Source organism: Agromyces protaetiae, assembly GCF_030866785.1.
Lineage (GTDB): Bacteria > Actinomycetota > Actinomycetes > Actinomycetales > Microbacteriaceae > Agromyces > Agromyces silvae.
Window position 1 is genome coordinate 511,435 of sequence record NZ_CP133018.1, and the last position, 227,682, is coordinate 739,116.

The 227,682-nt window shown below is 71.1% G+C and carries 200 protein-coding genes, 5 tRNA genes and 2 pseudogenes (2 of these 207 cut by a window edge); 130 read left to right on the forward strand and 77 right to left on the reverse strand.

Annotated features, from left to right (window positions below):
* The 11 genes from QU602_RS02370 to QU602_RS02420 all read left to right on the forward strand — a co-directional run.
* A protein-coding gene (locus tag QU602_RS02370) for a PepSY domain-containing protein (RefSeq protein ID WP_308798556.1) crosses the window boundary here: on the forward strand, positions 1-293 show its 3' portion. It extends 277 nt beyond the left edge of the window; the window shows 293 of its 570 coding nt (coding positions 278-570); the start codon falls outside the window, past its left edge; the stop codon is at positions 291-293.
* 214 nt (positions 294-507) lie between these two features.
* Entirely contained in the window at positions 508-1,644 is a 1,137-nt protein-coding gene (locus QU602_RS02375; protein ID WP_308798557.1) for an ROK family transcriptional regulator, read from the forward strand.
* 51 nt (positions 1,645-1,695) lie between these two features.
* The gene (locus QU602_RS02380) at positions 1,696-2,751 is read left to right on the forward strand and encodes an extracellular solute-binding protein (protein WP_308798558.1); all 1,056 of its coding nucleotides are present in this window, start codon (positions 1,696-1,698) and stop codon (positions 2,749-2,751) included.
* 62 nt (positions 2,752-2,813) lie between these two features.
* A complete protein-coding gene (locus QU602_RS02385; RefSeq protein WP_308798559.1) occupies positions 2,814-3,887 on the forward strand; it encodes an ABC transporter ATP-binding protein in 1,074 nt (357 codons plus the stop codon).
* Positions 3,884-5,617 carry an ABC transporter permease gene (locus tag QU602_RS02390; RefSeq protein WP_308798561.1) on the forward strand — a complete coding sequence of 578 codons (1,734 nt, stop codon included), beginning with the start codon at positions 3,884-3,886 and terminating at the stop codon, positions 5,615-5,617. The genes QU602_RS02385 and QU602_RS02390 overlap by 4 nt, the downstream gene beginning before the upstream one ends.
* A complete protein-coding gene (locus QU602_RS02395) occupies positions 5,614-6,381 on the forward strand; it encodes a creatininase family protein (protein ID WP_308798562.1) in 768 nt (255 codons plus the stop codon). The genes QU602_RS02390 and QU602_RS02395 overlap by 4 nt, the downstream gene beginning before the upstream one ends.
* Positions 6,382-6,422: 41 nt before the next feature.
* Entirely contained in the window at positions 6,423-7,889 is a 1,467-nt protein-coding gene (locus tag QU602_RS02400; protein WP_308798563.1) for a lyase family protein, read from the forward strand.
* Between the two features lie 59 nt (positions 7,890-7,948).
* A complete protein-coding gene (locus QU602_RS02405) occupies positions 7,949-8,770 on the forward strand; it encodes an ROK family protein (RefSeq protein WP_373692873.1) in 822 nt (273 codons plus the stop codon).
* Positions 8,767-9,558: a glucosamine-6-phosphate deaminase gene (locus tag QU602_RS02410; RefSeq protein WP_308798566.1), complete on the forward strand. Its 792-nt coding sequence runs from the start codon at positions 8,767-8,769 to the stop codon at positions 9,556-9,558. The genes QU602_RS02405 and QU602_RS02410 overlap by 4 nt, the downstream gene beginning before the upstream one ends.
* Before the next feature lie 24 nt (positions 9,559-9,582).
* Positions 9,583-9,861, forward strand: coding sequence for a type II toxin-antitoxin system RelE/ParE family toxin (locus tag QU602_RS02415; protein ID WP_308798567.1), 279 nt, complete (start codon positions 9,583-9,585; stop codon positions 9,859-9,861).
* Positions 9,861-10,166, forward strand: coding sequence for a HigA family addiction module antitoxin (locus tag QU602_RS02420; RefSeq protein WP_308798569.1), 306 nt, complete (start codon positions 9,861-9,863; stop codon positions 10,164-10,166). Before QU602_RS02415 ends, QU602_RS02420 begins: the two co-directional genes overlap by 1 nt.
* Positions 10,167-10,206: 40 nt before the next feature.
* Here the strand turns inward: QU602_RS02420 and QU602_RS02425 are convergent, their stop codons facing one another.
* Together QU602_RS02425 and QU602_RS02430 are read right to left on the reverse strand one after the other, a co-directional pair.
* A complete protein-coding gene (locus tag QU602_RS02425; protein WP_308798570.1) occupies positions 10,207-10,680 on the reverse strand; it encodes an iron chaperone in 474 nt (157 codons plus the stop codon).
* Positions 10,681-10,775: 95 nt separating this feature from the next.
* The gene (locus QU602_RS02430) at positions 10,776-11,684 is read right to left on the reverse strand and encodes a LysR family transcriptional regulator (RefSeq protein WP_308798571.1); all 909 of its coding nucleotides are present in this window, start codon (positions 11,682-11,684) and stop codon (positions 10,776-10,778) included.
* Positions 11,685-11,767: 83 nt separating this feature from the next.
* Here QU602_RS02430 and QU602_RS02435 point away from each other — a divergent pair, with 83 nt between their 5' ends.
* From QU602_RS02435 to QU602_RS02450, 4 genes are all read left to right on the forward strand, one after another.
* The gene (locus QU602_RS02435; RefSeq protein ID WP_308798572.1) at positions 11,768-12,715 is read left to right on the forward strand and encodes a DMT family transporter; all 948 of its coding nucleotides are present in this window, start codon (positions 11,768-11,770) and stop codon (positions 12,713-12,715) included.
* A gap of 154 nt (positions 12,716-12,869) precedes the next feature.
* Complete coding sequence (locus QU602_RS02440; RefSeq protein WP_308798573.1) at positions 12,870-14,207, forward strand: hemolysin family protein; 1,338 nt, start codon at positions 12,870-12,872, stop codon at positions 14,205-14,207.
* Positions 14,197-15,246, forward strand: coding sequence for a hemolysin family protein (locus tag QU602_RS02445; RefSeq protein ID WP_308798574.1), 1,050 nt, complete (start codon positions 14,197-14,199; stop codon positions 15,244-15,246). Before QU602_RS02440 ends, QU602_RS02445 begins: the two co-directional genes overlap by 11 nt.
* A gap of 289 nt (positions 15,247-15,535) precedes the next feature.
* Positions 15,536-17,119: an MFS transporter gene (locus tag QU602_RS02450; RefSeq protein WP_308798575.1), complete on the forward strand. Its 1,584-nt coding sequence runs from the start codon at positions 15,536-15,538 to the stop codon at positions 17,117-17,119.
* On the opposite strand, the gene QU602_RS02455 is transcribed toward QU602_RS02450, so the two are convergent.
* The gene (locus QU602_RS02455) at positions 17,116-17,769 is read right to left on the reverse strand and encodes a CoA transferase subunit B (protein ID WP_308798576.1); all 654 of its coding nucleotides are present in this window, start codon (positions 17,767-17,769) and stop codon (positions 17,116-17,118) included. The two genes, QU602_RS02450 and QU602_RS02455, sit on opposite strands and share 4 nt — an antisense overlap.
* A gap of 1 nt (position 17,770) precedes the next feature.
* Positions 17,771-18,559, reverse strand: coding sequence for a CoA transferase subunit A (locus QU602_RS02460; protein ID WP_308798577.1), 789 nt, complete (start codon positions 18,557-18,559; stop codon positions 17,771-17,773).
* A 127-nt stretch (positions 18,560-18,686) separates the two neighbouring features.
* On the opposite strand from QU602_RS02460, the gene QU602_RS02465 reads away from it, so the two are divergent.
* Entirely contained in the window at positions 18,687-19,469 is a 783-nt protein-coding gene (locus tag QU602_RS02465) for an IclR family transcriptional regulator (RefSeq protein WP_308800252.1), read from the forward strand.
* A 102-nt stretch (positions 19,470-19,571) separates the two neighbouring features.
* On the opposite strand, the gene ku is transcribed toward QU602_RS02465, so the two are convergent.
* Positions 19,572-20,510: a non-homologous end joining protein Ku gene (gene ku, locus QU602_RS02470; RefSeq protein ID WP_308798578.1), complete on the reverse strand. Its 939-nt coding sequence runs from the start codon at positions 20,508-20,510 to the stop codon at positions 19,572-19,574.
* A gap of 86 nt (positions 20,511-20,596) precedes the next feature.
* On the opposite strand from ku, the gene QU602_RS02475 reads away from it, so the two are divergent.
* Positions 20,597-23,116, forward strand: a complete 2,520-nt coding sequence (locus QU602_RS02475) for an ATP-dependent DNA ligase (protein ID WP_308798579.1) — start codon at positions 20,597-20,599, stop codon at positions 23,114-23,116.
* Between the two features lie 25 nt (positions 23,117-23,141).
* On the opposite strand, the gene QU602_RS02480 is transcribed toward QU602_RS02475, so the two are convergent.
* From QU602_RS02480 to QU602_RS02490, 3 genes are read right to left on the reverse strand one after another with little or no spacing between them, the layout of a single operon-like run.
* On the reverse strand, positions 23,142-24,125 hold the full coding sequence (locus tag QU602_RS02480) for a DNA topoisomerase IB (protein ID WP_308798580.1): 984 nt from the start codon (positions 24,123-24,125) through the stop codon (positions 23,142-23,144).
* Positions 24,126-24,143: 18 nt separating this feature from the next.
* The gene (locus QU602_RS02485) at positions 24,144-24,410 is read right to left on the reverse strand and encodes a DUF7218 family protein (RefSeq protein WP_308798581.1); all 267 of its coding nucleotides are present in this window, start codon (positions 24,408-24,410) and stop codon (positions 24,144-24,146) included.
* Positions 24,411-24,426: 16 nt separating this feature from the next.
* The gene (locus QU602_RS02490; RefSeq protein WP_308798583.1) at positions 24,427-25,308 is read right to left on the reverse strand and encodes an SDR family oxidoreductase; all 882 of its coding nucleotides are present in this window, start codon (positions 25,306-25,308) and stop codon (positions 24,427-24,429) included.
* Between the two features lie 294 nt (positions 25,309-25,602).
* Between QU602_RS02490 and QU602_RS02495 the strand changes: the two genes are divergently transcribed.
* Complete coding sequence (locus tag QU602_RS02495) at positions 25,603-25,770, forward strand: hypothetical protein (RefSeq protein ID WP_308798584.1); 168 nt, start codon at positions 25,603-25,605, stop codon at positions 25,768-25,770.
* Positions 25,771-25,834: 64 nt separating this feature from the next.
* Positions 25,835-26,131, forward strand: a pseudogene (locus QU602_RS02500) (DUF7882 family protein); the annotation flags it as partial.
* Positions 26,132-26,280: 149 nt separating this feature from the next.
* On the opposite strand, the gene QU602_RS02505 reads toward QU602_RS02500, so the two are convergent.
* Positions 26,281-26,814 (reverse strand): SRPBCC family protein, encoded by a 534-nt coding sequence (locus tag QU602_RS02505; RefSeq protein ID WP_308798585.1) that lies wholly within the window; start codon positions 26,812-26,814, stop codon positions 26,281-26,283.
* Positions 26,815-27,042: 228 nt separating this feature from the next.
* On the opposite strand from QU602_RS02505, the gene QU602_RS02510 reads away from it, so the two are divergent.
* The 4 genes from QU602_RS02510 to QU602_RS02525 all read left to right on the forward strand — a co-directional run bounded on the left by QU602_RS02510 (position 27,043) and on the right by QU602_RS02525 (position 29,939).
* A tRNA-Arg gene (locus QU602_RS02510) sits at positions 27,043-27,115 on the forward strand.
* 159 nt (positions 27,116-27,274) lie between these two features.
* A complete protein-coding gene (locus tag QU602_RS02515; protein ID WP_308798586.1) occupies positions 27,275-28,003 on the forward strand; it encodes an amidohydrolase family protein in 729 nt (242 codons plus the stop codon).
* Positions 28,000-28,761 carry an amidohydrolase family protein gene (locus tag QU602_RS02520; RefSeq protein ID WP_308798587.1) on the forward strand — a complete coding sequence of 254 codons (762 nt, stop codon included), beginning with the start codon at positions 28,000-28,002 and terminating at the stop codon, positions 28,759-28,761. Before QU602_RS02515 ends, QU602_RS02520 begins: the two co-directional genes overlap by 4 nt.
* The gene (locus QU602_RS02525) at positions 28,758-29,939 is read left to right on the forward strand and encodes a DegT/DnrJ/EryC1/StrS family aminotransferase (RefSeq protein ID WP_308798588.1); all 1,182 of its coding nucleotides are present in this window, start codon (positions 28,758-28,760) and stop codon (positions 29,937-29,939) included. The genes QU602_RS02520 and QU602_RS02525 overlap by 4 nt, the downstream gene beginning before the upstream one ends.
* 86 nt (positions 29,940-30,025) lie before the next feature.
* On the opposite strand, the gene QU602_RS02530 is transcribed toward QU602_RS02525, so the two are convergent.
* A complete protein-coding gene (locus QU602_RS02530; protein WP_373692874.1) occupies positions 30,026-30,724 on the reverse strand; it encodes an NAD-dependent epimerase/dehydratase family protein in 699 nt (232 codons plus the stop codon).
* A gap of 195 nt (positions 30,725-30,919) precedes the next feature.
* On the opposite strand from QU602_RS02530, the gene QU602_RS02535 reads away from it, so the two are divergent.
* Together QU602_RS02535 and QU602_RS02540 are read left to right on the forward strand one after the other, a co-directional pair.
* Positions 30,920-31,864 (forward strand): NAD-dependent epimerase/dehydratase family protein, encoded by a 945-nt coding sequence (locus QU602_RS02535; RefSeq protein ID WP_308798590.1) that lies wholly within the window; start codon positions 30,920-30,922, stop codon positions 31,862-31,864.
* Entirely contained in the window at positions 31,864-32,937 is a 1,074-nt protein-coding gene (locus tag QU602_RS02540; RefSeq protein ID WP_308798591.1) for a dihydrodipicolinate synthase family protein, read from the forward strand. Before QU602_RS02535 ends, QU602_RS02540 begins: the two co-directional genes overlap by 1 nt.
* A gap of 13 nt (positions 32,938-32,950) precedes the next feature.
* Here the strand turns inward: QU602_RS02540 and QU602_RS02545 are convergent, their stop codons facing one another.
* Entirely contained in the window at positions 32,951-34,186 is a 1,236-nt protein-coding gene (locus QU602_RS02545) for a hypothetical protein (protein WP_308798592.1), read from the reverse strand.
* 187 nt (positions 34,187-34,373) lie between these two features.
* Between QU602_RS02545 and QU602_RS02550 the strand changes: the two genes are divergently transcribed.
* Positions 34,374-35,291 carry a Gfo/Idh/MocA family oxidoreductase gene (locus tag QU602_RS02550; protein ID WP_308798593.1) on the forward strand — a complete coding sequence of 306 codons (918 nt, stop codon included), beginning with the start codon at positions 34,374-34,376 and terminating at the stop codon, positions 35,289-35,291.
* Here the strand turns inward: QU602_RS02550 and QU602_RS02555 are convergent.
* The gene (locus tag QU602_RS02555) at positions 35,280-36,203 is read right to left on the reverse strand and encodes a dihydrodipicolinate synthase family protein (RefSeq protein ID WP_308798594.1); all 924 of its coding nucleotides are present in this window, start codon (positions 36,201-36,203) and stop codon (positions 35,280-35,282) included. The two genes, QU602_RS02550 and QU602_RS02555, sit on opposite strands and share 12 nt — an antisense overlap.
* A 140-nt stretch (positions 36,204-36,343) precedes the next feature.
* Between QU602_RS02555 and QU602_RS02560 the strand changes: the two genes are divergently transcribed.
* From QU602_RS02560 to QU602_RS02595, 8 genes are all read left to right on the forward strand, one after another.
* Entirely contained in the window at positions 36,344-37,564 is a 1,221-nt protein-coding gene (locus tag QU602_RS02560) for a sugar ABC transporter substrate-binding protein (RefSeq protein WP_308798595.1), read from the forward strand.
* 80 nt (positions 37,565-37,644) lie between these two features.
* Positions 37,645-38,607, forward strand: a complete 963-nt coding sequence (locus QU602_RS02565) for a carbohydrate ABC transporter permease (protein WP_308798596.1) — start codon at positions 37,645-37,647, stop codon at positions 38,605-38,607.
* Positions 38,607-39,482 (forward strand): carbohydrate ABC transporter permease, encoded by an 876-nt coding sequence (locus tag QU602_RS02570; RefSeq protein WP_308798597.1) that lies wholly within the window; start codon positions 38,607-38,609, stop codon positions 39,480-39,482. The genes QU602_RS02565 and QU602_RS02570 overlap by 1 nt, the downstream gene beginning before the upstream one ends.
* Complete coding sequence (locus QU602_RS02575; RefSeq protein WP_308798598.1) at positions 39,479-40,381, forward strand: N-acetylmuramic acid 6-phosphate etherase; 903 nt, start codon at positions 39,479-39,481, stop codon at positions 40,379-40,381. The genes QU602_RS02570 and QU602_RS02575 overlap by 4 nt, the downstream gene beginning before the upstream one ends.
* 53 nt (positions 40,382-40,434) lie before the next feature.
* Positions 40,435-41,316, forward strand: coding sequence for an N-acetylglucosamine kinase (locus QU602_RS02580; RefSeq protein WP_373692962.1), 882 nt, complete (start codon positions 40,435-40,437; stop codon positions 41,314-41,316).
* A gap of 86 nt (positions 41,317-41,402) precedes the next feature.
* Entirely contained in the window at positions 41,403-45,803 is a 4,401-nt protein-coding gene (locus QU602_RS02585; RefSeq protein ID WP_308798601.1) for an alginate lyase family protein, read from the forward strand.
* Positions 45,804-46,066: 263 nt separating this feature from the next.
* Entirely contained in the window at positions 46,067-47,296 is a 1,230-nt protein-coding gene (locus tag QU602_RS02590) for a hypothetical protein (protein ID WP_308798603.1), read from the forward strand.
* On the forward strand, positions 47,293-47,592 hold the full coding sequence (locus QU602_RS02595; protein WP_308798604.1) for a GNAT family N-acetyltransferase: 300 nt from the start codon (positions 47,293-47,295) through the stop codon (positions 47,590-47,592). The genes QU602_RS02590 and QU602_RS02595 overlap by 4 nt, the downstream gene beginning before the upstream one ends.
* 283 nt (positions 47,593-47,875) lie before the next feature.
* On the opposite strand, the gene QU602_RS02600 is transcribed toward QU602_RS02595, so the two are convergent.
* The 3 genes from QU602_RS02600 to upp form a co-directional block, all read right to left on the reverse strand.
* Positions 47,876-48,328, reverse strand: a complete 453-nt coding sequence (locus QU602_RS02600) for a MarR family winged helix-turn-helix transcriptional regulator (protein WP_308798605.1) — start codon at positions 48,326-48,328, stop codon at positions 47,876-47,878.
* A gap of 300 nt (positions 48,329-48,628) precedes the next feature.
* Entirely contained in the window at positions 48,629-49,378 is a 750-nt protein-coding gene (locus tag QU602_RS02605) for a winged helix-turn-helix domain-containing protein (protein WP_308798606.1), read from the reverse strand.
* Positions 49,379-49,877: 499 nt separating this feature from the next.
* Entirely contained in the window at positions 49,878-50,510 is a 633-nt protein-coding gene (upp, locus tag QU602_RS02610; protein WP_308798607.1) for a uracil phosphoribosyltransferase, read from the reverse strand.
* Positions 50,511-50,587: 77 nt separating this feature from the next.
* On the opposite strand from upp, the gene QU602_RS02615 reads away from it, so the two are divergent.
* The gene (locus tag QU602_RS02615; protein ID WP_373692963.1) at positions 50,588-51,028 is read left to right on the forward strand and encodes a nucleoside deaminase; all 441 of its coding nucleotides are present in this window, start codon (positions 50,588-50,590) and stop codon (positions 51,026-51,028) included.
* 78 nt (positions 51,029-51,106) lie between these two features.
* Here the strand turns inward: QU602_RS02615 and QU602_RS02620 are convergent, their stop codons facing one another.
* Positions 51,107-52,069: a cation diffusion facilitator family transporter gene (locus tag QU602_RS02620; RefSeq protein WP_308798608.1), complete on the reverse strand. Its 963-nt coding sequence runs from the start codon at positions 52,067-52,069 to the stop codon at positions 51,107-51,109.
* A gap of 23 nt (positions 52,070-52,092) precedes the next feature.
* Here QU602_RS02620 and proC point away from each other — a divergent pair, with 23 nt between their 5' ends.
* Positions 52,093-52,944: a pyrroline-5-carboxylate reductase gene (gene proC / locus QU602_RS02625; RefSeq protein WP_308798609.1), complete on the forward strand. Its 852-nt coding sequence runs from the start codon at positions 52,093-52,095 to the stop codon at positions 52,942-52,944.
* A 231-nt stretch (positions 52,945-53,175) separates the two neighbouring features.
* On the opposite strand, the gene rlmC is transcribed toward proC, so the two are convergent.
* Positions 53,176-54,300, reverse strand: coding sequence for a 23S rRNA (uracil(747)-C(5))-methyltransferase RlmC (gene rlmC / locus QU602_RS02630; protein WP_308798610.1), 1,125 nt, complete (start codon positions 54,298-54,300; stop codon positions 53,176-53,178).
* A gap of 247 nt (positions 54,301-54,547) precedes the next feature.
* Between rlmC and QU602_RS02635 the strand changes: the two genes are divergently transcribed.
* Complete coding sequence (locus tag QU602_RS02635; protein WP_308798611.1) at positions 54,548-56,398, forward strand: alkaline phosphatase family protein; 1,851 nt, start codon at positions 54,548-54,550, stop codon at positions 56,396-56,398.
* Between the two features lie 97 nt (positions 56,399-56,495).
* Here QU602_RS02635 and QU602_RS02640 read toward each other — a convergent pair whose 3' ends face one another.
* Complete coding sequence (locus QU602_RS02640) at positions 56,496-57,020, reverse strand: gluconokinase (protein WP_308798612.1); 525 nt, start codon at positions 57,018-57,020, stop codon at positions 56,496-56,498.
* 67 nt (positions 57,021-57,087) lie between these two features.
* On the opposite strand from QU602_RS02640, the gene QU602_RS02645 reads away from it, so the two are divergent.
* A complete protein-coding gene (locus QU602_RS02645) occupies positions 57,088-57,486 on the forward strand; it encodes a hypothetical protein (protein WP_308798613.1) in 399 nt (132 codons plus the stop codon).
* Positions 57,487-57,581: 95 nt separating this feature from the next.
* Here the strand turns inward: QU602_RS02645 and QU602_RS02650 are convergent, their stop codons facing one another.
* Genes QU602_RS02650 through QU602_RS02665 form a run of 4 tightly spaced genes read right to left on the reverse strand, consistent with a single transcriptional unit; the run spans position 57,582 to position 62,434 of the window.
* The gene (locus tag QU602_RS02650) at positions 57,582-59,204 is read right to left on the reverse strand and encodes an ABC transporter permease (protein ID WP_308798615.1); all 1,623 of its coding nucleotides are present in this window, start codon (positions 59,202-59,204) and stop codon (positions 57,582-57,584) included.
* Positions 59,201-60,271: an ABC transporter ATP-binding protein gene (locus QU602_RS02655; protein ID WP_308798616.1), complete on the reverse strand. Its 1,071-nt coding sequence runs from the start codon at positions 60,269-60,271 to the stop codon at positions 59,201-59,203. The genes QU602_RS02650 and QU602_RS02655 overlap by 4 nt, the downstream gene beginning before the upstream one ends.
* 56 nt (positions 60,272-60,327) lie before the next feature.
* On the reverse strand, positions 60,328-60,996 hold the full coding sequence (locus QU602_RS02660; protein WP_308798617.1) for a potassium channel family protein: 669 nt from the start codon (positions 60,994-60,996) through the stop codon (positions 60,328-60,330).
* Complete coding sequence (locus QU602_RS02665) at positions 60,989-62,434, reverse strand: TrkH family potassium uptake protein (protein WP_308798618.1); 1,446 nt, start codon at positions 62,432-62,434, stop codon at positions 60,989-60,991. Before QU602_RS02665 ends, QU602_RS02660 begins: the two co-directional genes overlap by 8 nt.
* Positions 62,435-62,505: 71 nt before the next feature.
* Between QU602_RS02665 and QU602_RS02670 the strand changes: the two genes are divergently transcribed.
* Complete coding sequence (locus QU602_RS02670; protein ID WP_308798619.1) at positions 62,506-62,943, forward strand: ArsR/SmtB family transcription factor; 438 nt, start codon at positions 62,506-62,508, stop codon at positions 62,941-62,943.
* Here QU602_RS02670 and QU602_RS02675 read toward each other — a convergent pair whose 3' ends face one another.
* Positions 62,944-63,468: a GNAT family N-acetyltransferase gene (locus QU602_RS02675; RefSeq protein ID WP_308798620.1), complete on the reverse strand. Its 525-nt coding sequence runs from the start codon at positions 63,466-63,468 to the stop codon at positions 62,944-62,946.
* A gap of 384 nt (positions 63,469-63,852) precedes the next feature.
* Here QU602_RS02675 and QU602_RS02680 point away from each other — a divergent pair, with 384 nt between their 5' ends.
* From QU602_RS02680 to QU602_RS02695, 4 genes are all read left to right on the forward strand, one after another.
* A complete protein-coding gene (locus tag QU602_RS02680; RefSeq protein WP_308798621.1) occupies positions 63,853-64,341 on the forward strand; it encodes an FBP domain-containing protein in 489 nt (162 codons plus the stop codon).
* Positions 64,342-64,465: 124 nt separating this feature from the next.
* On the forward strand, positions 64,466-64,564 hold the full coding sequence (locus QU602_RS02685; RefSeq protein ID WP_003792170.1) for a 30S ribosomal protein bS22: 99 nt from the start codon (positions 64,466-64,468) through the stop codon (positions 64,562-64,564).
* Positions 64,565-64,645: 81 nt separating this feature from the next.
* Entirely contained in the window at positions 64,646-64,909 is a 264-nt protein-coding gene (locus QU602_RS02690; protein WP_308798622.1) for a glutaredoxin family protein, read from the forward strand.
* Positions 64,910-65,297: 388 nt separating this feature from the next.
* Positions 65,298-66,815: an FAD-dependent oxidoreductase gene (locus QU602_RS02695; RefSeq protein ID WP_308798623.1), complete on the forward strand. Its 1,518-nt coding sequence runs from the start codon at positions 65,298-65,300 to the stop codon at positions 66,813-66,815.
* 8 nt (positions 66,816-66,823) lie between these two features.
* Here QU602_RS02695 and aspS read toward each other — a convergent pair whose 3' ends face one another.
* Positions 66,824-68,167: an aspartate--tRNA(Asn) ligase gene (aspS, locus tag QU602_RS02700; protein WP_308798624.1), complete on the reverse strand. Its 1,344-nt coding sequence runs from the start codon at positions 68,165-68,167 to the stop codon at positions 66,824-66,826.
* A gap of 176 nt (positions 68,168-68,343) precedes the next feature.
* Between aspS and QU602_RS02705 the strand changes: the two genes are divergently transcribed.
* From QU602_RS02705 to ccsB, 5 genes are all read left to right on the forward strand, one after another.
* Positions 68,344-68,988 (forward strand): histidine phosphatase family protein, encoded by a 645-nt coding sequence (locus tag QU602_RS02705; protein ID WP_308798625.1) that lies wholly within the window; start codon positions 68,344-68,346, stop codon positions 68,986-68,988.
* Between the two features lie 8 nt (positions 68,989-68,996).
* Entirely contained in the window at positions 68,997-69,590 is a 594-nt protein-coding gene (locus QU602_RS02710) for a TlpA family protein disulfide reductase (protein WP_308798626.1), read from the forward strand.
* Position 69,591: 1 nt separating this feature from the next.
* Entirely contained in the window at positions 69,592-70,344 is a 753-nt protein-coding gene (locus tag QU602_RS02715) for a cytochrome c biogenesis CcdA family protein (RefSeq protein WP_308798627.1), read from the forward strand.
* Between the two features lie 61 nt (positions 70,345-70,405).
* Positions 70,406-72,166, forward strand: coding sequence for a cytochrome c biogenesis protein ResB (resB, locus tag QU602_RS02720; protein WP_373692964.1), 1,761 nt, complete (start codon positions 70,406-70,408; stop codon positions 72,164-72,166).
* A gap of 9 nt (positions 72,167-72,175) precedes the next feature.
* Positions 72,176-73,264 (forward strand): c-type cytochrome biogenesis protein CcsB, encoded by a 1,089-nt coding sequence (ccsB, locus tag QU602_RS02725; RefSeq protein ID WP_409335166.1) that lies wholly within the window; start codon positions 72,176-72,178, stop codon positions 73,262-73,264.
* A 130-nt stretch (positions 73,265-73,394) separates the two neighbouring features.
* Here the strand turns inward: ccsB and QU602_RS02730 are convergent, their stop codons facing one another.
* Positions 73,395-74,384, reverse strand: coding sequence for an o-succinylbenzoate synthase (locus tag QU602_RS02730; RefSeq protein ID WP_308800255.1), 990 nt, complete (start codon positions 74,382-74,384; stop codon positions 73,395-73,397).
* Between the two features lie 223 nt (positions 74,385-74,607).
* Between QU602_RS02730 and QU602_RS02735 the strand changes: the two genes are divergently transcribed.
* From QU602_RS02735 to QU602_RS02745, 3 genes are all read left to right on the forward strand, one after another.
* Positions 74,608-75,537, forward strand: coding sequence for a 1,4-dihydroxy-2-naphthoyl-CoA synthase (locus QU602_RS02735; protein ID WP_308798629.1), 930 nt, complete (start codon positions 74,608-74,610; stop codon positions 75,535-75,537).
* 13 nt (positions 75,538-75,550) lie between these two features.
* Complete coding sequence (locus QU602_RS02740; RefSeq protein WP_308798631.1) at positions 75,551-76,831, forward strand: AMP-binding enzyme; 1,281 nt, start codon at positions 75,551-75,553, stop codon at positions 76,829-76,831.
* A gap of 111 nt (positions 76,832-76,942) precedes the next feature.
* Complete coding sequence (locus QU602_RS02745; protein ID WP_373692875.1) at positions 76,943-77,941, forward strand: 1,4-dihydroxy-2-naphthoate polyprenyltransferase; 999 nt, start codon at positions 76,943-76,945, stop codon at positions 77,939-77,941.
* 65 nt (positions 77,942-78,006) lie between these two features.
* Here QU602_RS02745 and QU602_RS02750 read toward each other — a convergent pair whose 3' ends face one another.
* Positions 78,007-78,285, reverse strand: coding sequence for a DUF4229 domain-containing protein (locus QU602_RS02750; RefSeq protein ID WP_308798632.1), 279 nt, complete (start codon positions 78,283-78,285; stop codon positions 78,007-78,009).
* 110 nt (positions 78,286-78,395) lie between these two features.
* Here QU602_RS02750 and QU602_RS02755 point away from each other — a divergent pair, with 110 nt between their 5' ends.
* The 3 genes from QU602_RS02755 (at position 78,396) to QU602_RS02765 (ending at position 82,163) form a co-directional block, all read left to right on the forward strand.
* Positions 78,396-78,890: a PLDc N-terminal domain-containing protein gene (locus tag QU602_RS02755; RefSeq protein ID WP_308798633.1), complete on the forward strand. Its 495-nt coding sequence runs from the start codon at positions 78,396-78,398 to the stop codon at positions 78,888-78,890.
* On the forward strand, positions 78,883-81,009 hold the full coding sequence (locus QU602_RS02760) for a thiamine pyrophosphate-binding protein (protein ID WP_308798634.1): 2,127 nt from the start codon (positions 78,883-78,885) through the stop codon (positions 81,007-81,009). The genes QU602_RS02755 and QU602_RS02760 overlap by 8 nt, the downstream gene beginning before the upstream one ends.
* 296 nt (positions 81,010-81,305) lie before the next feature.
* Positions 81,306-82,163 carry a polyphosphate kinase 2 family protein gene (locus tag QU602_RS02765; protein ID WP_308798635.1) on the forward strand — a complete coding sequence of 286 codons (858 nt, stop codon included), beginning with the start codon at positions 81,306-81,308 and terminating at the stop codon, positions 82,161-82,163.
* Between the two features lie 18 nt (positions 82,164-82,181).
* Here QU602_RS02765 and QU602_RS02770 read toward each other — a convergent pair whose 3' ends face one another.
* Positions 82,182-83,471 carry an isochorismate synthase gene (locus QU602_RS02770; RefSeq protein WP_308800257.1) on the reverse strand — a complete coding sequence of 430 codons (1,290 nt, stop codon included), beginning with the start codon at positions 83,469-83,471 and terminating at the stop codon, positions 82,182-82,184.
* 59 nt (positions 83,472-83,530) lie between these two features.
* Positions 83,531-83,812, reverse strand: coding sequence for a DUF427 domain-containing protein (locus QU602_RS02775; RefSeq protein WP_308798636.1), 282 nt, complete (start codon positions 83,810-83,812; stop codon positions 83,531-83,533).
* 106 nt (positions 83,813-83,918) lie between these two features.
* Here QU602_RS02775 and QU602_RS02780 point away from each other — a divergent pair, with 106 nt between their 5' ends.
* From QU602_RS02780 to QU602_RS02815, 8 genes are all read left to right on the forward strand, one after another.
* Positions 83,919-84,620, forward strand: coding sequence for a class I SAM-dependent methyltransferase (locus QU602_RS02780; RefSeq protein WP_308798637.1), 702 nt, complete (start codon positions 83,919-83,921; stop codon positions 84,618-84,620).
* Between the two features lie 484 nt (positions 84,621-85,104).
* Entirely contained in the window at positions 85,105-89,892 is a 4,788-nt protein-coding gene (locus QU602_RS02785; RefSeq protein ID WP_308798639.1) for a family 78 glycoside hydrolase catalytic domain, read from the forward strand.
* Positions 89,893-90,094: 202 nt separating this feature from the next.
* A complete protein-coding gene (locus tag QU602_RS02790) occupies positions 90,095-91,120 on the forward strand; it encodes an amidase domain-containing protein (protein WP_308798640.1) in 1,026 nt (341 codons plus the stop codon).
* Positions 91,121-91,201: 81 nt separating this feature from the next.
* Positions 91,202-92,323, forward strand: coding sequence for a polyprenyl synthetase family protein (locus QU602_RS02795; protein WP_308798641.1), 1,122 nt, complete (start codon positions 91,202-91,204; stop codon positions 92,321-92,323).
* A complete protein-coding gene (locus tag QU602_RS02800) occupies positions 92,323-93,702 on the forward strand; it encodes an FAD-dependent oxidoreductase (RefSeq protein WP_308798642.1) in 1,380 nt (459 codons plus the stop codon). Before QU602_RS02795 ends, QU602_RS02800 begins: the two co-directional genes overlap by 1 nt.
* Before the next feature lie 70 nt (positions 93,703-93,772).
* A complete protein-coding gene (locus tag QU602_RS02805; RefSeq protein WP_308798643.1) occupies positions 93,773-94,684 on the forward strand; it encodes a prepilin peptidase in 912 nt (303 codons plus the stop codon).
* 57 nt (positions 94,685-94,741) lie between these two features.
* Positions 94,742-95,746: an alpha/beta hydrolase gene (locus QU602_RS02810; RefSeq protein ID WP_308798644.1), complete on the forward strand. Its 1,005-nt coding sequence runs from the start codon at positions 94,742-94,744 to the stop codon at positions 95,744-95,746.
* Positions 95,747-96,057: 311 nt separating this feature from the next.
* Positions 96,058-97,020: a type IV toxin-antitoxin system AbiEi family antitoxin domain-containing protein gene (locus QU602_RS02815; RefSeq protein WP_308798645.1), complete on the forward strand. Its 963-nt coding sequence runs from the start codon at positions 96,058-96,060 to the stop codon at positions 97,018-97,020.
* A 218-nt stretch (positions 97,021-97,238) separates the two neighbouring features.
* Here the strand turns inward: QU602_RS02815 and QU602_RS02820 are convergent, their stop codons facing one another.
* Genes QU602_RS02820 through QU602_RS02830 form a run of 3 tightly spaced genes read right to left on the reverse strand, consistent with a single transcriptional unit; the run spans position 97,239 to position 100,442 of the window.
* Positions 97,239-98,189: an NUDIX domain-containing protein gene (locus QU602_RS02820; RefSeq protein WP_308798646.1), complete on the reverse strand. Its 951-nt coding sequence runs from the start codon at positions 98,187-98,189 to the stop codon at positions 97,239-97,241.
* Between the two features lie 46 nt (positions 98,190-98,235).
* Complete coding sequence (locus tag QU602_RS02825; protein WP_308798647.1) at positions 98,236-98,724, reverse strand: YajQ family cyclic di-GMP-binding protein; 489 nt, start codon at positions 98,722-98,724, stop codon at positions 98,236-98,238.
* 5 nt (positions 98,725-98,729) lie between these two features.
* The gene (locus QU602_RS02830; RefSeq protein ID WP_308798649.1) at positions 98,730-100,442 is read right to left on the reverse strand and encodes a glycoside hydrolase family 13 protein; all 1,713 of its coding nucleotides are present in this window, start codon (positions 100,440-100,442) and stop codon (positions 98,730-98,732) included.
* 123 nt (positions 100,443-100,565) lie between these two features.
* Between QU602_RS02830 and QU602_RS02835 the strand changes: the two genes are divergently transcribed.
* The 3 genes from QU602_RS02835 to QU602_RS02845 all read left to right on the forward strand — a co-directional run bounded on the left by QU602_RS02835 (position 100,566) and on the right by QU602_RS02845 (position 103,146).
* A tRNA-Tyr gene (locus QU602_RS02835) sits at positions 100,566-100,647 on the forward strand.
* Positions 100,648-100,950: 303 nt separating this feature from the next.
* Complete coding sequence (locus QU602_RS02840) at positions 100,951-101,781, forward strand: inositol monophosphatase family protein (RefSeq protein WP_308798650.1); 831 nt, start codon at positions 100,951-100,953, stop codon at positions 101,779-101,781.
* Positions 101,782-101,961: 180 nt separating this feature from the next.
* Positions 101,962-103,146 (forward strand): peptidoglycan DD-metalloendopeptidase family protein, encoded by a 1,185-nt coding sequence (locus QU602_RS02845; RefSeq protein ID WP_308798651.1) that lies wholly within the window; start codon positions 101,962-101,964, stop codon positions 103,144-103,146.
* Between the two features lie 37 nt (positions 103,147-103,183).
* On the opposite strand, the gene QU602_RS02850 is transcribed toward QU602_RS02845, so the two are convergent.
* A complete protein-coding gene (locus QU602_RS02850; RefSeq protein WP_308798652.1) occupies positions 103,184-106,156 on the reverse strand; it encodes an RHS repeat domain-containing protein in 2,973 nt (990 codons plus the stop codon).
* Between the two features lie 118 nt (positions 106,157-106,274).
* Complete coding sequence (locus tag QU602_RS02855; protein WP_308798653.1) at positions 106,275-108,047, reverse strand: glycoside hydrolase family 13 protein; 1,773 nt, start codon at positions 108,045-108,047, stop codon at positions 106,275-106,277.
* A 151-nt stretch (positions 108,048-108,198) separates the two neighbouring features.
* Here QU602_RS02855 and QU602_RS02860 point away from each other — a divergent pair.
* From QU602_RS02860 to QU602_RS02870, 3 genes are all read left to right on the forward strand, one after another.
* Positions 108,199-108,270 (forward strand) — tRNA-Thr (locus tag QU602_RS02860).
* Between the two features lie 32 nt (positions 108,271-108,302).
* Positions 108,303-108,376: transfer RNA gene (locus QU602_RS02865), tRNA-Met, on the forward strand.
* 87 nt (positions 108,377-108,463) lie between these two features.
* Entirely contained in the window at positions 108,464-108,778 is a 315-nt protein-coding gene (locus tag QU602_RS02870) for a putative quinol monooxygenase (RefSeq protein ID WP_308798654.1), read from the forward strand.
* A 103-nt stretch (positions 108,779-108,881) separates the two neighbouring features.
* Here QU602_RS02870 and QU602_RS02875 read toward each other — a convergent pair whose 3' ends face one another.
* Positions 108,882-109,172 (reverse strand): iron-sulfur cluster assembly accessory protein, encoded by a 291-nt coding sequence (locus QU602_RS02875; protein WP_308798655.1) that lies wholly within the window; start codon positions 109,170-109,172, stop codon positions 108,882-108,884.
* Positions 109,173-109,326: 154 nt separating this feature from the next.
* Complete coding sequence (locus QU602_RS02880) at positions 109,327-109,950, reverse strand: flavodoxin family protein (protein WP_308798656.1); 624 nt, start codon at positions 109,948-109,950, stop codon at positions 109,327-109,329.
* A 121-nt stretch (positions 109,951-110,071) separates the two neighbouring features.
* Between QU602_RS02880 and QU602_RS02885 the strand changes: the two genes are divergently transcribed.
* Positions 110,072-112,951, forward strand: a complete 2,880-nt coding sequence (locus QU602_RS02885; RefSeq protein WP_308798657.1) for an RHS repeat-associated core domain-containing protein — start codon at positions 110,072-110,074, stop codon at positions 112,949-112,951.
* A gap of 10 nt (positions 112,952-112,961) precedes the next feature.
* Positions 112,962-115,850 carry an RHS repeat-associated core domain-containing protein gene (locus QU602_RS02890; protein ID WP_308798658.1) on the forward strand — a complete coding sequence of 963 codons (2,889 nt, stop codon included), beginning with the start codon at positions 112,962-112,964 and terminating at the stop codon, positions 115,848-115,850.
* A 7-nt stretch (positions 115,851-115,857) separates the two neighbouring features.
* Here the strand turns inward: QU602_RS02890 and ligD are convergent, their stop codons facing one another.
* Both ligD and QU602_RS02900 read right to left on the reverse strand, forming a co-directional pair.
* Positions 115,858-117,057, reverse strand: coding sequence for a non-homologous end-joining DNA ligase (gene ligD, locus QU602_RS02895; RefSeq protein ID WP_308798659.1), 1,200 nt, complete (start codon positions 117,055-117,057; stop codon positions 115,858-115,860).
* A 9-nt stretch (positions 117,058-117,066) separates the two neighbouring features.
* Positions 117,067-117,639: a GIY-YIG nuclease family protein gene (locus QU602_RS02900; protein ID WP_308798660.1), complete on the reverse strand. Its 573-nt coding sequence runs from the start codon at positions 117,637-117,639 to the stop codon at positions 117,067-117,069.
* A 300-nt stretch (positions 117,640-117,939) separates the two neighbouring features.
* Here QU602_RS02900 and QU602_RS02905 point away from each other — a divergent pair, with 300 nt between their 5' ends.
* The 4 genes from QU602_RS02905 (at position 117,940) to QU602_RS02920 (ending at position 122,889) form a co-directional block, all read left to right on the forward strand.
* Positions 117,940-119,331, forward strand: a complete 1,392-nt coding sequence (locus QU602_RS02905) for an NtaA/DmoA family FMN-dependent monooxygenase (RefSeq protein ID WP_308798661.1) — start codon at positions 117,940-117,942, stop codon at positions 119,329-119,331.
* A 127-nt stretch (positions 119,332-119,458) separates the two neighbouring features.
* A complete protein-coding gene (locus QU602_RS02910; RefSeq protein WP_308798662.1) occupies positions 119,459-121,015 on the forward strand; it encodes a fibronectin type III domain-containing protein in 1,557 nt (518 codons plus the stop codon).
* 249 nt (positions 121,016-121,264) lie between these two features.
* On the forward strand, positions 121,265-122,341 hold the full coding sequence (pstS, locus tag QU602_RS02915; protein WP_308798663.1) for a phosphate ABC transporter substrate-binding protein PstS: 1,077 nt from the start codon (positions 121,265-121,267) through the stop codon (positions 122,339-122,341).
* 56 nt (positions 122,342-122,397) lie between these two features.
* Positions 122,398-122,889 carry an FBP domain-containing protein gene (locus tag QU602_RS02920; protein ID WP_308798664.1) on the forward strand — a complete coding sequence of 164 codons (492 nt, stop codon included), beginning with the start codon at positions 122,398-122,400 and terminating at the stop codon, positions 122,887-122,889.
* Positions 122,890-123,085: 196 nt separating this feature from the next.
* On the opposite strand, the gene QU602_RS02925 is transcribed toward QU602_RS02920, so the two are convergent.
* From QU602_RS02925 to QU602_RS02935, 3 genes are all read right to left on the reverse strand, one after another.
* A complete protein-coding gene (locus tag QU602_RS02925; RefSeq protein WP_308798665.1) occupies positions 123,086-123,844 on the reverse strand; it encodes an SGNH/GDSL hydrolase family protein in 759 nt (252 codons plus the stop codon).
* Positions 123,845-123,868: 24 nt separating this feature from the next.
* Positions 123,869-124,060, reverse strand: coding sequence for a DUF1918 domain-containing protein (locus tag QU602_RS02930; RefSeq protein ID WP_308798666.1), 192 nt, complete (start codon positions 124,058-124,060; stop codon positions 123,869-123,871).
* A 593-nt stretch (positions 124,061-124,653) separates the two neighbouring features.
* A complete protein-coding gene (locus QU602_RS02935; protein WP_308798667.1) occupies positions 124,654-126,216 on the reverse strand; it encodes a PucR family transcriptional regulator in 1,563 nt (520 codons plus the stop codon).
* 123 nt (positions 126,217-126,339) lie between these two features.
* On the opposite strand from QU602_RS02935, the gene gabT reads away from it, so the two are divergent.
* The 6 genes from gabT (at position 126,340) to QU602_RS02965 (ending at position 134,801) form a co-directional block, all read left to right on the forward strand.
* On the forward strand, positions 126,340-127,743 hold the full coding sequence (gene gabT / locus QU602_RS02940) for a 4-aminobutyrate--2-oxoglutarate transaminase (protein ID WP_308798668.1): 1,404 nt from the start codon (positions 126,340-126,342) through the stop codon (positions 127,741-127,743).
* Positions 127,740-129,128, forward strand: coding sequence for a Glu/Leu/Phe/Val family dehydrogenase (locus tag QU602_RS02945; protein ID WP_308798670.1), 1,389 nt, complete (start codon positions 127,740-127,742; stop codon positions 129,126-129,128). The genes gabT and QU602_RS02945 overlap by 4 nt, the downstream gene beginning before the upstream one ends.
* A 97-nt stretch (positions 129,129-129,225) precedes the next feature.
* Positions 129,226-130,695, forward strand: a complete 1,470-nt coding sequence (locus QU602_RS02950; RefSeq protein WP_308798671.1) for an NAD-dependent succinate-semialdehyde dehydrogenase — start codon at positions 129,226-129,228, stop codon at positions 130,693-130,695.
* Between the two features lie 98 nt (positions 130,696-130,793).
* Positions 130,794-132,194 (forward strand): flavin monoamine oxidase family protein, encoded by a 1,401-nt coding sequence (locus QU602_RS02955; protein WP_308798672.1) that lies wholly within the window; start codon positions 130,794-130,796, stop codon positions 132,192-132,194.
* A 70-nt stretch (positions 132,195-132,264) separates the two neighbouring features.
* Entirely contained in the window at positions 132,265-133,140 is an 876-nt protein-coding gene (locus QU602_RS02960; protein ID WP_308798673.1) for a universal stress protein, read from the forward strand.
* Between the two features lie 143 nt (positions 133,141-133,283).
* Positions 133,284-134,801, forward strand: coding sequence for an APC family permease (locus tag QU602_RS02965; RefSeq protein WP_308800258.1), 1,518 nt, complete (start codon positions 133,284-133,286; stop codon positions 134,799-134,801).
* A 351-nt stretch (positions 134,802-135,152) separates the two neighbouring features.
* On the opposite strand, the gene QU602_RS02970 is transcribed toward QU602_RS02965, so the two are convergent.
* From QU602_RS02970 to QU602_RS02985, 4 genes are all read right to left on the reverse strand, one after another.
* Complete coding sequence (locus QU602_RS02970) at positions 135,153-135,824, reverse strand: SRPBCC family protein (protein ID WP_308798675.1); 672 nt, start codon at positions 135,822-135,824, stop codon at positions 135,153-135,155.
* Between the two features lies 1 nt (position 135,825).
* The gene (locus tag QU602_RS02975) at positions 135,826-136,287 is read right to left on the reverse strand and encodes an ArsR/SmtB family transcription factor (protein WP_308798676.1); all 462 of its coding nucleotides are present in this window, start codon (positions 136,285-136,287) and stop codon (positions 135,826-135,828) included.
* Between the two features lie 197 nt (positions 136,288-136,484).
* Entirely contained in the window at positions 136,485-137,366 is an 882-nt protein-coding gene (locus QU602_RS02980) for a hypothetical protein (protein WP_308798677.1), read from the reverse strand.
* 29 nt (positions 137,367-137,395) lie between these two features.
* Complete coding sequence (locus tag QU602_RS02985) at positions 137,396-139,051, reverse strand: PspC domain-containing protein (protein ID WP_308798678.1); 1,656 nt, start codon at positions 139,049-139,051, stop codon at positions 137,396-137,398.
* Between the two features lie 113 nt (positions 139,052-139,164).
* Here QU602_RS02985 and QU602_RS02990 point away from each other — a divergent pair, with 113 nt between their 5' ends.
* Together QU602_RS02990 and QU602_RS02995 are read left to right on the forward strand one after the other, a co-directional pair.
* Positions 139,165-140,511, forward strand: a complete 1,347-nt coding sequence (locus QU602_RS02990; protein ID WP_308798679.1) for an ATP-binding protein — start codon at positions 139,165-139,167, stop codon at positions 140,509-140,511.
* Between the two features lie 25 nt (positions 140,512-140,536).
* A complete protein-coding gene (locus QU602_RS02995; RefSeq protein ID WP_308800259.1) occupies positions 140,537-141,217 on the forward strand; it encodes a response regulator transcription factor in 681 nt (226 codons plus the stop codon).
* Between the two features lie 120 nt (positions 141,218-141,337).
* On the opposite strand, the gene QU602_RS03000 is transcribed toward QU602_RS02995, so the two are convergent.
* Together QU602_RS03000 and QU602_RS03005 are read right to left on the reverse strand one after the other, a co-directional pair.
* Complete coding sequence (locus QU602_RS03000; RefSeq protein WP_308798680.1) at positions 141,338-142,114, reverse strand: TetR/AcrR family transcriptional regulator; 777 nt, start codon at positions 142,112-142,114, stop codon at positions 141,338-141,340.
* Positions 142,107-142,964, reverse strand: a complete 858-nt coding sequence (locus QU602_RS03005; RefSeq protein WP_308798681.1) for an alpha/beta fold hydrolase — start codon at positions 142,962-142,964, stop codon at positions 142,107-142,109. Before QU602_RS03005 ends, QU602_RS03000 begins: the two co-directional genes overlap by 8 nt.
* 71 nt (positions 142,965-143,035) lie before the next feature.
* Between QU602_RS03005 and QU602_RS03010 the strand changes: the two genes are divergently transcribed.
* The 3 genes from QU602_RS03010 to QU602_RS03020 are packed head-to-tail and all read left to right on the forward strand — an operon-like array spanning position 143,036 to position 145,136.
* On the forward strand, positions 143,036-143,482 hold the full coding sequence (locus tag QU602_RS03010; protein WP_308798682.1) for an FAS1-like dehydratase domain-containing protein: 447 nt from the start codon (positions 143,036-143,038) through the stop codon (positions 143,480-143,482).
* On the forward strand, positions 143,482-143,916 hold the full coding sequence (locus QU602_RS03015; protein WP_308798683.1) for a MaoC family dehydratase: 435 nt from the start codon (positions 143,482-143,484) through the stop codon (positions 143,914-143,916). Before QU602_RS03010 ends, QU602_RS03015 begins: the two co-directional genes overlap by 1 nt.
* 14 nt (positions 143,917-143,930) lie before the next feature.
* Complete coding sequence (locus tag QU602_RS03020) at positions 143,931-145,136, forward strand: UDP-N-acetylmuramate dehydrogenase (RefSeq protein ID WP_308798684.1); 1,206 nt, start codon at positions 143,931-143,933, stop codon at positions 145,134-145,136.
* 152 nt (positions 145,137-145,288) lie between these two features.
* On the opposite strand, the gene QU602_RS03025 is transcribed toward QU602_RS03020, so the two are convergent.
* The 6 genes from QU602_RS03025 to QU602_RS03050 all read right to left on the reverse strand — a co-directional run bounded on the left by QU602_RS03025 (position 145,289) and on the right by QU602_RS03050 (position 151,581).
* Positions 145,289-146,881, reverse strand: a complete 1,593-nt coding sequence (locus QU602_RS03025; protein WP_308798685.1) for a bifunctional phosphatase PAP2/diacylglycerol kinase family protein — start codon at positions 146,879-146,881, stop codon at positions 145,289-145,291.
* Between the two features lie 93 nt (positions 146,882-146,974).
* The gene (locus QU602_RS03030) at positions 146,975-147,610 is read right to left on the reverse strand and encodes a response regulator transcription factor (protein WP_308798686.1); all 636 of its coding nucleotides are present in this window, start codon (positions 147,608-147,610) and stop codon (positions 146,975-146,977) included.
* The gene (locus QU602_RS03035) at positions 147,607-148,839 is read right to left on the reverse strand and encodes a sensor histidine kinase (RefSeq protein ID WP_308798687.1); all 1,233 of its coding nucleotides are present in this window, start codon (positions 148,837-148,839) and stop codon (positions 147,607-147,609) included. Before QU602_RS03035 ends, QU602_RS03030 begins: the two co-directional genes overlap by 4 nt.
* A gap of 136 nt (positions 148,840-148,975) precedes the next feature.
* Complete coding sequence (locus QU602_RS03040) at positions 148,976-149,785, reverse strand: ABC transporter permease (protein ID WP_308798688.1); 810 nt, start codon at positions 149,783-149,785, stop codon at positions 148,976-148,978.
* Entirely contained in the window at positions 149,782-150,675 is an 894-nt protein-coding gene (locus QU602_RS03045) for an ABC transporter ATP-binding protein (RefSeq protein ID WP_308798689.1), read from the reverse strand. Before QU602_RS03045 ends, QU602_RS03040 begins: the two co-directional genes overlap by 4 nt.
* Positions 150,676-150,885: 210 nt before the next feature.
* Entirely contained in the window at positions 150,886-151,581 is a 696-nt protein-coding gene (locus QU602_RS03050) for a LysE/ArgO family amino acid transporter (protein WP_373692876.1), read from the reverse strand.
* 86 nt (positions 151,582-151,667) lie between these two features.
* Here QU602_RS03050 and QU602_RS03055 point away from each other — a divergent pair, with 86 nt between their 5' ends.
* Complete coding sequence (locus QU602_RS03055) at positions 151,668-152,567, forward strand: LysR family transcriptional regulator ArgP (RefSeq protein WP_308798691.1); 900 nt, start codon at positions 151,668-151,670, stop codon at positions 152,565-152,567.
* A gap of 96 nt (positions 152,568-152,663) precedes the next feature.
* Positions 152,664-152,837: a CsbD family protein gene (locus QU602_RS03060; RefSeq protein WP_308798692.1), complete on the forward strand. Its 174-nt coding sequence runs from the start codon at positions 152,664-152,666 to the stop codon at positions 152,835-152,837.
* Between the two features lie 73 nt (positions 152,838-152,910).
* On the opposite strand, the gene QU602_RS03065 is transcribed toward QU602_RS03060, so the two are convergent.
* Genes QU602_RS03065 through QU602_RS03090 form a run of 6 tightly spaced genes read right to left on the reverse strand, consistent with a single transcriptional unit; the run spans position 152,911 to position 156,885 of the window.
* Positions 152,911-153,336: an ATP-binding protein gene (locus QU602_RS03065; protein WP_308798693.1), complete on the reverse strand. Its 426-nt coding sequence runs from the start codon at positions 153,334-153,336 to the stop codon at positions 152,911-152,913.
* A complete protein-coding gene (locus tag QU602_RS03070) occupies positions 153,326-153,658 on the reverse strand; it encodes an STAS domain-containing protein (RefSeq protein WP_308798694.1) in 333 nt (110 codons plus the stop codon). The genes QU602_RS03065 and QU602_RS03070 overlap by 11 nt, the downstream gene beginning before the upstream one ends.
* Positions 153,655-154,845 (reverse strand): PP2C family protein-serine/threonine phosphatase, encoded by a 1,191-nt coding sequence (locus QU602_RS03075; protein WP_308798695.1) that lies wholly within the window; start codon positions 154,843-154,845, stop codon positions 153,655-153,657. The genes QU602_RS03070 and QU602_RS03075 overlap by 4 nt, the downstream gene beginning before the upstream one ends.
* 42 nt (positions 154,846-154,887) lie before the next feature.
* Positions 154,888-155,505: a response regulator transcription factor gene (locus QU602_RS03080; protein ID WP_308798696.1), complete on the reverse strand. Its 618-nt coding sequence runs from the start codon at positions 155,503-155,505 to the stop codon at positions 154,888-154,890.
* Positions 155,498-156,643, reverse strand: a complete 1,146-nt coding sequence (locus QU602_RS03085; protein WP_308798697.1) for a histidine kinase — start codon at positions 156,641-156,643, stop codon at positions 155,498-155,500. The genes QU602_RS03080 and QU602_RS03085 overlap by 8 nt, the downstream gene beginning before the upstream one ends.
* A complete protein-coding gene (locus QU602_RS03090) occupies positions 156,640-156,885 on the reverse strand; it encodes a hypothetical protein (protein WP_308798698.1) in 246 nt (81 codons plus the stop codon). Before QU602_RS03090 ends, QU602_RS03085 begins: the two co-directional genes overlap by 4 nt.
* 111 nt (positions 156,886-156,996) lie before the next feature.
* Between QU602_RS03090 and QU602_RS03095 the strand changes: the two genes are divergently transcribed.
* The gene (locus tag QU602_RS03095; RefSeq protein ID WP_308798699.1) at positions 156,997-157,659 is read left to right on the forward strand and encodes a hypothetical protein; all 663 of its coding nucleotides are present in this window, start codon (positions 156,997-156,999) and stop codon (positions 157,657-157,659) included.
* Positions 157,660-157,841: 182 nt separating this feature from the next.
* Here the strand turns inward: QU602_RS03095 and QU602_RS03100 are convergent, their stop codons facing one another.
* Positions 157,842-159,059: a pyridoxal phosphate-dependent aminotransferase gene (locus QU602_RS03100; protein WP_308798700.1), complete on the reverse strand. Its 1,218-nt coding sequence runs from the start codon at positions 159,057-159,059 to the stop codon at positions 157,842-157,844.
* A gap of 207 nt (positions 159,060-159,266) precedes the next feature.
* Between QU602_RS03100 and QU602_RS03105 the strand changes: the two genes are divergently transcribed.
* The 5 genes from QU602_RS03105 (at position 159,267) to rplA (ending at position 162,039) form a co-directional block, all read left to right on the forward strand.
* A tRNA-Trp gene (locus QU602_RS03105) sits at positions 159,267-159,339 on the forward strand.
* Positions 159,340-159,378: 39 nt separating this feature from the next.
* Positions 159,379-159,654 carry a preprotein translocase subunit SecE gene (gene secE, locus QU602_RS03110; RefSeq protein ID WP_308798701.1) on the forward strand — a complete coding sequence of 92 codons (276 nt, stop codon included), beginning with the start codon at positions 159,379-159,381 and terminating at the stop codon, positions 159,652-159,654.
* 65 nt (positions 159,655-159,719) lie between these two features.
* On the forward strand, positions 159,720-160,658 hold the full coding sequence (gene nusG, locus QU602_RS03115) for a transcription termination/antitermination protein NusG (protein ID WP_308798703.1): 939 nt from the start codon (positions 159,720-159,722) through the stop codon (positions 160,656-160,658).
* Positions 160,659-160,816: 158 nt separating this feature from the next.
* Positions 160,817-161,245 carry a 50S ribosomal protein L11 gene (gene rplK, locus QU602_RS03120; RefSeq protein WP_308798704.1) on the forward strand — a complete coding sequence of 143 codons (429 nt, stop codon included), beginning with the start codon at positions 160,817-160,819 and terminating at the stop codon, positions 161,243-161,245.
* A 104-nt stretch (positions 161,246-161,349) separates the two neighbouring features.
* A complete protein-coding gene (gene rplA / locus QU602_RS03125) occupies positions 161,350-162,039 on the forward strand; it encodes a 50S ribosomal protein L1 (RefSeq protein ID WP_308798705.1) in 690 nt (229 codons plus the stop codon).
* An 87-nt stretch (positions 162,040-162,126) separates the two neighbouring features.
* Here rplA and QU602_RS03130 read toward each other — a convergent pair whose 3' ends face one another.
* Both QU602_RS03130 and QU602_RS03135 read right to left on the reverse strand, forming a co-directional pair.
* On the reverse strand, positions 162,127-162,927 hold the full coding sequence (locus tag QU602_RS03130) for a hypothetical protein (protein ID WP_308798706.1): 801 nt from the start codon (positions 162,925-162,927) through the stop codon (positions 162,127-162,129).
* Between the two features lie 120 nt (positions 162,928-163,047).
* Positions 163,048-163,317, reverse strand: a complete 270-nt coding sequence (locus QU602_RS03135) for an acylphosphatase (RefSeq protein ID WP_308798707.1) — start codon at positions 163,315-163,317, stop codon at positions 163,048-163,050.
* A gap of 61 nt (positions 163,318-163,378) precedes the next feature.
* On the opposite strand from QU602_RS03135, the gene QU602_RS03140 reads away from it, so the two are divergent.
* Positions 163,379-163,735: an iron chaperone gene (locus tag QU602_RS03140; RefSeq protein ID WP_308798708.1), complete on the forward strand. Its 357-nt coding sequence runs from the start codon at positions 163,379-163,381 to the stop codon at positions 163,733-163,735.
* A 162-nt stretch (positions 163,736-163,897) separates the two neighbouring features.
* Here the strand turns inward: QU602_RS03140 and QU602_RS03145 are convergent, their stop codons facing one another.
* Complete coding sequence (locus tag QU602_RS03145; protein ID WP_308798709.1) at positions 163,898-165,262, reverse strand: NAD-dependent succinate-semialdehyde dehydrogenase; 1,365 nt, start codon at positions 165,260-165,262, stop codon at positions 163,898-163,900.
* Positions 165,263-165,474: 212 nt separating this feature from the next.
* Between QU602_RS03145 and QU602_RS03150 the strand changes: the two genes are divergently transcribed.
* From QU602_RS03150 to QU602_RS03185, 8 genes and pseudogenes are all read left to right on the forward strand, one after another.
* On the forward strand, positions 165,475-166,599 hold the full coding sequence (locus QU602_RS03150; RefSeq protein ID WP_373692965.1) for a CaiB/BaiF CoA transferase family protein: 1,125 nt from the start codon (positions 165,475-165,477) through the stop codon (positions 166,597-166,599).
* The gene (locus QU602_RS03155) at positions 166,596-167,807 is read left to right on the forward strand and encodes an acyl-CoA dehydrogenase family protein (protein WP_308798711.1); all 1,212 of its coding nucleotides are present in this window, start codon (positions 166,596-166,598) and stop codon (positions 167,805-167,807) included. Before QU602_RS03150 ends, QU602_RS03155 begins: the two co-directional genes overlap by 4 nt.
* 43 nt (positions 167,808-167,850) lie before the next feature.
* Positions 167,851-168,933 carry an alpha-hydroxy acid oxidase gene (locus QU602_RS03160; RefSeq protein WP_308798712.1) on the forward strand — a complete coding sequence of 361 codons (1,083 nt, stop codon included), beginning with the start codon at positions 167,851-167,853 and terminating at the stop codon, positions 168,931-168,933.
* A 130-nt stretch (positions 168,934-169,063) separates the two neighbouring features.
* A complete protein-coding gene (locus QU602_RS03165; protein WP_308798713.1) occupies positions 169,064-169,900 on the forward strand; it encodes an amino acid ABC transporter substrate-binding protein in 837 nt (278 codons plus the stop codon).
* A gap of 26 nt (positions 169,901-169,926) precedes the next feature.
* On the forward strand, positions 169,927-170,592 hold the full coding sequence (locus tag QU602_RS03170; RefSeq protein WP_308798714.1) for an amino acid ABC transporter permease: 666 nt from the start codon (positions 169,927-169,929) through the stop codon (positions 170,590-170,592).
* A 37-nt stretch (positions 170,593-170,629) separates the two neighbouring features.
* Positions 170,630-171,400, forward strand: coding sequence for an amino acid ABC transporter ATP-binding protein (locus QU602_RS03175; protein ID WP_308800260.1), 771 nt, complete (start codon positions 170,630-170,632; stop codon positions 171,398-171,400).
* Positions 171,401-171,590: 190 nt separating this feature from the next.
* Complete coding sequence (locus tag QU602_RS03180; protein ID WP_308798715.1) at positions 171,591-173,390, forward strand: hypothetical protein; 1,800 nt, start codon at positions 171,591-171,593, stop codon at positions 173,388-173,390.
* An 89-nt stretch (positions 173,391-173,479) separates the two neighbouring features.
* A pseudogene (locus QU602_RS03185) lies at positions 173,480-174,076 on the forward strand (Pr6Pr family membrane protein); the annotation flags it as partial.
* Between the two features lie 31 nt (positions 174,077-174,107).
* Here the strand turns inward: QU602_RS03185 and QU602_RS03190 are convergent.
* The 3 genes from QU602_RS03190 to QU602_RS03200 all read right to left on the reverse strand — a co-directional run bounded on the left by QU602_RS03190 (position 174,108) and on the right by QU602_RS03200 (position 178,821).
* Entirely contained in the window at positions 174,108-175,715 is a 1,608-nt protein-coding gene (locus tag QU602_RS03190) for a flavin monoamine oxidase family protein (RefSeq protein ID WP_308798716.1), read from the reverse strand.
* Positions 175,716-175,903: 188 nt separating this feature from the next.
* Complete coding sequence (locus QU602_RS03195; RefSeq protein ID WP_308798717.1) at positions 175,904-177,310, reverse strand: aspartate aminotransferase family protein; 1,407 nt, start codon at positions 177,308-177,310, stop codon at positions 175,904-175,906.
* 26 nt (positions 177,311-177,336) lie between these two features.
* Positions 177,337-178,821 (reverse strand): CoA-acylating methylmalonate-semialdehyde dehydrogenase, encoded by a 1,485-nt coding sequence (locus tag QU602_RS03200; protein WP_308798718.1) that lies wholly within the window; start codon positions 178,819-178,821, stop codon positions 177,337-177,339.
* Positions 178,822-178,922: 101 nt separating this feature from the next.
* Here QU602_RS03200 and QU602_RS03205 point away from each other — a divergent pair, with 101 nt between their 5' ends.
* The gene (locus QU602_RS03205; RefSeq protein ID WP_308798719.1) at positions 178,923-180,572 is read left to right on the forward strand and encodes a PucR family transcriptional regulator; all 1,650 of its coding nucleotides are present in this window, start codon (positions 178,923-178,925) and stop codon (positions 180,570-180,572) included.
* A 108-nt stretch (positions 180,573-180,680) separates the two neighbouring features.
* Positions 180,681-181,361: a GntR family transcriptional regulator gene (locus QU602_RS03210; protein ID WP_308798720.1), complete on the forward strand. Its 681-nt coding sequence runs from the start codon at positions 180,681-180,683 to the stop codon at positions 181,359-181,361.
* A 169-nt stretch (positions 181,362-181,530) separates the two neighbouring features.
* Here the strand turns inward: QU602_RS03210 and QU602_RS03215 are convergent, their stop codons facing one another.
* Positions 181,531-182,211, reverse strand: a complete 681-nt coding sequence (locus QU602_RS03215) for an HAD family hydrolase (RefSeq protein WP_308798721.1) — start codon at positions 182,209-182,211, stop codon at positions 181,531-181,533.
* 85 nt (positions 182,212-182,296) lie between these two features.
* Between QU602_RS03215 and QU602_RS03220 the strand changes: the two genes are divergently transcribed.
* From QU602_RS03220 to QU602_RS03240, 5 genes are all read left to right on the forward strand, one after another.
* Positions 182,297-183,043: a hypothetical protein gene (locus QU602_RS03220; protein ID WP_373692877.1), complete on the forward strand. Its 747-nt coding sequence runs from the start codon at positions 182,297-182,299 to the stop codon at positions 183,041-183,043.
* A 95-nt stretch (positions 183,044-183,138) separates the two neighbouring features.
* Positions 183,139-183,792 carry a ScbR family autoregulator-binding transcription factor gene (locus QU602_RS03225; RefSeq protein ID WP_308798723.1) on the forward strand — a complete coding sequence of 218 codons (654 nt, stop codon included), beginning with the start codon at positions 183,139-183,141 and terminating at the stop codon, positions 183,790-183,792.
* Between the two features lie 241 nt (positions 183,793-184,033).
* Positions 184,034-184,687 carry a GntR family transcriptional regulator gene (locus tag QU602_RS03230; RefSeq protein WP_308798724.1) on the forward strand — a complete coding sequence of 218 codons (654 nt, stop codon included), beginning with the start codon at positions 184,034-184,036 and terminating at the stop codon, positions 184,685-184,687.
* Between the two features lie 98 nt (positions 184,688-184,785).
* A complete protein-coding gene (locus tag QU602_RS03235; RefSeq protein WP_308798725.1) occupies positions 184,786-185,244 on the forward strand; it encodes a VOC family protein in 459 nt (152 codons plus the stop codon).
* A gap of 14 nt (positions 185,245-185,258) precedes the next feature.
* Positions 185,259-185,978 (forward strand): winged helix-turn-helix transcriptional regulator, encoded by a 720-nt coding sequence (locus tag QU602_RS03240; RefSeq protein ID WP_308798726.1) that lies wholly within the window; start codon positions 185,259-185,261, stop codon positions 185,976-185,978.
* 8 nt (positions 185,979-185,986) lie between these two features.
* Here QU602_RS03240 and QU602_RS03245 read toward each other — a convergent pair whose 3' ends face one another.
* Entirely contained in the window at positions 185,987-186,346 is a 360-nt protein-coding gene (locus QU602_RS03245; protein WP_308798727.1) for a cupin domain-containing protein, read from the reverse strand.
* Positions 186,343-187,785, reverse strand: a complete 1,443-nt coding sequence (locus tag QU602_RS03250; protein ID WP_308798728.1) for an NAD(P)/FAD-dependent oxidoreductase — start codon at positions 187,783-187,785, stop codon at positions 186,343-186,345. Before QU602_RS03250 ends, QU602_RS03245 begins: the two co-directional genes overlap by 4 nt.
* A gap of 157 nt (positions 187,786-187,942) precedes the next feature.
* Here QU602_RS03250 and QU602_RS03255 point away from each other — a divergent pair, with 157 nt between their 5' ends.
* Together QU602_RS03255 and QU602_RS03260 are read left to right on the forward strand one after the other, a co-directional pair.
* Positions 187,943-188,365, forward strand: coding sequence for a YybH family protein (locus QU602_RS03255; RefSeq protein ID WP_308798730.1), 423 nt, complete (start codon positions 187,943-187,945; stop codon positions 188,363-188,365).
* A gap of 79 nt (positions 188,366-188,444) precedes the next feature.
* Positions 188,445-188,918 (forward strand): OsmC family protein, encoded by a 474-nt coding sequence (locus tag QU602_RS03260; protein WP_308798731.1) that lies wholly within the window; start codon positions 188,445-188,447, stop codon positions 188,916-188,918.
* Here the strand turns inward: QU602_RS03260 and QU602_RS03265 are convergent, their stop codons facing one another.
* Entirely contained in the window at positions 188,919-190,421 is a 1,503-nt protein-coding gene (locus tag QU602_RS03265) for a helix-turn-helix domain-containing protein (RefSeq protein WP_308798732.1), read from the reverse strand.
* A gap of 263 nt (positions 190,422-190,684) precedes the next feature.
* Here QU602_RS03265 and QU602_RS03270 point away from each other — a divergent pair, with 263 nt between their 5' ends.
* Genes QU602_RS03270 through QU602_RS03280 form a run of 3 tightly spaced genes read left to right on the forward strand, consistent with a single transcriptional unit; the run spans position 190,685 to position 192,470 of the window.
* Positions 190,685-191,452, forward strand: a complete 768-nt coding sequence (locus QU602_RS03270; RefSeq protein WP_308798734.1) for an ATP synthase subunit B family protein — start codon at positions 190,685-190,687, stop codon at positions 191,450-191,452.
* Positions 191,452-191,886 (forward strand): phage holin family protein, encoded by a 435-nt coding sequence (locus QU602_RS03275; protein ID WP_308798735.1) that lies wholly within the window; start codon positions 191,452-191,454, stop codon positions 191,884-191,886. The genes QU602_RS03270 and QU602_RS03275 overlap by 1 nt, the downstream gene beginning before the upstream one ends.
* On the forward strand, positions 191,883-192,470 hold the full coding sequence (locus QU602_RS03280) for a DUF3618 domain-containing protein (protein WP_308798736.1): 588 nt from the start codon (positions 191,883-191,885) through the stop codon (positions 192,468-192,470). Before QU602_RS03275 ends, QU602_RS03280 begins: the two co-directional genes overlap by 4 nt.
* An 86-nt stretch (positions 192,471-192,556) precedes the next feature.
* On the opposite strand, the gene QU602_RS03285 is transcribed toward QU602_RS03280, so the two are convergent.
* Both QU602_RS03285 and QU602_RS03290 read right to left on the reverse strand, forming a co-directional pair.
* Positions 192,557-193,513 carry a TIGR03557 family F420-dependent LLM class oxidoreductase gene (locus QU602_RS03285; protein WP_308798737.1) on the reverse strand — a complete coding sequence of 319 codons (957 nt, stop codon included), beginning with the start codon at positions 193,511-193,513 and terminating at the stop codon, positions 192,557-192,559.
* A 62-nt stretch (positions 193,514-193,575) separates the two neighbouring features.
* The gene (locus tag QU602_RS03290) at positions 193,576-194,541 is read right to left on the reverse strand and encodes a LysR family transcriptional regulator (protein ID WP_308798738.1); all 966 of its coding nucleotides are present in this window, start codon (positions 194,539-194,541) and stop codon (positions 193,576-193,578) included.
* A 76-nt stretch (positions 194,542-194,617) separates the two neighbouring features.
* On the opposite strand from QU602_RS03290, the gene QU602_RS03295 reads away from it, so the two are divergent.
* A complete protein-coding gene (locus QU602_RS03295; RefSeq protein WP_308798739.1) occupies positions 194,618-196,351 on the forward strand; it encodes an L-aspartate oxidase in 1,734 nt (577 codons plus the stop codon).
* A 24-nt stretch (positions 196,352-196,375) separates the two neighbouring features.
* Here the strand turns inward: QU602_RS03295 and QU602_RS03300 are convergent, their stop codons facing one another.
* Positions 196,376-197,263: an aminoglycoside phosphotransferase family protein gene (locus QU602_RS03300; RefSeq protein WP_308798740.1), complete on the reverse strand. Its 888-nt coding sequence runs from the start codon at positions 197,261-197,263 to the stop codon at positions 196,376-196,378.
* Between the two features lie 219 nt (positions 197,264-197,482).
* Here QU602_RS03300 and aceA point away from each other — a divergent pair, with 219 nt between their 5' ends.
* Together aceA and aceB are read left to right on the forward strand one after the other, a co-directional pair.
* Complete coding sequence (gene aceA / locus QU602_RS03305) at positions 197,483-198,790, forward strand: isocitrate lyase (protein ID WP_308798741.1); 1,308 nt, start codon at positions 197,483-197,485, stop codon at positions 198,788-198,790.
* Between the two features lie 43 nt (positions 198,791-198,833).
* Entirely contained in the window at positions 198,834-200,516 is a 1,683-nt protein-coding gene (gene aceB / locus QU602_RS03310; protein WP_373692966.1) for a malate synthase A, read from the forward strand.
* A gap of 139 nt (positions 200,517-200,655) precedes the next feature.
* On the opposite strand, the gene QU602_RS03315 is transcribed toward aceB, so the two are convergent.
* A complete protein-coding gene (locus QU602_RS03315; RefSeq protein WP_308798743.1) occupies positions 200,656-202,029 on the reverse strand; it encodes an ATP-binding protein in 1,374 nt (457 codons plus the stop codon).
* Positions 202,030-202,336: 307 nt separating this feature from the next.
* Here QU602_RS03315 and QU602_RS03320 point away from each other — a divergent pair, with 307 nt between their 5' ends.
* The 8 genes from QU602_RS03320 to QU602_RS03355 are packed head-to-tail and all read left to right on the forward strand — an operon-like array spanning position 202,337 to position 217,691.
* Positions 202,337-203,455, forward strand: coding sequence for a serine/threonine-protein kinase (locus QU602_RS03320; protein WP_308798744.1), 1,119 nt, complete (start codon positions 202,337-202,339; stop codon positions 203,453-203,455).
* Positions 203,455-209,523: an Ig-like domain-containing protein gene (locus QU602_RS03325; RefSeq protein WP_308798745.1), complete on the forward strand. Its 6,069-nt coding sequence runs from the start codon at positions 203,455-203,457 to the stop codon at positions 209,521-209,523. The genes QU602_RS03320 and QU602_RS03325 overlap by 1 nt, the downstream gene beginning before the upstream one ends.
* Before the next feature lie 43 nt (positions 209,524-209,566).
* Entirely contained in the window at positions 209,567-210,532 is a 966-nt protein-coding gene (locus QU602_RS03330; protein ID WP_308798746.1) for an AAA family ATPase, read from the forward strand.
* On the forward strand, positions 210,529-211,977 hold the full coding sequence (locus QU602_RS03335; RefSeq protein ID WP_308798747.1) for a DUF58 domain-containing protein: 1,449 nt from the start codon (positions 210,529-210,531) through the stop codon (positions 211,975-211,977). Before QU602_RS03330 ends, QU602_RS03335 begins: the two co-directional genes overlap by 4 nt.
* Positions 211,974-214,538: a transglutaminase-like domain-containing protein gene (locus tag QU602_RS03340; protein WP_308798748.1), complete on the forward strand. Its 2,565-nt coding sequence runs from the start codon at positions 211,974-211,976 to the stop codon at positions 214,536-214,538. Before QU602_RS03335 ends, QU602_RS03340 begins: the two co-directional genes overlap by 4 nt.
* The gene (locus QU602_RS03345) at positions 214,535-216,019 is read left to right on the forward strand and encodes a DUF5684 domain-containing protein (protein WP_308798750.1); all 1,485 of its coding nucleotides are present in this window, start codon (positions 214,535-214,537) and stop codon (positions 216,017-216,019) included. The genes QU602_RS03340 and QU602_RS03345 overlap by 4 nt, the downstream gene beginning before the upstream one ends.
* Positions 216,016-216,855, forward strand: a complete 840-nt coding sequence (locus QU602_RS03350; protein ID WP_308798751.1) for a PP2C family protein-serine/threonine phosphatase — start codon at positions 216,016-216,018, stop codon at positions 216,853-216,855. The genes QU602_RS03345 and QU602_RS03350 overlap by 4 nt, the downstream gene beginning before the upstream one ends.
* Positions 216,852-217,691, forward strand: coding sequence for a hypothetical protein (locus QU602_RS03355; protein WP_308798753.1), 840 nt, complete (start codon positions 216,852-216,854; stop codon positions 217,689-217,691). Before QU602_RS03350 ends, QU602_RS03355 begins: the two co-directional genes overlap by 4 nt.
* On the opposite strand, the gene QU602_RS03360 is transcribed toward QU602_RS03355, so the two are convergent.
* The gene (locus tag QU602_RS03360; protein WP_308798754.1) at positions 217,681-219,093 is read right to left on the reverse strand and encodes an MFS transporter; all 1,413 of its coding nucleotides are present in this window, start codon (positions 219,091-219,093) and stop codon (positions 217,681-217,683) included. The genes QU602_RS03355 and QU602_RS03360 overlap by 11 nt on opposite strands.
* A gap of 55 nt (positions 219,094-219,148) precedes the next feature.
* Between QU602_RS03360 and QU602_RS03365 the strand changes: the two genes are divergently transcribed.
* Both QU602_RS03365 and QU602_RS03370 read left to right on the forward strand, forming a co-directional pair.
* On the forward strand, positions 219,149-220,111 hold the full coding sequence (locus QU602_RS03365; protein ID WP_308798755.1) for an ArsR/SmtB family transcription factor: 963 nt from the start codon (positions 219,149-219,151) through the stop codon (positions 220,109-220,111).
* A gap of 127 nt (positions 220,112-220,238) precedes the next feature.
* Positions 220,239-220,943, forward strand: a complete 705-nt coding sequence (locus tag QU602_RS03370; RefSeq protein ID WP_308798756.1) for a Pr6Pr family membrane protein — start codon at positions 220,239-220,241, stop codon at positions 220,941-220,943.
* A 164-nt stretch (positions 220,944-221,107) separates the two neighbouring features.
* Here the strand turns inward: QU602_RS03370 and QU602_RS03375 are convergent, their stop codons facing one another.
* From QU602_RS03375 to QU602_RS03385, 3 genes are all read right to left on the reverse strand, one after another.
* Positions 221,108-221,884 (reverse strand): alpha/beta hydrolase, encoded by a 777-nt coding sequence (locus QU602_RS03375; RefSeq protein WP_308798758.1) that lies wholly within the window; start codon positions 221,882-221,884, stop codon positions 221,108-221,110.
* Complete coding sequence (locus tag QU602_RS03380; protein ID WP_308800262.1) at positions 221,881-222,501, reverse strand: YqaJ viral recombinase family protein; 621 nt, start codon at positions 222,499-222,501, stop codon at positions 221,881-221,883. The genes QU602_RS03375 and QU602_RS03380 overlap by 4 nt, the downstream gene beginning before the upstream one ends.
* Before the next feature lie 385 nt (positions 222,502-222,886).
* Positions 222,887-224,077 (reverse strand): ROK family transcriptional regulator, encoded by a 1,191-nt coding sequence (locus tag QU602_RS03385; RefSeq protein ID WP_308798759.1) that lies wholly within the window; start codon positions 224,075-224,077, stop codon positions 222,887-222,889.
* Between the two features lie 115 nt (positions 224,078-224,192).
* Here QU602_RS03385 and QU602_RS03390 point away from each other — a divergent pair, with 115 nt between their 5' ends.
* The 3 genes in view from QU602_RS03390 to QU602_RS03400 are tightly spaced (each overlapping or abutting the next) and all read left to right on the forward strand, a layout consistent with a single transcriptional unit that may run on beyond the window.
* On the forward strand, positions 224,193-225,299 hold the full coding sequence (locus tag QU602_RS03390) for a Gfo/Idh/MocA family protein (protein ID WP_308798760.1): 1,107 nt from the start codon (positions 224,193-224,195) through the stop codon (positions 225,297-225,299).
* Positions 225,296-226,885: a sugar ABC transporter ATP-binding protein gene (locus QU602_RS03395; RefSeq protein WP_308798761.1), complete on the forward strand. Its 1,590-nt coding sequence runs from the start codon at positions 225,296-225,298 to the stop codon at positions 226,883-226,885. Before QU602_RS03390 ends, QU602_RS03395 begins: the two co-directional genes overlap by 4 nt.
* On the forward strand, positions 226,882-227,682 hold the 5' portion of the coding sequence (locus tag QU602_RS03400; RefSeq protein WP_308798762.1) for an ABC transporter permease. 324 nt of this gene lie beyond the right edge of the window; only the first 801 of its 1,125 coding nucleotides appear in the window; the start codon lies at positions 226,882-226,884; its stop codon lies beyond the right edge, outside the window. The genes QU602_RS03395 and QU602_RS03400 overlap by 4 nt, the downstream gene beginning before the upstream one ends.

Genomic DNA, 227,682 nt, shown 5'->3' on the forward strand with positions numbered 1-227,682 from the left:
TCGACCGCGACCTGAACGTCGTGGCCGTCGAGGAGCGGGGCGACCGCAGCGGTGACGACGACGATGACGACCGTGGTGACGACCGTGGTGACGACAGCAACGTGGTCATCGACCCCGCCGACCGTCAGCGTGCCATCGATGCGGCGCTCGCTCACGCCGGCGGCGGCACCGTCTCCGAGGTCGAGCTGAGCGACGACGCCGACCACGTCTGGGAGGTCGAGGTGCAGCTGCCGAACGGCGGCGACCTCGATGTCGAGCTCGACGCGGCCTTCGCGGTCGTCAAGGCCGACTGACGGGCGCCGGCCGCCGGAGGCCGCCCCAGATGCTTCCAAATGGACGACCGGATCGCTTCTGCATTGACGACGTGATCGCTTACACATTGGCTCCCGCCAGCCGACCGCGCGTCCAGCGGGTCCACGGACGAGTACCGGCGCGGGTGGCACGCGCTCACGATTCACTTCGCAAAAGGGTCTTGCTTACTTCGTTTCTTCCCGGTAGAAAGTAGGCATGGTCGAAGAAGTCGTCGCGAGCCCCATCAGTCGCACGCGACTGCGGGAGATCAAGCGGCACGTCGCGATCGCGTTCGCGCGTGAGCACGGTGTCTTCTCGCGGGCCCAGCTCGCCGAGGCGACCGGCCTGAGCGCCGCGACCGTCACCCGGCTCGTGCGCGACCTGCTCGCGGAAGGCTACGTCGTCGAGACCGGGGCCGGGCCGTCGAGCGGCGGGCGTCCGCAGACCATGCTCGAGTTCCAGGCGGGCAACGAGCTGGTCGCGGTCGTCGACCTGCACGACGGCGAGATCGACGCCGCGCTGCGGGACTGGAACGGCGACCTGCACGGCACGATGGTCCGACGTCCGCTCGTCGACCTCAGACGTGACCTGCCCGAGGTCATCGGGGAGCTGCGCGACCAGGTCGGATCGCGGCTGAAGGCGACCGCGATCGCGATCCCGGGTGTGGCGATGGGCGGGGAGGGGCAGATCCGGCTCGCTCCGTCGATCGCGCGCGGAGAAGGGCCGGCGCTCGGCGCTGCCCTGCTCGACGCGCTCGACATGCCCGTCGTCGTCGACAACGACGTCAACCTCATGGTCGTCGGCGAGCACGTCGCCGGTGCGGCCGTCGACACCGACGACGTGTTCCTCGCGCACATCGGTGCGAGCGGCATCGGCGCCGCGCTGATGATCGACGGCGTCGTGCGCCGCGGCGCACGCGGCTCAGCAGGGGAGATCGGCTTCATGCCGCTCGGCGCGGCCCTCGCCCCCTCATCTGACGTCGGCGCGTTCGAGGGCGAGTGGGCGCTGGGCGCCCTGCACCGGCGTGCCGATGCCCTCCTCGGCCCTGGCGACGGGCCGCTGCTCGAGCGCCTGCGCGACGCGCAGGTACCCGCCGCCCGCCAGTTGCTCATCGACGCGTTGCGCGCCTGGGGACGAGCGATCGCCGCCGCGGTGTGCGTGCTCGACCCCGCTCGCGTGCTTCTGAGTGGACCCCGGATGACCGACGGCGACCTCGATGTCCTCATCGAGGAGACCAGCCGGTTCGTCCCCGGCGGGGTGGACATCCGCCCCGCTGCCATCGGCCCTCGCGCCCTGCACCTCGGCGCCGCGAGACGGGCGTTCGACGCCCACGACGCACGTTCAGCCCGCTGAGCCCGTCAGAGCATCATCCCCATTGCACACAGCACCCAGAAGGAGACATCGATGACGAAGCGATTCATGATCGGCGCGGTCGTCGCGGCCGCAGCATTGGCGCTGACCGGCTGCGCCGGTTCCGGCGAGCCCGCCGGCGGCGGGGCCGCCGAGGCCGAGGACCTCATCATCTACAGCTCTCGGGCCGAGCCCATCACCGACTACGTGGTCGAAGAGTTCGAGACCGCCTACCCCGAGTACGAGGGGAAGGTGCAGATCGTGAACCTCGGCGCCGGCGACATCCCTGAGCGCGTGCGTGCAGAGAGCGGCAACCCGCAGGCGAGCCTGTGGTGGGGCGGCACCCAGCAGAACCTGGCTGCCGGCGTCGCCGGCGACCTGCTCGCCGCGTGGCCCGACGCGCCGTTCGCCGACGAGATCGACGACGCGTTCAAGGACGCCGAGGGCCGCTGGTACGCGGAGTACCAGCTTCCGCAGGTGATCGTCTACAACTCGGACGTGCTCAGCGCGGACGAGGCACCCCAGGATTGGGACGAACTGATCGACCCCGCGTGGAAGGATCAGATCGTCATCCGCGACGTCGCGCCGTCCGGAGGCATGCGGTCGATCTTCGACGCCATGATCTTGCGTGAGTCGCCCGACGGCTCCGACCCGGAGCCCGGGTACGAGTACCTCCGGGCACTCGATGCGAACACCGTGACCTACGCGGCCGACCCGTCGGACCTCTACCTCCAGTTGAGCCGGCAGGCCGGGACCATCAGCGCTTGGAACATGCAGGACACGCTCATCCAGATCAACCAGAACAAGATGCCGTTCGAGTTCATCGTGCCCGAGAGCGGGACGCCGGTCCTCGTCGACGGCCTCGGCATCATCAACGGAGCACCCAACGAAGAGGGCGCGAAGCTGTTCGCGGAGTTCCTCTACGAGCCCGACGTCCGTGCCGCGCTCGCCGACGAGTTCTACCAGATCCCGGTCACCGGGCTCGAGTCGGAGCCCGAATGGCTCGAGGGTCTGACGATCACGCCCATGGAGGTCGACTGGTCGATCGCGGCCGAGAACGAGGCCACGTGGATCGACTACTGGTCGAACAACATCAAGAACCAGGGCTGAGCAGCTGAGCTGAGCGCGGGGGCCATCGGGCCCCCGCGCTCGTCGATCACGGTGGTGCACATATGACACGAATCCTTCTCACCGACGTCAACAAGAGCTACGGCGCGGCCGCCGGGCACGCGGTCAGCGACGTCAACATCGACATCGGCTCGGGTGAGTTCTTCACCCTGCTGGGGCCGTCCGGATGCGGCAAGACGACGACTCTGCGCATGGTCGCCGGGTTCGTGCGGCCGTCGGGCGGGACCATCCACTTCGACGATGACGACGTGACCCATCGGAGCGTCCACCGTCGCGGCACCGGCATGGTCTTCCAGAACTATGCGCTGTTCCCGCACCTGACCGTGGCGGAGAACGTCGCCTACGGGCTCAAGGTCCGCCGCACCGCGGCACCGGAGCGGCGGCGGCGCATCGACGAAGCCATCGAACAGGTGCATCTGCAGGGCCTCGGGGCGCGGCGGATCTCCGATCTCTCGGGCGGTCAGCAGCAACGCGTCGCGCTGGCGCGCGCCCTCGTCGTGCGGCCTCGCGTACTCCTGCTCGACGAACCGCTGTCCAACCTCGACGCCAAGCTGCGCGACGAGACGCGTCGCGAGATCCGGCGTGTGCAGTCGGCGAGCGGCACGACCGCGATCTATGTCACGCACGATCAGGCCGAGGCGATGGCGATGTCCGATCGCATCGCGGTCATGGAGGCCGGGCGCGTCCACCAGGTCGCCGCGCCTCGGGAGCTCTACGCGCACCCGGCGACGGCGTTCGTGGCACGGTTCATCGGCGACAGCAACGTGCTCGACGGCCGCCTGCTCACCGGAGTCGGGAAGCAACGCAGGGTGGCGATCGCCGGCCGCGACGGCGAGGCCGTCGAGCTCGACGTGACGCTGCCGTTCGAGCCGGAGGGCGATGGTGTCGCGCTCGCGGTACGGCGCGAGCATGTCTCGATCCATCCCGCCGGCACACCCGAGACGTTGCGTGGCACGGTGCTGGACGCCGAGTTCACCGGGATGACCACGCACGTGACGGTCGACATCGGCTCCGGCGTGGTGACCGCGGTCATGTTCGACGACGTCGAGCTGCCGCGGATCGACAGCGAAGTGGGCATCGGGTTCGTCGCGGGCCGCGTCCGCGGAGTGCGGGCATGAGTGCCACCGCGCTCGAGATGCCGAAGCTGAGCACCCGGTTCGCACGGGTCTTCACGGGGCCCGGCTTCCCCTACCTGCTGGCCATCCCGATCGTCCTCGTCCTCGCGGGATACGTGGTCGGCCCACTGCTCGCGACCTTCGCGGAGTCCGGCGAGGGGGCCGGCGCTGCGGCCAACTACGGCCGATTCGTCAGCGGCGAAGGCGCGGCCCTCCCCGCGCTCCTGACGACGATCGGCATCTCGCTGGCCAGCGTGGTGCTGTGCGGGATCATCGGCACGGTCATGGCGCTGCTGCTGCGACGCTTCGACTTCCCGGGGCGCAGGCTGATCGAGGCGTTGATCCTCATTCCCGCCGCGCTGCCGGCACTGATCGGCGCGGTGGCCTTCCAACTGCTGTACAGCAACATCGGCATCGTCCCGCGTTGGCTGCAGTCGGTCTTCGGCACGGACCAGCCGGTGCTGGCGGCGACCGGGATCGCCGGGGTGCTCGTGGTGCACGCGTTCACCATGTACCCCTTCTTCTACCTCTCCGTGTCGGCGGCGCTGGCCGGAATGGACGGCTCGGTCGAGGAGGCCGCGTCGAACCTCGGTTCGTCGCCGGCTCGCGTGTTCCGCACCGTGACGCTTCCGTTGCTGACCCCGGCCCTCGTCTCCGGGTCGCTGATCGTCTTCATGATGTCGATGGCGTCGTACACCGCGCCGCTGCTCTTCAACGTCGACCAGGTCATGACGATGCAGATCGTGCTCGCGCGGAACAACGGCGACCTCGCGCTCTCGGCGAGCTACTCCACGGTGCTCGCGGTGATCTCCATCGTCTTCCTGCTGCTGATGCGCTGGTACGAGAGCCGGCGCAACTACCTGTCGACGTCCAAGGGAACGGCTGTACCGCCGCGCCCCGTCTCCTCGCGGCTCGGGCGGGCGATCGCCGCGACGGCCGCAGTGATCGGCGCCATCGTGCTCCTCGCGCCCGTCGCGACGATCGCCCTCGTCGCGTTCTCCGAACGCGGATCGTGGACGAGCCAGATCGTGCCGTCGGCGTACACGCTCGAGAACTTCATCACGATCTTCACCGACCCCGAAGCCTTCCAGCCGATCCTCACCTCGCTCGGCCTGAGTGCGATCGCGACGGCCGGCAGCGTGGTCATGGGTGTGCTGAGCGCCTATCTCGTGCGCAGATACCGCTTCTTCGGACGCGGCCTCATCGACATCGCGATCATGCTCCCGTGGGCGCTTCCCGGGACCGTCGTGGCCATCAACCTCATCTCGGCGTTCAGCGAGGGCAACGCGTTCAGCTTCGACCAGGCCCTCGTGGGCACGTTCTGGATCCTGTCGCTGGCGTACTTCGTCAGGTTCGTCCCGCTCGTGTTCCGCTCCTCGGCGGCAGCGCTGAGCCAGCTCGACCCCTCCCTGGAGGAAGCCGCACGCAGCCTCGGCGCGGGATGGGTCCGTGCGTTCTCGACCGTGACGATACGGCTCATCTACCGCGGCATGCTCGCGGGCGCGCTGCTCGCGTTCGTCGACGGCATCGGTGAGTTCGTCGCTTCGATCCTGCTCTACACCCCGAAGGCGATCCCGATCTCCGTCGAGATCAACAACCGTCTCTACAGCTTCGACATGGGCGCAGCGGCGGCGTACGGCATGATCCAGATCGTGCTCATCTTCGTCATCGTCCTGGTGACGCGGAGACTGGAGTCGTCCGGCGGGCGGCGGCGGAAGGAGGCGCTGGCATGAGCCTGATCGATGTGCGGAGGGTGCTCGGCCGCGACACGGCTCGGACGTTCCAGGAAGCGGACTTCGCGGTCCTCCCGCTCGGATCGATCGAGTGGCACGGGCCCCACCTGCCGCTCGGGACCGACACCCTGATCGCCGAGGACATCGCCGCCTCGCTCGACGCCGGCGAATGGACCGGAGTGCTCTACCCGCCGGTGGTCTTCACCGCGGTGCCCGGGCAGACGCGGCACTATCCGGGCACGGTGGGGCTGCGACCCGAGACGATGGTCGAGGTCTTCTCGCAGCTCCTGGCCGGCCTTGCGGGCAACGGGTTCCGACGCATCCTGATCGTCAACGCCCACGATGCGAACATGGCGACCGTCCGCGCGGCGATGGAGTGGGTTTCGGGGGAGCACCCCGTGAGCCTGCTGCTGGCGAACTGGTTCCAGCTCGTGACCCCCGCCGAGACGACGTCGATCTTCGGCCCGGATCAGCCGCGAGGCCACGGCGGGGCCTTCGAGACGAGCGGCGTGCTGGGCATCGATGAGGGGCTCGTCGCCCTCGATGCCGCGACGGACCTTCCACCGCGACCCAGACTCACCGCGAGCGATCATGTGCTCGTGGAATCCCACCCGGCGCCGTGGCACGGCTGGTCCGGTCATGTCTCCCGTGTCGACACGGAGGGCGCGCAGCAGGTGCGGCGGATCGCCAGGGAGCGGCTGCACGGGCTGGTCGCCGAGTGGCTCGGGACCCCGGCTCCGGAGGCACCCGGCGTCCGGCCCTGAACGCGCGCGGACCCCATCCTCGCCTCTGTACGAACTCGCTCATGAAGGAATCCACGGTGCTCACCACCTATCAGCAGAACCACCTCGCCCCGACCTACCGCCTGCACGGTGAGATGCTCTACCCCCGCATCGTCGAGGCCAGCCGAGCCCATGTCGTCATGCTCGGCGAGGCCGGCCTCGTCCCCGCGGACGAGGTGTCGGCCATGCTCCGCGGGCTCGACCGGCTGCAAGCCGAAGCGCCCGACCTTCCCGTCTACGACGGATCGTTCGAGGACGTGTACTTCGCGTTCGAGCGCCGGCTCGCCGAAGCCATGGAGGTGCCGCGCTCGGAGCTGAGCGTGCAGCTCGCCAGGAGCCGGAACGACCTCGACGCGGCGATCTTCCGGATGATTCTGCGCGACCAGCTGTGCGAGGTCGGCCAAGCCGCGGTCGCGGCGGCGCGGGCCGCGCTCGACGCCGCGGGACGCACGCGCGAGGCGCTGATCATCGCCATGACCCACCGTCGTCCGGCGCAGCCGACCTCGATCGGTCACGTCCTCGCCGGTTACGCCGAGGCGCTGATCGGTGAGATCGAGGCGTACGACGGCGCCATCGAGACGCTGCAGCGCTCGCCGCTCGGCGCGTGTGCGATCGCCGGCACCGACCTGCCGATCCGCCCCGAGCGGGTCGCCGAACTGCTCGGGTTCTCGGGCCGCCTCGTGAACTCCTACGAGGCGGTGGCGGGCGCGGACCACCTCATGCAGCCCGCTCTGCTGAACGCCAGGGCGCTTGCGACGGGGAGCCGCCTGGTGCGAGTGCTCCAGGACTGGATGTCGTGGCGATGGATCGTGACCCAAGCGGAGTTCTGCCAGGGGAGCAGCATCATGCCGCAGAAGCGAAATCCGGTGGTGTTGGAGCACCTCGTGTCCATGACCGGGATGACGGTGGCGGACTCCATGTCGGTGCTCTCGAACGTGTCGACGGCCTGGTGGGAGGACTCGAACAACGCCACCACCGATGTGCAGGTGCGGCTCTGGGAGTCGAACGACCGGAGCCGGCGCTTCTTCGTCCTGCTCGAGGCACTGCTGCGGACCCTGGAAGTCGGGCAGCTTCCCAGCACTGACGAGATCGTCGCGGCCGGGACGACCACGACGGCTGCCGCCGACGTGCTCTCACGCGCGGGCGTGCCGTTCCGTGTCGCGCACGCGACGATGTCCGCCCTCGTGGATCGCGGAGACCCGCGCGAGTGGACCGCCGCCGACGTGCAGGCCGCGCTCGTCGAGCGCGCGCCCGGGCTCGTCGTGGACGGCGGAGTGCTCGATGCGGTGATCGATGTCGCGTCGCATCCGGAGCGCGTGCTCGACCGTGCCCAGGACGACGGCCCAGGTGCGGCGGCCGTGGCGGCGCAGCTCGACCGGCTCGGCGAGCGGCTGGCGAGCGCCGCCGCGCGCCTCGACGAGCGCGCAGCCCAGATCGAGGCCGCGGCCTCGCGGCTCGGCGAGGCGACGCGGGCGGTGGTTCGCTCGTGAGTGATGGTGGCACGCGTGTCATCGGCATCGACCTGGGGGGAAGCAAGGCTGACATCGGCATGGCCGTCGGCCCGCGGCTCAGCTCGTCCTCACGGATCGCGACGATGGCGAGGGAGGGAGCCGAGCAGGCGATCGAACGCGCGCTCGATGAGGCGCTGCGGCTGGCCGGTGGAGCGCCGATCGCGGCCGTTGCGCTGGCGACGCCGGGCGTGGTCGAGGGCGGTCGCGTCCGGCAGGCCCCCAACCTTCCCGGTCTCGAGGAGTTGGACGTCCCCGCACTGATCGCGCGCCGGCTGCCCGGCACCCGGCTGCGGCTGCTCAATGATGTGAACGCGGCCACGGTCGGCCTGCGCGGAACTGTGGTCGGGGGGTCCGACACGGCGCTCGTGGTCGGGCTGGGCACCGGCATCGCGGCCGGCCTGCTCCTGGACGGGCGGCTCTGGGAGGGGTCTCGGCACGCAGCCGGCGAGCTGGGCGAGGCGCTGATCTGCCCTCCGGGCTCGGATGTGCCCGTCCCGCTGGAGGTCGTCGCTGGCGGCCGGGCGCTCGACGAGCTCGCGGCCGGCTTCGAGCTGGCCGGGGCCCGGCAGCTGCTCGACGCCGCAGACGATCCGGAGGTGCGATCCGCGGTCCTCCCCCGCCTCGACGCGCTCGCGGGCGCGCTCGCCGTGGCCTGCCGTCTGCTCGATCCGGATCACCTCGTGCTCTTCGGCGGGCTCGCGGCGCACCCGCTCGTGCGCGCGCGCGTCGAGCGCATGCTGGTGTCGCACCGGTTGGGCGAGCTCAGGGTCCACTGGGTCGAGGAGGGCGTCCGCCCGGCGATGCAGGGCGCGGTCGCCGCCGCCGTCGAGTGCGTCGTCCCGTCAGGGGTCAGGTCGTGAGCGGCGTCCGCATCGAGATCCTCGCGCGGGCCGAGGCCGGCCGTTTCGCCGCGGAACGGATCGTCGAACGGGCAAGGTCGGGGCGGCTGCGCACCCTCGGAGTGGCGACCGGCAGCAGTGCCGAGCCGGTGTACGAGGCGCTCGTCCGACTGCCCGGTGCGCGCGCTGCGCTGGCGGGCGTCACGGCCTACGCGCTGGACGAGTATGTCGGACTCGCCGACACGGATGCGAACTCGTACCGTACAACGCTCGAGCGGCAGTTCACACAGCCCCTTGGCCTGACTTCGGCGGCCCTGAGGGTCCCCGATGGCACAGCCCTCGATCCACGAGCCGAGGCGGGCCGCTACGAACGCGAGCTGGCCGAGCGGGGCGGCGCCGATCTGCAACTGCTCGGCATCGGGTCCAACGGGCACATCGCCTTCAACGAGCCGGGAGCCGATCTCGACGGGCGGACGCACGTCGTCGAGCTCACGGCCCAGACACGGGCGGACAACGCGCGCTTCTTCACCGAACCCGGTGCGGTCCCGACCCTGGCGATCACGCAGGGCGTGGGCACGATCATGTCCGCCGACGAACTCCTCCTGCTCGCGTTCGGCCCGGAGAAGGCCGACGCGCTGCATGCAGCGCTCACCGGGCCCGTCACCAGCGCGGTGCCGGCGTCGGCCGTGCAAGCGCACCGCCGCGTCACCGTGCTCGCCGACGAAGCGGCCGCCGGACAGCTCCTCGCGGGCGGAGCCCTCGGCGAGCGAGATGTCTTGGTCCAGGGCATGACATCCGTTGGTGCGTGATGCGCAACACGCTAAACTTGTGCCATGATCAAGTCCTTCCGGCACAAGGGCTTGCGGGCGCTGTTCGAGAGCGGCAAGACGACCGGTGTACAGCCGAATCATGCGAGGCGGCTCCAGCTGCAACTCGCCGCGCTCGATTCGGCGCAGTCCATCAATGACATGAATATCCCGGGCTTCCGGCTTCACCCGCTGAAGGGCGGGATGGTCGGTCGATGGTCGGTCAGCGTGAACGGCAACTGGAGGATGACGTTCGAGTTCCGCGATGGGAACGCGTACGTCCTGGATTACGAGGACTATCACTGATGAACGAGCTGAAGCCCATGCACGACCCGCCCCACCCCGGTGAGCTCATCGCCGAGGTGTACCTCACGACGCTCGGAATCAGCGGTCGCGAGCTCGCGAAGCGCCTGGATGTCTCCCCGTCCACCCTGAGTCGAGTGTTGTCCGGCGCGAGTCGCGTGACTCCGGAGATGGCTCTGCGGCTGTCGAAGGCGCTCGGGCGGAGCGCCGAGAGCTGGCTGGCCATGCAGGACGCGCATGATCTCTGGGGCGCCCGCCAGAGTCTCGATCTCGACCGGGTTCACCCGATCGCAGTCCCTTCCGCATGAACGTGGCCGGCTGACGGTCGACCACGACCCGAATCATCCGTCAGCTGACCGCGCGCCTGACCAGGTCGGCGATGCGGGCCTCGTCGTCCTTCGTGAGCGAGGTGATCGCGAACGCGGTCGGCCACATCGAGCCGTCGTCGAGCTTGGCCTCCTCGTTGAAGCCGAGCGTGGCGTACCGGGTCTTGAACTTCGAGGCGGCCTGGAAGAAGACCACGACCTTGCCGTTCGTCGCGTAGGCGGGCTGGCCGTACCAGGTCTTCGGCTCGAGGTCGGGCGCGACGGTCGTGACGATCGCGTGGATGCGTTCGCCGATCGCGCGGTCATCCTCGGGCATCTCGGCGAACGCATCGAGCACCGCCTGCTCGCCGGATACCTTGCCGGCCTTGGGGCCCTTGCCCTTCGCAGCCTTGAGCTCTTGCGCGCGCTCCTTCATGGCGGCGCGCTCTTCGGCGCTGAAACCGTCGGTCGCCTCGCGTCGCTCGTCGGTGGTCGCGCGGGTCTTCTGCTGAGCCATGATCGTCCGTCCTGTCGTCGTCGGGGTCGCTTCCCTCATCGTAGGAATCGACCCGCGGTCGCCGCTTCTCGAAAACTGATCGATGCCCGGCTGCGTCACGCGGCCGCGGTGCGCAGCAGGCCCACTGCGCGCTCGACCGCCGGGTGGGCGCGCATCGACCGCTTCGTCCGCAGCATGATCCGGCGACGGATGCGTGCGTCGTTCACCGGCACGGCGACCACCTCGGCCGGCAGGCGGAACGCGCCGAGCTCGGGGACGACGGTCAGGCCGAGGCCGGCGGCGACGTAGTCGAATGCGGTCGCATAGTCGGGTGCGGCGACCCCGAACCGTGGCGTGAAGCCCGCGGCGGCGCAGGCCGAGATCACGATCTCGCGGCACGGACCGCGGGCATGGTCGTTGTCGATCCAGGTCTCGTCGGCGAGATCGTCGACCGAGAGGTCGGCGCGGGTGGCGAGCGCGTGCGCACTCGGTACCACGGCCAGGTAGCCCTCGTCGCGCAGTTCTTCCACGAGGTATCCGTCGGCCTGACCATCGGCCACCGCCGGGTCGAGGCCTGCGCCGACCGACTCGGCGATGAACAGTTCGAGGTCGGCGTCGATCGCCCGGTGCCCCGTGAGCTCGACCAGCGCGATCTCGATGCGGAGGTCGGCGAACTCCCGGGTGAGCGCGGCCACCACACGAGGCATCCACACACGATTGGCGGACATGAAGCACCCGACCCGCAGCGTGCCGCTCCGGCCCTCGCGCAGATCTTCGGTGAGCGTCTCGAGATCGCTGACCTGATCGAGGACTCGGGCGGCCCGGTTCGCGATCGCAAGGCCCGCGGCCGTCGGGACGATGCCCCGGCCGTGTCGTTCGATGAGCGTCAGACCGGTCTCGCGTTGCAGCGCGCTCACCTGCTGGCTCACGGCCGACGGCGTGTACCCGAGGCGTTCGGCAGCGCCGTTGATCGACCCGGTCTGGGTGACGGCGCGGAAGACCCTGAGGCGTTGCAGCTCGACCATGCACACACACTACAGCGCGGCTACATGGATGAGTAGGAAGATTCACTTGTCCTGAACGGATGGATGGCTCGAAGCTTGAGAGCATGTCCTCCTCGCCGCGCCCGGCCGCCCGAACGCACCGGGTCGAGACCCACACAGCTGGAGCTGCCCCGGCGGCGATCCCGGTCTCGGCGCGCCCCGCCGACTGGCGCGTGCTGATCGCGACCGCGATCGTGCTCGTGCTCTGGGCCTCGGCGTTCGTGGGGATCCGGTTCGTCGGCGACGCGCTCTCGCCCGGCGCGCTCGCCCTCGCGCGGCAGGTGACCGGGACCGTCGTGCTCGTCGCGATCGCGATCTGGCGGCGGCCCGCGTTCCCGCGCGGCCGCGGGCTCGTGCTCGTCGTCGTGTACGGGCTGCTGTGGTTCGCCGGGTACACGCTCGTGCTGAACATCGCGGAGCGTCACCTCGACGCCGGCACCACGGCGATGCTGGTGAACGTGGCGCCCTTGCTCGTCGCGGTGGTGGCCGGCATCGTGCTCCGGGAAGGGTTCCCGAAGCCGCTCATCGTCGGGATCGGCGTGGCCTTCACCGGTGTCCTGCTCATCGCCGCGGGCGGAGTCGGGCCGCACAGCGAGCCGCTCGGCATCGCGCTCGGACTGCTCGCCGCGGTGCTCTACGCGAGCGGCGTCCTGGTGCAGAAGGTTGCGCTGCGCACCATCGACCCGCTCGCGGCGACCTGGGTGGGCTGCGCGGTCGGCGCCGTCGCGCTGCTGCCGTTCCTGCCGCAACTCGGCACCGAGATCGTGGACGCGCCCGTCTCCGCGGTCATCGCAGCCGTCTACCTCGGGGTGTTCCCGACGGCGGTCGCGTTCCTGCTCTGGGCGTGGGTGCTCAAGCGGGGGACCGCGGGCGCGACCGCCTCGGCCACGCTCGCCGTCCCCGCGATCGTCGTGCTGCTCGCGTGGCTCCTGCTCGGCGAGCTCCCCACCCTGCTCGGCATCGTCGGCGGCGCACTCTGCCTCGCTGGCGTCGCCTGGAGCCGACGGCGGTGACACGGCGGCGGTGACGGCCGTCACCGCGGCGGGACCGCAGCCGACATCAGGGTGTTTCCCCAGCTGAAATGTCATAGATTAATCCGCATGGATGACCCTCCGAGTTGTACGTATCCGGATCTTCATCGAACGAGCGCCCCAGCGGGGGTGACCCTTGCCTGAGTGGGCGCTCATCCTCATCGGCCTGACCTTGACGGTCGGCACCGGCTTCTTCGTCGCCAGCGAGTTCGCGCTCGTGAACCTCGACCGCAATGAGCTCGAGGCCCGCCGCACACGCGGTGAGAAGCGTCTCGGCCCCACGATCGGCGCGCTCAAGATCACGTCGACGCACCTGTCGGGCGCGCAGCTCGGCATCACGCTGACCACGCTGCTCACGGGCTACACGTTCGAGCCGGCCATCAGTCGCCTGCTCGAGGGGCCGCTCGTCGCCGTCGGCGTGCCCACCGGGCTCGTGCCCGCCGTGGGCGCCGTCACGGGCATCCTGCTCGCGACCCTGCTCTCGATGATCGTCGGCGAGCTGGTGCCGAAGAACTTCGCGCTGGCCCTGCCCCGGCAGACCGCGAAGGTCGTCGTGCCGTTCCAGGTGTTCTTCACGACCGTGTTCAAGCCCGTCATCGCGCTCTGCAACGGCACCGCGAACGCGCTCATCCGGCGCATGGGCATCGAGCCGAAAGAAGAGCTGAGCGGGGCGCGCAGCGCCGAAGAGCTCGGCTTCCTCGTGCGACGCTCTGCGACGCAGGGCACGCTCGACGCCGACCACGCGACCCTGCTCGACCGCACGCTCAGGTTCGCCGAGCGCGACGCCGCCGACGTCATCACCCCGCGCGTCCGCATGGTCACCGTGTCCGCGGACGACACGGCCGACGACGTCATCGCGACCTCGCTCGCCTCGGGTCACTCGCGGTTCCCGGTCACCGGTGAGGACCGCGATGACATCGTCGGCCTCGTGCACGTGAAGCAGGCGTTCCGCCTGCCTCCGGGCGAGCGCGGCCGAGTGCGGGCGGCCGAGCTCGCGTCGACGCCGCTGTTCGTGCCCGAGACCGCGGGGGTCGAGGGGCTGCTGACGTCGCTCCGCAGCGATGGGCAACAGGTCGCCATCGTGCTCGACGAGCACGGCGGCACCGCGGGCCTCGTCACGATCGAGGACCTCGTGGAAGAGATCGTCGGCGAACTCCGCGACGAGCACGATCGCGTGCACGTCGACATCGTGCCCACCGACGACGGGTTCCTCTTCGACCCGGGCCTGCGGCCCGACGAGCTCAGACAGCGCATCGGAGCATCCATCCCCGCCGACGACGACTACGAGACCGTCGGCGGCTACGTGCTCGACCGGCTCGAGCGCATCCCCGAGGTCGGCGAGGAGATCGACGTGCCCGACGGCACGATCCGCGTCGAGCGGCTCGACGGTGTGCGACTCACGAGACTCAGGTGGGTGCCGAGCGCGACACCCGAGCTCGCGCTGGCCGGGGAGGAGGCATCCGATGGCCGCTGACTACGTTCCCGGACTGATCTGGCTGTTCGTCCTGCTCGCGCTCAACGCGTTCTTCGTCGGCGCCGAGTTCGCGGTGATCTCCGCGCGCCGCTCGCAGATCGAGCCGCGCGCCGCACAGGGCAGCCGCGCCGCGAAGACGACGCTCTGGGCGATGGAGCACGCGACGCTCATGCTCGCCACGAGCCAGCTCGGCATCACCGTGTGCTCGCTCGTGATCCTGAACGTCTCCGAGCCGGCGATCCATCACCTGCTCGAGATCCCGCTCGGATTCACGACGCTCTCGGCCGAGGCGATCGGCATCATCGCGTTCGTCGTCGCGCTCGTGCTGGTGACCTTCCTGCACGTCGTGTTCGGCGAGATGATCCCGAAGAACCTCGCGTTCTCGGTGCCCACCCGGGCCGCGCTCATCCTCGCGCCGCCGCTGGTGCTGGTCTCGCGGATCATCTATCCGGTGATCGCGAGCCTGAACTGGGTCGCCAACGGCATCCTGCGCCTGTTCCGGGTGGAACCGAAAGACGAGGCGACGAGCACGTACACGCTCGACGAGGTGGCCGGCATCGTCGAGCTCTCGACCCGCGAGGGCCTGCTCGACGACGCATCAGGCACGCTGAGCGCCGCGTTCGAGTTCACGTCCAAGCGCGTGCGCGACGTCGAGGTGCCGACCGGCACGATGCACATGCTGCCGGACGGCGTGACCGTCGAACAGGTGCGCGAGGCGGTCGCCGCGAGCGGCTGGTCGCGGTATGTGGTGACGGATGCCTCGGGCATCCCGACCGGCTACCTGCACCTCAAGGACGTGCTCGACCTCGCCGACCGCGGCGATCAGCCGGTGCCCGCGAAGCGCGTGCGCCGGCTCATCACCGTGCCGCGCGATGCTGACCTCGAGGACGCGCTCGCGAGCATGCGCCGCCAGGGCGTGCACGTCGCGCGAACCGCGTCCGAAGACGGCACCATCCACGGCGCCGTCTTCCTCGAGGACATCATCGAGGAGCTCGTCGGCGAGATCGCGGATGCCTCGCACGAGGTGCGCGCGACCTGATCCGGGGTGCGGGGTGTCGCCGATCGCGCGCCCCGCACCCGCCCTTCGCCCGCCTGGGAGTCGAACGCTCCCGCCTGGGACATCGAAAGCTCCCGCCTGGGAAGTCGAAAAGTGGGTTGGAAGGCCCGCAGGGGCTGCCGCAAACCCACCATCGGGCCGCCAACCCACCGTCTGACCGAAGACCCACGATCGGCCCGCCGACCCACCGTCTGACGCCAGACCCACCATTCGACCGCCAACCCACTTTTCGGGGCTATGCGCCGGGGGCCGGGTGTGGTTCAGTGTGCACATGAACGGGGGCGCGGAGACGCCAGTGCGGTTCAACGGGCGGCTCGCCATTCTGCTGGCGATGGCCATGTTCGTGCTGGTCGTCGACACGTCGCTCATGAACGTGTCGATCTCCGCGGTCGTGCGCGACCTCGACACGACGGTCAGCGGGGTGCAGGGCGCCATCGCGCTCGAGGCGCTGGTGTCGGCCGCGTTCATCCTGATCGGCGGCAAGACCGGTGACCTGATCGGCCGCAAGCTCGCCTACATCCTGGGGCTGCTCGGCTACGCCGTCGGCGCGATCGCGATGACGCTCGCGCGCGACCTCACCGCGATCATCGTGTTCTGGGCGGTGATCGGCGGCATCGGGGCATCCCTCTTGCTGCCCGCGATGCAGTCGCTCATCCACGGGAACTTCGAGGGTGCCCACCAGAAGCGCGTGTACGCGCTGGTCGGCGCGTCGGCCGCGATCGCGGCCGCGGTCGGGCCGCTCCTCGGCGGGTTCATCACGACGTTCCTGTCGTGGCGCGTCGGCTTCCTGCTGGAGGCGGTCATCATCGCGGTCGTGCTGCTCGGCATCGGCCTGGTGAAGGATGTCCCGTACACCGGTGACCGGTCGATCGACCTGTTCGGTGCGCTCCTCTCGGTCGTCGGCATGGGCGGCATCGTGCTGGGCATCCTGATCTGGCAGGAGGGCGGCGAGTGGGTGGGGCTCACGATCGCCGTCGGTGCGGTCGCGCTCGCCGGATTCGTGGTGTGGCTGCGGGCGCGGAAGCGGCGGGGCCGACCGACGCTGCTCGACCCTGACCTGTTCCGGCAGAAGCCCTTCCTGACCGGGGCGAGCGGACAGTTGCTGCAGCAGGTCGCGCTCGGCGGAACCATGATCGCGCTGCCGATCTATCTGCAGATGGTGCTCGAGTACAACGCGCTGCTCGCTGGCCTGTCGATCGCCCCGCTCTCGCTCAGCATGTTCGCCGTGGCCCTGATCGCCGGCCGGCGCGGCAAAGGGCGGCCGGCGAACCTGATCCTGTGGGGCTTCGTGCTCGTGTTCGTCGGCGTGCTCATCCTCATCCCGCTCGTGCCCCTCGCCGACTCGGGCTGGTGGCTCACCGGTCCGCTCATCGTCGCGGGCGTCGGCCTCGGACTCCTGGTGTCGCAGTTGAACAACTTCACGCTGTCGCCGATCTCCGACGAGCGCGTGAGCGAGGCGGCGGGCGTGAACTCGGCGGCCGGATCGTTCGGGCTGTCGTTCGGGCTCGCCTTCGCGGGCGCCATCATGCTCGCGACGCTCGCGTTCACGTTCACCGCGCGGGCGGATGCCAGTTCGGTGCTCTCAGCGGAGGAGCAACAGCAGGTGGCGGCCGTGCTTGAAGAGGACGCGCAGGTCATGACCAACACCGGCCTCGTCGAGCTGCTCGCCGACGAGCCACCCGAGGTGCAGGCCGAGGTCCTGCGCATCAACACCGAGTCGCGTCCGCTCGCGCTGCAGGTCGCGCTCCTCGTGCCGCTGCTCGCAGCGCTGCTCGGGGTGCTGAACGCGTTCCGCATGCGCCGGCTGCCCGACCCGAAGCCGTCGTCGGCCGAGGGCGGTGTGGTCCTCGGTTAGGCCGTCCCTGGCTCGGGCACGGCGACGCGCAGCGGTGGTTCGGTCGCCGCGAGCACCTCATCGACCGTGACGCCGGGCGCGACCTCGACCAGCACGAGTCCCTCGTCGGTCACGTCGATGACGGCGAGATCGGTGATGATGCGGTCGACCACGCCGCGCCCCGTGAGCGGCAGCGTGCACTCGTCGACGATCTTGGCGCTGCCGTCCTTCGCGACGTGCTCCATGAGCACGATGACGCGCCCGGCGCCGTGCACGAGATCCATCGCACCGCCCGGACCTTTGACCATCTTCCCCGGGATCATCCAGTTCGCGAGGTCCCCGGTCGCGGACACCTGCATGGCGCCGAGGATCGCGACATCGATCTTGCCGCCCCGGATCATGCCGAAGCTCGTGGCCGAGTCGAAGAACGAGGCGCCGGGCAGGGTCGTCACCGTCTCCTTGCCCGCATTGATGAGGTCGGGGTCGACGGCGTCGTCGGTCGGGTACGGCCCGACGCCGAGGATGCCGTTCTCGGACTGCAGCGCGACGGTGACGCCGGGCGCCACGTAGTTCGGCACGAGCGTCGGCAGTCCGATGCCGAGATTCACGTAGGCGCCGTCGGCGAGCTCGCGCGCGGCGCGCGCGGCCATCTGGGTGCGGTCGAGCGGCATGTCAGGCTCCTTCCTGGGCGGATGCCTCGGTGGACACCGTGCGGCGTTCGATGCGTTTCTCGATGTCGGGGCCGACCTCGACGACCCGGTGCACGAACACCCCGGGGAGGTGCACGCGGTCGGGATCGATCTCGCCGGGTTCGAACAGCGTCTCGACCTGCGCGATGCAGACCCGGCCGGCCATGGCCGCCAGCGGGTTGAAGTTGCGCGCGGCCTTGTTGAAGACGAGATTGCCGTGCCGGTCGCCGGCGAGCGCGTGCACGAGCGCGAAGTCGGTCGTGATGGCTTCCTCGAGCACGAACTCGCGAGGCTCGCCGCGGACGGTGAACGTCTGCACGGGCTTGGGGGAGGAGGCGACGGCGACCCGCCCGTCGGCGTCGTAGCGCTGGGGCAGGCCGCCTTCGGCGACCTGGGTGCCCACGCCGGTCTGTGTATAGAACGCCGCGATCCCGGAGCCTCCGGCGCGCAGCTTCTCGGCGAGCGTGCCCTGCGGCGTGAGCTCGAGTTCGAGCTCGCCGGAGAGGTACTGCCGGGCGAACTCCTTGTTCTCGCCGACGTACGACGAGGTCATCTTGCGGATGCGGCCTGCCGCGAGCAGGACGCCGAGGCCCCAGTCGTCGACGCCGCAGTTGTTGGAGACGATCGACAGGTCGCGGGTGCCCTGCTGCAGCAGCGCGTCGATGAGCGACATCGGGTTGCCCGAGAGCCCGAAGCCGCCGACCGCGAGCGAGGCGCCGTCGCCGATGTCGGCCACGGCCTCGGCCGCCGTGGCGAACTGCTTGTCGATCATCGGGCCCCAACTCCTTCGTCGCACTCCCGTGGGCCCGTCCGGGCCTGCACTCCAGCCTGTCCGTGAGGTGGCCGCGGTGCACGCGACCGCTTGCCATGTGGAGGCAGGACGGTCTAGTGTCCGCATTATGGACACGATGGCTGCGGTGCCGGGCGCGCAGGCCGTGGCGCGGGCGGCGGCGCTGCTCCGCCAGGTCACGGCGTCCGGGTCGGCCGGCGCGACCTCTGCCGAGCTCGCCCGGCGTACCGGGCTGACGAGGCCGACGGCGCATCGTCTGCTGGTCGCGCTCGCTCGCGAGGGCCTGGTCGATCATGACGAGGCATCCGGCGGGTGGCTGCCGGGCCCGGAGCTCTACCTGATGGGGAATGTGGCTGCCGCGCGGTTCGACATCACGGAACTGGCCGGCGACATCGTCCGTTCGCTCGCGATCGCCACCGAGGAGAGCGCGTTCCTCTCGGTGCGGCGCGGTGATGAGACCGTGTGTCTGATGCGCGAGGAAGGGAGCTTCCCGATCCGGTCGTTCGTCTTGGCCGAGGGGGTGCGATTCCCGCTCGGTGTGGCCTCCGCCGGGCTTGCCATCCTCGCGTTCCTACCTGATCACGATGTGGACGCGTATCTGACGAGGCATCCGGATCTCGCCGAGGGCTGGGGTGCTGCGCATGCCGAACCGGCGCTGCGCGACCGGGTGCGCGAGACCCGCGAACGCGGCTTCGCCCTGAATCCGGGTCTCATCGTCGAGGGCAGCTACGGGGCCGGGGCCGCCGTGTTCGGCCGGACCGGGGCGCCGGAGTGGGCGCTCAGCGTGACCGGGGTCGACTTCCGCTTCGCGGAGGCCCGGCTGCCTGCTCTCGGCCGGATCCTGCTCGGCCACGCGCACACGCTCACCGCCCGCATCCGCAACGGTCGATAGCTCCTCTGAGCGTCGAGCCGTGTGTTGGAAGTCGAAAAGTGGGATCGAGCTCGGTTCTGCGTGACTTCCACCCCACTTTTCGACTTCCAACGCGAGCGTGGGCTAGGACGCCGCCTTCTTGCGCGTGCTCTTCGCGGCGGGCTTCTTCGCGGGCTGCTTCTTGGCGGCCGGCTTCTTGGGGGCGGATGCCTCGTCGGCATCGGCATCGGCGTCCGCATCGGCGTCGGCGTCGCCCGCGGACTTCGCCCCGCCCGTACCGCGCTTCGCGGCGATCGACTGCCTGAGCGCCTCCATGAGGTCGATGACCTCGCCGCCCTCCTCTTCTTTCGGCTGCTCCCCGAAGGTCTTCGCGGTGTCGAGCGCGTCGCCCTCCTCGAGCTTGGCCTTGATGAGCGTGCGCAGCTCCTCCTGGTACTCGTCGACGTACTGCTCGGGCTCGAAGTCGGTGACGAGGCTCTCGACGAGCTGCTTCGACAGGTCGAGCTCCTTCGCCGAGATCTTCACCTCCTCGTTCAGGCTCTTGAACTCGGCCGTGCGCACCTCGTCGCTCCAGAGCAGCGTCTGCACCATGAGCACGTCGCCGTGCACGCGCAGCGCCGCGAGCCGGGTCTTCTGCCGCAGCGCCATCTGCACGATCGCGGTCTTATCGGTCGATTCGAGGGTCTTCCGCAGCAGCACGTAGGCCTTCGACGACGCCGAGTCGGGCTCGAGGTAGTAGCTCTTGTCGAACATGATCGGGTCGATCTGCTCGGTGGGCACGAACTCCACGACCTCGATCTCACGGCTGCGTTCGGCGGGCAGCGCCTTCAGATCCTGGTCGGTGATGATCACCGTGCGTTCGCCGTCGTCGTAGGCCTTGTCGATGTCCTGGTAGGCCACGACCTCGCCGTCGATCTCGCAGACGCGCTGGTACCTGATCCGCCCGCCGTCTTCGGCGTGCACCTGGTGCAGCGACACGTCATGATCCTCGGTCGCGCTGTACAGCTTCACGGGCACGTTGACCAGGCCGAACGTGACCGCACCCTTCCACACGGCTCGCATGCTCCAAGTAGACACCCCGATACATCCGCATGTGAACCCCTTGCCAGCGATATCGCCGCGCGGTCTCATGCGAAAGGATGGGCGGCATGGGTGGGGACGAACGGCAGCTCGTCGAGGTCGACGGTCGCAGGCTGCGGCTGACGAACCTCGACAAGGTGCTGTATCCCGAGACGGGGACGACCAAGGGCGAGGTGATCTCGTACTACGCCGAGATCGCCCCGGTCATGGTGCCGCTGGTCGCCGGCCGGCCGGTCACGCGCAAGCGCTGGGTGCACGGCGTCGGCACGGCGGATGCCCCGGGGCAGGTGTTCTTCGAGAAGGCGCTCGCCGACCACGCGCCCGAGTGGCTGCGTCGCGGCACGATCGAACACTCCGACGGCCCCAAGACCTATCCCATCGTCGACAGCCGGGCCGCGCTGGTGTGGCTCGCCCAGCAGGCGTCGCTCGAGGTGCACGTGCCGCAGTGGCGGTTCACCCCCGACGGCGCGCGCGGCAACCCCGACCGGCTCGTGTTCGATCTCGACCCGGGGGAGGGCGTGGGCCTCGCCGAGTGTGCGGAGGTGGCGCGCATGGTCCGCGGCCTCCTCGACGGGATGCGCCTCGAGACGTTCCCGGTGACGAGCGGCAGCAAGGGCATCCATCTGTACGCGCCGCTCGACGGCTCCCAGACCTCGCAGCAGATCTCCGAGGTGGCGCACGAGCTCGCACGCGCGCTCGAGGCCGACCACCCCGACCTGATCGTGTCGAGCATGAAGAAGACGCTGCGCACGGGCAGGGTGCTCATCGACTGGAGCCAGAACAACCAGAACAAGACGACGATCGCGCCGTACTCGTTGCGCGGCCGTCACCGGCCGACCGTCGCGGCGCCGCGCACCTGGGACGAGCTCGACGACCCCGGCCTGCGGCACCTCGAGTGGCAGGAGGTGCTCGAGCGGGTCGCGGCCGGCGACGATCCGGCGGCGCCACTCGAGGCATCCGGTCCGTCGACCGGGCCGCTCGCGACCTACCTGTCGATGCGCAACGAGGGCGAGACGCCCGAGCCCATGCCCGACGCGGCGGCCGGGCCGCCGGCCGACGGCCGCCTGCGGTTCGTGATCCAGGAACACCACGCGCGCCGGCTGCACTACGACCTGCGGCTCGAGCGCGACGGCGTGCTGAAGAGCTGGGCGGTGCCGAAAGGCGTGCCCGAGTCGACCGGGACGAACCACCTCGCGGTGCAGACCGAGGACCACCCGATGGAGTACCTCGTGTTCGAGGGTACCATCCCCGAGGGGCAGTACGGCGCCGGTGGCATGACGGTCTGGGACACGGGGACCTACGAGGCCGAGAAATGGCGCGATGACGAAGTGATCTTCACGCTCACCGGCGGCCCCGGGGGGCCGCTCGGCAGCGTGCGGCTCGCGCTCATCCGCACGCAGGGCGAGGGCGAGAAGTCGAGCTGGCTGCTGCACCGCATGAAAGCGCAGACCGGTGCCGCCCCCTCGCCCTCGGCTCGATCGGGCGGGGACGCGAACGGTCGCTCGCGCGCCCCGCGAGCGACGAAACGCGTCCCCGGCGCGGATGGCTCGGGCGGGGTGGATGGCTCGGGCAGCGCGGATGGCTCGGGCGGGGTGGATGGCTCGGGCGGGGCATCCGTGGCGGAGCGGCCGATGCTCGCGACGCTCGGCACGATCGGGGCGCTCGGGCGTGGCGACTGGGCGCTCGAGTGGAAATGGGACGGCATCCGCGTGCTCGCGCGGACCGACGGCGGCGAGGTGCGGCTGATCAGCCGGAGCGGGCGCGACGAGACCACGCGGTATCCCGAGCTCGGCGGGCTCGCGAGCGCGCTTCGCGCCGACGCGCTCGTCGACGGCGAGATCGTCGCGCTCGACGAGCACGGCCGCACGGACTTCGGTCGGCTGCAGCCGCGCATGAACGTGACCAGGGCGCGTGAGATCGCCGAGCTGATGGCGGAGGTGCCGGTTCGGCTGCTGCTGTTCGACGTGCTCGAGGTCGCCGGGACGCCGACCATCGACGAACCGTATGAGCGACGCCGCGCTCGGCTCGAGCGACTGGTGCGGGCCGGCGGTGAGGTTCCCGTCGAGGTGCCGCCGCTCGTCGAGGACACCGCCGAGGTGGCGCTCGAGGAGGCACGGCGGCTCGGCCGCGAAGGGCTCGTCGCGAAGCGGCGCGGGTCGCCCTACCGGCCCGGCGTGCGCAGCGACGACTGGCTGAAGCTCAAGGTCACCCGCACGCAGGAGGTGGTCATCGGCGGCTATCGCCGCGGCTCGGGGACCCGCACCGGCACGATCCGCTCGCTGCTCGTCGGCATCCCCGCCGAGGCGGGGCTCGAGTATGTCGGTCGCGTGGGGTCCGGGTTGCGGGAGGCGGAGCTCGGCCGGCTGCTCGAGGCGTTCGCGCCGCTCGAGCGCGACGATTCGCCGTTCGTGCACGTGCCGGCGGCGGACGCGTCGGATGCGACGTGGATCGAGCCGCTTCTCGTCGGCGAGATCGAGTTCGGGGAGTGGACGCGGACCGGTGTCGCGAGACATCCGCGATGGCGCGGCCTCCGGCCAGACAAGGCGCCCGGGGACGTGGTGCGCGAGGAACCGTCCGATTCGCGCTGAACCTGCGCGCTGACCGGTGTGCCCGTCAGGCCGCGTCGGGCTCGATCAGCTCGAGCAGGGCGCGTTCGACGGTCCCGGCGGACAGCGCTCTGGCTGGCAGCACCACGCCCTCGGTGTAGGCGGTGAACACGCGCGGATCGATGTAGCTCGCCTTCGCGATCGTCGGGGTGTTGCCGAGGGCGTCGGATGCGGCGACCACTGCCTCCCGCATCGCGGCGTTCCGGGCCTTCGCGGTGCCCTCCGGGCCGATCGCGGCGAGGCGCTCGGCGGCGACGACCGTGCCCCGGAGGGTGCGGAAGTCCTTCGCGGTGAAGTCGCCGCCCGTGCGCTCGCGGATGTCGTCGTTCACGTCGGAGGCGCTGAGCGCCCGGTAGCGACGGCCGTCGCGCCACGCGTACAGCCTCGCCGAGGCGCTTCGTTCGGCGTTGCGTTCGACGAACGCCGCCAGCGTGGCATCCGGAATCGTGAGGTTCTGCGCGATGCCGCCCTTCGCGCGGAACCGGAACCGCACCTGGTCCTCGGCCGCCTCGGCGTTGCGGACGAGCAGCGTGGTCAGCCCGCGCGTCTTCGCGGTGGACAGCGACTCCTCCGAGCCGACCCGGAGCGCGCCGAGGTCGAGCGTGCGGAATGCCGCCGCGAGCACCAGCGTCCGTAGCGGCTCATCGCCGGCGAGGTCGTCGAGGACGGACTCGCGGGCACCCGGAAGCGCCCGGATGAGCGCCGCCATGCGCAGGAACTTCTCGGCGTCCTGCCGTTCGCGCCACGCGGGGTGGTAGAGGTACTGCCGCCGGCCGGCCGCATCGACGCCGACCGCGAGGATGTGCGCGTTCGGCGCATCGGCGATCCACACCTCACGCCAGGCCGGCGGCACCGCCAGCTCGGCGAATCGAGCGCGCTCCGCGCGCCCCGCCCCCGTTCCGTCGGCGTGCACGTAGGAGAAGCCCGTCCCCCGGCGGATGCGGGTCCAGCCGGGGGTCGAGTACGGTTCGACGCGGCGAAGTCTCGGCATCGGTGTCTGCGTCGCCGCTCAGTGGTTCCTGAGCGCGTCGATCAGCTCGGCCTTGCGCTTCCCGCTGTAGCCCGAGAGGCCGAGCTCCTTCGCGCGCGTGCGCAGCTCGTCGACGGTCCAGTCCTCGTAGTCGCCGTGCTGGCCGCCCTTGCGGCCGACCGCGCTGCGGCCCTGGTTGGCCGCCGCATTCGAGATGCGCGCCGCCTTCTCCTTGGACGCACCGTCCTTGCGGAGTTCTTCGTAGAGCTCGGGGTCCTTCAGCGAGGCGTTCTTCCGGCCAGGCATCGTGCCTTCTCCTTTCCTACAGGCCCTTCCCGCCCGTCACGGGCAGGATCGCGCCGGAGACGTACGAGGCGTCCTCGGACGCGAGATAGACGTATGCGCCGGCGAGCTCGGCCGGCTGGCCGGCGCGCCCGAGCGGGGTGTCCTGGCCGAAGCTCGGCAGCTTGTCGGGCCAACCGGTCGCGGGGATGAGCGGGGTCCAGATCGGGCCCGGGGCGACGGCGTTCACGCGGATGCCCTTCGGTCCGAGCTCCTCGGCGAGCGCCTTGGTGAATGCGACCTGGGCAGCCTTGGTCATGGCGTAGTCGACGAGGGCGTACGACGGGTCGAAGCCCTGGATGGACGTCGTCGTGATGATCGACGAGCCGGGAGCGAGCTTGGGCACGGCCGCGCGCGCCATGAACACGGGCGCGAAGAGGTTCGTGCGCATGACGCGTTCGAAGCCGTCCGTGGGGATCTCGTCGATGCCGCCGCGCTCGCGCTGATGCGCGGCGTTCAGGACGAGCAGGTCGAGCCCGCCCAGCTCTTCGGCCGTGCGTTCGACCACGGACGTGCAGAACGCCTCGTCCCGGAGGTCACCCGGGAGCAGCACGGCCTTGCGGCCCGCGTCTTCGACCCAGCGGGCCGTCTCCTCGGCGTCCTGCTGCTCTTCGGGCAGGTAGACGATCGAGACATCCGCTCCTTCGCGGGCGTAGGCGATCGCGACCGCGCGCCCGATGCCCGAGTCGCCGCCCGTGATCAGGGCGCGTCGCCCGGTGAGACGCCCGGACCCGGCGTAGCTCCGCTCGCCGTGGTCGGGCTGCGGGCGCATCTCATCGGTGAGGCCGGGCTGCGACTGCTCCTGCTTCGGGAACGGCTCGGTCGTGTGCTTGGTCGTGGGGTCGACGAGGTGGTCGTTCATCCTGGATGTCACGCTCCTATCGGTCGTTGGTCGGCAACGCTACGCGCGCGCGGTTCGCGGCTTGCAGGGGTTGACAGGTGTCGGTGCCGTGGCGGGCGCTGCGGCGGGGAGATGACCGTGAGAGCGCGTCCATGCGCGGGATAGCATCGCCCGAAGAAACGGGTCAACCCCTTCCGGGGTGGCGCCGAGCGGGCGTAGCTTTTCGGACGTGGGTCGCCAACAGCGCCCATCCGGTCCTCATGCGGGACCGGTCCCGCTCGTCGACCACGCGCGGAACCGTGAAGGAGATCCAACATGAACATCCTCGTCGCCATCATCGCCATCGCGGCCGTGGTGCTGCTCATCACCGGAGGGGTGGTTCCCACGCTGAACTTCCTGCTCTGGGTCGGTATCGCCCTCGCGATCATCGCTGTCATCGTGTTCCTTATCCGGTACATCGGAGGGAACAAGCGCGCGGTATAGCTGCGCGGATCACGCACACCGAACGGGCGCCCCACGGGGCGCCCGTTCGGCGTATGGTCGAAGTGTGGGAACGCTGTTCTACGGGGAGTCCGGTACCCCGATCAGCATCGAAGACCGTGCGCTGTCGCATCTGAAGGTCGCGGTCACCACCAAGCTGCGGCGTGGCGAGAGCTTCACGCTGTCGTGGCAGCACTCCGAGGGTCAAGGGCGGGGTCGCAGCACGCTGTGGCTGCACCCGTCGATCCCGCTCAGGTTCGTGTTCGACGAACCCGAACGGCCCGAGCTGAGCCGGCGTTGGATCGAGGAGCTGATGAAGTCGGCGAACTCGACCGGAGGCATCCAGCTCGTGCCCGAGCATCTGGTCGTGCCGCCGGCCGCCGCCGGGTCCGAGACCGGGGCGGCCCGTGGCGCGAGCGCCGAGTACGACGCGAGCGCCGAGTACGGCGGGAGCGGCGAGTACGGCGCGAGCGCCGAGCACGACGCGACCGCCGAACCGGGTTCCGAACCGGATTAGGCGCGCAGGTCCGGATCGGTGCCGATCGCGCCGTCCCCGACGGGAGGCACGGCACCGGTGGCCCCGCCCGGCTCACCGCCGTGGATCTCCCCGCGCCAGGCGCCGGTCTCGTCGCCGCGCGCCTCGATGAACTTCTTGAACCGCTCGAGGTCGCGCCGCACTTGGCGGTCGTCGATGTGCAGCGCAGAGCCCGCCTTCTCGACGAACCCCTCGGGCTGCCACTGCATCTCGAGGTCGAGGTGCGTGCGCGCCGGGCCGTCGGAGCGGAACGCGATGCGCCCGCGATGCCTCGGCTCGTCGATGCTCTGCCACGCGACGTGCGAGTCCGGAACCTGGTCGGTGATCTTCGCGTCGAACTCGCGCTTCACCCCGCCGATCGACACGATCCAGTGCGTCGTCGCGTCGTCGAGCTGACGGATCTCTTCGACGCCGCCCATGAAGTTGGGGAACGATTCGAACTGGGTCCACTGGTCGTAGGCCACGCGCACGGGCACGTCCACGTCGATGTCCGAGCTCACGGTCGTACTCATGTCGACTCCTTCCGTCATCGGGCGCCGGTCGCGCCCACGGCCAAGCTAGGCATGCCGGTCGGGGAGCGGTGAGGGGGTTGCCGGTGCCTGAGGCGGCTGCTACGAACGAGTCGACGGATGCTCCACGGCGACGCGGTGCGCGGGTGCGACCGGATTGGCGATCACGCGAACCGTGAGTTAGAGTGACTGGGTTGCCTGATCGCGGTGAGAGCCCAGGCGGCATCTGATGCGCCCGTAGCTCAATGGATAGAGCATCTGACTACGGATCAGAAGGTTGGGGGTTCGAGTCCCTCCGGGCGCACGCTCGATTGAGAAAGAACTGTGTTGAGACAGTGACGTTCGAACGGCTCCAGCTTCGGCTGGGGCCGTTCTTGCGTTTTGGGCTCACGTCGGGATAAAATTTCGGCCGGGGCCGATATTAGGCTCCGGCGACGATGGTGTGTGGGAGTCTGGGGCGAGTGTGAGGGTCTTCGATTGCAATCGCCTGCTCGGGGCGCTGCCGTCGATCCCGACGGCGGGGTCCGAAGACGAGACGCTCGCGCAGCTCGACCACCTCGGAATCGACGGTGCATGCGTGACGCCGGCGTGGATGCTGCACGGGGATCCGCGTACGTCGGCCGAGTTCGAGGCGGCCTCGGGCACGAGCCCCAGTTCCTCACGCCTCGTTCGCGTGTCGGTGGTCATACCGGGCAGCGCGGCGGCCGGCTGGCCGAGGCATCCCGAGATGCTCCGCGGTGAGCTCGCCGTGCGCGCCTGTCCGGTCCGGCATCGATTCGACCCGCTCGGCCGGAGCGCGCTGGAGTGGTGGAGCTTCCTCGCCGAGGCGGAGATGCCGCTGCTCCTCGACGCGGGGGAGATCGGCCTACCGCTCGTCGCGCGCATCGCCGGCGCCGTGCCGCGGCTCCGCATCGTCGTTCTCGCCGCCGGATACCGCGAGAACGCGCGCATCGGCGAGCTCGCGTCCGAGCACCCCAACCTGTTCTTCGAGACCGGCACCATCATCGGTGCGGGGGCGATCGAGTGGCTGGCCGGCGAGCTCGGTGCGCATCGGATGCTCTTCGGTACGGGGGCGCCGGAGTGGGACGATGCCGGACCTCGCTTCCAGCTCGATCGCCTCATGCTCTCAGCCGGTGACGTGGAACTCATCGCCGGCGGATCATGGGAGCGCCTCGTGGGAGGTCGGCAGTGATCATCGACATGCACGGCCACATCGGGTCCTGGCGCGACTTCTTCATCGTGCAGCCCTCGGTCGAATGGCTGGTGGAGACCAACGCCCGAATCGGGATCGATGCCGTCGGGGTCTCGCATCTCGTCGCGATCGGGCATGACACCGTGGTCGGCAACGAGATGGCGTTGGCCGCCGCGCGCCGGTTTCCCGGACGCGTGGGTGTCTGGCTCGTCGCGAATCCGCACCGTCCCGAGGGGGCGGCAGAGCTCCGGCCGCACCTCGACTCGCCGCACGTCTGGGGATTCAAGCTTCATCCCGACGTCCACGAGTGCCCGATCACGGATCCCGGCTACGCCCCGTATCTCGATCTCGCGCAGGAGCGGGGTCTGCCGGTGCTCACACACGGACAGGGCGGCTCGCCCTGGTCCGATCCGGCGCTCGTGGCCGAGACATCCGCTCGCTATGACGACCTGACCGTCCTCATGGGGCATGCCGGACTGTGGGCGCACGCGTTCGATCGCGCGATCTCGCTCGCCAACGAGCACCCCGGTCTTCATCTGGAGATCTGCGGCTCCCGGCTGACGACCCGGTGGCTCGAGCGCATGGTGCACCGGGCCGGCGCCGAGAAGGTGGTCTTCGGAACGGACGCCGTCTTCCTCGACCCCCGCATCGGTCTGGGAAAGGTGATGGGTGCACGTCTGACCGAGCCTGAGCGCACGCTCGTGCTCGGTGGCAATGCGCGCAGGATCTTGCGGCGCGATGAGGAGGCCCGAGGATGACCAGGTTGGCGATCGACGGCGCGACCCCGGTTCACGACGGCTCGTGGCCGGCCTGGCCGCCCGCACCCGACGAGGCTCAGCGCGCGCTCGTGCACCAGGCCATGGAGAGCGGCGCGTGGAGCTCGTCGGCCGGCCCGCTCTGCGACCTGTTCGCCGGACGGTTCGCCGCCGCGCACGGTGCGTCGCACGGGATCACGATGACCAACGGGACGCTGGCGCTCTTCGTCGCGCTCCGCGCGGCGGGCGTCGGACCGGGGGACGACGTCATCGTCCCGGCGTACACGTTCGTCGCCTGCGCCACCTCGGTCGTGCTCGCCGGAGCGACGCCCGTGATCGCCGACGTCGATCCGGAACACCTGCATCTGAACGCGGCGGCCATCGAGCGCAGTCTCACCGACCGCTCGCGTGCCGTCATGGTCGTGCATCTCGCGGGGAGCCCCGCGCCGATGCAGGAGATCAACGACCTCGCTGCGCGACGCGGGCTCCTCGTGCTGGAGGATTCGGCGCAGGCCCACGGCGCGACCTACCGCGATGCCCCGGTCGGCGCGATCGGCGACATCGGCACCTTCAGCTTCCAGTCGAGCAAGGCCATGACCGCGGGCGAGGGTGGTCTCATCGTCACGAACGACGATGAGCTGGCGCGTCACGCCTGGTCCCTCTGCAATGTGGGCCGACGGCGAGGCGGGGCCTGGTACGGGCACGACGAGATCGGGTGGAACCTGCGGATGACCGAGTTCCAGGCCGCGCTGCTGCTGCCGTGGCTCGACCGGCTTCCGGGCGAGATCCGAGTGCGCGAGGACTTCGCGCAGGCGCTCACGGCGGCGATCGCGGGCGGGGCGATCCCCGCGAGCATCGTCGCCGACCCTGAAGGGACCACCCGCAACTCGCGCCACCTCCTGATCCTGCGGCTCACGCCCGACACGGACCGGGAGTGGGTGGCTCGTGCGCTCGAGGCCGAAGGCGTTCCCGTCGACCTGGGCTATCCGCATCTCGGCCGGATCCCGGTCGTCGCCGAGCATGCACGTACGTCGCCGACGCCAGATCTCGATCTGGTGCTGGAACGGTTGCTGTGGATTCGCCAGCCGATGCTCATGTCGGGCCGGTCCGGGGCGGCGACGGTCGCCGAGGCCCTCGCGCGGGTCCTCCGGGACCCCCGCGCGCGCTCGCAGGCCGCGTAGGCGTGCGGCGGCGATCCGGGTCGGTCGCCTCATCGAGTCGGCGCCAGCCGGGCGGCGCACCGTGCCGGATGCCTCGGTGGTGCCGGTCAGCGCCCTGTGGCACCCATCCGCGGGCGCCATCCGGCCGGCCGTAGGAAGGTCTCACCGTCGACATCGCCCGCGACGGGTATGGCTGTGTAGGCCCCGCGCCGGATCAGCGCCCACTCCACCGCGGCAGCCAGATCGCTCGGGTGGAGCGCGGCGACTGTGCGGCCGTCGGCCATCGTGGGTGCCGTGGGCTCTGCGTCTGGCGTGCTTGGTGACCGCCAGAGCGGCCAAAGATCCTCGGTCGTCGGCACAGCCAGGCGGAGCGACGTGATCGTGAGGTTCGTGTCCGCCGCCGCGAACGCCGCGCAGGTCTGCTCACCGAGTCGCTTCGTGAGGCCGTAGGGGGTCAGTGCGTCGGGGGAGGAGTGCGGGTCGATCGGAATCACGCCGTACTGCGCGTAGACCGACATGCTCGACACGTGGACGAAACTGCGGACGCCGGCGGCTCTCGCGCGCTGCAGGGCCAGGTACACGCTTCGCACGTTGACGTCGAATGCGGCGCGCACCTTCGACTCGTCGTGCATCGCGGCGCCCTTCGGCACGACGGCCGCGAGATGGATCACCGCATCGCGGCCCTCGATCGCGCGTTCGACCGTGGTCTCGTCGAGGGCGCTGCCCTGCCGGAACTCCGCGCCGTCGAGCCGGCCGGCGGTCGTCACGTCGAGCACGGTGAGCTCGTGGTCCCGGAGGTGAGGCACGAGGGATCGGCCGACCACCCCAGCCCCGCCGATGATCAGTATTTTCACCCTCGCCGTCCTTTCCGAACCGTGACGGTTTCATGGTAGCTTACTTACGGTCTAGGCCGTTATGATTGGAGCAGGATGCGAACGACGTCGGAGTTGGACGCGCGGTTGACGAGTCCGAGCGCAGGGCTGGTGGAAGATCTGGCGCGCGTGAGCGGGGACATCGCCGTCGTCGGTGCCGGGGGGAAGCTCGGTCCGAGCCTCGTGCGTTTGGCCGCCCGCGCACTGCAGGAGGCCGGCTCGCGCAGCACCGTCTACGCCGTCTCGCGTTTCGGGGCACCCCGGGCGCGCGAGGCCGTCGAGGCCGAGGGGGTGACGGTCCTCCCGGCGGATGTCACGTCCGAGCGCGACTTGGCAGGGCTTCCCGACGTCGAGAACGTCGTGTTCCTCGTGGGCGAGAAGTTCGGCAGCGCCGAGAATCAGACGTCCACCTGGGCGACGAACACCTATCTTCCTGGCCGGATCGCCGAGCGTTACCCGCACGCCCGCATCGCTGCCCTCTCCACCGGCACGGTCTACCCGCTCGTGTCCGCGCGGTCCGGAGGCTCGGTCGAAGAGGACCCGGTCGGGCCGATCGGCGACTACGCGATGTCCTGCGTCGGGCGGGAGCGGATCTTCGCCCACTTCGCGGACGTCCATCAGTCTCCGCTGGCGTTGATCCGCCTGAACTACGCCGTCGAGATGCGGTACGGCGTGCTGGTCGACCTCGCGACGATGATCCTCGAGGACGAGCCCATCGATCTCTCGATGAGTGTCGCCAACGTCGTCTGGCAGGGCTACGCCAACGAGGTCACGCTCCGATCCCTCGTGCACGCCGGCATCCCACCGCTCACCCTGAATGTGACCGGGCCCGAGACGTTCTCGATCCGGTATGCCGCCGAGCGCCTCGCCCGGCTGCTCGGCCGCGAGGCGCGGTTCGCCGGTGAGGAAGGCGAGACCGCCTACCTCTCCAACGCCACGAAGTGCCTCGGGATGTTCGGCTACCCGGAGCTGACGCTCGACGAGCTCATCGTGCACACGGCCGAGTGGATGCTCGCCGGTGGTGCGACGCTCGGCAAGCCGACGAAGTTCCAGAAGCGGGACGGGAAGTTCTGATGCTCGAGACGAGCCCGGTGGTGCAGGCCGACGCCCGCGCACGCCTGTGGGAGGGCGGCGTCATCCCCGCGCAGCCGCTTGCCCTCACCCGCGACCGCACGTTCGACGAGCGCCGACAGCGGGCGATTCTCCGGTACCACGTGGAGTCCGGTTCTCTCGGCATTGCGACCGCGGTGCACTCCACCCAGTTCAGCGTGCACGACGAGCATCGCGCGTACCTCGCGCCCCTCCTCGAGCTCGCGGCGGAGACCGTGGCCGAGTATCCGAACCAGAAGCCGCTCCTGGTCGCCGGCGTGACGGGCATGGTCCCGAAGGCCCGGCAGACGGCGGAGCTCGCAGCGGGCCTGGGATACGACTTCGTCCTCCTCTCCGGCTATGGGTGCGACGACCTCGACGAACGCCAGCTGCTCGACCGGGCGGCGGCGGTCAGCGAGGTGCTCCCCGTGATCGGCTTCTACCTGCAGCCGGCCGTGGGCGGGCGGGTGCTCTCGACGGACTATTGGCGGCGGATGGCCGAACTGCCGAACGTCGTCGGGATCAAGGTCGCGCCGTTCGACCGGTACGGGACCCTGGATGTCATGCAAGGGCTCGCGCTGTCGGAGCGCGCGGATCAGGTCGCCCTCTACACCGGGAACGACGACAATATCGTCTTCGACCTGGTGAGCCGGTTCCCGGCGCTCAATGCTCGTGGCGACCGGGTCGACCTCACGTTCCGAGGTGGGCTCCTCGGGCAGTGGGCGGTCTGGACGAAGACGGCGGTTGAGACGCTCGAGGTGACGCGGCGGGCGCGCAACGGGGACGTCGAGGCGACCCGCGAGGCGCTGCGCATCAGTCAGGCGCTGACCGACGCGAACGGTGCGATCTTCGACGCGAAGAACGGGTTCAAGGGCGTCATCCCCGGGATCCACGAGGTCCTCCGGCGGCATGGCCTGCTCGAGGGCATCTGGTTGCTGGATGAGACGGAGACGCTCTCACCCGGTCAGCTGCGCGAGATCGATCGGGTCTGGGACGCGTACCCGGAGCTGCGCGACGATGCGTTCATCGCGGAGCATCTCGACCGATGGCTGCGATGACCGCCGTGCGCGGTCACAGGGAGAGGCGATAGAGCGTGAGCGGGCGACCGGCGGACTCGGGGCTCACCTGACCGACCCGCTCCGCGTGCCCGGCGAGCTCGAGGCGTTGGACGAGGCGACGTGCGGTGCGCATCTGCACATCCAGATGTGCCGCGATCGCGCGTGTGGTGACGGGCGCCCCGTCCTGTGATCGTTCGAGCTCTTGCAGGCGTTCGATGTTCGCGAGTGACAGGCCGATCCGTGCGGCGAGCACTCCGGCGCTCAGGGGGGCCGACGCCTCGGCCTCGGCGGTCGAGTCGGCGGCACCGCGGAGCGTGAGGTCCACGTCGTGCCGGAGCGACACGACCGTGGCGGACCGCTTGTGCGCCTGGGCGCGCAGCATCGCGCGTTGCGCGAGCCGGGCGGCCTCGGATGCGCTGTGCCCCATGCCGAACCCGATGTGCACGGCCCGCGTCGACTGTTCCTGCGTCGCGTGGAAGGGCGACGTCGTGAGGTTGTGCGTCGCCCGTTGCAGGCTCCCGCGATTCGTGACGATGGCGACGTCCCCACCCTGACCGGTCGCGAGGAACGCCGACATCGAGCCGGCATCGGTGACCAGCGCGGCGTCGTCGGCTGCCAGCGGTGGATCGGCCCTGACCAGCCCGACGACGACGTGGGAGTCCTCGTTGACCTGGTTGGTGGTGAGCAGCATGAGCTCGGTGGCCGCCGCTCGGATCGCGCTCAGCGACGGGGCGAGACGCAGGCACGGCATCTCGGACTTGAGCGCGTCGTACACGGATGAGACACAGGTCACGGCCGTGTAGCCATCGTCCTGCGCCTGCCGATGGAAGTCGGCGATCATGCTCGACGTCAGGTCGGGGCGGTATCCGAGCACGCGCAGCTCGCCGGAGGGGATGCCGGCCTCCCCGATCGCCTCGACGACCTCGGCCTCACGCAGCGAGTCGATCGACAACCGGGTGACGTCGCGCCCGTCGAGGAGCAGGCGCACGACGGCGGTCAGCAAGGTGCTCCCGCTGTACTGCACGTACGTCGCGGGTCGCGTGAGCGCGGGCCTGCTGAGGAAGTACGGGATGGGCCCGGTGAACAGCCAGCCGTCGACTGCTCCGTCCTGCGAGGTGACGACCTCGGCGGCTTCGGACTCGTGCGAATACGGGAACGCGTGAAGCTCCGCGCCCGCCTGGCCGGTATCCGTGGACATGACCAGCGACACGAGGTCGTGAGGCCCGACCACTCCGATCCTGACTCTCACTGGTGCTCCTCCGGTTCGCCTCGGCTCTTCGCCCTCGAGGTGGACGCTCCCCGAGCCGCTCGAGGCGAACGGCGAACGCGGGGGATCGCACCTCAGCGTACCCCTGAGAGCTTCCGGTGGGGACCGGAATGGACGTTCCGCCATCGCCATGACGGCCATAGGATGGCCGGGTCAACAGAAGGTCGACATGCTCATCGGATTCATCGGGCTCGAAACGAGCCATCCGTTCTCCGACGCGGGGAATCTCCGTGCGCTCTGCCCCGACGCCGAGTTCCTGGTCACGGGCGAGGCCGACCGGGTAGCGGCGTTCCGTGCGGACAACGCGACGACCAGGGTGACGCAGAGCGCGGAGTCGGTCATCGCGTCCGCGCCCGATGTCGTCGTCGTCTCAGTGCGACCGGCCGACGTGGCCCACGTCGTCGAGCAACTCGCCGCAGCGCGGATCCCCGCCTTCATCAACAAGCCCGCGGCCGCGAGCGACGCAGAGGTCGATGCCCTGGTCGAGGCTGCGCGGGGAGCCGAAGAGCTCTTCCTGACGAGTTCGGTCCTGCGCTTCGCGCCTCGCGTGGGCGCACTGGACCTCGACCGTGATGACGTCCTTGCGGTAAGCGTGACGCTGTCGCACGACGTCGGCTGGTGGGAAGATCCTGCGTTCTCCTGGCAGGACGCGGATGAGGGCAGTGGTGGGCTCGTGCCGGTCATGGGGGTGCACGCGCTGGATGTCCTCGCGGCCGTCTTCGGCCCCGGCCTCGAGGTCGAGTACTGCCGGGTCGCCACGCGCACGCATCTCCGGCTGACGAACGGTGACGTCGGTCAGCTCGCAGTCCGCCTGCCGTCGGGCGCACGCGCGCTCATCGGCCTGGTCGGGGTGTCGTCGCGCGAGGAGTACGCGTTCACCTTCCACTCGCCGGTCGGCGACACCCGCCTCGTCCTGTCGAGCGATGTCGGTGAGGAGGACCCGCTCGGCTACGTCGGTACGGCGCGGCAGATCATCGCGATGGCGCGCGGGGCCGCGTCACCGGTGCCACTGCATGAGAGCGCGTCGATACTGCGCAGCCTCGCGACCGCGTCGACGATGGCTCGCGAGGCCGGGCTAGGGCGCTGAGACGACCGCGGCTCGGGCGGCTCGCGCCGCCTCGATGACCGCAGCTCTCGTGGCCGGGTCAGGCGCGGTGGCGCCCCGAGGGTCGAACCCGAACTCGGGCGGGATCGTCCCCTCGTCGACCGCGACCCAGAGCATGCGTTGCACGTAGGCGTCCATGGGTTCCACGAAGGTGGAGTTGGCGAAGGTGTCGAGGTGGGGAGACAGTCGGCGTAGGGTCGCCGTGTCATCTGCCCGGAAGGCCCGCAGGAATGCCGCGGTGAGCCCGGTGCAGGCGGCGCCGAGGCCGATCAGGGCACCGGACGCGCCCCACGACAGGCTCTCGGGGAGCATCAGGTCTTCGCCCGACAACACCGTGCGCCCCGCGCGTGCTGCGAGCTCGATCCCGTTCCGGCTCGCGCGCTTCGCGCGCAGGCGGGCCGGCTTGAAGGCGGCGACGGCCGGATGGTCGAGGAGCCCGGGCAACGCGGCGTGATCCAGCGGGGACGAGTACAGGTCGAACAGGATCAGCGGGAGACCCGACCGGTCCCACAGCTGATCGAGCCCGCGGCGGAGGTCCTGCGCGACAAGCGCCCGGGGTGTGAACACGAGCAGCGCCGAGGCGCCCGCATCGGCGGCATGACGTGGCCACTCGCCGATCTCGCCCGACTCGTCGAGCTGGACGCCCGTCACGACGAGGTCGGCGGCCTCGCTCGCTGCGAGGACGACGTCCTTCCGCTCTGCGATGGAGAGATGCGGGCCGCGCCCCGTGTGCACGGCGGCGGCGAGCCCGGACGCGCCGTCGCGCATCACCGCGTGTGCGTAGCTCGCCGTGACGGCCGGATCGGTCTCCCCTGACGCCGTCATCGGCGTGGCGATGGCGGCGATGAACGCTCCGTGCGCGCGCCGCGCGAAGTGTTCCGCCTCTGGGTGCATCGCACCAGGTTACCCACGCCGGAGCGGCGTGCCGGTTCCCGCCGGTTGACTTTTCGCAGCTCCCGGTAGTAATTTCGGGACAGGCCGTTATTATTCGAGCGAAAGAGGCAGCTGTGAAGAGAGTCATGATGGGTGGGGCCGTGGTGGCAGCAACCGCGTTGGTCCTGACCGGCTGTTCGAGTTCCGGCAGCGACACGACCGAGGGTGAGCCGTCGACGGTGACGGTGTGGATGTATCCGGTCATCGCGGACGAGAGTGCGAGCAGCACGTTCTGGGGCGAGGTCGAGTCCGAGTTCGAAGCCGAGAACGAGGACATCGACCTGGTGATCGAGCTGCAGCCGTGGGATAACCGCGACGAGAAGATCGCCACGGCGATCGCAGCGAACTCGGGGCCGAACCTGGTGCTGCTCGGGGCGGACCAAGCACTGAACTACTACGAGATCGGTGGTCTCAAGCCGGTCACCGACGGCATCGACGACGTCGATTCCTATCTGCCGGCGCCGGTGGGCGCGGTGACGTTCGACGACGAGATCTACGGGGTGCCGATCTACCAGACGGCGACGACGACCGTGTACAACCGCGCACTGTTCGAGAGTGCGGGGATCACGGACCTCCCGGAGACCTGGGACGACGTGATCGCGGCGGCACCGGCGCTCGCTGAGCAGGGCGTGGCGGTGTTCGACTATTCGGGGAGCCCGGAACTCACGCTGAACCTCACGTACTACCCGTTGCTCTGGCAGGCCGGCGGCAGTGTGTTCACCGAAGACGGCACCGACGTCGCGTTCGACAGCCCCGAGGGTGAGGCGGCGCTGCAGTTCCTCATCGACCTCCAAGCGGTGGGCGGTCTGCCCGCCGACGCGGCAGTGAAGAACAACGCCGTCGAAGGCGGCCCGCTCGGGACCGGCACGGCCGCGATGGGCCAGGGGATGAATCAGGCGCAGTTCGCGCAGATGGCGACGCTCCTCGGTGAGGACGTCGCGGCCGTCGGGCTGCCGTTGAGCGACGTCGACCAGGTGACGTTCGGCACCCCTGGCGTGCTCTCGCTGACGACCATCGACGGCAACGACGAGGCGTCCCTCAAGGCCGCCAACTTCATCGCCTCGCCGGACATCGCGCACCGGCTCAACGTCGCCGCCGCGAACTATCCGGTGCGCGACGATGTCGACGCCCCGAACGATGACGAGACGACGCAGATGTTCATGGACGCGCTCGAGTTCGCCAAGCCGGGTGAGGTCGTTCCCAACGCGCGCCAGGTCATGGCGGTGCTCGCGCCGAACATCCAGGCCGCCCTGCAGGGGAGCAAGACCGCCGAGCAGGCACTGGCGGATGCGGCGGCCGAGGCTCGGGCAGCCCTCCGCTGATCAGCCAGCATCCGGGGGTCAGGGCTGACCGTATGGTCGTCCTGATCCCCGGTTCGTGTCACGAGTGAGGTCTGAGAACCATGACGAGATCCGACGTGGAGCGTCCGCGGACGCTTCGTCCAGAGCCGCCGCCGCAGCAGGAGCCCAGCCCCAGGGCGGTGCGCAGACGACGGTCGTTCGGCAGCCGCCTGCGCGAGCCGGCGACGGCCTTCTTGTTCGTGCTGCCGATGCTGGCGTTGTTCGTCGTCTTCCGATTCGTACCGATCTTCGGTGCGGCGGGGATGAGTTTCACCGACTTCCGCCTCAACGGCGAGTTCGAGTTCATCGGCATCGAGAACTACGAACGGCTCTTCAGCGATCCCGTCTTCTTCACTGCACTGCAGACGACCCTGCTGTTCGGGCTCATCTACGTCCCGCTGGTGATGGTCCTGTCGCTGGCGACGGCGATGCTGCTCCATCACGTGGTCTGGGCGAAGGGGTTCTTCCGCGGCGCGCTCTTCCTTCCGTACGTCACGTCGTTCGTCCTGGCCGGCGTCATCTGGCTGTGGGTCTTCGCCGCCGACGGGCTGATCAACGGGACGTTCGCACACTGGGGCATTCCCGGCATTCCGTTCCTCTCCGGCGATCAGGCCACGGTGCTGAGCTCGCTGGCGGTGGTGACCGCATGGCGCGGATTCGGATACTCGATGCTCATCCTCCTCGCCGGGCTGAAGAACATCCCCGAGGAGCTCACCGAGGCCGCGATCCTCGACGGCGCCACCGGGCGGCAGCGCTTCTTCCGGATCACACTGCCGCTGCTCAAGCCAGTGCTCTTCTTCGTGCTCGTCATCGAGACCATCGGTGCGTTCCAGATCTTCGACGTGGTCTACGTCATGACCGGGGGCGGTCCGGCTCGGGCGAGCTACTCCCTGATCTACATGCTCTACGAGCAGGGGTTCAAGTTCTTCGACTTCGGGTACGCCGCCACCATCGGCATCGCCCTGTTCGTGCTCGTGTTCATCGTCTCGCTCATCCAGCGACGCTTCCTCGATCGGGAGGACTGATGTCCGGAACCGCACTCGCCGGCACCGCACTCGCCGACACCGCGTCGCGATCGTCGACGCGACGCAACCGCCGAGCAAGCCAGATCGCGATCATCGCGCTCTTGAGCTTGACCGGGATCTTCACCGTCGGTCCGTTCCTCGCGGTGCTCATCCTCGCGCTGTCTCCGGCCGGCGCGCCGACGATCCCGTACGCGTGGCCGGAAGCGCTCACCTTCGACAACATCATCCGAGTCCTGACCGCGCAGAACTTCCTGCAGTGGTCGCTGAACTCCGTGATCTACTCGGTCGTGTCGGTGGTCATCATCCTCCTCACCGCAGCCATGGCGGGGTACGCCTTCGCCAAGAAGCGATTCCCGGGGCGAGACGCGATCATGTGGTCGTTCCTCGCGACGCTCATGGTGCCGGTGCAGGTCACGCTCATCCCGATGTTCGTGTTGATCGCTTCGCTGGACGGGGTGAACACCTACTGGGGGCTGATCGTGCCGACGCTGGCGAACTCGCAAGCCGTGTTCCTGATGCGTCAGTTCATCCGAGGGCTGCCCGATGACCTGTTCGAGGCGGCGCGGATCGACGGTGCGAGCGAGTGGACCGTCTTCACACGCATCGTGCTGCCGCTGATCAAGCCGATCCTGGCCACCCTCGGGATCTTCGTGTTCCTCTGGCACTGGAATGACTTCCTCTGGCCGCTCATCATCGCGCAGTCCGACTCCATGCGCACCCTCACCGTGGGGCTCGCCGCGATGAACGCCGAGACCGTGTATCTCTCCACCCTCATGGCGGCAGCCGCCATCAGTGTGATCCCCTGCTTGCTGATCTTCGCGATCCTGCAGCGGTATCTGGTCAACAGCGTCGCCATGAGCGGGATCAAGGGATGACGGCGACGACGTCGCGGTCGACCGAGGCGCGGAACGACGCCACGCTCGATCTCGACCTCTGGAGTTCTCAGAGAGCCATCGCCGCCATCCTCGCCCAGGACGCCAAGGCCGTCGAGGCTGCGGAGGCCGCGACGGATGCCCTCGCGGCGCTCGTCGACGCGACCCTTCCGCGGATCGAGAGCGGCGGCCGGGTCCACGTGTTCGGGGCGGGAGCCTCGGGGCGACTGGCGCTGCTCGATGCGACCGAGACGGTTCCGACCTTCGGGGCCCCGCCCGGACTCCTCGTCCCGCACTTCCCGGGTGGTGTCGACGCCATCCTCGATCCGAGCATCGACTTCGAAGACGCCGACCGGCTCGGCGAGTCGGACGCGGCCGATGTCACTGGTGCTGACGTCGTGCTCGGCGTGACGGCCTCGGGAACGACCAGCTACGTCGCCGGCGCGCTGCGAGCTGCCCGGCGTGCCGGGGCCGTGACCGCGCTCGTCACGAGCAACCCGCTGGCGCCGCTCGCGACCCTGGCGGACCATCTCATCGTGGCGGACACCGGGGCCGAGGCGATCACGGGGTCCACCCGCCTCAAGGCCGGGACGGCCACGAAGGTGCTGCTCAACGCGTTCTCCACGACCTTGATGGTCAGGAGTGGGCGGACGTATTCGAATCTCATGACGAATCTCGTGGTGACGAACTCCAAGCTCCGCGATCGGGCGATCGCCGTCATCGAGATGGCGACGGGGTGCGACGCGGCACGCGCTGCCGGCCTGCTCGAGCTGGCCGATGGCAGCGTGCCGCTCGCCATCGTCCACGCGCGCTCCGGCCGGACGATCGGCGAGTGCCGAGCCGCGCTGAACGAATCGGCCGGAATCCGCTCGGCGCTGGATCGGCTGGAGCGTACTGGGTGATCGGTGCGCGGTACGTCGGGCTCGATGTCGGCGGAAGCGGACTCCGCGCCGAAGTGGAGGTCGACGGGGTTCGAAGGATGCTCCGGCACACGGGATACGTGGATCGACGGAATGGCCGAATCGACGAGGATGCGCTGACCGACCGAATCGCCCGCCTGCTGCATCCGGTGATGTCTGTGGGCGGCGCTGGGATCGAACGGCTCGTCATCGGCACCACCGGTGTGCCTGACCTGGTCGATTCCGATGTGCTGGCGCTTCGCGTGCGCGACGAACTCCGATGCGGAGCCGTGCTCGTCGTGAGCGATGTGCTCACGACGCATGTCGGGGCCCTCGGGGGCCGGCCCGGTGCGGTGATCGCCGCTGGGACCGGCGCGATCGGCTATGCCACCGACCACGTCACCGTCGAGCGGCGGGTCGATGGATGGGGGTATCTCCTGGGCGACGAAGGAAGCGGCGCGTGGATCGGTGCGGCCGGCCTGCGTGCGGCGCTGTGCGCGGCGGACGGCCGGAGCGGAGGTTCCGAGACGTTGCTCCAGGCGCTGCTCGGCAGCTTCGGGTCGACCGACGACCTCATCGACGCGGTGTATTCCTCAGCGACGCCGGGGTCGTTCCTCGCCGGCTTCACGCCGACCGTGGCCGCCGCTGCCACGACCTGTGGTGTGGCGGCCGGGATCTGGAACGATGCGGGCGCGATGCTCGCGCGCAACATCCACGCGATCTCCCAGGGAGTGCCGCCGCACTTCTCGTGGGGAGGCGGGCTGTTCGACGTCGGCGACCTCCTGATCCGACCGTTCCGCCAGGAGCTCGGACGGCTGGCGCCCGGAGCCGAGGTGAGTGCGCCGCGCGGCAGTGCCGCCGCGGGGGCATTGGCGTTGGCGCGCGGGGACGCCTCGACGCACGTCGGCAGGGCCGCGGAGTTCGCCTGGTCGAACTGACCATTGCGGTCTAGGCCGTAAAGCGTCTATGGTGGCCGCATCCCAAGGAAGGCGGTTCGCCGATGTTGCATGGCCGGAAGTCCTGGATGGTTGCTGGTGTCGTCTCTGCGGCGCTCGTGGCCTCCTCCCTGCAGGTGACGACCGCGTCGGCCGTCGAGTACGAGGACGTCTTCGACGTCCTGGATCTCGGCCGGCCCGAGCTGAGCGCGGTGGCCTCCGAGGTCGCCCAGAACGACCTGGTCGGCGCTGCCGAGGCGCTCCAGACCCACTTCGCCGCGCGGACCACACCGGAGTGGACGCCGATCGTCCCCGGGTCGGTCAGCTCGCTGGTCACCTCGACGGCCGATGAACTGGCGGACGGGTACTTCGAGTTCCGCGGCGGCCTGTCCCGGGACTTCAGCTCGGGAATCGACTGGGCCGACACCTGGAGCGACGATCCGGCCGTGCCGCTCGGTCAACCGCACTACTGGATGTACGACTTCACGTTCTACGCGACACTCACCGGCGCCTATCTCGCGCTCCCGAGCACGGATCCGAAGCGCGCCGTGTATACCGCGGCATGGGAACGGACCGCCGTCGACTTCATGGACGCGCACGAGAACGTGGTCTCCCCCTACAACCGGCTCGGCACGGCCAAGCGCCTCACGCAATGGCTCGGGGCGTACTCCGTCTTCAAGGACTCGCCGACCGCCGACCCGCAGGTGCTGTCACGGTACGTCGCGCAGATTCACGCGATGGCCGACGATCTCTGCCGCAATCTGGAGCGGCACAACGGCAACAACTGGTACGCCTCCATCGCGCGTGCCGTCTACATGACCGCCGTCTACTTCCCCGAGTTCATCAGCTCGACGACCTGGGAGCGCCGGGTGATCGGCGCGATGGACCGGGTCGTCGCACTGCAGATGAAGGGCGACGCCGTCCAGTTCGAGCCGGCGCTGAACTATCAGGCGTACAACCTCGACCTGCTGGTGCAGATCGAGCGGTTCGGACGCCTGAACGGGCGTTCCCCGCTCGCGGCACACCTGCAGGTCATGGAGCGCCAGGCCGAGGTCATCATGGCCGCGACGATGCCGGACTTTACCGTGCCGCTGATCGGGGACACCCCGTCGTCGACGTTGAGCCTGACCGCGTACGCCGAGCTGTTCGACCGGGACGACATGCGCTGGGTGGCGAGCGAGGGTGCGACCGGTACGATGCCCGCGCTCGGGTCGGACCTCGCGCCTCACTCGTATGCGTTCATGCGGACCGGGTGGGACAGCGAGGACGCCTATCTGGCCGTCGCCAATCAGGACACCAACTACGGGGCGTCCCACCGGCATCCGGATGACCTGTCCGTGGTGGCCTACGCCCACGGCCGGCCGCTCCTCATCGATCCCGGCGTGGTCGACTACAACGACACGCCCTCGGCGAACTGGCTCAGGCGGACGACGGCCGCGCACAACACGGTCGAGGTCAACGGCCAGGCGCAGCCGGGTCCTGCGGCCGGCGACCGGGTGCGCCGGGCTGAAGCCTGGGCCAGCAACGCCGGCTTCGACTTCTACGCCGGGATGCACGACGATTACGCCCCGATCACGCATGACCGGAACGTGTTCTTCGCGAAGGAAGCCGGGCTGTGGATCCTCAGCGACCGCCTGCAAGGGTCGTCGTCGACCAACGCGTACCGGCAGCTCTGGCATCCGCCGGGTGATGCGCCGATCGACGTGACCGCCGCGGGCACCGTGAACGCGGGGTTCGGGTCGGTCCCCGGCATCTCGGTGATCCCGGTCGATGCTGTGCCGACGACGGTGCACGACGACGGCTACATCGCCGACGGCCTGGGCGGGTTGGAGTCGGACGCCGAGTACTTCTCGTTCGATCAGAGCGTCGCAGGACCGGCGGCGTTCGATACCGTGCTGCTGCCCGGTGCGGCCGGCTCCGCCCCGGACGCCGACGTGACCCGGACCTCACTCGGGGTCCCGGTCGACACCGCGACCGCGTTCGACGTCGAGCTCGCCGACTCCAGCCTGGCGTTCTATCAGAGTTTCGAATCGACGCCGCAGGCGCGTACCGTCGGTGCTCACACGACCGATGCGAGGGTCCTCGCGATCACGTCCGATGGACTCGGCGACGTCACGACGATCCAGCTGGTCGGCGGAACCGGCGTGTCCGACTCGGCTGGCGACCTCGTCAGGTCCGCGGGGCCGCTCGGCGACGTCAGCGTACGACTCGGCTCGACGCTCCGGATCGAGACCGGGGGGTTCCGCGACGAAGAATTGCGTGTTCGCGACCTCGACGCGGTCGCGGTCGAGGTCAATGGCATCGCGGTGCCGCTCGTTCGTGACGGCGACTACGTCGTGATCGCCGAACAGTCGCGGACGACCGGAGACGCCGTGTTCGAGCCCGTGTTCGACGAGGCAGCCGGGGTCGTCGACGTGAGCGTCGAGGGACTGGCAGGCGACTTCCAGCCCGCGGCGGGCACGTGGCGACCGGTGGAGACCTCGCCCGGCGTCTGGGCCGTCTCGCAGACGACCGCCACAGCCGTCGAGGCGGCCCTGCTCCGTCGGGTGAGTGCGTCCGAATCGTCGGTCCGGGTCTCGGCAGATCTCGAGTCGACCGGCCCCACCTTCGGCGTCGGAGCATACGTTCGGTATGTCGATCCGTCGAACTACTACCTGGCGCGCGTGTACCGCACCGGCGGTGTGCTCAGCGCGCAGGTCGTGAAGGTGGCGAACGGCACCGCCGCGATCATCGGCGACGCGCCGATCACGCTGTCGGTGACCGATCCGATCGAGCTCGACGTCGTCGTGGTCGGCGGCGCGATCGAGCTCCGGGTGAACGGCGCGCTCGGCGTTCGCGTCCACGACGCGACCCATGCCGATGGTGGCGTGGGCCTCTACGCGCACCGCACGCAGGCGACCTTCTCCGAGCTCGAGATCGGTCAGGGCTCGCGCGTCTCGAGCGACTTCTCGGCTGGGACATCCGGCTGGACCGCGACCTCGGGGACCTGGGCCGCCGCGCAGCGAGCCGGCGAATGGGGGCTCCACCAGCAGAGCACCTCCGCCCGCGACACCGGCATCAGCGCTGGTGCGGAAAGCAGCGACCAATCGATCTCATCCCGGTTCGTGCTCCAATCGGCGTCGGCCAGCATGGCGTTCGGGCTGCAGGTGCGGGTCGCCGATGCGGCGAACCGCGTGCTCGCTCGGGTCTATCGCACGGGCGGCGTGCTCTCCGCGCAGATCGTCGGGATCGTCGGGGGGACCCCGTCGGTGCTCGCCTCCGAACCGATCACGCTGGATCTTTCACAGCCCGTCGAGCTCGAGGCGATCGCGACCGACAGCGGAGTCGCGCTCTTCGTCGACGGTGCGCTCGCCGTCTCCGCGGCGAGCGCGTCGCCGAGCAGCGGTGCGACCGGTCTGTACACGGATCGGGCCACAGGCGCGTTCGAGCAGGTCGCGCAGGCGGCCCTCGCGAGCGCGACGGGCGTCGACTTCGAGCCGGTGTCGGGCGTCGGCTGGCAAAGCGTCGCGGGGAACTGGCTCGCCGGCGAGGCGCTCAACGACCTGAATCAGTGGGATGGGACTGCCGCGGATCAGGTCGCGATCTTCGATCAGGTCGGACCGAACGTCGAGCTGACGACCTCGATCATGCTGCATTCCGGTCAGTCGAGCATGGGCGTCGGTCACGTGCTTCGGTATCAGGACCCGTCGACCTACTACCTCGCTCGCCTCTATCGGACCGGGGGTGCATACTCCGCACAGCTCATCCGGATGCTCGGGGGGACGGCGACGGTGCTCGGCACGGCACCGGTCTCTTCCGTCACGTATCCGCTCGAGCTCACGTCGCGTGCGAGCGGAGACCTCCTCGAGGTGAGTATCAACGGGACGCCGGTGGTTCGCGCACGTGATGCCGCTCTCGCCAGCGGCGTCGTCGGCCTGCATACCCACCGCGCTTCGGCCGGCTTCGCCGACCTGGCTCTGACCGAGCTGGTCGCCGCCGACGACTGGCGGGTCGGCCATGGACTCGTCGCCGTGTCGGGCGCCCAGATGGAAGCGAGCTCGCCGGATGGGCAGAGTTCGTTTGCGACGTCCACCGGCATCGGTTGGCAGGATGTGGCCGTCGCTGCACAGATGTCCCACGGCGGGCTCGCGGTCGGTGAATCCGCCGGCAGCTGGCTGCGTTCGACCGGATCGCACACCGGCTACGGATTCGTGATCGAGCGCACCTCCTCCGGGACGGTCGCGAAGATCGTGCGAAAGACCGCGGGGTCGCGGGGTACACAGGCGGCCACCGTGCTCGCCGAAGCCCCGGTCGTCGTCGACTTCTCGGGGTCGGTCCAGCTCGGCGCGAGCGCGGTGGGCGATGTGCTGACCTTCACGCTCGACGGGGTCGAGGTGCTGTCCACGCGGGACGGTATTCTGGCCACCGGTGGTGTCGGCCTGTCGGCGAAGACCTCCGCGCCGGTGTCCTGGTCGGAATTTGTGGCCTCGGCCGTGGCCGTCGGGAGCTGACGTTCAGAATCTCGCGCATCGGTGAGATTTCTGTGAATATGCTGGGTATCCGTGCGTCGTGTTCCGGCCGAAGAGATCGCGTGGCATAACGCCCGGCTAGGCTCAGGTCACAAAGGTTTCCGGGTGGGGTACAGATGGTGGGTGGGTACGCCGGTGCGCTGACTGCACCCTCGGTCGTCCGACTGGTTCTCGGTCGAGATGGTCAGGCGTACATCCGTCGCGCCCACGTCGCGCTCATCTTCGTCGCATTCGCCACGATCGCGATGAAACTGACCGACGCAGGAGCATCCGGATGGAGCGCCGCCGGCCAACTCAACTTCTGGGCGTTGCCAGCCGTCGCCGTCGCGGCGGTGGCCGGCGCGACGCTCGTCGTGGTCTCCGGCTCGCCCACGAGCCTCGCCGTCCTCGGGGAGCTCGGCTTCCCCGAGATCAGCGCCCGCCGACGCGCTCGGGCGAACGGTCTCGTCTGGGCGGGCATCGGCCTGCTCATGGTGCACTTCACCGCGCCCGCGTTCGCCGTGGTCCCCGGTGGTCCGGTGGTCGTCGGTCTCGTGTTCGCGCTGGGGCTCGGCCTTGGAACGATGCGGCTGCACCTCGCGGCCCTCGAGCACGAGGCGTACCGCAGCTTCAACCTCGTGGCGATGCTGCTCGCCGCGGGCAGCATCGCGAGCATGAGCATCACGCCGACGGGTGACTGGTGGGCGCACAACTTCAGCACGCTCGGCACCTCAGACGACTTCGCGGCCATGTGCTTCAATCTCGCCGTCACCATGTCGGGGCTCGGCATGGCGCTGCTCGGGCCAGCCCTGAGCGCGTCCCTTCGGTCGGAGCGGTTCGGGCTGCGACGAGGCGGTCTCACCGCGATCCGGGTGCTCATCGCGTTCATCGGCGCCAGTCTCATGGGCGTCGGCATCGTGCCGATCGATGGCGCCACCGATCTGCACAACCTCTTCGCGTGCGGGGCGGCGGCCGGCTTCGCGGTGCTGGCGCTCGGCGTGCAGGTGTGGGCGCGGCGGATGCCACGCTCGCTCGTGCTCTTCTCGTACGGCGCGCTCGCCGTGGAGGTCGCGGCGATGGTCGCCTACGACGGGCTCAAGATCTTCAACCTCACCGTGTTCGAGATCGTGGCCTTCACGCTGGTGTTCGCGTGGCTCATCGCGCTCGTCGCCATCACCGCCACGGCTCCGCGTGTGTCGGAGGGCGCCACCGAACCCGATGCCACCGCGATCGCGGCGCCGGTGTCGACTCTGGCCGGGCCCGCGCGTCACGTGCCGGTGCGTGCTCGCGCCCGCTACGTCGGGATGCGCTCGGCTCCGACCCGTGCGGCCGTTCCCGCCAGTCGTGGCCCCGGAACGCGGCAGCCCGCGTCCGCGCGTCGGCGCTCGGCGCTGACCGCGTTCCCCGACAAGCCACCCGACGGGTGCACGCATCCCTCGCCCCGCGGCGCCGGGTCGAGCCCGATCGATCGAGCACAGCGTACGGTCGTATGGTGACCGAGCGCGCATTCGAGATCATCCGGAACTCCGACCGTGACCGCTACGAGGTCCGAGACGGTGAGCGACTCCTCGGCTTCGCGATGTTCCGGCAGGAGCCCGGCCGTGTGGTGTTCACACACACCGTCGTGAAGCCTCAGTTCGAGGGGCAGGGCATCGGCAGTGCGCTTGCCCGACACGTCATCGAGGCCACCATCGCCGAGGGGAACGCCGTCGTGCCGGAGTGCCCGTTCATCGCCGCATACCTCGAGGAACACCCCGAGTACGCCGGTTCGGTCGTGGCCCCCGCACGCTGATCCCGGACCGCGTCGGGCGCCAGCTCTGGCGTCGAAGCAGGCCCTGCTTCGGGCGACATTGCGCATGAGGCATCCTCGCGTTACGATGCGTTCAAGCCCGAGCCGGCCCCGAGTCGGCAGCCGACCCTCGCCGCGTGAACCGTGACACGCTGCACGCTCCGCTCCGAGGTGGCTCGCCGAGCTCAGTTCGGGTCGCTCGGCGGGGGAGGCCTCCATCGGAGGCCGCGGCGGGGCGGGAGGTAGGGTTCCCGCCCCACCGTCAGCGCGGGGGCAGGCGATGCCGTCAGCCCGCGTGCCCGCCATTGACCGAGACGCGCAGGCGGTCGCAGAGCTCGGCGAGGTGCGCGAGCTCATCGGTGTCGAGCGCCGAGCCCACGTGGCGCGTGATCGCTTCCATATGCGCGATCGCCACCTCGCGGAACAGCTGAAAGCCCTCGGGCGTGATCGCGACGATGGTCCCGCGGCCGTCGAGCGGGTCGTCGGACTTCGTGAGCAGTCCGCGTGCGGTGAGCCGGTCGACCAGGCGGCTCACGCTCGGCTGCGTGAGCAGGACGTGGCGGTTGAGGTCTTTCAGGCGAAGCCGCCGGTCGGGCGCGCGGGTGATGTTGAAGAGCACGTCGTACTCGTTCAGCGAGATGACGTCGGATGGGAACTCGGCGGCGAGGGCTCGCATGACGGCGACCTGCGCCCGGAAGAGCGACTCCCATGCCGCGACCGTCCGAGTGCGATCTGCCATGAGGATCTCCATTCGTGTTCCGCGAGTGCTGTGCGTAACAGAATACGGAAATCGGGCACGGCAGATGACCATCGGTGGTCGGATTGTGTGAACTCGCGGAATGCGCCCACCCGGACCGTGGTCGTGGGGGTGGTGCCAGAAATGAGTGAGGGCCGGTCGTAGAGGCTGACGACCGACCCTCACTCTGCACCAAGAGTGTCCTGCAATCACATTCCACACCGGCCGCCACAGCAAACGACCGGTGCCTGACAAATATATAACAGATCGATAACGCTGCGCTAGGGGCAGCCGAGGTCTGTTTCAGAAGACGTCGGGACTCGGGGTCGAGGCCTGACGGATCGACACGTCCGCGTGGCGGTCGAACCGGTAGCCCGAGCCGCGGACCGTCCGCACGATGTCCTGGTAGTGCGCGAGCTTCGAGCGCAGGCGGCGCACATGCACGTCGATCGTGCGCTCGCTCGGGATCTCGTCGTCCGCTGCGGCCCACAGGTTGTCGATGAGCTCGTGCCGGTCGATGGTACGGCCCTCGCGCAGGACGAGGTACTGCAGCAGCTCGAACTCCTTGTAGGTGAGCCCGGCGGCCACGCCGTCCAGGAGGACGCGCTTGCGCGAGATGTCGATGATGACGCCGTTCGGGTGACGGTCGATGTCGTCGTCGGTGTCCTCGGCGCGCTGCTTGGCGAGCGCCGCCGGGTCCTGCAGTGCGAGGCGCACGACGTCGACGTCGCGGCCACCGGCGCCCTCGGGCGCCAGTGCGACCGCGGCGTAGGTCTCCGCCGATGGCGCGACCTCGGCCGTGAGGCGCCGGAGTGCCTCGACGATGCGGTGCAGGCTCGTGCCGTCGGCAAGGGCCTTTGCCTCGTCGATGCCGACGTAGAGCACGAATCCGCGAGCTTCAGTGCCGTCTGGGACGGCGCGGACACGGGGTGCGGCCGCGGCCGGCGCGGCGAGCGGGGTGGCGGTCACCGACGGTGCGCCGGCGATCTCAGGGCGAGTGGGCCGGGGCGCGAGGGCGACGGCGGGGCGGGTGGGAGCGTACGCGAGCGACATGACGAAATCCTTGTGCGGTGTGTGCGTGAACCGGCCCCGTCTACGGGGCCGATGCGAGTGGCCGGAACGGCCGGGCGAAGCGCCGGTGGCGGCGGTTCATGCGAGAGCCTGGGCGACCTGGATGCGGGTCGCGCGCCGGGCCTCGGAGGAAGGGCGCAGGATCAGCGGCACATTCGACAACACATGGGGGCACGCGCCGACATCATCATGTCGGCAATCCCGTTCGCCTCGCGGGCGGTCAGGGTGCGTGCGGTGTCGGTCATGGTGCGAGTAAAACGGACGGGCTGGGGATGTGTCAATTCGTGACGCCCGCATGACGGGGTGTGACATCGCACGCGGTGCGCCGGGCTCCGGCGCGGCCGGAAGGATCGCGACCCGTGATCCGGTCGATGACAGGATCTTCGAGAAACGCATACACGAAAAAATCTTCTTGAAGAGGCTCCGCGGGATTCCGCGTCAGGCGTGAAGATCCTTCGGCGCGAGCGCCGCGCCGGTCGGCTTATACCGTGCCGTAGAGCCGATCGCCCGCATCGCCCAGGCCAGGCACGATGTAGCCCAGCTCGTTCAGTCGCTCGTCGACCGCGCCGAGCACGATCGTGACCTCGCGACCGCGCAACGCCTCCTCGACGGCCGCGAGCCCCTCGGGCGCGGCGAGGATGCAGATGGCGGTGACGTCGACGGCGCCGCGGTCGAACAGGAACTCGATGGCCGCCGTGAGCGAGCCGCCCGTTGCGAGCATCGGGTCGAGCACGAAGCACTGCCGATCGGACAGGTCGTCGGGCAGGCGTTCGGCGTACGTCGTCGGTTGCAGCGTCTCCTCGTCGCGAGCCATGCCGAGGAAGCCGACCTCTGCCGTGGGTACCATCTTGGCCATGCCGTCGAGCATGCCGAGCCCGGCTCGGAGGATCGGCACGATGAGCGGCTTCGGCTCAGCGATGCGCACCCCCGTCGTCGCGGCCACAGGGGTGACGATGTCGACCGGCTCCACGCGCACGTTGCGCGTGCCCTCGTAGGAGAGCAGTGTCATCAGCTCGTCGACGAGGGCGCGGAACACGGGCGACGGCGTCTTGGCGTCGCGGAGCACCGTCAGCTTGTGGGTGATGAGCGGGTGATCGGCAACATGGACTCGCATAGGCTCGATCCTAGTTCCGGCGGGTTCGGGAGGGAGAGCGCGTGGATGTGCCCAGCTCACCGCGCCACCGCGAGTGGATGCGCCTCGCGCTCGTCGAGGCGGCGCAGGCTCCCGCGACCCGCGACGTTCCGGTCGGCGCGATCATGGTCGACGAATCTGGCCGGGTCATCGCGTCGCGACGCAACGAGCGCGAGCTCACCGGCGACCCCACCGCGCACGCCGAGGTGCTCGCCATCCGCGACGCCGCCGCCGTCCTGGGCGACTGGCGTCTCAACTCCTGCACGCTCGTGGTCACGCTTGAACCGTGCGTCATGTGCGCGGGCGCCATCGTGCAGTCCCGGGTCGGCACCGTGGTGTTCGGCGCGTGGGACGAGAAGGCCGGCGCGGCAGGCTCGATCTACGACCTCCTGCGCGACCGTCGCTTGAACCACCGCGCCGAGGTGGTTCCGGGCGTCGAGGCCGGGGCTTCGACCGAGCTGCTCGTGCGGTTCTTCGAGGACCCGCTCAGACGGCCGTGAGCACGGCCGCGAGCGTCGCCGAGGACGTGGCCGCGGGCACGGACGCACCCGCCGCACGGCCGTGCGCCGAGGCATCCGTCATTCGAGGCCCTTGATGACGATCGCGTCAGTGGGCGGGGCGACCGCCTCTGGGTCGACCCAGACATCGGGTTCGATGTAGATCACGCGGGCCGTCGGCACCGCCTCACGGATGCGTCGCTCGATCACGTTCGTCGCCGCGGCGACCTCGAGCAGCCGCTGGTCGGCGGTGAAGCCGAGCTTCGCCGCGACGAGCAGCTCGTCGGGGCCGAGATACAGCGTCTTCATGTGGATGATGCGCTCGGCCTCGGGACCGCTGAGGATGGCGTGCTCGATCTGGTCGAGGTCGCTCTCGTTCGCGCCCTCACCGACGAGGAGACTCTTCGTCTCGATGCCGAGGATGATCGCGACCACGATGAGCAGCGTGCCGATCGCGAGCGTGCCGATCGCGTCGAACGTGCTGTTGCCCGTGATCACCGTGAGGCCGACGCCGAGCAGCGCGAACACGAGGCCGACGAGCGCCGCGAGGTCTTCGAGCAGCACGACGGGCAGCTCGGGCGCCTTCGCGCGGCGCACGAACTGCACCCAGGTCTGGCGGCCGCGCAGCGGGTTCGACTCCTTGACGGCGGTGCGGAGCGAGAACGACTCGAGCACGATCGCGATGACGAGCACGAGGATCGGGAGCCACGCGTTCGTGAGCTCGTGCGGGTGCCGCAGCTTGTCGATGCCCTCGTAGATCGAGAACACGCCGCCGACCGAGAACAGGATGATCGAGACGACGAACGCGTACACGTACCGTTCGCGGCCGTAGCCGAACGGATGCTCGCGGTCGGCCTGCTTCTTCGCCTTGCGGCCACCGAGGATCAGCAGCAGCTGGTTGCCCGAGTCGGCCAGCGAGTGCACGCCCTCCGCGAGCATGGACGCCGAGCCCGAGACCGCCCAGGCGATGAACTTCGTGATCGCGATGCCGAGGTTCGCGAGGAACGCGGCGATGATCGCCTTCGTACCGCCTGTTGCACTCATGCGCCAATCCTAGGATGGGTCGCATGCCGAACCAGGAGTCCGTGACACTGCCCTCGATCGCCTTCCTCGGAGCGGGCTCGATGGCACGCGCCGTGCTGAGCGGGCTGCTCCGCCCGGGCGTCGAGGTCGCCGGCGACATCCGTGCCACGAACCGGTCGGCGGCGAAGGCCGCCGAGTTGGACGCGGTCGACGGCGTGGTCGCCTTCGCGACCGAGACGGATGCCTCGGCCAACCGTCGTGCGGTCGCCGGCGCGAAGCTCGTGGTGGTGGCGGTGAAGCCGGCCATGGTGCCCGACCTGCTGCGTGAGATCGCCGACGCGCTCGAACCCGGAGCGGTCGTCGTGAGCGTGGCCGCGGGCGTGACCGTCGAGACGTACGAGTCGCTGCTGCCGGCTCACGTGTCGGTCGTGCGGACCATGCCCAACACGCCCGCCGTCGTCGGCCGGGCCGTCACCGGGGTGTCGGCCGGCAGCCGGTCGAGCGAGGCGGACCTCGCGCTCGTCGTCTCGCTCTTCGAGACCGTCGGCGACGTGCTCGTCGTGCCCGAGTCGCAGCTCGACGCACTGGGGACCATCTCGGGCTCGGGGCCGGCCTACGTGTTCTTCCTCATCGAACAGCTCACGGCCACGGCGATCGGCCTCGGGTTCTCGCCCGAGGAGGCCGCCGTGATGGTGCAGGGAACCTTCCGCGGGGCATCCGAACTGCTCGCGCACTCGGGTGACGACCCCGCCGAGCTGCGCCGCCGCGTGACGAGTCCCAAGGGCACGACCGAGCGGGCGATCGCCGTGCTCGAGGAGGCGCAGTTCAGGCAGACGTTCGACCGTGCCACCGCCGCCGCGCTCGCGCGCTCGCGCGAACTCGCCGCCGGCGCCTGACCCCGCCCCGCCCCCGGCTCCACCTCGCCCCGCCCGGCCCCGCCCCGCCCGGCCTCGCCTCGCCTCGCCTCGCCCGACCCCGTCGGCCTCGCCGCCGAGTGATGACGATTCGTGCCCAACGTCGGCCCGTTCCGTCATCACCCGAGGCATATCGTCATCACTCGGTGGAGGTGGGAGAGGAGTGAGAGAGGGGAGGTGGGAAGTGGGAGGTGGGAGGGGGAGGTGGGAGTGTCAGAGGCGTTCGAGAAGGGTCATGACCTCGAAGTGCGTCGTCTGCGGGAACATGTCGAAGACGCGGGCCCGCACGGGGCGCAGCGACGGCATCGCCGCGAGGTCCTTCGCGAGCGAGACGGCGTTGCAGCTCGAATAGAGCACGTGCGAGGCATCCGATTGCTCGAGCCAGCCGGCGAGTTCCGCACCGATGCCGCGCCGAGGCGGGTTCACGATGACGAGGTCGGGCGCGGCCGCCGCGCCCAGCGCGAACGCCGTCGCGTCGCCCGCGGCGAACCCGACCCGGCTGAGCACCGCGTCGGTGCGGCTGAGCTCGGCGCTCGCGACCGCCTCGACGCTCGTCTCGATGCCGGTCACGGCCGTGCGGCCGTCGGCGATGTGCAGGGCGAAGCCGCCGACGCCCGAGTACAGGTCCCAGGCCTCGTCGGGCGCGAGGCCGCGGATCCAGTCGCGGGCCTCGGCGTACAGCGCCTCGGCGATCGCGGTGTTCGTCTGGAAGAAGCTCTGCGGTCGCAGGTGCATCGTCACGTCGTTCAGCCGCATCGGCAGCGTCTGCTGCTCGGTGAGCACGACCTCGTCGACGCCCTCGAGCACGGCCTTGTGCTCGGGCAGCAGGTTCGCGCTCACGACCCTGGCGTGCGGCAGCTCGGCGAGCAGGGTGGGCAGGTGCTTGCGGAGCCGCGGCAGCGGCTCGCTCGAGCGCAGCACGAACCGCACCATGAGCTCGCCGTCGGGTGACTCCGTGACGATGAGGTGCTTGAGCTCGCCTCGTCGGGTGGCGACGTCGTATGGCGTGAGCCGGGCGAGCGTGATGAAGCGTGCGAGCACCGGGAACGCGGCCCGGTGGCCGGGCGAGCAGATGCCGCAGGCCTGCAGGTCGATGCCGTGTCCGTCGGCGTCGAGTACGCCGATGGTCGGCGCGTCGACCGTGCCACCGACGACCATCTTCGCCTTGTTGCGGTAGTCCCGCTCGCCGCTGGCGACGGCCGGATGCCACGTGCCGACGCCGAACGGCGCGAGCAGTTCCTCGGCGCGGCGCTGCTTCGCCGCGAGCTGCGCCGCGTACGGGTCGCCCATCAGCGAACACGACCGGCATCGCCAGTCGTCGAAGTACCCGCACTGCACCCGTCAAGCGTACGCGCGGTGCCCCGTCTCGGACGCAAGCGCCGTCTCCGCCAACGCCGCGGATGGTGGGGTGGAAGCCGGACGGTGGGTGGGGGCCGGACGGTGGGTGGGGGGCCGACGGCGGGATGGAGGACGGATTGCGTGTTGGAGGTCGCTCCTGATCGACCTCCAACACGCAATCCGTCCTCCAACCCACTTTCGGGGGCGGCGAGAGACACTGAGTGGCACGGGGAATGGATGGTGTGACGTGGCGGGTGGGTCCGACGGGGCCGGGAGCGCGCGCGATGGCGAGCGCGGGGCGCGCGACGCCGGAGGCGGGGAGCGCGGGACGCGCGACGCCGGAGGCGGGGAGGGCGGGGATCGCGGGCACTCGCGGCGGGACTTCCTGAAGTTCGGCGGGGTCGCGGCCGGCGGGGCGGTCGTCGGCGGCGCGGCCGGGTTCGCGGCGGCCAGGGCAACCGGAGCCGGGAACGGCGCCGGCGCCGGGGCATCCGCTCGACCCGGTCACTCGGTGGCGGCGACGCCACCCGGCACGATCCCGCCGCGACCTGGCGGGCCCGGCTGGGACCATCTCGTGGTCGTCATGTTCGAGAACCGCTCGTTCGACAACCTGCTCGGCCACCTGTACGCGGAGGACGAGCTCCCGGCGGGCGAGACGTTCGCGGGCCTGCAGGGCGACCCGATCCGCATTGACGGGCCGCACGGCCGCAGCTACGAGACCCATGCCTACACGGGCACGACCGACGAGATCATGTCGAGCCCGCGCCCCGACCCGGGCGAGGACTACCCGCACGTGAACACCCAGCTGTTCGGCACGGTCGACCCGAAGCGCAACGCCGAGCTGCAGGTGTCGCAGATGGAGAAGCCGTACAACGCGCCCCCTGCCGGCAGTCGGCCGACCATGCGCGGCTTCGTGCACGACTACCACAACGCGTTCCACATGGAGCTCGGCCGGGTGCCGACCGGCGACGAGCTCGAGATGGCCCTCGGCGGCTTCACGCCCGACATGCTGCCCGTGCTCTCGACGCTCGCGAAGCGCTTCGCGGTGTTCGACGGATGGCACTGCGGGGTGCCGGGCCCGACGTTCTGCAATCGCTCGTTCTTCCACGCGTCGACCTCGCACGGGTACGTCACGAACCACGACAACGGCGGCACCGAGAAGTGGTTCCGCAAGAGCGCCGCGTCGCCGACCGTGTTCAACCGACTCGACGAGGCCGGCATCTCGTGGGCCGTGTACTACGACGACTCGCAGCACGTCTCGATGACGGGGCTCATCCACAAGCCCGTGCTCGAGCGGTTCTGGCACACGAACTTCTTCCCGATGAGCGACTTCTACGCGTCCGTAGCCGACGGCACGCTGCCCGCCTACGCGTTCGTCGAGCCGCGCATGCTCTACGACCACAACGACATGCACCCGCCGGTCGGCACGGTCGACGTGACCGAGGTCGACGGCGTGAAGGTCACCGGCGGGACGATCTCGGACGTGCGTGCCGGCGAGGCGCTGCTGCACGAGATCTACTCGTCGGTGCGATCGAGCGCGAGCACGACCGGGTCGAACGCGATGAACACGATGCTGCTCGTCGTGTTCGACGAGCACGGCGGGACGTTCGACCACGTGCCACCGCCGGCCGCGACGCCGCCCGGCGACGGCTCGCCCGGTGAGATGGACTTCACGTTCGACCGGCTCGGGCTGCGCGTCCCGGCGATCGCGATCTCGGCGTACACGGCCGCCGGCACGATCGTGCACGATCCGGTGCACCACGGGTCGCTGATCAGCACGCTCACCGGCAAGTACGGGCTCGAGCCGCTCACGAAGCGCGACGACGGCGCGCCGACGATCGACGGCGCCGTGACGCTCGACGCGCCCCGGCCGGTGACGGACTGGCCGCAGACCCACCCGCAGTACACGCCGCGGAACCCCGAGGGCTCCGACCCGGTTCCCGAGGGGCACGACGACCGCCCGCTGACCCCGCCCGGGCGCAATCTCATGGGACTGCTGAAGGCACACACGGGCACCGACGACGCGCTGCCGAAGACCTGGCGTGAGGCCCACGCGTTCGTCGAGGCGCACGGCCGCGGGCTGTTCGGGCCCCAGTAGTCCGGTGGCGAGGGCCGGTGCCCGGTGCCCGGCGCCGAGTGCCGAGCGTGCCGAGCGCGCCGAGCGCGCTGAACGCGGCGCGCGCCGCGTGCGCGCGCTATTCGGCCTGGCCGGCCAGCGCCGAGACGACGTCGTCGACGACGGCGGCGACGGGCCGGACCGCGTCGACGGTGACGCCGCGCTCGTCGGATTCGAGCGGCTCCAGCGTCGCGAGCTGCGACGCGAGCAGCGAGGGCGGCATGAAATGCCCGGTGCGCTGCGCGGCGCGCTCCTGGATGTGGACGGGGTCCGCGTGCAGATGGACGAAGATCGCGTCGGATGCCTCGTCGCGCAGCTGATCCCGGTACCTCCGGGTGAGCGCGGAACACGCGATGACCGCCCCGCCGTCCGCGGCCGTGAGCGCGCGTCCGCACGCGTGGAGCCAGGGCAGCCGGTCCTCGTCGGTGAGCGGCACGCCCGACCGCATCTTCTCCACCGCGGCCGGCGTGTGCAGATCGTCGGCGTCGATGAACGGCAGCTGCATGGCGTCGGCGAGGCCGCGGCCGATGGTCGACTTGCCGACGGCGGAGACGCCCATGACCACGATGCGGTGCGGCGTCTGCGGCGTCGGCGGTGCGTTCATGGGCAGCTCACAGCCTAGCGGACGGGTCCCGAGCCGCTTCGGCGACGCGAACGAGTACGCTCTGCTCGTGAGCTTCCTCGACATCCTGGCGATCATCGTCGAGGTGCTGTCCTGGGTCGGTCTCGGCATCGGCGTCCCGTTGTTCATCGTCGCGCTCATCCTGCGGGCGGCCGATGGTCGCTGGCACGAGGTCGACGTCGGGATCGTCGAGCGAGGGGCGGGTGAGCCGGTGCTCGCACGCTGGTTCGCCTCGGATGAGCTCCACGAGCGCGAGCTCACCGCCGACGAGCTCGAGGAGGTCGACGATCCCGATTCCGCCACCGCGTACGCCGACTCCACCGGGCGGCTGCGCTTCGACCGGCACAGCGCACCGGCCCGCGTCTTCTGGGTGCTCTCGCTCGTGCTGCTCGGCGTCGGCGTCGTCGCGCTCGCTGGCACGATCGTGCTCATGCTGGTCATGGGCTGAGCCTCGGCCCGAGGTATCCGCTCAGCCCGAGGCATCCGCTCGGCCCGAGGTATCGCTCGGCCCGAGGCATCCGCTCGGCCCGAGGCATCCGCTCGTCAGCCGCCGGGCGCGAGTTCGCGGGCGCGCATGGACCAGAGCGCGGCGCCGCCCAGCGCCGCGCCGATCGCGATCATCACGATGCCGCCGGTCCAGTCGGCGTCATCGCTGCCCGGCACGGGGGAGTGCGTGAAGGGCGACAGGTCGGTGACCCAATCGGGCAACTGCAGGATGGGCCCGAAGATCCCGACGATCGCGGCCAGGCCGACGAGCGTCCAGCCGAGGGGGATGGTCGCGTGCGGCAGCACGACGAAGACGAGCAGCGTCGCCCCGAGGAACACCAGGCAGGCGGGCAGTTGTGCCGCGGACGCCTCCAGGACGTTCGGAATCAGCGTTGCGGGATCGTCGGTGCGCGCTGCGCCGACGACGCCCGCGAGACCCGCGGCGGCGAGGACGGTGACGATCACGACGGCGCCGACGATCCAGTACTCGGCGAGCCAGCGCACGCGGGGGACCGGCGTGCCGAGCAGGAGCTCGGCGGTGCCGGTCGCCTCCTCCTGCCGCGCGCGCATCCCGACCTGGACGGCGCAGCACGCCGCGAGTACGCCGACGAGGCCGTAGAAGGTTGCGATGAACGCCTGCTCGATCGAGGCGTCGTCGCCGATGGCCTGCCGCAGTCGGTCGACCAGCTGCGGCGCGGCGCCGCCGACATCGCCGACGATCGACGAGAGCGTCGTCGCCAGGAGGCCGGTGGCCGCTCCGCCGACGGCCCACGCGACCAGGGTCGGCACCGTGAGTCGCCAGACGAGGCCGAACGAGCTCGAGAGCGTCCAGCGCGCCGCGGCGCGGCCCTGCCGCCCCGGCAACAGGCTGGCGCCCTGGTCGCGGATCGCCTGCAGCGCGAAGACCCCCGCCACGGCCAGCACGGCCAACGCGAGCGGAACGAGGAGCGGGCGCAGATCGTTCTCGACGAACGCGCCGGTGAACTGGCCGTACCCGATCGGCGAGAGCCAGCTCGGCCACGCGGGGCTCACGTGCACAAGGTCGTCGGCGGGCGTGCCGGCCGCGTCGCCGATGCCGCGCAGCAGGTAGGCGGCGAGCACGACCGCGACGCCCGCGCCGTTCGCCCCGCGCGACGTGCGGAACAGCTGCGCGAGGACGAGCCCGATGCCGAGGAACGCGAGCCCGCAGGCGGCGAGCGCCGCGCCCGCGACGAACGATCCCGCCGCGTCGAGGCCCGCGAGGATCCAGGCGACCGCGACGAAGAGCCCGAGTGCGAGATTCGCGAGGACGCCGTGGGCGACGGTCGCCACGGTCGGCAGCGCCCGGCCCGCGGGCGTGGACGCGACGAGCTCGGCGCGCCCCTGCTCCTCCTCGGTGCGCGTGTGCCGCACGGCGAGGAACGTGCTCATGAGCCCACCCATGAGCGCGAGCCACGCGAAGAGCAGGAAGAACACGAACGCGCCGTCATCGACCCCGTTCGGCGTGCCGCGGAACACCAGGATCGTGCGGCTCGCGATCGCGACCCCGAGGATCTGCTCGCGCTCGGTCCGGTCGGCGAACGCGTCGAACACCGCGCTCGTCGCGGCGTACGCGAGCACGCCGATCCCGACGCACCAGAGGGCGAGCTGCAGCCGGTCGCGGCGGAAGCGCTGACCCAGCAGGACGAGCAGCTCGCTCACGCGCGGGCCTCCTCCGAGGTGGGCGAGGTGGGCGAGGCGGGCGGCGTGGGCGAGGCGGGCGAGGCGGATGCCTCGGGCGGACCGGGTGCCGCGTGCCGGCCGTGACCGGACCCTCGCCGGCCGGGCCGGCCCTCGCCGCCGCCCGAAGCGGCCCCGGCGTCCGCGCCCTCATCGCCGTAGTGCCGCAGGAACAACTCCTCCAGCGACGGCGGCGCGACGGTCAGCCCCTGGACCCCGAGCTGCGCGAGCACGGGCAGCACCCGCACCACCGCGTCGCTGTCGACCGTGAAGCTGACCTGCCCGTGCTCGACCACGAGGTCGTGCGCGGCCTCGATCCCCTCGATCGCGGCCTCCTGGCCGGGCTGGTGCACGAACGTCACCTGCGTGCGCGTGAGGTGTCTGAGTTCGGCGAGTGTCCCGGACTCCACGGTGCGTCCCGCGCGGATGATGCTCACGCGGTCGCAGAGCACCTCGACCTCGGAGAGGATGTGGCTCGACAGCAGCACCGTGGCGCCGTCGTCGGCGACCCGGGCGATCTCGCGGTTGAAGATCTGTTCCATGAGCGGGTCGAGGCCGCTCGTCGGCTCGTCGAGCAGGTACAGCTCGCACGGCGTCGCGAAGGCGGCGACCAGCGCGACCTTCTGCCGGTTGCCCTTGGAATACGCGCGTCCTTTCTTGCGTGGATCGAGCTGGAACGCCTCGATGAGCCGCGCCTTCCGTTCGCGATATGCCGCGCCATCGGCGGTTCCACCGCGTAACCGGCTCAGCAGGTCGATCGCCTCGCCGCCCGAGAGGTTGGGCCAGAGGCTCACGTCACCGGGCACATATGCGAGCCGCCGATGCAGGCTCGACGCCTCACGCCACGGGTCGCGCCCGAACAGCTCGACCTCGCCGGCCGAGGCGCGCGCGAGGCCCAGCAGGATGCGCAGTGTCGTCGACTTGCCTGCGCCGTTCGGGCCGAGGAAGCCGTGCACCTCGCCGGTGGTCACGGCCAGGTCGAGGCCGTCCAATGCGGTGGTGCGCCCGAAGTGCTTGCGGAGCCGCCGAGTGCGGATCACATCCGTCATGATCGGACGCTACGCCCGCGGAGGCGGATTGTGAAGAGCCCTCGCCTTGGACGCCCCTACTCGAGCGCGGCGAACTTCTCGATGTCGCCCTCGGTGCCCGAGACGATGATCAGATCGTGGTTCGACACCACCGTCTTCTCGGTGGCGTACGTGAACGGCTTACCGGGACTCTTCACCCCGACGACGGTCACACGGTGCTTGGAGCGCACGCCCGACTCGGTGAGGTTCTTGCCCCGGATCGGCTTCGGCGGGTACATCTTCACGAGCGCGAAGTCGTCGTCGAACTCGATGAAGTCGAGCATGCGGCCGCTCACGAGGTGGGCGGTACGCTCGCCCGCCTCGGCCTCGGGGTAGATGACGTGGTTCGCACCGATGCGCTGCAAGATCTTGCCGTGCGACGACGAGATCGCCTTCGCCCAGATCTGCGGGATCTCGAGATCCACGAGATTGGCGGTGATCAAGACGGATGCCTCGACCGAGGAGCCGACCGCGCACACCGCGATCGAGAAGTCCTGGGCGCCGATCTGACGCAGCGCGTCGATCGACTTCGCGTCGGCGGTCACTGCGTGCGTGACCCGCTCCGACCACTTCTGCACGAGGGTCTCGTCGGTGTCCACCGCCAGCACCTCCCGGCCGAGGCGGTCGAGCTGTCCCGCCGTGGCGGCACCGAACCGGCCGAGGCCGATGACGAGCACTGGGGCGTCGTGCTTGATGCGGTCAACCAACGATGGGCCTCTCTTCCGGTCGTTTGTACAGCTGGCGCCGCTGACTCGCGGCGAGCGCGGCGGCGAGGGTCACGGTGCCGACCCGGCCCATGAACATCGTCGCCGCCATGACGTAGACGCCTTCGGGTGGCAGGTCGGCCGTGAGGCCGGTCGTCAAGCCGCAGGTCGCGAACGCCGAGATCACGTCGAAGAGCACGTAGTCGAACGGCTGCTTCGTGATCTGCAGCAGCGCGATCGACGCGACCGCGACGATGGTCGCGCCCCAGAGCACGACGCTGACGGCGAGGCGCAGGATGTCGGCGGGAATGCGGCGGCCGAACGCCTCCATGCCGGGCGCACCGCGCGCCTCGGCGAACGCCGCGAGGAACAGCACGGCGAGCGTGGTGACCTTGATGCCGCCCGCGGTCGAGGCCGAGCCGCCGCCGATGAACATGAGCATGTCCGAGACGAGCAGGCTCGAGCCGTTGAGGTCGTGCATGTCGATCGTCGCGAACCCGCCCGACCTCGTCATCATGGACATGAAGAACGACTGGTAGATGGTCGAGCCGGCATCGAGCTGCCCGTACGTCTTCGGATTGTTGTACTCGAGCAGCAGGAACATGATCGCGCCCGCGACGAACAGGATGAGCGTGGTGGCGAGCGTGAGCTTCACGTGCACGCTCCACTTGCGCGGCTGCCGCCAGAGACGCGCGAGCGCGAAGATCACGGGGAAGCCGAGACTGCCGAGGAAGACCCCGATCATGAGGAGCGTCTGGAACCAGTAGTCGTGCTCGAACGGGTCGAGGCCGCCCGGGTTCGGGCTGAACCCGGTGTTCGTGAAGGCCATCGCGGAGTAGTAGAAGCTGTACCAGATTGACTGGAGGCCGTCGTATCCCGCGGAGAGCATACTCGGGATCATCGCGATCGCGACCGTCACCTCGATCACCAGAGCGCTGATCGCGACCGTGGCGAGCAGGCTGCCGACCTCACCCAGCCGCACCGCCTGTCGTTCCGAGACGGGTCCGCCGTGCACGCGCGACGGGTTCGTGTCGCTCGCGGCGATGAGCTTGGCGCGCAGGCCCAGGCGGCGTGAGATCACGAGGCCGAGTGTGGTGGCGAGCGTGAGCACGCCGATACCGCCGATGTTCACGCCGATGAACACGAGCGCATTGCCGAACGGCGACCAGTGGGTGGCCATGTCGACGGTCGCGAGGCCCGTCACGCAGATCACCGAGACCGCGGTGAACAGCGCGTCGTACAGCGGGGTCCCCGAGCCTTCGCCGGCGCGCGCGATCGGCAGCGAGAACAGCAGGGTGAAGATGAGGATCAGCCCGGCGAAGATCAGGATCGCGAACCGCGAGGGCGACTTCTTCGTGATGCCGTCGACGAAGTCGCGGATCCGTCCGGGCCAGGAGCGGGGATCGGCTGGGCCGGGACGGCGCGCCGTCTGTATGACCATGCGTCCCCCTCTGCTCACCGCCGACGCGAGTGTCATGGTACTCCCCGGCGGGAATGACTAGCCTTGAGGCCATGGCGGACATCTTCGACGTGGTTGCGGACTCGACCCGACGCGACATCCTCGGAGTATTGCTCGAACGCGAGCAGTCCGCTCCGCAGTCCGGCGGCGAGATCAGTGTGTCCGAGATCGTCACCGCGCTCGGCACGAGCCAGCCGACGGTGTCGAAGCATCTCAAGGTGCTCCGGGAGGCTGGTCTCGTGGCCGTGCGGGAAGAGGGTCAGCACCGGTACTACCGGCTGGATCGCGTGCCCCTCGAGCAACTCGAGGATTGGCTCATCCCGTTCCTCTCCGACGGGGCCGCCGCCGACGCGGCCGCGCTCGCCTCGATCGAGGGCGAGGGTCGCTTGAGCGAGGATCAGCGCGCGTTCGCGTCGGCCATAGGGAAGGCGTTCGCCGAGACGGCGCAGAAGGTCAGCGCGGTCGTGGGGCAGAAGCCCAGACCCCGCTGATCAGCGCCGTGGTGCGTCGTCGAGGCGCTTGATCATCTCGAGCTCGAGACCGCCCGGATCGAGCGGGTAGGTGCTGGTCCGGCCGGTCAGCACGAACCCCAGCTTCTCGTAGAAGCGGCGCGCCCGCGGATTGTCCTCGTGCACCTCGAGGCGGAGCGTGCTCCCGTGGCCCGCCGCCCAGCGTTCGACCTCGTCGAGCAGTGCACGTGTGACGCCGGCGGCATCTCCGCGCCGGTCGGGCGCGACGTAGACGCCGACGAGCATGGGCCCGGTTGCGGCATCCGGAATGTATCCGCCCATGTGGCCGACCCAGCGCCCGTCCTCGATGGCGACCACCGAGGTCTGCCCGGCGGTCTCGCCGCGGCGAGCCCGCTGGCGCCAGACCGCCTCCTCGACGGTCTCGGCGTGCTCGAGCGTCTCGAGGAAGGCGAGCGGGGTGTCGCGCAGCATCTCGAGGCGGAGTGCCCGGACCTCGCGCCAATCCGCCTCACGCGTGGTGCGGATCACGAGCCTCGGCGGAGCCATCCTCCGACGGTAGCGCAGCAGCCGAGGTAAGCTGTCGGGCGTGTCATCCGTCATCGCGCGCCCCTTCGGGCGGGAGGAGGTCGCCGGCGTCGTACTCGCCGGCGGCAGATAGCCGACCCCTCGGGCCGTGACCGCGATTCGCGCTCGCGCCCACGTGAACGACCATCTCCCCTCGCCGTCCGGCGTCGACGCGCATCCCCGCGCGGTCGCCGACGGCATCGTCGCAATCTGATCTGGTCTGGTCTGCTCTGCGGTGCGTCGCGCTGCGCCGCCGCGCTGCGCCGCCGCGCTGCGCCGCCGCGCTGCGCCGACGCGCTGTGCGACCGCGCGGTGCCACCGCGCTGACCAGGGCCGGCCGCGACGAGCGTTCGAAAGGTGACACCCATGCAACCCTTGACCGATTCCGCCCTCCGGAGCTCCTTCGTCAACGCCACGAAGCGCGAGATATCCGACCTCGCGCTCCCGCTCGACTTCGCCGAAACCGACTGGGAACGCCTCGACTACTTCGGCCGCCAGGACCGCAGGTCACCGCGGCGGGCGTTCATCGTCGTCGAGCTCGACGACCGTTCCGTGGGCGTCATGCTCCGAAAGGCCGACGCGCCCCCGCGCTCCCGCGCGCAGTGCTCGTGGTGCCAGGACGTGTACCTCACGAACGAGGTCGTGTTCTACTCGGCCAAGCGTGCCGGCGAAGCCGGGCGGAGGGGCGACACGATCGGCACGCTCGTGTGCGCCGAGTTCGGGTGCTCTGCGAACGTGCGGAAGCTTCCGCCCGTGGCGTACGTCGGGTTCGACGCCGAGGCGGCACGGCGTTCTCGGATCGAGGGACTGCGCGAGCGATCGCGCAACTTCGTCCGCTCGGTGCTCGTGGGGTGAACCGCGGATGCGTGCCGCCGCCGGAGCGGAATCGGGGCGCCTGGCCGGATCGGCTAGACTGTCCCGAGGCTCTCAGCCCCCGGCAGCGGCACGCGCCGCCGGTTCGACTTTCAGTGAGGTTCTGATGGGTTCCGTCATCAAGAAGCGTCGCAAGCGCATGGCGAAGAAGAAGCACCGCAAGCTGCTTCGCAAGACGCGCCACCAGCGTCGCAACAAGAAGTAGTCGTCCAACACGACTTCGGCTGAGCGTCGGGCCCTCACGGCTCGGCGCTTTTCGCTGTCCCCGGGTGCGTACGCTGGGTGGGTGACCACGCGCGACCTCACCCTGATCGGCAAGCCCGGATGCCACCTGTGCGACGACGCCCGCGAGGTCGTCGCCGCCGTTCGCGACGAGGTCGCCGCCGCGCCCGGCGCTCCTGCGATCCGCTTCGAGGAGCGGTCGATCCTCGACGACGCCGCGCTCGCGGAACGCTTTGCCGAGGAGATCCCGGTCGTACTCATCGACGGCGAGGTGCACAACTACTGGCGCATCGACCCGGTGAAGCTCAAGGCGGCGCTGCTCGCCTGACCGGCAGCCCCTGCCGGTCCGGCCTCTGCCGGTCCGGCCGCTGCCGGTCCGGCCGCTGCCGGTTCGCTTGCTCAGGAACGCTGAGCCGACACGCCGCCGGATGCGGCCGTCCGTCCGGCGTGTCGGCCGCAGCTTCCTGAGCAAGGAATCGCTGCCGGGGCTGGAGTCCTCGCCCGCCGCGTCGTCGCCCCGTCGCCCGCCGCGCCGCGCGACCCTCTGCCGCATTCGCTTGCTCAGGAACGGCGAGCCGACACGCCGCCGGAGGCGGCGCGCGGTAAGGCGCGTCGGCCGCAGCTTCCTGAGCAAGAACGAGCGCTCGTCGCGTACGCCCATGCCGACGGGGCGTCAAGGGGTGGCTGCGCGCGCGGCGCGCGCGTTGACTGAGGCGATGGATGCCTCGCAGATCGCTCCCGATGACCGAGACGCCCGGCACGCTCAGGTCGTGATCGTCGGCGCCGGGCTCACGGGGCTGTGCACGGCGATCATGCTCCGTGAGGCGGGGGTCGGCGTCATCGTCCTCGAGCAGGGCGAGCCCGGCGCGCTCGCGAGCGGGCACAACACCGGCAAGGCGACGTTGCTCCAGGGCAGCCGGCTCTCGACGATCCGGCGCCATCACCCGGCGCGGCTGGTCCGCGCGTACGTCGATGCGAACCGCGCGGGGCTCCGGTTCCTCGGGGCCGTCGCCGAGCGGGTCGGCATCCCCGTGCAGGAGTCGACCGCGTACAGCTACGCGCAGTCGCCCGAGGGGTTGGAAACGGTCGACGCCGAGATCGCGGCGGGGCGCGAGGCCGGGCTCATGCTCGAGCGGGTCGACCGGCTCGACGTGCCGTTCCCCCTGCTCGGCGCCGCGGCACTGCCCGGTCAGCTCGCGGTCGATCCGATGCTGTTGGTGACCGGGCTCGCGGCCGAGACGCGGGCGCTCGGTGCGCGGATCGTGACGGGCGTGCGTGCGCTCGGGGTACGCGCGAGCGAGCCGGCGGTGATCCGGACGAGCGCCGGCGAGTTCACGGGCGACCGCGTCGTCATCGCGACCGGCGCGCCCATCCTCGACCGCGGCCTCTACTTCGCCAAGGTGAAGCCAATGCGTTCCCAGATCGCGTCGTTTCGGCTGCCGCAGGACCAGCTGCCCGACGGGCTGTTCATCTCGGTCGACGCCCCGATCCGGAGCATCCGTCGTGCGACCGTCGCGGGAGAGGAGCGGCTCTGGGTCGGCGGAGGCTCGGCCATGGTCGGCGACGGTGAGCAGCTCGCCGTCGAGCGGCAGCGGCTCATCGACTGGACGGGCGCCTGGTATCCGGATGCCTCTGACGCGGTCGCGTGGGCCGCGCAAGACTATGTCTCGCTCAACCAGGTGCCGTTCGTGGGACGGATGCCGCGCGGCCGCGGCCGGGTGTACGTGGCGACCGGGTACGCCAAATGGGGACTCACGAACGCGGCCGGTGCCGCCATCAGGCTGAGCACCGAGCTGCTCGCAGACCGCGGCGTGCGCCGACCCGGCTGGGCCACCGTCATCGGCACCCGGATCACCGTGCCCGCCGACCTCGCGCAGGGCGCCAAGGCCGGACTCGACGTCGGGATCCGCGCGGTCACAGGCTGGGCACGCGCCATGACGAGCCCGTCGGCGGGGGAGCGGCCGGCGGAGGGGCACGGCGTCGTCGAGCGCCGAGGCATCCGCCCGACCGCCGTCTCGACCGTCGACGGCACGACCTGCGCGGTGAGCGCGGTCTGCCCGCACCTCGGCGGCATCGTGAACTGGAACCCGGCCGAGCAGACCTGGGACTGCCCGCTGCACGCCTCGCGCTTCGACGCCCAGGGCCGCCGCATCGAGGGCCCGGCCGTGCACGACCTCGCGCCCGCCGACGCGTCGGTCGCCGCCGAAGCGGCGACGCGCTCGTTGGTCGAGTAGCGAAGCCCTTACGGCAGCAGGCGCGTCGGGCCGCGGAAGAGGTACGTGGTCTCGCGGATCGAGCTCTCGCCGAGCATGAGCATGAGCACGCGCGCGAGACCCATGCCGAAGCCGCCGTGCGGCGGGACGCCGTACTTGAAGAACTCGAGGTAGGTGCCGAGCTCTTCGGGGTCGAGGCCCATGGCCTCGGCCTGCGACACCAGCACGTCGACGCGGTGCTCGCGCTGCGCGCCCGTCGAGATCTCGGTGCCGTTGTAGATGAGGTCGTACGACTTCGTCAGCGACGGGTCGCCCTCGTGACGCATGTGGTAGAACGGCCGGATGCTCGACGCGTAGTCGGTCAGGAACACGAAGTCGTGCCCGTACGTCTCTTTGACGTACTGCGAGATGCGCCGCTCGCCCTCGGGGTCCATGTCCGCGTCGGCCCGGGGCACGACGTAGCCGTGGTCGGCCACGATCTGCTTCGCCTCGGCGAGCGGGATCCGCGGGAACGGCGTGCTCGGCACGGTCAGCTCGATGCCGAACAGCTCGGCCACCTCGGCGCCGTGCTTCTCGACGACCGCCGTGAGCCCCGCGACGATGAGCTCCTCGTGCAGCTGCATGACGTCTTCGTGGGAGTCGATCCAGCTGATCTCGGTGTCGACCGAGGTGAACTCGGTCGCGTGCCGCGACGTGAACGACGGGTCGGCGCGGAACGCGGGCCCGACCTCGAAGATCTTGCCGAACCCGGCGGACTGGGCCATCTGCTTGAAGTGCTGCGGGCTCTGCGCGAGGTACGCGGTGGTCTCGAAGTAGTCGAGTTGGAACAGCTCGGCCCGCGACTCCGACGGGGAGGCCATGAGCTTCGGCGTGTGCACCTCGATGAAGTCGTGCTCGACCCAGTACGTGCGCAGCGCGTGCAGGAAGGTCGTCTGGACGCGGAAGATCAGGTTCTGCTTCGGCTGGCGAAGGTCGAGGAACCGCCAGTCCATGCGCTTGTCGAGCGAGGAGTCAGCCGCGATCGGCGTCTCGAGCGCCTCGGCCACGACCTCGAGCGAGGCGAGCTTGACCTCGAGTCCGCCGAGCTTCACGCGCTCGTCGTGCTTCAGCTCACCCGTGACGCGGATGAACGAGCCGTGCGAGAGCGCCGAGATCGCCTCGGTCGTCGCGAGCGCCTCGGCCGCACCGACGGAGACGCCCTCGGGGTCGAGCTCGCGCACCGCGGGGTTCACGAGCTGCGCGGCGCCCGTCTCATCGCGGAGGATGATGAACTGCACCTTCTTCTGATCGCGGACGGTCTCGACCCATCCGGCGACGGTGACGGGGCCGTCGGGCAGCGCGGCAAGGTCCTTGATCAGGGTGCGTGAAGTCACAGCGAACCATCCTACCGGCGCCGGCGCGCCGCCTCCGGCGCGCCAATTCTGCGGCTCCGCGCCAGCAGAGCTGGCGCAGCGCTGCAGAAGTGGCGCGGAGCATGGTGGGGCGGAGGCGAGCGCGACGAGCCGACGCTCGGCGGATTCAAAGGATGGCGCTCTCTAGACTGGAACCCGTGCCGGCCGACCAGATCCATCTCGTGCGCCACGGTGAGGTGTTCAACCCGCAGCGTGTGCTCTACGGGCGGCTCGACGGCTTCGGGCTCTCCGACCTCGGTCGCGAGATGGCCCAGGCGGCGGCCGACGATCTCGTCTCGCGCGGCCGGCCGGTCACCGCCCTCGTGGCCTCGCCCTTGCAGCGCACGCGGCAGTCGGCCGAGCCGATCTCCGCGGCGTTCGGCCTCGAACCCACCATCGACGGTCGTGTCATCGAACCCGAGAACCGGTTCGAGGGGCTCAAGATGCACGGACGCGATTCGGCCCTCCGCGATGTGCGCAACTGGCCGTTCCTCGTCAATCCGTGGGAGCCGAGCTGGGGCGAGCCGTTCCGGGACATCGCCGCGCGCATGCTGCACGCGATGGACGACGCCTGGCAGGACGCCGACGGCGGCGACGTCGTGGTCGTGAGCCACCAGCTGCCGATCTGGATGGTGCACCGCCGCGTCGCCGGCCGCCAGCTCTCGCACGACCCGCGCCGCCGCCGCTGCGCACTGTCCAGCATCACCACGTTCGAGCGTCGTGGCGACCGGTTCGTCGAGGTCGGGTACCGCGATCCCGCCGCCGGGCTTTCCGCAGAGGCCACCGATGTGGGGGCGGTCTGATGCGACGGATGCCTCGTGCGGCCGCCGCGCTCGCCGGCCTCGTCGCGGCCGGGGCGCTGCTGCTCGCCGGCTGCAGCTCCGATCCGCTCGCCGAGCAGTACCGCGAGGGCAGCGGCAAGAACTACATCGCCGGCGACGGCACGGTCGCCGAGTTCGCGCCCGACCAGCGCGGCGAGCCGGTGACCTTCGGCGGCGCCACCGTCGATGGTGACGAGTTCGACTCGGCCGACGCGCTCGGCAAGGTCGCGGTTGTGAACTTCTGGTACGCCGGCTGCGCGCCGTGCCGCGTCGAGGCGCCGATCCTCCAGGCGGTGCACGAGGCCTACCCAGATGAGGCCGTGTTCGTGGGCGTGAACGTGCGCGACCAAGCGGGCACCGCCCGCCCGTTCGAGGAGGACTACGGCATCACGTATCCGTCGATCCTCGACGTCGACGAAGGGCGCGTGCAGTTCGCGTTCGCGGGCAAGGTGCCGGCTGCGGCCGTGCCGACGACGCTCGTGCTCGACCGGGAGGGCCGGGTCGCGGCCCGCATCCTCGGGCAGATCGAGGACGAGTCGATCCTCGACACGATCGTGCGCGACGTCGCCGCCGAGGGCGCCTGACGTGGGACCCGGCGAACTGGTCTTCAGCGGGCAGCTTCTCGTCGCGATCCCGATCGCGCTCGCCGCGGGCGTCATCTCGTTCCTGTCGCCGTGCGTGCTGCCGCTCGTGCCGGGGTACCTGGGATACATCGGCGGCTTCACGGACGCCTCGGCCGAGGCATCCGCCGAACGCCGCAACCGGCGCCGGTTGTTGCTGGGCGTGGGGCTCTTCGTCGCGGGCTTCACCGCCGTGTTCCTCGTGTACACGTCGCTCGCCGGGTTCGCCGGAGCCTGGCTGCGCATGTGGCAGGATCCGATCACCCGGGTGCTCGGCGTCGTGCTGATCGTCATGGGCCTCGTGTTCGTCGGGCAGTTCACCTTCCTCCAGCGGCAGCTGAAGCCGACGTGGCGACCGGCCACCGGGCTCGCAGGCGCGCCCCTGCTCGGCATCGTGTTCGGCCTCGGCTGGACGCCGTGCATCGGCCCCGCGCTCGCCGCGGTGCTGAGCCTCAGCCTGAACGCCGAGTCCGCGGGCCGTGGCGCGCTGCTCGGTCTCGCGTACTGCATCGGGCTCGGCATCCCGTTCCTGCTCGTCGCGCTCGGCTTCGGCTGGGTGACGGGCTCGCTGGCGTTCCTGCGCCGGCACATCCGCACGATCAACCTCATCGGCGGGGGACTGCTGATCGTCACGGGCATCGTGATGGTCAGCGGGCTCTGGACCGCGTGGATGAGCGAACTCCAGGTGGTGATGAGTGGCATCGACCTCATCCTCTGACCGGGCCGACCGGGCCGAACGGGCCGGCCGGGCCGACAGGGCCGAGCGCACGAACGACCCGCTGCGTCCGGCGGATCACATCGACGCCCCCGAGCCCGCCGAGCCCGCCGCGGGCGCCGCGGGCGGCGCGGGTGGCGGCGTCACCCAGCCCAAGCTCGGGTTCGTCGGCTGGCTGCGCTTCGCGTGGCGTCAGCTCACGAGCATGCGCACGGCGCTGCTGCTCCTACTGCTGCTCGCGATCGCCGCGGTGCCCGGGTCGCTCGTGCCGCAGCGTTCGAGCGACCCCAACGGCGTCACCCAGTACTTCCAGGACAACCCCGACCTGGCGCCGGTGCTCGACTCGTTCTCGATGTTCGACGTGTACTCGTCGCCCTGGTTCTCCGCGGTCTACCTGCTGCTGTTCGTCTCGCTCATCGGCTGCATCATCCCGCGCACGAAGCACCACCTCGAGGCGCTCAGGGCTCGCCCGCCGCGCACACCCGTCCGGCTCTCCCGGCTCGCGGCGTACACCGAGCGGGAGCTGCCGGCGGGTTCCGATGCGTCCGCCGCCGAGGCCGCGGTGGCGGACGCCGCGAAGCGGCTGAAGCAGTCCGGCTACCGGGTCGAGCGGTACGAGCTGCGGGGCGAGGCATCCGTCTCCGCGGAGCGCGGCTATCTGCGCGAGACCGGCAACCTGGTGTTCCACACCGCCCTGCTCGGCGTGCTCGTCACGGTCGGCATTGGCGGCGGCTTCGGCTTCGCCGGGCAGCGCGTCATCGTCGAGGGCCAGTCGTTCGTGAACACGCTCGGGGCGTTCGACTCGTTCAACCCGGGGCGCTTCTTCAACGACGCAGAGCTCACCCCGTACCGACTCTCGCTCGAGAGGCTCGACGTCGTGTACGAGACCGAGAACAGCGACGCGATCGGCCAGCCGACCGACTTCACGGCACACGTCACGGTCGAGGGGGAGGACGGCGGACCGACCGACGGCACGGTGAAGGTGAACGAGCCGCTGCGCGTGTTCGGCACCGACGTCTTCCTGCTCGGCAACGGGTATGCGCCGACCATCACCGTGCGGAATGCCGACGGCGATGTCGTGTTCACCGATTCGGTGCCGTTCCTGCCCGAGGACGCGAACCTGACCTCGATCGGCGTGGTCAAGGTCACCGATGGGCTCGACGACCAGCTCGGCATGATCGGGTTCCTGTACCCGACGCAGGACGTGATGACGACCGGGGCGTATACCTCGACGTATCCCGACCTCGTGTACCCGGTGCTCACGCTCAACGTCTACGAGGGCGACCTCGGCATCGACGACGGCACCCCGACCTCGGTGTACACGCTCGACCCGAGCGACATGGAGCAGCTCACCGGCGGCGACACCGGCGTCGACTCGCTCGAGCTCATGCCGGGCGAGACCGTCGACCTGCCCGGCGGGCGTGGCACGGTCACGTTCGAGAACGCCGACGCCGACGCCGCGGAGGGCGATTACTCGACGAGTGTGAAGCGCTTCGCGTCGTTCGATGTGCACCACGACCCCACGCAGGGCTGGGTGCTCGTCTTCGCGATCCTCATCCTCGCGGGGCTCATGACCTCGCTCTTCGTCCCGCGCCGCCGCATCTGGGTGAAGGCCGTGACGCGGCGCGACGGCCGGATCGTGCTCGAGTACGCCGGGCTCGCGCGCGGCGAGGATCCGAATCTCGACGATGCGGTCCGTTCGTTCGCCGACGCGCATGCGGTTGCGGCCGGGGCGACGGCGCCTGCAGGCGACACGTCCGACGGTGAGACCGCCTCCGGGGCATCCGTCGATGATTCCGGCTCCACCTCGAAACCCGCGACGTAAGGTTGACACGTGACGTTCACGCTCGACGAGATCTCGATCCTCTGCGTGTACTCGGCGATGGCCGTGTACGCGATCGCGTTCATCGCGTACGCGATCGACCTCGCGAAGCGAGGCGGCGCGGCGGCGAGGGCGGCGGATGCCTCGGCGGAGGCCGCGCTCGCGACCGACGCCGAGCCTGAGCGCGTGGGAGCGCTGCAGGCCGCGACGGCTGCGCGGGGCGCGCGCGACGCGACCGGCACTGGAGCCGGCGCTGCCGATGACGCCACGACCGGCGCACGACGCCCCTCACGCTGGCAGCGCGCGACCGACCACGGCGCGACCGTGGACTACGGTCGTTCGCCGGTGCTGCGCGTGGCCGTCGCGATGACGGTCGTGGCGTGGTTGCTGCACCTCGCCGGCACCATCCTCCGCGGCATCGCGGCCGAGCGGGTGCCGTGGGCGAACATGTACGAGTTCGCGCTCACCGGCACGCTGCTGGTGACGACGGTGTACCTCGTCGTGCTCGTGGCGTCGAAGCAGGACCTGCGCTTCCTGGGCACGTTCGTCTCGGGCCTCGTGCTCGTGCTGCTCGGCGTCGCGACCGTGAACTTCTACGTGAGCGTGATCCCGCTGCCGCCGGCCCTGCAGTCGGCGTGGCTGATCATCCACGTGTTCGTGGCGACCGCGTCGGTCGGGTTCTTCGCGCTCGGCTTCGCGCTGTCGGTCGTGCAGCTCATGCAGGCGCGGCGCGAGTCGCTGGCCGCGTCGGCCGAGGCCGTGAAGCGCTCGTTCCTCGCGACGCTGCCAAGCGCGAACTCGCTCGAGAACCTCGCGTACCGGCTGAACATCATCGGTTTCATCATGTGGACCTTCACGCTCATTGCCGGCGCGATCTGGGCCGAGAAGGCGTGGGGCCGCTACTGGGGCTGGGACACCAAAGAGGTGTGGACGTTCATCATCTGGGTCGTCTACGCCGGGTACATCCACGCGCGCGCGACGCGCGGCTGGCGCGGCTCGCGGTCGGCGTGGCTCGCGATCATCGGCTTCTCGACGGTGCTGTTCAACTTCACCGTCGTCAACCTCTTCTTCAAGGGCCTGCACGCCTACTCGGGTCTGTAGGCCGCCGTCGCGCCGACCGCGGTCGGCCGGCTCGCGTGTCTGCGCCACTTCTGGGGTTCCGCGCCAGCACTGGTGGCGCGAGCGTGCAGAACTGGCGCAACAGACGTGCAGTGGGGGAGGTTGCGGTCGGTCAGGCGCGCTCGGCGAGGAGCGCGTGGCAGCGCTCGAGGCGGGCGAGCCACCAGGCCGTGCGGTCGGCGTCGGCGGCGTAGCGGTCGAGCAGGGCCGGGTCGGGGAGCACGCGTCGCACGGCGACCGCGCCGCCTTCGGGGAGCAGCGGATCGCGCGAGACATCCGCCGCCAGCAGTGACGCGGTGCCGAGCCCGCAGTCGTACTCGAGCGACGGCAGGGCGGCCGCGAGCGCGGCGCCCATGGCGAGGCCGACGCTCGTCTCGAGCGCGCTCGACACGTTCACCGGCAGCCCGGCCGCCTCGACGATCTGGAGCGCGCGGCGGATGCCGCCGAGCGGCTGCACCTTGATCACGAGCAGGTCGGCCGCGCCGGCCTCGGCGACCGTGAGCGGGTCGGACGCGCGGCGCACGCTCTCATCCGCCGCGATCGGGATGCCCATGTACTTCGTGCGGATGCCGATCTCGGCGAGCTCCGGCACAGTTGCGCAGGGCTGCTCGACGTACTCGAGATCGAACTCCGCGAGCGCGTGGATCGCGTGCTCGGCCTCGTCGACGTTCCAGCCGCCGTTCGCGTCGAGCCGCACGCGCCCCTCCGGGCCGAGCACCTCGCGCACGGCGCGCACGCGCGCGACGTCCTGCGCGAGGGTCTGGTCACCCATGGCGACCTTGACCTTCGCCGTTCGGCAGCCCGGGAAGCGTGCGAGCACCGCGGGCACGCTGTCGGCGTCGACCGCGGGCACGGTCGCGTTCACCGGGATGCGGTCGCGCAGCGCGGGCGGCGTCGGCCGCCACCCGAAATCGACGGATGCCTCGAGCCACGTCGCGGCTTCCTCGTCGTCGTACTCGGCGAACGGCGAGAACTCGGTCCAGCCCTCGGGTCCCTCGAACAGCACCGCCTCGCGCACGTCGATGCCCCGGAACCTCGTCACGAGCGGCAGCGCCACCACCCGTGCCGACTCGGTCAGCTCTCGCAGTGCCGGCAGCGCCATCTGATCCATCCCCCCATCGTGGCATCCGCCCGCCGCATCCGCCTGCCGCCTGCCGCCTGCCGCCTGCCGCCTGCCTTCGCATTATGTCTGTCGCGCCAGTTCACGCGCCTCCGCGCCAGCCGAACTGGCGCGGAGGCGCGCGAAGTGGCGCGGAGCGCAGGAGGTGACGCGTGCCCGGCGAGACGACGGCGGGTGCAGGCGCGCGGGGAAATAGGCTGAGGGCATGGCAGCCGAGGTGTCCGAACTGTTCGACCCGAGCGAGTGGGAGGACGCCGCTCCCGCCGGCGGCTTCACCGACGTCACCTATCACCACTCGCGCGACGGCCGCATCGCGCGCATCGCGTTCGACCGGCCCGAGGTGCGCAACGCCTTCCGCCCGCACACCGTCGACGAGCTGTACCGCGCCCTCGAGGACGCCCGCACGAACCCGCGCATCGGGGTCGTGCTGATCACCGGCAACGGGCCGAGCCCGAAGGACGGCGGATGGGCGTTCTGCTCGGGCGGCGACCAGCGCATCCGCGGGCGGGACGGCTACAAGTACTCCGACGCCGAGACCGGGCTCGTCGACGACGGCGCCGCCGGGGCCTCGCACGCCGCACTCGGCCGGCTGCACATCCTCGAGGTGCAGCGCCTCATCCGGTTCATGCCCAAGGTCGTCATCGCGGTCGTGCCGGGCTGGGCGGCCGGCGGCGGGCACTCGCTGCACGTCGTCGCCGACCTGACGATCGCGAGCCGCGAGCACGGCCGCTTCAAGCAGACTGACGCCGACGTCGGCAGCTTCGATGCGGGGTACGGCTCGGCGTACTTCGCCCGGCAGATCGGGCAGAAGCTCGCGCGCGAGGTGTTCTTCCTCGCTGAGGAGTACAGCGCCGAGCGCGCCTACGAGATGGGCGCGGTGAGCCGCGTCGTGCCGCACGCCGACCTCGAGCGCGAGGCGATCTCGATGGCGCGGACGATCCTGACGAAGTCGCCCACGGCGATCCGCATGCTGAAGTTCGCCTTCAACGCCGTCGACGACGGACTCGTCGGCCAGCAAGTGTTTGCCGGCGAGGCGACGCGCCTCGCGTACGGCACCGACGAGGCGGTCGAGGGCCGCGATGCCTTCCTCGAGAAGCGCGCACCGGACTGGGGGCCGCACCCCTGGCACTACTGACACGGATGCCTCGATGAAGCCGTTGCACCGGGTTCCAGCCGCTGACGTGGCCGCCGTCACCGACGCGCTTCGCACGGCGCTCGACGGGGGACCGGCGGTCTGGCCCACCGACGTCCACCACGTCCGCGCGGCCGCCGCAGAAGCGGCCGCCGCAGAAGCGGGCACCGCGGACCCGGGCGCCACGCGTGCCGCCGGCCCCGGCGTCGGCGCGGTCCCGGACGCCGTCGACGACCACATCGCGCTCGTGGTCGAGACCAGCGGCTCGACGGACGCACCGAAGCGCGTGCTGCTCTCGGCCGACGCGCTCCGGGCGAGCGCGGAGGCGACCGCCGAGCGTCTCGGCGGGCACGGCCGCTGGCTGCTCGCGCTGCCCGCCCACTACATCGCCGGCGCGCAGGTGCTCGTGCGGTCGATCCTCGCGGGTACCGCGCCGGTCGTGCTCGGCGAACATGCCGCCGGAGGCGCGCCGGGCCCCTCGACCGCGCAGGCGCGCGGGCCCTTCGGCGCCGACGCGTTCGTGACGTCGACGGCGCGGCTCATGCGTACGCACGACGCGCTGCCGCGCTACACGTCGCTCGTCCCGGCGCAGCTCGCCCGGCTCGTCGAGGCCGCCGACGGCGACCGCGACCACCCGGCCGCACAGGCGCTCCGCGCCTACGCGGCCGTGCTCATCGGCGGGCAGGCGCTGCCCGAGCCGCTCCGCGTCGCCGCCGAGACCGTCGGCGCGCGCATCGTGCGCACCTATGGTTCGAGCGAGACGGCGGGCGGATGCGTCTACGACGCCCGCGTGCTCCCGGGGGTCGAGGCCCGCATCGGCGAAGACGGCATCGTCGAGCTCGGCGGCCCGACCCTCGCCGACGGGTACCTCGGCGACCCCGCGCGCACCGCGCGCGCGTTCCGGCACGACGCCGACGGCCGGCGCTGGTACCGCACGGACGACCTCGGCGAGCTCGCGGCCGACGGCGCGTTGCGGATCAGGGGCCGCGCCGACGACGTGATCATCTCGGGCGGGGTGAAGGTCGCGCTCGGCGAGATCGAGCGGGCCGTGCGCGCGCTGCCCGGCCTGCACGATGCGGTCGTGGTCGCCGCCGACGACCCCGAGTGGGGTCAGCGCGCGGTCGTGGTCGCCGCCGAGGCATCCGTCTCGCTCGCGGAGCTGGCACGCGCGACCGACGCCGCGAGCCTGCCGCCCGCCGGACGCCCTGTGCGATTCGTGCGGCTCGACCGGCTGCCGATGCTCGCCTCGGGCAAGCCGGACCGCCGCGCGGTCGCGGAGGCGATCCGCGTCGGGTAATATATTGAGATGAGCTCACGAACGGTGCATACGGGGTCGATGCACGATCTGCGCGGCGGCGGGATCACCGCGTGCGCGGCGAGCGGCGAGCCGGATCGTTACCATAGCGAGGTGGCACGCCCGAAGCAGACGAAGCACGACTCCGATCGCACGCCTCGATCCGGCGCACGCGCGCGCGGGCGTTCCGGCAACCCGGCGAAGGCCGGCGCGGCACCGACGGTGGCACGCGGCCCGGCGACCGCGGCCGACTGGATCGCCGGGGCACGGCTGCGGACCCTGCCGCTCGCGATCGCGCCGGTCGCGCTCGGCACCGGCGCCGGGGCCGTCGCGATCCCCGACGGCAACTGGTACCCCGAGCGCGCGCTGCTCGCGCTCGTCGTCGCGCTCGCGCTGCAGATCGGCGTGAACTTCGCCAACGACTACTCCGACGGGGTGCGCGGCACCGATGCGCACCGGGTGGGGCCGGCGCGGCTCACGGGCTCGGGTGCGGTGAAGCCCAGACACGTCCTCATCGTCGCGATGGCGTTCTTCGCGCTCGCGGCGGTCGCCGGGCTCGTGCTCACGATCATGATGCGGGAGTGGTGGTTCCTGGCCGTGGGCGCCGCCGCCATCGTCGCCGCGTGGTTCTACACGGGTGGCAAGCGGCCATACGGCTATGCCGGGTTCGGTGAGCTCTTCGTGTTCGTGTTCTTCGGGCTCGTCGCGACGGCGGGCTCGGCGTTCGTGCAGTCCCGGTGGGTGAACCTCGAGGCCTGGCTCGGTGGCGTCGGGGTCGGCCTGCTCGCGTGCGCGGTGCTCATGGCCAACAATCTTCGGGACGTCGCGCAAGACAAGGTGGCGGGCAAGCGCACGCTCGCGGTGCTCGTCGGCCCGGTCGTCGGCCGCATCCTGTTCGCCGTCTTCATGCTCGTGCCGTTCGTGTTCGTCGGCTTCTGGGCGCTGCTCTACCCGACGGCGACGCTGCTGCTCTTCGCGCTGCTCGCTGCCGTGCCGGCATGCATCATCGTGATCTGGGGCCGTACCCCGCGCGAGCTCATCACGGCGCTGCAGCTCGCGAGCCTGACGGCGCTCGTGTACGGCGTCGGGCTGGGGTTGGTCTTCGCGCTCTGAGCGGTTCGAGGGGTGGTGCCGCTCGAGGTGTGCGGCTCGAGTGGCGTGGCTCGAGGCTCGGCGGGTCAGTCGGCGGGGCGCTCGCGGGCGTCGACGGCGGCGTCTTCCGCGTCCGCGTCAGGCTCGGTCGCGGGCTGTTCGCGGTTCCGCGCCGCGTAGAGGTTGCGTGACATCTGGTCGCGAGATGCCCGCAGGAACACCGCTGAGGCGGCGAGGCCGAACAGGGCGGCCACGAGCGCCGAGATCCACCAGGTCACCCCGGCGAGCATGAGCACGGTGAACGGCACCGCGAACAGCAGCACGCGCAGCACGGTGTACTTGAGCCAGACCGGGACGGACTTCACCCTGCCAGTGTAGGCAGACCGCCTGGACGGTCCCTCTCAGCTCGCCTCGCCCACGTCAAGCCCGGGGCGCTCCCAGCCGACCGTGATCCTGGCGTGCCTATACTCGGGACATGGTCAGGCTCGCCATCCCCCTGGTGGTCGCGGCCGTGGTCTTCATGATCTACGCCGTGGTGGACTGCGCACTGTTCGACAGGCTGCGCATCCGCGGTCTGTCGCGCGCGTGGTGGATCGTGGTGATCCTGCTCGTGCCCGTGATCGGCGCCGTGCTGTGGTTCGTGATCGGCCGTGGCCGCGCCGGGCGTACCGCACGCGCCGGCGGCCGCAGCGCACCGGTCGCACCCGACGACGACAGCGACTTCCTGCGCCGGCTCGACCGCGACGCCGAGCAGGAGGAGCGCATCCGCCGGCTCGAACAGGAGCTCGCGGACCTCGACGTCGAACTCGACGAGACGATCGACCACCCCGACACTCCCGGCGAGCAGCCGCCCGGCGGTGCGATGCCCGGCCCGGGGCATCCGGAATCAGGGCCGTCCGGCGGAACGCCGCACCGTCCCGACCGGCCCGACGCGGGCGACAGCGGCACGACCGGCCGGCCGAATGGTTGAGCCGGACCACCGGCACCCCGAGTCATCCGCGAGGCCGCACTCACCGGCGAGCGCGTACGCGCTCGCGCTGCTGGGCGAGTTCGTCGCGCTCGGCGTCACCGACCTCGTCGTCTCACCGGGCTCGCGCTCGCAGGCCCTCGCGCTCGCGGCCGCCGAGCTCGAGCGTGCCGGTCTCGTGCGCTTGCACGTGCGCATCGACGAGCGAGGTGCGGCCTTCCTCGCGCTCGGCCTCGGTCTGGAGTCCGGACGCCCGGCGGCCGTGATCACGACCTCGGGGACGGCGGTCGCGAACCTGCACCCGGCGGTCCTCGAAGCCCATCACTCCGGAGTGCCGCTCATCGTCGTCAGCGCCGATCGGCCGGCGGATCTCCGAGGCATCCGCTCGAACCAGACCACCATGCAACCCGGCATGTTCGCGGGCGCCGTGCGGTACGAGTGCGACGTCGCCGCGCCGGCGGAGGGTGCGGTCGATGCGGCCTCGCGCCTCGCGCGGCGAGCGGTCGACGCGGCCCTGGGCGTCGACGACGTGGGCGGGGCGATCGCCCACCCGGGGCCGGGACCCGTGCACCTGAACGTGCAGCTGCGAGAGCCGCTCTCCGCACCGGTCACGGTCGACCGTGCCGCCGTCGAAGCGCGCCGCGCGGCCCTCTCCGAGGAACGCGGCGACCGCGGGTCCGGGAGTGCCGGCGATACGGACTCGGCTGCGGGTGCGCAGCTCGTTGCGCCGAGTGGGCGTGCGCAGGCCGCGGCCGACGAGCCTCGCGCAAGCGCCGGACCAGACGACGCGCGACCGTTGGGCGCGAGGGGAGCGACGGATGTGCCGGGTGCTGCGGATGCGCTGGGGGCTGCGGATGCGCCGGGTGCTGCGGATGCGCCGAGCGTCACCGATGCATTGGCGGCGCTCGCCGCGGGCGGGCCGGCCCAGCACGGCAGGGCGCGCCAGGCCGGCGCGGATCGCGCGGACGGGACGGATCGCCGGGGTCGCACGGCCAGCTTCGACGGAGCCGCGGCCGGCGAGGGTTCGCCCACGGGCGCGGCGATCGCGCCCGGCCCGCGGACGCTCGTGGTGGCGGGTGCGGGTGCGGGTGCTGGCGCCGAGGCGTTCGCGCGGGCCGGCGGCTGGCCGCTCGCGGCGGAGGTCTCGAGCGGAGCGCGCTTCGGGCCGAACCTCGTCGTCGCGTATCGCGAGCTGCTGCGCGAGACCGGGTTCGGCGACGAGGTGCAGCGGGTCGTGGTCTTCGGGCATCCGACGCTCTCGCGCGAGGTGCCCGCGCTGGTGCAGCGGGATGGCGTCGAGACGATCGTCGTGGCCCCCTCGGGGATCGAGTGGTTCAATCCGGGGCACCGGGTCCGCCGGTTCGAGCGCGCGGTGCGCGCCGAGCCGCACGAGCCCACGGCCGAGGAACGCGCGTGGACCGGTCGCTGGGTGCGCGCGAGCCGGATGCTCCTCGACGAGTCCGACCCGTCGGCCGACGCCGTGCGCGACGGGATCGACGAGACCGGCCATGTCTCCGACTTCGCCGCGCAGCGCGCGTACCTGAAGGCACAGCTCGCACGCGTGCGCGAGCCGGTCTCACGCCGCATGCTGGTCGAGTCGCTCTGGGCGGCGACCTGGCCGCACGACCGGCTCGTGTTCGCCTCGTCGCGACTCATCCGCGACGCCGACAAGGTCGTGCCCGGCCGGCGCATCCGGGTGCACGCGAACCGGGGGCTCGCGGGCATCGACGGCACGGTGGCCACGACGCTCGGGGTCGCGATCGCGAGCCAGCAGGCACCCGCTGCGAAGCCGGGCGTCACGCGCGCACTGGTCGGCGACCTGGCACTGCTGCACGACGCGGGCTCGCTGCTCCTCGGCGATGGCGAGCTGCGCCCGCGGGTGCAGTTGATCGTCGGCAATGACGGCGGCGGCAGCATCTTCGACGCGCTCGAGGTGGCCGGCACCGCGCCCGCCGAAGCCTTCGACCGCGTGCAGTTCACGCCGCAGCGGGTCGACCTCGAGGCGCTCGCCCGCGCCTACGGCTGGAGCTACTCGCGGGCCGCGACGCGCGGCGAGCTCGACGAGGCGCTCGGCACCGCGGTCGCGGGCCCGACGCTGCTCGAGGTGCCGCTGCCGCGCTGAGCCCCTGCTCTCCCCGGGCAGGGCCGCGCGCCGAACACGACGCCTCGCCGAGGCATCCGCTCGGCGCGGCCGGCCCCGCACCCCCGCCGGATCCCTGCTCAGGAACACCCCGCACCCCCGCGCCGGATCCCTGCTCAGGAACATCTGGCCCACTCGCGGCGCGTCGCCAGGCGACACGCCGCACGCCCGCCCGAGATTCCTGAGCAAGGAACTTCGAAGCGGGGGAGCTTGGAAGCGGGGGAGCTTGGAAGCGGGGGAGCTGGGGAGCGGGGCGGACAGGCAGGTAGCCTGGGCCCATGAGCGACGGCGCGTACTGGACCGACGACCCCGCCGAGCTGTTGCGGGCGTACCCCGGTTTCCGGCTCGCCGCGACGCGCACCGACCTCCATCCGGGGTTCGACGGCGGCAAAGCCGAGGGCGAAGCGGCCCTCGCCGACACCGCCGGAACGCTGGCCGACCTGCAAGAGCTGCTCTTCGCGAACAGCCGTGCGGCCGGCGATCGCCGGCGGGTGCTGCTCGTGCTGCAGGGCATGGACACCGCGGGCAAGGGCGGCGTCGTCAAGCACGTCGTCGGGTCGGTCGACCCGCAGGGCGTCCAGCTCGCCGCCTTCAAGAAGCCCACCGACGAGGAGCTCGCGCACGACTTCCTCTGGCGCATCCGGAAACGGGTGCCCGGGGCCGGCATGATCGGCGTCTTCGATCGTTCGCACTATGAAGACGTGCTCATCGGCCGGGTGCGGCAGCTCGCGCCGCCCGAAGAGCTCGAGCGGCGGTATGCCGCGATCACGGAGTTCGAGGACGAGCTCGCGGCAGACGGTGTCTCGATCGTGAAGGTCATGCTGCATGTGTCGTACGACGAGCAGAAGGCACGGCTGCTGAAGCGCCTCGACCGGCCCGACAAGCACTGGAAGTTCAACCCCGGCGACATCGACGAGCGCGAGCACTGGCCTGCATATCAGGAGGCGTATCAGGCGGCGATCGAGCGCACCTCGACCGCGTCGGCGCCGTGGTACGTCGTGCCGGCCGACCGCAAATGGTACGCACGCCTCGCGGTCGCGCGGTTGCTCATCGCGGCCCTGGAGGGCATGCGACTCGACTGGCCGCCCGCGGACTTCGACGTCGCGGCCGAGCGCGCGCGCCTCGTGGCGAGCTGACCGCGGTCTCGACGGGCGTCAGCCGCCGAACGCCTCGACGATCGGACGGAACTTCATCTCGGTCTCGGCGAGCTCGTCGGCCGGAACCGAGTCATGCACGATGCCGCATCCGGCATACGCCGTGACCGTGCCGTCGCCGTCGACCTGCGCGCAGCGCAGCGCGATCGCCCACTCGCCGTCGCCGTCGCCGTCGACCCAGCCCACGGGCCCGGCATAGCGGCGCCGGTCGAAGCCCTCGAGCTCGGCGAGGGTCGCGATCGCGGTGCGCCGCGGGGTTCCGGCCACCGCCGCCGTCGGGTGCACGGCGCGTACGAGGTCGAGCGCACTCGACCCATCGCCCAGCACGCCCTTGAGGTCGGTCGCGAGATGCCAGAGGTTCGGCAGCTGCAGCGTGAACGGCTCGGGGCTCGTGTCGAGGCGCGCGGTGTGCGGCGCGAGCCGCTTCACGGCGCTCGCGACCGCGAGCGCGTGCTCGGCGAGGTCCTTCGGCGACCGTTGCAGGGCGGCGGCGCGGTCGCGGTCGGATGCCTCGCCGGCACCGCGTGCTGCAGTGCCCGCCAGCACGCGGGCGGACACCTGACCGTGGTCGACCCGGACGAGCGTCTCGGGGCTCGCGCCGATGAGGCCGTCGACCGCGAACACCCAGGTGTCCGGATAGTCCTCTGCGAGTTGACGGATCGTCGCACGGAGGCCCGCCTCGTCGGCGAGCTGGCCCACCAGCTGACGGGCGAGCACGACCTTCTGCAGCTCGCCTGCGTCGATGCGGCGGATCGCCTCGGCGACCGCCGACTCGTAGGCGCCGGGCGGCAGGCTGCCGGGTGCGAACGCGACCCGCGGCACCTTGCGCTTCGGGGCGGGCTCGGGAATGGTCGGGTCGGCGGTGTCGTCCGAGGCATCCGCCGACTCGTCGTCGCCGGTGACCAGCGTGATCCTGGTGACCCAGGCGCGCCCGTCACGGCGCCCGAGCACCAGCTCGGGCACGATGAGCACGCTCGTCGCGGCCGAGCTCGCGGCGAACGCGAAGGTCCCGAACGCGATCAGGCCCGTGCCAGGCAGACCGACGCGGTCGTCGACGTCTGCTCGGGACGCGAGCTCGGTCCACGCGGCCGCGGCATCCTCGATGCGCGTGCGGCCGCTCGACTCGATGCGCAGGACCTCGCCCAGGCCGACGATGCCTTCGCCGCGACGCATCCAGACGAGCGGATTGCGCGGGTCGGTGCGCGGGATGAGCGGCTCGTTCTCGTCGACGGCCACCGTGCGTACGACGAGCCGGGCGGCGGTCGCGGCGGAGGCGCGGCCCGCGGACATGGGGATCACCGCATCAGCCTACGTCCGCGAGGCGAGGCTCGGGCGGGCTTGCGAGGTCGTCAGTCGACGACCTCGACGCCGTGCCAGAAGGCGACGTGGTCGGTGATCTCGGCCGCGGCCGGCGACGGGGTCGGGTAGGTCCACGCGGCGTTCGGGTTCCGCTGGCCGTCGACCTCGACGTGGAAGTAGTCGGCCGTGCCCTTCCATGAGCACACCGTGTGGTTCTCGCTCGGGGCGAAGTACTGCGGGTCGAGCGCCTCGCGCGGGAAATAGTGGTTGCCCTCGACCACGACCGTGTCGCCGGACTCAGCGAGCACCGCACCGTTCCAGATGGCCTTCATGTGCGTCCTTCCGCCAGAAGTGCGTCCCGGCCCGGGTGGTCGAAACGCTTCACGGGGGTTAACCGATGCCGGCGGCGGCACATTCCCCGGGACGTAGACTCGGAGGATGACCCGTGCTGACCTCGGCAAGGACCCCTCGCAGGTGTCCGCGATGTTCGATCGCGTCGCGGCCGGCTACGACCGCACCAACACGGTGCTGTCCGTCGGCAACGCGCCACTCTGGCGGGTGGCGACGACGAAGGCCGTCGACCCGAAGCCGGGGGAGCGCATCCTCGACGTCGCGGCGGGCACGGGCACCTCGAGTGCGAGCCTTGCGAAGTCGGGAGCGTCGGTCGTGGCCGCCGACTTCTCGCCCGGCATGATCGAGGTCGGCCGGGTGCGCCAGGCGCACGTGCCGAACCTCGTGTTCGTCGAGGCCGACGCGACCGCGCTGCCGTTCGACGACGAGTCGTTCGACGCGGTCACGATCTCGTTCGGGCTGCGCAACGTCAACGAGCCCAAGCGCGCGCTCGCCGAGTTCCTGCGCGTGACGAAGCCCGGCGGCCGACTCGTCATCTGCGAGTTCTCGCACCCGCCGGCCGGGGTCGTGCGCGCCGGGTACGACTTCTATCAGCGGGTCGTCATGCCGCCGCTGGTGAAGCTGTCGAGCTCGAACGACACGGCCTACGAGTACCTGAACGAGTCGATCAACGCCTGGCCCGATCAGCGCACGCTCGCCGGCTGGATCCGCGAGGCGGGCTGGGCCGGGGTGCAGTGGCGCAACCTGACGCTCGGCGTCGTCGCGCTGCACCGCGCGCGCAAGCCCTGACGCCCGGACCTGCGGGCCGGCCTGTCGGCCGTGCCGGTCTCGAGGCGAACGCGCCCGTCATGTCGTGACGGATGAGAACCTGCTCGACCTCGACTACGTGCGCTCGAGCGTCGCAGCCGTCGACGGGCTCGTGCGGCCTCTCCGGACCTGACATGTCCCGTGCCGACGACCTTCGAACTCTGCGGTCGACGGCACCGCTGTGATAGGTTTGCCGAAGCGGACAGACTTGAATCGTTTCATCCCTCCACCCGATGGGACCGGACGCCAGCCAGCCTCTCAACGACGAGACCGGAGACGCCACCTTGATGTCGATCAACACCGGGGCACACCGATGCGCCCCGCACGATCCCATCTCGATTCCTCGGTCCGCACGCCCCCGCAGCTCCCGGGCGCCTCGACCCAGCCCGGGTCTCGCCCTGGGGCCGATCGCCCCGACCTCCCGCACGAGTCTCAGATTCGAATCCCCCGAAAGGTCCTCGACTCCATGACAGACCTCCAGAATCCTCGCCCGCGAGCCGTGGGCGTCGTCGCGCTCCGGCGACTGCTCAGCTTCCTCGCCATCGGCGGGCTCACCGCCACCCTGTTGGCGGCTCAGCCGGTTGCCGCGGCCGCGGCCGCGGCGGGCGAGGCGCCGACCGATCTCAAGATCGAGTTCCAGCCTGCACCCGTGGAGGTCGAGAATCTGGTCGATCCGAAGTTCTCCTGGCTCATCGGAACCGATTCCGATCAGGTGGCCTACCAGGTGGTCGTGGCGAGCACCCCCGAACTCGCTCCTGACTCGCCTGACGTGTGGGATTCCGGGCGTATCGAGGGAACGAGCTCGGCGAACGTCGCCTATGCGGGCCCGGAGCTCGCTCCGTCCGAGCGGTACTGGTGGTCGGTGAAGACCTGGGACGCCGCGGGCGTCGAGTCCGCGTGGGCGACGCCGGTGCACTTCGGCACCGGCCCCGGCGCGACCTGGGAGGACACCAGCACGGTCTGGGTCGGGCAGGAGAAGCCGTGGGGGAGTGACTTCACGCTCGAGTTCCGCGCCCAGTTCATCCAGCGGCATGTGACGCTCGCGTTCCGGGCACAGGACACGAGCAACTACCTGCTCTGGCAGTTCCGCGGGGCGGGTGCGAACGAGCTCGCCACGCACACCGTGACGACGGCCAACGCGAGCGCGCCCCCGGTGCTGAAGACGGTGCCGCTCGGTGTCGAGATCGAGAACGGCGCATCGGCTCCGTACTACGACATCAAGCTCGAGGTGGTCGGCAACACGATCACGACCTACTTCGACGGACGACTCGTCGACACGAGCACCAACGACGCGTTCGCGAGCGGAGGATTCGGATTCCGGACCGGCGCGACGGAGTCCTTCGCCATCGACGACGTCCGGATGACCGAGCGTGACGGCGACGTCAGCTACGAGAACGACTTCTCCGACACCGCCTACAACGACTTCGGCTGCGGCGAGCTCCGCGACGGCGCGCTCCGCATCCCCAACGCGATGCGCGGCGGATGCCTCTACTACGGTCCGTGGGGCGACTACGACGTCGAGTTCGACGCCAACATCACCTCGACCGCGCTCGGGGTCCTGCTCCGGGCCCGCGACGGCGCGAACAACCTCATGTGGCAGCTGCGCGGTGGGGATTCGCAGATCGCCCCGCACACCCGCGCGAACGGGAGCTTCGTCGCACTGCCTCGCTCGGCGCGGATCACGCCCGCGATCGGCGTCAACACGTGGAACAGCTACCGCATCAGCACGCGCGGCGACGTGATCACGACGTTCGTGAACGACGCCGGGGTGGACTCCCGCACCGTCCCGGGCTTCCGCACGGGCGGCATCGGATTCCGCACCGGCAACTCCGAGGACGCCCAGGTGCGCAACCTCGTCGTGACGTCGCCCCGTGGCGACACCGTCTACTCGAACGACTTCGCAGCGAGCAGCCCGAACGACTTCGCCTGCGCACAGAAGTCGAACGGAACCCTGAACGTCCCGAGGTCCGCCGACTGCGTGCTGGCCTCGCTACCGGGCGCCATCACCGACTGGGCGTTCCTGCGCGGCGAGTTCGAGACGCAGGACAAGGACATCGCGTGGGCCTCGCTCTACGCGACGGGATCGTCGACCGACGCCACCAACCAGTACGTCTACCGGATCTGGGTCAACGGCGAATACGTCGGCCTCGGCCCGACACAGCCGATGGCCGGTGAGAACCGCTACGACGGGTTCGACGTGACGGACCTCCTCACGAGCGGCGAGACCAACGCCATCGGCGCGCTCGCGTACACGACGAGGCACGAGCACCAGTTCATGTCCCACCTCGTCGTCGAGTACACGGACGGCACCAGGGAGACCTTCGGGTCCGGCGACGGCTGGACCTCGCTCGACGGCAGCCGGGTGTACCCGGCGGGTGGCAGCATCGGCACCGGCTTCTACACCGCGCCGGTGGAGAACCTCGACGGTACGACGTATCCGCACGGATTCTCGACGCCGGGCTTCGACGACCGCGAATGGACGGCGGCCGACGTCACCCCGCAGATGGACCGACTCGTCGGCACCCCGTTCGCGAAGGTCACCGAGGAGCTCAAGTCGCCCGTGAAGATCGTGCAGAAGGGCGAGGGCCACTACTTCCTCGACTTCGGGCGCACCTGGGTCGGCGGACTCAAGCTGGAGCTGCCGGACGCCGAGGGGCACCGGGTCGAGCTCCGGTACGGCGAAGAGCTGACGGACCGGGCGACGACGAACAACACCGTCCGCTGGCAGATGCGCACGGGCAACAACTACCGGGACTTCTACACCCTGGGCGCAGGCTCCGAGCCGCTGCAGAACTGGGGACTCCGGGTGTTCCGGTATGCGGAGATCCTCAACTCGCCGGTGCCCATCACCGAAGAGAACGTGCATGCCACCGCGCTCATCTATCCGTTCGAGGCGGAGGCGGCCGCGTTCGCCTCGAGCGACGCCTCGCTCGACTCGGTGTGGGAGCTCTCTCGCAACACCATCGAGGCGTTGAACCTCAACCTCTACGTCGACACCTGGAGCCGGGAACGCATCAACTACGAGGCGGACTCGTTCATCCAGCTGCAGTCCCACATCTACCTCGATGCGGACCCGACGCTGGCGCAGTACTCGATGGAGTATCTGCTCACGCGGCGCACCTGGCCGACGGAGTGGCCGATGTACGTCGTCCTCGGCATGCATGAGCTCTGGCAGTCCACGGGCGATGCATCCCTCATGGAGCGCACCTACGACCAGATCAAGGCGAAGCTGCCGACCAGGTACCTCGAGGAGTCGACCGGCCTGATCCGCAAGACGAGCGGCTCGAACGGCGGCAACAGCAAGACCGACGACGACATCGTCGACTGGCCTGCCGGCGAACGCGACGGATACCAGTTCCGCGAGTACAACACCGTCATCAACGCGCTCGCGTACAAGAGCTACGTGGACATGGCGGACATGGCGACGGCCACGGGCCACGACGAGGATGCGGCCGAGTTCACGGCGATCGCGGAGCGGATGCGCGCGGCGATCAACGAGCACCTCTACGACCCCGAGGCGGGCGCATACCGCGACGGGATGGACGCGAACCAGGTGCCGACCGAACACTGGGCGCTGCACGCGAGCGTGTTCACGCAGGCGTTCGGCGTCACCCCTGAGGCGGAGCGGGAGCGGGTCGGCGAGTACCTCGCGACGCGGGGCATGGCGTGCAGCGTCTACTGTGCACCGTTCCTGCTGCAGGCGCTCTACGACGGCAACCAGGGCGACGCGGCGTACGAGCTGATGACCTCGACCGGCATCCGGAGCTGGCTCAACATGATCGAGCAGGGCGCCGGCGCGACCATGGAGGCGTGGGACACGTCGCTCAAGGCGAACACGAGCTTCTCGCACCCGTGGGCGTCCTCCCCGGCGTTCATGATCCCCCGTGGCATGTTCGGCATCCAATCGGTCGAGGCCGGCTACGCCGAGTTCTCGGTCAAGCCGCAGCCGGGCGGGCTGCAGACCGCGCAGGTGAGTGTTCCCACCGCGCGCGGTTCGATCGACGCGGCCTTCGACACCGTCGATGAGCGGGTCGACCTCGGGGTCAATGTGCCCCGCGGCACCACCGCGAACATCAGCCTCCCCGCGGACGACGACGCCGAGTCCGTGCTCTACATCGACGGCTGGCCGCGCGAGGCGACCCTCGACGCGGGGTACCTGACCGTGACGGGCGTCGAGTCGGGCTGCCACATCGCCTCGACGTCGCCGGATCTCGAGGTGACGGACAACGAGACCCTCCTCGCGGCCTGCGTGGACGGCTACCCCGGCCCGATCGTCGACACCACGCCGCCGACCGTCACCGCGGAGACCGGCCCGGTCGGGGCGAACGGCTGGCTCGTCGAGGGGGCCGCGCTCACGCTTGAGGCGAGCGACGACCTCTCGGGCGTCGAATCGGTCGAGTACCGAGTGCAGGATGGGTCGTGGACCGCGTACAGCGGCCCGGTCCCGCTTTCCGACGGCGAGTACGCGGTGCAGTATCGCGCGACGGATGCCTCGGGGAACGTCAGCCCGGTCGGATCGACGCAGGTCCGGGTCGACTCGAAGGCGCCGGACGTCTGGGGATCGCTGACGAGCGCGGGCCGAGTGACGGTGCTCGTCAGTGACGACGGATCGGGCGTGGACTCCGTCGAGTACTCGCGCGACGGTGAGGCCTGGGTGTCCACACTGGCCGAAGCGATCTCGGGTACTGCTGCGCCGGAAGCACGGGTGGCCGTCGATGCGGTCGACCGAATGCACGTGCGTGCGACCGATCTCGCGGGGAATGTCACGGATCCGCTCGTCCTCACGGCCGAATCGCAGCCCGGGCCGTTCGTGCCCGAGGCTGGCCAGATCATCACGGCCGCGGTGAGCGGGTTCGAGCCGGGCGCGCGGGTGACCGTCGAGTTCCGGCCGGGTGGTGAGGAGTTCGCGGAGCTCACGGCGGACGAGTGGGGTGTCGCAGCGGGCGTCATCACGATCCCCGACCCCGTGCCGGCCGGCGCGGAGGCGATCGCCTTCGTCGTGCATGCAGACGGCGAGGGTCCCGGCGAGGGTCCGGGCGAGGGTCCGGGCGAGGTCCCGGGCGAGGTCCCGGGCGGCGGAACCGGCGACGGCGACGGCGGCGCAGTGATCGTGCCGGTCGAGCTGCCGAGCACCGGATTCGACCTCACTCCCTGGCTGCTCGGCGGAGGCGCACTGCTGTTCGCGGGAGCGTTCCTGCTGTTGGCACGCCTCCGCAGGAGCAGGATCGGCGTCGAAGCGCCGCCGACGAGCTGAGCACTGCGACCGGACCTCGGCCCTGCCTGGCGGCGGCCGGGGTCCGGTCGGTGCGATGGACCGCGTCGATTCGGGACTCGGTGAGACGAGTTCTCGAGGAGTTCCCCGGCAGCCCGCGGCGACCTGGTCCTCCTCGCCGAATGGTATATTAGAACGCGCAACTCGGTCGTCGGGTTGAATCTCAGCGAGAGGCGTTCCCGACATGTCGATCACCTTCTGCTCCGCCCGCACGATCGTACGGGTTTCATGCGCCGCCGCACTGACGATCGGTCTGGCGGGCGCTGGCGCCCCGGCCTTCGCCGAGGTGGCCGGGCACGCCGGCGGGCCGGCCGTGACCGTCCAGCCGGTCGAGGGCGCAAGCGATGCCGGGTTCGTGATGACTCCGAAGCAGGGTGGCGTCGCCGCGAGTACCGTCGTGACACTGCGGGGTGACGAGGTCGCCGACATCGCCGAAGTGAAGTTCGGCGGGGTGTCCGGGACGATCCTGCCCGGTGCGCCCGATGGCGAGCTGCGCGTGCAGGCGCCGACCGCAGCGAAGGTGAACCCGAAGCTCCCGTATCAGGCACAGTCCGTCGCGGTGACGCTGATCACCACGCAGGGCGTCGAGCTCTCGGTCGGAGAGTTCACCTACGAGGTCTCGTCCGGCATCGACCGGCAGCTGAACTACGCGCTGACGTACTGGAGTACCTACAACGACACGAAGTACTTCAGTTTCAACCCGCCGAACGGCGGCGGTGACTGCATGAACTTCGTCTCGCAGACGCTCGCCGCGCGAGGCATCCCCACTGACGATCAGTGGCACAACCGGTTCGGTCCGGGCGACTCGATCGACAACTGGACGTCATGGACCACGCCCGCCTGGATCAGCGTCACGAACTTCGAGCGGTACATGCGGGCCATGCAGGCTGAGCTCGGAACCGAGGAGTTCGACCTCTGGGACGTCGACCGCTCGAAGCTCGGCCTGGGCGACGTCGTGGTCTTCGAATGGGTGAAAGACGCGGCGGCGACGGCCGTGCAGCCCGCGAACGTCCCTGATGACCTCTGGCAGATCCTTGCTGAGGACGGCGACCACTCGATGATCATCTCCGACATCGTCCACAACGCCGACGGCACCATCTCGATCAAGCTGGCGGGGCACAACAACGACCGCGACTTCCTCGACCTGGACTACGTGCTCGAGAACGTCTCCATCGCCGACGGCAACTTCTGGCACTTCCCGCCGGCCTGATCGCTACCCGACCCGCGCCGGTAGTTCAACCCTGAGCCATCGGGGCGGTCGGCCACCGGGCGCCCCGGTAGGCTGGTCGGTGTGAATCCGAGCCTTCCGGTCGCGCGTCGCGGCTCCTCGCTCGCTGCCAATCTCGGGCTCAGCGAGCGGGTCTTCGCCTCCGCGGCCGACCGTGCGATGGCGAAGGCGATCGACGCCGGGCTCGACCGGGTCGAAGCGGGGTTGGCGCGCGAGGTCAGTTTCGCCGATCCGATCGCCGGGACATCCGCTCGCTACCTGCTCGACGCGGGTGGCAAGCGCGTGCGACCGATGCTCACGCTGCTCACCGCGCAACTCGGCGACGGCGTGACCGACGAGGTCGTCACGGCCGCAGAGGCCATCGAGATCACCCACCTCGCGAGCCTGTACCACGACGACGTCATGGACGAGTCCGAGCGCCGCCGCGGGGTGCCGAGCGCGCAGACCGTGTGGGGCAACTCGGTCGCGATCCTCACGGGCGACCTGCTGTTCGCGCGTGCGAGCCAGCTCATGGCGCGGCTCGGCGAGCGCGCCATCCGGCTGCAGGCCGACACCTTCGAGCGTCTCGTGCTCGGCCAACTGCACGAGACCGTGGGGCCGCAGAACGGCGAGGACCCGATCCCGCACTACATCCAGGTGCTCGCCGACAAGACCGGTTCGCTCATCGCCGCGGCCGCGCAGTCGGGCATCGTCTTCTCGAACGCCGACCCGGCGTTCCAGGCGCCGATCGTCGCGTTCGGCGAGAAGATCGGCGTCGCGTTCCAGCTCATCGACGACGTCATCGACCTGTCGCCGAAGCCCGCCGAGACCGGCAAGGTTCCCGGCACCGATCTGCGTGCGGGCGTCGTCACGCTGCCGCTGCTGCGGTTGCGCGAGATGGCCGAGGCGGATGCCTCGTCGGCGAAGCTGCTCGAGCGCATCGAGCGCGACGTGATGCCCGCGGACCCCGACTCGCTGGGTGACCCGTACGACACCAATACCCAGGCATCCCGCATCGTGCCCTCACCGGCGATGGTCGATGCGCTCGTCGCGGAGCTGCGCGAGCACGACGCCACCCGCGCGACGCTCGCCGAGGCGCACCGATGGGCCCGCGACGCGGTCGACGCGCTGTCGCCGGTGCCCGACGGACCTGTGAAGAAGGCGCTCACGCGCTTCGCCGACACCATCGTGGAGAGATCAAGCTAGTGACGAGGAACAAACTGCGCCTGGCCATCGTCGGCGCCGGACCGGCGGGCATCTACGCCGCCGACATCCTGCTGAAGGCCGAGCGGAACTTCGACGTGTCGATCGACCTGTTCGACCACCTGCCCGCGCCGTACGGACTCGTGCGCTACGGCGTCGCGCCCGACCACCCGCGCATCAAGGGCATCATCACCGCGCTGCGCGAGGTGCTCGACCGCGGCGACATCCGCATCTTCGGCAACGTCCGCTTCGGCGAGGACCTCACGCTCGACGACCTGAAGAAGCACTACAACGCCGTCATCTTCGCGACCGGCGCCGTGCACGACGCCGACCTGCGCGTGCCCGGCATCGAGCTCGAGGGCTCGTACGGCGCGGCGGACTTCGTCAGCTGGTACGACGGCCACCCCGACTACCCGCGCGAGTGGCCGCTCGATGCGTCGTCGGTCGCGGTCATCGGCAACGGCAACGTCGCCCTCGACGCCGCGCGCATGCTCGCGAAGCACGCCGACGACCTGCTGCCGACCGAGATCCCTGCGAACGTGTACGAGGGGCTCAAGGCGTCGCCCGTGACCGACGTCCACGTGTTCGGCCGGCGGGGGCCGACCTCGGTGAAGTTCACGCCGCTCGAGCTGCGCGAGCTCGGTGAGCTGCGCGACGTCGACATGATCCTGCACGATGAGGACTTCGACTACGACGAGCAGGCGAAGGCCGCGGTCGCGGGCAACAAGCAGGTGTTCGTCATCGACAAGGTGCTGAACCAGTGGCGCCAGCGCGAGACCGGCCAGGCGTCGCGCCGGCTGCACCTGCACTTCTTCGCCAAGCCGCTCGAGCTCGTCGACGACGGCTCGGGGCGCGTCGGCGCGTTCAGGTATGAGCGCACCGCACCTGATGGTGAAGGCGGGGTGACCGGCACCGGGGAGATCCGCGAGATCCCCGTGCAGGCCGTGTACCGGGCCGTCGGGTACTTCGGTTCGCCGCTCCCGGGAATCCCGTTCGACAAGAAGTTCGGGGTGATCCCGAATCACGAGGGCCAGGTGATGGTCCGTGACAAGGAGACGGGCGACACCCGCCAGATGTACGGCGTGTATGCGACCGGCTGGATCAAGCGCGGCCCGATCGGCCTCATCGGCCACACCAAGTCCGACGCGATGGAGACGATCCGCCACCTGATCAACGACCTCGGCAACTGGTGGAACCCCGAGTCGCCCTCGGAGGACTCGGTCGTCGAACTGCTCGAGTCGCGAGGCATCCGCTGGACCGACCTCGACGGATGGCACCGCCTCGACGAACACGAGATGGCGCTCGGCGAGGGCGAAGGGCGCACCCGGATCAAGGTCGTCCCGCGCGAGGACATGATCGAGATCTCGCGCGGCGAGGTCTGAGGGCCGCGCGGGTTTTCCACAGATGTGCTGAGACGGATGCCTCGGGGCGCGTGAGCGCTACGCTCCGTGGATGCCACTCGAGCCCGGGTTCACGCATCTGCTCGCCGTCGTGGTCGCGGCCATGCTCGGCGGCGTGCTCGGGTGGTGGCCGCTCGCGGCCTGGGCGCAGCACTCCCTGGCCGGCGTCGCGGTGCCGGGCGTGGCCTCGTCGCCCGGTGACGGATCGACCGATGCGGACGTCGTCGGCCGGCCGCGGGTGGCGGTGACTCCGGCTGCACCGGCCAGACCGGCCGGACCGGCCGGATCGACGGGCGGGCGGGCGGCGGCGGTGGTCGCCGGTGGTGCCGAGGCGGGTGGGCGGGCGGCGACCGGACCGGCGGCGGGCGGGCGGGCTGCGACCGGAGCCGTCGCCGAGGTGTGCCTGCGCGCGCGGGCGGTCGCGGTGACGCGGCCTGCGGTGCGGGCGACCGCCGGGGCCGTCACGGCCTGTGTCTGGGGCCTGGCCGTGTGGCGCCTCGGTCTCTCGCCGGTGGTGCCGGCGGTTCTCGTGTTCCTGGCGGCGGCGACGGTGCTCGCATTGGTCGATCTGCGGGAGCGGCGGCTGCCGAACCGGGTCACGGGTCCGGCGTTCGTCGTCGTCGCGGTGCTGCTCACGGCCGCGGCGATGGCATCGGGGGCGTGGGCTGCGCTGCTGTGGGCGGTGCTCGGCGGGGCGGCGATGTTCGTGACCTACCTGCTCGTCGCGTTGGCGTCGCCGGCCGCGATGGGCATGGGTGATGTGAAGCTCGCCGGACTCATCGGCCTGGTGCTCGGCTGGTTCGGGTTCGACGCGTGGCTGATCGGGCTCCTGGCCGCGTTCGTGTTGGGCGGCAGCGTGGCGATCATCGCCCTCGCCCTCCGACGAGTGACGTTACGGACCTCGATCCCGTTCGGCCCCTCCATGCTCGCCGGTGCCCTGCTGTCGGTCCTGCTCGTCGCATAGGGCCGTTCATGGGTGGTCGGTAGGCTGGGCGACACCGACCGAGGGAGGGCGCGGGCCGTGGCCGAGCAGCACGAGTGGCGCCCCGACGTGCTGGGGCCGCGATTCGAGCAGCTCACCTTGCCGCTCCGCGACGACGACGAGGGCGCGGTCGTCGCGACGCTCGTCCGGCATCGGCCGCCGTGGCGGCTGGGGCGGTGGTTCGAGGAGGCGCCGCTCGAGGGCGCCGACGTGCTCTACGTGCACGGCTGGAGCGACTACTTCTTCAACCCTGAGCTCGCGGCGTACTGGGCGGGACTCGGCGCCCGGTTCTTCGCGCTCGATCTGCGGAAGTACGGCCGGAGCATCCGGCCCTGGCAGACGCCCGGATACGTGACCGACCTGGCCGCGTACGACGAAGACCTCCACGCGGCCCTGCAGGCCATGGGGCACGGGGCTGAGCGCGGAGCATCCGCCCGACGCCTGGTGCTCATGGGGCACTCGACCGGCGGACTCACGCTGTCGCTCTGGGCGGCTCGACACCCGGGCCGCGCGGCCGCGCTCGTGCTCAACAGCCCGTGGCTGGAGTTCCAGCTCAGCCGGGTCGGCCGACAGGCGCTTGCGCCGGTCATCGGATGGGGTGCGCGGGTGAATCCGCAGGGGCCGCTGCCGAACGTCGACCTCGGGTTCTACGCGAGGTCGATCGACCGCGCACAGGGCGGGGAATGGGACTACGACCACGCCTGGCGGCCGGATCGCGGATTCACGGCGCATCCGGCCTGGCTGACGGCCATCCTCGCGGGGCACGCGACCGTCGCGGCGGGCATCGACGTGGGGGCGCCCGTGCTGACCGTGCTGTCGGCACGGTCGACGATCGCGACGCAGTGGAGCGAGGCCATGCGTTCGAGCGACATCGTGCTCGTGGTCGACGAGATCGCCCAGCGCGCGCTGAACCTGGGCCCAGACGTCACCGTCGCGCGAGTCGACGGCGCCCTGCACGACGTCGTGCTCTCGCGCGAGCCCGCCCGCACGGCGGCCTACGCCGCGATCACGAGGTGGCTCGGCGGCTACGCCCCGCGCCGCTGACCCGCCCCCGTGCCCCGCCCCGCCCACCCCGCCTGGCCCCGCCCGGCTGAGCCCGCCCGTTCCGCTGGCCCCGTCGGTGCCGCTGGCCCCGCCCGCATCAACGCTGCGGAAAGTGTGTCCGCGGTCGGATCATGGGTTCGAAGGCCTGCAGGGGCGAACGCGAACCCACTTTTCGAGTTCCAACGCGCAAGGGGGCTGATCGCCGACAGGCGGATGTGAGCGTTCCCTCACAGTGCGGGCGCAGTGCCATCACTGCACAAACTGGGTTCGTCGCCGCAGCGCGACCACCCGACGGGTCCAGGGTGACGTACATGGATTCTCGACTTCATCCAGGTCCCCACGGCTTCGTGCTCTGGCGCGACGCCGTCGCTGTCGGGCTTGTCGAGGCGCTGCGGACATCGGTGCGGCGCGGCGAACTCGTCCGCGTTCGCCGAGGCGTGTACCGGCCGGCGAACACGGGCGACCCGCGGCAATTCGGAGCGCAACGTCACGCTGATCTGGTCAAAGCAGCGGCCCTGACCCTTGAGAGACCGGTGTTCACGGCGTATTCCGCCGCGGCGGTGCTCGGTCTGCCGCTCATCTCACGGTGGCCGACCTCGGTGTACGTCGCGTCGGCGACCGCGCACGGAGGGCGTCGATCCGGATTGGTGCAGGTCGGTCGCCTCGGCGACGAGAGACCGGTGTTCGTCGAGGGCGTGCTGACGACGTCGATCGAGGTCACGCTGATCCAGCTCGCGCGTCTGGCGTCCCTTCGCGATGTGCTCGCGGCGACGGATGCGGCGCTGCGCGCGCCGAGGTATTCCCGGGATCGTCCCGCGATGACCACGATCGAGCGTCTGCGAGCAGTGCACGAGCAGCGCCGGCCCTACCGCGGCTGCCGACGGATGGATGCCGTGCTCGAACGCGCGACCGACCAATCCGATAGCCCGCTCGAGACTGACAGCAGATTACTGTTCGAACACTACGGGTACGCGCAACCCGCGCTGCAACATCCGATTGCGCTCCCCGAGATGGGAGTGGTCGCCCGGCTCGATTTCTACTGGTCCGAGGCGGATGCTGCGGCCGAGGCCGACGGCCGGGGGAAGTATCGACGTGCGAGCGTGCGCGAGTCCGCGGACACCGTGATCGCCGAGAAGGATCGCGAAAACGCGATCCGACGACGCGTCCGAGCGTTCGACCGCTGGGATTGGACCGACCGCCGGGCCGTCGAGCCGGTGCTGCATCGTCTCGACGCCATGCGCATCCCTCGCGTCCGCCCGGTCTCCGTGCTCTGAGCCGCGGAGCGGAGTGCGCTCGTCGATGAATCGCACGGAAGTCGGAAAGTGGGATGGAAGTCGCCCCTGCGGGCGTTCCAACACATCCTTCCGTCGCCATCCCACTTTGCGCGGCGTTGAGGTTCGTCCACCTGCGGCGATGCGGTCGTGGGGGGACGGATCGTGTCCGATGGGCGGACTGGGACGGATGTCGCGGTCGGCCGCCCCGCGGTCCGAAGTCAGGCGCGCGGGGCGAAGGGGCCGCGGAGTGCGGCCCACTGCAGCAGCATGATGGTCTTGGCGTCGACGATGTCGACGCCGATACGGGCGAGGGCGTCGTCGAAGTCGAGCTCGAGCACCTCGATGTCCTCGCCCTCCTCGGCGAGTCCCGCGCGCGAACCGTGCGCGATGTCGCCGTGGCGGTACGGCGCGGCGAAGAAGTGCAGGCGCTCAGTGATCGACCCGGGGCTCATGTACACGTCGAACACGCGCTCGACGTCACCGACCGGCGCGCCGATCTCCTCCTCGGCCTCACGGCGGATCGCCGTCTCGGCATCGTCGGCGTCGAGCAGCCCGGCTGCGGTCTCGATCAGCATGCCGTCGGGGTGCTCGTTCACATACGCCGGATACCGGAACTGCCGGGTGAGGAGCACGGTCCGCGCGGCGGTGTCGTAGAGCAGGATCGTCGCGCCGTCGCCGCGGTCGTAGGTTTCGCGCTCCTCCGTCGACCACGTGCCGTCGGCGTGCCGGAAGTCGAACGTCGTCGCACGCGTCACGAACCAGTTCGAGGTGAGCACGCGCACGTCACGCACGACGACCCGCGGGTTCCGGTCGAGGTCGCGACCGACGCGATCGAGGCCCGTGCGCCCGCGCCGGTCGGGTACGTCGACGCCCGGCTGTCCGGTGTGGGGTCGGTCGGCTGCGTCGTCACTGTTGGGTGAGTCGGCTGCGCCACCGGTGACCCGTGTGTCGGATGCGTCGGTGGTGCCGCGTGGGTCGGATGTGTCGTCGGTGGTGCCGCGTGGGTCGGCTGCGCCGGCCGAGGCGCGCGCGTCGGCTGCGCCCGTCGCGTCATGCGTATCGACCCCGAGATCGGCGGCCGGTTCCCAGGCGCCCGCCTGAGGCGCCCGCTCACCCGAGGCGCCCGGCTGCCCTCTGCGCGCGGCGTCTCCGGCGCCCGCCGGAGGCATCCGCTCGCCTTCGGCGCCCGCCCCCGTCATGGCCGAGCCGAACCGCTCAGCGGAAGTTGACGAACTGCAGGTCGACGTCGAGGTCGGCGCCCTTGAGGAGGCGCATCGTCTCCTGCAGGTCGTCGCGACTCTTGGACGAGACGCGCAGCTCGTCGCCCTGGATCTGCGATTTGACCGACTTGGGCGCCTCGTCGCGGATCAGCTTGCCGATCTTCTTCGCGTGCTCCTGGTCGATGCCGTTCTTCAGACCGACCTCGACGCGGAACTCCTTGCCCGAGGCGTACGGCTCGCCCGCGTCGAGGCTCTTCAGCGAGATGCCCCGCTTGATGAACTTCGACTGCACGACGTCGAGCACGGCGGTGACGCGCTCCTCGGTGCTCGCCTTGAGCAGGATCTTCTCACCGCTCCACTCGACCGATGCGCCGACGCCCTTGAAGTCGTAGCGCTGCTCGATCTCTTTGCGGGCCTGGTTGACGGCGTTGTCGGCCTCCATCTTGTCGACCTTGCTGACGATGTCGAACGTCGAATCTGCCATGCGGGTCAGTCTACCGAGGGTGCCACGCGCAGCCAGACGGTCGTCTCGCCGGGCAGCTCTCGTGCGCCGGGCGAGTCGGATGCCTCGTCGAGCGGGCCGCTCGCGACGAGCACGTCGCCCGCCGGCATCGGCACCGGGCGCGGCCGGAAGTTCGTCACCACGCGCCATCCACCCGGGCGGTCGAAGGCGAGCACCTCGGGGTCGTCGCCGTGCTCGGCCCAGGTCAGCGTCTCGGCAGCCTGCAGCTCGCGCCGCAGCGCGAGCGCGCGCCGGTAGAGCGAGAGGGTCGAGTCGGGGTCGGATGCCTCGACGTCGACCGCGTGCTCCCGGAACCATTCGGGCTGGGGGAGGTACGAGGCATCCGCCGGACCGAAGCCGAACGCCGGCGCATCCGCGACCCACGGCAATGGCACGCGGCATCCGTCGCGGCCGCGATCGACGCCCGGGCTGCGGAAGAAGGTCGGATCCTGCCGCGCATCGTCGGGGATCTCCGCGACCTCGTGCAGCCCGAGCTCCTCGCCCTGGTAGAGGTAGGCGCAGCCGGGCAGCGCGAGCATGAGGAGGGTCGCGGCCCGCGCTCGCCGGACCCCGCGATCCCGGTCGAGCGGCGGCGTCTGGCCCCCTGAGAGCACCCAGGCGCGGCCGACCGCGCCGTCCTGCCCCTGATCGTCGGGCAGGCCGTAGCGTGTCGCATGGCGCACGACGTCGTGGTTCGAGAACACCCAGGTGTTCGATGAGCCGCTCTCGCGGGCGAAGACGAGATTGTCGGCGATCGTCCGACGGAAGTCGCCGGCGTCGAAGTCGTCGCGCAGCAGGTCGAAGTTGAACGCCTGCCCGAGGCTCGTCTCCGCGGCGTACCGGTGGCGGCGGCTGGGCGCCACCCAGGCCTCGGCGACCGCGATGCGCGGCGGGTCGTACTCGTTGAAGACGGCGCGCCACTCGGCGTAGATCTCGTCCAGCTCTTCGCGATCCCAGAGCGGGTGCGAGCCGTCGGTCACGAGGCGGGTGGCCTCGAGCTCGGCATGGGTGGGCAGCGGATGGCTGAGGTCTTTCGCGAGCGCGTGCGCGACGTCGACGCGGAAGCCGTCGACGCCGCGGTCGCTCCAGAACCGGAGCGTCTTCAGGAAGTCGGCCCGAACGTCGGGGTGATGCCAGTTGAAGTCGGGCTGCTCGGGCGCGAACAGGTGCAGGTAGAACTGGCCGTCGTCGGTCGGCTCCCACGCCGAGCCGCCGAACATGGACTCCCAGTCGCTCGGTGGCTGGTCGAGGTGCGGGCCGTGGCCGTCGCGGAACACGTACCGGTCACGCTCGGGGCTGCCCGGGCCGGCCGCGAGCGCCTCGCGGAACCACTCGTGCCGGTTCGACGAGTGGTTCGGCACGATGTCGGTGATGATCCGGATCCCCGCGCGGTGCAGCGCGGCCACCATCTCGTCGAAGTCGTCGAGCGTCCCCAGCCGGGGATCGACGTCGCGGTAGTCGTCGACGTCGTACCCGCCGTCGGCGAGCGCCGACGGATAGAACGGCGAGAGCCAGACGGCGTCGACGCCGAGCTCACGCAGGTACGGTACGCGGCTCGTGATGCCGCGCAGATCGCCGATGCCGTCGCCGTCACTGTCGGCGAAGCTGCGTGGGTAGATCTGGTAGACGGCGGCCTGGCGCCACCAGTCGGGATCGTCGGAGATGACGGATGCGTCGACGGATGCCTCGTGCTCGGTCATTGCCCCATTCTTCGCGGGTTCGGGCGGGCCCGGGAGGGTGCCATCGCGGATTTCGCCGTTCGGGAGCGGGCCGGTATCCTTGTGTCGCTCCCGGTTGTGTGCAGAACGTGGTCGGGCGCACACGGCGAGTTACCCAAGCGGCCAAAGGGATCTGACTGTAAATCAGACTGCATTGCATTCGGGGGTTCGAATCCCTCACTCGCCACTGAACGCCTCCGCCATCGGCCGGGGCGTTTCGTGTTGCGGGCGCACGGGGGCGTGGCCCGGGTGGCCGGTCCCGAGGGTGACGCCCCGCCTCCCGTCGGGGAACCGGGGCGGGGCGTCCGCGCGTGGAGGGGTTGACCACGAGCGACACGGAGCTGATGGTGGTCGGGGCCACCACCGGTCGCGAGGACCGGCTCCGGCGGCCCGATTCGGGTTCGGGCCGTTACCCTACTCTCGTCTCATCGCGATGGATTGACCCGCCCCCAGTTCAGGTGACGTCGGCGCGGCGCGTAGCGTTGAGGGCATGACCATCCCCGACGCATCCGCGCCCTCGCCCGCCGAACTCCTCGTCATCGCCCGCGACATCGCGGTCAGCGCAGGAAGCTTCGCGCTCGAGGCCCGGCGCGCCGGCGTCGAGATCGCGGCGACGAAGTCCACGCCGACCGACATCGTGACCGCCGTCGATCGCGACACCGAGGCGCTGATCCGCCGGCTGATCCTCGAGGCCCGGCCCGACGACGGCATCCTCGGCGAGGAGGAGGCGACGCACATCGGGACGAGCGGGCTCGACTGGATCGTGGATCCGATCGACGGCACGGTCAACTTCCTCTACGGCATCCCGGCCTGGGCCGTGAGCATCGCCGTGGTCGCCGGGCCTCCCACGCCGGGCTCGTGGACCGCCCTGGCGGGCGTCGTGGTGAACCCGGTCACCGGGGAACTTTTCGAGGCCAGCGCCGGCGGTGGCGCCAGGCTGGGCGGGCGCGCGCTCGAGGTCGTCGAGCATGTCTCGCTCGACCAGGCGCTCGTCGGCACGGGCTTCTCGTACGCCGCTGAGCGACGGCGGGCCCAGGCCGAGGTGCTCACCAGCCTGCTGCCCCGCGTGCGCGACATCCGCCGAATCGGTGCGGCGTCGCTCGACCTGTGCTCGGTCGCTGCGGGGCGACTCGACGCGTTCTACGAGATCGGCCTGAACGCGTGGGACCATGCGGCGGGAGCGCTCATCGCGCGCGAGGCGGGCGCCGTGATCACCGGACCGGGCGGCGGGCACGAGAGTCACGAGTTCCTGCTCGCGGCCGTGCCGAGCGTGCACGAGGACGTCGCGGCGGCGCTCCGCGACGCCGGTGTGCCGGCCTGAGCGACGGATTCCGTCGCCACATCACCTGGTGGCGGCGCAGATCCCCAGCTTCGATGGCGATGATGGAGGTCGCAGGGTACGCTTTACCAATCCGTTATCTCGGCGTTACGTCTTTCGAGGCGTTCTGGCGCGATGATCACCTCCCCGTCCGATCCACCCCCAACGCGAAGGCTCCCCTACGTGCCCGAGTCCCCCCTCGTGCCCGACGGTTCAACGCCAGGCACGACTGCTCCCCTGCGGTCCGAGCAACCCCTGACGCGCCGCGAGCGCCGTGAGCGTGAGGCTGCCGAGGCGGCCGCTGCTGCATCAGCTGCGTTCGACGGCCGGCCGGAGACCGGGAGCACGGGCATTGCGGAGCCGGCCATCTCGACGACCCCCGTGATGGCGATCGTCGAATCCGCGCCGGTCTCGACCGAGCCGGCCTCGGCGACGCCGGTTCCCGAGGTCCCCGTCGCCCCGGAGCAAATCGTCATGCTCGAGCCCGCGGTCGTGTCGTCGCGTCGCGAACGCCGCGCGGGCGAGGCCCCCGGGCGACGCGCCCGCGACACCGACGACGTGCGCGCCGAGACATCCGGTCGCCGCGCCAGGGGGGCGGTCGATGCGCACACCTCCGCCGCACCGGCCGGCGACCCGGGTGCGGTCTCGCCGCGCCGCGGCGGCCGCCGCGCGATGCGCGCGATCGTGGCCATGGGCTTCGCTGCGGGCATGGCGCTCGCGACCTCGGTGCCCGCGCTGTCGCTGCTGACGCCCTCCGATGTGCAGGCGATGTCGCTCGCGTCCGAGGCGGTCACATTGAACGATCCGGGTCAGCGGGTCGAGGTCGACGGTGACGTCATCGCCTCGCCGACGGTCGAACGCGAGGGGTACCAGCACCAGACCATCGAGGAGTACGCACGCGCGGCGGGCATCCGCGCCGAGGCGACCTTCACCAACAACCCGTCGGGCACCATCCAGTGGCCGTTCGCGGTGGGCGTGCACATCGGCGACCGGTTCGGCTATCGCAGCTGCGCGGGCTGCTCCAGCAATCACGGCGGGCAGGACTTCAACCCGGGCCTCGGTGCTGAGATCCAGGCGATCGCCGACGGCGTCGTGTCGAACTCGACCGACGCGGGCGGCTCGCTCGGCGTGGTCACCATGATCGATCACGTCATCGACGGCGAGACCATCACGAGCGTCTACGCGCACATGCAGTACGACTCGCGCCGCTTCGAGGTGGGCGATGCGGTGAAGGTCGGCGACGTGCTCGGCACGACCGGTTCGACGGGCATGTCGACGGGCCCCCACCTGCACTTCGAGATCCGGCTCGGCGGTATCAACGGCACGAAGACCGACCCGCTCGAGTGGCTGTACGCGAATACCAACTGACGACCGTCCGCGTGGACTGAGGACCGCCCGGGTCGGGTCACGACCCGGGAATCCCTGCTTCCCACGCTCCGACGGGGATGCCATCCAGCTCGTGACGACTCATCGTCGGTAAGGGATCGTTCGGTGTCCGCACGATGCGTGACGTGGCGGCATACGTGGGCGGAACCACTGGTTGCGGCGGGACCATCGCGTCCGGCGCGCCCGGTCCTGGCGCTCCGGGCGGCTTCGGCAGCAGCGGATGGTTCGGATCGATTGCTCGGAGCGCCGCAGTGAGTTTGTCGCGTTCCTGCGTCATGGTCTCATGGTCGGCGCTCAGTTTCGCGTTCGACTTCGTCAGGTTCGCCTTCTCCTCGATGAGCTGAGCATTCTCCTCCTGCAGCTTCTTCTCTTTCGCCCGATTCTGGTTCGTACCGCGTTTCCGCACGAGTTTGAAGATGCTCGAGCCGATCGCGCCGATGGTGCTCACGACGTTGCCCGAGAACTGCACCTTGCCAGCGGTCTCGGGGTCGAAGAACGGACGGTCGACCAGCGAGTTGATGGTGTCGATGGTGAGCATCGCCGTGCCGGCCGCCTGCACCAGAGAGCTCGCGAGCCCGCCCCAGAAGCCCACGATGTAGCTCAGCGTTGCCCCGTTGAACAGCCCGTTCATCCCCACGAATCCCATGATCGTGAGCAGGACCGCGAGGACCGTGTTCACGATCTTGACCCTCGAATCCTGCATGATGTCACCCCAATCGAGATCCGACGAGCGACCGGTCGGGTCGACGCGCATGATGGGGTTCAGATCGGCGAAGGCGTACCGGTTGTGCAGGGGCTCGGTGTCAGCGGTGGTGAACGCCTTGATCGCCGGGTCGTACGTGCGCGCCTGCAGGTACTGGGTGCCGGTGGGGTCGGTGTACTCGCCGGCGTACGCGAACGGGTTCGCCGTCGCATCGCCGACCTGCCAGGCGAACGGTGCCGGCGTCGGCGTCTCGGGGCGTACGACCGACGTCACGCCGTAGTCGTCGTACTCGTAGCGCTCGACGACCGCCCCGCCGGCGTCGGTGAGCGCCGTGATGTTGCCGTGTCGGTCGTGGATCGTGTACGAGGTGCCGGGGCCTGCGCCGACGCCGCCGGTCACCGTACGCGCGAGACGACCCGCGCCCATCAGATAGCTCACCGCCTGCTCGTCCGCAGCAGCGCCGTCGCCCCCTCGCGTGTGCACGTCGTTCAGCAGCGTCGCGCCGTCCCAGTAGAACCGGGTGACGGCGGATGCGCCCCTCTCCGGCTCGCGGACCGAGAGCTCGGGCACCGACTGCTCGGGGGTCGACAGCTCGGCACGCCGACCGTCGGCCCAGTATGCGGTCGCGATCGCGCGACCCTCGGGCGAGGCCTCGTGCACCACCCGGTTGGCGGCGTTGTACGTGTACCGCGTGCCGTCGGCGGCGACCACCAGGTTGCCGCGCGGGTCGTACACGTAGCTGCGATCGGCCAGCGTCGTGCCCGAGGCATCCGTCGTGTGCTCGCGCGACGCCTGACCCGCGCTCGTGTACGCGAACGTCGTGACGACCCCGTTGCCGCGTGTCAGCGTGGTCACCCGGCCGAACGGGTCGTACGCGGAGCGTGCCCGCGCGAGCTCGGCCCCGTCGGCGCCGCGTTGCACGACCTCGGTGACGCGGCCCGCGTCGTCATACGCGAACGACGTCGTCGCCTCGGCGACGTCGGTCGTGCCGGTGACCCGGCCCTGCTCGTCGTACTCATGCCGCTCGGCGACGGATCGCTCGGCTCCCGACTCGGAGAACCAGGTCGTGGTCGCCTCGGTCGGGCGGCTGAACCGACCGGGGACGTCGCCGATGTCGGGGTCGATCGGGTAGCCGAAGGTGTGCCGGCTCAGCCGCGTGCGGCCCGATGGCCCCCCAGTGCCGACCTCACGTTCGACGAGCAGGTGCGTCGGCGAGTAGGAGGACTCCACGCCGGTCGTGCCGTCGCCGAGGTGCGTCGTGTACCGGGGCAAGGACGCGCCCACCGGCCCGGATGCCTCGCGGGTGTCCTGTGCGATCGGCCAGCCGCTCGCCGACCCCGCGATCGCGCGCCACTGCCTCGACGTCACGACCTCGCCCGACGAGGCATCCGCCACCCGCACCAGGTCGACCGCGACCGTGCCATCGGGCGCGCGCTGCCAGCTGACGTCGGTCACCGCGCCCGAGGGTGCGAGGACGCGGGTGAGCCGGCCGTCGCGCGCGTAGCCGAACGTGGTGCGCGCGCCGACGGCGTCGCGCACCGCCGAGACGCGGCCGCCGTCGAGTTCGATCTCGGACGTCGCGCCGACGGCGCCGCCCACCGACGTCGTCACCGTGAGCACGCCTGGGTCCGAGCGGTCGACGCGCGACACCACGCCGACCGGATCGATGCTGCGCTCCAGGAGATGCGTGCCGGGTGTCCACGCCCAGTCGGTGCGGTTGCCGAAGGGGTCGGCCCGGGCGAGCGGGTTGCCCGAGTCGTCGAAGGAGGTCGTCGTGCCGCCCAGCTCGCTCAGCGTGAACCCGTACGGGCGCGGCCCGACCAGCGCGTCGTCGCGCGCGGGCAACGTGCCGGCGGCCTGACTGAAGTGCACGTCGGCGATCGTGTAGTCGAGCAGCCCGGTCGGCGACGAGGCGGCCGCCTCATAGACGCCGCCCGCCGGCGGGAAGGCACGCACGCCGCCGCGCACGTCGACGTGCCCGAGCCCGGCCCAGTCCCAGCCCGGCCCGAGCTCGGCGCGGTCGGTCGACGCCATTCGCGAGTCCCAGCGCAGGGTCAGGCCGCCGAGCGGCACCTCGACGGTGAGCGCACCGGACCGCTCGTCGATGCGGCCGGTGACCTCGCCGCCGAGTGAGACGTCGTCGACGAGCGCCGACGCGATCGCGGTGGGGGCGTCGGTCGCCGCCCAGGACGGCGAGATCGCCTCGGCGACGAAGGCGATCGTCAGGATGAGGGCGGCCGCACACAGGAGCACACGTGACCGCGCCGGTGAATCCGAATTCGGGCTCATCGCGTTCGTCTGGCCGACGGTCTCGTGTGCATGACATTGGTATATCAAGACCGTCTGACATCGAGGTGAACCGTACGTGCCGTCACGGTGACCGGGCGTGCCGTTCGGCCCCGGTCGTTCAGCTCTGGGTCGACCCGGTGCGTAGCCAGACGGTCGTGTCGGGTGGGAGTTCGCCGTGGTCGACGGGTCCTGATGCGAGGAGCAGTTCGCCGGTGGGCAGGGGGATGGGGGAGGTGCTGAGGTTCGCGAGGATGGTCACGTCGTGGTTGGTGAACGCGATGATCTCGTCGGGGAAGCCGGGCGACCATTCGAGGTGGCCGTCGGGGAGGGTGTGCTCGCGCCGGAGGCGCAGTGCGTTCTGGTAGAGCGTGAGTGTGGAGTCGGGGTCGCCGTGCTGCCGGTCGCGTGCGAGGTGCGCCCAGGTTGCCGGTTGTGGCAGCCACGAGGCATCCGTCGTGCCGAACCCGTAGGAGGGGGCGCCCGCTTCCCAGGGGATCGGGACGCGGCAGCCGTCGCGGCCGTAGCGTTCGCCGCCGGTGCGGAACCAGGTGGGGTCTTCGCGGGCGTCGTCGGGCAGGTCGATGACTTCGGGCAGCCCGAGCTCTTCGCCCTGGTAGAGGTAGGCCGAGCCGGGCAGGGCGAGCATGAGCGTGGTCGCGGCGCGGGCGCGGCGCAGGCCCACGGCGGGGTCGCCGATGCCGGGCGTCGCCGGTCCCACACCGTGGCCTTGCGGGTTCTCCTCGGTGAGCGCGAGGCGGGTCGCGTGGCGCACCACGTCGTGGTTGGACAGCACCCAGGTCGACGGGGCGCCGACCGCGGCGAACGCGGCGATCGAGTCGTCGATCACGCGCCGCAGCGCGCCCGCGTCCCAGGGTGTCTCGAGGTAGGCGAAGTTGAACGCCTGGTGCATCTCGTCGGGCCGCACCCACGCGGCGACCTTCGACAACGGGTCCACCCAGGCCTCGGCGGCGAGGATCCGCTCGCCCGGGTACTCCTCGAGCAGACGCCGCCAGTCGCGGTAGATCTCGTGCACACCCTCCTGCGCCCAGTACGGCGCACCATCACCGGCGTCGTCGCTGATGCCCGGCTCGAGCGCGACACCGACCGTCGAGTCGCCGACCGTCGAGTCACCGACCGTCGAGTCGCCGACCGTCGAGTCGCCGACCGTGGAGTTGCCGATCGTGGAGTGCGATGCGCCGCCCATGCTGCCGCCCGCCTCCGGCGGGGTCCAGTCCGGCAGCCCCTCAGCCTTCACGAGCCCGTGCGCGACGTCGACCCGGAAGCCGTCGACACCCCGATCGAGCCAGAACCGCAGCACCCGGCGGAACTCCGCACGCACCTGCTCGTTCGACCAGTCGAAATCAGGCTGCGAGCTGTCGAACAGGTGCAGATACCACTGACCCGGCTCACCGTCGGCCTCGACGACGCGGGTCCACGCGGGACCGCCGAACACGGACTGCCAATCGTTCGGCGGCAGCTCACCAGCCACACCCCGGCCATCACGGAACAGATACCTGGCCCGCTCAGCACTGCCCCGCCCCGCCGCGAGCGCGGCCTGGAACCAGACATGCCGATCCGACGAATGATTCGGCACCAGATCGATGATCACCCGGATGCCCCGGGCATGCGCCGCCCGCAGCATGACATCGAAATCGGCCAGGCTCCCGAACCGCGGGTCCACATCGCAGTAGTCAGCCACGTCATAGCCCGCGTCCCGCTGCGGCGACGTGAAGAACGGCGACAACCAGATCGCATCGACCCCCAACACCTCAAGCTCAGCCAGCCGCGACGTGACCCCCGCCAGATCACCCATACCATCCCCGTTCGCATCCGCGAACGAACGAGGATAGATCTGATAGATCACAGCCGTACGCCACCATTCCGAAGCCATGCCGAAAACCCTAGGACACCCCGCCGATCCAGGGCGCGGGTTGCGCCGCAGAGCGCGTGCCCGTCGGTGCCCGCGGTCGGTTCGGAGGACCCCGTTCGAGGTGATATCCTCGTACGGTTGCTGATTCGGCGGGTGCTGAGTCGGGCAGCGCGCCCCGATAGCTCAGTGGTAGAGCACTTCCATGGTAAGGAAGGGGTCGTCAGTTCAATCCTGACTCGGGGCTCTGGTTCTCCCGGCGGTGCCGGGTGGCCTTGCGGCGGGGTAGCTCAGGTGGTTAGAGCACACGGCTCATAATCGTGGTGTCGCGGGTTCGAGTCCCGCCCTCGCTACCGAAGGCCCGGGTTTCTGCGGAAATTCCGGGCCATTCGTGTCGGTGCGGGCGATCGCACGCGCCGTCTCTCCGTCGAAAGGTGTGCATGTCCGAGGTCGTCGTCACCGCCGTGTTCGTTCCCGCCGAAGGGAAGCGCGACGAGCTCGTCGCCGCGCTTCGCGAGGCCATCCCCGCGGTGCATGAGGAGCCGGGCTGCGTGCTCTATGCCATCCACGACGCCGAGGACGACACGATCACCATGCTCGAGAAGTGGTCATCGGCGGCCGAGCTCGACGCGCACGCGGTCGGTGCGCCCGTGACCCGGCTGAACCAGCTCATCGACGGCCTCATCGCCTCGCCGGTCGTCGTCACCCGCATGACCGCGATCCCCGCCGGCACCGACGAGCAGGGCCTCGTCTGACCTCGTACCCGCTCTGGCCTCGTACTCGCTCTGACCCTCTCGGCGTGAGCGCGAAGCGCCGCCGGGACGGATCCCGGCGGCGCTTCGGGGCGTGAGGTCGGCGTCAGGCGGCCGCCTGCTGCCGGATGTCGAACGCGACGCGGCCTTCCTGGTCGACGCGTGCGTCGAGGGTCTTGTCGGCGAGTGCGACGCTCGCGTCGGTGCCCAGGAACACGCGGGCGCCGTTCTGTTCCACGACGGCGTCGCCGGACTCGGGATGCTCCGCGATCGCGACGGCGAACTCGGTCGAGCCCGGCCCGGCCGCATCGATACGCAGGCCGCCGGTGCCGACCTGCTCGGCGCCTGACACGATCTCTTTGACGACGGTGCTTGCGGTGTCGGTGAGCGTGAGCACGAATGCTTCCTTCCGTTCGCGGCACATGCGCCGGGCGGCACATGAACCCGCCACGATGCCGTGTTCTGGTTCGGGTCGCCACCCCTTGCACATCGGCCGCCGATGCGAGACCCTGCTCGACCGCGCGGCGCGTCATCCGCTCGTGGAGCGCGTCTCAGCTCGGCGGCACCGGGTACGGCTCGCTCTTGAGCAGCGCGGCGATGTGTGCGGCGTTGCGCGCGGCGGTCGCGGTGGCCGCGGCGGTCGTCTCGGGCGTCGACGGCAGATCGTTGTAATCGGTCTTCTCCATGGCGGCGCCGTTCCAGTAGGTCGCGCCCTGCGCGGGGATCGTGACGCCCACGTCGTTCAGGCCCTGCGCGACGTCGGCGACGATCGCGTGCGCGCCGTCCTCGTTGCCGACGACCGCGATCACGGCGACCTTGCCGAACATCGTCGGCCTGCCGGAGGCATCCGTCTCGGCGAGCTCGGCGTCCAGCCGCTCGAGCACGCGCTGCGCGACGCTCGACATGTGTCCCATCCAGGTGGGCGTCGAGAACACGATGACGTCGGCGGCGAGCACGCGATCGCGGATCGCCGGCCACGCGTCGCCGTCGCCCATGTCCTTCTCGACGCCGGGTGCGACGTCGTGGTCGACGACGCGCACGACGTCGGCCTCGGTGACGCCGTGCCGGCCGAGTTCGGCGAGCACCTCGCGGGCGAGCCGCTCGCTGCTGGACGGGGCTGGGCTCGGCTTCAACGAGCAGACGAGCGCGACGGCGGTGAGACCTTGAGCTTCCATGGTGCGAGCCTCGCCGGTCGGCGCGAGGGCGTCGAGGGGTTGACGGCGCGCGGGGCGGATGCCGCGATGCGGGGTTGTGCACGGGCCGGGACCAATCCATGCATAGTGGTATACTGCAAGAATGGATGCGCAGATTTCACGTCGCGGTCGGCTGGTCACGGTGGCGCTCGGCGGGCTGGTGTGCGCCGCCCTGCTGGGCGGCGTCGTGTCGCCCGCGTGGGCGGCGGAGCCGGGCGACGGCGGCGGCTCGTCGTGGCCCGTGGGCGGCTTCGCCCTGGGCGACGAGGTCGAGGGGCTGATCGACGAACGATCGGGCGCGCTCTCGTTCGTGCTGCCGGCCGGCTCGCTCGGGTTGTCGTGGGATGCGCGGGCGGCGGCGGTGGACCGGCACGGGTTCGGTCACGGCTGGACGGTGGCCGGGGCCGGCTTCGTCGACACCGAGGGCGGCGTGCGGGTCTTTCCCGCGAGCGGTGGTGTGTTCCCCGCCGTGTCGAGCGTGCCGTCGGGGTTGTCGGGGTATGCGCTCGAGGATTTGCGGTTCGAGCAGGTGCCGGGGGTGGTGCCGGCCCGCGCGGACGGGCTGGCTGGCGAGCGCGCGTACGCGTTCCGGCTGATCGAGCTGGGCGGCACGGTGTCGTACTTCGATGCCGCGGGCGACCCGGTCATGCGGATGGACCCGTTCGGCAACCGAACGGACTGGAGCTGGACCGGCGACGGCTCGCACCAGCTGACCGGGGTGGTCTCGGACGTCGGAGTGGTGACGTCGCTGGACTGGTCAGACCCGGCCCGGGTGGAGGTCTCGACCCGCGCCGGCGCCGGGCCTGCGTCGGTGACGACGGTCGAGCTCGACGGCGGCCGGGTGACCGCGGTGGTGGATGCGGGCGGTGGCCGCACGCGCGTCGCATACACGGTCGCGGGTCTCGTGCGGCGACTGGAGGGCGTGTCGGGGGCGTCGACCGAGGTGGCATGGCAGCAGCTTCCGGATGCCTCGGTCGCGGTGGATCGGGTCCGGGTGGTCGATCCGGGCACCGGCGCGGTGCTGAGCGAGCGGGCATGGGAGCCGGCGGTCGGGCTGGCGTCGGGGTGGCCGGCGGTTCAGGATGCCTCGATGGGCGCGTCGGCAGCCGGTGCCGCCGCACGCGCCGGCGCGTATTCGACGTCGGTGTCCGACGGTGTGACGCGCATCGTGTCGGAGTACTCGGAGCGGCAGGTGCTGACCGGTCGCAAGGTCATCGCGGGCGGCGCGTCGGGCGAGCGCGTGCTGCAGGAGCAGGCGTTCGAGTACCCGGGCGACGAGGGCGACGGGCTGCCGCCGCAGGCCGACCGGCCGTCGCGCGTGGCCGTCACGCACTGGAACGAGGCCGGCGCGGCGCGCACGGCCGAGGAGGGGTTCGTGGTCGACGAGCTCGGCCGGGTCGTGGAGCAGACCGCGGCCGACGGCACGGTCACCGAGACGCACTACGACCTCGAGCCGGGCGAGCACGGCATTCCGGTCGGGCTGCCGCTGACCGAGCGCGTGACCACCTCCGACGGGCTGGTGTCGGAGTCCCGGTACACCCTGAACGATGCCGGGACTGCGGTCGTCGCCGCAGAGACCTGGACGGGTTCGACCGATGAGCCGGAGCTGGTGCGGGTCGCCAGGACCGAGTTCGACGTGGCCGGCGATGGGTTCGTCACGGCCGAACGCGTGTTCCCGCAGGGCGGGGCCGGCGAGCCGACGGTGACGCTGCACGAGAAGTCCGTCGACCCCGCGACGGGTGAGCTGACGCTCGCGAAGACCGTCGCCGCCGGCACGGAGCTCGCCGCGACCACGACCACCGTGACGGACCTCCGGCTCGGGCAGCCGGTCGCCGTCACCGACGTGGTGGGCAACACGACGACGACCGGGTACGACGAGCTCGGGCGGCCGGTGCGTCAACCCGGCGTCGCCGAGGCATCCGCCGTGGCGCTGGTCGGCGACGTCACCCACCAGCCGTTCGGGTACGCCGGCGAATACACCAACCCGACCGGCACCCAGCACCTGCAGGTGCGCAGCTACGACCCCGAGACCCGCCGGTTCCAGCAGTTCGACCTCGCCGACGAGCACAACCCGTACTGGTTCGGCAACGCCAACCCGGTCACCTTCGTCGACCCCACCGGCCGATCGGGCATGCCCGACTGGGGCCTGTACGTGCTGACCGGCGTCGGCCTCGCGCTGTCCGTCTTCGGCCTCTTCGCCGCGGCCGGCGCGGCCGGCGCGGCGATGGCCGGCGCCGGAAGCTGGGCGGCCGTGCTCACCGGCACCAAGGTCACACTCGCGGCCACGGCCGCGGCCGCCGTCGTCGACGTCGGGCTCGCCGGAGCGCTCGCGGTCGACGAGTTCGCGATGAACATCTTCAACGACGAGGTCGCACTGATCCTCGGCATCACGACCGCCGCGCTGGGCGTTGCTGCCGGGGCAGTCGCGATCGGCAACAGACTCGCGCCCGCCAGGAACTGGACGGAGGCGCTGCAGAAGGACTGGAGCGACTCCAAGCTCACCGGGTGGTCGCTGGCCCACGGCAACTCGGGCCGCGAGCTGCACTGGGTGGGGACGGGAAGGACCAGGGAGGGCGGAATTGAGTTCGCGCGGTTCACGATCGTCAAGAACGGGAATGGAGACCTCAAGGTCGGCACCCCGGGGGAGCAGCTCATGCCGTTCAACGGCCGGGCGTTCGACGTCATCTCCATGAGCGATGCACCGCTCCAAGAGCGGAAATTCAACATCATGAACCCGCGATACGGCGTCGATGCGCACGAGCCGCAGTACCTCGACCAGGGCATTGACTGGACGACGCTGCAGACGCTCATGGACAAGCACAACGTGCACGTCTTCCGTCTCTCTCTCGACCAGAGGGTGTTCACCATGGACGAAGGTTTCAGCCGCCCAGAGGTGTGGTACCGGGACCCCCCGTCGAGCGTTGCAGCGGTCTCCGACCGTGTCCCGAAGAACGTCCGTGCCCCGAACAAGTACGAGGATTGACGTCGATGCGATGAGCGGTCGTTCAACCCCACGGCGCAGCGCGGTCTCTGCGGTACTCGGCGCGCTCGTCTGCGCCGCCCTGCTGGGCGGCGTGGTATCGCCCGCGTGGGCGGCGGAGCCGGGCGTCGGTGACGGCTCGTCGTGGCCCATGGGCGGGTTCGCGGTGGGCGACGGGGTCGAGGCGCTCGTCGACGAGCGTTCGGGTGCGGTCTCGTTCGCGTTGGCGGCCGGTGGCATGTCGCTGGGGTGGGATGCCCGCCTGGCGGGCGTGGACCGGCACGGGTTCGGTAGGGGATGGTCGGTCGCGGGCATCGGGTTCGTCGACGTCGTGGGTGGCGTGCGCGTGTTCCCGGCGAGCGGCGGGGTCTACCCGGTCGACGCGAGCGTGCCATCAGGGCTGTCAGGCTATGCGCTGAAGGATCTGCGGTTCGAGCACGTGCCGGGCGTGCTGCCGGCCCGCGCGGACGGGTTGGCCGGCGAGCGGGCGTACGCGTTCCGGCTGATCGAGCTGGGCGGCACCGTGTCGTACTTCGACGCCGCGGGCGATCCGGTCGCCCGGATCGATGCGTTCGGCAATCGCGCCGATTGGCAGTGGGCGCCCGGTGGTTCGCACCAGCTGACCACCGTCGTCACCGACGTGGGCGTGGTGACCGCATTGGACTGGTCGGATCCGGCCAGGGTCGAGGTGTCCACGCGCGCCGGGTCCGGGCCGGCAACGGTCTCGGTCGTCGAGCTGGACGGCGGCCGGGTCGCTGGCGTCGTGGATGCGGCGGGCGCTCGCACCCTGGTGGGCTACACGGCGGCCGGACTGGTGTCGCGCCTGAGCGTGGCCACGGGTGCGGTGACGGAGGTCTCGTGGCAGCCGCTCGCCGACGGCTCGGTCGCGGCGGACCGGGTGCGGATCGTCGACCCGCGCACGGGTGAGGTGTTCAGCGAGCGGGTCTGGGAGCCTGCGGCCGGGTCGGCGTCGGGGTGGCCGGCCGTGCACGACGCGCAGGCCGGCGCGGCGGCAGCCGCGGGCGAAGCGGTGTTCTCGACGGTCGTCTCCGACGGGGTGACCCGGATCGTGTCGGAGTACTCCGATCGGCAGACCCTGAGGGGGCGGAAGGTCGTGGCATCGGATGCCTCGGGCGAGCGCGTGCTGCAGGAGCAGTCGTTCGAGTATCCGAACGACGATGGCGGCGGGCTGCCGGCCCACTCGGACCGGCCCGGGCGCGCCGTGTTCACGCACTGGAACGTGGAGGGCGGGTCGCGGGTGCGCGGCCACGACGGCACGAGCTATGCGTACGACGCGCAGAACCGGCTCGTGGCCGAGACGACCGCGACCGGGGAAACCATCAGCAGCGGGTACTGGGCGACCGGGCAGCGTCGGCAGCTCACCGCGCTCGACCCCGCCACCGGGGCCGAGCGAGAGACCCGGTTCACCTGGGACGGGACTGCGCTGCTCATGGAGACGCATACCACCGACGCCACGGGCGCGGGCGCGGGCGCGGGCGAGACGAGCAGGACCGCCGCCTCCTACCTGTCCGGACTGATGCGGCACGCGCGCACCACCACGAAAGCCGCCGAGGCGGCCACCGCGTATTACGGGCACGACCGGCACGGCAATGTCACCGAACTCACCGACTCCCGCGGCGCCGTGAGCGCGAGATACGGCTACGACGATTACGGCGCGAGCCTGCCGCAGCCCGGTGACGCCGGAGCTCAGGCGTCCGCGGCAGCGCTGGTCGGCGATGCCGCTCACCAACCCTTCGGCTACGCGGGCGAGTACACCAACCCGACCGGCACCCAGCACCTGCAGGTCCGCAGTTACGACCCCGGCACCCGCCGATTCCAGCAGCTCGACCTCGCCGATCAGCACAACCCGTACTGGTACGGCAATGCCAACCCCATCACCCACATCGACCCCAGCGGGCAGACCGCGAAGCTGGACTGGCTGGCGCCGACGCTCGCGGGCATCGGGCTCGCGCTGTCGCTCATCGGTGTGGGTGCGGCTGCGTACGCCGCCGGTGCCGCCACTGCGGCGGCGATCATGGCGGCAGGCAACTGGGGAACCGTCGCGCTCGGAACCAAGCTCGCGCTGGGGGCGACCTTCGCACTCGCCGCGGCCGACACGACGCTCACCACCGTGCTCGCGGTCGACGAACTCGCCACCGACATCGTCGACGACGACCTCGCGCTCACCCTCGGCATCGTCGGGGGCGTGCTCGGCGCCGGAGGCCTGGCCCTCGGCTTCCTGAGCAAGGTGAGGAGCGCGAAACCGGTTGCCACAGCAGCGACGGGTGCCGGGAGCGGCGAAGCGAGCTCGGGCACGCGGCTCCTCGAGCCCGAGGGTGGGAACTCCCTCGTGACGTCGTCCCAGCCCATCTCGTCGTCCCAGCCCATCTCGCGGCAGCAACCCGTTCGGACCATCGTCGTCCCGCCGAAACCAGTACGGGAGGAACCGCCGGAGTTCGTCGAGAGGTTGCGGCAGCAGGGGCACGGGTTCTCGAAAGACCTGACCGGGCTCGAGTCGTACCAGACGCGGAAGTTCGAGCTCGAATTCCACATGTGGTTCTCGGGCAGGATGCTCGATTGGGTGCGGGACGCCATGGTCTTCGCTCAGTGGTGTGCTCGAAAATGGATCGGCTACCAGATCCCGCTCCTCGAGCACCACGTCGTGACCGTCGTACGACTGGACAAAGCGATGATGCTGCGAACTGCCAGGGGGAACCTCGCGACCACGCGCATCCATTTCCTGGTCTACCGTGCCGCAAGTACGAGCGAAGGCCAGTACGCCGATCGTCTGTACCTGACCGACCACGTATGGCCACGCGTTCAAATGCTCTCCCACTGGGCGGGCGACAAGAAATACTATTACAAGGGAGCGTGCTCCTTGCAGCACAAGAAGTACTGGTGACTGCGCCTCACGCTCCCGGCGCACGCCCCTTCCACGGGTCGTAGTCGATCTCGAGCGGCGCCTGCTCGGGGCGATCGGCCTCGGGTACGTGTTCGAGGTTCACGCGAACCCGATACCAGAGCGAGCTCGAGCCGCGCATACCGTCGACGAGCACGTCGGCCGGTCGTAGATGCTCCACGACGCCGCCGTGCCGAGCCTTCCAGCGTTCGAACCCCGCGAGCGCCTCGTCCTTCGTCTCGGCACGCGCGATCTCGATGACGGGCAGCTCGCGCTCGTCGCGCTCGACCGGTCCGAGGTCGGCCGCGAGTGCGAGCAGCGAGTCGAGCCCGCCGGCCGCGTCGTCGATGCCCGTCATGGGGTCGCCGAGCTCGGCGAAGCGGTCGAGCACGGTCGCGACCGTGAACTCCTCGGGGCGGCGGAGCCGCAGTTCGTCCCAGCCGAGCGGGGTCGACACGCGCGCGTCGGGCCGCGGACGCACCGAGTAGGCCGAGGCCACGGTGCGGTCCTTCGCGTTCTGGTTGAAGTCGACGAAGACGCGTTCGCCACGCTGCTCCTTCCACCAGCGTGCCGTCGCGAGGTCGGGTGCCCGGGTCGCGACCTCGCGCGCGATCGTCTCCGCCGCGAGCCGCACGTCGGGGAACTCCCAGCGCGGCTCGAGCCTGACGAGCAGATGGATGCCCCGTGAGCCCGACGTCTTCGGCCAGCCCACGAGCCCGTGGTCGGCGAGGACCTCGCGCACCACGAACGCCACGTCGACGAGCTGCGCCCACTCGACGCCCGGCATGGGGTCGAGGTCGACGCGCAGCTCGTCGGGGTGGTCGAGGTCGGATGCTTGAACCGGGTGCGGGTTCAGGTCGATGCATCCGAGGTTCACGACCCACGCGAGCGCCGCCGCGTCCCGCACGACGACCTCTTCGGCCGACGTGCCCCGCGCGTAGTGCAGCGTGGCGGTGTCGATCCAGTCGGGACGCTTGTCGGGGGCGCGCTTCTGGAAGAACGCCTCCTTGTCGATGCCCTTCACGAAGCGCTTGAGCACCATCGGCCGGCCGCCCGCGCCGCGCAGCGCGCCGTCGGCCACCGCGAGGTAGTAGCGGATGAGATCGAGCTTCGTCAGCCCCGGCTCGGGGAACACCACCTTGTCGGGGTGGCTCACGCGCACCTCGCGGCCGCCGACCTCCAGCGTTTCGGACTCCCGCGCCGCGCTCACGCGCCCACCCTACGCCCGGGCCGCGAGCCGGCGCGAGGTCCATCGGTCGACGAGCACCCACGGGTCGTCGACGCCCGCGCTGAGCTCGGCGGTCAGCGCGAGCAGCTCGTCGTGCAGCCGGAACCACTCGGTGCGCGGGAACCGGTGCGCCGCGAACTGCGCATGCCGGCGTCGCTCGACGAGCCGGTCGCCGCGCTCGAACGCCAGCACCTCCTCGACCGGGAGAGCGGAGAGCCGGCGCCGCGCGTTGCCCGTCGTGCCGATCTTCACCTGATCGCGCCAGCGCACGTAGTAGACGACGTCGACACGGAGGTCGCCGAGTGCGAGCAGCTCGGCGTCGGGCACGTCGCCTGCGCGCCACTCGCAGCGCGCACAGATCCAGCCGGAGGGGTAGCGCACGCCGACCCGATGCCCGCACGCGACGCACGCCGCCGGCAGCAGATCGGTGACACCGACCGCCCGTTCGACCCAGTCGTGCGCCGCCGCGAGGTGCAGCCCGCACAGCGGCACCGGTGCGCCCGGCTCCGCCGGCCGCCCGCACGGTCCGCCTGCCGGGCCCGCGCCGACACACCCCTCACCCACAGCGGCACCCTACGCCGCACCACCGACGAGGCATCCGCCCGCTCGTGTCGCCCATGTCGACCCCGTCCGCCGGAGGCCCCGGCCCGCAGCGCGACATGGCGTCGCGGGGTCGCGCGGGTGCACCTCGTGCTCCGGGTGATGCGGGCGTTTGCGCGACACGGCGGCCGGGGCATCCGTGCCTCGTTGGATGACGCCAGATGACCTCGAATCTCGCCGTATGACCGCGCATCAACCCGTGTGACGGCGCCGGTCGCGCCCCGAGCGACGCATTCGTAACGTCGCCTGAGGGAGGTTCCGCGCATGTCTCGACTCATCATCGGCGCCATGGTGCGCACCGTGGGCGCCTACCCGTCGGGATGGCGGGTCGACGGCGCGCACCGCGATCCGCGCGATGACGCCGCCGCGCTCCGACGCACGGCAGAGATCGCCGAGGCGGCACGCCTCGACTACCTCTTCTTCGGCGACTGGCTCGCGACCGGCCCCGAGCTCGAGCACCGCGAGCCGCATCTCGTCGCGCGCATCGACCCGCTCTCGGCGATCACCTACCTCTCCGCGCTCACGAGCCGCATCGGCCTCATCGCGACCGCGAACACGACCTACGCCGACCCGTACGCCCTCGCCAGGGCCACCGCCTCGATCGACCTGCTCTCGGGCGGCCGTGCCGGGCTGAACCTCGTCGCGGGCGCCGACCCCGAGTCCGACGCCAACCACGGGCGCGACGTTCGCGAGCCGGCCGACACGCGATACGACCGCGCCGCCGAGTTCGAGACCGTCCTGCGCCGACTCTGGGACTCCTTCGAGGACGACGCGATCGTGGCCGACGCCGAGACCGGGCGCTACCTCGACCCGCGCAAGCTGCACCCGACCCGGTTCCAGGGCGCGCACGTGCGCGTCGCCGGCCCGCTGAACGTCGCCCGCCCGGTGCAGGGCCACCTGCCGATCGTGCACTCGGGCACGTCGCCCCGGGCCCGCCTGTTCGCGGCCCGCAGCGCGGACGTCGCGCTGGTCGCCGTGCCGGGCATCGGCCGCGCGGCCGAGCTGCGCGAGGAGCTCCGAGCGCTCGCGTTCGAGTCCGGGCGCGACGACCGCACGCTCAAGGTCGTCGCGCCGGTGCTGCCGGTCGTCGGCGAGACCCGCGAGCACGCGCAGTCGATCGCGGATCGGCTCACCGAGCTGGTCACGGTCGCCGAGGACTGGCCGGATGCCCCGCCGCCGGGGTTCCCCTCGGAACGCTCGCTCGCACATCTCGCCGGGCTCGTCGGCATCGGCCTCGAGGGATTCCGGCCCGACGACCCGGTCTCGCCCGGCCTGCTGGCGGCATGCTCGCCGCTCGGCGTCGAGCTCGCGGCGCTCGTCGCCGAGCGCACCGGACGCGTCGTCGGCAGCGACGCACCCCCGACCTTCCGGCATCTCGTCGTGACCGCGACCGTGCACGCCTCCATGATCGTCGGGACGTCCGAGGAGATCGCGGCCGAGTTCGCGGCCTGGGCCGACGCCGGGGCCGTCGACGGGTTCAACGTGCTGTCGGCGACCCAGCCGGACCAGTTCGCGGCGTTCGCGACCGGAGTCGTCCCCGAGCTGCAGCGGCTCGGCGTCTTCCCGCGTGAGTACGAGGGCAGCACGCTGCGCGACCACCTCGGGCTCGAGCGGCCCGCGAACGTGCACAGCGCCTCGCGTCTGCTCGTGGAGTAGCGAGGGGTGCGAGTCCGCTCGTTCTGGGACTGTTGTGAACGCGGTCCGAATGGATAAGGTTCGAGACGGACAGAAGCGCTCCATTTCGTTCGCGTGCTTCGCGGTCCACGATCGGGAAGGGTGGGCCATGCGCGCACGGGTTCGGCGGATCACGACGGCGGTGTCGGCGGGGGCTGCGGCGGCGACCGCCGCAGCACTGCTCTGGGGCGGCGCGCCCGCGCTCGCCGACGAGGGCGGTGCGCCCGGGGCGGCCGCGGCCGTGGCATCCGTCCCCGTCTACGCCGGGGCCGTCCAGCACGAGGACGGATCGAGCATCTTCCTGCCGCTCGTCGACGTCGAGGTCGCCGGCAAGACACTGCGCATGATGCTCGACACGGGCTCGCAGGGCCTCGTCGTCTATCCCGGCGCGCTCGACGACGCACCGGGCGACCTGACCACGACCGACGCCGTCGCGGACCTGCACTACGACGGTGCCAACATCGACGGGTATATCGCCCTCGCCGACGTCACCGTCGGCGGGGTCACCTCGACCGCGCCGGTGTCGTTCGCGCTCGCCGACACCTGCGACCCCGCACGCTGCCTCGGCGGCGAAGGCGTCTACGGCATCATCGGCGTGAGCCAGGGCTACGACGACTACACCGCCTCCGACGGCACCGAGTACGTCTGGTACTCGCCGCTCGCGCAGCTGCCCGAGCCCGCCTCGCTCGGATACACCCTGCGATTCGACTCGCCCGGCACGACCGATGGCGAGCACATCGGCACGCTCGAGCTCGGCACCCCCACGCTCGCGGGCGAGGGCGTCACGACCTTCCACGCCGAGGCGACCGGCGCGCAGTACCCGAACGGGCAGGCGATCTACGCCAAAGAGGTGCGCATGTGCTGGACGATCGCGGGCGTCCCGGGCTGCCACGCCACGGTGCTCGACTCGGGCGAGTACTCGTCGGTGCTCCTCGGCAGCCAGTTCCAGCCCTTCGCGCGCCACGAGCCGAACCCGGCCCCCTGGCCGGGCGTGCCCACCGTGAGCTACTACGGGCCGCTGCAGCCCGGCACCGCGGTGGCGTTCGGCGCCCCCGACGCCGGCGAACCGTTCTGGACGCGAACCGTCGGCCCGGCCTATCGCGCCATGGGTCTCTTCGAGGACTCCACCGGCGCGCAGGGGTTCAACACCGGCAACCTCTTCTTCATCGGCCGCTCGGTCGGCTTCGACCGCACCGACGGCCGGATCTTCGTCGGGCCCGTCACCGGCCTGCCCGTGCACCCGGAGCGCGTCGAGGCATCCGCCGTCGACCGCCGCCTCTCGGTGGCCTGGCAGCCCTCGGCCGGCGACCACGCAGTCGAGTCGTACGTCGTGCGCCTGCGCACCGCGGAGGGCCGGACGGTCGCCGAGCAGACGGTGCCGGCCGACGCCCGCGCCACGACGTTCGAAGGCCTGCACGACGGTACGACCTACCGCGCCGACGTGGCGGCCGCGAACCCCAGGGGCGTCGGTGCCTGGACGACCTCGACCGACGTCCACATCGGGCCGCGGCACGGGCACGAGCACGAGCACGAGCACGCGCACCCCGCGCGACTGCCCGATACCGGGCCTGGCGCGGTCGGGGCGCTCGGGGCGATGGCGGCACTGCTCGCCGCGGGGGCCGTGCTCGTGCTCGGCGCCGCTGCGCGCCGCCGCTCGGTCCGCTAAGGCGCGAGCGAGCACGACTCGCTCGAGGCGAACCGGTGGCGAGACACACGCGCCCGCCGGGCGCGGAGGGCTGGAGTCGACCCCGACGGCACATCGGCGAATGCCAGGGGCCCTCGGGCCGTGGACCGGATCGGCCAACGTTCTCGTCGCGTCGGCCGAGTAGCGAGCGCCGGTGAGCGGCCCGTCGGCCGAGGCGTGAACGACGCGCGAACGAGAGATGTCCAGCCGTCCTCGATACGATGTCGAACCATGCGCTCTCGCCCCATCGCGTCCGTCGCCATCGCCGCCTCCGCCGTCGTCGCCCTCACCCTCACCGGCTGCGCCGTGAACGAGCAGGGCGACGCCGAGAGCGATCTCGCCGGAACGCTCGACGGCGCAGGGTCCTCGGCGCAGGGCGCCGCGCAGGACGCGTGGATCGCGGGCTTCCAACGCGCGAACGCGAGCGTGACCGTGAACTACGACCCCGCCGGCTCGGGAGCCGGTCGCGAGCAGTTCCTGGTCGGCGCGGTCGGCTTCGCGGGCAGCGACGCCGCGCTCAGCCTCGACGAGCTCGACGGTGAGCTCGTGCGCTGCGAGCCCGGCGCGGGCGCGGTCGATCTGCCCGTGTACCTCTCGCCCATCGTGCTCGCGTTCAACGTCGACGGGGTCGACGACCTCGCGCTCGATGCATCCGTCGTCGCCCGGATCTTCAGCGGCGAGCTGACCCGCTGGGACGACCCGGCGATCGCCGAACTCAACCCTGCCGCGGACCTGCCCGACGCGGCGATCACCGCGGTGCACCGCTCCGACGACTCGGGCACCACTGAGAACTTCACCGACTACCTCGCCGAGGCGGCCGGCTCCGACTGGCCGTGGCCGGCCGACGACGCCTTCCCCGGCCAGGGTGAAGCGGCGCAGGGCAACTCGGGAATCGCCGCGGTCATCCGCGACGGGCGCAACGTCATCGGATACCTGGACGCCTCGCGCGCGGCCGAGTTCGACGTCGCCGATCTCATCGTCGGCGGCGAGCCCGTGGCGCCGACCGCCGAGGCCGCCGCGGCGGCGGTCGACGGCTCGCCCATCGAGGCGGGCCGAGCCGACGACGACCTCGTCGTCGATCTCGCGCGCGACAGCACCGAGGCCGGGGTCTACCCGCTCGTGCTCGTGAGCTACCTCATCGCGTGCCGCACATACACCGACGCCGCGGAAGGCGAGCTCGTGCGGGCGTACCTCGAGTGGGTCGCGAGCGCGGAGGGGCAGGAGGCGGCGGCCCGCGACGCCGGCTCGGCGCCGATCTCGCCCCAGCTGCGCGAGCGCGTGCAGCAGGTCGTCGCCGGGATCTCCTGAGCGCTCCGGTCGCCGAGGCCCGTGTCTACACTGGACGGGTCGAAGGAGGAGGGGTCATGCGTCCGCTCAGTGAAGACGAGATCCGTGCGTCGTTCGTGAACGGCACGGACGCCGAGCTCGGCCAACTCGAGCTGCCGCTCGAGCACCTGCTGGTCGAGTGGGACGAGATCGATGCGCTCGCCTGGCGCGATCAGCGTTTCCGGCAGCGCGGATATCTCGTCACCATGATCGACGACGAACCCGTCGGGCTCGTGCTGCGCGCCACCGAGCCGCCCGCATCGCGTCACCGCGCCGCGATGTGCAACCTCTGCCACACCCAGCAGCCCGCGAACCAGGTCAGCATGTTCTCGGCCCGCCGGGCGGGCCTCGCCGGGGAGCGGGGCGACTCGGTCGGCACCTATCTCTGCAGCGATCTGTCCTGCCAAGAGAACGTGCGGCTGCACGCGCCGCTGGCTCCCGCCGAGGTGCGTGCGAGCTCGGAGCGGCGCATCGACGGCCTCCGCCGCCGCACGCGCGCGTTCGTCGAGGGCGTCCTCCAGCTCGCCTGACCCGCCCGGCCAGGCCGGGCGGCCCGGCCCGCCTGGCCCGGCCCGCCTGGCCCGGCCCGGCGCCCGGCCCGGCCGCCCGGCCCGCCCGGCCTGGCCCGGCCCGGCCTGGCCCGGCCCTCGAGTGATGACGAAATGGCTCGAGTGATGACGAAACGAGGGGGCGTTCGACCCATTTCGTCATCACTCGGCGGATGGGTCAGGGGTCGACCGGGAGGAGGGTCGCACGCTTCGCGGTGCGGCCGTCGCCCGACGAGCGGCCGGTCAATCGGCGGCCGATCCAGGGCAGCACGAACTCGCGGTAGTACGCGGCCGTGTTGCGGCTGCGTGGTCCCGCGGGCGCGGCCGCGACCTCTTCGACACCCCACTCCGGCGGCACGGGCACCCCGATCGCGGTGAGCACGTTGCTCGCGACGCGGGTGTGCCCGAGCGAGTTCAGGTGCAGCTTGTCGGGCGACCAATAGCGGATGTCTCGGAGGCCGCGGTCGTTGAAGTTGTCGACGAAGGTCACGCCGTCGAGCTCCGCGAGGTCGAGCAGGGCGGCAGTGAGCCGGGCGCCGCGGGCGTCGAACACGCGCCCGAGCGGCAGATGGTCGGTCGGGTTCGCGCCGCTCAGCATGAGCACGTGGATGCCCTCGTCGCGGATGCGGTGCACCGCGGTGCGGAACAGCCCGGCCACACGCTCCTCGGGCATGCGCGGGCGAAGCATGTCGTTGCCGCCCCCGTTGAAGCTGATCACGTCCGGCCGCAGGGCGATCGCGACCTCGAGCTGCTCCTCGACGATCGGGCTGAGCTTCCGGCCGCGGATCGCGAGGTTCGCGTACCCGATCGGCTCCCGCGCGGCGCGCGCGAGCGCGAGGGCGACGAAGTCGGCCCAGCCACGCGCCGAGCCGTCGGGCAGCTCGTCGCCGACCCCCTCGGTGAAGCTGTCGCCGATCGCGGCGTACGTGTGGAACATGGGCTCCACGCTAGCGGCAGCGGATCATGAACCGCTGGCGTGCTCGAGCTCGCAGTCGCCGCCGGGGTAGAGCAGTGTCTCGTGCCCGTCGTCGAACCGTACGAAGTAGGGCGGGCCGCCGTCGGAGCCGCGCACCTCGAGCACCTCCCCGTGCCGGTCGGCCTGCCCGACCTGCTTGCTGTGGATGACCAGACGATCCCCGACCGTTGCGCGCATGGAAGCCCCTTCGCTCGCGACCAGGGTACGCCGCGCCCGCCCCGCGGTCACCCCGTCTGGTGTTCCCAATTCAGGAACGGCGGGCGCTTCTGCGGCGTGTCGGCGCACGACACGCCGCGGGTGCGCAGGGGATTCCTGAGCAAGGAATCGGGGTGGGTGGGGGCGCGGGCGGGGCGCGGCCGGGTGCGCGGGCGGGCGGGGCCGGGCGGCGGGGCGTACTGGGGTGGGGCGGGGCCGACCGGATGCCCCGCGGGGCACGCCCCGAGGTCAGCGTGGTTCGGAGTCCTTGTTCAGGAATTTCGGGTGTGTGTGCGGTGTGTCGGCGTGCGACACGCCGCGGGTATGCAGGGGATTCCTGAGCAAGCGATCGGGGTGGGTGGGGCAGTGGGGGCGGGCAGCGGGGCGAGCAGCGGGGCGAGGTCGGGCGAGATCGGGGCCGGGCAGCGGCGGGGCCGGGGATAGGGCAGCGGGGGCGGGCAGCGGGCGGGCAGCGGGCGAGCAGCGGGGCGAGGTCGGGCGAGATCGGGGCCGGGCACCGGCGGGGCCGGGGGTCGGGCACCGGTCGGGCGGGGGGCGGGCAGCGGGCCGGCGGGTCAGTCGACGGCGAGCAGCGCGGCCCAGAGGTCGGCGCGGGCGTGGAAGCCCGAGAGGTCGCGGCCGAGCAGGCGCTCGGCGAGCCCGATGCGGCTGCGCACGGTGTGGCGGTGCACGCCGAGCGCCTGGGCGGTCGCGTCGAACTGGCCGCCGTGTTCGAGCCAGGTGCGCGTGGTCGCGATCAGCGTCGTGCCGTTCGCGGTGTCGTGGTCGGCGAGCGGCGCGAGGGTTGCGCGCGCCACGGCGCGCGCGTCGGTGCGGGCGAGGAAGGCGAGCACGCCCTGTCGGCTGATCTCCTCGAATGCGATGACGGATGCACCTTGCTCACGAGCCCGTTCGAGGGCGCGCAGCGCCTGCTCGTGCGCGCCGCGGGCCGCGCCGCCGCCGAGCTCGGCGACCTCGTCGGAGACGCCCACTGCGACACCGAACTCGCGCGCCAGCTCGTCCGCGAGCCCCGCGTCGGCGGGCTCGGCGAGCAGCACGACGGTGTCGTCGTCGCGCCCGAAGAACAGTCGCCCGGCGCGCTCGTCGACGCGCAGCTCGAGCAGCTCGACGAGCCGGTCGGCGTGCTCGGAGGGCACGTCGGCGACCGCGACCCGCATGGGCGGCTCGGGAAGCGCGCCCCACATCTCGGCGGCGACGCCCGCGGCGAGGTCGAGGTCGCCCGCGAGGATCGATCTGAGCAGGCCCGATCGCAGGTGCCCGCGCGCGCGGTCGAGATCACGGTTCTGCTCGAGCGCGAGCCCGGCGAGGGCGATCACGGCGGTCACCACCTCGCGGCCCGCCTGGTCGAGCTCGGGGGAGTCGCCGATGGCGAGCACGCCGCGGAGCGCGCCGCCCGCGCCGAGGGTCTGCAGCGTGACGCGGTGCGGGGTGCCGACGGCGGCGCCGGCCTCGACCGTGCGGCTCGCGCGCTGGCCACGCCTGAGCATCGTGCGCGCCTCGCCGACGACCTCGCCGAGCGCGGGCTGGGCGAGGCCGCCGGCGGGCGCCTCGCGGTCGAGCCCGCCCGCGGCGTCGACGAGTCCGACCCATGCGCCGAGCCGGTGCGACAGCTCGGCGAGTGTCGCCCCGAGTCCGTCGGGCCGCAGCGCGGCGAGTGAGATGGCACGCTGCGCCTGCAGCGCCCAGGCCTGGCGGGCGTTCGCGTCGGCGGTGTTGAGGTCGGCGACCGTGCGGGCGACGCGGATGAACGGGACGCGGTAGGGCACCTCGAAGAGTGGCAGCCCGTGCCGCGTGCAGGCCTCGATGAGGACCGCCGGTGTGCCGTCGCGGACCACCTCGGTGCCGAACCCCAGCGCGGCGATGCCCGCGTCGCGGAGTCGAGCGACGTAGTCGCCGAACCGCTCGGGGTCGTCGTTGCCGGAGTCGGCGCCGAACTGGGTGCCGGTGGTGAGCAGCACGTGCCCGGGGTCGAGGAAGGGCGCGGGGTCGACGAGGTCTGACGAGTGCGCCCAGGGCACGGGGGCGTCGAGCGCGCCGGACGGCAGGACCGACTCCTCGACGAGGAGGCGGAGTCCGAGCTCCTCGCGAGCGAGCAGTGTGCGAACGGTGGGTGGCATCGAGGGACCCCTATGTACAGCGTGTCCAGCGGGATGCTTCCGAGTGTACACACGGGAGGCGCACGACCGACCATGCGCTGCCTAGCATGGCCGCCAGACGCCCACTCACGAGCAGGAGCAGCCATGACCCTCGTCGACACCCAGGCCAGCGACACCCAGGCCAGCCACACCGAGGCCACCGACACCAAGGCCACGGTGACCGGCGGACCCGGCCTCCCGCAGGAGCGCCGGCTCGTCACCGCGATCCCCGGGCCGCGCTCGCAGGAGCTCATGCGCCGCAAGGCCGAGGCCGTCGCGGCCGGCGTCGGCGCCGCGCTGCCGATCTCGGTCGTCGCCGCGGGTGGCGGCGTCATCGTCGACGCCGACGGCAACTCGCTCATCGACCTCAGCTCGGGCATCGCCGTCACGGGCGTCGGCAACGCCAACCCGCGCGTCGTCGAGGCGGTCACGGCGCAGCTCAACGCCTTCACGCACACGTGCTTCACGGTCGCGCCCTACGAGTCGTACGTCGCCGTCGCCGAGAAGCTCAACGAGCTCACGCCCGGCGACCACGTGAAGCGCACGGCGCTCTTCAACTCGGGCGCCGAGGCCGTCGAGAACGCCGTCAAGATCGCCCGGCACTTCACCAAGAAGCAGGCCGTCGTCGCCTTCGACCACGCCTACCACGGGCGCACGAACCTCACGATGGGCCTCACGGCCAAGAACATCCCGTACAAGAGCGGCTTCGGTCCGTTCGCGCCCGAGATCTACCGCGCGCCGCTGTCGTATCCGTTCCGCGACGGCGGGCTGAGTGGGGCGGATGCCGCGGCCAAGGCCATCCTGCAGATCGAGAAGCAGGTGGGCGTCGAGAACCTCGCCGCGCTCATCATCGAGCCGATCCAGGGTGAGGGCGGCTTCATCGTGCCCGCGCCGGGCTACCTGTCGGCGCTCGCCGACTGGGCGAAGGCGAACGGCGTCGTGTTCATCGCCGACGAGGTGCAGACGGGCTTCGCCCGCACGGGCGCCTGGTTCGCGGTCGACCACGAGGGCGTCGTGCCCGACCTCGTCGTCACGGCCAAGGGCATCGCGGGCGGCCTGCCGCTCTCGGCGGTCACGGGTCGCGCCGACATCATGGACTCCGCCATGTCGGGCGGGCTCGGCGGCACCTACGCCGGCAGCCCGATCGCCTCGGCCGCGGCCCTCGCGGCGATCGAGGCCTACGAGGAGGACGGGCTCATCGAGCGCGCCCAGCAGATCGGCGCCGTGCTGCTCGGCCGCCTCAACGCCCTGCGCACGGCCGACCCCCGCATCGGCGACGTCCGCGGCCGCGGAGCGATGGTCGCGATCGAGCTCGTCGACCCGGCGACCGGTGCGCCCGACGCGAAGCTCACGTCGGAGGTCGCGGCGTACGCCCACGCCAACGGCGTGGTGCTGCTCACCTGCGGCACGTACGGCAATGTGATCCGGTTCCTGCCGCCCCTGACGATCAGCGACGAGCTCCTCATCGACGGGCTCTCGGTCATCGCCGAGGGACTCACGCGCGCATGAACCCGCTCGTCGACGACGTGGTCGGCGCGCAGCACCGGGCAACGGCGGCGTCCGAGGCATCCGCGGCGTCCCGGGCAACGGCGGCGCCCGAGGCATCTGTGCCGTCCGAGGCATCCGTCACCGCTGCGCCTGCCGTCGCGCCCGAGGCGACCCCGCTGGTCGACGCCCGCGCGCAGCTGACCGAGGCGGTGCAGCTGCTCGGATACTCCGACGGCCTGCACGCGATGCTCGCGACCCCGCGTCGCGAGCTGAGCGTCGCGGTGCCGCTGCGCCTCGACTCGGGGGAGAGCCGGCTGTATCTCGGCTACCGCGTGCAGCACAACTTCTCGCGCGGCCCCGCGAAGGGCGGCCTCCGCTACGCGCCGAACGTGCACCTCGACGAGGTGCGCGCGCTCGCCATGTGGATGACCTGGAAGTGCGCCCTGATCGACGTGCCGTACGGCGGCGCGAAGGGCGGGCTCGCCATCGACCCGCGCGCGCACTCGACCGCCGAGCTCGAGCGTGTGACCCGCCGCTACACGAGCGAGATCCTGCCCATCATCGGGCCCGAGCGCGACATCCCGGCCCCCGACATCGGTACCGACGAGCAGACCATGGCCTGGATCATGGACACCTACTCGGTGAACTCCGGGTACACCGTGCCCGGCATCGTCACGGGCAAGCCGATCTCGCTCGGCGGGTCGCTCGGGCGCGCGAGCGCCACGAGCCGCGGTGTCACGCACATCGCGCTCGCCGCGCTGCGGCATGCCGGACTCGACCCGGCGCGGTCGACCGCCGCGGTGCAGGGCTTCGGCAAGGTCGGCGCCGATACGGCGCGGTTCCTCGCCGAGGCCGGGGTGCAGGTGACCGCGGTCAGCGACCAGTTCGGCGCGGTCGCGAACGACCGCGGCCTCGACGTCGAAGCGCTCATCGACCACGTGCGCGCCACCGGATCGGTCACGGGCTTCACCGGCGGCGATGCGCTCGACCGCGACGCGGTGCTCACCCACGACGTCGATCTGCTCGTGCCGGCCGCGGTCGAGGGCGTCATCCACGAGGGCAACGCCGGCGCGATCCAGGCCGGCGTGATCGTTGAGGGCGCGAACGGCCCGACCACGCCCGCGGCCGACCGGGTGCTGCGTGAGCGGGGTGTGCTCGTCGTGCCCGACATCCTCGCGAACGCCGGCGGCGTCATCGTGTCCTACTTCGAGTGGGTGCAGGCCAATCAGGCCTACTGGTGGCGGGCCGACGAGGTCGAGAGCAGACTGGAGGAACGCATGCTGAACGCGTGGGAGCACGTGCTCGGTTACGCCGCCGCCCGTGACCTGTCGCTGCGCACGGCCGCGACGGCGCTCGCCGTCGAACGCGTCGCCGAAGCGCACCGGCTCCGCGGCCTGTACCCCTGAGTCCGACCCTCCCGCAAGCGCCCCGCCCGGGGCATCCGACCGTGTCACCCTCGAACATCGCCAGACTTCACACGTACCGTCCCCGAGAAGGAGCGAAATGACCACCGCAACGCAGGAATCCGCCGTCCTCGAGAAGGTCGCCACCGGCCTCTTCATCGGCGGCGAATGGGTGGACGCCGAAGGCGGCCGCACCTTGACCGTCTCCGACCCGGCGACCGGTGAGGTCATCAAGGAGATCGCGGATGCCTCGCCGGCCGACGGGATCCGCGCACTCGACGCCGCGGTCGCCGCCCAGGAGTCGTGGGCCGCGACGGCCCCGCGCGAACGCGGTGAACTGCTGCGCCGCGCGTTCGACGCGCTGCAGGCGCGCAAAGAGGAGTTCGCGCTCCTCATGACCATGGAGATGGGCAAGCCGCTCGCCGAGGCGCGCGGCGAGGTCGGGTACGGCGGCGAGTTCCTGCGCTGGTTCAGCGAGGAGGCCGTGCGCATCACGGGCCGTTACGGCCTGAACCCCGAGGGCACGGGCCGCATGGTCGTCTCGCAGCGCCCCGTCGGCCCGTCGTTCTTCATCACGCCGTGGAACTTCCCGCTCGCGATGGCGACCCGCAAGATCGCGCCCGCGCTCGCCGCCGGCTGCACGGTGGTCATCAAGCCCGCCGCGCTCACGCCGCTCACGACCATCGCGTTCGTCCAACTGCTCGAGGAGGTCGGCCTGCCGGCCGGTGTGGTGAACGTCGTCACGACGTCGAGCTCGTCGAAGCTCTCGGCCCCGATCATTGCCGACCCGCGGCTGCGCAAGCTGTCGTTCACCGGCTCGACCGAGGTCGGCCGCACCCTCATGCAGCAGGCCGCGCAGGGCATCCTCCGTACGTCGATGGAGCTCGGCGGCAACGCGCCGTTCGTGATCTTCGACGACGCCGACCTCGACGCGGCGGTCAACGGCGCGCTCGTGGCGAAGTTCCGCAATGTCGGGCAGGCGTGCACCGCGGCGAACCGGTTCATCGTGCACGAGGCCGTCGCCGAGGAGTTCGCGCGCCGGGTCGCCGAGCGCGTGCGCGACATGCGCGTCGGCCGCGGCACCGAAGACGGCGTCGCGATCGGCCCGCTCATCGACGACAAGGCCGTGGCCTCGACCGACGAGCTCGTGCAGGACGCGGTCTCGAAGGGCGCGACCGTGCTCGTCGGCGGCTCGCCCATCGACGGCACCGGCTCGTTCTACGCGCCGACGGTGCTCGGCGACGTGTCGTCGTCGGCGCGCCTGCTGAAGGAGGAGATCTTCGGGCCGGTGCTCGGCATCACGACCTTCACCGATGAGGACGAGGCCGTGCGGCTCGCGAACAACACCGAGTACGGGCTCATCTCGTACGTCTTCACGCGGGACCTCGAGCGCGGACACCGCATGATCGACCGCCTCGCGACGGGCATGATGGGCCTGAACACCGGGCTCGTGTCGAACGCGGCGGCGCCGTTCGGCGGCATCAAGCAATCGGGCATCGGCCGCGAGGGCGGCTTCGAGGGCATCCACGAGTACCTCGACACCAAGTACACCCTCATCCCGCTGGCGTAACCCCTTCGCCGAGTGATGTCGATCTGCGCCGAGTGTTGACGAAATCGCGGGTCTCGGGCGAAATTTCGTCATCACTCGGCGATATGAATGGACCAGGTATGGAACGCATCGACACGGACGTCGTGGTCGTGGGGGCCGGCGCAGCCGGCCTCACCGCCGCGACGAGGCTTCGCGCTGCGGGCAAGGCCGTCGTGGTGCTCGAAGCGCGAGACCGGGTCGGCGGCCGCCTCTGGACCGGCGACGTCGACGGGGCGACCCTCGAGATCGGCGGGCAATGGGTGTCGCCCGACCAGGACGCGCTCATCGAGACCCTCGACGACCTCGGCCTCGACACATACCCCCGCTACCGCGAGGGCGTAAACCTGTATCGCGGCCCCGACGGCGAGCTGCGCCGCTTCGAGGGCGACATCTTCCCCGTGCCCGAGGCGACCGAGCAGCAGATCGTCTCGCTCATCGACCGCCTCGATGCGCTCGTCGCCGAGATCGACCCCGACCGGCCGTGGGACCACCCCCGCGCCAAAGAGCTCGACGAGATCTCGTTCGCGCACTGGCTCGAGACGCAGACGGCCGACGAGGAGGCGCGCGAGAACATCGGCATGTTCATCGCGGGTGCGATGCTCACCAAGCCCGCGCACGCGTTCTCGGCGCTGCAGGCGCTGCTCATGGCGGCATCCGCCGGCTCGTTCTCACACCTCGTCGACGCCGACTTCATCCTCGACCGCCGGGTCGTCGGCGGCCTGCAGCAGGTGCCGATCCGGCTCGCCGAGCGGCTCGGCGACGCGGTGCGGCTCGGTCAGCCGGTCAGGACGCTGCGCTGGGCGGAGCGCGCCGAAGGGCGAGCGGATGCCTCGGACGGCACGGGTCGCGGACGCGTCGTCGCCGTGACCGACGACCTCGAGGTGCACGCCGCGCACGCCGTGCTCGCGATGCCCCCGATCCTGCTCAGCCGCATCTCGTACGAGCCCCCGCTGCCGCGCCGGCAGCAGCAGATGCACCAGCACCTCTCCATGGGCTTCGTCATCAAGGTGCACGCGGTCTACGACCGCGCGTTCTGGCGCGAGCAGGGACTCTCGGGCACCGCGTTCAGCCCGTACGAGCTCGTGCACGAGGCCTACGACAACACCAACCATGACGATCCGCGCGGCACGCTCGTCGGCTTCGTCGCCGACGAGGCCGCCGACGAGGTGTTCCGGCTCACGGCCGAAGAGCGCAAGGCGCGCATCCTCGAGTCGCTCGCGCACTACTACGGCGACGAGGCGCTGACCCCCGTCGTCTACTACGAGAGCGACTGGGGCTCCGAGGAGTGGACCCGCGGCGCGTACGCCGCGAGCTTCGACCTCGGCGGCCTCGCCCGGTACGGTGAGGATCTGCGCGCGGCGGTCGGCCCGATCCGCTTCGCGTGCAGCGACATGGCCGGCAAGGGCTACCAGCACGTCGACGGCGCGATCCGCATGGGACGGCTCGTCGCCGAACAGATCCTGAACGAGCCACGATCCTGAACGAGCCACGATCCTGAACGAGCCACGATCCTGAACGAGCCACGATACTGACCACCACCGAGGAGCGAACATGACGGACGAGCTGCGCATCGTCGTCGGCTACACCGCGGACGACTCGGGCGCCGATGCGCTCGCCCTGGGTGCACGCATCGCGGCCGCAGCCGAGGGCCGACTCGAGGTCGTGCTCGTGCTGCCGATCGAGGCGCGTGGCGGCGTCGTGCCGCCCGACCCCGGCTACGAACGACACGTGAAGGAGCGCGGGCGCAGCTGGCTCGCCGAGGCATCCGCCGCCATCGGCGACGAGATCGCGCAGGCGCTGCACATCCGGTACGCGGAGTCGTTCGCCGAAGGGCTCACGGCCGCGGCGCACGAGTTCGATGCGGCGCTGATCGTCGTGGGCGCCGCCCGCGGCGGCCTCCTCGGCCGCGCCCGCATCGGCTCGGTCGCGAACGAGCTGCTGCACTCGTCGGACGTCCCCGTCGCGCTGGCCCCCGCGGGCTCACGCGACATCCGGCCGGGGCAGGGCGTCACGCGGGTCACCACCGCGGTCGGCACCCGGCCAGGTGCACAACGGCTGCTCGAGGCATCCGTCGCGCTCGCCCGCGCCGTGCACGCACCCCTGCGGCTCGTGTCGCTCGTGCCCATCGACCTGCCGTCCGGGCTCGACGCCGAGCTCGCCCACCTCACGAGCACCACGCACGCCGAAGAGGTGCTCGAGTCGGCGCGCGCGGCGCTGCCCGACGGCATCGACGTGACCGCCCAGGTCGCGACGGGCGAGAGCGTGGAAGAGGCCGTCAAGGCGCTCGACTGGCACGCCGGCGAGCTCGTGCTCGTCGGGTCCAGCCGGCTCGCCTCGCCGCACCGGCTGTTCCTCGGTTCGACCGCGGCGAAGATGCTGCGCGAACTGCCCGTCCCCATGATCGTCGTGCCCCGGACCCGCGGCTGAGCCGCGGCAGTCGCCCGAGGCATCCGCTCACCCGTAGCATCTGATGGCCCGTCCGATCCCGACGAGCCGAATCGCCCCCTGAAGGAAGTCTCGCGATGACGCAGCCCGAGTCCCACGCCCAGCCGCCGGCCGGCGACCCGCCCATGACCACCGCCACCGCTGCGGTCGGCGACGAGCGCGGCCTCTCGAAGAAGGGCCTCTCCGCCGGGTCCGTGGGTCTCATCGGCGCGATCGTCATCGGCATCTCGTGCATCGCGCCCGCGTACACGCTCACCGCCGCCCTCGGGCCGACCGTGTCCGAGGTCGGCGTGCAGGTGCCCGCGATCATCCTCGTCGGGTTCATCCCGATGCTGCTCGTGGCCTTCGGCTACCGCGAGCTCAACCGCCGCATGCCCGACTCGGGCACGTCGTTCACGTGGGCGACCCGGGCCTTCGGCCCGTGGATCGGCTGGATGGCCGGCTGGGGACTCGTCGCCGCGACGATCCTCGTGCTGTCGAACCTGGCGGGCATCGCGGTCGACTTCCTGTTCCTGCTGATCTCGCAGGTGACCGGCAACCCCGACATCGCGGGCCTCGCGGCGAACCCGCTCATCAACGTCGTGACCTGCCTGCTGTTCATGCTCGGCGCCACCTGGATCTCGTACCGCGACATGCAGACCACGCAGAAGCTGCAGTACTGGCTCGTGGGCTTCCAGGTGCTCGTGCTGGTGCTGTTCTCGGTCATGGCCCTCGTGGCGGTGGCGAACGGGAACGCGTTCGACGCGACGGCCATCGACTGGTCGTGGTTCAACCCGTTCGCCGTCTCGTCGTTCTCGGCGTTCGCGGCAGGCCTGTCGCTGTCGATCTTCATCTTCTGGGGCTGGGACGTCACGCTCACGATGAACGAGGAGACGCGCGGGTCGGAGAAGACGCCAGGGCGCGCCGCGACCATCACGGTCGGCATCATCGTGACGCTCTACCTGCTCATCTCGGTCTCGCTGATCTCGTTCGCGGGCGTCGGCGAGGGGGAGTTCGGGCTCGGCAACCCGGACATCCAGGACAATGTGTTCTTCGCGCTCGCCGGACCCGTGCTCGGGCCGCTCGCGGTGCTGGTCTCGCTCGCGGTGCTCACGAGCTCGGCGTCGAGCCTGCAGTCGACGTTCGTGTCGCCCGCGCGCACGCTGCTCGCCATGGGGCACTACGGTGCGCTGCCCGAGAAATTCTCCCGCGTGAGCCCCCGATTCTTCACGCCCGGGTACGCGACGGTGGTGTCGGCGATCGTCGCCTCGGGGTTCTACGCGGTCATGCGGTTCGTGAGCGAGAACGTGCTGTGGGACACGATCACCGCGCTCGGCATGATGATCTGCTTCTACTACGGCATCACGGCGTTCGCGTGCGTGTGGTTCTTCCGCAAGCACTGGTTCCGCAGCGTGCGCGAGTTCTTCTTCACGCTGCTGTTCCCGCTCGTCGGCGGCGTGATCCTCGGCGTGCTGTTCGTGACGACGCTGATCGACAGCATGGACCCCGAGTACGGGTCGGGGTCGTCGGTGTTCGGCGTCGGCCTCGTGTTCGTGCTGGGCGTGACGGTGCTGCTGACCGGCGTCGTCGTCATGATCTGGCAGCGCGTGAAGCGGCCTGCGTTCTTCCGCGGCGAGACGCTGTCGCGCGCGTCGGCCGACTGACGGCGGCTTCGCGAGCGAGCGGATGCCTCGCGGCCGGCGTGGGCTCGATGCATCCGTTCGCCTGCATCGTCCGCCCTTGATCCTTGCTCAGGAAGGATGGATGCCTCGGCGGCGTGTCGGCGGCGTCACCGCGGCGTGTCGCATCGAGTTTCCTGAGCAAGGGAGAGCGGCGCCGCGCGGCTGCGGCCGAGGCATCCGGGTGCCGTCGTGGGGCCCGCGCGGGCGCGCCCGCACCCGCGCGATCCTTGCTCAGGAAGGATGGATGCCTCGGCGGCGTGTCGGCGGCGTCACCGCGGCGTGTCGCATCGAGCTTCCTGAGCAAGGAATGGACGCGACCGCGAGCGAGGCGGGTCAGCTCTCCGGCGGTGCATCGGCGGGGGCGGCGCCCGTGTACATCGCGAACGTCGTGTCGGCCGCGCGTCGCGCGACCTCGGGATCGGCGCCGAGACCCGCGACGTGCGCCGCGGCCCAGCGGTCGGCACTCCCGCGCATGAACGCGACGCCCTCGTCGCTCATCGACCATTCGGCGCCCTGGTCGGGCGTGATCTCGGCGTCCGCACCGTCGGTGAGATGCAGTGCGAGCCCCATGATCGCCTGGTCCCAGCCGATGCCGGTCGCCGACGGGCCGAACTGCTCCCACATCTCGGCGCCGATCTCGACCGACGGGGCGACGTGCTCGAGCTCGACACGCGTGTGCCCGGCGTCGATCTCGCTGAGCCGCACGGTGAGCCAGGTCACGCCGCCGCCGTACTCCCACGTGACGGCGAACGCGTTCGGGGCGTCGCAGGACTCGATCGTGCCGCCGGCGTTGCCCACGAGCTGATACCGGCCGCCCTGGCGGAGCTCGCCCTCGACCGGGAGAAACCAGCGTGGGATGCGTTCGGCCGAGGTCAGCGCGTCCCACACGTCGTCGATCGGCGCGGGGTAGGTCTGCGCGACGGTCTGTACATATGTGCCTTCGCCATCGCGCGTACCCGTCGTCAGGCCGCGGTCGACGGCGTCGAGCTGAGCTTCGATGTCCATGTCAGTGCTCCTCTGTGGTGGATGGTGTCGGTGGCTGCGGCCGGGTCGGGCGCCGCGGCGCCTCGGGCCTCTCAGGCGCGGCCGGGTCTTCGCGGGCGGATGCCTCGGGCACACGGCTCGGCTGAGTGGCCGCCGCTCGCCGTCGGGCGCGCGCTCCGCGAGCGAGCTCGGTTCCGAGTGCGTCGAGCGGCCCGCGCCAGAACCGCTCGAACGGCGTGAACCACTGCGCGGCCTCGGCGATCGGGGCGGGGTCGAGCGTGTACAGCCGACGCGTGCCCTCGGGCCGGACGGTCGCGAACCCGGCCTCGCGCAGGACGCGCAGGTGCTGCGAGACGGCGGGCTGGCTGATGCCGAACTCGGCCTGCACGATGCGCCCGACCTCGCCGGCGGCGACCTCGCCGTCGGCGAGCAGCTCGAGGATCCGGCGACGAACCGGATCCCCGATCACATCAAGCGCGTGCATGACTCCATAATTCACTCAGCGCTTATATAAGTCAACCCTAATTCTACTGCAACGACCTGCCCGCGCGATCACACGTTGGAGGTCGTTCTTCGCGTTGGAGGTCGGGAAGAACCGACCTCAAACGCGAAGAACGACCTCCAACGCGGGTGGGCGGGGTGCGTGGGCGGGGTGCGTGGGCGGGGTGCCGGGCTGGCGGGTCAGGCCGTGCTGCGGGTCGAGAGGTGACGGGCGAGGCCGGTGAGACCGCCGATGAGCAACAGGCCGCCCGCGACGATCAGCGCCGTCAGGCCGAGACCCGCGGGCGTGAGGCCGGCCCACCAGAGGCCGACCGACTCGCGCCGCTCGGGCTCGGCGAGCACCCAGATCATCGTGACCGCGGCGGCCGCGAACACGAGCCCCCAGATGATTCCCGCCCAGCGCACACGCGCGCGGAGCGCGGGCTCCGCCGGGAGCGGCGCGGCCTCCGGCATCGATGTCGCTGCCGGCGCGGGTGGCGGGGTGAGGTCGGCCGGCGCCTCCGGCCGGGGTGCGGATGCCCCGGACGAGGCCGAGCCGCCCAGACCCCACGTCTCGGGCAGCACCCGGGTGGTGCCGGTGTCCGCCGTCTCGGGCAGGACGCGGGTGTCGGCGCCGGTGTGGGCGGCCGCGGGCAGCACCTGGGTGGTGCGCGCCTCCTCCGTCTCCGGCAGCACCGCGGTCTCCTGTGCGTCGCGTGCGCCATCGAGCACCTCGGTCGGTGTGCCGTCGGCGTCGTGGCCCGCGAGCACCTCGGTCGTGGAGTCGTCGTCACGGCGGCCCACCGCTTCGGCTGCAGACCCGACCCGCGCGGCATCCCCGGGCGCTGTCGCCTTCGGCTTCGGCGGCACGCGGGTCGAGCGACCCGAGGTCGTGGGCGACGTCTTCGTCGGTTGGTCGCGATCGTCCCCGGGCACCTCGCCGGGGGTGCGGTCGGCAACCGGCCCGTCTCCCTCCGGCTGGCCGCGATCAGGGTCGGTGGGTCCCGCGCCCGGCAGGATCTCGGTGGCGGCGCCGTCGGTCGTGCGCTCGGGCTCGGGCTCAGGGGACTTCGATGCGGTCATGGCTCGTTCCTGTCTCGTCAGTCTGTTCGTCAACGCTCGTCGGCGTATTCGGTGATCCGCACGTCGGTCGCGAACGCGTGCACGGTGACGACCGCGTCGGTCTCGCCGGGCTCGAGGCCCTCACCGATGGTCTCGTCCCAGATCCACTGGGCCTGATCACGGTCGTTTCGGACCGCATCGAGCTGGACGCCCTCGACGTCGGTCAGCGCGCCGTCCGCGCTGACCCGGTCCCAGCCGACGAAGCAGCTCCCGCACTCGACTTTGACCTGGACCCGTGCGCCGTCCCTGATCTCGATCTCGACGCGCCCGGCGGCCTGGAAGACCTCGGTCTCGACCGGCCCGCCATCGCCGGCGAGGCTCGCGTCGGCGACGAGGTGCGTGTTCCCGGCCGGCTGCATGAGCGTCGACGCTGAGATGCCGCCCGACGTCGATCCGATGATGAACCGGGGTGCACGAGGTGCGGTCGCCGCCAGCATCGTGATCAGCAGCAGCACGATCGTGACGAACGCGAGGAATCCGCTCCGCCGACGCAGCGCCCCGGCGAGCACCATCGACAGCGCGGTCGTCGCGGTCGCAGCGGCGAGGCCGATCGCGACCGCCACATCCGAGGCGTCGGTCGAGAGCGCGATGAGCGACGCGACGGCTCCCGCGAGCATGCTCGCACCGAGCGCCGCGACGATGTAGGCGAAGCTGGTGCGCGGACGCGTGGCGCGGCGGACGTTCCGCTCGTGCTGAGCCTGTGCCTGGAAGGCCGCGGCTCTCGCCGCGTTCTCGGCGGCGAGCTGGGCCTTCGCCGCACGGTTCGCCTCGGCCTGCGACTGCCGCCACGCATCGTGCTCGACCCGCCACGCCTCGTGCCGACGGCGCCATTCGGCGTACTCGTCGGTCGTGCCGGCTGCACCGGCGCCCGCACCGGCGCCCGCCGCACCGGCTGCACCCGCTGCACCGCCCGCACCCGCGGCGTCCGCACCGGTCGGCGGGGCGGGCGGGGTCGGTGCGCCAGAGGCTGCGGGAGCTGCAGGGCCGGCCTGGGCCGCCCCGGTCGGCGGAGCGGTGGGCGCGGCTGCCGCCGAGGCATCCGCCCGCCCGGCCGCGGCCGCGGCCTCGTACCTCGCGAACGCGACATCCGGAGGCGTCTCTCGCTCACTGCGGCTGGCCCGGTTCGCGAGCCACACGACGAGGGCGACCACACCGCCGATGAAGACGATGGCCCAGATGAACGGCAGCGGATTGAAGCCGAGCGGGTTGAACCACGGGAAGCCCCAGTAGCCGCCGTCGAGCGAATCCCACACGCCGCCGACGATCGATGGACCACCGAACGCCAGCGGGAACAGGCCGACGAGCAAGAACAGCGCGATGCCGACCAGCGCCCGATCCCAGACGCCGGCGAACAGTCGCTCGAGGTGGATCCGGCCCGAGGCGTCGGGCAGCAGCAGCCAGGCGGCGCCGTACAGCAGGAACGCGGGGGCGCCGAACAGCGCGAACACCACGAGCACGCCGCGCACGATGATCGGGTCGATGTTCAGCCGCGCGGCGATTCCGGACGCGACGCCGCCGATCCAGCCGGGCATGCGCGGGACGCCGAGCGATCTGAGCCAACCGAAGAAGCCTGAGCCGGTCGTGGGCGGGGGAGCCTGCGGTGCGGGCGGTTCCCCGGTGCCGGGCGGGGTCGAAGTCGTTGCCATGCTTCGATCGTGGCCGCGACTGTCGAGGCTCGCCATGGGGGAGCACCCTGACCCGACCCTGAATCCTCGGCCGGGGCCGACTCGGGTCCAGCGTGATCTGCTTGGATCGGAGCATGACCACGGCAGCCCGACCGGCGCCCGCGCCGGCGCCACGCGTGCTCGTGCGCCGGCGCGACTGCCTCGTGGCCGGCGTGGCGAGCGGGCTTGCCGACCATCTGGGCTGGCCGGTCTGGGTCGTGCGGCTCGGGTTCGTGGTCGCGACGCTCCTGGGCGGCGCCGGCGTGCTGCTGTATGCGTGGCTCTGGGCGTTCGCGCCGTGGGCGCCGGGTGCGGGTGCGCCGGGCGCGGGTGCGGGTGCGCCGGGCGCGGGTGCGAGCACGGACTCCGGCGCGGGCGCCCCGCCGCGGACCGAAGGCGCGACCGGCGCCACCGGCGCCACCCCGCCTGAGCGCATCGTGCGGCGCGCGCCCGTGGCGGCCCTGCTCAGCGGCGCGGCCGTCCTGTTCATCCTCATCGCCATCGCGCTCGCCGGGGGTGCGCCGGTCGCCGTCGTGTCGGCGGACGGCTCCTTCGATGGCGCGGCCGTCCCGCCGCCCGGCTGGCTCGCACCGGCCATGCTCGGCATCGTGCTGGCGATCGCCGCAGCCTGCTGGGTGAGCTTCATCGACCGGCCCGACCCGCTGCGCGGGCGCCGCACCGAGCTCGTCGTCCGGGTGCTGCTCACGGCCGCGCTCGCGGCGCTCGCGATCGTCCTCGTGCTCGGCCCGGCCGCACGCGCCTGGCCGGTGCTCGCGCTCGCGTTCGCGCTCGCGGCGCTCATCGGGGTCGCGCTCGTCTACGCGCCCACGCTCGTCGCGCTCTGGCGCGATCTCAACGACGAGCGCGTGCGCCGTATCCGCGACGAGCAACGCAGCGAGATGGCGGCGCACCTGCACGACTCGGTGCTGCAGACGCTCGCGCTCATCCAGAACCGGGCTGGTGCATCGAGCGAGGCGGGCCGGCTGGCGCGCGCGCAGGAACGCGAGCTGCGCAGCTGGCTGTACGAGGGGGATGCCCCGGCGGACAGCGATCTCGCGAGCGATCTGCGTGACTTCGCGGCGGCGCTCGAGCTCGACTACGCCGTGCGCATCGACGTCGTCGCGGTCGGCATGTCCGACGAGCGTGCGAGCGGCGAGCTCGCGGCCGCGACCCGCGAGGCGATGCTGAATGCGGCGCGTCACGCGGGCGGCGAGGTCTCGGTGTACCTCGAGGGCTCACCGAACACGGTCGACGTGTACGTGCGCGACCGCGGGCCGGGGTTCGACCCGGCGGCGGCGCCGGCCGACCGGCTCGGCGTGCGCGAATCGATCATCGGCCGGATGCGCCGGGCAGGCGGCTCCGCGACGGTGCGCGGCGGCGCCGGCGGCGTCGGCACCGAGGTCCACTTGCGATTCGAGACGGAGGCGCCGCGTGGCGGATGACGTGCAGGGCGACGAGACGGGCGACGTGACGGATGCCTCGGGGCGGGCGCCGTTCCGAGTGGTCGTGGTGGACGACCACTCGATCTTCCGGTCGGGCCTGCGTGCCGACCTCGCTGCGTCGATCGTCGTGGTCGGCGAGGCCGACGATGTCGGGTCGGCGGTCGAGGTGATCGCCGCGCAGCGGCCGGACGTGGTGCTGCTCGACGTGCACCTGCCCGGGGGCTCCGACCCGTCGGTGTCGGGCGGCGCGGAGGTGCTGCGCCGGGTGGCCGCCGAGGTGCCGGCGACGCGGTTCCTCGCGCTGAGCGTGTCGGACAAGGCGGAAGACGTCGTCGGTGTGATCCGCGCCGGCGCGCGGGGCTACATCACGAAGGGCACCTCGGGCGCCGAGGTGAGCGAGGCCGTCGTGGCCGTCGCGGGCGGCGACGCGGTCTTCTCGCCCAGGCTCGCGGGATTCGTGCTCGACGCGTTCGGCGCGGCGGTGGGTGAGACCGCGGTCGCGGCCGACGAGCTCGACCGGCTCTCGACGCGCGAGCAGGAGGTCATGCGGCTCATCGCCCGCGGCTATGCGTACAAGGAGGTCGCCGCGACGCTCTTCATCTCGGTGAAGACGGTCGAGACGCACGTGTCGAGCGTGCTCCGCAAGCTGCAGCTCTCGTCGCGTCACGAGCTCACCGCATGGGCCACCGCCCGCCGCCTCCTCTGACCTCTCACGTCCTGACGTTCGCGCTGAGGACGATATTCGTCCAGAAATCCGCGGCTGCCTGGACGAATGTCGTCCTCACGGCGCCTCGCGAAGGGCGGGGTCGCGCGCGGGATCAGGCGGTCAGTCGGCGAGGCGCCCGACGCCGGCGACGGTCGCCTCGACGAGGACGTCGAAGCTCTGGTCGAGATCGTCGGGCAGCCCGAACCCGCCGCCCTGCTCGAGCACCACGAAGCCGTGCACGGCGGAGCGCACGAGCCGCACGGCGTCCACCGTGCGCGCGTCCGGAAGCTCGAATCCGCGGAGCACCGCAGCGAGGGCCTCGACCGTCGAGGCCGCGGCGTCGCTCAACGGGTCGGCAGAGTCGGCAGCGTCGCCGGTGTCGGCTGCGCGGCTCGCGTCGGCTGCGCGGCTCGCGTCGGCTGCGCGGCTCGCGTCGGCTGCGCGGCTGGCGTCGACCGCGCGGCTCGCGTCGGCCGTGCGGCGCGACCCGCTCGCCTCTGCGGCGCGGCCGACGCTGTCGCCCGGGCGCGCCCCGCCGCTGCTCGTGCGACCCACGCGCTTCACCGCCGGCGCGAACTGCGCGGCCGCGTACCAGCCGGGATGCGCGGTCGCGAACGAGCGGATGCCTCGCGCCACGGCGCGCAGTGCGGCGGGACCGGCGCGGCCGACGGCTTCGTGCGTGATGACGTCGCGCAGTGCGAGCACCGCCTCGAGGGCCACGCCGCGGCGCAGGTCGTCGAGCCCGCCGACGTGCTTGTAGAGGCTCGGCACCGCGACGCCCACGCGCTCGGCGACCGCCGCGAGCGTCAGCCGCTCGAAGCCCGACGCGCCACCCGCGTCGACGAGCTCGAGCGCCGCGGCGACGACGGCGTCGCGGGTGAGCCCGGCCCTAGGCACGAGGCATCCGCCACTCGTCGCCCGTGCGCAACCGTCGCAGGAAGCCGAGCGCGATCGGCACGACGCGGTCGGGGCGCTGTGCCTGCGGGTAGTGCCCGGTCTCGTCGAGCTCGTGCACCTCGGCGCCGAGGGAGCGCAGCCAGGTCGCCTCGGCGGCGGGGTCGGGGTAGTCGGGATCGAGGGTTCCGAGGAGGTGCAGCATGGGCGCCCGCACCTCGGGCAGTCGCCGCTCGGCCGGATCGTGGTCGAGCGTGAGCGCGAGCCTCCGGAAGTCGCGCAGTCGGCCGGGCTCCCTGAGGTTCGCGACGATGGCGGCGACGTGCTCGTCGAGCCACGGGGCGGTGGTGCCGCGGTTGAGCGAGCGGTAGAAGCCGCCCCAGAAGCGGGCGCCCCACGGCCGCGCGAGTGCGGCGCGGAAGAGCAGCGGCGCCAGCGCGTGCATGAGGCGCGACTGGGGCGGATTCCGCAGGATCGGCCCGACCCCGATGACCCCCGCGACGAGGTCTGGCGCGTCGGCGGCGACGATCGCCGACGCCGCGGCGCCCATGGAGTTGGCGACGAGCACGGCGGGGCCGCCGAGCTCGCGGATGAGCGCGGTGAGGTCGCCCGCGGTCGCCTCGTCGCCGAACTCGGCGAAGCCGGTGTCGCCGTCGCCCATGCCGCGGAGGTCGGTGGCTGCGACGCGGTACCCGGCGTCGTTGAGCGGTGCGATCAGCTCGCGGTTCACGGCGCGCAGGTCGCCCATGCCGGGCACCAGGACGACGAGCGGACCGGTGCCCTGGACGGTGTAGGAGACGCGGCCGTCGGGGCGGTCGAGGAAGCGGACGGCTTCCGATACGTGCATGTCCATAGCCCATAAGCTAATGCAATTAGCTTATGGGCGCAAGGGGCGCCGCCCGGCCCGCCCGGTAGTCTGTCGGAGTGCCAGTGAACCCCGAGCTCCAGGGGCGGACGTTCCCGCCGACCGAGCCGTATCTCGTCGGTCGTGAGAAGGTGCGCGAGTTCGCCGATGCGGTCTTCGCGACGAACCCCGCGAACCGTGACCTCGACGCGGCGATCGCCCTCGGCTACGCCGACCTCGTCGCCCCGCCCACCTTCGCCGTGGTCGTGCAGGAGCGTGCGCTCGCCGCGCTCCTCGCCGAACCCGACACCGGCATCGACTTCGAGCGTGTCGTGCACGGCGACCAGCGCTTCGTGACCACCCGCCCGATTCTGGCGGGCGACGAGCTCACCGCGACGCTCACCGTGTCGAACGTCAAGACGCTCGGTGGCCACTCGATGGTCAGCGCCGACACCCGGATCACCGACGCCGCGGGCGAACACGTCGTCACGGCGATCTCGACCCTCGTTGTGCGAGGAGACGACTGATGACCGCGACCATCCAGATCCCCGAGTTCGACGCCCTCACCGTCGGCGACGTGGTCGCCGAGCGGGTCTTCGCCGTCGCACGCGACTCGCTCGTGCGGTACGCGGGTGCCTCGGGCGACTTCAACCCGATCCACTACCGCGACGACGTCGCGCGCGCGGTCGGACTGCCCGGCGTGCTCGCGCACGGCATGCTCACCATGGGCCTCGCCGTGCAGCCGGTCGTCGACTGGGCGGTCGACCCCGGCCGCATCCTCGACTACCAGACCCGGTTCACCCGGCCCGTGATCGTCGACCCCGAGCTCGGCGCGGTCGTCACGGTCATCGCGAAGGTCGGCCAGCTCGACGCCGAGGCGCGCGTCGCCAGGGTCGATCTGACGGTGACGTTCCGCGACGAGACCGTGCTCGGCAAAGCTCAGGTGCGCGTGCAACTCTGATGGGCTCGGATCTGATGGACTCGGAGACGGACACCGGCCGGGACATCCGTTTCGCCGACCTGACGACCCTGCGCGTCGGCGGCCCGATCGGCCGGCTCGTCACGGCGACGACGCCCGCCGAGCTCGTCGAGCTCGCCACCGAGGTGTGGGCCGCCGGCGACGACTGGGTCGTCGTCGGCGGGGGATCGAACCTGCTGGTCGCTGACGACGGCTTCGACGGCACGGTGATCAGGATCGCGTCGCGCGGCATCGAGCTGCTTCCGGATGCTCCGGAGGGTGCGGTGCGTCTTCGCGTGCAGGCCGGGGAGAACTGGGACGAGCTCGTCGCGTGGACCGTCGAGCACGGCTACTCGGGGCTCGAGGCGCTCTCGGGCATCCCGGGCGCGGTGGGCGCGTCGCCCGTGCAGAACATCGGTGCGTACGGGCAGGAGCTCTCGGACGTGCTCGTCGCGATCGAGTTCCTCGACGAGGGTGCGACCGAGCCTCGGCGGATGACCGTCGACGAGCTCGAGCTCGGCTATCGCACGTCGGTGCTGAAGCGCGGGCTCGCGGGCGTCGTCGTCTCGGTCGAGCTGGAGCTGCACGACACCGCCGCCGAACGCGCGGTGCTGGGCGAAGCGATCGGCGCACCGGTCGCGTACCGTCAGCTCGCCGACGCGCTCGGGGTCCAGCTCGGCGACCGCGTGCCGGTCGTGCGCGTGCGCGAGGCCGTGCTCGCGCTGCGCCGCGCGAAGGGCATGGTGCTCGACCCCGGCGACCGGGACTCGGTGAGCGCGGGCTCGTTCTTCACCAACCCGATCGTCACGGAGCGCGTCGCGCGCTCGCTGCCGGTCGATGCGCCCAAGTGGTACCTCGCGCCCGAGCAGCCCGACGAGGTCACGCCGCTCGCGAGCCTCGCGAGCCAGAGCCCGCTCGACGCGTTCCTCGCGCATCAGGCCGCGCTCGAGGACGCCGAGCGGCAGGCCGCGATCGCTCCGGAGGATCCGCTCGTGAAGCTCTCGGCGGCCTGGTTGATCGAGCGATCCGGCATCCGCCGCGGGTTCGCGATCGCCGGTTCGGGTGCGGCGATCTCGTCGAAGCACACGCTGGCGCTCACCAACCGCGGCAACGCCACCGCCGAAGACGTCGCGCAGCTCGCCCGGTTCGTGCAGCAGCGCGTGCAGGCCGAGTTCGGCATCGTGCTGCATCCCGAGCCGGTGCTGCTCGGCATCGAGCTCTAGCCGCGCGCTGGCGCGCCCGTTCAAGCCGGCCGCCTGGCCCGCGCCCACCACCATTCACGTTGGAAGTCGAAAAGTGGGTAGGAAGGCGCCCCTGCGCGGATTCCTACCCACTTTTCGACTTCCATCACACTGCGGGCCGCTCGAGTTGGGCGTCACACGCGGTCGGACGCCGGGCGGTCGGAAGCCGGCCGGTAGACGTCGAGGGCGGCGGGGATGACGCGCAGGGCCGTGCGGTACCCCGGGGCCTGGCTTGCGGCGTCGGCGCGCTCCGGCTCGTCGCGAGCCACCTCGCCGTCGTGCGCGAAGCCCGGTGGCTGCCCCCTGCGCGGATGCACCACGACCTCGAGCGCGTCGGTCGTGTATGCGTCGACCCGATCGGGGAGCAGCCGCAGCCCGCGGAACACCGCCGACGTGCGGCGCCCGAACGCGAGCGACGCGGCCGCGCGCGGGCGTGATCCGGCGCGCAGGATCCGCACGTCGAGCACGCCGTCGTCCAGTCGCCGCCGCTGCAGGGGTGCGACGATGCCGGAGTCGTTCTCGCCGACGCCGACGAACACGGTCCAGACACTGAGGCGTCGACCGTCGACCTCGACCGCGATGGGCTCAGCCCGGCGCAGCACCCGGCCGGCCGCGATGAGCGCCGCGATCCACTTGCCGAGTCGTGGCTGCAGCCGTTCCCGTTCGATGACGAAGTCGGGGTAGACCCCGACCGATGCCGTGTTCAGCACGGTCAGCGGCGGCTGCGCGTCGAATGTGAGCTCGCCGACGTCGACGCGCACGCCTTCGCCCCGCTGCAGTGCGTCGATCGCGAGGTCGGCGGATGCCGCGCCCGCGGTGCGGGCGAAGTGGTTGAACGTGCCGCCCGGTACGACCAGCAGCGGCAGCCCGGCCTCGCGCGCGACGTGTGCGACGGCCGCGACCGTGCCGTCGCCGCCGCACACGCCCAGTACGCGCGGCGGGTTCGGCCCGGCGATCGCGCGCCGCGCGACCTCGGCCGGATCATCGCCGTCGTCCAGCAGATGCAGCTGTGCTCGAGGGAGCCGGTCCTCGAGGATGTGCACCGGATCCGCGCGCACGACGCTCGTGCCCGACGACGGGTTCACGACCACGAACACGTCCTCGCCGTCAGGCGACGCCGGGAGCTGCCGGTCCGCGCCCGCAGGCGCATCGTCGGATCCGCGAGGCCGCCGGACGAGTGCGGCACCCACCCCGGCCACGACTGCGCCGAGGGCGAGTCCGCCCGCGACATCCGACAGCCAGTGCGCCCCCACATGCAACCGCGAGTAGCCGACGCCGAGCGCGAGCGGTGCGATCGCGGCGCCGAGCCTGGGGTTCTCGGCGGCGACGCCGACCGCGAAGGCCGCCGCGCTCGCCGAGTGCCCGGAGGGAAACGCGGGCGTGCTCGGCTGCCGGGCGAGGCGGCGCCCGATCGGCACCTCCTCGAGGATGGGCCGGTCGCCGCCGAAGATGCGCTTGGCGATGAGGTTCGCGACGATGCTCGCCGCGAGCAGCGAGAGCGCGCCGCGCGCGGCGGCGCGACGACGGCCCGTGACCGCGAGCACGCCCGCGAGCGTCCACCACAGCACCCCGCGGTCGGCGAACCGGGTGACCCGCGACCAGAACCGGTCGGCCAGCGGATGCGTCGGCCGGGCGTTGACCGCACGCGCCGCTCGTGCGTCGGCGCGGCGAACCCACGCAGGAAGCAGCCGCACACGCTGGGCGGCGACACGCGGATCGGATGCCACGTGCCCAGCGTAGATCGGATCCGCCGCTCGGCGACGCACAATCCGACCTCCCGCCGCATGAGCGGATCGGAGCCGGCCCGTATGCGAGCATCGTCAGAGCAGGCGGAGCTCCATGGCGCGGGTGACGGCGCGTGTGCGGTCGTTGACGTCGAGCTTCTCGAAGACGTGTCCGAGGTGGGTCTTGACGGTCGCCTCGCCGATGTGGAGCTGACGCGCGATCTCTGGGTTGGAGCGGCCGGCTGCGACGAGGCGCAGCACCTCGAGCTCGCGCGGCGACAGGGCCGGGGTCGGAGCGGATGCCTCGCCGCGCACCCGGCGCACGAGCTTCGCCGCGATCGACGGGGCAAGCACGGTCTCGCCCGCGGCGACCGCCCGCACGCCCGCGAGGATCTCCTCCTGCGGTGCGGCCTTCAGGAGGTATCCGCTCGCCCCGGCCTCGATCGCCGGCAGCAGGTCGTCGTCGGTGTCGTAGGTCGTGAGCACGAGCACGCGCGTGCCCGCGTCGGCCCCGACGATGCGTTCGGTCGCGGCTGCGCCGCCGAGCACGGGCATGCGCAGGTCCATGAGCACGAGGTCCGGGCGCGTGGCCTCGGCGATGGCGACGGCTTCGGCGCCGTCGGCGGCCTGGCCGACGACCTCGATGCCGTCGGCGGTCTCGAGCAGGCCGACGATGCCCGCGCGAACGATGGGGTGGTCGTCGGCGACGACGACGCGGACGGGTGCGGTCATGCGCGGCCTCCTTCGGGGTCGATTCGGTCGGGCCGGTCGACAGGGGTCGTGCCTGTCTCGGCGGTCGCCGCACGGTCGTTCCGTGCCGGCACCTCGACATCGAGCTGCGCACCGCCGCCTTCGGCTGGCCCGAAGACGGCCCGGCCGCCCACGAGCGCCACCCGATCGCGGATGCCCGCGAGCCCGAAGCCGTGTGCACCGGGCGAGGCGCCGCCCGGCCCCACGCCGTCGTCCCGCACCGTGAGCCGCACCGTGGCGTCGTCTCGGAGAACGGTGATCCAAGCGTGCTGCGCCCTCGCGTGCTTGCGGACGTTCGCGAGCCCCTCCTGTGCCGTGCGCAGGAGGACGACCTCGAGCTCGCGGTCGAGCGCGGCGGTCGTCGCATCGACGGTGACGCGGACGCCCGTCTCGCGCTCGAACGTGGCGGCGAGCCGGCCGAGCGCATCCGCGAGCGTGGTGTCGACCGCGACGGGCGTGAGTGCCGCGACGAGCCCGCGAGCCTCGGTGAGCGCTTCGCGGGCCATCTCCTCCATGAGCACGATGTCGTCGCGGGCCGCCCGAGCGGGCTCGCCCTCGACCTTCGCGAGCCGGTTGCCCGTCCGCTGGGCGAGCATGACGAGGCCGGTCAGGCTCTGCGCGATGGTGTCGTGGATCTCGCGGGCGAGCCGTGCCCGCTCGTCGGTGACGCCCGCGTCGCGGTGCATGGCCGCGAGCTCGCCCTGTGCGGCCTGGAGCTCGGTCAGCAGCCGATCGCGCTCCTCGCCGTACTCGGCGATGCGCGTGATCCACAGGCCGAGCGCGATGCTGAACCCGATCGACAGCGTGCCGATCGCGACGCCCGGCAAGAGACCGTCGTAGCCGTACTGCAGCACGTAGCCGAGCGGGACCGCGATGCCGACGAAGATGTTCGCCACGATCGCGCTGCGGGTGTTCGGGGCGGAGATCCAGAGGAATGGGTAGAAGAACGCCTGCATGATGGCGAACGAAGACTGGCCGGTGCTGCCGACGGCGAGCAGCACCCCGAACGTGATCGCCAGGATCACGAGGTGCGTCTGGCCGGTGGTGCCGATCCGCGGTCGCGCGTAGGCGAGGTAGAAGAGCGCGAACCCGCCGGCGGCCAGCCAGGCCAGCCACTCCTGCGGACCGTACGGCGGCTCGATCAGCGCCAGGAACAGCACGACCGCCAGGGTCGCGAGCGCCGCGAGATCCCACCAGCGGCGGTTCACCATGTCGCCATGGTCTCACGGGCCGGATGCCACGGGCGGGCCGGATGCCACGGGCGGGCCGGATGCCACGGGCGGGCCGGATGCCCCGGGCGAGCCGTCTGCCCGCCCGAGGCATCCGTCTGCCCGGAGCATCCGCCCATCACGCGTCGCGCCGGATCCAGCGGAATGTGAGCCGGCTGACGACGAGGCCGACGATGAGCCAGACGACGAGCCAGACCGCGACCCAGCCGAGGTCCCAGGCGCCGTGCTGCTCCGCCGCCGCGAAGTCCTCGGGGAGGAACACGGCGCGCATGCCCTGCGCCATCCACTTGAGCGGGAAGAGGCTCGCGATGTTCTGCATCCATTCGGGCAGCGCGGTGAACTGCAGGTACACGCCTGAGATGAACTGCAGCACGAGCAGGATCGGCACGATGACCGCGGTTGCCGACTTGCCGCTGCGCGGCAGCGCCGAGAGCGCGATGCCGAGCAGTGCCGAGGTGACGATGCCGAGCACGAACACCCAGGCGAACGTGAGCCACTTGTCGGGCTCGGTGGGCAGTGCGATGCCGAACGCGAGGACCGCGACGGCGAGCAGCAGCGCCGCCTGCAGGATGCCGGTCACGAAGACCTGCCCGATCTTCCCGAGGAAGTACGACACGGGCGACAGGGGCGTGCCGCCGAGCCGCTTCAGGGTGCCGTCGCTCTTCTCCATCGCGATGTCGACCGCGAGGTTCTGCACGCCGGAGAGCAGGATGCCCGCGGCGAGGAGCCCGGGCAGGTAGTAGGCGCCGAAGCTCACGCCCTCCGCGCCCGGCCCCGGCGTGATGTCGCCCTGCGAGCTGAACGCGGCGGTGAAGATCGCGAGCATGATGACGGGGAACAGGAAGGTGAAGAAGACGGTGTCGAGCGAACGGAAGTACCCCTTCGTCTCGTAGCCGATGCGCGAGGCGCCGACGGTGATCAGGCTCATGCGAGGGCCTCCTCAGAGGTGGGTGCGGCGGCGCCGGCGCCGCGCACGAGTTCGAGATAGATGTCTTCGAGGCTGGGCCGGACGACCTCGAGGTCGGCCGGCTCGCCTCCGGCGGCCTCGGCGAGGGAGGCCACGAGCTGAGCGGGTTCCTCGGTGCGCTGTTCATGTGCGGTGCCGTCGCGATCGCGCCAGCGCACGATCGGCACCCGCGCCTCGGCGCCGCCGAGCTCGTGGATCGGGCCGACCTCGACGAGCTTGCCGCCGATGATCACGCCCCCGCGGTCGCCGAGCTGCGCGGCCTCGTCGAGGTAGTGCGTGGTGAGGATGATCGTCGTGCCCTCGGCCTTGAGGCCGCGGATGAGCCCCCAGAACTCGCGGCGCGCCTCAGGGTCGAACCCGGTCGTCGGCTCGTCGAGGAAGAGCAGCTCCGGGCGGCCGATGATGCCGAGCGCGACGTCGACGCGCCGCTTCTGGCCGCCCGAGAGTTTGCTGATACGGGTGCCCGCCTTCTGTTCGAGCCCGACGGCCGAGATCACCTCGTCGACGTCGCGCGAGTCCGGATAGAAGCCGGCGAAGTGCCGCAGCTGTTCGCGCACCGTGAACTGGGGCGTCTCTGCGGTCGACTGCAGCACGATGCCGAGTCGGGCCTTCCAGTCGAGGCCGCCGCGCGCCGGGTCGACGCCGAGTACCGAGACCTCGCCGTCGGTGCGGCTGCGGTAGCCCTCGAGGATCTCGACGGTCGTGGACTTGCCCGCGCCGTTCGGTCCGAGCAGGGCGAAGGTCTCGCCGCGCGCGATGTCGAGGTCGATGCCGTCGACAGCGGCGAACGTGCCGTACACCTTGCGCAGCCCGCGCACGTGCACCGCGAGGTCGGAGTCTGTTCGTTGCATACGCCGAGCCTCCCGCATCGCCGCCTCCGGCGGCAGCCGCCGACCGGCTGGTTTCCGGCATCCCCCGATCGGCGGATGCTCTCATTCGCGTTGGAGGTCGTTCTTCGCGTCGGAGGTCGGTCTGGACCGACCTCCGACGCGAAGAACGACCTCCAACGCGTGTGCCGGGCCGGGGGCGGGCGGCCGGGAGGCCGGGGACGGGGTGGGGGATCAGTGGGGGAGGACCAGGGAGATGCCGAGGGCGATCATCACCACGGCGATCACGGCGTCGAGGATCCGCCAGGCGCGCGGGCTCGCGAGCACCCCGCCGAGCAGGCGAGCGCCGTAGGCGAGCGCGAGGAACCAGGCGATGCTGCCGAGGCCGGCGCCGGCCGCGAACACCCAGCGCCCGTCGCCGTGCGTGTTCGCGATCGTTCCGAGCAGGAACACGGTGTCGAGGTAGACGTGCGGGTTGAGCCAGGTGAGCGCGAGGCACGTGGCGAGGGTTGCGGTCAGGGTCGCGCCCCGCGTCGCCACGGCGACCTCCGCGTGCGAGCGGCCGGATGCCTCGGGGCGGGCGTCCCGGCCATCTACCTCGCTCGATGCGCCCTCGGCGGCAGGCACCGACAGGGCCGCGCCGCTCGGCCGCAGCGCGCGGCGTGCCGCAAGGAGCCCGTACCCGACGAGGAAGGCCGCGCCGGCCCAGCGGACGGCGTCGATGAGCCACGGCACGGCGGCGAGCACCGCGCCGACCCCGGAGACGCCGACGAAGATCAGCACGAGGTCGGAGATCGCGCAGGTCAGTGCCACGGCGAGCACGTGCTCGCGGCGGATGCCCTGGCGCAGCACGAACAGGTTCTGCGCGCCGATCGCGATGATCAGCGAGAGGCCGAGTCCGAGTCCGGCGGCGAAGGTCGAGAGGTCCACGCCATCGACGCTAGGCATCGGCAGTTATGAAGTCCAGTTCATGATTCTACAGAACCATTAGTAGCACTTCAGATAGCCTGACTCCGATGAGGATCCCGCTCGATCTCGCTCGCACCCTCGCCGTCGTGGTCGCCGAGGGCACGTTCGACGCGGCCTCGCGGGCACTCGCCGTCACGCCGTCCGCGGTCTCGCAGCGCATCAAGGCGCTCGAGCAGCAGCTCGGTCGCGTGCTCCTCGTGCGCAGCAAGCCCGTGCGGCCCACCGACGCCGGCGCCGCCATCGTGCGCCTCGCGCGTCAGCTCGACCTGCTCGAGCACGAGGCGCTCGCCGGATTCGGCCTCGAGGCCGCCCCGGAGCATCCGATCTCCATCCCCCTGGCGGTGAACGCCGACAGCCTCGGGACGTGGATCCTGCCGCCGCTCGCCGACATCGCCACGAGGCATCCGGTGGTCTTCGACCTCTACCGCGACGATCAGGACTTCACCGCCGAGCTGCTCGAATCGGGCACCGTGATGGCCGCGATCACCTCGCAGGCGTCGCCGGTTGCCGGATGTCTCGTGCGCCCGCTCGGCGCGATGCGCTACCGGGCGGTGGCGACGCCCGCCTTCGCCGCCCGCTGGTTCGCCGACGAGGGCGGCCGCGTCGACGCGCTGAACCGCGCGCCGGTCGTCGACTTCGACCGCCGCGACGACCTGCAGGCGGCGTACGCGCGGGCCGTCGGCGCCGACCCCGCCGCCGCGCCGCGGCACTACGTGCCGGCCTCGAACGACTTCGCGATCGCGGTGAAGCTCGGACTCGGCTGGGGCATGCTGCCGACGTTCCAGTGCGCCGACGAGCTCGCATCCGGGGCGCTCGTCGCGCTCGGCGGGCCGCCGTTCGATGTGCCCCTGTACTGGCAGCAGTGGAACCTCCGCTCGCCGCTGCTCGACGGCATCGCCGACACGGTCGTCGCGGCGGCCCGCACCGCCCTCGACCCGCTCGGCTAGCGCCGACCGCCTGAGTGTTCAAGCCCTATCGCATGCGGGTTCGGGCGCGTTGGATGGAACCACACGCGGAGAACCCGCCGACGAGAGGAGCCCCACATGGGTGCAGACGACCGGATCAAGAACACGGCCGAAGACCTCAAGGGCAAGGCGAAGGAGGCCACCGGTAAGGTGACCGACAACGAGCGGCTCGAGGCCGAGGGCAAGATGGACCAGGCCAAGGCGGATCTCAAGAACGCCGGCGAAGACGTCAAGGACGCCTTCAAGCACTGACGCCCTCGTGAGCGCAAGGCCCGCATGATCCGCTGGATCTGCGGGCCTTCGGTCTGTCAGCCCCCAGGCGGTGTCAGTCGGCGGATGGCTCGCGGCGACGTCGGCGCAACCGCCATGTGTTCCCCTCGTCGGTGAGGTGGGAGAGTTCGTCGAGGGCGGCGAGCGCGAGCGCGAGGCCACGGCCGGCCTCGGCGTCCGTGTCGGGCATGGCGACTCGGGACAGGTCGAGGATGGGCGGATTCGCCGAGTCGCGGAACACCGCGATCAGGTCGTCGTCCGTGGCCTCGAGGTCCAGTCGCGCCTCGACAGGCCCGAGGTCGGAGGCACCATGCTGCACGATGTTGGTCGCGACCTCGACGACCGCGAGCTCGAAGAGCATCCGATCCTCGTCGTTCGCCGGGGCGAGCTGCCAGAGCTCGGCGAGTGCGCGGTGCACGTCGTCGAGGAAGGTCTCGTCGGCGCTGCCGGTCACGCGGATCAGTTCGCCCTCAGTCGACATCGAACGCCGCCTCTGCTGAAGGGTGGTTCGGCAGCACCTGGTCGAGATTCGTCAGGCGCAGCACCATGCGCACCTGGTCGGGCGCGGCAGCGAGCCGGAGGTCGCCACCCGCCTGCTGGACCGTCTTGTGAGCGCCGACCAGCGCGCCGAGCCCCGACGAGTCGATGAACTCGACCGCGTCCAGGTCGACGACGATGCGAGCGTGCCCCTGCTGGACGAGATCGTCGACCGCATACCGCAGCACGGCCGCGTTCGAGAGGGTGATGCGGCCCTCGGGGCGGATCACGGCATACGCGTCTCCCGGGTCGATCGTGAGTTTCATGCGTGCTCCGTTCTCGCGTCGGGGAGGCGCCGGATGACGACGGCCGTGACGTCGTCGGGCAGCGACCGGCCGTCGGCGATGCGCCGGACGGTCGCCACGCAGTCGTCGGGCCGACTGGTACGTGCCACCTCAAGCATCTGTTGCAGAGGGTGGTCGCCGAGCAGGTCGAGCAGACCGTCGCTGCAGCACAGCACGGCGTCACCAGGATCCAGGACGATCTCGCCCGCCGCCTTGCGGTCGCCGAACGACATGCCGAGCGGCAGCCCATCGGAGTGCAGCGCCGCCCACTCGCCGTCGGCGCGGAGCACACCGACGAGGTTGTGGCCGGCATCGACGAAGCGCATGCGGCCGGTTCGCGCCTCGAGCTCGGCGTGGAAGAGGGTGACGAAGGTCGTGGCCTCGGTGAGGTCCTGGTCGAGCAGCGCCGTGGTGCGCTCGACCGCGTGCACGAGCTCACGGTCGGCCGAGGTGTGCAGTGCCGCGCGGACGCTCGCGGCGGTGATCGCCGCGCCGACGCCCTTGCCCATCACGTCGGCGACGGTGAACCGCATGCCGCCCGGCACCTCGTACCAGTCGTAGAAGTCGCCGCCGACGCGACCTGCGGCGAGGCTGATCGCGGCCATCTCGTACCCGGGCATCTCGGGTGTCGTCCTCGGCAGCAAGCCGCGCTGGACGACGGAGGCCCGGTCGAGCTCGTCGTCGCGACTGAGCTCCGACTGCAGCCAGCCCGCGAGGTCGCGCAGCAGCTCGCGCTCGTGCGAGTCCATGGTGCGGGGGGCGGTGTCGACGATGCAGAGCGTGCCCACCTGTTCTCCGCCGGGGGCTTGCAACGGATGCCCGGCGTAGAAGCGCAGATTCGGCTCGCCCACGACGAACGGGTTCTCGGCGAACCGCGGGTCCGTCGCCGCGTCCTCGACGACGAGTGTGCCGCTGCCTCGCACGGTGGCATCGCAGAAGGACTGCTCTCGCGCGGCTTCCCGCCCGCCCAGCCCGATCTCCGCCTTACGGAACTGGCGGTCGCCGTCGAGGAAGGTGACACTGACCATCGGGACCTCGAACAGCTCGTGCGCGAGCCGGGCGACCCGGTCGAAGCGTTCCTCACGCGGGGTGTCGAGGATGCCGAGCTCCTCGACAGCACGCTGCCGTGCGTCGTCATCGAACAGGACGACGGTTCCCCCATCCACCATGCCTTCCACCCTAGAGCGTCCTCACCCGCGGTCGCGGACGGGTCAGAGCCAGCCGCGGTCGCGCGCGACCCGAGCGGCGTCATGCCGGGTCGAGGTGCCGCTCTTCTGCATCGCGCTCGAGAGGTAGTTGCGCACCGTGCCGGGGGCGAGGTAGAGCCTGCGCGCGATGTCCTTGACCGAGTAGCCCTCGCGCGTCTCACGGAGCACGTCGAGCTCGCGTTCGGTCAGCGGCGAATCGTCGACGACGGATGCTTCGAGCACATCGTGGGCAATCCACCGTCGCCCGGTGCGCAGCTCGCGCAGCACGTCGGCGATCTCTTCGGGGTCGGCGCTCTTGCTCATGAACCCGAGCACCCCGAACTTGAGCGCGCGTCGAAGCACGCCGGGCCGCGCGTGCCTGGTGAGCATCAGCACGCGCTGATCAGGCAGGCTCGCCCGGATCTCGGCGACGGCCTCGAGGCCGTCCATGCCCGGCATCTCCAGGTCGATGACGAGGACGTCAGGCCGGTGCTCGAGCGTCGCCGCCACGGCTTCCATGCCGTTCGAGGCCTGGGCGACGACCTGAATGCCACCATCCATGGGGAGCAGCGCGGCGAGCGCCATGCGCAGGAGGTGCTCGTCGTCGGCCAGCACCACGCGGATCGGATCGTCCTCAGTCATCCCGCCTCGCCTCCTCGCGCCCGTTCACCGGATCGAGCTCCACCAGTACCGTGAACCGGCCCGATGCGTGCCCGAAGTGCAGCGAGCCGCCGGCTTCCTCGACGCGCTCGCGAAGCCGCGCGAGTCCGCGAAGCGGGTTGTCCGCGCCGCTGTGCGCGCCGTCGTTGACGACCTCCACCATGATCGGCGACGCCGTGATCGTCACCGTCGTCGGGTGCGCGTGCCGGAGGAGGTTGGTGGTGGCCTCACGCAGCACCTGGGCCAGCAGCGGATGCGGGTGCGCACCGCTCCCGGGGTCGAATCGCGCGTCGACGGCGAATCCGGCGGCTTCGCAGAGCCGTTTCGCGTTCTCGAGCTCCGCCGACAGATTCAGTTCGATGCGTGCGTAGGCGAGCGCTCGGGTCTCGGTGATCGCCTCATCGGCCAGTCGCCGGATCTCGCCGAGCTCCTGCTCCGCCCGCTCGGGCTCGACGCGGACCAGGCGGCCGGCGAGCGCGGCCTTGAGCTTGATCACGTGCAGCGAGTGGCCCTGGATGTCGTGCAGGTCGCCGGCGAAGCGCACCCGCTCGCTGGCGACCGCAAGCTGGGCTTCGGCGTCTTGCGCGCGTTCCAGGCGACGAGCCACGAGCCACACCTGCTCGCTGATGAGCACCACCCCGGAGATGAAGAGCGTGCCGACGAACGGGGTGAGCAGATACGCAGCCGCGAGCTCCCCGCTCGCCTCGTTGAAGACGAACGCTCCGGCGCCGACAGCCGCGACCCCGAACGCGAAGACGGGGATCCACACCATCCGCCGCCTCGTTCGTGCGAGCAGGAGCGCGCCGACCAGAGCCACGGGGAGGAAGCTGAGCGGGCTGGAGACGCCCAGCGCGCCCATGATCCACGCGGCAGCGGTGATGCCGAGTGCGAGCAGCGCCCGCCGCGGGTAGCCGTCGAGGCTCCATTCGCGCAGCAGTCCGAGCGTAAGCAGGAAGCTGAGTGAGATGATCAGCCCGTCCCACCAGGTGCTCGCCGTGAGCGCGACGCCCACGATGCTCAGCGGCGCGATCGCGGCCACCGCGGTGATCATGGCGAGCCGGCGCATGCGGATGACGCTCGGGGAGTCGTCCCGCGCGTGGTCCTGATCGTCGACGTTCAAGGGTGTGTTCCGGTTTTCTGCCGTGTGATCGCCCGGCCGGTGGGGACCTTCGCGACCAGCGCGGCCACGAGGAGGACGAGTGCCACGTACTGCAGCGCGCCGTTCGAGGTGAAGAATCCCGTGACCCCTTCGGGAAGGACGGTGAAGAGCCCGAAGTCGAAGTAGTACAGCCCGATGTAGGCGAGGAAGACGGTCGCGGAGAGGATGATGATGGCGTTGAGGGCGAGGTCGAAGAGCTTCATGGTCCCCACAGAGTCGCGTCTTCCGGCCGGACGAGGTAGTGACGCCACGTCATCTTTCCCGGTGACACCACGCCACTGCACACGCGGGGAACGCTCTGGTGCGATGAGTGCATGACAACGAACAGGACCACTTCCGTACCGACCGAACGTGTGCGGCTCTGGCGACGCCCATTCCGGGTCATCCGCGAGAACCTGCGCGTGTACCTCATCATCAACGCCGCGGCGTATGGACTCGCGCTGATCGGGTTCAGCCTCGGGCTGCTCTTCCCCGACCTGGTGGCGGAGCGCGCCGTGGGACTCGAGGAGGACGGCACCGGCGAGCTCGTGCGCACGTTGTTCGAGACGCCCCCGCTGTTCGCGTTGGTGATCTTCGCGGTGAACGTGTTCGGCCTCGCCGGGCTGAGGATCGTGCTGCCATCGCTCATCGTGCCGTTCGCGGGCCTCCCACTGTTCGGCTACTGGGCGGTCACCACCGGAGTGACCATCGTGCCGACGTCCGCCCCGGGTTGGGTGTTGTTCATTCCGCACTCGCTCACCCTCGTCATCGAGTTCCAGGCGTACGTGCTGCTTCTGCTGGGTGCGTACCTCATCGGCAAGGGCTGGCTCGTGCCACGCTCGGTCGGCGCGGCGAATCGACGTCGCGGGTATCTCTTCGGACTGAGACGACTCGGGCTGCTCGCGCTCCCGGCGCTCGTGCTGTTCGTCATCGGTGCCGTGTGGGAGGCGTACTCGCTGCGCTACCTCGTGGGCCCGCTCGGTGAGCTCCTGCTGTAGGCGACGCGAGGAACGGAGCCGGCGTCCGGTCGAGGTGACGCCGGCTCCGTGCTGTCCGGTGATGCCCGGGCGAGCGACCTCTCCGATTCGCACAGCGCACTCCTCCGCGTCGCGATTGACAGTGACGTCGATGTCAACCGCAACGTTCGCGCGACGATTCCTGCCGCGCTGCCGGTGCCGCGTCAGCCGAACAGGCGCTGCAGGCGCTGGATGCCCTCGAGCAGGGGCGCGTCGCCGAGCGCGTAGCTGAACCGCAGGTAGCCGCTGGGGCCGAACGCCTCGCCCGGAACCGCCGCGACATCGGCCTGTTCGAGCATGAGGTCGGCGAGCTCGAGCGAGGTCGTCGGCGTCACGCCGTTCCAGTCGCGACCGAGCAGGCCCGAGACATCCGGATACGCGTAGAACGCGCCCTGCGGAACCGGGACCGTCACGCCCTCGATCTTCGAGAGCTCGGCGACGATCGTGCGGCGTCGCCGGTCGAACGCCCGGCGCATCGCCTCGACCTCGTCTTGCGGGCCCGTGAGGGCTGCGATCGCGGCGCGCTGCGAGATGTTCGAGACGTTCGACGACAGGTGGGACTGCAGGTTCGCGGCGCCCTTGATGACGTCGGCGGGCCCGACCATCCAGCCGAGACGCCAGCCGGTCATCGCGTAGGTCTTCGCGACGCCGTTGACGAGGATGGTCTGGTCGGCGAGCTCGGGGACCGCCTCGACCACCGACAGCGCGCGCGGCGGGGTGCCGTCGACGTCGTCGGCATAGGTGAGGTTCTGGTAGATCTCGTCGGAGATGACCCAGATGCCGTGCTCGAGCGCCCACTCGCCGATCGCCCGCACCTGCTCGGGCGGGTACACCGCGCCGGTCGGGTTGGAGGGCGAGACGAAGAGCAGTACCTTGGTGCGCTCGGTGCGCGCCGCCTCGAGCTGCTCGACCGTGACGAGGTAGCCCTGGTCGGCGCCCGCGAAGACGTCGACCTGCCGGCCGCCGGCGAGCTTGATCGCCTCGGGGTAGGTGGTCCAGTACGGCGTCGGGACGAGCACCTCGTCGCCGTCGTCGAGCAGCACCTGGAACGCCTGGTACACGGCCTGCTTGCCGCCGTTGGTCACCACGACCTGGCTCGCCGTGGCGGCGAGACCGGAGTCGCGCAGCGTCTTCGCCGCGATCGCCTCGCGGAGGTCCGGCAGGCCCGCGGCGGGCGTGTACCGGTAGTTCTTGGGGTCGCGCGTCGCGGCGAGCGCGGCCTCGACGATGTGCGCGGGGGTCGCGAAGTCGGGTTCGCCTGCGGCGTACGAGATGACGGGTCGCCCATCGGCCTGCAGGGCCTTCGCCTTCGCGTCGACCTTGAGCGTGGCGGACTCGGCGATGGCGGCGATTCTGGCGGAGAGGCGGGCTCGGCTGGTCACCCGACCAGCCTACGGGGCGGATGTCCCGGTGCGCGCGCGTGACCGGGAACACCGCGCTCGTCCGGCATACCGGGTTTGGCGGCGCGCCCTCCGTCGCCTACACTTGCTGAGGTTGCGGAAGTCGGCCAAGCTTCTCCATGCCCGAATTTGATGGGCGGGGCAAACGAGGCCGAAGGTCGTGACACCGACGAAGGCACACGTCTTCGAAGGGCGGTGGCTCAATTGGTAGAGCAGCGGTCTCCAAAACCGCAGGTTGCAGGTTCGAGTCCTGTCCGCCCTGCGAGCCGGCAGGCATTGCCGGCCCACGAAAGGGATACGAGTGGCTCGGAAAGTCATCGACGAACCCAGTGAGGATGTCGTCGCCAACGCCAAGCGCGAACGCGCGGCGCGGCGTAATCCGTTTGCTCGGATCGCGCTGTTCATCCGGCAGGTCTTCGGCGAGCTCAAGAAGGTCGTCACGCCGACGCGGCGTGAGCTGATCAACTTCACGATCGTGGTGCTCATCTTCGTCATCATCATGATGGCGATCGTGTACGGGCTGGATCAGTTGTTCGGCCTGTTGGTGCTGTACGTCTTCGGGACGCCGGGCGTCTGATCAGGCCCTCGGCCGCCGAAGCAGAACCCCCGGGTCTGCAACCGGGCAGAGAGAAGGATCACAACGTGACGAAGTACGAGCGCGACGACGTCGACTGGGCGACTGCCGCCGAGCAGTCGTCAGAGGTCGACGAGGTCCAGGAGGGGCTGTCCTCCGAGCACGACGAGGAGTCCGTCGACCCCGCCGAGCAGCGCGCCGTCCACGTCGTCGACGACGAGGGGAACGACGTCGACCTCGACGCGGTGCTCGACGCGATGGCCGAGGCCAGCGACCCCGAGGCTGACGCCGTCGTCGACGACGCCCTCGAGATCGATTCGGTCGAGGAGGCCGAGGCCGCCGTCGAGGCCGTCGAAGAAGAGGAAGAGCTGGCCGAAGAGGCCGACCCGTATGAGGAGTTCCGCGCCGAACTGCGGTTCCTCCCTGGCAAGTGGTACGTCATCCACTCCTACGCGGGCTTCGAGCGCCGGGTGAAGGCGAACATCGAGCAGCGGCGTGAGTCGATGGCGATGGCCGACTACATCTACCAGGTCGAGGTCCCCATGGAGGACGTCGTCGAGATCAAGAACGGCCAGCGCAAGATGGTCACGCGCGTGCGCATCCCCGGCTACGTGCTGGTGCGCATGGAGCTGAACGAGGAGAGCTGGTCCGTCATCCGGCACACCCCCGGTGTCACCGGCTTCGTGGGCAACGCCCACAACCCGACGCCGCTGCGCTTCGAGGAGGCCTTCGGCATGCTGAAGAGCCTCGTCGAGCCGAAGGACGTGCCGGCGGCCAAGTCCGGCGCCAAGGCGAGTGCCGGTTCGGCCGGCGCCGCGCGCGTCGTCCCCGCCGAGGTCGACTTCGAGATCGGCGAGACCATCACGATCAAGGACGGCTCGTTCGCGGGCCTGCCCGGCACGATCAACGAGATCAAGCCCGAGAGCGGCAAGCTCACCGTGCTCGTCTCGCTCTTCGAGCGCGAGACCCCGGTCGAGCTCAGCTTCGACCAGGTCACAAAGCTCTAGGAAACTCCCAGCACACCAGCGGCAACCCTCCGGTAGTATCGGAGGGTTGTGCTGCGTGCGGACCACCCACGATCAGCACACGAGCCACCGCGACCCGGAACCGCCGGGCCGTCGGGAGAGTGCCCCGCGAGGGGTGTTCGAACAGAAAGAGAGAAATCATGGCACCGAAGAAGAAGGTCACTGGTCTGATCAAGCTTCAGATCAACGCCGGCGCCGCCAACCCCGCACCGCCCATCGGTCCGGCGCTTGGTCAGCACGGCGTGAACATCATGGAGTTCTGCAAGGCCTACAACGCGGCGACCGAGTCGCAGCGCGGCAATGTGATCCCCGTCGAGATCACGGTCTACGAAGACCGCTCGTTCACCTTCATCCTGAAGACCCCGCCCGCCGCCGAGCTCATCAAGAAGGCCGCCGGCGTCGCCAAGGGCTCTGGCGTCCCGCACACCACCAAGGTCGGCAAGATCTCGAACGACCAGGTGCGCGCCATCGCCGAGCAGAAGATGGCCGACCTCAACGCGAACGACCTCGACGCCGCGTCGAAGATCATCGCGGGCACCGCCCGCTCGATGGGCATCACGGTCGAGTAATCGCCTTCGCGGATGCCTCGTCCGAGGCGTCCGGCACCCCAGAACTCTCATTCGTGGCAGCGCCGGCCAGGCGCGATGACCACACTCTCGCTAGGAGAATCCACATGGCACAGAAGTCCAAGGCCTACCGGGCCGCGGCCGACAAGATCGAGGCCGGCAAGTACTACACCCCGAGCGACGCGGTCGCCCTCGCGAAGCAGACCGGCTCGGCGAAGACCGACTCCACGGTCGAGGTCGCGCTGAAGCTCAGCGTCGACCCCCGCAAGGCCGACCAGATGGTCCGCGGCACCGTCATCCTCCCGCACGGCACCGGCAAGACCGCGCGCGTCATCGTGTTCGCGACCGGCCCTGCGGCCGAGGCCGCGATCGCGGCCGGCGCCGACGAGGTCGGCGGCGCCGAGCTCATCGAGAAGGTCGCCGGCGGTTACACCGCCTTCGACTCCGCCGTCGCGACGCCCGAGCTCATGGGCCAGGTCGGTCGTCTCGGTAAGGTGCTGGGCCCCCGCGGCCTCATGCCGAACCCGAAGACCGGCACCGTGACCCCGAACCCGGCGAAGGCCGTCGAAGACATCAAGGGCGGCAAGATCGAGTTCCGCGTCGACAAGCACGCCAACGTGCACTTCGTCGTCGGCAAGGCCTCGTTCTCGGCCGAGCAGCTCGACGAGAACATCAAGGCCGCGCTCGAAGAGGTCGTCCGCCTCAAGCCGTCGAGCGCCAAGGGCCGCTACATCCAGAAGGGCGCCGTGTCGACCACGTTCGGCCCCGGCATCCCGCTGGACGTCAACGCCATCTGAGTCTCGCACTCACGGCTCGAGTCGGCGCCAGCGCCGCAGGGAGCCCGAAGGCCCGCCGGTTCACGAACCGGCGGGCCTTCGTGGTCCTCAGGCGGCTTCGCAGTACACGCTGCGTTCGCCGAGGATCACGCCTTGGGCATTGGCCTGGTCGAACGCAAGCGACCAGTTCGAGCTCTGATTTCGTTGGATCGACGCCTGGACGAAGTTGTTCATGCCGAAGACGTGTATCGGCAAGCTCAGGCGCGGCGTCCCTGAGTTGCACGACGGCCAGACAACGCTCGCTTGGCCCAGCCGAAGGCGCCCGTACATCAGGTTGCCGAGCCAGGTGTACTTGCCGGTGACCTCCGTCGAACTGAATGAGAGGCAGTGGCTTCCGCCGGAGATTGTCGCACAACCGAGTGGTTGCGCGTCCGAGTGATCGGCAAGCGGAGTGCCGTCGCCTGCCACGCGAGGGTTGGCGACCTCCTCCGTAGTCGGCTGGTAGCCTTCTCCACAATCGGCCGCGTACGCCCGGACGACGTTCGCCGCCGAGAACTCCGCGGTCGCTGGCAGCAGTTCCACGTGAGCCTCGCCGTTGATCTGGCAGTCCCATTGTGCGAGTCCTGCCGCGAACGGGAAGCCTTTCCAATACTCATAGGAAGGTCCAGCGAAGGCGTTCCAGTCCTCATCCGGATCTCCGAGGACCGGAGACACCGGCCGGACGTGGGTCGCGACGTAGTCCGCGACGACGAGGGCCGCAGCCTGCGCTGCGGGCGATGGCGGGGCGGGTTCGCTGGCAGGCGCGACGTATGGCGCCGCGGATGCCCCCAACGAGCCGGTCAGGGTGAGCCCGGCGGTCATGAACACGGCCAGACCGGCGAGCATGACTCGATGTGATGTGATGCGCATGGATCTCCCAATGTACTAATGGGCAAGCGCGCGACATCCTACGCGTGAGCGCATGAATCGTCCACCGTCGATCCGCACGTATACGGCGTCAGACCAGGGGCCAGTGTGCGCACGCTCGCGTCACGCGTCGACGCGGAAGCCTCGCTCGCCGGTCGGATCCAGGTCGCTCGTGGTGAGCGCGGTGACCTCCGCGCCTGGCGGGCCTTCGTCGAGCCACGCGAGCATGCGGTCGACCGCCCCGGGCTCGCCCTCGATCTCGGCCTCGACCGCGCCGTCCGATCGATTGCGCACCCACCCCGAGATGCCGAGACGCTGCGCTTCGACCCGCGCGCCGAAGCGGAAGCCGACGGCCTGGACGCGACCGTGCACGACGACGTGGACCCGGACCATACGTGCCTCCTGGCAAGCAGGGTACGCCCGAACCGCGCGATCGAGGGCTAGGCTGCCCCGCATGGGCGTGCTCAGTGAGTACATCGGCGAGTTGCACCCGGCCGAGCGCGACGCGCTCGACCGCATCAGGATTCGTGCACTCGAACTCGTGCCCGAGGCCGAGGAGGGCACGGGCTACGGGATGCCCGCGCTCATCTATCGCGGCCGGCCGCTGCTGAGCGTGCGCGCCGCCAAGACGCATCTGGGCTACTACCCCTTCAGTGCCGACGTCGTCGACGCCGTGCAGAGCGACCGCGACGGCATCGACTGGTCGAAGGGCACGATCCGGTTCCAGCCGGCGCATCCGCTCTCCGACGAGCTCATCACCAAGCTCGTCCTGCTGCGCCGCGACGAGATCGACGCGGCCCAAGACCGATAGGCGTATGCGGTCGGCGAGTTGAACTCGGTCAGCTGGTCGGTGGCACTCGACTGATCGGCGGTTGGGCGCTGAAACGCGTATGCCAGTTCCGCCTCAACTGAGGCGGAACTGGCATACGGATTCTGGCTCACCGCGCGGCGCGGCTCGCGCCGCCCGCCGCGATCAGCCGATGCGGATGAGCTTTTTGTTCACGAACTCGTCGGCGCCGAAGCGGCCGAGCTCGCGACCCGAGCCCGAACGCTTGATGCCGCCGAAGGGCAGCTCGGCTCCGTCGGCGAGGACGACGTTCACGAACACCATGCCGGCCTCGATGGAGTCGGCGACGCGCAGCGCCTGCTCGTCGTCGGTTGTGTACACGTACGAGCCGAGTCCGTAGGGCGTGTCGTTCGCGATGCGGACCGCGTCGGCCTCGTCGGCCGCGCGATAGACCTGCGCGACCGGCCCGAAGAACTCCTCCTTCGAAGCGGGGTTGTCCGCCGAGACATCCGTCAGCACCGTGGTCTGGAAGAAGGCGCCGTCGCGCCCGCCGCCGTGCACGAGGGTCGCGCCGTGCTCGACCGCGCGCTTGACCTGGTCGTCGAGGGTCTCTGCGGCCTTGAGCGAGGACAGCGGGCCGAGCGCGGCGTCTTCGGCCGTCGGGTCGACGGCCTCGATCTCGGCGAGCTTCGCGGTGAACTTCTCGAGGAACGGCTCGTACAGCTCGTCGATGACGACGAAGCGTTTGGCCGCGTTGCACGCCTGGCCGTTGTTGTCGATGCGCGCGTCGACCGCGTTCTGCACGGTGGCGTCGAGGTCGTCGGTCGAGAGCAGCACGAACGGGTCGGAGCCGCCGAGCTCGAGCACGACCTTCTTGAGGTGGCGCCCGGCGATCTCGGCGACCTTCGCGCCGGCACGCTCGGAGCCCGTGAGCGAGACGCCCTGCACGCGCGGGTCGGCGATCACGGTCTCGATCTGGTCGTGCGTCGCGTACACGTTGACGTACGCGCCCTTCGGGAAGCCGGCGTCGAGGTGGATCTGCTCGATCGCGGCGGCCGACTCGGGGCACTGTTCGGCGTGCTTCAACACGATCGTGTTGCCGATGATGAGGTTCGGGCCCGCGAAGCGGGCGACCTGGTAGTACGGGAAGTTCCACGGCATGATGCCGAGCAGCACGCCGAGCGCCGAACGCCGGACGACCGCAGAGCCCTCGCCGTCGAGCAGGGTGATCTGCTCGTCCTTGAGGAAGTCGGCGGCGTGATCGGCGTAGTACTCGTAGATCGCGCCCGCGAAGTCGACCTCGCCGAGGGCTTGCTCGGTGGGCTTGCCCATCTCGCGGACGATGATGTCCGCGAGCTCTTCGCGGCGTTCGACGTGCAACTCGCCGACGCGTCGGACGAGCGCGGCGCGCTCCTCGACCGTCGTCGACTTCGACCACGTGCGATACGCCTCGGCGGCGTCGGCGATCGCGCCCTGCAGGTCGGCGTCGCTGATCGTGGGATAGGTCTTGATCGTCGCTCCGGTAGCCGGATTGACCACGGCGTAACTCATTCACGCTCCTTCTGCCTGCGGTGCACGGGACGTGTCGCCGGACGGTGACGACGGTGCACACCTGGCACCAGCCTACGTGCCGGAACGCCGGACGCGACTGGACTTCGTGTCGCATCCTCGGCCTGGTTTCGACGGCTCGTACACGAATCGCGCGTGTGGGCGATGGGTAGGGTGGCCGAGGGCGAGACGAGGAGGACGACGTGCCGGAGGGTGTGCTGGGCGGCATCCGTGTCGCAGACTTCTCCCGTGTGCTCGCGGGGCCGTACGCGACCATGCTGCTCGCCGACTTCGGCGCCGACGTCATCAAGGTCGAGCCGCCGGCCGGCGACGACACGCGCCAGTGGAAGCCCCCGACGGATGCCTCGGGCGAGGCCACGTACTTCGGTTCCGTGAATCGCAACAAACGGTCGGTCGCGCTCGACCTCGCGACCGAGGCGGGTCTCCTGGAGGCGCGTCGCCTCGCGGCGACGGCCGACGTCGTGATCGAGAACTTCCGGCCGGGCGTCATGGCACGGTTCGGGCTCGCGTACGACGACGTCCGCGCCCTGAACCCCGGCGCCGTGTACTGCTCGATCACCGGCTTCGGCGACGGTGCGGGCGCGGGTCTCGCCGGGTACGACCTACTGGTGCAGGCCGTCGGCGGGCTCATGTCGATCACGGGCTCGCCCGACGGCGAGCCTGCGAAGGCGGGCGTCGCCCTGGTCGATGTGATCACGGGGCAGAACGCCGTCGCCGGGATCCTGCTCGCCCTGCGCGAGCGGGACCGCACGGGTGCCGGCCAGCGCGTCGAGGTGAACCTGCTGCACGGCCTGTTGTCGGCGCTCACCAACCAGGCCGGGTCGACGCTCGCGACGGGCCGGGCGCCTGCGCGCATGGGCAACCAGCACCCGAGCATCGCGCCGTACGCGGTGTTCCGGGCCGCCGACCGGGAGCTCGTGATCGCGGTCGGCAACGACCGTCAGTTCCGCACCCTCGCCAGGCTCGTCGGCCGCGAGGAGCTGGGCGACGCCGCCCGGTTCGCCACGAATCCGGCGCGCGTCGCGCACCGCGACGAGCTCGGCACCGAGCTCGAAGGCGCGCTCGCGGCGCGCCCAGCGGCCGAATGGGCCGCGATCTTCGCCGACGGCGGCGTGCCCGCTGGGCTCGTCCACGACGTCGCCGAGGCGATCGCGTTCGCCGAATCACTCGGCCTCGACTCCGTCGTCGACCTCGACGGCCGCCGCTCGATCGCCGACCCCATCGGCATGTCCGCCACCCCGCCCTCGTACCGCACCCCGCCGCCCGCGCTCGACGAGCACGCGGGCGCCGACTGGCTCCATCGAAAGGACCCCGAATGACGACCGCGCCCCGCATCGACCAGGTGTTCGACTTCGACGCCCTCCTCTCCGACGAGGAGCGGGCCTGGCAGCAGCAGGCGCGCGCGTTCGCGCAGGAGCGCATCGCCCCGGTCATCGAGGAGGACTTCGAACAGAAGCACTTCCGGCGCGAGTTCGTGCGCGAGCTCGGCGAGCTGGGATTCCTCGGGATGCACATCGAGGGCTACGGATGCGCCGGGGCCGGCGCCGTCTCGTACGGTCTCGTCTGCATCGAGCTCGAGGCGGCCGACTCGGGCTGGCGCACGTTCGTCTCGGTGCAGGGCTCGCTCGCCATGAGTGCGATCGCGAAGTACGGCTCCGAGGAGCAGAAGCAGCAGTGGCTGCCCGGCATGGCGAAGGGCGAGCTGATCGGCTGCTTCGCACTGACCGAGCCGCAGGGCGGCAGCGACCCCGCCGCGATGACGACGGTCGCGCGCCGCGAGGGCGACGAGTGGGTCATCGACGGCGCGAAGCGCTGGATCGGCCTCGCCTCGCTCGCGGACGTCGCGGTCGTCTGGGCGCGAGTGGAGGACGAGTCCGGGCCAGGGGGAGCGAACGCTGCCGGGGAGGGTGCGCGCGCCGTGCGCGGATTCCTCGTGCCGACCTCGACGCCCGGGTTCACGGCGACGCCGATCGACGGCAAGCTCTCGATGCGCGCGTCGGTGCAGTGCGACATCGACCTCGACGGGGTGCGCGTGCCCGCGGACGCGCTGCTGCCCGGGGCATCCGGGCTCTCAGGGCCTTTCGGTTGCCTGAACGAGGCGCGCTACGGCATCGTGTGGGGCGCCATGGGCGCCGCGCGCGCGTGCCTCGAGGCCGCGCTCGAGCGCTCGATCACGCGCGAGGTGTTCGGCAAGCCGATCGGCGCGAACCAACTCACCCAGGCCAAGCTCGCCGACATGCTGCTCGAGGTCGAGAAGGGCGTGCTGCTCGCGCTGCACCTCGGCCGGCTCAAAGAGCGCGGCGCGCTCACGCCCGCGCAGATCTCGGTCGGCAAGCTGAACAGCGTGCGCGAGGCGTTGCGGATCGCGCACGAGGCGCGGTCGATCCTCGCGGGCGACGGGATCACGAACGCGTGGCCCGTCATGCGGCACGCGGCGAACCTCGAATCGGTGCGCACCTACGAAGGCACCGACGAGATCCACCAGCTGGTCATCGGGCGCGCGCTCACAGGGCTCAGCGCGTTCTGACGGTGTTCCGGCTGGAAATGGAACATCATTCCACGATAAGTTCGTGGGTGTGAGCACTCCGACGCCCTACGCCAGCTTGCGCGAGATCGAGGCCGACGCGACGAGGAACCTCGACCGTGCGACCTGGGACTACGTCGAAGGGGGTGCGAACGGCGAAATCAGCCTCGTGGCCAACACGGAGGCCTTCGACGAGTGGCAGTTCCTCCCGCGCCTCCTGTCGAGCTCAGCGCGCCCCGAGCTCGCGGTCGAGTACCTGGGTCTGCGCTGCGCAATGCCGTTGTTCATCGGACCGTTCGGGTTCGACCGCGCGTATCACCGGGACGGCTACGCTGCGGTGGCGCGGGCGGCGAAGGCCGCCGGGATCCCGAGCATCGTGCCCGACACGTCGTCGCAGTCGCTCGAGGAGATCGCGGCGGCCTCGGGTCAAGATCGCGGCTTCGTCCATCTCAGCCTGCACGGTCCCGCGGAGGATCTCCTCGCTTACGCGAACCGGGCGGCCGCCGCGGGCTACCGGGGGATCGTGTTCACCGATGTGCCGGCCGTGCCGTGGCGCGAGCGCCTCTTCGAGTCGAGGCAGGACCTCATCGCGATGTGGGGGCTGGGGAACTTCGGTGAGGGCCTCGCCGACCCCGAGCTCCTTCGGGAGACCCGGACCTTCCGCTCGCCGCGCTGGACCTGGGAGCGGCTGGGCGACCTCGCGCAGGCGCTTCCGCTCCCGTTCGTCATGAAGGGCGTGCTCCGCGGAGCCGACGCCGAACTCGCCGTCGGGGCCGGCGCCGCAGCGATCTACGTCTCGAACTTCGGGGGACGCAACCTCGATACGACGACCCCGCCGATGACCCAGCTCCGTGAGGTGGTCGCGGCGGTGAACGGCGCCGTGCCGGTGCTCGTCGACAGCGGGGTCCGGCGCGGAGTGCACGTGGCGAAGGCGCTCGCGCTCGGCGCCACGGCGGTCGGGATCGGGCGGCTCGCGGTCCGCGGTCTCGCCGCGGCCGGGGAATCCGGCGTGGCGGCGACGCTCGACCTGCTGCAGCGCGAGCTCGCTTCCACGCTCAGCTATCTCGGGTGCGACTCGGTCGCCGATCTGAGCCCCGAGCTGCTTCGCCGGTCCGAGCGCGCCCGCTGACGACCGCGGACCTCCGGGAATGCCATACGGCGTCATCTCGTTGGGGTGTGGGTGCCCGCGGTGGTGGACTTGACCGTCCACCGGCTCGCGATCGAGCCCGGGCGATCCGTCCCCACGAAGGAGAAACTCCATGACCCGTGCCCGTCGCATCCGCTCCACCCTCGGCCTCGTCGCCGCCACCGCCGCAGTGGCCGCGCTCGCCGCGTGCTCGTCCGGGGCGGAATCGGGATCGGGATCGGGATCGGGTGAGACCACGGGCGCGGGAGGCGAGTACGGGCTGGTGTCGGACGGCACGCTGACGGTCGCGACCGAGGGCACCTACCGCCCGTTCAGCTATCACGACGAGGGGTCGGGCGACCTGGTGGGCTATGACGTGGAGGTCGCCGAGGCGGTCGCCGAGAAGCTCGGCCTCGACATCGAGTTCCAGGAGACGCAGTGGGACGCGATCTTCGCGGGCCTCGAGGCGGGCCGCTTCGACGTCATCGCGAACCAGGTGTCGATCAACCCCGAGCGTGAAAAGAGCTACCTCTTCAGCACGCCCTACACCGTCTCGCCGGGCGTCATCGTCGTGAACGAGGGCGACGACTCGATCTCGAGCTTCGCCGACCTCGAGGGCAAGACCACCGCGCAGTCGCTCACGAGCAACTGGTACGAGCTCGCGCAGGAGTCCGGTGCGAACGTCGAGGCGGTCGAGGGCTGGGCGCAGGCCGTCGCCCTGCTGCAGCAGGGCCGGGTGGACGCGACCATCAACGACCAGCTCACCTACCTCGACTACGTGAACACCAACGGGCAGTCGGGCCTCGAGGTCGCGGCCGAGACCGACGAGGCCTCGGAGAGCGCGTTCGCACTCACCAAGGACAAGGAGGCGCTGCGGGCCGCGATCGACGACGCGCTCGCCGAGCTCCGCGACGAGGGCGTGCTCGCCGAGCTCGGCGAGAAGTACTTCGGCGCCGACGTCTCGCAGTAGGGTCTCCGCCAGAAAGGGGGTGGGGCATGAACGAGAGCCTCCAACTGTTCCTCGACTCCTTCTGGCCGATCGTGTGGGGCGGTCTCAGTGGGACGATCCCGCTCGCCCTGATCTCGTTCGTCGTCGGGCTCGCGCTCGCCCTCGGCGTCGCGCTGCTGCGCCTGTCGAAGAACCGGGTGCTGTCCGCGATCGCCCGGTTCTACATCTCGGTGATCCGAGGCACCCCGCTGCTCGTGCAGTTGTTCGTGATCTTCTACGGCCTGCCGGCCATCGGACTCGTGATCGACCCGTGGCCGAGCGCGATCGTGGCGTTCTCGCTCAACGTGGGCGGCTACGCCGCCGAGATCATCCGCGCGGCGATCCTCTCGGTGCCGAAGGGGCAGTGGGAGGCCGGCTACACGATCGGCATGTCGAACGCGAAGACGCTGCGACGCATCATCCTGCCGCAGGCCGCGCGCGTGTCGGTGCCGCCGCTGTCGAACACGTTCATCTCGCTCGTGAAGGACACCTCGCTCGCGTCCCTCATCCTCGTGACCGAGCTGTTCCGGGTCGCGCAGCAGATCGCGGCGTTCAGCCAGGAGTTCATGCTGCTCTATCTCGAGGCCGCGCTCATCTACTGGTTGTTCTGCCTCGTACTGTCGGCCGGGCAGGGTGCACTCGAGAGGAGGCTGGATCGCTATGTCGCGCACTGACGGGCCGGACGGGCCGGGCGACGCGCTCGCACCGTCGATGCCGGCGGATGACTCGGTGCTGGTCTCCGCGCGGGGCATCCGCAAGTCGTTCGGGGCGAACGAGGTGCTGCGCGGGGTCGACCTCGAGGTCAGGCGCGGTGAGGTCGTCGCGCTGATCGGGCCGAGCGGGTCGGGCAAGACGACGGTGCTGCGATCGCTGAACGGGCTCGAGACGCCCGACGCCGGTGTGCTCGCGTTCGACGGCGGACCTGAGATCGACTTCGCGGCGAAGCTGCCGAAGGGCGCGCGGTTCGCGCTGCGCGACCGGTCGGCGATGGTGTTCCAGCAGCACAACCTGTTCCCGCACCTCACGGTCATCGAGAACGTGATCGAGGGTCCGGTGCAGGTCCAGCGCGTGCCCAAGGCGCGGGCGATCGCGCAGGCCGAGGCGCTGCTCGAGCGCGTCGGCCTCGCCGAGAAGCGCGACGCGTACCCGTTCGAGCTCTCGGGCGGGCAGCAGCAGCGCGTCGGCATCGTGCGTGCGCTCGCGCTCGAGCCCGACCTGCTGCTCTTCGACGAGCCCACGAGCGCGCTCGACCCCGAGCTCGTCGGCGAGGTGCTCACGGTCATCAAGGAGCTCGCCGACGAGGGCTGGACCATGGTCATCGTCACGCACGAGCTCGCGTTCGCGCGCCAGGTCGCCGACGAGGTCGTCTTCCTCGACGGCGGCGTGATCGTCGAACGGGGCGCCCCCGCCCAGCTGTTCACCGCGCCCCGCGAGGCGCGTACCCGCCAGTTCCTCGACCGCATCCTCCGGCCTTTCGACTGAACATCTCCCGCAAGGTCGGGCAGACGGTTGCCGACCCCGACCTGGGTCTATTCCGGGTGAGCGGTGCTGCTCGCAGACTTGACGCGATCGTTCCGCGAATGCGGCATGCCGACATCCGGCGATGCCGATGACCGGGCGGTCGGCGTCGGCGACCGGGTCGGCGTCATCGACCAACCTCGAGGTACGACGAATGAAGAGACTCGCCGCAACACTCACGGTGGCCGCGCTCGCCGCAGGTCTGACGATCGGCGCAGAAGCCCTTGCTGCGCCCGCCATGGCCGAGGAGCCCGCCGGCCCGCCGCCGGCCGGAGAGCTCTCCGTCGCGACACCGGCCGAAGCATCCGCCGTCGCGCCGCCGGCCGAAGAGTCCGACATCACCCCGCAGGCCGAGGCGGCCTTCCCCGGCACGATCTTCGCGGACTTCGAGGTGTCGAGGGTGACCCTCGCCGACGGTGGCGCATGGGGGCCGCACGTGGGGGAGATGTCCGCGGTCCCAACGGGTGTCGACTCGGCAACCCGGGGCGTCTTCCACGTGTCGGGTGACCGGTCCGCCGGTGCCACCGGCATGGAGGCGAAGACCGCCTTCCAGGTCGTGATGCTCGGCACGAGCTCGGGCTTCTGGATCGCGCCGCGCGTGGGGGCGTTCGGCGACACCGCCTACGCGACGTGCCAGGTGTACCAGGGCGACCCGCGCAGCGGGGGAACGCTCGCCGCCTCGAGCCCGTTCACGTGCGACATGCGGGCCACGCAGAGCTGGCCGAACGCGCGCTACACGTTCTCGGTCGCGCTCAACCGGTACGTCGAGACGGCCGCCGTCTTCACGACGACGGGGCCGGTCGCGCTGACCGCCGGCCACTTCGAGTTCGGCAAACTGCCGTACGGCGTCCCCGGAACGGCTGACGTCGCGCAGCACAGCAGCACGCGGGCCGAGAGCGTGATCCGGGAGGGCGATGTCTCGGCATACCCCGACAGCGCCCGCGTCGAGTTCACCTACCGCATCGTCGACGATGCGTCGCAGACCACCTTCTGGATCGCCGGCTGGTCGAACAACAACCGTGCGCACGGTGGGTTCCACCGCGACGGGACCTGCTTCATCGTCGACCGCGACCCCCGCGGGGAAAATGCACCATCCCTGGACCAGATCCCGCGTGCGAAGGTCTCGCCCTACACGTGCGAGCTCAGCGAGGCGTGGCCCGGCGGCTCGGGCGGTTACGAGGCGACCTTCACGGTGGCCAAGCGCGACATGATCGTGCTCGACGGCTCGGGCACCGGGGCGGACACGCTGCTGGCGCGCGAGCTCGTCGACGGGGTGTGCGGCGTCAACCCCGACGACTGCGGTCTGAGCCTCTCCAAGGTGACGCGCGGGCACGGCACGGAGCGGCAGATGTCGGAGACGGTGTTCAACGGCGGCGACGTGGAGATCACGCCGACGAAGACCATCAGCTCATCCGAGACGATCACCAACTCCGGCGGGTTCAAACTCACGATCAAATCGATCTTCAACGCGTTCGGCGCGAAGTGGGAGACCGCGCTCGAGGTCAACTACCAGCGTGCGGTGGCCGAGACCACGTCGACCACGTTGACGCTGCCGATCAAGACGCCTCCGCACCAGAAGTCCTGGTGGGCGGGGTCGCCGCCGATGGTGCACACCGAGGGCACGGTGATCGTGCTGAAGGACGGACGGTACTACGAGGTGGTCGACGTCACCGCGGAATTCCCCGATAAGGCGAGTGATGCGCAATGGGTCATCGAGCAACACTGGGAGCCCTACCTGGGCGCGCCGCCTGCGGTCGACCCGACCTCGCCCGGTGGCCCGGCCGCCGACGTGAGCACGTCCACGCCCTCGTCCACGGGCACGGCTCGCTCGCTCGCCACCACGGGCGTCTCCGAGATCCAGCTCGTCGGATGGATCGCCATGAGCGCGGTCCTGCTCGCCGGCGGTGCGGCGCTCGTCCTCATCCGCCGTCGCCGCTCAGGCGCCGCGGGATGACCTGATCCCCGGTCGGGTGCGCCGCGAGCCCCGAATACGACGCGGCAACCCGACCGGGGGAGGGCGCTCGGACGCGTAGCGTTGGACCCATGCCTCCGCCCGCGACCGCCCCGCCCCTGTCGCGCGCGCGACGGGCGCGGCGCGTGCTGGGCTGGTTCCGGCTCGCGGTCGCCGTGCTCGAGATCGTGGCGATCGTCGCCAACTTCCAGTACGTGCTGGGGTTCCGCTTCTTCGCGACCTCGAACTTCTTCAGCTATTTCACGATCCAGTCGGCGTTCCTCGCGGTCGTGACCCTCGTGATCGCGGGCTGCTTCGCACTGCTCACGCCGCGCGACCCGGCCTGGCTCGGGGTGCTGCGGACGATGGTGACCGTGTACGTCGTGATCTCGGGCATCGTGTTCGGCCTCATCGTCATGCAGGCCTCGACCGTCGACTACCGCATCGACGTGCCGTGGTCCGACACGCTGTTGCACTTCGTGGTGCCTGCGCTGGCGCTCGTCGCCTGGACGACCGACAGCATCCTGGCGGTGAACCCCCGGGTGCCGTGGCCGACGATCGGCTGGGTGCTCGTCTTCCCGTCGCTCTGGCTCTGGTACACGCTCGTGCGCGGCGACGACGTGGGCTGGTACCCGTACTTCTTCCTCGACGAGACGCAGGTCGGCGGCTGGGGCGGCGTCGCCGCCTACTGCGCGCTGTGCCTCGCGATCTTCCTCGCGATCACGTCGGCTCTGGTGTGGCTGAATCGTCGTCTATGGGCTCGGGCGAGAAGGGCACGAGATCGGCCAGCACCTCCGCCCGGAACTCGTCGTCCGACAGCTCCTCGAGCCGCCGAGCCTGCTCAGCGGCGATGACCCCCACCAGCACGGGCTCGTCGTCGAGGCCGATGAGCCCCACGTCCAGCCACGCGGCGACGGTGTGCGGCCCGCCCACCACGGTCAGCACCTCCTGAGCCGTGCGTCCCTCCGAGGCATCCGACCGCCAGAACGCCTCGTCGAACCGCAGCCAGACGAGATCGATCGTGCCCATGCCCATGATGGCGATCGCCTGCTGGTGCGGCCGCGGCAGGCGCGGGCTGAACTGGATCGTGTCGGTCTGCAGCACGCCCAACGGCACCGTGACGATCACCCGGTCGACGCGCAGCGACTCGCCAGTGCCGAGGCGAAGGCTCACCCGGTCGGTGGTGTAGGCGATGCTCGTGACGACGCTCGAGAGGGCGACGTCCACCGAGGCCGCGAGCTCGTCGATCGCGTCGGAGAGCCGCCCGCGGACCAACCGGGCCGGCGCGACCGCCGACGCAGGATCGAAGGTCTGCGCCGACACGCGCGAGGGCGTGGCGCCCGTCACGGGTTCGACCCCGCTGGACAGCGTGTAGCCGAGCCAGTCGAGGGGCGAGACCCCGTCGGGCCCCGGCTCGCTCGACAGCTGATCGGCACCGCTGCCGAGCAACGCGGTGTCGAGCCCGACGTCGTACGGCCACGTCTGCGCCCACGCGTGCGCCGTCGCGAGCGCGTCGGTACCGGTCGACTGGATGGCGGTCCATTCGCCGGTGGTCGTGCGCGCGTCGGTCGGCGGCTCCAGATCGCGGGTGCCGACGGATGTCTCGTCGAGCAGCGCGTCGAGGGCGTCGTCTGCGGGCAGCAGCAGGGCGCCGAGCTCGATCGTGCCGCCGAACGCGTCGTCATCGGCGGACTGGATCCGGCCGCCGACGCGGTCGCGCGCCTCGATCACGACGACCTCGAAGCTGGGGTCGCTGCTGCGCTCGCCGTCGCGATCGTCGGCCTCATCGGCCTGGCCGTCGTCGTCGCCCTCGTCGCCCGCGCCGCGGCCGATGCGCCGCCCCTGCAGCTCGTTCGCGGCGGCGAGACCGGCGATGCCGGCGCCGATGATCGCGATGCGCTCGCCCGGCTCGGCGAGCTCGGCGACGCGGCGGGCCACCTCGCGCCCCGACGAGAGGGCGCCCGCCACAGTGCCCGGCGACTCCGCAGCGACCGCCTCGCCGGCGAAGAAGACCCGGTCGAGCACCGGCCGGGCGAGCTGGGCTCGCCGCTCGGCGGTCGTGCCGATCGCGTCGTAGCTGAACGCGCCGCGCGCGTACGGATCGGCGCCCCACCTGGTGCGGCGCATCGCCGTCGGCTCGGGCACTCCGGGCGGCAGCGGGGTCGGCGTCGGGGTGGGTGTCGGGCTCGGCGTGGGCGCCGGGGTCGCGGTGGGGGTCGGCGTGGGCTGCGGGCCGGTGCACGCGGCGAGCACGACGGAGGTCACTCCGGCCAGCGCCGCCGCGAGGAATCCGCGCCGGGGCATGCCGGCACCGCCCTGCGAGTCCATGTCCTCAGGCTATCCGCCGTGCGCCCCGCACCAGCTCCACCCGCCCGATGCGAGCCCCATCCGCATCGGCTTGCTCAGGAACCACGGGCGAGTGCGCGGCGTGTCTCGGCGCGACACGCCGCGCCTCACTTGAACGTTCCTGAGCAGGGAACGGGGTGAGCGCGCGCGGCGGGAGCCCGGCCCGGGGGTCAGCCGATCGCGGCGTCGGCGACCGAGAGCGCGTCGTCGATGATGTCGAGGCCGCGAATGAGGTCGGCCTCTGAGATGACGAGCGGCGGGGCGACGTGCAGCCGGTTGAAGTGCACGAACGGCCAGAGCCCGGCCCGCTTGCAGGCCGCCGTGACCGCGGCCATCGGCGCGGCATCCTTCCCTCCGGCGTTGAACGGCACGAACGGCTCGCGCGTCTCCCGGTCGCGGACCAGCTCGATCGCCCAGAACAGCCCGAGCCCGCGAACGTCGCCGACCGACGGGTGTGCGGTCGCGATCTCGCGCAGCCGCGGCTCGACGACGCGCGACCCGAGGTCGCGCACGCGCTCGAGGAGCCGATCGCGCTCGAACACCTCGAACGTCGCCACACCCGCGGCGCAGGCGAGCGGATGCCCCGAATAGGTGAGCCCGCCCGCGAACGGCACGGTGTCGAAGTGCGACGCGATGCGGTCCGAGATGACGACGCCGCCGAGCGGCACGTACCCCGAGTTCACGCCCTTCGCGAAGGTGATCAGGTCGGGCACGACGTCGAAGTGGTTCACCGCGAACCACTCGCCGACGCGGCCGAAGCCGACCATGACCTCGTCGGCGATGTAGACGATGCCGTACTTGTCGGCCAGCTCGCGCACACCCTGCAGATATCCGGGCGGCGGGACGAGCACGCCGTTCGTGCCGACGACCGTCTCGATGATGATCGCCGCGATGGTCGACGCGCCCTCGAGCGTGATGACCTGTTCGAGGTGAGCGAGTGCGCGCTGCGTCTCCTCCTCGGGCGTGGTCGCGTGGAACGCCGAGCGGTACGGGTACGGCCCGAAGAAGTGCGCGACCGAGCGGTCGGAGGGCTCGTTCGCCCACCGGCGCGGGTCGCCCGTGAGCGAGATCGCGGTGCCGGTGCCGCCGTGGTAGCTGCGGTACATCGACAGCACCTTGGGCCGGCCGGTGACCGCTCGCGCCATGCGCACGGCGTACTCGTTCGCGTCGGCGCCGCCGTTGGTGAAGAACACCTTGTCGAGGTCGCCCGGCGCGACCTCGGCGATGCGCCGGGCGAGCTCACCGCGCACGTCGTTCGCCATGATCGGCTGGATCGTCGCGAGCCGGCCCGCCTGCTGCTGGATCGCGGCGACGAGGTCGGGATGCTGGTGACCGAGGTTCAGGTTCACCAGCTGCGAGCTGAAGTCGAGATAGGCGTTGCCCTCGTAGTCCCAGAAGGTCGAGCCCTCGCCCGCAGCGACGGGCAGCGGGTCGATGAGCGCCTGCGCGCTCCAGGAGTGGAAGACATGGGCGCGGTCGTCGGCCCGCAGGCGCGCCTCCGCGTCGGCGTCGGGCAGGGCGTGCGCGGCGCCGGTGCGGTCGGTGTACGCGGGCGCGTCGGTCAGGATGTCGGTCATCGGATGCCTCGTCAGGATGCTCGGAATCAGTGGTTGCTCGGGAAGCCGAGGTTGATCTGCGACTCGGACGGGTTGGGCCAGCGCGTGGTGACGACCTTGGAGCGCGTGTAGAAGTGCACCGACTCGGGACCGTAGATGTGCGAGTCGCCGAACAGCGAGTTCTTCCAGCCGCCGAACGAGAACGCACCGATCGGCACCGGGATGGGCACGTTCACGCCCACCATGCCGACCTCGATGTCCATCTCGAACGACCGCGCCGTCCGGCCGTCGCGCGTGAAGATCGCGACGCCGTTCGCGTACTGGTTCGCGTTGATGAGCTCGACCGCCTCGTCGTACGACTCGACGCGCACGACCGAGAGCACCGGCCCGAAGATCTCGTCGTCGTACACCTTCATGCCCGGCTTCACGTGGTCGACGAGCGAGACGCCGACGAAGAAGCCGTCGTTGTCGAACTGCTTCGTCGTGCCGTCGACCACGACCGTCGCACCCTCCGCTGCAGCACCCGTCACGTATGAGGCCACCTTGTCACGGTGCTCGCGGGTGATGAGCGGACCCATCTCGCTCGAGGCATCCGTGCCGTCGCCGATCTTCAGCCCCGCCATGCGCGAGGCGACCTTCTCGACCAGGACGTCGGCGACGTCGCCGACGGCGACGAGCGCTGAGACGGCCATGCACCGCTCGCCGGCCGAGCCGTACGCGGCCGAGATCGCCGCGTCGGCGGCACCGTCGAGGTCGGCGTCGGGCATGACGACCATGTGGTTCTTCGCACCGCCGAGCGCCTGCACGCGCTTGCCGTTGGCGCTCGCCCGCTCGTAGATGCTCTTCGCGATGGGCGTCGAGCCCACGAAGCTCACGGCCTTCACTTCGGGGGAGTCGAGGATGCCGTCGACCGCGACCTTGTCACCGTGGACGACGTTCAGCACGCCCGCCGGGAGGCCGGCCTCCTCGAAGAGCTTCGCGAGGAACACCGACGCGCTCGGGTCCTTCTCCGACGGCTTAAGTACCACGGTGTTGCCGCACGCGATCGCCGAGGCGGTCATCCAGAGCGGCACCATGACCGGGAAGTTGAAAGGCGTGATCGCGCCGACGACGCCGACGGGCTGCTTGAGCGAGTGCACGTCGACGCCGCGCGCGACCTGCTCGGCGTGCTCGCCCTTCAGCAGGTGCACGAGCCCGGCCGCGAACTCGACGTTCTCGATGCCGCGGCTGATCTCGCCCTTCGCGTCGTCGAGGACCTTGCCGTGCTGGCTCGTGATGATGGCCGCGAGCTCATCCTGGCGCTCGACGAGCAGCTGGCGCAGGCGGAAGAAGACGTCGGCCCGCTTGACGAGACCCGTCGCACGCCACCCGGGAAGCGCCGCCTTCGCGGCCTGGATCGCATGCTCGACCTCCGCGGTCGTCGCGAACGCGACCTCGTGCTGCTGCTCGCCGGTCGCGGGGTTGAACACGGGACCGGTGCGGTCGCCCGCACCGGTCTCTTGGCCGGCGACGTGGTGGCGGATGAGGCTCATGCGAGTCCTTTCAAGATGCTGGATCGGCATGCCGGACGGATCGACCGGCTGCCGCATAGGCTGATAACCCCCAGCTTTCCAGGCCCGAGGAGGATGATCGAGTGGCAGAACGTCGCGAAGCCGACGATTTCCGGACGGACCGTCCGTCCCCCATCACGGTCGATGAGAGCCATCCGTCGGTCCGCGAGGTGCTCGCGGTCGACGCCGTCGCCGACGGGCTGCCCGAAGTGCTCGCGAACGAGACCGGACTCGACGCCCGTGTGCGCTGGGTGCACGTCTCCGACAGTGCGGATGTCGCCCGGCTGTTGAACGGCGGCGAGCTGCTGCTGTCCACGGGCTCCGGCTGGCCGGCGGAGCCGGCCGAGCTCGACGCGTTCGTGGCCGGCCTGGTCGCGGCGGGGGTCTCCGGCCTCGTGCTGGAGCTCGGCGTGCATTACCGGTACGTGCCGGCGATCATCGTCGACGCCGCTCGCCGGCACGGGCTCACCCTCGTCGTGCTGCACCGCGAGGTGAAGTTCGTCGCCCTCACCGAGGCCGTGCACCGGCGCATCATCTCGGAGCAGACCGCCGCGCTCCGCGCGCGCGACGACGTGCGCGAGCAGTTCACCGCCCTCGCGCTGCGCGGCTCGCCCGCCGACTTCGTGGTGCACCGGCTCGCACAGACGCTCGGTGCGGCGGTCGTGCTCGAGAACCTCGCCCACGAGGTCGTCACCGCCGAGATGTCCCCGGCAGACGAAGAGGTGCTGCTCCCGGACTGGGAGGCGCGGTCGCGGGCGGCGCACCAGCTGGCGCGTGATGCCGAGCAGGCTGGGCTGGTCCACGATGATCGCTGGCTCATCGTTCCGGTGGAGGCACGAGGCATCCGTTGGGGCCATCTCATCGCGCTGCCCGGTCCCGCCCACCCGGCCGGCCGCTCGGCCGTGCTCGAACAGGGCGCGATCGCGCTCGCGGTCGGCCGGCTGGCCGACGGCGACGTCGACGAGTGGGCGCGGATCGGCCGGCAGCGGCTGCTGGACCGACTCCTCGCCGGCCGGTTCGGCGGCGCGGCGGCCGCGGCTGCGCGCGTCGAGGCGGCCGGCCTGCCGCTGACCGGCGCCCAGGTGGTCGGGGTGGTCGTGAGCGGCGTCGACCTCACGGCGGGCGAGGCGGATGCCGCGGCGCGGACCCTGCGCGGGCGCGCACTCGCGGCACCGCTGCTCGCTTCGCAGCCGGCCACGGTCGTGTTGTTGTCGTTGCCGGCCGGAACGGAGTTCGACGATCGCGCCGCACGAGAGTACGTTCGCGTGCTCCGACCGGGAGCCGCACAGCGGCTCGAGCTCGCGATCGGGACGCCCGGCGACGGGCTCGAGTCGGGGCTCGCGTCCCTTCGGGAGGCGATCGACCTCGCCCGCTCGGGCGATGCCCGCCCCGGACGTGGGCCGGTCATCCGGCGGGCGGTCGATCGCCCCCTGGTCAGGCTCGTGTCGAGCCTGCGCGACGACCACCGCCTCCTCGAACACGGCGAACGCATGCTCCGACCGCTCGTCGAACACGACCTCCGGCGGCATGGCGACCTGCTCGACGTGCTCGGCGCCGTACTCGCCCACCCGGCCAACCGCACCGCCGCCGCGACCGCGTCGCACCTGTCGCGCTCGGTGTTCTATCAGCGCCTCGCGCAGATCCAGGACCTGCTCGGCGCCGACCTCGACGACGGCGAGACGCAGACCGCGCTGCACCTCGCGCTGCTCGTGCGGCGCAGTGCTGGTCGCTGAGTGCGAAAGATAGGAGTTCTCACTATCTTTCGCCTTGCGTCTTGACATCCTGCCTACTGGTATTCAGACTAGAGAAAAGTTTGCATCACTTTTTTTTAGGAGTTCATGATGAAGCACCACCCGTACGTCCCGAACCCTGGGCACGTGCTCACCCGCCGCCACACCACCGTCGACCAGGTGCACGCGATGATGCTCGCGGCGATCGCCGGCGGCGACCTGCTGCCCGGCCAGGAGCTTCGCGATCAGGCCTGGGCCGCCGAACTGAAGGTCTCCCGAACGCCGATCCGTGAGGCGATCAAGCGACTCGAAGCGCACGGCATCGTCGATATCGCCGCTGCCCGATACACCCGGCTCGCCAGCTTCACACCCGACGAAGCACGGCGAGAAGCACACGACTGGGCCGCGATCCACCTCGCACTGGTCAGCGACCTCTGCGAGTCCGCCGAACGACCACTGATCCTCGCCCTCGAGAAAGCCCGCAGCCGCTTCCACGGCAGCACCGGGATCAAAGCGCACGCCGCGAACTTCACCTTCTTCGAACACCTGCGCGCCACGAGCACCAGCTTCAGCGTCCACCTCGGCGCCGTCGCCGTGGCCTACCGTCTCCGCCTCGCACTGCCGAACCTGCCCGACCTCCACGACGCCGACGACCAGCTCCACACCGACATCCTCGCCGCACTCACCGAACACAAAGCCGACACCCTCGCACCAAGCTTCACCCGCTGGCTCCACGCCGCCAACCACGAACCCGCCGCTGAATCGTCGCTCGCGCCAACTCAGCTCAGCTGACTTCCACTACATCTGAGCGTGCTCACCCGTCGTAATGCCAGAGGGCTGCGTCAATGCTTCGCTCGCGGGCTGCACGCGGCGGGTCCTGCGTCGGCTTCGATCTCAGTTCGCGATGCGCCCGACACGGCTCCTCGTCCACCGCAGCTCCGCCCGTTGAACACGGGCCAGCTCAATTGAGAACTTCCCAGCCCTGGGCCGTGGCTGTCTCGGCGAGCGCCGCAGTTGGCCGGACCGCGACGGGGTGACCGACGGCCGCCAGCATCGGGGCGTCGGACCAGTCGTTCCCGTAGGCGTAGCAGTTCTCCAACGCGATCCCGCCCTGGCTCGCAAAGTTCCTTGCGACCTCTGCCTTGCCCTCTGCGACGAGGATGTGCGAAACCGCGCCGGTGAGTTTGTCCGCTTCGACGCCAACTTCGCAGCAGTACACCGCATCCGCATGGAGGTCCCTGGCGATCGGTTCCACGCATGGACGCCAAGAGCCAGTGACGAACACCACCTTGTCGCCACGCATGCGATGTTCGTGAAGTCGGTCGATCGTCTGTGAGATGAGCTGAGACCGTCCTGTGCTCTCGTACCAGCGTTGGCCCCACGCGAGCATTTGAGACCAGGCCTGGCCCGCGAGGAGTTCGAAGCAATCAGCGGTCAATTGCTCGCGTTCGCGACGTACTGGGGCGAGACGTTCCAGTTGAAGGAGTCGGCTGACCAGCACCGGATCATTCAGCTCATCACGGATGAAGTGGATGAGGGCGGCGATGGTGAATCCACGAATGATGGTGTCATCGACGTCGAAGAACGCGGCAGCGGGATCGAGTGAGTCAGCCGCACGTCCCGGAGAGCGATCACGTATCATAAGATATTGATACTATCTCACGTTCAGAGGTGAGCGAATGATTGATCGGCGAGTAGTGCACCGTTCACGGGACGATGAGGTGTTCTTGGAGGACTATGTCGCATTAGGCGATGCGCAGCTATTGGCCGATGTGGTGATCCGATCTGACCACGTCAGAGCGCGCACCGGCCGTGGAGAGCTCTCCTCTGCGATCGCCCTAGAGGTGTTTCGACAGGGCGCCTTCCTGATTGCGCATCAGCATATGCGCGTCCCCCTAGATTGGCACTTCATCACGAAAAACGCCGTGTTGCGATGGAGCCGGTGGCTTCCGTCTTTCCCAGCCTCCGGGGAAATGCGATATCAGCTGGATGTTCGCGTCGACATCGAGACCAAGCGAGGTCGCCCATTCCTCTTGATGTGGGGACTTCGACTCCTTTATGGCGGACGCGTGGTCGCGGACGGAGAACTGCACGGCTGGACTGTCGCGCCCGCGCGGTATCGAGCGCTCCGCAGGACTGCACTGGCGGCGCCGGAGCGCCCAGCTCGGCCGCAAACTCCGCAGGGAGAGAGCGGTGCCATCGTCGAATGGGATGACCACGATCCGTTCCTGCTCAATCGACCGGGCGATCACGTCGTCTCGATGATTCTCATCGATGCCGTTCTCCGGGCTGTGAACGCCGAAGAGATTCGTCTGCGTAGCTTCGAAATGGAGTTTCGGCGATTTGCAGAGCGCACGGTCCCGGTGTATCTCCTCGTGAACACGGATCATGCCGGCGTCAGCAACGTCACATTCACGCAGTCCGGCGAAGTTGTCGCCGTAGCCAGCACTTCGAGCGAGCCGTATGCAGTATGAACTAGGTCTCGTCATCGCTTTGCACAGATGCATGCGCGTGGAGCCTCGCGGAAGAGTACGATCCGACCTAACCGCCGAGAGATCCGAGGGGCCTCGTGGCTGAGCAAGAACGCGCGATTCGTACTCGTAACAAGATCCTGATGGCCACAGCTGACGCCATCAACGAGTTCTCGTACGAGAAAGCGACGATCTCTGACATTGCCCGGCGGGCGGGTACCACCCCGGGAGCGGTCTACTTCCACTTCTCGAACAAGGAAGCGGTGGCTCACGCGGTCATCGACACCCAGAACGCCGTCTCGCAAAAGAAGGCTCAGGCAACCGTGGCGGCCGGGTACTGTGCGCTCGAGGTCATGCTGAGGGTCTCGGCCGATCTGATGTACGACATCATCGATGATCCCCTCACTCGCGCAGGCATCCGGCTGACGACCGAGATTCATATCCTGGATACTCCGCCTACGCGATCCTGGAACGATTGGATCGAGTTCAATGTCGCCCTGATCAGGGTGGCCCGCGAAGAGGGAGATCTCAAGCCGGATATCGATGTTGATGATGTCGCCCAAGTGCTCACCAGCAGCATCGCCGGCGTGCACATCCTCTCGAGTCTCCTCGAGGACTTTCCTGGCCTTGCCCACCGTGCACGCGCGCTTTGGCGCCAGTTCGTCGAGGCTAATGCATCACCGGAGAAGGTCCCGCACTGGATCTCTCGGACTGACGCGCTGTTCGCTCGACCTGAGCGGATCGCTCCCTAATCCCATCGGCCGCTGGTGGGCCACTTCCATCCGCGCTGCACCTCACGCTTCTCATGCGGCGCAGCGCTGGTCGCTGATCACGCGCCGACGCCGGGCTCGCGTCTCGCGCCAGTCGACGGCGTTGCTGTCGTGGTGTCGAAAGATAGGAGTTCTCACTATCTTTCGCCTTGCGTCTTGACATCCTGCCTACTGGTATTCAGACTAGAGAAAAGTTTGCATCACTTTTTTTTAGGAGTTCATGATGAAGCACCACCCGTACGTCCCGAACCCTGGGCACGTGCTCACCCGCCGCCACACCACCGTCGACCAGGTGCACGCGATGATGCTCGCGGCGATCGCCGGCGGCGACCTGCTGCCCGGCCAGGAGCTTCGCGATCAGGCCTGGGCCGCCGAACTGAAGGTCTCCCGAACGCCGATCCGTGAGGCGATCAAGCGACTCGAAGCGCACGGCATCGTCGATATCGCCGCTGCCCGATACACCCGGCTCGCCAGCTTCACACCCGACGAAGCACGGCGAGAAGCACACGACTGGGCCGCGATCCACCTCGCACTGGTCAGCGACCTCTGCGAGTCCGCCGAACGACCACTGATCCTCGCCCTCGAGAAAGCCCGCAGCCGCTTCCACGGCAGCACCGGGATCAAAGCGCACGCCGCGAACTTCACCTTCTTCGAACACCTGCGCGCCACGAGCACCAGCTTCAGCGTCCACCTCGGCGCCGTCGCCGTGGCCTACCGTCTCCGCCTCGCACTGCCGAACCTGCCCGACCTCCACGACGCCGACGACCAGCTCCACACCGACATCCTCGCCGCACTCACCGAACACAAAGCCGACACCCTCGCACCAAGCTTCACCCGCTGGCTCCACGCCGCCAACCACGAACCCGCCGCCGCGTAAGTCTCAGCCAGTGCAATTTACTTGCTATTGACAAGTTTGCTTGCAAAGAGCAAGCTAGCCATGAATCACCCATCGACGACGACCCATCGGAGGATCTCATGGCCGCGACCAGCATCTTCGTGAACTTCCCGACCACCGACCTCGAGCGCTCGAAGGCGTTCTACACGGCGCTCGGCTTCACCATCAATCCGCTCTTCACCGACGACAACGCCGCGTGTGTCGTGCTCGAGGACAACATCTACTTCATGGTGCTCACCAAGGAGTACCTCGGCACGTTCACCGACAAGCAGATCATCGACCCCAAGACGCAGGCGCAGATGAGCATCGCCCTGAGCCGAGACTCGCGCGACGAGGTCGACGCGGCGCTCGAGCGAGGGCTCGCAGCCGGTGGAAGCGAACCGCGTGAGGCGCAGGACTACGGCTTCATGTACTCACGCGACCTCGACGACCCCGACGGCAACAACCTCAGCTTCCTCTACATGGACCCGAAGGCCGCCGAGCAGGGACCCGAGGCGTACATGGCCGGGCAGGGAGCCGACGCGCCCGCGACGGCCTGATCGGCGCCCGGCGCATGGCAGCCCGCGCGACGCGCGGCTTCGGTCAGTACAGCGGTGTGGCTCGTGCCGTCGAGCGGGTCGGGGAGCGGTGGGCGCTGCTCATCGTCCGCGATCTGCTCGCCGGCGCCCGCCGGTACAGCGACCTGAAGGCCGGCCTGCCGCGGATCCCGACGAACATCCTGAGCGATCGGCTGAAGGAGCTCCAAGAGGCCGGCGTGGTCCGGCGCGTCCCGACCGTGCGCGGTGGCTACGAGCTCACCGCGCTCGGGCGCGCGCTCGAACCCGTCGTACTCGAGCTCGAACGCTGGGGCTGGGCGACGCTCGGCTCTCCCGCCGAGGGTGAGCTGCTCACCGCCGATGCGCTCGCGGTCGCGCTGCGCGCCGCGTTCCAGGCGGATGCCTCGCGCGAGCTGCCGCCCACCGAGTACGTGCTGCACGTGGGCGCCGTGTCCATGTCGGCGATCGCCGCCGCCGGCGCGCTCGACGTCCTGGCGATCGGTCCCGACGCGCTGCCGCAGCCCGGGCGCCGGCTCGCAGCCGCCGCGCCCGCGGACGTGCTCGAGCTCACAGTCGAGGTCGCCTCGTTCCGTCCGCTGCTCGCGGGCGCCGACGAGGTCGCGACCGTACTCGCGGGCACCGACGAGTTGCTCGCGCGCTTCGCGCGCACGTTCCGCATGACCCCGGCACCCCATTCGGATGCCGCCGACGCGGCCGACGACGCATCCGTCGCCTGACATCCGGGTCAGGGCGCGACGTAGACCTTGCGGAGCGTCTCGCGGACCGTCCACACGGTGCGCATGCCGGCTTCGAGGCGCACGACGGAGCCCGGGCCGAGCTCGATCGACGGCAGCGCGGCGTCCTCGAACTCGACGGTCGCGTCGCCGGACAGCACCACGAAGACCTCGTCGGCCTCGACGTCGCGCATCGCGCCGCGGGTCATCTCCCACACGCCGATCGTGCGGCCCGCGGCCTCGTCCAGCACGGCATGCCCCGTCGCCGGCGCACCGGCGACGACCTGGTCGGCGGGCACGGGTTCATGGGCGAGCGTGAGGCCCGAGGCATCCGTCGCCCGTCCGGCGACGAGCCGCGCCTCGCCGCTCACGAATCGAACCCCAGGCCGAGTGCGTCGAGCGTCTTCAGCAGCAGGTTGCGGCGGCCGCGGTCGTGGTCGGCGCGATCGAGCGACCAGCGGGTCGCGTTGATGCCGATCGACGCGGCCGGCTCGGGCGGGAACGGCAGCGGACGCTCGCGGACCATGCGCAGCGCGGTGCGCTCGTTCTCGCGCCGCTCGAGCAGGTCGAGCATGACCTCGCCTGCGAATCGGGTCGCGGCGACCCCCAGTCCGGTGAAGCCGCTCGCATACGCGACCCGGTCGTCGCGGGCCGTGCCGTAGAAGGCGCAGAACCGCGTGGAGGTGTCGATCGCGCCCGCCCATCGGTGCGTGAACCGCAGCCCCTCGAGCTGCGGGAAGGTCGTGAAGAAGTGCGCGGCGAGCGTCTCGAATGACTCGCGCCGGTTCTCGTACGCGGCACGGAGCCGGCCGCCGTAGTGGTACACGGCGTCATAGCCGCCGAACAGGACGCGCCCGTCGCGGGTCATCCGGTAGTAGTGGAACTGATTCGCCAGGTCACTGATGCCCTGCCGATCGCCCCAGCCGATGGACGCAAGCTGTTCGGCCGAGAGCGGCTCGGTCATGAGCACGTAGTCGTACACGGGCACGGTCATCAACCGGTTGCGCCTGAGCAGCGAGGGGAACACGTTCGTGGCGAGCACGGCCTGCCTGGCGCGGACGCGGCCGTGGTCGGTGATGATCGAGACCGCTCCGGTCGAACCGGGGGTGTCGATGCGGCGCACCGGCGAGCGCTCGAAGATCTCGACGCCCACGTCTTCGGCGAGTCGGGCGAGCTCCGCCGCAAGCTTGCCGGGGTGGACGAGCGCGTTCGTCCGCGTCTCCCACACCGCACCGAGATAGGTCGGCGACGCGACGGCGGCGCGCGCCTCGTGCTCATCGAGCAGCCGCAGACTGTCGTCCCCGCGCTCGCGCGCGTCGGCCGCGAGCTCGTGCAGCCACTCCACCTGATGGGGCTCGACCGCCACGCCCAGCGCGCCGACGCGCTCGAACTCGGCGTCGGCGCCCCACTCGGCGAGGTCGGCCTCGATGGCGTCGAGGTTCTCGAGCCCGAGCCGGTCGAGGGTCTCGATCTCGTCGGGCCAACGGGTCAGGCCGTTCTCGCGGCCGTGCGTGAGGCTCGCCTCGACGAACCCGCCGTTGCGGCCCGATGCCGCCCACCCGACGGAGCGGCCCTCGACGAGCACCACCCGTGCCTCGGGAGTGCGCCGCTTCGCGAGCAGCGCCGTCCAGAGGCCTGTATAGCCGCCGCCGACGATCACGAGGTCGGCGACGTGATCGCCCGTGAGGGCCGGGCGGGCGACCCGGCCCGTGAGGTCGTCGAGCCAGAACACACGCTGCTCGGCATGTTCGAGACTGTGCGCGATGACGGACGCCGGTGGACGGCGGCGTTCGAAGACGGTGGTTCCCACGGGATGCGACTCCAAGTCGGACGGTTCCCTCCATCCTCGTCGTCCGTCACCGGGTCGCGCCAGTGCGCCGTGTCGCGATCGGATGCTTCGGCCGGACGAGTCGTCCGGAGCGGGCGCTGCGCGCCGCGTGCCGGCCGGCACCTGGTAGACCAGAAGCATGATCGCTGATGGTTTCGAGGGGGCGCTCGATCGCACCGCGGCCGGGTTGGCCGCGATGGGTGCGGGCGACGCGCGACCGTATCAGGAGTGCTGGGCGCGCGACGACGGGGTGACGTTGTTCGGGGCGTTCGGCACCATCGAGCAGGGGCACGGCGACGTCATGGCGACGCTCGACTGGGTCGCGAGCCGTTTCAGCGACGGCACCCTCGTACCCGAGTACGAGACGGTGCACGTCGGCGAGGACGTCGCCTTCACGGTCGGGTTCGAACGGGGCGTGCTGCGCGTCGACGGTGGCAAGCCGACCGAGCTCACCATTCGGGTGACGCACGTGTACCGCCGCATCGACGACGCGTGGTGCATCGTGCATCGGCACGGCGACCATCCGCCGGCACTGGCCGCCCGACCTCGACTCGGCGCCTGACCGCGGCTGACCGCGTCTGACCGCGCCTGACCGCACCTGACCGCGCCTGCGTGTCCGAGGTCTCCGGCATGATCGAGGGATGACCCGCGAACACCACTACGAGCTCGCCCTGAGCTGGACCGGCAATGACGGCGAGGGCACGAAGACGTATCGCAGCTACCGGCGGGACCACGTCGTGTCCGCACCGGGTGCACCGCAGATCCCGGGTTCGTCCGACCCCGCGTTCCGCGGCGACCCCTCGCGTTGGAACCCCGAACAGCTGCTGGTCGCCTCGCTTGCACAGTGCCACCTGCTCTGGTACCTGCACTTCGCCGCGAGCGCGGGCGTCGTGGTCGTCGGCTACGAGGATGCTCCGACCGGGACCATGGTCGAGGACGCCGCCGGCGGCGGTCGCTTCAGCGAGGTCACCCTGCGCCCGCGGGTCACGGTGGCCGCGGGCACCGACCCCGCGCTCGCCGCCTCGCTGCACGCGAAGGTCGGCGACGTGTGCTTCATCGCGCGCTCGGTGAACTTCCCGGTCCGCCACGACGCAACGGTCGCCGTCACCGGCTGATCAGTCGGGCGCGTGCGCCTCGAGGAACTCGTAGACCTCGGTCTGGTCGACGCCCGGGAAGGTGCCCGTGGGGAGCGCCGCGAGCAGGCTCGTGGGGGTGCGCGCGGCGGGCCACGAGGCATCCGACCACCGCTCGGCGAGCGCCTCCGGCGCGCGCCGGCAGCAGGACTCGTCAGGGCAGCGCGACACGGCACGGTGCTGGGTCTCGCGCCCGCGGAACCACTTCACGTGCTCGAACGGCACCCCGACCGACACCGAGTACTCGCCCTCCTTGGCCTTCTCGATGCGCGAGGTGCACCAGAAGGTGCCCGAGGGCGTGTCCGTGTACTGGTACCAGGGGCTGAACCGGTCGGTCACGTCGAAGACCGTGCGCGCCGTCCAGTTGCGGCACACCGTGGTGCCCTCGACCGCACCGAGCGCGTCCGACGGGAAGCGCACCCGGTCGTTCTCGTACGCCTTGATGATCGTGCCCGACTCGTGCACCTTCATGAAGTGCACCGGGATGCCGAGTCGCGCGGTCGCCAGGTTCGTGAATCGATGGGCGGCGGTCTCGTATGTCACGGCGAAATGATCGCGGAGTTCCTCCATCGAGATGCGCCGCAGATTCTTCGCCTCTGTCAGGTACCGCACGGCCGCCTGCTCGGGCAGCAGGATCGCCGCCGTGAGGTAGTTCGTCTCAATGCGCTGCCGGAGAAATTCGCCGTAGTTTCTGGGCTCCTCGTGCGCGAGGGCATGGCTCGCCAGCGCCTGCAGGATCGGCGAGCGTGAATCGCGCGACGACGTCGGCGCGGTGGGCAGGTAGATGCGTCCGTGCCGCTTGTCGGTGACCGAGCGCGTCGAGTGCGGCAGGTCGCCGACATAGTGCAACGAGTATCCGAGATGGTTCGCCATGTCGGCGACCAGCTGGTGCGAGACCGGCCCGCCGGTGTGCCCGACGGCCGTGAGCAACGCGGCGGCCTGCGCCTCGAGCTCGGGGTAGAAGTTGTCGCGCGCGCGCATCTCCGCCCGCAGCTGCGCGTTCGTGCGCCGCGCCTCCTCGGGTGTGGCCGCACGCTCGCGGTGCAGCCGGTCGATCTCCTGGTGCAGCGCGAGGATCGTGCGCAGCGTCTGGTCGTTCATGGACTTGGCCAGACGGAACGGCTCGAGCCCGAGTGCGCCGAACACCGGGCCGCGTTGCGCGCGCTCGACGGCGATCTCGAGCGCTGCGCGTTCCGTCGGCGCATCCGGCCGGAGCAGTTCGTCGGCCGTCGTGTCGAGTGCGGCGGCGATGGTGCGGAGCATGGACAGGCGCGGCTCGCGCTTGCCGTTCTCGATCGCCGACACCTGGCTCGGTGCGCGGTCGACGGCCTCGGCGAGGGCGCCGAGCGTCATGCCGATCGCGGTGCGGCGGTCGCGGATGCGTCGGCCGAGGGTCAGTGCGTCGACGCCATCGGATGACTCGGCCTCGCCAGTCACTGCGGCGCCGGTCGGCGTCGGACGAGAGCGTGGTTCCACGATGGACATGCCTCATGGTCACACGGACCGCGCACGGGGACAAACAGAACTTCTCGTGAAGTTCACATACGAGCGCGGGCGTCCGCTTGTAGGTGGCGCCTCGCGGTTATACGCGCCGGTGCCGGGCATAGCAAGGGTCTATAGGCGAGAGAAGCGGCTCCTTAGCGTGAGCCCCCCAACCGGTCGAGGCATCCGCTTCCGCCGACGCGGGCAGGACGATCCCCTGCAAGCGCGGTGCCGAGAACCGGCCGGAGACAGGAAGTGAGCACACGATGACGAATACGTTTTCATCCGATCCCTACGGCTCAGGAGCCACCAGTGGGAGCGACGCTTCCGGTGGAGGGGCATCCGACCTCCGTGAGCAGGCCAAGAACGTGGCCTCGGACGCCGGCGATGCCGGCAAGCACGTCGTCGACGTCGCGAAGGACGAGACCCATGGCGTGGCGAGCGAGACCAAGACGCAGGCGCGCCGGCTCGTGGGCCAGGTCGGCGACGAGCTGCGCGGGCAGGCCGCGCAGCAGCAGTCACGGGTCGCGAGCGGCATCCGCGATGTCGGCTCGCAGTTCGAGCAGATGGCGGACAGCGCGGATGACTCCGGCATGGCCGCGAATCTCGTCCGCGACGCTGGACGCCGAGTCGGCCACGTCGGCGAATGGCTCGACCAGCGCGACCCCAAGGACCTGCTCGAGGAGGTCAAGCGGTTCGCGCGCCGACGCCCAGGGGTGTTCCTCGCGGTCGCGACGGGAGCGGGCCTCGTCGCCGGTCGCCTGACGCGCGCACTGGCAAGCTCTTCGGGTGACTCGGGCGCTGCACACGCGGCGAGCGGCTCGCCGCAGGCGAGCACGTACGCGGGTTCGACCGGGACGTCCGGCGGAACGGCCACGCGGCCGCGGCCGGTGACCGCGCCACCCGTGACGGCCCGGCCGGTCACGCCGCCGCGCGCGACGGAGCCTCCTGCGACGACGACCATCGGCAACCCGGCCGTGCCGGGCGGCGCCGTTGGCGGCACCGGGCCGACCCCGGGGGCGGGCGGGATCTGATGACCGACAACAGACCGGGATTCGAACCGCAGACCCCGTCGGAACGGCAGGCCGAGCGCGAGTCGCTCGGGCAGCTGCTCCAGGAGGTCTCCAGGGATCTGTCGACGCTGTTCCGCCAGGAGGTCGAGCTCGCGAAGGCCGAACTGAAGGAGACCGCGAAGAAGGCCGGAAAGGGCGCAGGGCTCTTCGGCGGTGCCGGCGTCGCCGGCCTGCTCGCGCTCGTCTTCGTGTCGATCGCCGCCTGGTGGGCGCTCGGGTACCTGATCGGCAACGCCTGGTCGGCGCTCGTCGTCGCCGCCATCTGGGGGATCGTCGCAGCGGTCCTCGCGATGACCGGCAAGAAGGAGATCGAGGAGATCGAGGGCGCACCGCAGACCGTCGAGACCGTCAAGGAGATCCCCGAAACGTTGAAGAGGAATGAGGAGAACCGATGAGCAACCCCGACGAGATCCGCGAGGACATCGAGCGCACAAGGGCCGACCTCGGCCAGGACGTGGACGCGCTCGCCGACAAGGTGAACCCGTCCAAGATCGTGGACCGGAAGACGCGGCGGGTGCGCCAGGGCTTCACCACGCTCAAGGAGAAGGTCATGGGCGCGGCCGACGACGCCGGTGACTCGGCACACGGCGCCATGTCGCACGTCGGCGACGCGGCCCATCACGCCGGCGACGCCGTCAAGGACGCTCCGCACAAGGCGGCGTCCGCGACGCGCGGCAACCCGGTTGCCGTGGGGCTCATCGCCTTCGGCGTCGGCTGGCTGGCAGCGTCGCTGATCCCGACCACGCGCGTCGAGCAGCAGGCGGCCGACAAGGCGAAGGAAGCGGCGGCACCACTGGTCGATCAGGTCAAGGAGGTCGCTCAGGAGACCGCCGAGAACCTGAAGGAGCCCGCGAAGGAGGCCGCTGAGGCGGTCAAGGAGCGGGCGACCGACGCGGCCCACACGGTCGCCGACGAGGGCAAGGCCGCGGCCTCGGACGTGAAGGACGAGGCGCAGCGGGCCGCGAAGCAGCAGGGCTGACGCGCTGCGCGCCAACCGACGAGCGCGTGGGGCCGGAAGGTCCCGCGCGCTCGTCGTGCGATCGTGTGATCGTGCGATCGCACGTCTCAGGCGCCGAGCGCCGGCTTCAGCTCGCGCGCGAAGAAGTCGATGAACCCGTCCGGGTCGGGGCCGTTGTTCATGAGCACGACGTGGTCGTAGCCGACGCGCTCGTACTCCCGGATCGCTTCGAGGTGCGTTGCCGCATCAGGCCCGCACGGCATCGCCTCGGCGATGTCCTCTTCGCGGGCGAGGGCGGCGGATGCCTCGAAGTTGGCCGGGTTCGGCAGCTCGGCCATGACCTTCCAGCCGGTGAGCGACCAGCGTGCGGTCTCGAAGGCGTGCTTCACGGCCGCCTCTTCGCTCTCCGCCCAGGCCAGCCCGACCTCGCCGTAGGCCGGCCCGTCGCCGCCCGCCTCTCGGAACGCGTCGAACAGCTCGGGCTTCGGCTCGGTGCCGAACAGCCCGTCGCCGAGTTCGGCCGCGATCCGCGCCGCCTGCGGACCACCCGCGGCGACGATGATCTGCGGCAGCACGTCGGGCAGGTCGAACACCCGGGCATCCTCGAGGTCGAGGAACTCGCCCCGGTAGGACTGATAGCCGCCCTGCCAGAGCAGGCGGATGATCTCGAGCGCCTCGCGCAGCATGTCCTGGCGTTCGTCGGCCGAGGGGAACCCGCGCCCGACGACGTGCTCGTTCAGGCGCTCGCCGGAGCCGATGCCGAGCGCGAACCGCCCGTCTGAGACGAGCGCCAGGGTCGCGGCGGCCTGCGCGATGATCGCCGGGTGGTACCGCACGGTCGGGCAGGTGACGCCGGTCGCGAGGCCGATGCGGTCGGTGGTGGCGGCGATCGCGCCGAGCACGGTCCAGGCGAACGGGGAGTGCCCCTGCACGTCGAGCCACGGGTGGAAGTGATCGCTGATCTCGACGAAGTCGAACCCGGCCCGCTCTGCGAGCTGGGCTTGGCGGATCAGCTCGGCCGGGCCGAACCCTTCCGCTGCGAGCTTGTATCCGTACTTCGTCATGACTGCTCCTCCGTGGGCCGTGCATCGTGTCTGGCGACGATACGAAACGCCCGGAGCATCCGTCAGCCCGTTGCGAGTCTCGACTCACGCGTGTACGACGCCGCCTCGGCGAGCCGCATCGTCGCGCCCGAGCGTTCGGCCAGTGAACTGGCGGTGCGCGCGATCGTCTGCTGCATGACCTGCACGGCAGGCGGGGGCGCGAGGTCGGCGGTGCGCGCGACGCTGATCTCGCGGGTGAGCGTCGGCTCGGCGAGCCGGACGGCGCGCAGCCCGGGGCGCTCGACGAGCACCATCGCCGGGACGATCGCGACCCCGATGCCGCGCTCGACGAACCGCAGCACGGCATCCATCTCGGCACCTTCGACCACGACCTCCGGGGTGAGGCCCGCGGCCTCGAACGCGGCATCCGTCGTGGTGCGCAGATCGTAGGTGGAGCTGAAGACGACCTGCGGCAGCTGCGCGACGTCGGCGAGCCGAATGGCCTCGCGGTCGGTCACGGGGGGTGCGCTGCTCGACGAGATCACCACGAGCTCCTCGACGAGCAGGGGAGCGACGGTGAACCGCGCGGTGGACGCGGCGTTCGAGGTCGTGATCAGGGCCAGGTCGAGCTCCCCGCCGGCGAGCTGGTCGAGCAGCCGGCGCGAGCCCTGCTCGGAGACGTGCAGCTCGATCGCCGGGTGGGCGGCGTGGAACGCGCTCAGCACCTCGGCCACGAGACTGATACAGAGGGTCGGCGTCGCGCCGAGTCGTACGCGTCCGCGTTCGAGCCCCGCGAGTTCGGCCAATTCGCGGCGCACCGAGTCCGCGTCGGCGAGCATGCGCCGGGCCAGCGGGAGGAGCGACTCGCCCGCGGTGGTGAGGGTGCTGCCACCCCGCGCCCGCTGGAACAACTCGGCTCCGAGGTCGCGTTCGAGGGTGGCGATCTGGCGGCTCAGCGACGGCTGCGCGAGATGCAGCAGGTCGGCCGCCTGGGTGAAGTTGCCGAGCCGCGCGACCTCGACGAAGCCGCGCAACTGCTCGAGATTCATGTCGATAGCTTATCGCTATCGTTGTCAGCGAGAAGATGCATTGGAGTAATCGAACGCATCTGCCTAGCGTGGAACCGTGAGTACTTCCGAGCGTCAGCTTTCCACCACCGTCCTCGTGATCGGCACGGGTGGCTCGGGCCTCCGCGCCGCCATCGAACTCGCCGAATCGGGCGTCGACGTGCTCGCGCTCGGCAAGCGCCCCAAGTCCGACGCGCACACCTCCCTCGCCGCGGGCGGCATCAACGCCGCCCTCGCCACGATGGATGCCGACGACAGCTGGCAACAGCACGCCGCCGACACGCTCACCGAGAGCTATCTGCTGGCGAACCCGCACACGGTCGAGATCGTCACGTCGGGCGCGGCACGCGGCATCGAGGATCTCGAGCGGTACGGCATGCCCTTCGCGCGCGAGGAGGACGGGCGCATCTCGCAGCGGTTCTTCGGGGCGCACACCTACCGGCGCACGGCCTTCGCCGGCGACTACACAGGTCTCGAGATCCAGCGCACGCTGGTCAATCGCGCGGCTCAGCTGCAGATCCCGATCCTCGACACGGTCTACGTCACGCGCATCCTCGTCAATGAGGACGGCGCGGTGTTCGGCGCGTACGGTTTCGACCTCGAGGACGGCACGCGGTACCTCATCCACGCCGACGCGGTGATCCTCGCCGCGGGCGGGCACAACCGAATCTGGCGGCGCACCTCGTCGCGGCGGGACGAGAACACGGGCGACTCGTGGCGCCTGGCCGTCGAGGCCGGTGGCCGCGTGCGCGACCCCGAGCTCGTGCAGTTCCACCCCAGCGGCATCATCGAGCCCGAGAACGCGGCCGGAACGCTGATCTCCGAGGCGGCCCGCGGTGAGGGCGGCATCCTGCGCAACGGGCTCGGCGAGCGCTTCATGCACAGGTACGACCCCGTGCGGCTCGAGCTCTCGACCCGCGACCGCGTCGCGCTCGCCTGCTACACCGAGATCAAAGAGGGTCGCGGCACCCCGAACGGCGGTGTCTGGCTGGATGTCTCGCACCTCCCGCGCGAGACGATCATGACCCGGCTCCCTCGCGTGTACCAGACGATGCTCGAGCTGCAGATGCTCGACATCACCAAGGAGCCCATCGAGATCGCGCCGACGGCGCACTATTCGATGGGCGGGGTGTGGGTGCGGCCCGAGGACCACGCGACGGATGTCCCGGGCCTCTACGCCATCGGCGAGGCATCCTCCGGGCTGCACGGCGCGAACCGGCTCGGCGGCAACTCGCTCATCGAGTTGCTGGTGTTCGGGCGGATCGTCGGGCAGGCCGCCGTGGAGTACTCACGGTCGCTCACGGTCCAGCAGCGCTCCGCCTCGGCCGTCGCCGATGCGCGTGCGGAGATCACTGATCTGCTCGAGGCATCCGGAACCGAGAACGTGCGCGCGCTCCAGCGCGCGATCCGCGACACGATGACCGAACACGCCGGCGTCGTGCGCGACGAGCCGGGCCTGCGTGCAGGGTTGGCCGAGCTCGACGCGATCGAGGCGCGCATGGCGGACATCGGCGTCCATCCCGACATCGCGGGCTTCCAAGACCTGGCGCATGCGTTCGATCTGAAGTCGGCGGCGCTCGCCGCGCGGGCGACGCTCGAGGCCGCGCTCGAGCGCCGGGAGACCCGCGGCTGCCACAACCGCAGCGACTACCCCGAACTCGACGAGTCGTTGCAGGTGAACCTGGTCTGGTCGCCCTCGACCGGCGTGACCCGCGAGGAGATCCCGCCGATCCCCGATGCGATCGCCGCGCTCATGCACGACGTGTCCGTCGCCGGCAAGCTCGTGGAGTAGCGCCACTCGCCCCCGCTCCGGGGCTCAGCCGCGTTCATGCTCCTCGGCGAGTGCCGCCACCACGTGCCGTGCGCTCGCCGTGAGCCGCGGATTGCGGTCGCCGAAGTACGACAGCTGGGCGAGCGCCTGCAGCAGTGCCCAGCCGCGGCCCCTGGCCCACATCGCGTCGTCGGCGTCGACCGCATCCCGGAACACCTCGCGCGCTCCGGGTGAGAGCAGATTCCAGGCGACCCGGAGATCGCTCGCGGGATCGCCGACGCCCATCGCGCCGAAGTCGAGCACGCCGCTCAGCCGACCGTCGCGCAGGAGCAGGTTCGCCGGAGTGAGGTCGCCGTGGATCCAGGTCGGCGGGCCGTCGAAGCGGGTCGCGGTCATCGCCGCGTCCCAGATCGCTGCGGCCGCCGCTCCGACACCCGGGAGTCGTGCCAGGCTCGTGCGCACGAGCTCGTCCTCGTCGTGCAACGGCCGGGGCCAGGCGGTGCTCGGCGCGTTCGCCGGGTCGAGGGCGCGCATCGCGAGGACGAACGCGGCGAGGTCGCGCGCGAGCACGACGTCGTCAGCCGATGCATCCGCGCTCGACGGGTGCGTGCCCTCGAGCCACCGGCAGACGGTCCACGGCCACGCGTAGCCCTCGGCGGGCGCCCCGAGCGCCACGGGCACGGGCACGTCGACGGGCAGCGCCGCAGCGATGCGCGACAGCCAGGCGAACTCCCGTCGCAGCGGCGCCACCGCCCAGTGGATGCGCGGCAGGCGCACCGAGTGCTGCCCGCCCAGGCGGTAGATCGCGTTGTCGGCGCCGTACGAGTCGACCCGTTCGATCGGCAGGCCGTCCCACTCGGGGAACTGCCCGGCGACGAGCCGAGCGACGAGTGCGGCGTCGGTCTCCACCTCGTCGTCGTGCATGCGCGCCATCCGCTCACGCTACGCCCGGCCGGGCGACGGGGGCCAGGTGCACGCCGACGTGTCGCACGGCGCCGGCGGCGCCCACGGACGTCTGGTCTTTCCGCGGCGCAGAACTCCGGGGAAAGTTCTCCGAGCGGATCCGGCGCATGGGTGCTGCGGGCGGCGGAGGCTGGGTCGCACCAGGTGGCGGCAGGGACGCCCCACCGCCGATGACACGAGGAGCTTCCGATGCGCACGAACCGACCCGGCGACCAGACGCAGACGGCCGTCGAACTGCAGCTCGAATGGGACGCGGACCCGCGCTGGAGCGGCATCCGCCGCGACTACACCGCCGAGGACGTCATCGCGCTCCGGGGCCCGGTTCGCGAGGAGCGCACCCTCGCGCGGCGCGGCGCGGAGCGCCTTTGGCAGACGCTCCAGCAGAACACGGGCTCGGCGTTCGAACCGCAGAGCGAGCCCAGGTGGGCCGCCGCGCTCGGCGCCCTCACCGGCAACCAGGCGGTGCAGCAGGTACGCGCGGGCCTCGAGGCGGTCTACCTGTCAGGCTGGCAGGTCGCCGCGGACGCGAACCTCTCGGGCCAGACCTATCCCGACCAGTCGCTCTACCCCGCGAACTCGGTGCCGGCCGTCGTCCGCCGCATCAACAACGCGCTGCTCCGCGCCGGGCAGATCGAGGCCGACCGCGACTGGATGGCACCCATCGTGGCCGATGCCGAGGCCGGCTTCGGCGGCCCGCTGAACGCCTACGAGCTCATGCAGCAGATGATCGAGGCGGGCGCCGCGGGCGTGCACTGGGAGGACCAGCTCGCGAGCGAGAAGAAGTGCGGCCACATGGGCGGCAAGGTGCTGGTGCCCACGGGGCAGCACATTCGCACGCTGAACGCGGCGCGGCTGGCGGCGGATGTCTCGGGCGTGCCCACGATCGTGATCGCCCGCACCGATGCGCTGGCCGCGACCCTGCTGACCAGCGACCACGATGAGCGGGATCGTCCGTTCCTCACGGGTGAGCGCACGGCCGAGGGCTTCTACGAGGTGCGGAACGGCCTCGAGCCGGTCATCGCCCGCGGGCTCGCGTACGCCGAGTACGCCGACCTGCTGTGGGTCGAGTCCGCCGAGCCCGACCTCGACCTTGCGCGCCGGTTCGCCGAGGCGGTGCACGCGCAGTTCCCCGGCAAGCGGCTCGCGTACAACTGCTCGCCGTCGTTCAACTGGAAGCGCCACCTCGACGACGAGACGATCGCGCGGTTCCAGCGCGAGCTCGCCTCGATGGGGTACGCGTTCCAGTTCATCACCCTGGCCGGATTCCACGCGCTGAACCACTCCATGTTCACGCTCGCGCAGGACTATGCCGCCCGCGGCATGAGCGCGTACGTCGAGCTGCAGGAGGCGGAGTTCGCGTCCGAGGCATCCGGATACACGGCGACCCGGCACCAGCGCGAGGTGGGCACGGGCTACTTCGACCGCATCGCCACCGCGCTCAACCCGGCGAGCGCGACCCTCGCGCTCGCCGGGTCGACCGAGGAAGCCCAGTTCTAGAGCACGAGCACGACGCACGAAGGAGATGAGCACGATGAGCATGATGATCGACACGATCGAACGGACGGATGCCTCGGACGAGCGCCGCACCGAGAGCTTCCGCCGTGAGACCCCGCACCTCGAGATCACCGCACGGCCGGGCGACCCCACCGCGTTCTCGGAGCGGTACGACGAGATCCTGAGCCCGGCCGCGCTGGAGTTCCTCGCGACGCTGCACGACCGGTTCGCCGGCACGCGCCATGATCTGCTCGCGGCCCGTCTGCAGCAGCGGGTCGATGCGGCGAACGGCCGCGATCCGAGGTTCCTGCCCGAGACGGAGTGGATCCGGATGGATCCGACCTGGCGGGTGGCCGGCGCCGGCCCCGGCCTCGAGGACCGGCGCGTCGAGATCACGGGCCCGACCGACCGCAAGATGGCGATCAACGCCCTGAACTCGGACGCGAAGGTGTGGTTGGCCGACCAGGAGGATGCGACGAGCCCGACCTGGGCGAACGTCGTCGAGGGGCAGCTCACGCTCGCGGACGCGCTGCGCGGATCGCTGACGCACACGGGCCCCGATGGTCGGGAGTACCGCCTGGCGCGAGACATCCGGGAGTCGCCGACCATCGTGTTCCGGCCGCGCGGCTGGCACCTCACCGAGAAGCACCTGCGCTTCCACGACCGCAGCGGGCGCGCGCTCCATGCCTCGGCCGCGCTCGTCGACGCGGGACTGTACCTCTTCCACAACGCGCGACGACTGATCGAGCTCGGGCGCGGGCCGTACCTCTATCTGCCCAAGCTGGAGTCGCACCTCGAAGCACGGCTCTGGAACGACCTCTTCGTGTTCGCCCAGGACGAGCTCGGGATCCCGCAGGGCACGATCCGGGCCACGGTGCTGATCGAGACGATCCAGGCCGCCTTCCAGATGGAGGAGATCCTGTACGAGCTGCGTGACCACTGCGCTGGCCTCAACGCCGGCCGCTGGGATTACATCTTCTCGATCGTGAAGACCTTCCGCTGCCGGGGCCGGCGCTGGGTGCTGCCCGACCGCACGAACATCACCATGACCGTGCCGTTCATGCGCGCGTACACCGAGCTGCTCGTCGCGACCGCGCACCGAAGGGGTGCGTATGCCATCGGCGGCATGAGTGCGTTCATCCCGAACCGGCGGCAGCCCGAGGTGACGGAGCGCGCGCTCGCGCAGGTCGCGGCAGACAAGCGCCGGGAGGCGGGCGACGGCTTCGACGGCACCTGGGTCGCGCACCCCGATCTGATCCCGACGGCGCGCGCCGAGTTCGACGCCGTGCTCGGCGGTCGGCCCAACCAGCTCGACCGGGTCCGCGACGACGTCGATGTGACCGCTGCCGATCTGCTCGACATCTCGTCGGCCGGGGGCGACATCACCGAGGCGGGCGTGCAGGCGAACATCTCGATCGCGATCCGCTACGTCGAGTCCTGGCTCCGCGGCGTCGGCGCGGCGGCGATCGACGACCTCATGGAGGACGCCGCGACCGCTGAGATCGCGCGGTCCCAGGTCTGGCAGTGGCTGCACGAGAACGTCGAGACCGTCGAGGGCACGCGCATCGACCAGTCGAGCATCGTCCGGCTCATGGCGGCCGCCGTCGCCGAACTGCCGCGTCGGGACGGCGACCGCTTCGACGACGCGATCTCGGTGTTCCGTTCGGTCGCGCTCGAGCCCGAGTTCCCGACGTTCCTCACCCTGCCGGCGTACGCCCGGTTCCTCTGACGCCGCGCTCCGCGCCACTTCTGCGCGGCCGCGCCAGCACTGATGGCGCGGCGCTGCACAAAGTGGCGCGGAGACTGGTCGTGGTCCGCGTCGCTCCGCGGCCAGTACGAGGGGTCAGCGCAGCGGCCAGTACGAGGGGTCAGCGCAGCGGCACCACCACATCGGTGCCGCCCTCGGGCGTGAGGCGGGCGTGCATCTTCACGAGCGACGGCGTCGGCACGAACCCGCCCGCGAAGAGCGCCTCGCCCTGGCGGAACCACGGCGATCGTGCGAGCAGCGCCTGCGGCGCATACCCGAACGACGTGCCGAGCTCGTCGAGGTCGATGGGCGAGCTCATCTTCATGAGTGCGAGGTTGTCGCACTGCGTGAGGATCCCCGAGTGCACCTTCGAGGGGCGCTGTGTCGACAGCAGCAGCCAGAGCCCGAACTTGCGCCCCTCGGCGGCGATCTGGATGAGCCGCTCGCGCACGGCGACCGCGAGCGGCGAATCGAGGTTCGGCGAGCAGAGGTTGTGCGCCTCGTCGATGACGAGCAAGACGGGGCGTCGCTGCTCGCGCTTCGCCCAGAGGTCGTCGAGCAGCGCGAGCGCGACCACCAGCTGTTGTTCGGGCGTCGAGAATCCGCCGAGGTCGAGCACCGTGGCATCCGGTCGCTGGTCGACGATGTCGGTCACCGCGGTGTCCTGGCCCGCCCAGACCTCCCACTCGAGGATGCCGAGGTTCTCGATGCGCTCGGCGAGCGGGTGCGACTTGCCCTCTTCGAGGTGGTTGAGCCGGTCGAGCACGTCGATGAGATCGGCGGCCTGCAGGACCTCCTGGTCGAGGTGCACGAGCTGGTTGAACTCGGCACGATTCGCGACGGGGTCGAGTCTCAGCACGGCCGCCTTCGAGGGCAGCGGCATGTCGAGGAACCGTGCGCGGAGCGGCGAGGCGTCGTCGCGCGGCCGGAGCACGCGGATGTCGCGCTGGGCGAGCGCCTCGGCGGTGGGTCCGGATGCCCCGGGGTTGAGCTCCCCGAGGCGCACGAAGTCCGAGTTCGGGTCGAACACCACGACCGGGAGTGCGGTGTGCGCGACGACCTGTTCGAGCACCACGCCGAGCGCGTACGTCTTGCCCGACCCGCTCTGCCCGCACCAGAAGGTGTGCCGGTTGAAGCGCAGCGGCAGCAGGCGGGCCGCCCCGCCGGGCGGGGTCAGGTTCATGCCGACCTCGAGCACCGCGCCCGTCGACTCGTGCAACATCTCGATGGTCTCGTGGTCGACGGCCTCGAGCGTGGCCGAGCCGAACGGGTGGCTCGCGCGCAGGTCCAGCGTGCCGTCGCCCAGCTCGCCGAGCAGCCGGCCGCGGAGCGCGGGCGGCGTGCCGGTGCGTTCCTCGACGATGGCGAGCTGCCGCGCGCCCTCCGCGTGCAGGATCACGAGCGAGCCGGCGACGAGGGTGGTCCCTGCGGCGTCGTCGACGGTGAACGAGCGGCCGTCTTCGCTGCGCGCGACGACGTGAAGCGTGGAATCCATGCGCCGATCCTCGCATCGTCGTCGACCGGTGAGGAAGAGGCCGCGCGACCAGTCGTCGGGTATTCCGGGCGACACGCCGACCGGAGTCCGCGGTAGGCGGCGTGTCGAGCAGACGTCCCGACGACTCGCAACGCCATCGCGATGACACCACGGTTCCCGGGTGTGTACAGCCGTCCGGAGGCTCATCTCCGCGCGGTTATACTCGACCCGCGACATGTCGGGCCGTTCAGCCCCGACGACGGGGTGCAGGGCCGGCGATCACGGTCCGTCCCGGCACAGGGGAGAGGGGCCGAGCTTGGGCAGACGCATGACCGCGACGCCGCCCGTGCTCGCCGGCTACGCCTATGTCCGCCCGCTCGGCGCGGGCGGCTTCGCCGACGTCTTCCTCTATGAGCAGGACATGCCGCGCCGGCTCGCCGCCGTGAAGGTGCTGCTCGCCGATGCGCTCGACCCCGAGGTGCGCCGCGCGTTCAACGCCGAGGCCGACGTCTCGGCCCGGTTGTCGTCGCACCCCGCGATCGTCACGATCTATCAGGCGTCCGTCTCGGCCGACGGCCGGCCGTACCTCGCCATGGAGTACTGCCCCGACACCATGTCGGCGCGCGCGAAGCGACAGCCGCTTCCGCTCGCCGAGGTGCTCGACACGGGCGTCCGCCTCGCCGGGGCACTCGAGACCGCACACCGCGCGGGCCTGCTGCACCGCGACATCAAGCCGTCGAACGTGCTCGTGAACGCGCTCGGCGCCCCGGTGCTCGCGGACTTCGGCATCGCCGCCGCGCGCGCGGCCGAGGCAGGCGAGGCCGAGGTCTTCGCGATGAGCGTGCCCTGGAGTGCGCCCGAGGTGTTGCGCGAAGACGTCAGTGGTTCGGTGCAGAGCGAGGTGTGGAGCCTCGGCGCCACGCTGTACACCCTGCTCGCGGGACGAAGCCCGTTCGAGGTGGCCGACCGTTCCCACAACACGCGCGAGCAGCTGACGAAGCGCATCCTGCGTGCGAAGTTCACGCCCGTGCCGATTCCGGGCACACCGCAGCAGGTCGACGACGTGCTCGCGACCGCCATGTCGCGCGAGCCCGCTCGCCGGTTCGAGTCGATGGCGGCGTTCGCCGACCGCCTGCGACAGGTCCAGTACGAGCTCGGCTTCGCCGTCACCCCGTTCGAGGTCATCTCGCCCGAGTGGGCCGGCGCCGCACCCGTGCGATTCTCGGACGCGTCGCTCCGCGGCCCCGTCATCACGACCGTCGCGGCCGAGTCGCGGCGTGCCATGCGTCAGTCGAAGCGTCTCGCCCCCGACTCCACCGATCGCGACGGTCTCCCCGTCGCCGCCGAGCGCACCGGCCGCATCAGGGCCGGGCTCATCGGTGCGGGCGCGGCGGTCGGCGCGGTCGCGGTGCTGTTCGTGCTGGCGCGTGTCTTCGGGATCCTCTGATGGCCGGCACGGCAACGCACCCTCGGCGGCGCGGCCCGCTGCTCGCCGCGGTGGGCGGCATCGCGGCGATCGGCGTGGTCGCGACCCTCGCCGTCGTCGCCACGGGCTACGAGTCGCAGGAAGTGCCTCGGCTCGAGGCATCCGTCTGGGTGACGCGCGACGACGGCCGCTACGCGCGCGTGAACACCGAGCTGGCCGAGCTCGACACCGTGCGCGCGGTCGACGACCCGAGCACGGTCGTGCAGGCCGGCGCGACCGGGGTCGTCTACGCGGGCGGGCTGCGGCAACGCTGGGCGATCGATTCGGCGGCGCCGGTCGACCTCGTCGGCGAGGGCGACGCAGGTGCGTCGGGCGAGCCGGATGCCTCGGGGGAGCCGGATGCCTCCGGCGAGCCGCCTGCCGCGCCTGAGGCGTCGACCGCGGTCGCGGCAGGGGCCGGTGACCAGATCGCCGACCCGACCCCTTCGGGCACGCGCGAGGTGACCGCGGCCGGCCGCTACGTCGCCTACCGGACCGACACGGGGCAGGTGTACCTCGGCACGCTCGACGATGGCGGTACCGTGCCGGTCGATCCGTTCGCGGGCGAGGTCGACGACGAGAGCGGTGACGCCGTCGTGTACGCGGCCGACGCCGTGGGTCTCGCGCCCGACGGCAGGCTCGCCGCCTACTCGGCGAACGAGGGTGGGGTGCGTCGCTTCGACGGCGCGGCGCTCGAGTTCACGGGTTCGATCGAGGAGATCGACGACGCACCCGCGGCCGACGCGGCCCTGGCGCTCACGGTCGTCGGCTCGACCTGGCTGCTGCTCGACGCGGCCGAGGGCCGGGCATGGGTGTCGGGGCGCGCCGAGCCGTTCGAGGTCGACGTCGAAGCGGATGCGGTGCTGCAGCGTGGCGCCGCGGGCGGCGAGGTCGCGTACGCGGCGGACTCGGCCGGGCTGGTCTCGATCCCGCTCGACGGGTCTGGCTCCGAGCGCATCGTCGAGGCCGACGGCGTGCCGGCGGCCCCCGTCGCGCAGGCGGATGACGTGATCGCCGCGTGGCTCGGCCAGCAGTCGGGCACGACGTGGAGCAGCTCGGGTGGCGAGCAGACCATCGAGGTACCCGACGGCGCGCTCGATCAGGTGGCGCAGGTGGCCCCGGCGATCCGATCGAACGGCGACCGTGCCGTGTTGAACGAGCCGGGCTCGGGCCTCGTCTGGACGCTGCCCGACGGCCGGCTCATCCCGCTCGAGCAGTGGTCGGTCGACGACGACCCCGAAGAGCTCGAGGGCACGACGATCGTCGAAGACGTCGCCGAGCAGCACCCGCCCGTCGCCGTCGATGACGCGTTCGGGGTGCGGCCGGGCGAGCTCGTGAACCTGCCCGTGCTCCTCAACGACCACGACCCCAACCGCGGCGACGTGCTGACCATCGCGACCGACACCGTCAGCGCGGTCGATCCCGCGGGCTTCGGCGAGCTCGCCATCGTGACGAACGGGCAGTCGCTGGCGATCCGCGTCGCCGGCGACGCCGGCGGCACGGCTCGCTTCACGTACGCGGTGAGCGACGGCCAGCAGTCGTCCGCCCCCGCGACCGTCACGCTCACCGTCGTGCCCGATGAGCAGAACTCGGCGCCCGCGTGGTGCGGTGTCGAGGCCTGCACCCAACGCTGGCCGTCGCCCGAGGTGCTGCCCGGCGGCACGCTGCTCGTGCCCGTGCTCGACGGCTGGGTCGACCCGGAAGGCGACGCGTTCGTGCTCGCCGACGCGCGGTCCGACGATCCGGCCGCTCCCGTGACGGTGGTGCCGCGAGCCGACGGCCGCCTCGCGGTGCGGCACACGGACCCGAACGCGGGTGACGCCGAGATCCCGCTCACCGTCACCGTCGTCGACGCCCGCGGCGCCACGGCCGAGAAGACGCTCGTGCTGCGTGCGACCAGCCAGCCCGGCATCGTCGCGGGCGGGGTCGCCCTCGCAGCGACGGCCGGTGAGACGGTGGTGCTCGACATCGCCCGGCACGTCACCGGCGGCTCCGGCGCCTTCCGGCTCGTCGACGCGGTCGCGTCGGCCGCCTCGGCCGCAGGCCTCACGGTGACGCCGAACGCCGCAGCGGGCGAGATCGAGCTCTCGGCGACGGCGCCCGGCGAGTATCTCGTGGGCTACACCGTCGCCGACACGGTGTCGCAGGCCGAGCAATCCGCGACGGTCCGGCTGAGCGTCTCGGCCGCCGGCCGCCCGCTCGCGATCGCGCCGACGACGGCGTACGTGCGGCCGGGCGAAGACACGACGATCGACGTGTTCGGCGCCGTGCAGAACGCCGCGGGGCGCGTGCTCCTCGTGTCCGAGGCGCGCAGCTCGAGCCCCGACCTCACGGTCGGCGTGGTGTCGTCGTCGCAGGTGCGCCTCGGCGTCATGGGCGGCATGCAGGTCGCCGAAGGCCTCGTCGGCCGCGCCGAGGTGGTCGTGACGGATGGCTCGGGGCAGGCGGTGACCGGGGTCGTCTCGGTGTTCCTCGCGGCCGATGCCGGCGACGATGCGCCGATCGCGCTGCCCGACAGCGTCACCGTCCGCGCCGGCGAGCTGGCGACCGTCCCCGTGCTCGCGAACGACGTGAGCCCGCGCGGCGCGCGGCTCGTCGTGCAGCCCGCCGTGCAGGGCTCCGGCACCGAGGGCGAGCTCGTGTTCGCGTCGGGCGACGTGGTGCGCTACCTCGCGCCGAAGGCGCCGGGCACCTACCGGGTGAGTTACGCCGTGGCCATGGAGAGCCACCCCGATCGCGTCGACCACGCCGACATCACCGTGACGGTGCTGCCCGCCGGTGCGAACCGGCCGCCGCGTCCGCCGGCGCTGAGTGCGCGGGTGCTCAGCGGCCAGAGCGTCGAGATCCGGGTGCCGCAGTACGGCGTCGACCCCGACGGCGACCGGGTCGTGCTCGCGAAGATCGCCCAGCCCGCGGCCGGCCAGGGCACCGCGTCGATCTCGGCCGAGGGTGACACGGTCGTCTACCACGCACCCGCCGACGGCGTCGAGGGCGGACAGCTCTCGTTCGAGTACACGCTGCGCGACACCGAGGGCGCCGAGAGCGTCGGCGTGATCAGGGTCGGCGTGCTCTCGGCGGGCCTCGCCGACGCCGCGCCCGTGACGTTCAGCGACTACGCGCGGGCGACGCGGGGTGCGTCGACGCCCGTGCGCATCGCGCCCCTTGCGAACGACCGCGATCCGGCGCTCGGCACCCTCGAGCTGATCTCGGTCGCGCCGAACGCGCCGTCCGGCACGGCCGAGTATGCGCGGCTCGAAGGCCTGATCGACGGCGCCACGTCGCTGCAGCAGGGCGTCGTGGTCCTGAAGGCCGGAGAGTTCGCCGGCACGAACTCGTACGTCTACACCGTGCGCTCCACGAAGACGTCGTCGACCGCGCAGGGGCTCATCGTGCTCGGGGTGGGCGACTCGGCCGCGGCCGACCATCCGGTGGTGGCCGACACCGTCGTCACGGCGCGCACGCGCGGCGAGTTCGCGGGGAACGGTCTCGACGTCGTGTCGAACAAGGTGCAGTGGGCGACGGGCGACGTCGCGGGCCTGAAGCTCCGGCTCTGGGGCGACGCGGCGTCGCGCTACGACGTGTCCGGGTGGCGGGTGTCGGGCGACCTGCCCGGCGACGGCGACCTCGTGCCGTTCGAACTGACCGGCGAAGACGCCGCGGGCGCCGAGGTCACCGCATACGGCCTGCTGCGCATCCCCGCGTTCGATGACATGCCCGTGCAGCTCGGGTCGGGTGTCGCGCCGGTGCGGGTCAATGAGGAGCGTTCGGTCGAGTTCGACGTGCGCGACCTCGTCGACCTGCCGGCAGCCGACCGCATCGAGCTCGCCGACGGTCCCTTCGCCACGCAACGAGCGGCGGCGACCTGCCGGCCGAGCGGCGCCCGCGAGGCCACGTATGAGGCAGGTCGCGAGGCGCCGTGGTCGGATTCGTGCCTCGTGTCGGTGCGCATCGAGGGCCAGTCGCGGTGGTCGTACCTCGCGGTGCCGGTCGAGATCGAGCCGAAAGACCCGCAGGCGATCCTCACCTCGATCTCGCGCACGGTCGCGCCCGGCGCGAGCGAGTCCGTCGACCTCTACGCCGACCTCACCACGTGGGAGGGTGGTCGCATCGGCGACCGGTCGCGGCTCGACTACCAGGTCAGCCACTCGGGCGCCGCGTTCGCGATGCAGCGGTCGGGCAACGGCGTCGTCTTCGAGGCGCGGGCCGACGCACGGCCGGGCACGCGCGAGACCGCGACCGTGACCCTCCCCGGGTTCAACAACGTGACCGCGACCATCACGGTCGTCGTGGGCATCGCGCCGCCGGATGCGCCGCGCGGGGCGACCTTCACCCGTGAGTGCACCGTGAGTGCGGGCTCGTGCACGGTCGAGGTCGTCGGCGCCGCGGGCGAGTACGACCCGTTCGCCGGCAAGCAGGGCGCCGGGCTGTCGCTCGCCTCCGTCGGCTCCGGCGCCGGCGTGAGCTGCGACGTCGCGACCGTACAGGCGTCGGGCAAGACCTCCGTCGTCGCGACCTTCCCCGGCGGGCAGACCGCCTTCGGCGGGCAGTGCACCGTGCCCTTCACGGTGGCCGACGCCCAGGGCCGCACCGGCTCGGGCACGCTCACGCTCGACGTGCAGGGGTACCCGCAGCGCCCCGCGAGCATCGCGACGGCCCGGTACGACGGCTCGTCGGTCACCTTCAACGTCACGCTCGGCGAGGCGGCGCGGGCGCACCCCGCGATCACGGGCGTCGCGATCACCCGCGACGGGCGACCGGATGCCGCGGGCTGCGCGCCCTCGATCGCCGGTGTGTACTCGTGCACGGTGACGGGCCTCGCGAACGGCGAGAAGCATCAGTTCACGGCGCGCGCCGTGAACCGGGTGGGGGAGTCGGTGGACACCTCGGCGGTGACGTCGTGGGCGTACCAGGCACCCGAGGTGCGCTCGGCGACCGCCGAACCGGTGTACGAGGCCGGACGCACGACGCAGAGCAATGCGGTGGTCGAGCTGAAGCTCCGCGGCACCGACGACGCCCGCGCGTACCGGATCGTCGAGCGGAACCAGACCCTCGACCGCACCGGCGACGTCACGACGGCGCGACTCGATGCCTCGCCCGGACCGCAGAACTTCACGATCGTGCCGATCAGCCGGTTCGAGCCGCCGATCACTGGCACGTCCGACGGCGCCTCGGCCGTGGCATCCGTGACCGCCGCGGGTGCGCCGATCATGAATGGCATCGACGCGTCGGCGAGCACGAACACGTCGATCCTCATCAGCGGCGGGGGCGTCGAGGCGAACGGCAGCGCGAAGCCGACCGAGGTGCGATACGTCGCGTGGCAGGGTGGGGGCGAGCCGAGGTGTTCGGTGTCGGCCTCGGGCGGCGGGCTCACGGTCTCGGGTGGCGTGGTGTCCGAGAGCAGCACCATCTCGGGGCTCCAGGAGTACGAGCAGTACTCGACGAAGGCGTGTGCGAGCAACGGGTTCGGGTTCGCCGAGGTGCGCGGGCCCGACGTCTGGACGTACGTGAACGCACCCGCCCCGCCCGGAGCGTCGTACCGTGTGGCGACCTCTCCGAGCCAGAGTGGCGCGTTCTACGCCTACCGACTCGAGCGCGCGCCGCAGCTCCAACTGCCGAACCGTTTCGAGGCGCAGTACAACGTGTTCGGCGACTGGCAGAGCTCCTTCTCGCTCGACGCAGATCGGGTCACGGGCTCCGTCCTCGGACGTGGCTGCCGCTTCGCGGGGCTCTACTGCACCGGCGAGACATCCATCACCGCGGAGACCGCGCCCAACGAGGTGACCATCCAGTTCCCGACCCAGCAGTGCGTGACCAACCCCGTGCGCGAGGACGTCGCCGTCTCCGCTTCCGCGAGGGGCGCGACCACGGTCACGGTCACGGTTTCGGCAGACGGGACCACGGCCACCTACACCGTCGCCTTCGGCGGGGCGTTCACGTCGCTGACGCCGCCGCAGCCGTTCACCGTGCCGGTCTGCGCGCCGCCCGACCCCGACCCCGACCCCGGCGACCCGCCCCCGGGTGGCGAGAACCCGCCCGTCACCACCCCCTGACCTCACCACCACGCCTCAAGCTCCCTCCGAGAGGATCCACCGCATGACGCTCGCTCCCGCGCAGACCGCCTGGTTCGCCGAGACGTTTTCGCTGATCGCCGACAATGTCGAGCAGGCGATCCTCGGCAAGCGGCACGTCGTCGAGCTCGTGCTCGCCACCGCCATCTCGGGCGGGCACGTGCTGCTCGAGGACTACCCGGGCACGGGCAAGACCGCGCTCGCGCGGGCGCTCGGCCAGACGATCGACGGCACCAACTCACGCATCCAGTTCACGCCCGACCTGCTCCCGGGCGATGTGACGGGCATCACGGTGTACGACCAGAAGCGCGGCGAGTTCGAGTTCCACGCGGGCCCCGTGTTCGCGAACATCGTGCTCGCCGACGAGATCAACCGGGCGAGCCCGAAGACGCAGTCGTCGCTGCTCGAGGTCATGGAAGAGGCGCAGGTCACGGTCGACGGGGTGACCCGCAAGGTCGGTGACCCGTTCCTCGTGCTCGCGACCCAGAACCCGATCGAGCAGGGCGGCACGTACCGCCTGCCCGAGGCGCAGCTCGACCGGTTCATGATCAAGACCTCGATCGGCTACCCCGATGAGGCCGCGACGCTGCGCATCCTGCAGGGCGTCGCGAACCCGCGTCGCGACCTCACGTCGGTGGCCACGACCGACACGATCGTGACCATGACCGAGCTCGCGCGCGGCGTCTACGTGAACCCGCTGGTGTCGGACTACGTCATGCGCCTCGTCGACGCGACGCGGCGGGCATCCGAGGTGCGGCTGGGCGTGAGCGTGCGCGGCGCCATCGCGCTCTCGCGGTTGGCCATGACCTGGGCGGCGGCACAGGGTCGTTCCTACGCGACGCCCGACGACGTCCGCGAGGTCGCGATCCCCGCGCTCGCGCACCGCATGGTGCTCGAGCCCGAAGCCGAGTTCGACGGCGTGACCGCGGTGGCCGTGGTCAGCCAGATCCTGCTCGACGTCGCCGCTCCCCGGGAGAACGGCGCGGCGTGACCCCCTCGGCCCGAGCGCGGCGTGACCGCAGCACCGGACGCACCAGCACTGGGCGTTCCGGTGGGCTGTCGCGCGCGGCGGGCCTCACGCGCACGAGCGGGCTGAGCCGCACGGGCACGGTCACCCGCACGGGAACCCTGAGCCGCACGGGCACGGTCACCCGTCGAGGTGGGGCCAGGGGCGTCGCCGGCGTCTGGATCGGCCTGCGCGCGAACGCCCGCCGGTTCGGCCGGTCCGTCGCCGGCGCCGCTCGAAGGACCCGCGAGACGGTCTCGGCCGCGGGCGCGGTGCTCATCCTCGTGGCGGTCGCGGGCGCGATCGCCGGGTTCTCATTCGACTGGATCGAGGCGTGGGCGGCCGCGGGCATCGCGGTGGCGTTGCTGCTCGTCGCGGTGCCGTTCCTGCTCGGCGCGCACGACTACCGGCTCGAGCTGCAGCTCGACCGCGATCGGGTGGTCGCCGGTTCCGAGGTCGCCGGCCGGCTCGAGCTCGTGAACGCGGGGCGGCGCACGGCGTTGCCGGGCGTCGTCGACATCCCGGTCGGCGCCGGCCTCGTCGAGGTGCATGTGCCGCTGCTCCGCCCGGGTGCGCAGCACGGCGAGGACCTCACGATCGGCGCCGAGCGCCGCGGCGTCATCGACGTCGGGCCGATGACGGTGAACCGGGGCGACCCGCTCGGCATCCTCCGCCGCGAGCAAGGCTGGCCCGAGGTGCAGCGCATCTTCGTGCATCCGGTGACCGTGCCGATCCCGAGCACCAGCGCGGGGCTCGTCCGCGACCTCGAGGGCACGCCCACCGGCACGCTCGCCGATGCCGACCTGTCGTTCCATGCGGTGCGCGAGTACGTCCGCGGCGACTCGCAGCGCCACGTGCACTGGAAGGCGACCGCGAAGACGGGCACCCTCATGGTGCGTCAGTACGAGGAGTCGCGGCACGCGCGGATCGCGCTGCTGCTCGACCTCGCACGCGAGGAGTACGCCGACGACGACGAGTTCGAGATGGCCGTGAGCGCGACCGCGTCGCTCGGCCTGCAGGCGGTGCGCGAAGGGCGCGACGTCTTCGTGGCGGTGGGCGCCGAAGTGCCCGAGGCGAACAGCGCGGCGCAGTCGATCCGGACCCTCGCGACGACCACGCCGCGGGTCCTGCTCGACGGCATGTCCACGGTCGATCAGGGCGAGCGGGTGACCCGGCTCGAGGCCGCGACGGCGCTCGCCGCGCAGACCTTCGCCGACCTCTCGATCGTCTTCCTCGTCACCGGCTCGCGCGTGCCGCTGCAGCGCATCAGGCAGGCCGCGATCGCGCTGCCGCAGGGGATCGGCGTGGTCGCGGTGCGCTGCGAGCCCGGGGCGGAGCCCGTCGTGCGCACGACCCGTGAGGTCACGGTGCTCACGATCGGCGCGCTGGGCGACCTCACCCGTCTGCTCGCGAGGGGAGCCGCGTCGTGAGCGCCGAGGAGATGCGCGCGCGCCCGCGCGACGGCTCGCGTCGCCGCCGCGCCCGCCGGCGCGACGCCGACCGCGATCCGCGACTCGAACTGCTCGGCCTCGGATACCTCGTCGTCGGCACTCTCATCGCGACCGTCGCCGCCTGGCCGATCCACGAGACGTTCCGGCTCGCGCTGGTCGGCGCCGCCGGTCTCGCGGTCGGCATCGCCGCGGCCCTCCTCGCGCGGCGGCTCGTCCGGGGTGCGCTCACGCGGGTGCTGCTCGCCGCGGGGCTCGCGTTCGCGGGCTTCGCGATCGTGGTCGTGCCCGTCGCGGTCCCGGCCGCGCTGCGTTCGGTCCCGGATGCGGCGATCGGGCTGCGTGACGGCATCGTGGGCATCGTCGTCGGCTGGAAGCAGCTGCTCACCCTCGAACTTCCGCTCGGGGACTACCAGGCGGTGCTCGTGCCGTTCCTGGTGGTCACGGTCGTCGGGTCGACGGCCGCCGCGCTGCTGGTGCTCCGCGGCGGTGCCGCGGCCCCGTGGGCGGTCCTCCCGGTGCTCGGCCAGACCGTGTTCGGGCTCGTGTTCGGCAGCAGCAGCACGAGTGCGCCGGTCTCGCTCGCCGGCTTCGAGATCCCGGCGCCGAGAGAGCTCGCGGTGGGCGTCGCGAGCGTCGCCGCCGCGCTCGCCTGGTTGCTGATCCGGCACCGGATGCTCCGGGCGCGCGCCCTCGCGCGAGCGCGCGCCGGCACGGTTCGGCAATCGGCCGAATCCACGTGGCTGGCCCTGCGTCGCCGCGCCCTCGCCGGAGGACTCCTCGCGGTCGCGTTCGTCGTCGGCATCGCGGTGGCGCCCGCGGCCGCGTCCTTCGGGGACCGCTCCGCCCTCCGCGACGAGGTCACGCCGTCGATCGTGCTGCAGCGGCAGACGAGCCCGCTCGCGGCGTACCGGTCGTGGTTCGCTGGCGATCCGTACGACGAGGTCGTGCTCACCGTCGACGGCGACGTCGAGCAGATCGGCCGGCTGCGGCTCGCGGCGCTCGACCACTACGACGGCGAGGTCTTCTCGGTCGACCCCGAAGCCCGGTTCTCCCGGCTTCCGGCGAGCGCGCCGTTCGGCGCGGACCTCGCCGAGCTCGACCTCGAGGTCGGCCAGGCGTACGCCGGGGTCTGGGTGCCCGCGCCGGCGGCGCTCGCCGCTGCGCCGGACTTCGCGGGGCAGCGGGCCGACGCGCTCACCGACGGCTTCCACCGGTCTGACTCCGGCGACGCGGTCGACATCGCGCCCGTGATCGAAGACGGCGCCGAGACCTCGGCGCTCGGTCTCGTGCCGGGCGACCGCTATTCGATGCTCGCCTATCCGTCGGCCGCGCGCGAAGCCACCGCCCGGGAGGCGTTCGGCGGTGCCGAGGGCGAGGAATCCACAATCGACGCCGAGCTCTACCCGCAGCTCGCGGCGTGGGTCGAGGCGCAGGCGCAGCCGCGCACCGGAGCCGGATACCTCGAGCTCGTCGACCGACTCCGGGCCCGCGGGTATCTCAGCCATGCGCTCGTGAACGACGAGGCCGCGGCGGGCTGGACGGGCGGGCTGGCCGCCGAGGCCGGCGGGTACCAGTTCCTGCCGAGCTATGCCGGTCACTCGCGCTCACGCATCGAGACGCTGTTCGAGGACCTCGTCGAGCAGGAGCGCCGGGCCGGTGAGGGTGCGGCGCCCGAGCTGCTCGTCGCAGGCGTCGGCGACGACGAGCAGTTCGCCGTGGCCGCCGCGCTCATCGCGCGACAGCTGGGGTTCGAGTCGCGGGTCGTGCTCGGCGTCCGGCTGGCGGGCACCGACCCGATTCCGGGCGTCGCGTCGTGTGATCCCGACTGCACAGGTGCCGCGGTCGGCGCCTGGGTGGAGGTGCGCTCGCCGCGCGGCGAGTGGCTGCCGGTCGACGTGACCCCGCAGTTCGCCATGCTGCCGACCGACATCGCCGAGGGTGAGCAGCTGCCGGAGCATCCGACCGTGCCCGATGACGCACGCAGCGAACCCATCGATCCCGAGCGTGCCCAGAACGACGCCGAGGCGGCCGACACCGCGCCGGTCGACGAGACCGACGCGACGGCGGCCTGGGTGCTGGCGGTCGTGCGGATCGTCGGGCTCTCGCTCGCGCTCCTCGCGTTCCTCGCCCTGCCCGTCATCGCGATCCTCCTCGCGAAGCCGATCCGCCGGCGCGCGCGTCGCCACGCCGCCGACCCAGAGGTCCGGATCCTCGGCGCGTGGGAGGAGGTCGCCGACGCCTACGAGGACGCCGGCCGCCCGCTCGCGTCGACGGCGAGCCGCCGCTCCGTCGCGCAGCGAACCGGCCGGACCGGTATGGTCAGGCTTGCGGCCTCCGTCGACGAGGCCGTGTTCGCCGCACATCCCCCGGCCCCCGAGACGGCCGAGGAGGCGTGGCGGATCGCGGACGCCGAACGCGCCGAGCTCACCGCGAGCCTGCGGCCCCGGGCGCGCGTGGCGGCCGCGCTCTCGCTCAGATCGTTCGTCGGCAGGCTCCGAACCCGCCCGATGCGCGCACCCCGGAAGGAACTCGCTCCGTGACCCCAGACCCGTCCGATCTCGGTGGACTCGTCACGACCCTCATCGTGACCACGGTCGCCTCCCTGCTCATCGTGGCTGCCGTCTACGTGTGGACCGGCCTCGCGATGTCGCGCCTGTTCGCGCGGCTGTCGGTCGAACCGTGGCGTGGGTGGGTGCCGCTGCTGAACGTCGCGGAGATCCTGGCGCTCGGCGGTTCGCCGCGCTGGATCGCGCTGCTCTTCCTCGTGCCGCTGGCCAACATCTACGCGCTCGTGATGTTCGCCATCGCGGCGCACCGGGTCAATGCACTCTTCGGCAAGGGCGCCGGCATGACCGTGCTCGCCGTGCTCGTGCTGCCGGCCTGGGCGAGCGTGCTCGCGTGGGGGCGCGACGCGCCGGATCCCGAACGTGGCCGGCTCGTGACCGCGGTCGGCGGCCAGGCCCGGACGACGGGGCCGCTCGCCGTTCCGCCGCAGCCCGTGGCGCCGCGTCCCGAGACCCCGGCCGGCCGAGGCCCGACCGAACCGCGGGCCTTCCCGCCGCTGCCGGGCCTCGAACATCAGGCGCCCGTACGCCCCGGCGCGCAGACCCCGGGCACGCAGGCTGCGCCCCAACCGGCGTCGGCCCACGTCCCGCCGCCGCCCGCGGCCATCGCCCCGCCGCCCGGAGCGGTGAGCACGGGGTGGCCGGTGTCGCCGCCCGCGAGGCCGGCGCCGCAGGCCGCGACGCCGACGGGGACTCCGGCATACCCGCAGCAGCCGCCGACCGGGCAGCCCGTGACCGGGCCGTCGCCGGCCGACCGGCGGGCATTCCCGCCGCCGACGGGCCAGCCCGTCGCCGGTCAGTACGCCCCGCCGCCCGCAGACGCCGGACCGGCGCCCGCGCCGCAGCAGTCGCCCGCGCCGCCCGCCGCGCCGGAATCGTCGAGCACGCCCTGGGCGCCGGGCCCTGACCTGGCGACGCCGCCGCACGGCTCAGCGGCCGCTCCCGCCGCGCCGCCGGCCTACTCGGCTCCCGCCCCGGCGCCGGCTCCAGCGCCGCCGACTGCAGCGCCGGTCGACGACCAGCACGGCGGGCTCGACTTCGCGGATGCCGCGACGATCGTCGTCTCCGGCGACGACTCGGACGACGAGTTCGGTGACGTCGAGTCGACCGTGATCGTCGATCGGCGGCCCCGGCGTCAATGGCGGCTCGAGCTCGACGATGGCGAGGTGCTGCCGCTGACCGAGGAGGTCGTCGTGCTCGGGCGCAACCCGTCCGCCGCGGCGGGCGAGCAGCGGCTCGCGGTCCCCGATCGCACCCGCACGCTGTCGAAGACGCACGCCCGGCTCGCGCAGCGTCACGGCGCGTGGACCATCACCGACCTCGGATCGACGAACGGTGTGCTCATCGTCGACCCCGCCGGCGAGGAGACCCTCATCGAATCCCACATCGAGACCACCATCAGCGGCCGCTTCGTGCTCGGCGAGGTCGGCATGCGTGTGACCGAGGCGACGGCGTGACCGTGGTGCCCGCTCCCGTGACGCTCGCCGTGGGCGTGCGCACCGACACCGGCCATCGCCGCGCCGCGAACGAGGACTCGGTGCTCGCGGAGTCGCCCGTGTTCGTCGTCGCCGACGGCATGGGCGGCCACGAGGCCGGCGACCGTGCGAGCGCGGCCGTGGTGGCCGCGTTCGATCGGTACGCGCGCGACGGCGAGCGCGCCACGATCGACGGCGTGCGCATGGCGCTCGCCGCGGCCGAGGCCGACGTCGGCGACCTTGCGACCGGCTCGGCGCGGGGTGCCGGATCGACCGTCACGGGTGTGGCGCTCGTCGATCACGAGGGCCTGCCGTGCTGGCTGGTGTTCAACGTCGGCGACTCGCGCGTGTACCGGCAGCTCGGCAGCGACCTGCAGCAGATCACGATCGATCACAGCCTCGGGCAGGAGCTCGTCGACAGCGGCGAGCTGCGACGCGAGGACCTGCGCGAGTTCCCGAAGCGGAACGTGATCACGCGCGCGATCGGCGCGGTCGACAGTGCCGCCGACAGCTGGCTGCTGCCGCTCACGAACGGCGAACGCCTGCTGATCTGCTCGGACGGGCTCACGAGCGAGGTGTCCGACGAGGCGATCAGGGCGACGCTGACCATGACGGGCCGAGCCGACACCGCCGCCGACGCCCTCGTCGCGCGTGCGCTCGACGCGGGTGGCCGGGACAACATCACGGTCATCGTCATCGACGTCGTCTCGGGCGGCACGCCCGGCGAGGGCGACGACACCACGAGCGGGCGCTTCGACCGGGTCGTGGTCGAGTCCACCGAAGACGGTACGACGCTTCCGGTGCGGGCGGGCCGATGACCTCCGACGGTCTCCCGCGCGCGGCCTCCGCCGACCGCGACCTCGACGCCGAGCTCGACCGGCTCGAGGACGAGGTCGACGGCGAGACCGTCGTGGTCGATCGTGGTGGGGCTGGCGTCGAGGTCGTGGACGAGACCGTCGTGGACGAGAGCGTGGTGGACGAGACCGTCGTGGTCGATCGGAGTGCACCCGGCGGCGAGGTCGTGGGCGAGACCGTGGTGGACGAGACCGTCGTGGTCGATCGGAGTACACCCGGCGACGAGGTCGTGGGCGAGACCGTCGTGGTCGACCGCACTCCGGCCGCCCGCGACGCCGGGGCGCCCGAACTCGCCGATCTCGACGCACCGACGACCGTCGTGGACCGTTCGAGAGACGACGACTCGTTCGCCGATCAGGACACTTTCATCGTCGGCCGCGCCACCGCCGACGACCCCGCCCCGCACGCCGACACCGTGGTCGTCGACCGGGGGAAGCCCGCGGAACCGTCGCAGCCCGAGGCATCCGTCACCGCCAGCGCACCGGTCCGCCGCCGCCGCCTCGGCGGCCGGCGCACCCTCGAACCCGCGCCGCTCGAGCCGATCGACCTCCGGTCGTCGGTGCGCGCCGTCGGCGCGGGCGCGGTCGAGTACTACCGGCCGCGGCAACTGCCCGAGGCATCCCCGCCGCCGGCCGCCTTCGACGCCGCCCCGCCCGCTCGCGAGCCGTCCCCAGGCCTGCCCTCCGTCCACCGCAGCTCGCGCCGAACCGCCGCGATCACACTCGCCGCCCTCACCGCGGCGGTCGCCGTCGGCGTCATCGGCGCCGTGACCGTCGCCGGCCTGCTCGTCACCGGCTGACCGGCGCCGCCTCGGTGCGCGCCGCGCGGCGCGCGATCGCCCAGGTGCCGAGCCCCGATGCGAGGAACACCGTCGCGAGGATGCCCCATCCGCCCACGCCGAGCGCCTCGGTCGTCGACGCGACCACGAGCGGCGCCGCCATCGCGCCGACCGAATAGCCCATCGAGAACACGCCCTGGTACGTGCCGGCGCGCACGGGGTCGGCGAGCTCGAAGCTCAGGCCCCAGCCGCCGGCCTGCGAGAGCACCTCGGCGAACGCGTGCGCGAGCGCGGCGGTCACGATCACGGCGATCGCGAACCATGACGGGAGTCCCGCGGCGGCCGCATAGATCAGGCACGCCGCGGCCATCAGCCAGGCCGCGACGGCCGAGACCCGGCCTGCGCGCCGCAGGTCGTGGGTGCCCCGCGACAGCGGCACCTGGAAGCACACGACCACGATCGTGTTGAGGATGAGCACGGCCGCGACGAGTACCTCGGGCGCTGCGGTGTCCTGGGCGATCCAGAGCGGCACCGCGAGCTCGCCGACACCGAACTGCATGCCGAAGATCGCGCTGCAGAGCGTCAGCAGCAGGTAGCGCGGGTCGCGCCAGGGGGAGTGGGCGCGGAGCGCCCGGCGCGTCGCGCGGCGGGTCGCGAGGGCGTCGGTCGAGCCGGTCGCGGTGAGCACGGGCTCGGCGGCCGGATGCCCCGGGGCATCCACCGTCCGCGGCAGGCGCGCGAGCACGACGAGGCCGGCGAGGTACGCGAGTCCCGCGAACACGAGCAGGGCACGGTACGCCTCGCCCGTGCCGAGCGCGAGTGCGATCGCGCCGATGCCGCCGCCCGCCGCGATCGCGAGGTTCGTGACCGTGCGGAGCACCGCGCGGGCGTGCACGCGCGCCTCGCCGTCGAACGCCCGGGCGATGATCGCCATGCGCGTGGCGTTCGCCGCTTGACCGAACCCGCCGACGGCCATGCCCACGACGAGCGCCGAGACGAAGTCCCCGGCGAAGGCGTACCCGACGAGGCCGACGCCCTCGAGCGCCGTGAAGAGCAGCAGCAGCCGGCGCGCGCTCGTCCGGTCGGCGAGCCACCCGCCCGCGAGCGACGCGACGACGCCGACGCCGCTCGCGGCGGCGAGCACGATCGCGACCTCGTACGCGGGCAGGCCGACGATGAGCGTGAAGTACAGCACCGTGACGGTCAGGAACACGCCCCGCCCCACCCGGCCGACGAGTGTCGCGAGCACGAGGATGCGCAACACCGGATCGGCGACGGAGGCCGTGAGCCGGGCGACCAATCCGGCGCGCGGGGGAGCGTCGCGGGCCTCGGGTGGGGATGTCTCGGCGGCGGCCTCGGCGCCGTCGGCGGCGTGCGGAGGCACCGGGTTCGGACCGGTCTCGGGGGTGGTGCTGGGAGTCACCCCTCGTTTCTCCCAGGCCGTGCCGGGCGGCAGAAACGATGTAGCGTTGTGCTTCATGCTCCGCTACCTGCTCACCGAAGACGACGTGGGCGCGGTGCGGTTCGGGATCTCGCCGCTCTGCGAGCTCGGGCTCTCGCTCCGTGCGATCGCGATGCCGTCGCGCTTCCCGCTGCAGCTCGGCTGGCTGCGACGGACGGAGGCGGCGCGCGCCGAACTCGACCTCACCGCGCTGCTCGCGCTCGTCGACGAGCGTGGCTGGACCCCCGACTTCCTGAACCCGCGACCCGCGTCCCCGCTGACCCGCATCGAGGACGAGTTCGCGGCACTCGCCGCCATGTCGCCCGACGTCGCGAGGCTCGATCTGATCGCCGCCTTCGGCCGGGTGCCCGAGGTGTTCGCGGGGCGACCAGATCGCGCACTGGCGCGGATCGTGACCGCGCTGCGGGCTCTCTGGACCACGTGCGTCGAGCCGTACTGGCCGCGCATGCGCACCGTGCTCGAGGCCGACATCGTGCACCGCGGCCGCCTCATCGCCCAGTCCGGCCTCGCCGCCATGCTCAACAGCCTGAGCCCGCGCGTCGGCTACGCGCACGGCGCGCTCGAGATCGCGCTCGTCGACCCGACCCCGCGCACGCGCCGCGTCGGCGGCGAGGGGGTCACGCTCGTGCCGACCATGTTCACCCGTCGCGGATCGGCTCCCGTCGGCGACGGCCCGCCCATGATCCTCTACCCCGCGCGCGGCCAGGGCGCGCTCTGGGAGGCCGAACGCATCGGGAACCCGTCGGCGGTCACCGCGGTGCTCGGCGAGACCCGCACGGCGCTCATGACCGCGCTCACCGAGCCCGCCTCGTCGACGGAGCTGGCCGTGCGGTTCGGCGTGACCACCTCGGCGGTCAACCAGCACCTCCGCGTGCTGCGCGATGCCGGTCTCGCCACGTCGACCCGATACGGCCGCAGCGTGCTCTATCTGCGCTCCGAGCTCGGCACGGCGCTCCTCTCGGGCGGCGACGCGCACTGACCCGCCGGCATCGCCGATCAGCCGGCGGTGCTCCGTGGGGTTTTCCACCGTCCCGGTGCCCGGTGAGCGTCGCATCTGGATAGGCTGCGACCGGCGCCGCTGCCGGCGGCGGGCGAAGGGAGTGGGCGTGCATCAGATCACCGGGGTGCTGCGGATCGCCGTGGCCGCGCTCATCGTCGCCGCGATCGTCGGGCAGTTCGCGGTGAGCTGGTCGCTGGTGGAAGACCGCGCGTTCTTCCTCGTCAACTTCTTCAGTTACTTCACGATCCTGTCGAACGCGCTCGCCGCGCTCACCCTGCTCACCGCAGCCTGGTTCGCGTTCACGCGCCCGGTCGAGCCGTCGTGGTTCACGGTGGTGCGGGTGTGCGCCGCGACGTACATGGCGACCACGCTCGTCGTGTACAACCTGCTGCTGCGCGGCATCTCGCTCGACCAGGCGACGACGGTGCCGTGGTCGAACGAGATCCTGCACGTCTGGGGGCCGCTCCTCGTGGTGCTCGACTGGATCCTGGCGCCCGGCCGCACCCGCGTTCCGTGGTCCCGGTACCTGCTCATCGCCGTGGTCCCGATCGTGTGGGTCGTGTACTCACTGACGCGCGGGCCGATCGTCGGCTGGTACCCGTACCCGTTCCTGAACCCGGCGCAGCCCGGCGGCTACGGCGCGGTCGCGCTGTACGTCATCGCGATCGCGGCGTTCATCCTCATCGTCGGCGCGGGACTCGTCGCCCTCAGCCGGCTGCGCACGCCCGGTCAGCCCGCCCGGCCGCGGAGCAGCCCCGCCGCGCCGAATGCCGACACGGACCCGGGTCGCCCGGGCTCCCTCGTCGGCTGAGCGGTCTCGTGAGGACGGCATTCGTCCTGCTGGCTTCCGTGAGGACGGCATTCGTCCAGGTTTCCGGTCTCCGCAGCACGATTGTCGTCCTCACGCGCGGGAGGCAGCGGACGCGGGGCGGCGGGGTCGGCGGTCGCGGGAGGCAGCGGTCGCGGGGCGGCGGGTCAGCGCGTGGCGGCGAGCCAGGCCGCGACCGACTCGCGGAGGTGCGCCGTATAGACGGGCAGGCCGTCGTCGCGTGCGGGCAGGCGCTCGAGCGGCGCGCCGAGCGCGCCGGCCCAGCGTTCGCCGAGCTCGAACGGATGCACCGGGTCGCGAGGCGCCGCGACCACGAGCGAGCGGATGCCTCGGGCACCCAGTCCGGCGAGCTCGGCGTCGTCCGCGAACGCGCGATTACGGGGCACCTCGACGAGCCGGATCGCTCGCTCGGCGGCCCGGAGCGAGGTGAACTGGGCGAGCAGCCCCTTCGCACCCGACGGCGACTCCCGCGCAATGGCCTGATAGCGGGCACCCTCGCGGAACTCCGCGGCGCCTGCGGCGCCCGCCTCGTGCAGCAGCTGGCCGATCACGGGGAACACGCGCAGGTTCGGCGGCAGCGACTGATCATCGAAGGCGGGCCGCACGAACACGGCACGCTCGACCGGCAGCAGGCCGCGGAGCGCGATGCGCATCGCGATGGCTGCGCCCATCGAGATGCCGATGACCGTGACCGGGTCGGTCGAGGCCTCGCCCGAGGCATCCGCGACCGTGACCGTGTCGGCGACCTCTTGGGCGAGCCGGTCGATCGCGAAGTCCTCGGCACGGCCGATCAGCTCGTTCGCGCCATGCGCGCGCACGTCGACCGCGACGATGCGCTCGCCCGGCGTGGTGAGGACGGGCCCGAAGAGGTCGAGCGGCTGGCGTCGGTCGGCACCGAGGCCGTGCAGGAGCAGCGTGGTCACGCGAGCGGGCCCGGACGGTAGAACGAGCGGTCGCGGCCGCCGGGCGGCATGAGGGGAGGCGAGGTCGGCGCGATGAGGGTGAGCAGGTCTTCGGCGAGGCTGATCAGGATGGCGATCTGGTCGTCGTCGCGGTCGACCCACCGGCACTCGGGTTCACCGGTCGGCACGAAGTCTTCGTGGCGTTCCCAGACGACGAGCGTGCGCTCGGCGCCGAGCACGTACTGCTGCCACCACACCTGCCGCAGATAGCTGCGCGGAATGCCCCGCCAGGCCTTGGCGGTCGTCTTGATCTCGCAGAGCTCGAGCGCGCCGGTGGTGCGCATGACCAGACCGTCGGGCGTCGCGAGATGCCGGCGGTCGGTCTCGGCGTGGAATAGCAGGCTCGAGGGCAGGATGCCGTGCTCGCGCCGCGCCCAGTCGGCGATGACGGGCTCGCGTTCGCGGCCGTGGTCGGTGAACCGGCTGCCGCCGAAGCGGCGCCCGCCGGTGCCGTGCAGCTTCTCCCATGCGGCCGAACGCACCGCGGTGCGACTCGAGAGCTTCGCCGCATCGGTCGCGGTGACCCCGCGTGCTCGCGCCCGCAGCCAGCCGACGCGGTCGCCCGAGTCGGCGACGATGCGCCGTTCGTGAGGGTGCGGCTCGCGGCGCTGCTCCGCGCGTTCCGTCGTGGCCGCAGCCCGCGCCGGGGGCGCGTAGTCCTCGAGCTCGAAGAGCGCGAAGGGCTGGGCGAGGGTCACCCATCGAGGGTACCGCCGCGCACTCACTGGACCGCGCCACCGTGCCCGCGCGTCCCGCGTCCGGCGCCAGTGGGTTGGAGCGCGGACGCGGGTTGGAAGTCGAAAAAGTGGGTTGGAAGGCGCGCGGACGTGACTTCGGACCCACTTTTCGACTTCCGACGCGACGCCGCTTCCGCCTCGGTGTCGGGGTCGGCCCGACCCGTGCCCCCGGTCGGCCCGACGCCGTGCGGGCCGGGGCTGGGCGTGCGGGCCGGGGCGGGCGGGGTCAGCGGGCGGCGGCGAGCTGGTCGATGCCCTCGGGGGAGAGCGCGTGGTGGATCGCGAGCATGCTCGCGCCGAGCACCGCCGCGTTCTCGGCGGCGGCCGACTGCACGATCGCGAGATGCTCGGTCGCGAGCGGCATCGACCGCGTGTACACGACCTCGCGGACGCCCGCGATGAGGTGCTCGCCCGCGCGCGCCATCGAGCCGCCGATCGCGATGACCGACGGGTTCACGAGGCTCACGCACGCCGTGAGCACCTCGCCGATGTCGCGCCCCGCCTGACGCACCGCCTGGATCGCGTCGAGGTCGCCGCGCTTGACGAGGTCGACCACGTCGCGGCCCGTCTGCGCCTCGATGCCCTGCTGTCGCAGTGCCCGCGCGATCGCGGGGCCGGACGCGAGCGCTTCGAGGCATCCGCGATTGCCGCAGTGGCACGGCACGCCCGCGCCACGCGCGACCTGCACGTGGCCGATGTCGCCCGCGATGCCCTGCGCCCCGCGCTGCAGCAACCCGCCCGAGATGACGCCCGAGCCGATGCCCGTGGCGACCTTCACGAACATGAGGTGTTCGACGTGCGGCCACGCCATCGCGCGCTCGCCGAGCGCCATGATGTTCACGTCGTTGTCGACGAGCACGGGCACCTCGAGATGCTGCTGCACCCAGCCGGGCACGTCGAAGCGGTCCCAGCCGGGCATGATCGGCGGGTTCACCGGCCGCCCGGTGGAGTGCTCGACGGGGCCGGGCACGCCGATGCCGATCGCGGCGAGGTCGTGCCGGTCGCGGCCGAGCCCGTCGACGAGCTCGTGTCCGGCCTCGACCATCCAGCCGAGCACGGCTTCGGGCCCGGAGCTGATGTTCATGGGCTCGCCGTGCTGGGCGAGCACGGTGCCGGCGAGGTCGGTGACGGCGATGGTCGCGTGCGAGGCGCCGAGGTCGGCCGCGAGCACGACGCGCGCGCCGGGGTTGAGTGCGAACTGCGACGGCGGCCGCCCGCCGGTCGACCTCGCGTCGGCGACGGGCGTGACGAGGCCGAGTCCCATGAGCTCGTCGACGCGCGCGGCGATGGTCGAGCGGGCGAGTCCGGTGGTCTGCGCGAGCGACGCCCGCGTGCGCGGAACCCCGTCGCGGAGCAGCTGGAACAGCTCGCTCGCACCCGAGACGCCGAGCGCCGATCCCCGGCTGATGTCGACCATGCACCGAGTAAAGCACACCGTCTTCCTAAAGTCGGCCGAGCGTTAACCGAAACGTGATGAACAACTTTTGACGAATGACTAGCAAAAGTCGCCACGGCTGTGTCAGCATGGCCGCATGACAATGGATGTCACCGCCCCGGCCCGCACGATCCGTGCCGGCTTCGTCGGAGGCGGCTTCATGGCCGCCGTGCACTCCCGGGCCGCTCGCGCCGCCGGCGCAGCGCTCGTGGGCGGGTCGTCCTCTTCCGCCGAGCGGGCCCGCGAAGCCGCCGGCCGCCTCGGCCTCGACCACGGCTTCGGCTCGCTCGACGAGCTGCTCGCCGATCCCGCGATCGACGTCGTCCACGTCTGCACCCCGAACACGACGCACGCGCGCATCGTGCGTGCCGCCCTCGAGGCCGGCAAGCACGTGATCTGCGAGAAGCCGCTCGCCACCGACTCCCGCGACGCCCACGAGCTCACCGAGCTCGCCGCCGCCCGCGGCCTGGTCGCCGCGGTGCCGTTCGTCTACCGCTACCACCCGATGGCCCGCGAGGCTCGATCGATCCTCACCGACGGCGCGGCCGGCCGGATCGTCAGCGTGCACGGCTCCTACCTGCAGGACTGGCTCGCCACCCCGCACGACGACGACTGGCGGGTCGACTCCACGCAGGGCGGCCCGTCCCGAGCGTTCGCCGACATCGGCTCGCACCTGGTCGACCTGCTCGAGTTCACGACGGGCGACCGGGTCGTGCGCCTGAACGCCCTGACCCGCACGGTGTTCGGCGCCCGGGCGACGAACACCGACATCGCAACCGAAGACCTCGTCGCGGTCGTCGTCGAGCTCGCGGGCGGCGCGATCGGCACGCTGCTCGTCTCGCAGGTCGCGCCCGGTCACAAGAACGGTCTCGTGCTCGAGCTCGGCGGCACCGAGGCGAGCGTGCGCTTCGAGCAGGAGCGCCCCGAGACGCTCTGGGTCGGCCGCACGGGCGTCACGAGCATCCTCGAGCGCGATCCTGCCCGTCTCTCGCCCGACGCAGCGCGGTTGTCGCGCGTGCCGGCGGGGCATCCGATGGGCTATCAAGACGCGTTCAACGCCTTCGTGGCCGACACCTACGCGACCATCTCGGGCGAGCGGCCCGAAGGGCTGCCGACCTTCGACGACGGGCTGCGCGCCGTGCGCGTGACGGAGGCCGTGCTCGCGTCGGCGGCCTCCGGCACCTGGGCGGAGGTGGCGGCATGACCGCGGCCGACGGCATGAGCGCCCCCGCGACGCGCGATGCGGCGCCCGTGCTCGTGGCCGAGGGGCTCGAGAAGTCCTTCTTCGGCGTGCAGGTGCTGCGCGGCGTCGGCCTGACGCTCCACCCGGGCGAGGTGCACGGCCTCGTCGGTGAGAACGGCGCGGGCAAGTCGACGTTCATGAAGATCCTCGCGGGCGTGTACGAGCGCGACGCCGGCACGGTCACGCTCGCGGGCGACGCGGTCGACTTCCACCACCCGGTCGAGGCCGCGCATGCGGGCCTCGCGACGGTGTTCCAGGAGTTCAACCTGCTGCCCGAGCGCACCGTCGCCGAGAACGTGTTCCTCGGTCGCGAGCCGCGCAAGCGCGGCATCGTCGACCGCAAGGGCATGGTCGCGCGCACCACGGAACTGCTGTCGGGTCTCGGTATCGAGCAGATCCAGGCGGATGCCCCGGTGCGCACCCTCACCGTCGCCGAGCAGCAGATCGTCGAGATCGTGAAGGCGCTCTCGACCGACGCGCGCGTCATTCAGATGGACGAGCCGACCGCCGCCCTCGCCGATCACGAGGTCGAGCTGCTCTACGCGATCATCCGGCGCCTGCAGGAACGTGGCGTCGCCATCATCTACGTCTCGCACCGGCTGAAGGAGATCTTCGACCTGTGCGACACCATCACGGTCCTGAAGGACGGCGCACTCGTGTCCTCCGGCCCCGCGGCCGAGCTCGACACCGACGAGCTCGTGCGACGCATGGTCGGCCGGCCGATCGAGACGTACTTCCCCGAGGCGGAGCCCGGCACCGAGGTCGGCGAGCCGCGGCTGGAGCTGCAGGGCGCGGGCAACGGGTACGTCGACGACATCGACCTCGAGGTGCGTGCGGGTGAGATCGTCGGCATCGCGGGCCTGCAGGGCTCCGGTCGCACCGAGCTCGTGGAGGCGATCTTCGGCATCGCGCCGTTCTCGCGCGGCGAGATGCGGCTCGACGGCAGCACGATCAGGTTCTCGCACGCGCGCCAGGCCGTGAAACACGGGCTCGCCCTCATCACCGAGGACCGCAAGGCGCAGGGCCTCGCGCTGAACCAGTCCATCCTCGACAATGCGCTGCTCGTGATCCGGTCGGTCTTCGCCCGGCGCACGAGCCAGACCCGTCGCGAGCTGCCGGGCGTGTTCACCTCGCTCGAGGTGGTCTCGCGCGGTGTCGACCAGGAGGTGCAGTACCTCTCGGGCGGCAACCAGCAGAAGGTGGTGCTCGCGAAGTGGCTCGCCACGAAACCGCGGGTGGTGCTGCTCGACGAGCCGACGCGCGGCATCGACGTGGGCGCGAAGGTCGCCGTGTACCGGCTCATGCGCCGGCTCGCCAAGGAAGGGGTCGCGATCCTCATGATCTCCTCGGAGCTGCCCGAGGTCATCGGCATGTCCGACCGCATCCTCGTCATGCACGACGGCCGGGCGTCGGCCGAGCTGCCCGCGCGCAGCGACGAGGCGACGATCCTGTCCGCCGCGACCGGCACCTTGAAGGTGCCTGGCGGCGATGGGGTGACGGATGCCTCGGGGCTGACGGAGCCCTCGGAGCAGGGAGGTGCCCGATGACCGCCGCCGCACCCGCGACCGGCACGCGCGCGCCGCGCCGCCGCCGGCGGCTGGACGCTTCGCTCATCGTCGGCATCGCGCTGATCGCGGTGATCGTCATCGGGGCGATCCTGCTCGCGAGCATCGGCCGGAACTTCTTCAGCGCCGGGAACATCCGCGACATCCTCACGGGCATGAGCGTGCTCGGGTTCGTCGCGATCGGGCAGACGCTCGTGATCCTGTGCGCCTCGCTCGACCTCTCGGTGCCCTATGTCGTGAGCCTGTCGAGCCTGATCGCGGCCGACCTCATGGCCGGCAACCCCGCGAACATTCCGCTGGCCGTGCTCGCGGTGCTCGGTGTCGCGGCGGCCATCGGGCTCGCGAACGGGCTCATCGTCTCCAAGCTCAAGGTGAACGGGTTCATCGCGACGCTCGGCACGGGCCTCATCATCAAGGGCTATCTCGATACCAACTACAAGGGCACCAGCGGCAACGTGCCGTGGGACTTCCAGCTCATCGGCGCGACCGGCCTCGGTCCGATCCCGGTGTCGACGCTGCTCATGCTGTTCGTGGCCGTGCTCGCGGCGCTGTTCCTCGCCCGCACCCGCACCGGCAACCACATGTACGCGGTCGGCGGCAACGAGCAGGTCGCGCGGCTCTCGGGCATCCGCACCGCGCGGCCGCTCATCATCGCGCACATCCTCTGTTCGGTCTCGGCCGCGCTCGCCGGGTTGCTGCTCGCGAGCCGGCTCGGCGTCGGCAGCCCCACGGTCGGCACGCAGGGCGGGTACGACCTGCTCTCGATCGCGGCGGTCGTG

What these genes read in the sequence shown, in the direction of transcription:
- QU602_RS02375 (WP_308798557.1), top strand. Translation starts at nt 508, where the DNA reads ATGGTCGAAGAAGTCGTCGCGAGCCCCATCAGTCGCACGCGACTGCGG.
- QU602_RS02380 (WP_308798558.1), top strand. Translation starts at nt 1,696, where the DNA reads ATGACGAAGCGATTCATGATCGGCGCGGTCGTCGCGGCCGCAGCATTG.
- QU602_RS02385 (WP_308798559.1), top strand. Translation starts at nt 2,814, where the DNA reads ATGACACGAATCCTTCTCACCGACGTCAACAAGAGCTACGGCGCGGCC.
- QU602_RS02390 (WP_308798561.1), top strand. Translation starts at nt 3,884, where the DNA reads ATGAGTGCCACCGCGCTCGAGATGCCGAAGCTGAGCACCCGGTTCGCA.
- QU602_RS02395 (WP_308798562.1), top strand. Translation starts at nt 5,614, where the DNA reads ATGAGCCTGATCGATGTGCGGAGGGTGCTCGGCCGCGACACGGCTCGG.
- QU602_RS02400 (WP_308798563.1), top strand. Translation starts at nt 6,423, where the DNA reads ATGAAGGAATCCACGGTGCTCACCACCTATCAGCAGAACCACCTCGCC.
- QU602_RS02405 (WP_373692873.1), top strand. Translation starts at nt 7,949, where the DNA reads ATGGCCGTCGGCCCGCGGCTCAGCTCGTCCTCACGGATCGCGACGATG.
- QU602_RS02415 (WP_308798567.1), top strand. Translation starts at nt 9,583, where the DNA reads ATGATCAAGTCCTTCCGGCACAAGGGCTTGCGGGCGCTGTTCGAGAGC.
- QU602_RS02420 (WP_308798569.1), top strand. Translation starts at nt 9,861, where the DNA reads ATGAACGAGCTGAAGCCCATGCACGACCCGCCCCACCCCGGTGAGCTC.
- QU602_RS02425 (WP_308798570.1), bottom strand. Translation starts at nt 10,680, where the DNA reads ATGGCTCAGCAGAAGACCCGCGCGACCACCGACGAGCGACGCGAGGCG.
- QU602_RS02430 (WP_308798571.1), bottom strand. Translation starts at nt 11,684, where the DNA reads ATGGTCGAGCTGCAACGCCTCAGGGTCTTCCGCGCCGTCACCCAGACC.
- QU602_RS02435 (WP_308798572.1), top strand. Translation starts at nt 11,768, where the DNA reads ATGTCCTCCTCGCCGCGCCCGGCCGCCCGAACGCACCGGGTCGAGACC.
- QU602_RS02445 (WP_308798574.1), top strand. Translation starts at nt 14,197, where the DNA reads ATGGCCGCTGACTACGTTCCCGGACTGATCTGGCTGTTCGTCCTGCTC.
- QU602_RS02450 (WP_308798575.1), top strand. Translation starts at nt 15,536, where the DNA reads ATGAACGGGGGCGCGGAGACGCCAGTGCGGTTCAACGGGCGGCTCGCC.
- QU602_RS02455 (WP_308798576.1), bottom strand. Translation starts at nt 17,769, where the DNA reads ATGCCGCTCGACCGCACCCAGATGGCCGCGCGCGCCGCGCGCGAGCTC.
- QU602_RS02460 (WP_308798577.1), bottom strand. Translation starts at nt 18,559, where the DNA reads ATGATCGACAAGCAGTTCGCCACGGCGGCCGAGGCCGTGGCCGACATC.
- QU602_RS02465 (WP_308800252.1), top strand. Translation starts at nt 18,687, where the DNA reads ATGGACACGATGGCTGCGGTGCCGGGCGCGCAGGCCGTGGCGCGGGCG.
- ku (WP_308798578.1), bottom strand. Translation starts at nt 20,510, where the DNA reads ATGCGAGCCGTGTGGAAGGGTGCGGTCACGTTCGGCCTGGTCAACGTG.
- QU602_RS02475 (WP_308798579.1), top strand. Translation starts at nt 20,597, where the DNA reads ATGGGTGGGGACGAACGGCAGCTCGTCGAGGTCGACGGTCGCAGGCTG.
- QU602_RS02480 (WP_308798580.1), bottom strand. Translation starts at nt 24,125, where the DNA reads ATGCCGAGACTTCGCCGCGTCGAACCGTACTCGACCCCCGGCTGGACC.
- QU602_RS02485 (WP_308798581.1), bottom strand. Translation starts at nt 24,410, where the DNA reads ATGCCTGGCCGGAAGAACGCCTCGCTGAAGGACCCCGAGCTCTACGAA.
- QU602_RS02490 (WP_308798583.1), bottom strand. Translation starts at nt 25,308, where the DNA reads ATGAACGACCACCTCGTCGACCCCACGACCAAGCACACGACCGAGCCG.
- QU602_RS02495 (WP_308798584.1), top strand. Translation starts at nt 25,603, where the DNA reads ATGAACATCCTCGTCGCCATCATCGCCATCGCGGCCGTGGTGCTGCTC.
- QU602_RS02505 (WP_308798585.1), bottom strand. Translation starts at nt 26,814, where the DNA reads ATGAGTACGACCGTGAGCTCGGACATCGACGTGGACGTGCCCGTGCGC.
- QU602_RS02525 (WP_308798588.1), top strand. Translation starts at nt 28,758, where the DNA reads ATGACCAGGTTGGCGATCGACGGCGCGACCCCGGTTCACGACGGCTCG.
- QU602_RS02540 (WP_308798591.1), top strand. Translation starts at nt 31,864, where the DNA reads ATGCTCGAGACGAGCCCGGTGGTGCAGGCCGACGCCCGCGCACGCCTG.
- QU602_RS02550 (WP_308798593.1), top strand. Translation starts at nt 34,374, where the DNA reads ATGCTCATCGGATTCATCGGGCTCGAAACGAGCCATCCGTTCTCCGAC.
- QU602_RS02555 (WP_308798594.1), bottom strand. Translation starts at nt 36,203, where the DNA reads ATGCACCCAGAGGCGGAACACTTCGCGCGGCGCGCGCACGGAGCGTTC.
- QU602_RS02565 (WP_308798596.1), top strand. Translation starts at nt 37,645, where the DNA reads ATGACGAGATCCGACGTGGAGCGTCCGCGGACGCTTCGTCCAGAGCCG.
- QU602_RS02570 (WP_308798597.1), top strand. Translation starts at nt 38,607, where the DNA reads ATGTCCGGAACCGCACTCGCCGGCACCGCACTCGCCGACACCGCGTCG.
- QU602_RS02575 (WP_308798598.1), top strand. Translation starts at nt 39,479, where the DNA reads ATGACGGCGACGACGTCGCGGTCGACCGAGGCGCGGAACGACGCCACG.
- QU602_RS02585 (WP_308798601.1), top strand. Translation starts at nt 41,403, where the DNA reads ATGGTTGCTGGTGTCGTCTCTGCGGCGCTCGTGGCCTCCTCCCTGCAG.
- QU602_RS02590 (WP_308798603.1), top strand. Translation starts at nt 46,067, where the DNA reads ATGAAACTGACCGACGCAGGAGCATCCGGATGGAGCGCCGCCGGCCAA.
- QU602_RS02600 (WP_308798605.1), bottom strand. Translation starts at nt 48,328, where the DNA reads ATGGCAGATCGCACTCGGACGGTCGCGGCATGGGAGTCGCTCTTCCGG.
- QU602_RS02605 (WP_308798606.1), bottom strand. Translation starts at nt 49,378, where the DNA reads ATGTCGCTCGCGTACGCTCCCACCCGCCCCGCCGTCGCCCTCGCGCCC.
- upp (WP_308798607.1), bottom strand. Translation starts at nt 50,510, where the DNA reads ATGCGAGTCCATGTTGCCGATCACCCGCTCATCACCCACAAGCTGACG.
- QU602_RS02615 (WP_373692963.1), top strand. Translation starts at nt 50,588, where the DNA reads ATGCGCCTCGCGCTCGTCGAGGCGGCGCAGGCTCCCGCGACCCGCGAC.
- QU602_RS02620 (WP_308798608.1), bottom strand. Translation starts at nt 52,069, where the DNA reads ATGAGTGCAACAGGCGGTACGAAGGCGATCATCGCCGCGTTCCTCGCG.
- proC (WP_308798609.1), top strand. Translation starts at nt 52,093, where the DNA reads ATGCCGAACCAGGAGTCCGTGACACTGCCCTCGATCGCCTTCCTCGGA.
- QU602_RS02640 (WP_308798612.1), bottom strand. Translation starts at nt 57,020, where the DNA reads ATGAACGCACCGCCGACGCCGCAGACGCCGCACCGCATCGTGGTCATG.
- QU602_RS02655 (WP_308798616.1), bottom strand. Translation starts at nt 60,271, where the DNA reads ATGACGGATGTGATCCGCACTCGGCGGCTCCGCAAGCACTTCGGGCGC.
- QU602_RS02665 (WP_308798618.1), bottom strand. Translation starts at nt 62,434, where the DNA reads ATGGTCATACAGACGGCGCGCCGTCCCGGCCCAGCCGATCCCCGCTCC.
- QU602_RS02670 (WP_308798619.1), top strand. Translation starts at nt 62,506, where the DNA reads ATGGCGGACATCTTCGACGTGGTTGCGGACTCGACCCGACGCGACATC.
- QU602_RS02675 (WP_308798620.1), bottom strand. Translation starts at nt 63,468, where the DNA reads ATGGCTCCGCCGAGGCTCGTGATCCGCACCACGCGTGAGGCGGATTGG.
- QU602_RS02680 (WP_308798621.1), top strand. Translation starts at nt 63,853, where the DNA reads ATGCAACCCTTGACCGATTCCGCCCTCCGGAGCTCCTTCGTCAACGCC.
- QU602_RS02685 (WP_003792170.1), top strand. Translation starts at nt 64,466, where the DNA reads ATGGGTTCCGTCATCAAGAAGCGTCGCAAGCGCATGGCGAAGAAGAAG.
- QU602_RS02695 (WP_308798623.1), top strand. Translation starts at nt 65,298, where the DNA reads ATGGATGCCTCGCAGATCGCTCCCGATGACCGAGACGCCCGGCACGCT.
- QU602_RS02710 (WP_308798626.1), top strand. Translation starts at nt 68,997, where the DNA reads ATGCCTCGTGCGGCCGCCGCGCTCGCCGGCCTCGTCGCGGCCGGGGCG.
- QU602_RS02730 (WP_308800255.1), bottom strand. Translation starts at nt 74,384, where the DNA reads ATGGCGCTGCCGGCACTGCGAGAGCTGACCGAGTCGGCACGGGTGGTG.
- QU602_RS02735 (WP_308798629.1), top strand. Translation starts at nt 74,608, where the DNA reads ATGGCAGCCGAGGTGTCCGAACTGTTCGACCCGAGCGAGTGGGAGGAC.
- QU602_RS02740 (WP_308798631.1), top strand. Translation starts at nt 75,551, where the DNA reads ATGAAGCCGTTGCACCGGGTTCCAGCCGCTGACGTGGCCGCCGTCACC.
- QU602_RS02755 (WP_308798633.1), top strand. Translation starts at nt 78,396, where the DNA reads ATGGTCAGGCTCGCCATCCCCCTGGTGGTCGCGGCCGTGGTCTTCATG.
- QU602_RS02760 (WP_308798634.1), top strand. Translation starts at nt 78,883, where the DNA reads ATGGTTGAGCCGGACCACCGGCACCCCGAGTCATCCGCGAGGCCGCAC.
- QU602_RS02765 (WP_308798635.1), top strand. Translation starts at nt 81,306, where the DNA reads ATGAGCGACGGCGCGTACTGGACCGACGACCCCGCCGAGCTGTTGCGG.
- QU602_RS02770 (WP_308800257.1), bottom strand. Translation starts at nt 83,471, where the DNA reads ATGTCCGCGGGCCGCGCCTCCGCCGCGACCGCCGCCCGGCTCGTCGTA.
- QU602_RS02775 (WP_308798636.1), bottom strand. Translation starts at nt 83,812, where the DNA reads ATGAAGGCCATCTGGAACGGTGCGGTGCTCGCTGAGTCCGGCGACACG.
- QU602_RS02780 (WP_308798637.1), top strand. Translation starts at nt 83,919, where the DNA reads ATGACCCGTGCTGACCTCGGCAAGGACCCCTCGCAGGTGTCCGCGATG.
- QU602_RS02785 (WP_308798639.1), top strand. Translation starts at nt 85,105, where the DNA reads ATGACAGACCTCCAGAATCCTCGCCCGCGAGCCGTGGGCGTCGTCGCG.
- QU602_RS02790 (WP_308798640.1), top strand. Translation starts at nt 90,095, where the DNA reads ATGTCGATCACCTTCTGCTCCGCCCGCACGATCGTACGGGTTTCATGC.
- QU602_RS02805 (WP_308798643.1), top strand. Translation starts at nt 93,773, where the DNA reads ATGCCACTCGAGCCCGGGTTCACGCATCTGCTCGCCGTCGTGGTCGCG.
- QU602_RS02815 (WP_308798645.1), top strand. Translation starts at nt 96,058, where the DNA reads ATGGATTCTCGACTTCATCCAGGTCCCCACGGCTTCGTGCTCTGGCGC.
- QU602_RS02820 (WP_308798646.1), bottom strand. Translation starts at nt 98,189, where the DNA reads ATGCCTCCGGCGGGCGCCGGAGACGCCGCGCGCAGAGGGCAGCCGGGC.
- QU602_RS02825 (WP_308798647.1), bottom strand. Translation starts at nt 98,724, where the DNA reads ATGGCAGATTCGACGTTCGACATCGTCAGCAAGGTCGACAAGATGGAG.
- QU602_RS02830 (WP_308798649.1), bottom strand. Translation starts at nt 100,442, where the DNA reads ATGACCGAGCACGAGGCATCCGTCGACGCATCCGTCATCTCCGACGAT.
- QU602_RS02840 (WP_308798650.1), top strand. Translation starts at nt 100,951, where the DNA reads ATGACCATCCCCGACGCATCCGCGCCCTCGCCCGCCGAACTCCTCGTC.
- QU602_RS02850 (WP_308798652.1), bottom strand. Translation starts at nt 106,156, where the DNA reads ATGAGCCCGAATTCGGATTCACCGGCGCGGTCACGTGTGCTCCTGTGT.
- QU602_RS02855 (WP_308798653.1), bottom strand. Translation starts at nt 108,047, where the DNA reads ATGGCTTCGGAATGGTGGCGTACGGCTGTGATCTATCAGATCTATCCT.
- QU602_RS02870 (WP_308798654.1), top strand. Translation starts at nt 108,464, where the DNA reads ATGTCCGAGGTCGTCGTCACCGCCGTGTTCGTTCCCGCCGAAGGGAAG.
- QU602_RS02880 (WP_308798656.1), bottom strand. Translation starts at nt 109,950, where the DNA reads ATGGAAGCTCAAGGTCTCACCGCCGTCGCGCTCGTCTGCTCGTTGAAG.
- QU602_RS02885 (WP_308798657.1), top strand. Translation starts at nt 110,072, where the DNA reads ATGGATGCGCAGATTTCACGTCGCGGTCGGCTGGTCACGGTGGCGCTC.
- QU602_RS02890 (WP_308798658.1), top strand. Translation starts at nt 112,962, where the DNA reads ATGAGCGGTCGTTCAACCCCACGGCGCAGCGCGGTCTCTGCGGTACTC.
- QU602_RS02905 (WP_308798661.1), top strand. Translation starts at nt 117,940, where the DNA reads ATGTCTCGACTCATCATCGGCGCCATGGTGCGCACCGTGGGCGCCTAC.
- QU602_RS02910 (WP_308798662.1), top strand. Translation starts at nt 119,459, where the DNA reads ATGCGCGCACGGGTTCGGCGGATCACGACGGCGGTGTCGGCGGGGGCT.
- pstS (WP_308798663.1), top strand. Translation starts at nt 121,265, where the DNA reads ATGCGCTCTCGCCCCATCGCGTCCGTCGCCATCGCCGCCTCCGCCGTC.
- QU602_RS02920 (WP_308798664.1), top strand. Translation starts at nt 122,398, where the DNA reads ATGCGTCCGCTCAGTGAAGACGAGATCCGTGCGTCGTTCGTGAACGGC.
- QU602_RS02925 (WP_308798665.1), bottom strand. Translation starts at nt 123,844, where the DNA reads ATGTTCCACACGTACGCCGCGATCGGCGACAGCTTCACCGAGGGGGTC.
- QU602_RS02930 (WP_308798666.1), bottom strand. Translation starts at nt 124,060, where the DNA reads ATGCGCGCAACGGTCGGGGATCGTCTGGTCATCCACAGCAAGCAGGTC.
- QU602_RS02935 (WP_308798667.1), bottom strand. Translation starts at nt 126,216, where the DNA reads ATGCCACCCACCGTTCGCACACTGCTCGCTCGCGAGGAGCTCGGACTC.
- gabT (WP_308798668.1), top strand. Translation starts at nt 126,340, where the DNA reads ATGACCCTCGTCGACACCCAGGCCAGCGACACCCAGGCCAGCCACACC.
- QU602_RS02945 (WP_308798670.1), top strand. Translation starts at nt 127,740, where the DNA reads ATGAACCCGCTCGTCGACGACGTGGTCGGCGCGCAGCACCGGGCAACG.
- QU602_RS02950 (WP_308798671.1), top strand. Translation starts at nt 129,226, where the DNA reads ATGACCACCGCAACGCAGGAATCCGCCGTCCTCGAGAAGGTCGCCACC.
- QU602_RS02955 (WP_308798672.1), top strand. Translation starts at nt 130,794, where the DNA reads ATGGAACGCATCGACACGGACGTCGTGGTCGTGGGGGCCGGCGCAGCC.
- QU602_RS02960 (WP_308798673.1), top strand. Translation starts at nt 132,265, where the DNA reads ATGACGGACGAGCTGCGCATCGTCGTCGGCTACACCGCGGACGACTCG.
- QU602_RS02965 (WP_308800258.1), top strand. Translation starts at nt 133,284, where the DNA reads ATGACCACCGCCACCGCTGCGGTCGGCGACGAGCGCGGCCTCTCGAAG.
- QU602_RS02970 (WP_308798675.1), bottom strand. Translation starts at nt 135,824, where the DNA reads ATGGACATCGAAGCTCAGCTCGACGCCGTCGACCGCGGCCTGACGACG.
- QU602_RS02975 (WP_308798676.1), bottom strand. Translation starts at nt 136,287, where the DNA reads ATGCACGCGCTTGATGTGATCGGGGATCCGGTTCGTCGCCGGATCCTC.
- QU602_RS02980 (WP_308798677.1), bottom strand. Translation starts at nt 137,366, where the DNA reads ATGACCGCATCGAAGTCCCCTGAGCCCGAGCCCGAGCGCACGACCGAC.
- QU602_RS02985 (WP_308798678.1), bottom strand. Translation starts at nt 139,051, where the DNA reads ATGGCAACGACTTCGACCCCGCCCGGCACCGGGGAACCGCCCGCACCG.
- QU602_RS02990 (WP_308798679.1), top strand. Translation starts at nt 139,165, where the DNA reads ATGACCACGGCAGCCCGACCGGCGCCCGCGCCGGCGCCACGCGTGCTC.
- QU602_RS03005 (WP_308798681.1), bottom strand. Translation starts at nt 142,964, where the DNA reads ATGGACATGCACGTATCGGAAGCCGTCCGCTTCCTCGACCGCCCCGAC.
- QU602_RS03015 (WP_308798683.1), top strand. Translation starts at nt 143,482, where the DNA reads ATGACCGCGACCATCCAGATCCCCGAGTTCGACGCCCTCACCGTCGGC.
- QU602_RS03020 (WP_308798684.1), top strand. Translation starts at nt 143,931, where the DNA reads ATGGACTCGGAGACGGACACCGGCCGGGACATCCGTTTCGCCGACCTG.
- QU602_RS03030 (WP_308798686.1), bottom strand. Translation starts at nt 147,610, where the DNA reads ATGACCGCACCCGTCCGCGTCGTCGTCGCCGACGACCACCCCATCGTT.
- QU602_RS03035 (WP_308798687.1), bottom strand. Translation starts at nt 148,839, where the DNA reads ATGGTGAACCGCCGCTGGTGGGATCTCGCGGCGCTCGCGACCCTGGCG.
- QU602_RS03040 (WP_308798688.1), bottom strand. Translation starts at nt 149,785, where the DNA reads ATGAGCCTGATCACCGTCGGCGCCTCGCGCATCGGCTACGAGACGAAG.
- QU602_RS03045 (WP_308798689.1), bottom strand. Translation starts at nt 150,675, where the DNA reads ATGCAACGAACAGACTCCGACCTCGCGGTGCACGTGCGCGGGCTGCGC.
- QU602_RS03055 (WP_308798691.1), top strand. Translation starts at nt 151,668, where the DNA reads ATGAGGATCCCGCTCGATCTCGCTCGCACCCTCGCCGTCGTGGTCGCC.
- QU602_RS03060 (WP_308798692.1), top strand. Translation starts at nt 152,664, where the DNA reads ATGGGTGCAGACGACCGGATCAAGAACACGGCCGAAGACCTCAAGGGC.
- QU602_RS03065 (WP_308798693.1), bottom strand. Translation starts at nt 153,336, where the DNA reads ATGTCGACTGAGGGCGAACTGATCCGCGTGACCGGCAGCGCCGACGAG.
- QU602_RS03070 (WP_308798694.1), bottom strand. Translation starts at nt 153,658, where the DNA reads ATGAAACTCACGATCGACCCGGGAGACGCGTATGCCGTGATCCGCCCC.
- QU602_RS03075 (WP_308798695.1), bottom strand. Translation starts at nt 154,845, where the DNA reads ATGGTGGATGGGGGAACCGTCGTCCTGTTCGATGACGACGCACGGCAG.
- QU602_RS03080 (WP_308798696.1), bottom strand. Translation starts at nt 155,505, where the DNA reads ATGACTGAGGACGATCCGATCCGCGTGGTGCTGGCCGACGACGAGCAC.
- QU602_RS03090 (WP_308798698.1), bottom strand. Translation starts at nt 156,885, where the DNA reads ATGAAGCTCTTCGACCTCGCCCTCAACGCCATCATCATCCTCTCCGCG.
- QU602_RS03095 (WP_308798699.1), top strand. Translation starts at nt 156,997, where the DNA reads ATGACAACGAACAGGACCACTTCCGTACCGACCGAACGTGTGCGGCTC.
- rplK (WP_308798704.1), top strand. Translation starts at nt 160,817, where the DNA reads ATGGCACCGAAGAAGAAGGTCACTGGTCTGATCAAGCTTCAGATCAAC.
- rplA (WP_308798705.1), top strand. Translation starts at nt 161,350, where the DNA reads ATGGCACAGAAGTCCAAGGCCTACCGGGCCGCGGCCGACAAGATCGAG.
- QU602_RS03130 (WP_308798706.1), bottom strand. Translation starts at nt 162,927, where the DNA reads ATGCGCATCACATCACATCGAGTCATGCTCGCCGGTCTGGCCGTGTTC.
- QU602_RS03135 (WP_308798707.1), bottom strand. Translation starts at nt 163,317, where the DNA reads ATGGTCCGGGTCCACGTCGTCGTGCACGGTCGCGTCCAGGCCGTCGGC.
- QU602_RS03140 (WP_308798708.1), top strand. Translation starts at nt 163,379, where the DNA reads ATGGGCGTGCTCAGTGAGTACATCGGCGAGTTGCACCCGGCCGAGCGC.
- QU602_RS03145 (WP_308798709.1), bottom strand. Translation starts at nt 165,262, where the DNA reads ATGAGTTACGCCGTGGTCAATCCGGCTACCGGAGCGACGATCAAGACC.
- QU602_RS03155 (WP_308798711.1), top strand. Translation starts at nt 166,596, where the DNA reads ATGACGACCGCGCCCCGCATCGACCAGGTGTTCGACTTCGACGCCCTC.
- QU602_RS03165 (WP_308798713.1), top strand. Translation starts at nt 169,064, where the DNA reads ATGACCCGTGCCCGTCGCATCCGCTCCACCCTCGGCCTCGTCGCCGCC.
- QU602_RS03170 (WP_308798714.1), top strand. Translation starts at nt 169,927, where the DNA reads ATGAACGAGAGCCTCCAACTGTTCCTCGACTCCTTCTGGCCGATCGTG.
- QU602_RS03175 (WP_308800260.1), top strand. Translation starts at nt 170,630, where the DNA reads ATGCCGGCGGATGACTCGGTGCTGGTCTCCGCGCGGGGCATCCGCAAG.
- QU602_RS03180 (WP_308798715.1), top strand. Translation starts at nt 171,591, where the DNA reads ATGAAGAGACTCGCCGCAACACTCACGGTGGCCGCGCTCGCCGCAGGT.
- QU602_RS03190 (WP_308798716.1), bottom strand. Translation starts at nt 175,715, where the DNA reads ATGGACTCGCAGGGCGGTGCCGGCATGCCCCGGCGCGGATTCCTCGCG.
- QU602_RS03195 (WP_308798717.1), bottom strand. Translation starts at nt 177,310, where the DNA reads ATGACCGACATCCTGACCGACGCGCCCGCGTACACCGACCGCACCGGC.
- QU602_RS03200 (WP_308798718.1), bottom strand. Translation starts at nt 178,821, where the DNA reads ATGAGCCTCATCCGCCACCACGTCGCCGGCCAAGAGACCGGTGCGGGC.
- QU602_RS03210 (WP_308798720.1), top strand. Translation starts at nt 180,681, where the DNA reads ATGAAGCACCACCCGTACGTCCCGAACCCTGGGCACGTGCTCACCCGC.
- QU602_RS03215 (WP_308798721.1), bottom strand. Translation starts at nt 182,211, where the DNA reads ATGATACGTGATCGCTCTCCGGGACGTGCGGCTGACTCACTCGATCCC.
- QU602_RS03230 (WP_308798724.1), top strand. Translation starts at nt 184,034, where the DNA reads ATGAAGCACCACCCGTACGTCCCGAACCCTGGGCACGTGCTCACCCGC.
- QU602_RS03235 (WP_308798725.1), top strand. Translation starts at nt 184,786, where the DNA reads ATGGCCGCGACCAGCATCTTCGTGAACTTCCCGACCACCGACCTCGAG.
- QU602_RS03240 (WP_308798726.1), top strand. Translation starts at nt 185,259, where the DNA reads ATGGCAGCCCGCGCGACGCGCGGCTTCGGTCAGTACAGCGGTGTGGCT.
- QU602_RS03255 (WP_308798730.1), top strand. Translation starts at nt 187,943, where the DNA reads ATGATCGCTGATGGTTTCGAGGGGGCGCTCGATCGCACCGCGGCCGGG.
- QU602_RS03260 (WP_308798731.1), top strand. Translation starts at nt 188,445, where the DNA reads ATGACCCGCGAACACCACTACGAGCTCGCCCTGAGCTGGACCGGCAAT.
- QU602_RS03265 (WP_308798732.1), bottom strand. Translation starts at nt 190,421, where the DNA reads ATGTCCATCGTGGAACCACGCTCTCGTCCGACGCCGACCGGCGCCGCA.
- QU602_RS03270 (WP_308798734.1), top strand. Translation starts at nt 190,685, where the DNA reads ATGACGAATACGTTTTCATCCGATCCCTACGGCTCAGGAGCCACCAGT.
- QU602_RS03275 (WP_308798735.1), top strand. Translation starts at nt 191,452, where the DNA reads ATGACCGACAACAGACCGGGATTCGAACCGCAGACCCCGTCGGAACGG.
- QU602_RS03280 (WP_308798736.1), top strand. Translation starts at nt 191,883, where the DNA reads ATGAGCAACCCCGACGAGATCCGCGAGGACATCGAGCGCACAAGGGCC.
- QU602_RS03285 (WP_308798737.1), bottom strand. Translation starts at nt 193,513, where the DNA reads ATGACGAAGTACGGATACAAGCTCGCAGCGGAAGGGTTCGGCCCGGCC.
- QU602_RS03290 (WP_308798738.1), bottom strand. Translation starts at nt 194,541, where the DNA reads ATGAATCTCGAGCAGTTGCGCGGCTTCGTCGAGGTCGCGCGGCTCGGC.
- QU602_RS03300 (WP_308798740.1), bottom strand. Translation starts at nt 197,263, where the DNA reads ATGGCGCGCATGCACGACGACGAGGTGGAGACCGACGCCGCACTCGTC.
- aceA (WP_308798741.1), top strand. Translation starts at nt 197,483, where the DNA reads ATGCGCACGAACCGACCCGGCGACCAGACGCAGACGGCCGTCGAACTG.
- aceB (WP_373692966.1), top strand. Translation starts at nt 198,834, where the DNA reads ATGATCGACACGATCGAACGGACGGATGCCTCGGACGAGCGCCGCACC.
- QU602_RS03315 (WP_308798743.1), bottom strand. Translation starts at nt 202,029, where the DNA reads ATGGATTCCACGCTTCACGTCGTCGCGCGCAGCGAAGACGGCCGCTCG.
- QU602_RS03320 (WP_308798744.1), top strand. Translation starts at nt 202,337, where the DNA reads ATGACCGCGACGCCGCCCGTGCTCGCCGGCTACGCCTATGTCCGCCCG.
- QU602_RS03325 (WP_308798745.1), top strand. Translation starts at nt 203,455, where the DNA reads ATGGCCGGCACGGCAACGCACCCTCGGCGGCGCGGCCCGCTGCTCGCC.
- QU602_RS03330 (WP_308798746.1), top strand. Translation starts at nt 209,567, where the DNA reads ATGACGCTCGCTCCCGCGCAGACCGCCTGGTTCGCCGAGACGTTTTCG.
- QU602_RS03355 (WP_308798753.1), top strand. Translation starts at nt 216,852, where the DNA reads ATGACCTCCGACGGTCTCCCGCGCGCGGCCTCCGCCGACCGCGACCTC.
- QU602_RS03365 (WP_308798755.1), top strand. Translation starts at nt 219,149, where the DNA reads ATGCTCCGCTACCTGCTCACCGAAGACGACGTGGGCGCGGTGCGGTTC.
- QU602_RS03385 (WP_308798759.1), bottom strand. Translation starts at nt 224,077, where the DNA reads ATGGTCGACATCAGCCGGGGATCGGCGCTCGGCGTCTCGGGTGCGAGC.
- QU602_RS03390 (WP_308798760.1), top strand. Translation starts at nt 224,193, where the DNA reads ATGACAATGGATGTCACCGCCCCGGCCCGCACGATCCGTGCCGGCTTC.
- QU602_RS03395 (WP_308798761.1), top strand. Translation starts at nt 225,296, where the DNA reads ATGACCGCGGCCGACGGCATGAGCGCCCCCGCGACGCGCGATGCGGCG.